The sequence below is a fragment of the Paenibacillus sp. LX16 genome (genome assembly GCF_036252815.1).
In the GTDB taxonomy this organism is placed as follows: Bacteria; Bacillota; Bacilli; order Paenibacillales; family Paenibacillaceae; genus Paenibacillus; species Paenibacillus polymyxa_B.
On record NZ_CP141152.1, the window covers coordinates 4,480,318 to 4,711,003 of the forward strand.

Annotated in this window: 222 protein-coding genes, 1 tRNA gene, 4 pseudogenes and 3 riboswitches (2 of these 230 running past the window's edge); of the genes and pseudogenes, 77 read left to right on the forward strand and 150 right to left on the reverse strand. The window is 47.0% G+C overall.

Annotation, left to right across the window (positions count from 1 at the left end):
• A protein-coding gene (locus tag T3H97_RS20000) for a sugar phosphate nucleotidyltransferase (RefSeq protein ID WP_328802854.1) crosses the window boundary here: on the reverse strand, nt 1-94 show its 5' end (the start). The gene continues 1,265 nt to the left of window position 1, outside the view; only the first 94 of its 1,359 coding nucleotides appear in the window; the start codon lies at nt 92-94; its stop codon lies beyond the left edge, outside the window.
• A gap of 160 nt (nt 95-254) precedes the next feature.
• Here T3H97_RS20000 and T3H97_RS20005 point away from each other — a divergent pair, with 160 nt between their 5' ends.
• The gene (locus T3H97_RS20005; protein ID WP_328800660.1) at nt 255-950 is read left to right on the forward strand and encodes a response regulator transcription factor; all 696 of its coding nucleotides are present in this window, start codon (nt 255-257) and stop codon (nt 948-950) included.
• A 42-nt stretch (nt 951-992) separates the two neighbouring features.
• Here the strand turns inward: T3H97_RS20005 and T3H97_RS20010 are convergent, their stop codons facing one another.
• From T3H97_RS20010 to T3H97_RS20020, 3 genes are read right to left on the reverse strand one after another with little or no spacing between them, the layout of a single operon-like run.
• Nucleotides 993-5,423: a hypothetical protein gene (locus T3H97_RS20010; RefSeq protein WP_328800661.1), complete on the reverse strand. Its 4,431-nt coding sequence runs from the start codon at nt 5,421-5,423 to the stop codon at nt 993-995.
• Nucleotides 5,424-5,473: 50 nt separating this feature from the next.
• A complete protein-coding gene (locus T3H97_RS20015) occupies nt 5,474-7,207 on the reverse strand; it encodes an ATP-binding protein (RefSeq protein WP_328800662.1) in 1,734 nt (577 codons plus the stop codon).
• Entirely contained in the window at nt 7,204-7,653 is a 450-nt protein-coding gene (locus tag T3H97_RS20020) for a hypothetical protein (RefSeq protein ID WP_328800663.1), read from the reverse strand. The genes T3H97_RS20015 and T3H97_RS20020 overlap by 4 nt, the downstream gene beginning before the upstream one ends.
• Before the next feature lie 45 nt (nt 7,654-7,698).
• On the opposite strand from T3H97_RS20020, the gene T3H97_RS20025 reads away from it, so the two are divergent.
• Nucleotides 7,699-8,403 carry a response regulator gene (locus tag T3H97_RS20025; RefSeq protein ID WP_328800664.1) on the forward strand — a complete coding sequence of 235 codons (705 nt, stop codon included), beginning with the start codon at nt 7,699-7,701 and terminating at the stop codon, nt 8,401-8,403.
• On the opposite strand, the gene T3H97_RS20030 is transcribed toward T3H97_RS20025, so the two are convergent.
• From T3H97_RS20030 to T3H97_RS20045, 4 genes are read right to left on the reverse strand one after another with little or no spacing between them, the layout of a single operon-like run.
• Nucleotides 8,371-9,282 (reverse strand): glycosyltransferase family 2 protein, encoded by a 912-nt coding sequence (locus T3H97_RS20030; protein WP_328800665.1) that lies wholly within the window; start codon nt 9,280-9,282, stop codon nt 8,371-8,373. The genes T3H97_RS20025 and T3H97_RS20030 overlap by 33 nt on opposite strands.
• Nucleotides 9,242-10,468, reverse strand: coding sequence for a glycosyltransferase family 4 protein (locus tag T3H97_RS20035; protein WP_328800666.1), 1,227 nt, complete (start codon nt 10,466-10,468; stop codon nt 9,242-9,244). The genes T3H97_RS20030 and T3H97_RS20035 overlap by 41 nt, the downstream gene beginning before the upstream one ends.
• Entirely contained in the window at nt 10,452-11,717 is a 1,266-nt protein-coding gene (locus tag T3H97_RS20040) for a polysaccharide biosynthesis protein (protein WP_328800667.1), read from the reverse strand. The genes T3H97_RS20035 and T3H97_RS20040 overlap by 17 nt, the downstream gene beginning before the upstream one ends.
• Before the next feature lie 4 nt (nt 11,718-11,721).
• Complete coding sequence (locus T3H97_RS20045; protein WP_328800668.1) at nt 11,722-12,843, reverse strand: glycosyltransferase; 1,122 nt, start codon at nt 12,841-12,843, stop codon at nt 11,722-11,724.
• 397 nt (nt 12,844-13,240) lie between these two features.
• Here T3H97_RS20045 and T3H97_RS20050 point away from each other — a divergent pair, with 397 nt between their 5' ends.
• The 5 genes from T3H97_RS20050 to thiE all read left to right on the forward strand — a co-directional run bounded on the left by T3H97_RS20050 (nt 13,241) and on the right by thiE (nt 18,439).
• Nucleotides 13,241-14,962, forward strand: a complete 1,722-nt coding sequence (locus T3H97_RS20050; protein WP_328800669.1) for an NAD-dependent malic enzyme — start codon at nt 13,241-13,243, stop codon at nt 14,960-14,962.
• Between the two features lie 92 nt (nt 14,963-15,054).
• Nucleotides 15,055-15,157, forward strand: a riboswitch (TPP riboswitch).
• Nucleotides 15,158-15,295: 138 nt separating this feature from the next.
• Nucleotides 15,296-15,985: a thiaminase II gene (gene tenA / locus T3H97_RS20055; RefSeq protein ID WP_328800670.1), complete on the forward strand. Its 690-nt coding sequence runs from the start codon at nt 15,296-15,298 to the stop codon at nt 15,983-15,985.
• Between the two features lie 74 nt (nt 15,986-16,059).
• On the forward strand, nt 16,060-16,902 hold the full coding sequence (thiM, locus tag T3H97_RS20060) for a hydroxyethylthiazole kinase (RefSeq protein ID WP_328800671.1): 843 nt from the start codon (nt 16,060-16,062) through the stop codon (nt 16,900-16,902).
• A complete protein-coding gene (gene thiD, locus T3H97_RS20065; protein ID WP_025720390.1) occupies nt 16,899-17,729 on the forward strand; it encodes a bifunctional hydroxymethylpyrimidine kinase/phosphomethylpyrimidine kinase in 831 nt (276 codons plus the stop codon). Before thiM ends, thiD begins: the two co-directional genes overlap by 4 nt.
• Complete coding sequence (thiE, locus tag T3H97_RS20070) at nt 17,726-18,439, forward strand: thiamine phosphate synthase (RefSeq protein WP_025720392.1); 714 nt, start codon at nt 17,726-17,728, stop codon at nt 18,437-18,439. Before thiD ends, thiE begins: the two co-directional genes overlap by 4 nt.
• Here thiE and T3H97_RS20075 read toward each other — a convergent pair.
• The 3 genes from T3H97_RS20075 to T3H97_RS20085 all read right to left on the reverse strand — a co-directional run bounded on the left by T3H97_RS20075 (nt 18,384) and on the right by T3H97_RS20085 (nt 21,401).
• Nucleotides 18,384-18,551 carry an aspartyl-phosphate phosphatase Spo0E family protein gene (locus tag T3H97_RS20075; protein WP_080682975.1) on the reverse strand — a complete coding sequence of 56 codons (168 nt, stop codon included), beginning with the start codon at nt 18,549-18,551 and terminating at the stop codon, nt 18,384-18,386. The two genes, thiE and T3H97_RS20075, sit on opposite strands and share 56 nt — an antisense overlap.
• Nucleotides 18,552-18,849: 298 nt before the next feature.
• Nucleotides 18,850-20,268 (reverse strand): helix-turn-helix domain-containing protein, encoded by a 1,419-nt coding sequence (locus T3H97_RS20080; protein ID WP_328800672.1) that lies wholly within the window; start codon nt 20,266-20,268, stop codon nt 18,850-18,852.
• Between the two features lie 158 nt (nt 20,269-20,426).
• The gene (locus T3H97_RS20085; protein WP_328800673.1) at nt 20,427-21,401 is read right to left on the reverse strand and encodes a LacI family DNA-binding transcriptional regulator; all 975 of its coding nucleotides are present in this window, start codon (nt 21,399-21,401) and stop codon (nt 20,427-20,429) included.
• Nucleotides 21,402-21,587: 186 nt separating this feature from the next.
• On the opposite strand from T3H97_RS20085, the gene T3H97_RS20090 reads away from it, so the two are divergent.
• Complete coding sequence (locus tag T3H97_RS20090) at nt 21,588-22,931, forward strand: 6-phospho-beta-glucosidase (protein ID WP_254329154.1); 1,344 nt, start codon at nt 21,588-21,590, stop codon at nt 22,929-22,931.
• A 162-nt stretch (nt 22,932-23,093) separates the two neighbouring features.
• Here T3H97_RS20090 and T3H97_RS20095 read toward each other — a convergent pair whose 3' ends face one another.
• The 4 genes and pseudogenes from T3H97_RS20095 to T3H97_RS20105 form a co-directional block, all read right to left on the reverse strand.
• The gene (locus T3H97_RS20095) at nt 23,094-23,996 is read right to left on the reverse strand and encodes a PhzF family isomerase (RefSeq protein ID WP_328800674.1); all 903 of its coding nucleotides are present in this window, start codon (nt 23,994-23,996) and stop codon (nt 23,094-23,096) included.
• Between the two features lie 333 nt (nt 23,997-24,329).
• Nucleotides 24,330-24,560, reverse strand: a pseudogene (locus tag T3H97_RS26465) (IS4 family transposase); the annotation flags it as partial.
• Complete coding sequence (locus T3H97_RS20100) at nt 24,561-24,842, reverse strand: hypothetical protein (protein ID WP_328800675.1); 282 nt, start codon at nt 24,840-24,842, stop codon at nt 24,561-24,563.
• 294 nt (nt 24,843-25,136) lie between these two features.
• Nucleotides 25,137-25,210, reverse strand: a tRNA-Arg gene (locus tag T3H97_RS20105).
• A gap of 172 nt (nt 25,211-25,382) precedes the next feature.
• Between T3H97_RS20105 and T3H97_RS20110 the strand changes: the two genes are divergently transcribed.
• Nucleotides 25,383-25,676, forward strand: a complete 294-nt coding sequence (locus tag T3H97_RS20110; RefSeq protein WP_328800676.1) for a magnetosome magnetite crystal formation protein family — start codon at nt 25,383-25,385, stop codon at nt 25,674-25,676.
• A 319-nt stretch (nt 25,677-25,995) separates the two neighbouring features.
• Here T3H97_RS20110 and T3H97_RS20115 read toward each other — a convergent pair whose 3' ends face one another.
• Nucleotides 25,996-26,355 (reverse strand): hypothetical protein, encoded by a 360-nt coding sequence (locus T3H97_RS20115; RefSeq protein WP_328800677.1) that lies wholly within the window; start codon nt 26,353-26,355, stop codon nt 25,996-25,998.
• Nucleotides 26,356-26,518: 163 nt separating this feature from the next.
• On the opposite strand from T3H97_RS20115, the gene asnB reads away from it, so the two are divergent.
• Nucleotides 26,519-28,363, forward strand: a complete 1,845-nt coding sequence (gene asnB, locus T3H97_RS20120; protein ID WP_328800678.1) for an asparagine synthase (glutamine-hydrolyzing) — start codon at nt 26,519-26,521, stop codon at nt 28,361-28,363.
• A gap of 94 nt (nt 28,364-28,457) precedes the next feature.
• Here the strand turns inward: asnB and T3H97_RS20125 are convergent, their stop codons facing one another.
• From T3H97_RS20125 to T3H97_RS20135, 3 genes are all read right to left on the reverse strand, one after another.
• Nucleotides 28,458-29,090, reverse strand: a complete 633-nt coding sequence (locus T3H97_RS20125) for an XTP/dITP diphosphatase (RefSeq protein ID WP_328800679.1) — start codon at nt 29,088-29,090, stop codon at nt 28,458-28,460.
• A complete protein-coding gene (gene rph, locus T3H97_RS20130) occupies nt 29,090-29,851 on the reverse strand; it encodes a ribonuclease PH (RefSeq protein WP_328800680.1) in 762 nt (253 codons plus the stop codon). The genes T3H97_RS20125 and rph overlap by 1 nt, the downstream gene beginning before the upstream one ends.
• A gap of 93 nt (nt 29,852-29,944) precedes the next feature.
• Entirely contained in the window at nt 29,945-31,003 is a 1,059-nt protein-coding gene (locus T3H97_RS20135; protein WP_328800681.1) for a GerMN domain-containing protein, read from the reverse strand.
• Nucleotides 31,004-31,155: 152 nt separating this feature from the next.
• On the opposite strand from T3H97_RS20135, the gene T3H97_RS20140 reads away from it, so the two are divergent.
• Together T3H97_RS20140 and T3H97_RS20145 are read left to right on the forward strand one after the other, a co-directional pair.
• Nucleotides 31,156-31,713 (forward strand): phosphatidylglycerophosphatase A family protein, encoded by a 558-nt coding sequence (locus tag T3H97_RS20140; RefSeq protein WP_023990028.1) that lies wholly within the window; start codon nt 31,156-31,158, stop codon nt 31,711-31,713.
• Between the two features lie 69 nt (nt 31,714-31,782).
• Nucleotides 31,783-32,220: a GNAT family N-acetyltransferase gene (locus T3H97_RS20145; protein WP_328800682.1), complete on the forward strand. Its 438-nt coding sequence runs from the start codon at nt 31,783-31,785 to the stop codon at nt 32,218-32,220.
• Between the two features lie 149 nt (nt 32,221-32,369).
• Here the strand turns inward: T3H97_RS20145 and T3H97_RS20150 are convergent, their stop codons facing one another.
• The 5 genes from T3H97_RS20150 to T3H97_RS20170 form a co-directional block, all read right to left on the reverse strand.
• The gene (locus T3H97_RS20150) at nt 32,370-33,155 is read right to left on the reverse strand and encodes an SDR family NAD(P)-dependent oxidoreductase (RefSeq protein WP_328800683.1); all 786 of its coding nucleotides are present in this window, start codon (nt 33,153-33,155) and stop codon (nt 32,370-32,372) included.
• A 105-nt stretch (nt 33,156-33,260) separates the two neighbouring features.
• Nucleotides 33,261-33,899, reverse strand: coding sequence for a TetR/AcrR family transcriptional regulator (locus tag T3H97_RS20155; protein ID WP_328800684.1), 639 nt, complete (start codon nt 33,897-33,899; stop codon nt 33,261-33,263).
• Between the two features lie 221 nt (nt 33,900-34,120).
• Nucleotides 34,121-34,756 carry an NAD(P)-dependent oxidoreductase gene (locus T3H97_RS20160; RefSeq protein ID WP_328802855.1) on the reverse strand — a complete coding sequence of 212 codons (636 nt, stop codon included), beginning with the start codon at nt 34,754-34,756 and terminating at the stop codon, nt 34,121-34,123.
• A gap of 75 nt (nt 34,757-34,831) precedes the next feature.
• Nucleotides 34,832-35,842, reverse strand: coding sequence for an MBL fold metallo-hydrolase (locus T3H97_RS20165; RefSeq protein ID WP_328800685.1), 1,011 nt, complete (start codon nt 35,840-35,842; stop codon nt 34,832-34,834).
• Between the two features lie 22 nt (nt 35,843-35,864).
• Nucleotides 35,865-36,650, reverse strand: coding sequence for a class I SAM-dependent methyltransferase (locus T3H97_RS20170; protein WP_274482489.1), 786 nt, complete (start codon nt 36,648-36,650; stop codon nt 35,865-35,867).
• Between the two features lie 255 nt (nt 36,651-36,905).
• On the opposite strand from T3H97_RS20170, the gene T3H97_RS20175 reads away from it, so the two are divergent.
• Nucleotides 36,906-37,784, forward strand: a complete 879-nt coding sequence (locus T3H97_RS20175; RefSeq protein WP_328800686.1) for a DUF72 domain-containing protein — start codon at nt 36,906-36,908, stop codon at nt 37,782-37,784.
• On the opposite strand, the gene T3H97_RS20180 is transcribed toward T3H97_RS20175, so the two are convergent.
• Genes T3H97_RS20180 through T3H97_RS20200 form a run of 5 tightly spaced genes read right to left on the reverse strand, consistent with a single transcriptional unit; the run spans nt 37,776 to nt 42,815 of the window.
• On the reverse strand, nt 37,776-38,891 hold the full coding sequence (locus T3H97_RS20180; RefSeq protein ID WP_328800688.1) for a tetratricopeptide repeat-containing glycosyltransferase family 2 protein: 1,116 nt from the start codon (nt 38,889-38,891) through the stop codon (nt 37,776-37,778). The two genes, T3H97_RS20175 and T3H97_RS20180, sit on opposite strands and share 9 nt — an antisense overlap.
• Nucleotides 38,888-39,763, reverse strand: a complete 876-nt coding sequence (locus tag T3H97_RS20185; RefSeq protein WP_328800689.1) for a class I SAM-dependent methyltransferase — start codon at nt 39,761-39,763, stop codon at nt 38,888-38,890. The genes T3H97_RS20180 and T3H97_RS20185 overlap by 4 nt, the downstream gene beginning before the upstream one ends.
• A complete protein-coding gene (locus T3H97_RS20190; RefSeq protein ID WP_328800690.1) occupies nt 39,756-41,105 on the reverse strand; it encodes a nucleotide sugar dehydrogenase in 1,350 nt (449 codons plus the stop codon). The genes T3H97_RS20185 and T3H97_RS20190 overlap by 8 nt, the downstream gene beginning before the upstream one ends.
• A 2-nt stretch (nt 41,106-41,107) precedes the next feature.
• On the reverse strand, nt 41,108-42,088 hold the full coding sequence (locus T3H97_RS20195) for a polysaccharide biosynthesis protein (RefSeq protein WP_250240170.1): 981 nt from the start codon (nt 42,086-42,088) through the stop codon (nt 41,108-41,110).
• 19 nt (nt 42,089-42,107) lie between these two features.
• Nucleotides 42,108-42,815 carry a glycosyltransferase family A protein gene (locus T3H97_RS20200; RefSeq protein ID WP_328800691.1) on the reverse strand — a complete coding sequence of 236 codons (708 nt, stop codon included), beginning with the start codon at nt 42,813-42,815 and terminating at the stop codon, nt 42,108-42,110.
• Between the two features lie 215 nt (nt 42,816-43,030).
• Here T3H97_RS20200 and T3H97_RS20205 point away from each other — a divergent pair, with 215 nt between their 5' ends.
• Both T3H97_RS20205 and T3H97_RS20210 read left to right on the forward strand, forming a co-directional pair.
• The gene (locus tag T3H97_RS20205) at nt 43,031-43,744 is read left to right on the forward strand and encodes a GT-D fold domain-containing glycosyltransferase (protein ID WP_328800692.1); all 714 of its coding nucleotides are present in this window, start codon (nt 43,031-43,033) and stop codon (nt 43,742-43,744) included.
• Between the two features lie 257 nt (nt 43,745-44,001).
• The gene (locus tag T3H97_RS20210) at nt 44,002-45,129 is read left to right on the forward strand and encodes an SGNH/GDSL hydrolase family protein (protein WP_328800693.1); all 1,128 of its coding nucleotides are present in this window, start codon (nt 44,002-44,004) and stop codon (nt 45,127-45,129) included.
• A gap of 219 nt (nt 45,130-45,348) precedes the next feature.
• Here the strand turns inward: T3H97_RS20210 and T3H97_RS20215 are convergent, their stop codons facing one another.
• A complete protein-coding gene (locus tag T3H97_RS20215) occupies nt 45,349-45,765 on the reverse strand; it encodes a hypothetical protein (protein WP_250240175.1) in 417 nt (138 codons plus the stop codon).
• Nucleotides 45,766-45,929: 164 nt separating this feature from the next.
• Here T3H97_RS20215 and T3H97_RS20220 point away from each other — a divergent pair, with 164 nt between their 5' ends.
• The 5 genes and pseudogenes from T3H97_RS20220 to T3H97_RS20240 all read left to right on the forward strand — a co-directional run bounded on the left by T3H97_RS20220 (nt 45,930) and on the right by T3H97_RS20240 (nt 50,802).
• Nucleotides 45,930-47,909, forward strand: a complete 1,980-nt coding sequence (locus tag T3H97_RS20220; RefSeq protein ID WP_328800694.1) for a methyl-accepting chemotaxis protein — start codon at nt 45,930-45,932, stop codon at nt 47,907-47,909.
• Between the two features lie 56 nt (nt 47,910-47,965).
• Nucleotides 47,966-48,142 (forward strand): YjfB family protein, encoded by a 177-nt coding sequence (locus tag T3H97_RS20225; RefSeq protein ID WP_023990044.1) that lies wholly within the window; start codon nt 47,966-47,968, stop codon nt 48,140-48,142.
• A gap of 190 nt (nt 48,143-48,332) precedes the next feature.
• The gene (locus T3H97_RS20230) at nt 48,333-49,688 is read left to right on the forward strand and encodes a dipeptidase (protein WP_328800695.1); all 1,356 of its coding nucleotides are present in this window, start codon (nt 48,333-48,335) and stop codon (nt 49,686-49,688) included.
• A 220-nt stretch (nt 49,689-49,908) separates the two neighbouring features.
• Nucleotides 49,909-50,064 (forward strand): annotated as a pseudogene (locus T3H97_RS20235) (putative RNA methyltransferase); the annotation flags it as partial.
• A 123-nt stretch (nt 50,065-50,187) separates the two neighbouring features.
• Nucleotides 50,188-50,802 carry a methyltransferase domain-containing protein gene (locus T3H97_RS20240; RefSeq protein WP_328802856.1) on the forward strand — a complete coding sequence of 205 codons (615 nt, stop codon included), beginning with the start codon at nt 50,188-50,190 and terminating at the stop codon, nt 50,800-50,802.
• A 73-nt stretch (nt 50,803-50,875) separates the two neighbouring features.
• Here the strand turns inward: T3H97_RS20240 and T3H97_RS20245 are convergent, their stop codons facing one another.
• The 4 genes from T3H97_RS20245 to T3H97_RS20260 form a co-directional block, all read right to left on the reverse strand.
• Nucleotides 50,876-51,262 carry a hypothetical protein gene (locus tag T3H97_RS20245; protein ID WP_328800696.1) on the reverse strand — a complete coding sequence of 129 codons (387 nt, stop codon included), beginning with the start codon at nt 51,260-51,262 and terminating at the stop codon, nt 50,876-50,878.
• Nucleotides 51,263-51,417: 155 nt separating this feature from the next.
• Nucleotides 51,418-51,909 carry a hypothetical protein gene (locus T3H97_RS20250; RefSeq protein ID WP_013311697.1) on the reverse strand — a complete coding sequence of 164 codons (492 nt, stop codon included), beginning with the start codon at nt 51,907-51,909 and terminating at the stop codon, nt 51,418-51,420.
• Between the two features lie 167 nt (nt 51,910-52,076).
• Nucleotides 52,077-52,559 (reverse strand): hypothetical protein, encoded by a 483-nt coding sequence (locus T3H97_RS20255; RefSeq protein WP_023990049.1) that lies wholly within the window; start codon nt 52,557-52,559, stop codon nt 52,077-52,079.
• A gap of 462 nt (nt 52,560-53,021) precedes the next feature.
• Entirely contained in the window at nt 53,022-53,249 is a 228-nt protein-coding gene (locus tag T3H97_RS20260; RefSeq protein WP_007431813.1) for a helix-turn-helix domain-containing protein, read from the reverse strand.
• Between the two features lie 306 nt (nt 53,250-53,555).
• Here T3H97_RS20260 and efeO point away from each other — a divergent pair, with 306 nt between their 5' ends.
• From efeO to T3H97_RS20275, 3 genes are read left to right on the forward strand one after another with little or no spacing between them, the layout of a single operon-like run.
• Nucleotides 53,556-54,434, forward strand: coding sequence for an iron uptake system protein EfeO (gene efeO, locus T3H97_RS20265; protein ID WP_328800697.1), 879 nt, complete (start codon nt 53,556-53,558; stop codon nt 54,432-54,434).
• A gap of 4 nt (nt 54,435-54,438) precedes the next feature.
• The gene (gene efeB / locus T3H97_RS20270) at nt 54,439-55,803 is read left to right on the forward strand and encodes an iron uptake transporter deferrochelatase/peroxidase subunit (protein ID WP_328800698.1); all 1,365 of its coding nucleotides are present in this window, start codon (nt 54,439-54,441) and stop codon (nt 55,801-55,803) included.
• Nucleotides 55,804-55,827: 24 nt separating this feature from the next.
• Nucleotides 55,828-57,657 (forward strand): FTR1 family iron permease, encoded by a 1,830-nt coding sequence (locus T3H97_RS20275; protein WP_328800699.1) that lies wholly within the window; start codon nt 55,828-55,830, stop codon nt 57,655-57,657.
• Nucleotides 57,658-57,748: 91 nt separating this feature from the next.
• On the opposite strand, the gene T3H97_RS20280 is transcribed toward T3H97_RS20275, so the two are convergent.
• From T3H97_RS20280 to T3H97_RS20335, 12 genes are all read right to left on the reverse strand, one after another.
• Entirely contained in the window at nt 57,749-59,161 is a 1,413-nt protein-coding gene (locus tag T3H97_RS20280) for a type III PLP-dependent enzyme domain-containing protein (protein ID WP_328802857.1), read from the reverse strand.
• 83 nt (nt 59,162-59,244) lie between these two features.
• A complete protein-coding gene (locus tag T3H97_RS20285; protein ID WP_328800700.1) occupies nt 59,245-60,333 on the reverse strand; it encodes a Gfo/Idh/MocA family protein in 1,089 nt (362 codons plus the stop codon).
• Nucleotides 60,330-61,490, reverse strand: coding sequence for a UDP-glucuronosyltransferase (locus T3H97_RS20290; protein ID WP_328800701.1), 1,161 nt, complete (start codon nt 61,488-61,490; stop codon nt 60,330-60,332). Before T3H97_RS20290 ends, T3H97_RS20285 begins: the two co-directional genes overlap by 4 nt.
• A 17-nt stretch (nt 61,491-61,507) precedes the next feature.
• On the reverse strand, nt 61,508-63,040 hold the full coding sequence (locus T3H97_RS20295; protein ID WP_328800702.1) for a hypothetical protein: 1,533 nt from the start codon (nt 63,038-63,040) through the stop codon (nt 61,508-61,510).
• Nucleotides 63,041-63,089: 49 nt separating this feature from the next.
• Nucleotides 63,090-63,902, reverse strand: a complete 813-nt coding sequence (locus tag T3H97_RS20300) for an ABC transporter permease (RefSeq protein ID WP_328800703.1) — start codon at nt 63,900-63,902, stop codon at nt 63,090-63,092.
• Between the two features lies 1 nt (nt 63,903).
• Nucleotides 63,904-64,710, reverse strand: a complete 807-nt coding sequence (locus tag T3H97_RS20305; protein ID WP_061828871.1) for an ABC transporter permease — start codon at nt 64,708-64,710, stop codon at nt 63,904-63,906.
• Complete coding sequence (locus T3H97_RS20310; protein WP_103050076.1) at nt 64,700-65,692, reverse strand: ABC transporter ATP-binding protein; 993 nt, start codon at nt 65,690-65,692, stop codon at nt 64,700-64,702. The genes T3H97_RS20305 and T3H97_RS20310 overlap by 11 nt, the downstream gene beginning before the upstream one ends.
• 70 nt (nt 65,693-65,762) lie before the next feature.
• Nucleotides 65,763-66,848, reverse strand: a complete 1,086-nt coding sequence (locus T3H97_RS20315; protein WP_328800704.1) for a hypothetical protein — start codon at nt 66,846-66,848, stop codon at nt 65,763-65,765.
• Between the two features lie 37 nt (nt 66,849-66,885).
• Entirely contained in the window at nt 66,886-67,131 is a 246-nt protein-coding gene (locus tag T3H97_RS20320) for an acyl carrier protein (protein WP_013311710.1), read from the reverse strand.
• A gap of 17 nt (nt 67,132-67,148) precedes the next feature.
• Nucleotides 67,149-68,525 carry a preATP grasp domain-containing protein gene (locus T3H97_RS20325; RefSeq protein WP_328800705.1) on the reverse strand — a complete coding sequence of 459 codons (1,377 nt, stop codon included), beginning with the start codon at nt 68,523-68,525 and terminating at the stop codon, nt 67,149-67,151.
• A gap of 55 nt (nt 68,526-68,580) precedes the next feature.
• Nucleotides 68,581-69,774 (reverse strand): radical SAM/SPASM domain-containing protein, encoded by a 1,194-nt coding sequence (locus T3H97_RS20330; protein WP_328800706.1) that lies wholly within the window; start codon nt 69,772-69,774, stop codon nt 68,581-68,583.
• 49 nt (nt 69,775-69,823) lie between these two features.
• Complete coding sequence (locus T3H97_RS20335; protein WP_013311713.1) at nt 69,824-70,102, reverse strand: acyl carrier protein; 279 nt, start codon at nt 70,100-70,102, stop codon at nt 69,824-69,826.
• Between the two features lie 353 nt (nt 70,103-70,455).
• On the opposite strand from T3H97_RS20335, the gene T3H97_RS20340 reads away from it, so the two are divergent.
• Genes T3H97_RS20340 through nagA form a run of 3 tightly spaced genes read left to right on the forward strand, consistent with a single transcriptional unit; the run spans nt 70,456 to nt 73,269 of the window.
• Nucleotides 70,456-71,322, forward strand: a complete 867-nt coding sequence (locus tag T3H97_RS20340; RefSeq protein ID WP_328800707.1) for a MurR/RpiR family transcriptional regulator — start codon at nt 70,456-70,458, stop codon at nt 71,320-71,322.
• Between the two features lies 1 nt (nt 71,323).
• Nucleotides 71,324-72,052 carry a glucosamine-6-phosphate deaminase gene (gene nagB / locus T3H97_RS20345; RefSeq protein WP_328800708.1) on the forward strand — a complete coding sequence of 243 codons (729 nt, stop codon included), beginning with the start codon at nt 71,324-71,326 and terminating at the stop codon, nt 72,050-72,052.
• Entirely contained in the window at nt 72,049-73,269 is a 1,221-nt protein-coding gene (gene nagA, locus T3H97_RS20350) for an N-acetylglucosamine-6-phosphate deacetylase (RefSeq protein ID WP_328802858.1), read from the forward strand. The genes nagB and nagA overlap by 4 nt, the downstream gene beginning before the upstream one ends.
• Nucleotides 73,270-73,372: 103 nt before the next feature.
• On the opposite strand, the gene T3H97_RS20355 is transcribed toward nagA, so the two are convergent.
• A complete protein-coding gene (locus T3H97_RS20355; protein ID WP_328800709.1) occupies nt 73,373-74,353 on the reverse strand; it encodes a YhcN/YlaJ family sporulation lipoprotein in 981 nt (326 codons plus the stop codon).
• 195 nt (nt 74,354-74,548) lie between these two features.
• Here T3H97_RS20355 and T3H97_RS20360 point away from each other — a divergent pair, with 195 nt between their 5' ends.
• Complete coding sequence (locus tag T3H97_RS20360) at nt 74,549-76,126, forward strand: esterase/lipase family protein (protein ID WP_328800710.1); 1,578 nt, start codon at nt 74,549-74,551, stop codon at nt 76,124-76,126.
• Nucleotides 76,127-76,242: 116 nt separating this feature from the next.
• On the opposite strand, the gene T3H97_RS20365 is transcribed toward T3H97_RS20360, so the two are convergent.
• From T3H97_RS20365 to T3H97_RS20375, 3 genes are read right to left on the reverse strand one after another with little or no spacing between them, the layout of a single operon-like run.
• Nucleotides 76,243-76,902, reverse strand: coding sequence for a hypothetical protein (locus tag T3H97_RS20365; RefSeq protein ID WP_328800711.1), 660 nt, complete (start codon nt 76,900-76,902; stop codon nt 76,243-76,245).
• 32 nt (nt 76,903-76,934) lie between these two features.
• Entirely contained in the window at nt 76,935-77,204 is a 270-nt protein-coding gene (locus T3H97_RS20370; protein ID WP_328800712.1) for a helix-turn-helix domain-containing protein, read from the reverse strand.
• Nucleotides 77,147-77,503 (reverse strand): hypothetical protein, encoded by a 357-nt coding sequence (locus T3H97_RS20375; RefSeq protein WP_025719486.1) that lies wholly within the window; start codon nt 77,501-77,503, stop codon nt 77,147-77,149. Before T3H97_RS20375 ends, T3H97_RS20370 begins: the two co-directional genes overlap by 58 nt.
• Before the next feature lie 192 nt (nt 77,504-77,695).
• Here T3H97_RS20375 and T3H97_RS20380 point away from each other — a divergent pair, with 192 nt between their 5' ends.
• Nucleotides 77,696-77,893 (forward strand): hypothetical protein, encoded by a 198-nt coding sequence (locus T3H97_RS20380; protein WP_272640938.1) that lies wholly within the window; start codon nt 77,696-77,698, stop codon nt 77,891-77,893.
• A 74-nt stretch (nt 77,894-77,967) separates the two neighbouring features.
• On the opposite strand, the gene T3H97_RS20385 is transcribed toward T3H97_RS20380, so the two are convergent.
• The 4 genes from T3H97_RS20385 to T3H97_RS20400 are packed head-to-tail and all read right to left on the reverse strand — an operon-like array spanning nt 77,968 to nt 82,134.
• Nucleotides 77,968-78,906 carry a DUF4340 domain-containing protein gene (locus T3H97_RS20385; protein WP_328800713.1) on the reverse strand — a complete coding sequence of 313 codons (939 nt, stop codon included), beginning with the start codon at nt 78,904-78,906 and terminating at the stop codon, nt 77,968-77,970.
• Complete coding sequence (locus tag T3H97_RS20390; protein WP_328800714.1) at nt 78,903-80,294, reverse strand: GldG family protein; 1,392 nt, start codon at nt 80,292-80,294, stop codon at nt 78,903-78,905. Before T3H97_RS20390 ends, T3H97_RS20385 begins: the two co-directional genes overlap by 4 nt.
• Before the next feature lie 5 nt (nt 80,295-80,299).
• Nucleotides 80,300-81,022 carry an ABC transporter permease gene (locus T3H97_RS20395; protein WP_029518315.1) on the reverse strand — a complete coding sequence of 241 codons (723 nt, stop codon included), beginning with the start codon at nt 81,020-81,022 and terminating at the stop codon, nt 80,300-80,302.
• Entirely contained in the window at nt 81,019-82,134 is a 1,116-nt protein-coding gene (locus T3H97_RS20400) for an ABC transporter ATP-binding protein (protein WP_328800715.1), read from the reverse strand. Before T3H97_RS20400 ends, T3H97_RS20395 begins: the two co-directional genes overlap by 4 nt.
• 373 nt (nt 82,135-82,507) lie before the next feature.
• On the opposite strand from T3H97_RS20400, the pseudogene T3H97_RS20405 reads away from it, so the two are divergent.
• From T3H97_RS20405 to T3H97_RS20420, 4 genes and pseudogenes are all read left to right on the forward strand, one after another.
• Nucleotides 82,508-83,920 (forward strand): annotated as a pseudogene (locus tag T3H97_RS20405) (NTTRR-F1 domain); the annotation flags it as partial.
• A 200-nt stretch (nt 83,921-84,120) separates the two neighbouring features.
• Nucleotides 84,121-85,212: a glycosyltransferase gene (locus tag T3H97_RS20410; RefSeq protein WP_311079646.1), complete on the forward strand. Its 1,092-nt coding sequence runs from the start codon at nt 84,121-84,123 to the stop codon at nt 85,210-85,212.
• Nucleotides 85,213-85,270: 58 nt separating this feature from the next.
• Nucleotides 85,271-86,365 (forward strand): tetratricopeptide repeat-containing glycosyltransferase, encoded by a 1,095-nt coding sequence (locus tag T3H97_RS20415; protein WP_250240201.1) that lies wholly within the window; start codon nt 85,271-85,273, stop codon nt 86,363-86,365.
• Nucleotides 86,366-86,416: 51 nt separating this feature from the next.
• A complete protein-coding gene (locus T3H97_RS20420) occupies nt 86,417-87,511 on the forward strand; it encodes a glycosyltransferase family 4 protein (protein WP_328800717.1) in 1,095 nt (364 codons plus the stop codon).
• A gap of 83 nt (nt 87,512-87,594) precedes the next feature.
• Here the strand turns inward: T3H97_RS20420 and T3H97_RS20425 are convergent, their stop codons facing one another.
• From T3H97_RS20425 to T3H97_RS20440, 4 genes are read right to left on the reverse strand one after another with little or no spacing between them, the layout of a single operon-like run.
• Nucleotides 87,595-89,448 (reverse strand): beta-glucoside-specific PTS transporter subunit IIABC, encoded by a 1,854-nt coding sequence (locus T3H97_RS20425; RefSeq protein ID WP_328802859.1) that lies wholly within the window; start codon nt 89,446-89,448, stop codon nt 87,595-87,597.
• A 5-nt stretch (nt 89,449-89,453) separates the two neighbouring features.
• Nucleotides 89,454-90,560, reverse strand: coding sequence for an ethanolamine utilization protein EutH (gene eutH / locus T3H97_RS20430; protein WP_328800718.1), 1,107 nt, complete (start codon nt 90,558-90,560; stop codon nt 89,454-89,456).
• 11 nt (nt 90,561-90,571) lie between these two features.
• The gene (locus tag T3H97_RS20435; RefSeq protein ID WP_328800719.1) at nt 90,572-91,606 is read right to left on the reverse strand and encodes a Gfo/Idh/MocA family protein; all 1,035 of its coding nucleotides are present in this window, start codon (nt 91,604-91,606) and stop codon (nt 90,572-90,574) included.
• Nucleotides 91,607-91,638: 32 nt separating this feature from the next.
• Complete coding sequence (locus T3H97_RS20440; RefSeq protein ID WP_328800720.1) at nt 91,639-92,919, reverse strand: glycoside hydrolase family 140 protein; 1,281 nt, start codon at nt 92,917-92,919, stop codon at nt 91,639-91,641.
• A gap of 244 nt (nt 92,920-93,163) precedes the next feature.
• Between T3H97_RS20440 and T3H97_RS20445 the strand changes: the two genes are divergently transcribed.
• Complete coding sequence (locus T3H97_RS20445; RefSeq protein ID WP_328800721.1) at nt 93,164-94,192, forward strand: LacI family DNA-binding transcriptional regulator; 1,029 nt, start codon at nt 93,164-93,166, stop codon at nt 94,190-94,192.
• A gap of 57 nt (nt 94,193-94,249) precedes the next feature.
• Nucleotides 94,250-94,468 (forward strand): DUF5316 family protein, encoded by a 219-nt coding sequence (locus T3H97_RS20450; RefSeq protein ID WP_328800723.1) that lies wholly within the window; start codon nt 94,250-94,252, stop codon nt 94,466-94,468.
• 61 nt (nt 94,469-94,529) lie between these two features.
• Here the strand turns inward: T3H97_RS20450 and T3H97_RS20455 are convergent, their stop codons facing one another.
• Nucleotides 94,530-95,435, reverse strand: coding sequence for an NAD(P)/FAD-dependent oxidoreductase (locus T3H97_RS20455; protein WP_328800724.1), 906 nt, complete (start codon nt 95,433-95,435; stop codon nt 94,530-94,532).
• A gap of 112 nt (nt 95,436-95,547) precedes the next feature.
• The gene (locus tag T3H97_RS20460) at nt 95,548-95,949 is read right to left on the reverse strand and encodes an Rrf2 family transcriptional regulator (RefSeq protein ID WP_328800725.1); all 402 of its coding nucleotides are present in this window, start codon (nt 95,947-95,949) and stop codon (nt 95,548-95,550) included.
• A gap of 158 nt (nt 95,950-96,107) precedes the next feature.
• Between T3H97_RS20460 and T3H97_RS20465 the strand changes: the two genes are divergently transcribed.
• From T3H97_RS20465 to T3H97_RS20485, 5 genes are all read left to right on the forward strand, one after another.
• Complete coding sequence (locus tag T3H97_RS20465) at nt 96,108-98,033, forward strand: BglG family transcription antiterminator (RefSeq protein WP_328800726.1); 1,926 nt, start codon at nt 96,108-96,110, stop codon at nt 98,031-98,033.
• A gap of 167 nt (nt 98,034-98,200) precedes the next feature.
• Entirely contained in the window at nt 98,201-98,524 is a 324-nt protein-coding gene (locus T3H97_RS20470; protein ID WP_250274013.1) for a PTS lactose/cellobiose transporter subunit IIA, read from the forward strand.
• Between the two features lie 18 nt (nt 98,525-98,542).
• Nucleotides 98,543-99,838, forward strand: a complete 1,296-nt coding sequence (locus T3H97_RS20475) for a PTS sugar transporter subunit IIC (protein WP_103050052.1) — start codon at nt 98,543-98,545, stop codon at nt 99,836-99,838.
• 70 nt (nt 99,839-99,908) lie between these two features.
• A complete protein-coding gene (locus T3H97_RS20480) occupies nt 99,909-101,345 on the forward strand; it encodes a glycoside hydrolase family 1 protein (RefSeq protein ID WP_103050051.1) in 1,437 nt (478 codons plus the stop codon).
• Nucleotides 101,346-101,377: 32 nt separating this feature from the next.
• Nucleotides 101,378-101,704, forward strand: coding sequence for a PTS sugar transporter subunit IIB (locus T3H97_RS20485; protein ID WP_061830059.1), 327 nt, complete (start codon nt 101,378-101,380; stop codon nt 101,702-101,704).
• A gap of 68 nt (nt 101,705-101,772) precedes the next feature.
• Here T3H97_RS20485 and T3H97_RS20490 read toward each other — a convergent pair whose 3' ends face one another.
• From T3H97_RS20490 to T3H97_RS20500, 3 genes are all read right to left on the reverse strand, one after another.
• Complete coding sequence (locus T3H97_RS20490; protein WP_328800727.1) at nt 101,773-102,705, reverse strand: NAD-dependent epimerase/dehydratase family protein; 933 nt, start codon at nt 102,703-102,705, stop codon at nt 101,773-101,775.
• 131 nt (nt 102,706-102,836) lie between these two features.
• Nucleotides 102,837-103,463: a DUF1796 family putative cysteine peptidase gene (locus tag T3H97_RS20495; RefSeq protein WP_328800728.1), complete on the reverse strand. Its 627-nt coding sequence runs from the start codon at nt 103,461-103,463 to the stop codon at nt 102,837-102,839.
• On the reverse strand, nt 103,456-104,103 hold the full coding sequence (locus T3H97_RS20500; RefSeq protein ID WP_134903945.1) for a DUF1796 family putative cysteine peptidase: 648 nt from the start codon (nt 104,101-104,103) through the stop codon (nt 103,456-103,458). Before T3H97_RS20500 ends, T3H97_RS20495 begins: the two co-directional genes overlap by 8 nt.
• Before the next feature lie 236 nt (nt 104,104-104,339).
• Between T3H97_RS20500 and T3H97_RS20505 the strand changes: the two genes are divergently transcribed.
• Both T3H97_RS20505 and T3H97_RS20510 read left to right on the forward strand, forming a co-directional pair.
• A complete protein-coding gene (locus tag T3H97_RS20505; protein ID WP_250240215.1) occupies nt 104,340-104,687 on the forward strand; it encodes a hypothetical protein in 348 nt (115 codons plus the stop codon).
• 25 nt (nt 104,688-104,712) lie between these two features.
• Nucleotides 104,713-105,135: a hypothetical protein gene (locus tag T3H97_RS20510; protein ID WP_328800729.1), complete on the forward strand. Its 423-nt coding sequence runs from the start codon at nt 104,713-104,715 to the stop codon at nt 105,133-105,135.
• Nucleotides 105,136-105,201: 66 nt separating this feature from the next.
• Here the strand turns inward: T3H97_RS20510 and T3H97_RS20515 are convergent, their stop codons facing one another.
• From T3H97_RS20515 to T3H97_RS20530, 4 genes are read right to left on the reverse strand one after another with little or no spacing between them, the layout of a single operon-like run.
• Nucleotides 105,202-105,375: a hypothetical protein gene (locus T3H97_RS20515; protein WP_180984648.1), complete on the reverse strand. Its 174-nt coding sequence runs from the start codon at nt 105,373-105,375 to the stop codon at nt 105,202-105,204.
• 32 nt (nt 105,376-105,407) lie between these two features.
• Nucleotides 105,408-106,628: a glycosyltransferase family 4 protein gene (locus T3H97_RS20520; RefSeq protein WP_328800730.1), complete on the reverse strand. Its 1,221-nt coding sequence runs from the start codon at nt 106,626-106,628 to the stop codon at nt 105,408-105,410.
• Nucleotides 106,629-106,661: 33 nt separating this feature from the next.
• Entirely contained in the window at nt 106,662-107,888 is a 1,227-nt protein-coding gene (locus T3H97_RS20525) for a sialidase family protein (protein ID WP_328800731.1), read from the reverse strand.
• Nucleotides 107,888-109,162 (reverse strand): sialidase family protein, encoded by a 1,275-nt coding sequence (locus T3H97_RS20530; RefSeq protein ID WP_328800732.1) that lies wholly within the window; start codon nt 109,160-109,162, stop codon nt 107,888-107,890. Before T3H97_RS20530 ends, T3H97_RS20525 begins: the two co-directional genes overlap by 1 nt.
• Nucleotides 109,163-109,296: 134 nt before the next feature.
• Here T3H97_RS20530 and T3H97_RS20535 point away from each other — a divergent pair, with 134 nt between their 5' ends.
• Entirely contained in the window at nt 109,297-109,683 is a 387-nt protein-coding gene (locus tag T3H97_RS20535) for a hypothetical protein (RefSeq protein WP_328800733.1), read from the forward strand.
• On the opposite strand, the gene T3H97_RS20540 is transcribed toward T3H97_RS20535, so the two are convergent.
• The 18 genes from T3H97_RS20540 to T3H97_RS20625 form a co-directional block, all read right to left on the reverse strand.
• Nucleotides 109,680-110,879, reverse strand: a complete 1,200-nt coding sequence (locus T3H97_RS20540) for a glycosyltransferase (RefSeq protein ID WP_328800734.1) — start codon at nt 110,877-110,879, stop codon at nt 109,680-109,682. The genes T3H97_RS20535 and T3H97_RS20540 overlap by 4 nt on opposite strands.
• A gap of 28 nt (nt 110,880-110,907) precedes the next feature.
• Nucleotides 110,908-111,624 (reverse strand): glycosyltransferase, encoded by a 717-nt coding sequence (locus tag T3H97_RS20545; RefSeq protein WP_328800735.1) that lies wholly within the window; start codon nt 111,622-111,624, stop codon nt 110,908-110,910.
• Nucleotides 111,621-112,619 carry an NAD-dependent epimerase/dehydratase family protein gene (locus tag T3H97_RS20550; RefSeq protein ID WP_328800736.1) on the reverse strand — a complete coding sequence of 333 codons (999 nt, stop codon included), beginning with the start codon at nt 112,617-112,619 and terminating at the stop codon, nt 111,621-111,623. The genes T3H97_RS20545 and T3H97_RS20550 overlap by 4 nt, the downstream gene beginning before the upstream one ends.
• Nucleotides 112,580-113,434, reverse strand: a complete 855-nt coding sequence (locus tag T3H97_RS20555; RefSeq protein WP_328800737.1) for a dTDP-4-dehydrorhamnose reductase family protein — start codon at nt 113,432-113,434, stop codon at nt 112,580-112,582. The genes T3H97_RS20550 and T3H97_RS20555 overlap by 40 nt, the downstream gene beginning before the upstream one ends.
• Nucleotides 113,431-114,417, reverse strand: a complete 987-nt coding sequence (locus T3H97_RS20560; RefSeq protein ID WP_103050037.1) for a polysaccharide biosynthesis protein — start codon at nt 114,415-114,417, stop codon at nt 113,431-113,433. The genes T3H97_RS20555 and T3H97_RS20560 overlap by 4 nt, the downstream gene beginning before the upstream one ends.
• Nucleotides 114,410-115,501, reverse strand: a complete 1,092-nt coding sequence (wecB, locus tag T3H97_RS20565; protein ID WP_328800738.1) for a non-hydrolyzing UDP-N-acetylglucosamine 2-epimerase — start codon at nt 115,499-115,501, stop codon at nt 114,410-114,412. Before wecB ends, T3H97_RS20560 begins: the two co-directional genes overlap by 8 nt.
• Before the next feature lie 121 nt (nt 115,502-115,622).
• Nucleotides 115,623-117,284, reverse strand: coding sequence for a glycosyltransferase (locus T3H97_RS20570; protein WP_328800739.1), 1,662 nt, complete (start codon nt 117,282-117,284; stop codon nt 115,623-115,625).
• Between the two features lie 60 nt (nt 117,285-117,344).
• Nucleotides 117,345-118,478 carry a CgeB family protein gene (locus T3H97_RS20575; protein ID WP_250240227.1) on the reverse strand — a complete coding sequence of 378 codons (1,134 nt, stop codon included), beginning with the start codon at nt 118,476-118,478 and terminating at the stop codon, nt 117,345-117,347.
• A gap of 33 nt (nt 118,479-118,511) precedes the next feature.
• Nucleotides 118,512-119,603, reverse strand: coding sequence for a CgeB family protein (locus T3H97_RS20580; RefSeq protein WP_328800740.1), 1,092 nt, complete (start codon nt 119,601-119,603; stop codon nt 118,512-118,514).
• Between the two features lie 180 nt (nt 119,604-119,783).
• Nucleotides 119,784-120,155: a FliH/SctL family protein gene (locus T3H97_RS20585; RefSeq protein WP_328800741.1), complete on the reverse strand. Its 372-nt coding sequence runs from the start codon at nt 120,153-120,155 to the stop codon at nt 119,784-119,786.
• Entirely contained in the window at nt 120,103-120,453 is a 351-nt protein-coding gene (locus T3H97_RS20590; protein ID WP_328800742.1) for a hypothetical protein, read from the reverse strand. The genes T3H97_RS20585 and T3H97_RS20590 overlap by 53 nt, the downstream gene beginning before the upstream one ends.
• Nucleotides 120,453-120,785, reverse strand: a complete 333-nt coding sequence (locus T3H97_RS20595; protein ID WP_328800743.1) for an alpha-helical endospore appendage domain-containing protein — start codon at nt 120,783-120,785, stop codon at nt 120,453-120,455. Before T3H97_RS20595 ends, T3H97_RS20590 begins: the two co-directional genes overlap by 1 nt.
• Nucleotides 120,786-120,814: 29 nt before the next feature.
• Nucleotides 120,815-121,102: a hypothetical protein gene (locus tag T3H97_RS20600; protein ID WP_013311765.1), complete on the reverse strand. Its 288-nt coding sequence runs from the start codon at nt 121,100-121,102 to the stop codon at nt 120,815-120,817.
• Between the two features lie 118 nt (nt 121,103-121,220).
• Nucleotides 121,221-122,681, reverse strand: coding sequence for a glycosyltransferase family 2 protein (locus T3H97_RS20605; RefSeq protein ID WP_328800744.1), 1,461 nt, complete (start codon nt 122,679-122,681; stop codon nt 121,221-121,223).
• A 72-nt stretch (nt 122,682-122,753) separates the two neighbouring features.
• A complete protein-coding gene (locus tag T3H97_RS20610) occupies nt 122,754-123,485 on the reverse strand; it encodes a sugar phosphate nucleotidyltransferase (RefSeq protein ID WP_328800745.1) in 732 nt (243 codons plus the stop codon).
• Complete coding sequence (locus T3H97_RS20615) at nt 123,482-124,282, reverse strand: glycosyltransferase family 2 protein (RefSeq protein ID WP_328800746.1); 801 nt, start codon at nt 124,280-124,282, stop codon at nt 123,482-123,484. The genes T3H97_RS20610 and T3H97_RS20615 overlap by 4 nt, the downstream gene beginning before the upstream one ends.
• On the reverse strand, nt 124,279-125,214 hold the full coding sequence (locus T3H97_RS20620; RefSeq protein ID WP_328800747.1) for a glycosyltransferase family 2 protein: 936 nt from the start codon (nt 125,212-125,214) through the stop codon (nt 124,279-124,281). The genes T3H97_RS20615 and T3H97_RS20620 overlap by 4 nt, the downstream gene beginning before the upstream one ends.
• Nucleotides 125,211-126,149, reverse strand: a complete 939-nt coding sequence (locus T3H97_RS20625) for a glycosyltransferase family 2 protein (RefSeq protein WP_328800748.1) — start codon at nt 126,147-126,149, stop codon at nt 125,211-125,213. Before T3H97_RS20625 ends, T3H97_RS20620 begins: the two co-directional genes overlap by 4 nt.
• 561 nt (nt 126,150-126,710) lie before the next feature.
• On the opposite strand from T3H97_RS20625, the gene T3H97_RS20630 reads away from it, so the two are divergent.
• Nucleotides 126,711-128,489 carry a M4 family metallopeptidase gene (locus T3H97_RS20630; RefSeq protein WP_328800749.1) on the forward strand — a complete coding sequence of 593 codons (1,779 nt, stop codon included), beginning with the start codon at nt 126,711-126,713 and terminating at the stop codon, nt 128,487-128,489.
• Between the two features lie 466 nt (nt 128,490-128,955).
• Complete coding sequence (locus T3H97_RS20635) at nt 128,956-130,755, forward strand: M4 family metallopeptidase (protein ID WP_328800750.1); 1,800 nt, start codon at nt 128,956-128,958, stop codon at nt 130,753-130,755.
• A gap of 130 nt (nt 130,756-130,885) precedes the next feature.
• Here T3H97_RS20635 and T3H97_RS20640 read toward each other — a convergent pair whose 3' ends face one another.
• Nucleotides 130,886-131,665, reverse strand: a complete 780-nt coding sequence (locus T3H97_RS20640; protein WP_328800751.1) for a WIAG-tail domain — start codon at nt 131,663-131,665, stop codon at nt 130,886-130,888.
• A gap of 113 nt (nt 131,666-131,778) precedes the next feature.
• Entirely contained in the window at nt 131,779-132,942 is a 1,164-nt protein-coding gene (locus T3H97_RS20645) for a glycosyltransferase family 4 protein (protein ID WP_328800752.1), read from the reverse strand.
• Nucleotides 132,943-133,147: 205 nt separating this feature from the next.
• On the opposite strand from T3H97_RS20645, the gene T3H97_RS20650 reads away from it, so the two are divergent.
• Nucleotides 133,148-134,275, forward strand: coding sequence for a YheC/YheD family endospore coat-associated protein (locus T3H97_RS20650; RefSeq protein WP_328800753.1), 1,128 nt, complete (start codon nt 133,148-133,150; stop codon nt 134,273-134,275).
• A gap of 88 nt (nt 134,276-134,363) precedes the next feature.
• Nucleotides 134,364-135,161, forward strand: coding sequence for an archaetidylserine decarboxylase (gene asd, locus T3H97_RS20655; protein WP_328800754.1), 798 nt, complete (start codon nt 134,364-134,366; stop codon nt 135,159-135,161).
• 186 nt (nt 135,162-135,347) lie between these two features.
• On the opposite strand, the gene T3H97_RS20660 is transcribed toward asd, so the two are convergent.
• Nucleotides 135,348-136,133, reverse strand: coding sequence for a helix-turn-helix domain-containing protein (locus tag T3H97_RS20660; protein WP_274482565.1), 786 nt, complete (start codon nt 136,131-136,133; stop codon nt 135,348-135,350).
• A gap of 178 nt (nt 136,134-136,311) precedes the next feature.
• Here T3H97_RS20660 and T3H97_RS20665 point away from each other — a divergent pair, with 178 nt between their 5' ends.
• A complete protein-coding gene (locus T3H97_RS20665) occupies nt 136,312-137,610 on the forward strand; it encodes an aminotransferase class I/II-fold pyridoxal phosphate-dependent enzyme (protein WP_328800755.1) in 1,299 nt (432 codons plus the stop codon).
• A 101-nt stretch (nt 137,611-137,711) separates the two neighbouring features.
• Here the strand turns inward: T3H97_RS20665 and T3H97_RS20670 are convergent, their stop codons facing one another.
• Nucleotides 137,712-139,109 (reverse strand): HAMP domain-containing sensor histidine kinase, encoded by a 1,398-nt coding sequence (locus T3H97_RS20670; RefSeq protein ID WP_328802860.1) that lies wholly within the window; start codon nt 139,107-139,109, stop codon nt 137,712-137,714.
• Nucleotides 139,110-139,195: 86 nt separating this feature from the next.
• On the opposite strand from T3H97_RS20670, the gene T3H97_RS20675 reads away from it, so the two are divergent.
• Nucleotides 139,196-139,312 carry a hypothetical protein gene (locus tag T3H97_RS20675; RefSeq protein ID WP_023990126.1) on the forward strand — a complete coding sequence of 39 codons (117 nt, stop codon included), beginning with the start codon at nt 139,196-139,198 and terminating at the stop codon, nt 139,310-139,312.
• Nucleotides 139,313-139,428: 116 nt separating this feature from the next.
• Here the strand turns inward: T3H97_RS20675 and T3H97_RS20680 are convergent, their stop codons facing one another.
• The 5 genes from T3H97_RS20680 to T3H97_RS20700 all read right to left on the reverse strand — a co-directional run bounded on the left by T3H97_RS20680 (nt 139,429) and on the right by T3H97_RS20700 (nt 144,211).
• Entirely contained in the window at nt 139,429-140,652 is a 1,224-nt protein-coding gene (locus tag T3H97_RS20680; protein ID WP_328800756.1) for an ABC transporter permease, read from the reverse strand.
• Between the two features lie 2 nt (nt 140,653-140,654).
• Nucleotides 140,655-141,401, reverse strand: a complete 747-nt coding sequence (locus T3H97_RS20685; RefSeq protein ID WP_013311782.1) for an ABC transporter ATP-binding protein — start codon at nt 141,399-141,401, stop codon at nt 140,655-140,657.
• A gap of 18 nt (nt 141,402-141,419) precedes the next feature.
• The gene (locus tag T3H97_RS20690) at nt 141,420-142,811 is read right to left on the reverse strand and encodes a DEAD/DEAH box helicase (protein WP_328800757.1); all 1,392 of its coding nucleotides are present in this window, start codon (nt 142,809-142,811) and stop codon (nt 141,420-141,422) included.
• A 122-nt stretch (nt 142,812-142,933) separates the two neighbouring features.
• Nucleotides 142,934-143,713, reverse strand: coding sequence for an SDR family NAD(P)-dependent oxidoreductase (locus tag T3H97_RS20695; RefSeq protein WP_318628014.1), 780 nt, complete (start codon nt 143,711-143,713; stop codon nt 142,934-142,936).
• Nucleotides 143,714-143,752: 39 nt separating this feature from the next.
• Nucleotides 143,753-144,211, reverse strand: coding sequence for a chemotaxis protein CheX (locus T3H97_RS20700; RefSeq protein WP_061830098.1), 459 nt, complete (start codon nt 144,209-144,211; stop codon nt 143,753-143,755).
• A 429-nt stretch (nt 144,212-144,640) separates the two neighbouring features.
• Here T3H97_RS20700 and T3H97_RS20705 point away from each other — a divergent pair, with 429 nt between their 5' ends.
• From T3H97_RS20705 to T3H97_RS20715, 3 genes are all read left to right on the forward strand, one after another.
• A complete protein-coding gene (locus T3H97_RS20705) occupies nt 144,641-145,543 on the forward strand; it encodes a LysR family transcriptional regulator (RefSeq protein ID WP_328800758.1) in 903 nt (300 codons plus the stop codon).
• 60 nt (nt 145,544-145,603) lie between these two features.
• A complete protein-coding gene (locus tag T3H97_RS20710; protein ID WP_190297902.1) occupies nt 145,604-146,413 on the forward strand; it encodes a histidinol-phosphatase in 810 nt (269 codons plus the stop codon).
• A 155-nt stretch (nt 146,414-146,568) separates the two neighbouring features.
• On the forward strand, nt 146,569-147,309 hold the full coding sequence (locus T3H97_RS20715; RefSeq protein ID WP_328800759.1) for a GTP pyrophosphokinase: 741 nt from the start codon (nt 146,569-146,571) through the stop codon (nt 147,307-147,309).
• A 45-nt stretch (nt 147,310-147,354) separates the two neighbouring features.
• On the opposite strand, the gene T3H97_RS20720 is transcribed toward T3H97_RS20715, so the two are convergent.
• On the reverse strand, nt 147,355-148,110 hold the full coding sequence (locus T3H97_RS20720; RefSeq protein ID WP_328800760.1) for an alpha/beta fold hydrolase: 756 nt from the start codon (nt 148,108-148,110) through the stop codon (nt 147,355-147,357).
• A gap of 271 nt (nt 148,111-148,381) precedes the next feature.
• Between T3H97_RS20720 and T3H97_RS20725 the strand changes: the two genes are divergently transcribed.
• On the forward strand, nt 148,382-149,218 hold the full coding sequence (locus T3H97_RS20725; RefSeq protein ID WP_442955623.1) for a Rossmann-fold NAD(P)-binding domain-containing protein: 837 nt from the start codon (nt 148,382-148,384) through the stop codon (nt 149,216-149,218).
• A 104-nt stretch (nt 149,219-149,322) separates the two neighbouring features.
• Here T3H97_RS20725 and T3H97_RS20730 read toward each other — a convergent pair whose 3' ends face one another.
• The 9 genes from T3H97_RS20730 to T3H97_RS20770 all read right to left on the reverse strand — a co-directional run bounded on the left by T3H97_RS20730 (nt 149,323) and on the right by T3H97_RS20770 (nt 158,938).
• Nucleotides 149,323-150,774 (reverse strand): MFS transporter, encoded by a 1,452-nt coding sequence (locus T3H97_RS20730; RefSeq protein WP_328800761.1) that lies wholly within the window; start codon nt 150,772-150,774, stop codon nt 149,323-149,325.
• Nucleotides 150,775-150,954: 180 nt separating this feature from the next.
• Nucleotides 150,955-151,959 carry an AraC family transcriptional regulator gene (locus tag T3H97_RS20735; RefSeq protein WP_104497955.1) on the reverse strand — a complete coding sequence of 335 codons (1,005 nt, stop codon included), beginning with the start codon at nt 151,957-151,959 and terminating at the stop codon, nt 150,955-150,957.
• Between the two features lie 182 nt (nt 151,960-152,141).
• Nucleotides 152,142-152,750, reverse strand: a complete 609-nt coding sequence (locus T3H97_RS20740) for a GNAT family N-acetyltransferase (RefSeq protein WP_076294215.1) — start codon at nt 152,748-152,750, stop codon at nt 152,142-152,144.
• A 51-nt stretch (nt 152,751-152,801) separates the two neighbouring features.
• Nucleotides 152,802-153,542, reverse strand: coding sequence for a metallophosphoesterase family protein (locus tag T3H97_RS20745; RefSeq protein ID WP_025724028.1), 741 nt, complete (start codon nt 153,540-153,542; stop codon nt 152,802-152,804).
• Between the two features lie 105 nt (nt 153,543-153,647).
• Nucleotides 153,648-154,592 carry a metallophosphoesterase gene (locus T3H97_RS20750; protein ID WP_328800762.1) on the reverse strand — a complete coding sequence of 315 codons (945 nt, stop codon included), beginning with the start codon at nt 154,590-154,592 and terminating at the stop codon, nt 153,648-153,650.
• A 65-nt stretch (nt 154,593-154,657) separates the two neighbouring features.
• Nucleotides 154,658-155,467 carry an AAC(3) family N-acetyltransferase gene (locus T3H97_RS20755; protein WP_328800763.1) on the reverse strand — a complete coding sequence of 270 codons (810 nt, stop codon included), beginning with the start codon at nt 155,465-155,467 and terminating at the stop codon, nt 154,658-154,660.
• Nucleotides 155,468-155,637: 170 nt separating this feature from the next.
• Nucleotides 155,638-156,405: a succinate dehydrogenase iron-sulfur subunit gene (sdhB, locus tag T3H97_RS20760; RefSeq protein WP_013311795.1), complete on the reverse strand. Its 768-nt coding sequence runs from the start codon at nt 156,403-156,405 to the stop codon at nt 155,638-155,640.
• A 19-nt stretch (nt 156,406-156,424) separates the two neighbouring features.
• Nucleotides 156,425-158,170: a succinate dehydrogenase flavoprotein subunit gene (sdhA, locus tag T3H97_RS20765; RefSeq protein ID WP_061830109.1), complete on the reverse strand. Its 1,746-nt coding sequence runs from the start codon at nt 158,168-158,170 to the stop codon at nt 156,425-156,427.
• Nucleotides 158,171-158,263: 93 nt separating this feature from the next.
• The gene (locus tag T3H97_RS20770; RefSeq protein WP_103050010.1) at nt 158,264-158,938 is read right to left on the reverse strand and encodes a succinate dehydrogenase cytochrome b558 subunit; all 675 of its coding nucleotides are present in this window, start codon (nt 158,936-158,938) and stop codon (nt 158,264-158,266) included.
• A 226-nt stretch (nt 158,939-159,164) separates the two neighbouring features.
• Between T3H97_RS20770 and T3H97_RS20775 the strand changes: the two genes are divergently transcribed.
• Complete coding sequence (locus tag T3H97_RS20775) at nt 159,165-160,070, forward strand: LysR family transcriptional regulator (protein ID WP_028541456.1); 906 nt, start codon at nt 159,165-159,167, stop codon at nt 160,068-160,070.
• Nucleotides 160,071-160,075: 5 nt separating this feature from the next.
• Here the strand turns inward: T3H97_RS20775 and T3H97_RS20780 are convergent, their stop codons facing one another.
• Together T3H97_RS20780 and T3H97_RS20785 are read right to left on the reverse strand one after the other, a co-directional pair.
• Complete coding sequence (locus tag T3H97_RS20780) at nt 160,076-160,753, reverse strand: potassium channel family protein (RefSeq protein ID WP_028541455.1); 678 nt, start codon at nt 160,751-160,753, stop codon at nt 160,076-160,078.
• Nucleotides 160,754-160,859: 106 nt separating this feature from the next.
• Nucleotides 160,860-162,200 carry a TrkH family potassium uptake protein gene (locus tag T3H97_RS20785; protein WP_103050007.1) on the reverse strand — a complete coding sequence of 447 codons (1,341 nt, stop codon included), beginning with the start codon at nt 162,198-162,200 and terminating at the stop codon, nt 160,860-160,862.
• Nucleotides 162,201-162,483: 283 nt separating this feature from the next.
• Nucleotides 162,484-162,628, reverse strand: a riboswitch (cyclic di-AMP (ydaO/yuaA leader).
• 261 nt (nt 162,629-162,889) lie between these two features.
• On the opposite strand from T3H97_RS20785, the gene T3H97_RS20790 reads away from it, so the two are divergent.
• Nucleotides 162,890-164,620: a CPBP family intramembrane glutamic endopeptidase gene (locus tag T3H97_RS20790; RefSeq protein WP_328800764.1), complete on the forward strand. Its 1,731-nt coding sequence runs from the start codon at nt 162,890-162,892 to the stop codon at nt 164,618-164,620.
• On the opposite strand, the gene uvrC is transcribed toward T3H97_RS20790, so the two are convergent.
• From uvrC to T3H97_RS20810, 4 genes are all read right to left on the reverse strand, one after another.
• Entirely contained in the window at nt 164,589-166,673 is a 2,085-nt protein-coding gene (gene uvrC / locus T3H97_RS20795; RefSeq protein WP_328800765.1) for an excinuclease ABC subunit UvrC, read from the reverse strand. The two genes, T3H97_RS20790 and uvrC, sit on opposite strands and share 32 nt — an antisense overlap.
• Nucleotides 166,674-166,834: 161 nt before the next feature.
• Complete coding sequence (gene trxA, locus T3H97_RS20800) at nt 166,835-167,152, reverse strand: thioredoxin (RefSeq protein ID WP_010347861.1); 318 nt, start codon at nt 167,150-167,152, stop codon at nt 166,835-166,837.
• Between the two features lie 125 nt (nt 167,153-167,277).
• Nucleotides 167,278-168,225: a primosomal protein DnaI gene (dnaI, locus tag T3H97_RS20805; RefSeq protein WP_029518246.1), complete on the reverse strand. Its 948-nt coding sequence runs from the start codon at nt 168,223-168,225 to the stop codon at nt 167,278-167,280.
• Between the two features lie 53 nt (nt 168,226-168,278).
• Nucleotides 168,279-169,796: a replication initiation and membrane attachment family protein gene (locus T3H97_RS20810; protein WP_061830115.1), complete on the reverse strand. Its 1,518-nt coding sequence runs from the start codon at nt 169,794-169,796 to the stop codon at nt 168,279-168,281.
• Nucleotides 169,797-170,141: 345 nt separating this feature from the next.
• On the opposite strand from T3H97_RS20810, the gene hemQ reads away from it, so the two are divergent.
• Nucleotides 170,142-170,921, forward strand: coding sequence for a hydrogen peroxide-dependent heme synthase (gene hemQ, locus T3H97_RS20815; protein ID WP_023990152.1), 780 nt, complete (start codon nt 170,142-170,144; stop codon nt 170,919-170,921).
• 78 nt (nt 170,922-170,999) lie between these two features.
• Here hemQ and T3H97_RS20820 read toward each other — a convergent pair whose 3' ends face one another.
• The 4 genes from T3H97_RS20820 to T3H97_RS20835 all read right to left on the reverse strand — a co-directional run bounded on the left by T3H97_RS20820 (nt 171,000) and on the right by T3H97_RS20835 (nt 175,446).
• Complete coding sequence (locus T3H97_RS20820) at nt 171,000-172,166, reverse strand: ABC transporter permease (RefSeq protein WP_328800766.1); 1,167 nt, start codon at nt 172,164-172,166, stop codon at nt 171,000-171,002.
• Nucleotides 172,163-173,500, reverse strand: coding sequence for an HlyD family secretion protein (locus tag T3H97_RS20825; protein ID WP_328800767.1), 1,338 nt, complete (start codon nt 173,498-173,500; stop codon nt 172,163-172,165). The genes T3H97_RS20820 and T3H97_RS20825 overlap by 4 nt, the downstream gene beginning before the upstream one ends.
• Nucleotides 173,501-173,614: 114 nt before the next feature.
• Nucleotides 173,615-174,121, reverse strand: a complete 507-nt coding sequence (locus T3H97_RS20830; protein ID WP_029518241.1) for a MarR family winged helix-turn-helix transcriptional regulator — start codon at nt 174,119-174,121, stop codon at nt 173,615-173,617.
• A 134-nt stretch (nt 174,122-174,255) separates the two neighbouring features.
• Complete coding sequence (locus T3H97_RS20835; RefSeq protein ID WP_025724040.1) at nt 174,256-175,446, reverse strand: NAD(P)/FAD-dependent oxidoreductase; 1,191 nt, start codon at nt 175,444-175,446, stop codon at nt 174,256-174,258.
• A gap of 231 nt (nt 175,447-175,677) precedes the next feature.
• Between T3H97_RS20835 and T3H97_RS20840 the strand changes: the two genes are divergently transcribed.
• Nucleotides 175,678-176,682 (forward strand): NAD(P)/FAD-dependent oxidoreductase, encoded by a 1,005-nt coding sequence (locus tag T3H97_RS20840; RefSeq protein ID WP_023990157.1) that lies wholly within the window; start codon nt 175,678-175,680, stop codon nt 176,680-176,682.
• A gap of 160 nt (nt 176,683-176,842) precedes the next feature.
• Here T3H97_RS20840 and T3H97_RS20845 read toward each other — a convergent pair whose 3' ends face one another.
• Entirely contained in the window at nt 176,843-176,986 is a 144-nt protein-coding gene (locus T3H97_RS20845) for a sporulation histidine kinase inhibitor Sda (protein ID WP_007431918.1), read from the reverse strand.
• A 282-nt stretch (nt 176,987-177,268) separates the two neighbouring features.
• Entirely contained in the window at nt 177,269-177,925 is a 657-nt protein-coding gene (locus T3H97_RS20850) for a YheC/YheD family protein (protein ID WP_328800768.1), read from the reverse strand.
• A 217-nt stretch (nt 177,926-178,142) separates the two neighbouring features.
• Between T3H97_RS20850 and T3H97_RS20855 the strand changes: the two genes are divergently transcribed.
• Nucleotides 178,143-179,678 carry a Ppx/GppA phosphatase family protein gene (locus tag T3H97_RS20855; RefSeq protein WP_134903731.1) on the forward strand — a complete coding sequence of 512 codons (1,536 nt, stop codon included), beginning with the start codon at nt 178,143-178,145 and terminating at the stop codon, nt 179,676-179,678.
• Here the strand turns inward: T3H97_RS20855 and ppk1 are convergent.
• The gene (gene ppk1 / locus T3H97_RS20860) at nt 179,638-181,746 is read right to left on the reverse strand and encodes a polyphosphate kinase 1 (protein WP_328800769.1); all 2,109 of its coding nucleotides are present in this window, start codon (nt 181,744-181,746) and stop codon (nt 179,638-179,640) included. The genes T3H97_RS20855 and ppk1 overlap by 41 nt on opposite strands.
• A 307-nt stretch (nt 181,747-182,053) precedes the next feature.
• Between ppk1 and T3H97_RS20865 the strand changes: the two genes are divergently transcribed.
• From T3H97_RS20865 to T3H97_RS20875, 3 genes are all read left to right on the forward strand, one after another.
• Nucleotides 182,054-182,299 carry a hypothetical protein gene (locus T3H97_RS20865; protein ID WP_007431922.1) on the forward strand — a complete coding sequence of 82 codons (246 nt, stop codon included), beginning with the start codon at nt 182,054-182,056 and terminating at the stop codon, nt 182,297-182,299.
• A 201-nt stretch (nt 182,300-182,500) separates the two neighbouring features.
• Nucleotides 182,501-183,163 carry a futalosine hydrolase gene (locus tag T3H97_RS20870; RefSeq protein WP_328800770.1) on the forward strand — a complete coding sequence of 221 codons (663 nt, stop codon included), beginning with the start codon at nt 182,501-182,503 and terminating at the stop codon, nt 183,161-183,163.
• A complete protein-coding gene (locus tag T3H97_RS20875; RefSeq protein WP_328800771.1) occupies nt 183,164-184,021 on the forward strand; it encodes a 1,4-dihydroxy-6-naphtoate synthase in 858 nt (285 codons plus the stop codon).
• A 156-nt stretch (nt 184,022-184,177) separates the two neighbouring features.
• Here T3H97_RS20875 and T3H97_RS20880 read toward each other — a convergent pair whose 3' ends face one another.
• From T3H97_RS20880 to T3H97_RS20905, 6 genes are all read right to left on the reverse strand, one after another.
• Entirely contained in the window at nt 184,178-184,498 is a 321-nt protein-coding gene (locus tag T3H97_RS20880) for a hypothetical protein (RefSeq protein WP_014277849.1), read from the reverse strand.
• A gap of 313 nt (nt 184,499-184,811) precedes the next feature.
• The gene (locus T3H97_RS20885; RefSeq protein ID WP_250240266.1) at nt 184,812-185,102 is read right to left on the reverse strand and encodes a hypothetical protein; all 291 of its coding nucleotides are present in this window, start codon (nt 185,100-185,102) and stop codon (nt 184,812-184,814) included.
• Nucleotides 185,103-185,120: 18 nt separating this feature from the next.
• The gene (locus tag T3H97_RS20890; protein ID WP_328800772.1) at nt 185,121-185,447 is read right to left on the reverse strand and encodes a hypothetical protein; all 327 of its coding nucleotides are present in this window, start codon (nt 185,445-185,447) and stop codon (nt 185,121-185,123) included.
• 54 nt (nt 185,448-185,501) lie between these two features.
• Nucleotides 185,502-186,116, reverse strand: a complete 615-nt coding sequence (locus tag T3H97_RS20895) for a hypothetical protein (RefSeq protein ID WP_328800773.1) — start codon at nt 186,114-186,116, stop codon at nt 185,502-185,504.
• Between the two features lie 177 nt (nt 186,117-186,293).
• Nucleotides 186,294-188,060: a cellulase family glycosylhydrolase gene (locus tag T3H97_RS20900; RefSeq protein WP_328800774.1), complete on the reverse strand. Its 1,767-nt coding sequence runs from the start codon at nt 188,058-188,060 to the stop codon at nt 186,294-186,296.
• 692 nt (nt 188,061-188,752) lie between these two features.
• Nucleotides 188,753-189,670, reverse strand: coding sequence for a DMT family transporter (locus T3H97_RS20905; protein WP_328800775.1), 918 nt, complete (start codon nt 189,668-189,670; stop codon nt 188,753-188,755).
• 148 nt (nt 189,671-189,818) lie between these two features.
• Between T3H97_RS20905 and T3H97_RS20910 the strand changes: the two genes are divergently transcribed.
• From T3H97_RS20910 to T3H97_RS20920, 3 genes and pseudogenes are all read left to right on the forward strand, one after another.
• Entirely contained in the window at nt 189,819-190,697 is an 879-nt protein-coding gene (locus T3H97_RS20910) for a LysR family transcriptional regulator (protein WP_328800776.1), read from the forward strand.
• 249 nt (nt 190,698-190,946) lie between these two features.
• Nucleotides 190,947-191,465, forward strand: a pseudogene (locus T3H97_RS20915) (transposase); the annotation flags it as partial.
• A 242-nt stretch (nt 191,466-191,707) separates the two neighbouring features.
• Nucleotides 191,708-192,415 (forward strand): DUF421 domain-containing protein, encoded by a 708-nt coding sequence (locus T3H97_RS20920; protein WP_328800777.1) that lies wholly within the window; start codon nt 191,708-191,710, stop codon nt 192,413-192,415.
• Between the two features lie 20 nt (nt 192,416-192,435).
• Here the strand turns inward: T3H97_RS20920 and T3H97_RS20925 are convergent, their stop codons facing one another.
• The 3 genes from T3H97_RS20925 to T3H97_RS20935 all read right to left on the reverse strand — a co-directional run bounded on the left by T3H97_RS20925 (nt 192,436) and on the right by T3H97_RS20935 (nt 195,330).
• On the reverse strand, nt 192,436-192,879 hold the full coding sequence (locus T3H97_RS20925) for a ferritin-like domain-containing protein (protein ID WP_442955651.1): 444 nt from the start codon (nt 192,877-192,879) through the stop codon (nt 192,436-192,438).
• 416 nt (nt 192,880-193,295) lie between these two features.
• Nucleotides 193,296-194,870: a sigma-70 family RNA polymerase sigma factor gene (locus tag T3H97_RS20930; protein ID WP_328800779.1), complete on the reverse strand. Its 1,575-nt coding sequence runs from the start codon at nt 194,868-194,870 to the stop codon at nt 193,296-193,298.
• A 94-nt stretch (nt 194,871-194,964) separates the two neighbouring features.
• Nucleotides 194,965-195,330: a hypothetical protein gene (locus tag T3H97_RS20935; protein ID WP_272639023.1), complete on the reverse strand. Its 366-nt coding sequence runs from the start codon at nt 195,328-195,330 to the stop codon at nt 194,965-194,967.
• A 261-nt stretch (nt 195,331-195,591) separates the two neighbouring features.
• On the opposite strand from T3H97_RS20935, the gene T3H97_RS20940 reads away from it, so the two are divergent.
• Nucleotides 195,592-195,792, forward strand: coding sequence for a hypothetical protein (locus T3H97_RS20940; protein WP_029518226.1), 201 nt, complete (start codon nt 195,592-195,594; stop codon nt 195,790-195,792).
• A 148-nt stretch (nt 195,793-195,940) separates the two neighbouring features.
• Here T3H97_RS20940 and T3H97_RS20945 read toward each other — a convergent pair whose 3' ends face one another.
• Nucleotides 195,941-196,300, reverse strand: coding sequence for a HesB/IscA family protein (locus T3H97_RS20945; protein WP_013311832.1), 360 nt, complete (start codon nt 196,298-196,300; stop codon nt 195,941-195,943).
• A gap of 372 nt (nt 196,301-196,672) precedes the next feature.
• Between T3H97_RS20945 and mqnE the strand changes: the two genes are divergently transcribed.
• On the forward strand, nt 196,673-197,779 hold the full coding sequence (gene mqnE / locus T3H97_RS20950) for an aminofutalosine synthase MqnE (RefSeq protein ID WP_023990177.1): 1,107 nt from the start codon (nt 196,673-196,675) through the stop codon (nt 197,777-197,779).
• 203 nt (nt 197,780-197,982) lie between these two features.
• Nucleotides 197,983-199,050, forward strand: coding sequence for an NAD(P)/FAD-dependent oxidoreductase (locus T3H97_RS20955; RefSeq protein WP_061829841.1), 1,068 nt, complete (start codon nt 197,983-197,985; stop codon nt 199,048-199,050).
• 115 nt (nt 199,051-199,165) lie between these two features.
• On the opposite strand, the gene T3H97_RS20960 is transcribed toward T3H97_RS20955, so the two are convergent.
• Nucleotides 199,166-199,423: a YuzB family protein gene (locus T3H97_RS20960; protein WP_023990179.1), complete on the reverse strand. Its 258-nt coding sequence runs from the start codon at nt 199,421-199,423 to the stop codon at nt 199,166-199,168.
• An 87-nt stretch (nt 199,424-199,510) separates the two neighbouring features.
• Between T3H97_RS20960 and T3H97_RS20965 the strand changes: the two genes are divergently transcribed.
• A complete protein-coding gene (locus T3H97_RS20965) occupies nt 199,511-199,756 on the forward strand; it encodes a NifU family protein (RefSeq protein ID WP_013311836.1) in 246 nt (81 codons plus the stop codon).
• 92 nt (nt 199,757-199,848) lie between these two features.
• On the opposite strand, the gene T3H97_RS20970 is transcribed toward T3H97_RS20965, so the two are convergent.
• The 8 genes from T3H97_RS20970 to T3H97_RS21005 form a co-directional block, all read right to left on the reverse strand.
• Nucleotides 199,849-200,613: an SDR family oxidoreductase gene (locus T3H97_RS20970; RefSeq protein ID WP_025723586.1), complete on the reverse strand. Its 765-nt coding sequence runs from the start codon at nt 200,611-200,613 to the stop codon at nt 199,849-199,851.
• Nucleotides 200,614-200,757: 144 nt separating this feature from the next.
• Entirely contained in the window at nt 200,758-201,600 is an 843-nt protein-coding gene (locus tag T3H97_RS20975; RefSeq protein ID WP_328800780.1) for a MetQ/NlpA family ABC transporter substrate-binding protein, read from the reverse strand.
• Nucleotides 201,601-201,675: 75 nt separating this feature from the next.
• Complete coding sequence (locus T3H97_RS20980; protein ID WP_025723588.1) at nt 201,676-202,344, reverse strand: methionine ABC transporter permease; 669 nt, start codon at nt 202,342-202,344, stop codon at nt 201,676-201,678.
• Nucleotides 202,341-203,363, reverse strand: a complete 1,023-nt coding sequence (locus T3H97_RS20985) for a methionine ABC transporter ATP-binding protein (RefSeq protein ID WP_165148501.1) — start codon at nt 203,361-203,363, stop codon at nt 202,341-202,343. Before T3H97_RS20985 ends, T3H97_RS20980 begins: the two co-directional genes overlap by 4 nt.
• Before the next feature lie 135 nt (nt 203,364-203,498).
• A riboswitch (SAM riboswitch) is annotated at nt 203,499-203,638 on the reverse strand.
• A 125-nt stretch (nt 203,639-203,763) separates the two neighbouring features.
• A complete protein-coding gene (locus T3H97_RS20990; RefSeq protein WP_328800781.1) occupies nt 203,764-204,489 on the reverse strand; it encodes a Cthe_2314 family HEPN domain-containing protein in 726 nt (241 codons plus the stop codon).
• Between the two features lie 51 nt (nt 204,490-204,540).
• Nucleotides 204,541-206,307 (reverse strand): UbiD family decarboxylase, encoded by a 1,767-nt coding sequence (locus tag T3H97_RS20995; RefSeq protein WP_328800782.1) that lies wholly within the window; start codon nt 206,305-206,307, stop codon nt 204,541-204,543.
• A gap of 129 nt (nt 206,308-206,436) precedes the next feature.
• Nucleotides 206,437-207,369, reverse strand: coding sequence for a COX15/CtaA family protein (locus tag T3H97_RS21000; protein ID WP_068941894.1), 933 nt, complete (start codon nt 207,367-207,369; stop codon nt 206,437-206,439).
• 219 nt (nt 207,370-207,588) lie between these two features.
• Complete coding sequence (locus T3H97_RS21005) at nt 207,589-207,933, reverse strand: thioredoxin family protein (RefSeq protein WP_328800783.1); 345 nt, start codon at nt 207,931-207,933, stop codon at nt 207,589-207,591.
• 236 nt (nt 207,934-208,169) lie between these two features.
• On the opposite strand from T3H97_RS21005, the gene T3H97_RS21010 reads away from it, so the two are divergent.
• Nucleotides 208,170-209,459 carry a DUF2515 family protein gene (locus T3H97_RS21010; protein WP_328800784.1) on the forward strand — a complete coding sequence of 430 codons (1,290 nt, stop codon included), beginning with the start codon at nt 208,170-208,172 and terminating at the stop codon, nt 209,457-209,459.
• A 17-nt stretch (nt 209,460-209,476) separates the two neighbouring features.
• On the opposite strand, the gene T3H97_RS21015 is transcribed toward T3H97_RS21010, so the two are convergent.
• The 7 genes from T3H97_RS21015 to T3H97_RS21045 form a co-directional block, all read right to left on the reverse strand.
• Complete coding sequence (locus tag T3H97_RS21015; RefSeq protein ID WP_328800785.1) at nt 209,477-211,111, reverse strand: putative polysaccharide biosynthesis protein; 1,635 nt, start codon at nt 211,109-211,111, stop codon at nt 209,477-209,479.
• 138 nt (nt 211,112-211,249) lie between these two features.
• The gene (locus tag T3H97_RS21020) at nt 211,250-211,729 is read right to left on the reverse strand and encodes a DUF456 domain-containing protein (protein WP_061829850.1); all 480 of its coding nucleotides are present in this window, start codon (nt 211,727-211,729) and stop codon (nt 211,250-211,252) included.
• 51 nt (nt 211,730-211,780) lie between these two features.
• Complete coding sequence (locus T3H97_RS21025) at nt 211,781-212,530, reverse strand: Cof-type HAD-IIB family hydrolase (protein ID WP_061829851.1); 750 nt, start codon at nt 212,528-212,530, stop codon at nt 211,781-211,783.
• 82 nt (nt 212,531-212,612) lie between these two features.
• A complete protein-coding gene (locus T3H97_RS21030) occupies nt 212,613-214,691 on the reverse strand; it encodes a peptidoglycan D,D-transpeptidase FtsI family protein (protein WP_328800786.1) in 2,079 nt (692 codons plus the stop codon).
• Nucleotides 214,692-214,867: 176 nt separating this feature from the next.
• The gene (locus T3H97_RS21035; protein ID WP_328800787.1) at nt 214,868-216,949 is read right to left on the reverse strand and encodes a peptidoglycan D,D-transpeptidase FtsI family protein; all 2,082 of its coding nucleotides are present in this window, start codon (nt 216,947-216,949) and stop codon (nt 214,868-214,870) included.
• A gap of 20 nt (nt 216,950-216,969) precedes the next feature.
• Nucleotides 216,970-218,121, reverse strand: coding sequence for a transglutaminase domain-containing protein (locus T3H97_RS21040; RefSeq protein ID WP_328800788.1), 1,152 nt, complete (start codon nt 218,119-218,121; stop codon nt 216,970-216,972).
• Nucleotides 218,122-218,137: 16 nt separating this feature from the next.
• The gene (locus T3H97_RS21045; protein WP_328800789.1) at nt 218,138-218,620 is read right to left on the reverse strand and encodes a hypothetical protein; all 483 of its coding nucleotides are present in this window, start codon (nt 218,618-218,620) and stop codon (nt 218,138-218,140) included.
• Between the two features lie 223 nt (nt 218,621-218,843).
• Here T3H97_RS21045 and T3H97_RS21050 point away from each other — a divergent pair, with 223 nt between their 5' ends.
• The 3 genes from T3H97_RS21050 to T3H97_RS21060 all read left to right on the forward strand — a co-directional run bounded on the left by T3H97_RS21050 (nt 218,844) and on the right by T3H97_RS21060 (nt 220,778).
• Nucleotides 218,844-220,016, forward strand: a complete 1,173-nt coding sequence (locus tag T3H97_RS21050; RefSeq protein ID WP_250240290.1) for an MFS transporter — start codon at nt 218,844-218,846, stop codon at nt 220,014-220,016.
• 141 nt (nt 220,017-220,157) lie between these two features.
• Nucleotides 220,158-220,268: a YjcZ family sporulation protein gene (locus T3H97_RS21055; protein WP_250240291.1), complete on the forward strand. Its 111-nt coding sequence runs from the start codon at nt 220,158-220,160 to the stop codon at nt 220,266-220,268.
• A gap of 165 nt (nt 220,269-220,433) precedes the next feature.
• A complete protein-coding gene (locus T3H97_RS21060) occupies nt 220,434-220,778 on the forward strand; it encodes a toprim domain-containing protein (RefSeq protein WP_023990198.1) in 345 nt (114 codons plus the stop codon).
• A gap of 90 nt (nt 220,779-220,868) precedes the next feature.
• On the opposite strand, the gene cyoE is transcribed toward T3H97_RS21060, so the two are convergent.
• Nucleotides 220,869-221,813, reverse strand: a complete 945-nt coding sequence (cyoE, locus tag T3H97_RS21065; protein ID WP_013311855.1) for a heme o synthase — start codon at nt 221,811-221,813, stop codon at nt 220,869-220,871.
• Between the two features lie 203 nt (nt 221,814-222,016).
• On the opposite strand from cyoE, the gene T3H97_RS21070 reads away from it, so the two are divergent.
• A complete protein-coding gene (locus tag T3H97_RS21070) occupies nt 222,017-223,000 on the forward strand; it encodes a metal-dependent hydrolase (protein WP_328800790.1) in 984 nt (327 codons plus the stop codon).
• Nucleotides 223,001-223,255: 255 nt separating this feature from the next.
• On the opposite strand, the gene T3H97_RS21075 is transcribed toward T3H97_RS21070, so the two are convergent.
• Nucleotides 223,256-223,477: an alpha/beta-type small acid-soluble spore protein gene (locus tag T3H97_RS21075; RefSeq protein ID WP_013311857.1), complete on the reverse strand. Its 222-nt coding sequence runs from the start codon at nt 223,475-223,477 to the stop codon at nt 223,256-223,258.
• 121 nt (nt 223,478-223,598) lie between these two features.
• Between T3H97_RS21075 and T3H97_RS21080 the strand changes: the two genes are divergently transcribed.
• Nucleotides 223,599-223,766, forward strand: coding sequence for a hypothetical protein (locus tag T3H97_RS21080; RefSeq protein WP_007431986.1), 168 nt, complete (start codon nt 223,599-223,601; stop codon nt 223,764-223,766).
• Between the two features lie 44 nt (nt 223,767-223,810).
• On the opposite strand, the gene trpS is transcribed toward T3H97_RS21080, so the two are convergent.
• Nucleotides 223,811-224,800 (reverse strand): tryptophan--tRNA ligase, encoded by a 990-nt coding sequence (gene trpS / locus T3H97_RS21085; RefSeq protein ID WP_328800791.1) that lies wholly within the window; start codon nt 224,798-224,800, stop codon nt 223,811-223,813.
• A 452-nt stretch (nt 224,801-225,252) separates the two neighbouring features.
• Here trpS and T3H97_RS21090 point away from each other — a divergent pair, with 452 nt between their 5' ends.
• Complete coding sequence (locus T3H97_RS21090; RefSeq protein ID WP_250240292.1) at nt 225,253-226,218, forward strand: aldose 1-epimerase; 966 nt, start codon at nt 225,253-225,255, stop codon at nt 226,216-226,218.
• 90 nt (nt 226,219-226,308) lie between these two features.
• Nucleotides 226,309-226,545 (forward strand): alpha/beta-type small acid-soluble spore protein, encoded by a 237-nt coding sequence (locus T3H97_RS21095; RefSeq protein WP_013311861.1) that lies wholly within the window; start codon nt 226,309-226,311, stop codon nt 226,543-226,545.
• A 264-nt stretch (nt 226,546-226,809) separates the two neighbouring features.
• Here the strand turns inward: T3H97_RS21095 and T3H97_RS21100 are convergent, their stop codons facing one another.
• Together T3H97_RS21100 and T3H97_RS21105 are read right to left on the reverse strand one after the other, a co-directional pair.
• A complete protein-coding gene (locus T3H97_RS21100; protein ID WP_029518202.1) occupies nt 226,810-227,211 on the reverse strand; it encodes a hypothetical protein in 402 nt (133 codons plus the stop codon).
• A 260-nt stretch (nt 227,212-227,471) separates the two neighbouring features.
• Nucleotides 227,472-229,259 carry a M3 family oligoendopeptidase gene (locus T3H97_RS21105; RefSeq protein WP_272639037.1) on the reverse strand — a complete coding sequence of 596 codons (1,788 nt, stop codon included), beginning with the start codon at nt 229,257-229,259 and terminating at the stop codon, nt 227,472-227,474.
• Nucleotides 229,260-229,356: 97 nt separating this feature from the next.
• Here T3H97_RS21105 and T3H97_RS21110 point away from each other — a divergent pair, with 97 nt between their 5' ends.
• Both T3H97_RS21110 and T3H97_RS21115 read left to right on the forward strand, forming a co-directional pair.
• Entirely contained in the window at nt 229,357-229,527 is a 171-nt protein-coding gene (locus T3H97_RS21110) for a YycC family protein (protein ID WP_013311864.1), read from the forward strand.
• Nucleotides 229,524-229,760, forward strand: a complete 237-nt coding sequence (locus T3H97_RS21115; protein WP_023990206.1) for a hypothetical protein — start codon at nt 229,524-229,526, stop codon at nt 229,758-229,760. The genes T3H97_RS21110 and T3H97_RS21115 overlap by 4 nt, the downstream gene beginning before the upstream one ends.
• A gap of 92 nt (nt 229,761-229,852) precedes the next feature.
• Here T3H97_RS21115 and T3H97_RS21120 read toward each other — a convergent pair whose 3' ends face one another.
• Nucleotides 229,853-230,584 carry a DUF2225 domain-containing protein gene (locus T3H97_RS21120; RefSeq protein ID WP_103049969.1) on the reverse strand — a complete coding sequence of 244 codons (732 nt, stop codon included), beginning with the start codon at nt 230,582-230,584 and terminating at the stop codon, nt 229,853-229,855.
• A 21-nt stretch (nt 230,585-230,605) separates the two neighbouring features.
• A protein-coding gene (locus T3H97_RS21125; protein WP_103049968.1) for a globin domain-containing protein crosses the window boundary here: on the reverse strand, nt 230,606-230,686 show its 3' portion. 297 nt of this gene lie beyond the right edge of the window; the window shows 81 of its 378 coding nt (coding positions 298-378); the start codon falls outside the window, past its right edge; the stop codon is at nt 230,606-230,608.

Sequence of the window (230,686 nt, forward strand, 5' to 3'; positions counted from 1 at the left end):
CGTCGTGACGTAGTATGGAAAGAAACTGCTTGGGACGGTTCACATTGGATAAGGGCCACAGACGTTTACCCGAACCTCCAGATAATAAAATCATTCGCAAAGATGCAACCTTCTTCCTGTAAATTAATATTTTTCTTACATTATAAGACTGTTCATTTTTCGCATTTCTGCCGAATACATAAGTATGTATTATCGTGGCAAATACATGATTATGCACTGCTATTGTATCTTTGTCTGTACAGGAGATGTCAGTCATGCCCATAAAAATACTCGTCATTGAAGATCAAAAAAGTTTGGCAGATATGATTGCTCTTCATCTTCAGGAGGAAGGCTATCATATCGAGCTTATTTATGACTCTAAACTTGCAATTCCTACACTTATGCGTTTTAAGCCGGATATTATTGTGACCGCTCTGATGTTTTCCGGTAAAGTCGAATGTGCGCTGATCAGCCAAATCCGTCAATTTACCACGGTCCCCATGCTGGTCATCTCTAATAACACCGTGCTGAATATAAGAATAAAGGCTCTGGATGACGGAGCAGATGACTTCTTATGCAAGCCGTTCAGTCTGATAGAGTTAAATGCCCGCATCAAAGCCCTGCTACGTCGCTGCGGCCCCAACATGCCCATTGAATCGCAAACGGTAACTCAAAAGCTTAAAAAGGTAAGGGTTTGGGTGAATGATTACCGTCATAGCCTGGTAGTCGATGACCAAGAAATAGAAGTCACTCAAATTGAATTTTCCATTATAAAAGAGATGTCCTGCAATCCAGGTAAAGTCTTTACCCGCAGCGAGCTGATGGATCGGATCAAAGGCGGAGATGGCGCTTATCTGGATCGCACTATCGACGTACATATTTCCAGCCTCCGCAAAAAAATAGAACGTGACCCTAAAAATCCTCAGCACATCCGTACTGTATGGGGCAGAGGCTACAAATATGAGATGTAGTCGTATCATGGCTACCCATTTCCCCACTGAGCAGCTTGCTTTTTATGGAAGATTTCGCTTCTTCCATCGCCGATAAGGAAGAAAACAAGCTGCTCCACCCAGTATCCCTATGAGGAACAGCACCCAGCCAAAACGGTAGGCGGAAGCCAGAATAACGACGGCTTTCCCGTTCCCGTTACCATTGGTAATGAATCCGGTAGTCACTCCATTGACGGACAGACGGGCTCGCTGATTTTCGCTACCCAGTCTGAACTCCCACAGTGGATTGGGTGATTCGGTCTCCCGGATCAGCACCTGCTGATGCGTTGGATTATATAGCGTAAAACTGCGTTCCATGGAATTTTCACGAGTAGCCTGAATGCTTTCCGAAGTATATGGAACCATAAAAAAGATATCCATATCCGTTCCCTCAAACAATGTAAATTGATCTACTGTAATCATCGCTTGATAAGGGATGATGGAATATTGCTTCATTTGAAATAAGCCTGACTGCTTCTTGTGCGCATGCGCTAAAATCTGAAACTGCATCATGGCGGTGCCTGCCGGAGCCTTCACAATTTGATCATAATGATTCCATTGTTCCTTATCTCTCTCCTCCACCTCATCAATATAGGAGGTTTGGAGAACCTGGGACGCTTTATTCAAAAAAATGACCTTCATATGCCGACTTCCAACTTGTTCGGATCGCGCATCCAACTGCACGGCATACTCTTGCAGCGGCTCGGCCTTCATTTTCTTGGACGCATAAATATTCCAGTCACAAGAATAACTAGGTGCGTAACGGATAGAGAGCCCTTCGTCCATGATTGATAGCTTCGTCTGGCCAGGTCGTATATCCGCTACACATCCGACATCCGTCGTGCTCAATGATTCCTTCGTATCCTCCCCCGGCATCACCGTCACTTCCTGCCCGCCCATTCGATGAATATCTCCAAAACGGCTCAATGAAGGCACCTGACTATCCAGGACAAGGGTTAAGCGATACTTTCCCTTGGTTAGGAACAGATTTTTAAATTCGACTCGGCCATAGTCGTTCAGCAGACCGGGAATCTGTATGATTTTCTTTGCAAAACCATCCTGATTGGGCACCGTTTCAATAACCTGCTTTTCGGATAAAGAGGTAGCAGGTAACCGCTTATACGACTCCTCCGTACGAATCGTTCTGGTCAGCACCTCTCCCGTCTCTTCATTCATCCACTTCATCGTTAATGACCCATGGTACCCTGCAGGTAGATTAGCCAAAATAGCTGTGGCATAGGTTCCCGTTTTTGCGACTTCCACATCCCTGCTTAACGTCCCCTTCTGATAGCTGATCCCCCGCCCCATACTAAGTCTTGGTAAAGCACGTTCCGTCTGCACATTGCCTTGGGCGTTAAAATCGTTCTCTGCCTCCAAGGTGAAAAAGAGCTTGCCCCGCTTCAATGCCTGCTCCACTGGAAAAGATAGCTGATCTAGCTGATCCACAGGCACAATCGCAAATTGATTGACCGCATTAAAGCCTTGCAGGTTATTAACCGTGACTGGAGTATCTCCTTTGGGAAAAACATGTTCTCCCAGGTCCACCCATTGAAATTGGTTTAAACCATCATCCTGAGTCTTGATACTAACCTCTTTGTCCGGCAGTGTGACTTGTAATTTCCCGCCTGCCTTATTCATAAACACTCTGGCATATACATGCGAGGTTTGAGGTTGATCCAGTTTTTTGTGCATCGTAAACGTGTTAGGCTTGCTATATTGCCCCAAATCACGCAGCTGGATATCATGAATCCACCAGTAATTTTTTTGCTGTGGACGCTGTAGGGTTAACAAATCCATTCGCATCCAATAGCTGCCGGGCGGCGACACGTATTCCCCGTAAAATTTCACACTGTCAAAATTATATCCCTCCGAAGGCGCCACGACATAGCTAACCCCCAGTTCACGCATTTGCTTATCGTAAAATCTCATTTTCACATGCATTTTGTTCGTCCCGCGACCGGAAACAGTAATTTGGAACTGATACGGATTATTTTCCTTGGCTTCCAGCAAACCCGATCTAGCGACCTGCCATATATTACTCGGGTCTCCCTTCATAATTTCGCCGTGCAGAGTTGGCACATCATTCAATTCCTCACGGGGATTAGCCTGCACACTGAACAACTGCGGGTTATCCGGCTTGAAGAAGGTTTCGGTCCGCAACATGGAATCAAAGTCCACGACCGTCTTCCCATCGATGCTGCTCATCTGATACGGGGCCACATCCAGCTTCTTACTGGCAAAGGTGACCGCAATCCCTGCATCCATTTCCATATCGAACGGAAAGTTCCGTATATTTTGGGAGGATAAATACCATAACCAATCGTTAGTCGAGGCAAAGGTTTTGGACCATTTTAAAAAGGCATTACCATCCTCAATGGCATCAAAAGGCCGTAAGTAATCCTCTGCTGGAAGCTGTGACAACAACAAGTCATTAAAGGACGCCGCTTCCACATAATCCCCTTTGTTAATCGTCTGGATGGTTTTTAGCTCAGGCTTTAACGCACTGAACAGCACTCCAAAGCGGCTAAAATCAAAACCAGGCAGATGGCTGTAGCTCTCCAGTCGGCTAAAACCGTAAGGTGTTACAATTTTACTCGCAAGGATATTCATATAGGGCGGTGTCTGATCTAGATTGAATATGGAAAATAGCCCGTTCTGGTACGTACGTTTCAGCCCAGTCTGACCTTCCAGCTGAGACAGGTGGAAATCCTGCCGCTTCTCCTGCCCCACATATTCATCATGGTAGACCAACTGATTGACCCCAAAGGTAGAGAACAGCCAGCCTAATCGGGAGCTTAATCCATTGTCCATGACATACTGCAGAAAATTCATATAGTATGTAATGCCGGGATCATTCCCCTCATGATGAAAAATCGTATTTTTAGGAGAAGAGTATACCTGAAAATCTCCGGTTGCCTTCTCGTTTGCGGTCTTCCCTTTATTCCATTTGGGCGTGGCTACTCCGTTATAGCTTTGAATCATATTGTCAGCAATCGGAAAGTATAATGCCTTGCTATCGAAACGATCTGGGTCAGTCAGCTTTTCAGCCATTTGACCATAAGCCTCCGGCACTTGTATCGGCTTGTAGTACCCCTCAATGAACTGAGTACGCAAGGGAGCAAAATATACCCCGAGGCACAAGACAACGATAATAACTGCCAGCCTTTTATATACACGCTGCAACGGGGATGATCCGAACCATTCCATAAATTGAATAACACCAAAGGTCAACAACACCCCGAAATTAAGGGCAATCAGTCCAATAAATTTGTTAGGATCACGGAAAACCGAACCAATCACAGGGGTTTTCGTAACCAAAATGACAAACCACTTGGCAATGGATGGGAACGTCGTCCCGGTAGCTGCAACCAGAAACAGCAACGTAAGTAGCGAGAAGATTAGAATGATCGGATTTTTATATGAACGTGTCACCATCGCATACCCGATCAATAGCAACAAAAATCCCCCTCCTACATAAAACATGCTAGGCAGTGAGGACAAGGAAAACATGGGCCACCAATAGCTCAGTAAATAACCCACATTATATAAACTGCTGTTGCGGCTGAACAGAGACAACGTATCCACGACGTTGATATTATGCTGAGACGCTTGAGCGTCCATCAACATGCTACCGACATATAGAGACAACCAATAAAAACTGAGCAGACCGAAAAAGACGCCAAAAATGATCCCTTTACGCAAAAAATTGCCGTATAACGGCTGCAAATAGGTGCGACCGGCCTTACGGTGGGTCCAGGTCAACTTGATCAATAGCAACATGGTGAACAAGCCCAAATAAATCATGCCGAAGAAAAAATAATGAATGGCCGCAGCACTAACAGTGAATACCGCAGCCAACAGAAACAGGTCGATCCAGTTCCGCTGATACAACTTGTGGGGATGATAGTTTTTAATTTGTTGAATTTGAAATTTGGGGTCCACCGCACTGAAAAAGAATCGCAGCATTAACGGAAACAAACTATATCCACAGAGCAAATAAATATGCTGGATGCGGAAAATAACCCACGGATTCAGCGCATAAAACAACGAGCCGACCATGATGGCAAAAATACGGGTCTTCGTAAAGCTTGGTGAATAATACACGCTGACCAATCGCTTGGCAAAGGCATACATCGAAAATGCCGAAACAAATAACAAGCCTGTAATAAACGACTTGAGCAAGACCGGGCCGCTTTCGTCAAATAAGAGTGACAGTCCATAGAAGGGCAAGATGTACAGGATACGTGGAGCATTGAACAAGGTCGAGGTAGACCATCGCTCGTTCCATACCCCGGTTATTTCCTCCAGATACCGATGAGAGGTGGCTCCAAAAGCAATGTCGCTAAACACAATTTGCCCTGGTCCATAGATGGGTGCAAGATATGCAACAATCGCAATCAGCATCAACATCATTGCCGCCATATCGTAACGGTAGCGAAATATCCATTTTTTCATGCTTGTCCCCCTCTCTTAAACTTCTCGTATATCTGTCGGTTATCTTGGCCCTATCTTCTCAAACGAACGATTGCCTGCAAGCCCTGGTCGGTATTACGCAGCTTTAAACGACCGCCTATGGTCTTCAGGTATGCATCCATATGATACAGGCTGAACGTATGCTCCTGCGAGTTTTGGGAATAGTCTGGCTGAAAATAACTCCAACGCATTTTATCATCAATCCCGCCGCCCGTGTCTTCAATGATAATAATAATTTCTCCTTCTTCCAGCCGTGAACTAACCTTGAGCACTTGAGATTGCCGTTTGGACCGCAGACCTGTTCGGCCCTTTTCCTGATCGTCAGGCTGCTCTCCACCTTGGCCCATGGCCTGCACTGCATTTTCCAGCAGCCCCTGAATCGTTTTGTACAGCATGGGTGCTTGTGCTGCAATGGATGGAACAGGCTCTTGCCGCAAGATCACTTGAATGTTCTTCATGTTCAATGAACGGTTCGCCCATTTCAGCGACTCAGACAATACTTCATTCATATCTGTAAAGCTAATTCCACTATTATCATGCATCTTCTCTTCCAGCTCATCACGCAAGCTACGGACTCCCGTCAGTAACTCTCCCAGTGAGGATTCCTGTCTGAGACGACCCTGGATGAAATTTTCATTCAACTCGCGAAAATACTCTAGCTCCTCATGGGAGGCTCCTTTTCCCTGACTGGAAGCCGCTTCAAAGCGATTTGCTAGATCATGATAAAATCCCAATAGCTTCAAATCATCGCCGCCCGTGAGACGGCCAGTCTGCTCTTGCAGCTCTTGTAGCTGCTGCTCAATCGTCTGCATTAACGGCAAATAATATGTGTCCTGCTGCTGTCGCATATCTTCATCTCGCCGTTGATCACGCACCTGATTGTTCACGATGGCATCCTTTACAATCCGTTTGCGGAACTGTACGAGCATGGCCCACAGAATGAACAATATCAGAACCATGACCATCCACAACTGTTTGCGGAAGGAGCTGATTCGCTGTGCTGTATCCTCGCTGACATCCTTAACCGATATGTAAAGGGCCTCTTCCCCAATGCGGCTGAATCCTATACCGTGCTTCTCTCTGCCATCTTCAATGACACCTGTATTGCCCTCCAGCAACCTACGGGTTACGCCCGTGATGTCCGTTCGGTTAATATCCGAAGTACTTCGGGAAGCTACGACCTTAAATTGACCGTTATAAAATAAGGTCTCATGCTGGTTAATCGGTTTACTTTTAATAATCCCGCTGAGCATATCAGCGTCAACCGTGCGCACCATAAAACCGCCTATCTGCGCTCCTTGAATCCTGCATGCTATATACTGGGCAGGCTGATGATCCTCTGTCACAAATGAGCTTACTGCACAACCATTTTGCAGCCATTTAATCTGCTGGACCGCACTTTTCATCTCACGATTGTCTCGTCCGACCATCACATGATACTGCTCATCCAGCACATAAAAGGCCCCGCTTTCACGCTTAAAACCCTCAGGATACTGGCGTGTTCCCTGATTCAGCATATCTCTGCCAAGACTGGACGACAGCTCCTTCAGTTCAGCCTGCCATGCGGCATAACGCTCGGTTATGCTGCTGGAAAGTTCCTGTACCTCATACTGGAGCTGCTCGTTCTGAATCTCCGCCAAGTGACCACTGAATTGCCGCACAACAAACCATTGAAGCACAGCGGCCAAGAACACGGTCACACCCAGAACGATCAGGTACAGAATCAGCTTTTGCCAACCTGGTTTCAACAAAGCCCATTGTTTCATGCTTCCCTGTCCCCTCCATTTTGTTCAAGACGGCTCAAAATAGCCTGCATCAGACATTCCAGCTCGTAGCTGACCAGCGGTAGCCGTGCGCATAGCAACCGGGGAGTTCGGCGTTGGAGTGCAGCAAACCTCGCTGCGGTTTCCGTTGCCCCGTCCGTCAATAGGATCAACTCGCATGTTTTTGCGATATACAAGCGACCCAGTTCTTCCTCGCTGTATTCTCGCAGATCAACAACGTAAATATCATGATGATCGTCCATATGCTGAAGTGCGCTGGAGACAGCCAGGGTCACTCCTGTATGCCGTGCTGCATGATACTGATGAAGAAGACGCATCCCTTTTTCCCAGAGGGCATGTTCAGCCGAATCAAATCGTTCACAAAAAAGACGCAACGCCCGTTCTGTATTGACATCTTTCAAAAATGCCAAAACGCTGATATTATACATGTAGTTCCTCATTTCTTACTTCCTGATTGGAGTTGCGCAGTTCTTATGACACCCCAAAACATTCTATTTGTTGACGACAGCCCTATGGTTCTGTCCCTGCTTGAACGGACCCTGACGCAAGAAGCATTCACCTTACATACCGCTCACACGCCCAAAGAAGCCTTACAAGTGCTGGAACAGCACCCTATTGATGTGGTCGTTTCCGATCTGCTCATGCCTGGTCTGGATGGGATTACCTTCCTTCGCATGATTAAGAAGGATTATCCACATATCGTACGAATCATTTTGTCTGGTCACCTGCATACGCAGTCCATTTTATCGGCGATTAATCAAGTCGGTGTATTCCGTTTTTTGACGAAACCGCTGGAACTGGATGATGATACGCTAAAAAAAATACTGTATGAGGCGCTTGAGCAGGCCAAACTCAACCGAAACAACCTACATGTAGACCAGAACGTAGCTTCCGACCTGTCAGTTTTTATAGACAGCATTTTGAATGCACCGTACCGACCCTATGTGCTGCTGAATGAACAAGATATCGTAACCGCTGTACACATTGCACTCGCTGAGCTGTATCCTGTCGGCTGCTCACTACGTCATCCTGACGGGGAAGGTATTCAGTTAACCACGCATTCATTATATATACCGTATGAGGAGTCGGAATCTTCCGATCCCGACTTGTACACGCTGGATACGCTGACCCTCGGCCATTCATCCTTACGCCTTATCCGCCTTAGCGAGATCGCCTGAGTGACGGGTGCCGCCCTTTAACACGGCGGCTACCCCAATCACAGTTAGGCATACATACATCCACAACATCCCCATCGTCAGCAACGGGTGACGGATATAGTTTTTCATATTCCCCCATGTATACAGCACCGGACGGAAGAAGTACCAACGTTCCAGCGCTTTTCGCAATCCGCCCTCTTCAGATGACATCGTACGATCCATCACCGAAAAATAGTAGGCTTTTTTACGTAATACATCGTGCAGATACACCTGTTTTTCATCATGGTATACCCGTGTAAATACCGCCCGGCGAATAACTCCGCCAGACTCTATATAACGCAAGGTCGGCTGTATTTCTTCAAAAGCAATCTGCTCCGCATTAAACCCGCCCGTCGATTCGTAAGCGCTCATTCGCCAGAAGCGTGCGGCTTCAATGGAGCGTTTTCCCAAGGTCTCACCCGCGTTATTAATCACATTTCGCTCAAAAACTTTCACTTTGGAAAAAAAATTGTTTGCTTCCGAATACGCCTCTTCCGGAACGACCAAGGCGCCAATATCCTGATGATCGTCAAAAAAGTCAATGCTCTGCTGAATCAGATGTTCGGCTAAAATCATATCGGAATCCAATACAAATATGTATTCGGCACCCAGGCGTTTCGCTTCCTCAACCGCCCTGACCCTAGCGACTCCCCGCTCCCCATGGGGAAGCTCCAATATCGTTACGGGTACTGAACTCCCTGCCGACAGCATACGAATCGTCTCAACGGTCCGGTCATTGGAGCCATCATCAGCAATTACAATATGCAGATCCTTGTAATTTTGCCCCATACAGCTTCGCAAACAAGGCTCTATCGTCCGTTCATTGTTGTACGTGGAGAAGAGAATGACCACTTTGTCCACTCTGTTCCGCCTCCTCTACCCAATCTTCCATCAACTGCTCAAACGCAGCAGCCGTATGATCAAAATGGAATCTTAACGCATATTGATACGCCCGCTCACGGATGGCCATGTAATCTTCGCCGCCCTTCGCTGCTCTTTCCATTTGTTCAGATAATCCCCGGATGTCGCCGTGAAAGCATAGATACCCGCTTTTCCCGAAATCCGTTGCATCCACCAGACCCGGTGAATTGCTGACAATGCTGGGAGTTCCAACGGCTGCCGCTTCGGTAATCGTCAACCCCCAGCCTTCACGTAAGGAAGGAAACACCAGCGCGTGGGCACGACTCATCAGCTCCAGCTTATGCTCTGCTGAAACAAATCCGTAAAAGGTAATATCGGCTTGCGATTGCCCCTGTTCATCCGGTTCTCCGTATGTTAATCCATATCGTTTCATAATCGGCAACAATTGTTCTGCCACATAGGTTTTATCGGTTTTTCCGGCAATCCATAACATAGCCTGAGGGAACTTTTCCTTGAGCTGCCCAAAGGCCTCAACAACCAGATCAATGCCTTTATATTTGACGAAGCGCCCAGCATACATGAAGGTCGGATTAGGCTCCTTCGTTAAAAATTGTTCGCGCGGCCAATGATCAAACTCAATGCCTTCCGGTAAAAGATGGACACGATCCGGGTGAAAGCCCAGCTTAAGTAGATCATATCGAGTAGACGGAGATACCGTAAGCGTCCGATCCTTACGAGCCAGCTTAAGCATCAAGGGCTCCATATGAAACCCAATAACATTTAGCGGGAATTTGGCGTTCTCAAACCATATTTCCCTTGTTAGCTGATGTATGAAAAAAATTCGCTTGGATGCCTCCACCCAAAATCGGGTAAAGAATTGATGCGTATTTGCCTGGTTAATCACATAGTCGATCTTCCCTCGATGACGACGGTAATAGCGCATCGCATAATAAATAACACTGTATATGTTCCCTTTTCGAATATACGTAATACCGTCAATAACTTCATGCTCAGGCATCCCCTCAAATTGAGGTGAAAAATGTATGAACTGGAAGCGGCCTTGCTGTGAGCGTTTAAGCATTTCGTGGGTGAAAATTTCTGCTCCCCCGCTTTTAGGTGAACGAATGTCACGCCAGGAAAGCAATAGAACTACGGTTTTACCGTCCTGTTCATGTATGGTATTCATGGGGTAAATCCCCCTTTATCTTTATTTTGAACAAATGCATATAGGCGTCTATCACAAAGTAGAGAGCCATAGCCCCGTAAATAATGAACTCAGATAGCAAAAAATCTACCGGATCTGTGTGGGCAATATGAAAGGCTACTAATAAAGCCGCGGCTCCTGTCATCAGACTGAACATAAATTTGCGTCTGCCCACCAATACGTGCACATGCACAAAAAACAGCACGATGGAAAATAGCCAGTACACCCATCCTCCCCATGGAATATAGGCCTCGGCCGATTGGTAAGAGGCTCCGAATAATATAGGAATAGAGGATGGGAACACAAAGGTCGTGCCCACATATACACAGATCGCGGCTACAGCCATTAATCCGGCATAGACGGCAATCAACTTGCCCAAAGCTTGGCGGTCATGCCCCTGCGCACCGATCTTTGGAATAAAGGCAGCAATGAGGCTATACGAAACGTAATAGACCAATTGGCTGTACTTCAGTGCAATGGCATAGCTGCTGGCCTGCTCGGGAAAGTAATGTTGTACATACAACATGTCGATGGAGATACAAAACAAAATGAATAAATTCGTCATAAGGCTGTCGGTGAAATCCTGACTCAATGATTTCCATAGCCCAGAAGGGATATGTTCTCTACCGTATGTGAATAAGGACAAGCCACGAGCCGAAACGATCCAGCCGTGGAGCAGCGACAGCAACATTCCTCCACAGCTCGCTAACAGTAGGGCTTCCAGCTTTAACCCCAGTGCAGCCAGAACAAAAAACAAGCTCAGCTTCCCTAATACCTCAATGTAATAGTTCACATTGAGTGCCAGCATGCGTTCCCTGCCTTGTAAATCTCCGCGGCACGAACTCACAAGAATATGCAGTCCGATCAGGCCATACAGCATGAACAGCGGGCCAGATTCGACGCCCAATAGCGAACGCAGTAACGGATGAAAGATGAATAAAATGATCATGGCAAGCACGGTTAGCACCAGAGGTGCTTTTAGTAATAGAGAACCGAGCGGTAAGCTTCGTAGCGCAAGCTTTTGGTCTCCCTTAGAGACCAGTTTGGCGGTTAATAGCTGAATGGATAAACCCAAAACGGATAAAAGTGCAAAAAGTGCCAGCAGCGCATTCGCCTGTCCATAAGCTTGTCCGGTAAGATACCAACTCGCTGCAATGTGGAAGAAAAAATTAAATCCGTTAAGCAGCACATTAAAGAGAGGAAACATCAACGATCGCAATCGGTTGTTCACGTTGTTATCTCACCCTCCGATCCAGTCGCCAAATATCAATGATGGAGCGCAAAAAACGAATAGAATCCTTCCAGACATGGATGTGCGATCCATCCCGGTCAATACATTTGACGGGTAATTGCAGCACACGAAGCTGGAGTCGCTTGGCAATAAACATCATTTCTAGATCCAGCGCCAGTCCGAGCTGTTCCTTTAAATGCGGAAACATCCGTTTCACTGCAACCGAACTCATCACTTTAAGCCCAGTCTGGGAATCCACCACACCTGTGGGTAAAAAAGGACGGGAAATGACCCGCTTACCAAAGCTGACGACAGATCGCAATAAAGATCGATTCTCGGCGGTCATATCCTTGGTTCCGATCACGACATCATAATAGCCCTGCTGAACAACATTAATCATTCTGGCAATATCCTCAATAAAAAAGGAGTCATCTGCGTCCACAAATACGTAGTAATCCGCACCAATGGTCCGCATCCCTTCCAGATACGTCCCTGCCTTACGTGTATTGCGTCCCAATTCCCTTGTTTGAAGCAGTGGACTAAGATTCTGATTAATCCGGTTTACGGACAAGTCCGTTGCTGCCTCCAGCGCTTTAATCAAGGCATTCGTACCATCGTGGCTGCCATCATCAATGAGATAAATCGAACCTTCAATAATGTGGCTGCGGATAAAGGCTTGCAGTCGTTCAGCAAAGGTTTTGACATGAACAAAACGTTGCTCTTCGTTATATACAGACAAGATAAATGCAATATGTTGGCTTTTGGTCGAATACTCGGGATAGAGCAAGCTTTGTATTTCCGAAAGCATTTCTTCGTTGTCATTGGCTTGCCAAAATAGCAGCCGCAAACGGCCTACTCCGATGATTTGCACCATATGCTGATCACTGAACGGAAATGTTACATCCGTCACCAATAACAATGGCATTTGCGGAAATTGGCTACGGATCTGATTAGCTTTCCGCACCGCCTGCCCCGGCTCCCTATAATCAATCAGGCAACAACATGCGTTCTCGTAGACTGAAGCTGCCTCCGTGTCCTCGCACTGTATATATTGGTAAAAACAAATCACATTGGGATAATCAATAGCCCTGTCGTTATCGCTAAAAATGGCTATAGGTCCCTGCACACAAACCTCTCCTTTTCCTCCGAATAGTTCTATTTTGTTGAAAAAGAATTAAGAATGTTTGCTTATAGGAGTTAAATTAATGTCCAAATACTTCATATTTCCTTAACAAAATAGCTGACACTCCATGATATATAAGGAGATAAGAGAAGAAAAACTGATTTTCATATTTGATAAGAACAGAGTATTTAGGCCTGATTCATTAGAACCAAAAGCATCAGGATTAGTTAGCGAATCTATATTGAAAATTAGTTCTTTTATATCATTAGAAAGAAATATATATGGTTATTTTGTCATATATAAATAGAAGAATAAAACAGATTCGCACGTCCATACTATGGACAACATGTCATCTTTCGTTATGAATAGTTATGAAAATGAAGAGAAGGAAGGTCTTTCTATGGAAGCATTTTATGTCAATCGCGATGGGTCATTATCTACTCCATTACGGGGAAAGGATGTGTTGGCAAATCCCCTGTTGAACAAAGGTGTCGCTTTTACAGAAGAAGAACGCAAAGAACTGGGTTTGGAAGGAATCCTTCCTCCAACCGTCCTTTCATTGGAGAAACAGAGCGTACGGGCATATCAGCAGTTTCTGGCACAACCCACCATGTTGCGTAAAAATGCTTCTCTCAACGACCTTCACAACCGAAATGTCGTACTCTACTACCGGCTGCTAACCGATCATTTGAGTGAAATGCTGCCCGTAGTCTATACGCCGACCGTAGGAACTGCGATTCAAGAATACAGTCACGAGTACAACCGTCCTGGGGGCGTATATTTGTCGATAGATAATCCGAACGGTATTGGACAAGCATTCTATAATTCCGGTTTGAGCGGCGAGGATGTGGACCTGATCGTCGTGACGGATTCCGAAAGTATTTTGGGGATTGGGGACTGGGGTGTCGGGGGGATTAACATTGCTATTGGCAAGCTTGCAGTGTATACGGCTGCGGCAGGCATTCATCCCGGGCGGGTGCTGCCAATTGTACTGGATGTAGGCACGAATAATGAAAAGCTGCTGAATGATCCACTGTACATCGGAAACCGCCATAAACGGGTTCGCGGAGAAGCCTATAACCAGTTTATTGATACTTTTATCAGCAAAACGTTAGCGCAATTCCCGAAGGCGCTTTTACATTGGGAAGATGTGGGTAGCGTAAATGCACGCCATATTATAGGAAAATACGGTCAAAGTATACTCACCTTCAACGATGATATACAAGGTACAGGAGCGGTGACCCTGGCTGCAATTCTTTCGGCGGTGGGTGTCACCAAGACTCCGCTGCGTGAGCAAAAAATACTTGTTTTCGGCCCAGGGGCTGCCGGGATCGGTAACGCTGATCAAATTCGGAGTGCTATGATCGAGGACGGCCTTTCCACAGATGATTCATTCAAGTCCTTTTGGGCCTTTGATTATCGCGGGCTGTTAACGGAAGATATGGAAGACGTTTTGGAGTATCAGAAACCGTATGTGCGCAAAAAGGATGAAGTCAGCTCATGGACCCGGTCGGGTGACGGCAAAATACCGCTGCTGGAGGTCATCCGTCAGGTGAAGCCTACAATATTGATTGGAACTTCCGGTGTAGCAGGTGCCTTTTCTGAAGAGATCATCAAGGAGATGGCGAAGCATGTAGAACGCCCGATCATTATGCCCATGTCCAATCCTACAAACCTTGCAGAAGCAGTACCCGAGGATTTAATTCGGTGGACCGATGGCAAAGCACTGATCGCAACCGGAAGTCCATTTGAGCCCGTCACCTATAACGGTACGAAATTTGAGATTGGACAGGCGAACAATGCCTTTGTTTTTCCGGGACTGGGTCTGGGTGCGATTGTGGTTAAAGCCAAAAGGATTACCCCTGCGATGTTTACAGCAGCAGCAGTTGCTGTTGCCAATGGTGTAGATTCGAATACGCCTGGCGGTGCGCTGCTCCCTCATATCGGAAAATTACGCGAAGTTTCGTACGTTGTTGCGGTTGCGGTAGCGAAAGCAGCGATTCAGGATCAGGTAGCTCAGGCACACATTTCAAATGTGGAACAAGCTATACGAGATGCAATGTGGAAACCGGAATATGCCAAGGTCAAAGCAGTGGAAAATGTAATTCATCACCCTCACTAAGCCCAAAACACCTAACTAGAGGAAATTTCATATTTTGCACACTATGTTTGACATAGCGTATGAACGTATGTACAGTAATAGTCAAAAGAATAGAAGTCCACTAGGGGAGCCGCTATGGCTGAGACAAGAACGTATCTTGGACCCTTTGAACCTGATCTAGTTCGTACTAGCGTAGGAAAGTGGAGCCTTCGTATATAAGGTTTCAAACGCTTTTTTGCGTATTGGGCCTATTGTTGAAGCCGCTCCCATTTTTCCGGGGCGGCTTTTTAGCGTTGTTCCGGAATTGTTTTCTTACAGGACTTCTTGCTCTTCAATTTGATGGAGGTGGGGAAATTGAGTTTTACAGAAGAACTCCGTCGGCAGGCGGACGGCATTTTTCAAGCGATTTTTGAGCACCCCTTTGTGAGAGGTATTGCTGAAGGAAGTTTGACAAGGGGACAGCTGATTCACTATGTAAAACAGGACTTTGAATATTTGAACGCCTACATGCGGATATACGGCATCGCAATCTCCAAATGCACGAATCGGGAGGATATGGCTGTATTAAATGAACAAATCTCTTTTATTCTCCACAGCGAGGTTCATCCGCATCAAAATTTCTGTGCTGTCGCAGGGGTGACCTATGAAGAGTTGCAGGGATATCCGCTCGCTCCGTCGGCTCATCACTATATCCGTCACATGCTGACGGTTGCGCATGAGGGCAACCTGGGCGAGATCTTGGCTGTGCTGCTGCCATGTATGTGGACGTATGCCGAGATTGGTCGCAGGCTGCTGGATGAAGTAAAGCCGGATGAGTCTCATCCGTTCTATGAATGGATTGGCTTCTATGGAGACCAGCTTGATGATACAACACTCAAGTTCCGAGAACGTGTAGATGCTTGGGCGGAAGACGCAACGGCTGCTGAGCGGGAGCGGATGATTGAGCATTTTATACTGAGCTGCCAGCTGGAATATAAGTTCTGGGACATGGCTTATAAGCAGGAAGAATGGCCGGTCCAGATGCAGGCAGCGGTCTTGGAATAGTCAGCCTGGCGATTCGATGTGTGAAGTACGTTTAATGCCCTGTTGAACCATCAACTATAGAGAGGATAATCATTATGAGTACATGGAAAAAAAGTTATTCGGATCTCCTGACGAAGGTACAAAACAGCAAACCCCTCGTTCACAATATGACCAATGTGGTAGTCACCAACTTTACGGCCAACGGTCTGTATGCATTGGGCGCCTCCCCGGTGATGGCCTATGCACCCGAGGAAGTAGCAGATATGGCAAAAATAGCAGGCGCCGTCGTGTTAAACATCGGTACACTGAACCGCGAACTGGTGGATGCCATGATCATTGCTGGACAATCGGCGAATGCACACGGTGTTCCGGTCCTGCTGGATCCGGTCGGTGCGGGAGCAACAAGCTTTAGAACTGAATCAGCACTGCGAATCCTGAGTGAAGTCAAAATCTCATTGGTACGGGGCAATGCAGCCGAAGTCGCACATCTTGTCGGAGAAGCGCGTGAGATTAAAGGCGTAGATGCCGGTGACAGTGCTGACAGCGGTCATGTCGATCTGGCAATTCGGGCTGTTCGAACGCTCAATACAATGGTTGTCATTACTGGAAAAGAGGACGTCATCACCGATGGAGCCGAAGCACGAATGATAAGCGGCGGAGACGCGCTCCTCACGAAGGTAACCGGAGCAGGCTGTCTGCTGACCTCTGTGTTAGGTGCCTTTGCAGCTGTTGAACCCAACCTGCTGCTCGCAGGTACAGCAGGCTTGGCATTTTACAGTGCAGCAGCTTCCCGAGCCGCAGCACGTACCGCAGAGCTAGGGCCAGGCAGCTTCCAGATTGCCTTTCTCGACGAGCTTGCCAAACTACATACTGGTTCGCTAGAGGGGCATGTCACGATCCGTGAAGCTGGAACAACTACAGCAGGTGGTGCGCGATGACAGACACTCGTGTACCCAGAGCACTGACGATTGCCGGCTCGGACAGTGGCGGCGGGGCCGGAATTCAAGCCGATCTCAAAACCTTTCAAGAGCTTGGCGTATACGGCATGTCAGCTATTACGGCCATTACTGTACAGAACACCTTGGGGGTTCACGGCGTATATCCACTGCCACAGGAAGCAACAGCGGAACAGATCGAAGCTGTAGGATCAGACATCGGAGTGGATGCCCTGAAGACTGGCATGCTGTTTAATGCGGGCATCATCCGTCTTGTGAGCGAGCAGATCCGAAAGTTCGGCTGGAAAAAAGTCGTCGTCGATCCCGTGATGATTGCGAAGGGGGGCGCTGAACTGCTGCAATTGGAAGCGGTGCAGGCTTTGAAGGACGAACTGCTCCCCTTGGCCCTGGTCGTTACACCGAATATCCCGGAGGCGGAAGCCCTGACAGGGATCAGTATCCATACGATGGAGGATCGCCGCGAGGCTGCGAGACATATTAGCAGTATGGGACCAAAATTCGTTGTGATCAAAGGTGGCCACGCTGACGAGAGCGAGAGCAGCGGACAGATTGTTGACCTGCTTTTTGACGGAACCTCCTTTACAGAGCTGAGCGGCAAGCGAGTACGGACTGTCCATACACACGGAACAGGGTGCACCTTCTCGGCAGCGATTACCGCGGAATTAGGGAAAGGGATATCTGTAACGAAGGCTATCTCGAATGGTAAAGCCTTCATCCAGGCAGCGATTGAGGAACCTTTGCAGCTTGGACAGGGACATGGTCCCACCAATCATTGGGCCTTCCGCCGTCGTCAGGAGATGCTTCTATGAGCGGCAGAATATTGTCAGAGGTGGTGCGCCGCCAGCTTCAAATGTACCTGGTGCTTGGAAGCGTGAATTGCTTCGCGGAACCAGACTGGGTCGTGCAGGAGGCTCTGGCTGGCGGGGCAACCATGGTCCAGTTCCGGGAAAAGGGTCTCGGCGCGTTAACTGGCGTTCCAATGTTCGAACTTGCGCGCCAGCTACAGGAACTGTGCCGTCACGCTGGTGTCCCCTTCATCATCAATGACGATGTGGAGTTGGCTCTTGAGCTCGACGCCGACGGTGTTCACATCGGTCAGGACGATGAATCCGCCGATTCCGTCCGCGAGCGAATCGGAAATCGAATTCTCGGCGTCTCCGCCCATACCATTGAGGAAGCACGTCGAGCCATCCTGCAAGGTGCTGATTATCTCGGCGTCGGACCAATCTATCCCACCATCTCGAAAGATGATGCCCATGCCGTACAGGGACCGGCAATTTTATATGAGATGCGTAAAGCGGGAATTGATGTGCCGATTGTTGGGATCGGAGGTATTACAGTGGACCGTGTTGAGGAAGTCGCACGTGCAGGTGCAGATGGTGTGGCGGTGATCTCAGCCGTGACACAGACAGAGCAGGTTAGAGGCGCGGTCAAGGAATTAAAGAAAAATATGGTCTCATTTCTCAATGATCCGATCTACATGTTTGATATTGATTCAACAGATCATCCAGCTTTTTAGATTGTTCTATTACTTTGGGATGTGTTAAAAATCCATACTTTTTCTGGACCTGGTACAGTTTCTTCCTAGCCCTTTCGACACAAAGTAAAGTCACACTTTGATTCATCAGCATGATCCCTCCTATATGTCATATTTTATAACAAAAAGACGTTTTTTGGATTTTCAAATGATGCGCCTAACAAAAAAAGAACATCCCAAAAGTTTGCATAAACAGCGAAGCCCCAAAATCCACGTAAAAAAGCCTCCGTCTCCACTAATAAAGCGGGACCGAGGCTCTTTTTCATAAAAAGATTCAATAAATATTAGAACATACAACCTAACCGTTTTAAGCACCTCCAATTTGTACTTGAGGCGTTATTCTTTGATTTTGGTTATGCGACTGAACAGGCGTTACTAAAATAAACAAGAAGCTAGCTGCGATGACCAGCAGAATCATTTTTTTCAACATTGTCTAACCACACCTTTTCTAATAGTTTGAAATACTCTTCCCTTGTTTCGGGAAGCGCATGTGCTTGGAAATGTGCAAAAAGCCCCGTACAGTTTATAAAATAAGTCTCATTATTTAGTATGTGGGCTTTTACCAATGCATATATTAAGTGTTTAAAGCCATCATTGTACATTCCCCGTCTTAAATAGTAATAAGCCAGCTCGTAACCAAACCATGCAAAATAATCTGGCATCACTTGTTGGGTGTACATATCAGTAGATTGTGATAGCAGAGCAAAAGAATTAATCTCCACTGCAAAACGTGAAAGGACATCATTGATATCTATTGCATATCGGTTAGCAGCTATCATAACGTTCAGCAACTTGGATAGCTTTTCATTCTCGGTAGTGATTGATGTGGATGCAATATATTCAACATAATGAGGAAGCACATTCGTATCTCCAGATAGGAGTTTATTTACATAAGTATTACCTTCTGCCCAATGCTTGAACAAGTTGACCCAGTGTTGAGTTTTCTGGTCTGTCTCGATCACCCAATCTAAATTTGCGTAGGCATTTGTAAATTGTAATGCTTGCTGATAATCGCCTTGGGCTTCACAGACACTCGCACACAGTAAATCAGCATAGGTAATGTACACAAACATCGGACGACTCAGCCTCTTTTCAGACTCCTCCCACTCTCGCTTTTTCTGTTGATGTTTCAAAGAATATTGGATCTCCGCTTTGGCTCTCATTTTTCGAGCAGTTGCATCGAGCTTGTCCCATTCACGCAGAGAACGATACACATTCGCCAAATCTTTTAACGCATCGAGTTGATCTATTTCATTCAGACGTTCGACAAAGGGTTCAAATCGTGTAGCCGCCTTGAGATTTCGGATCTGATTGTTACCCACCTGAATGGTAAACAGACGATACTGACAGACAGCCAAACGTTCAGAATGCTGGTACTTCTCGCCTTCCGCAATCCCTTCGTAGAGCAACAATGCAGCATTGTGCTGACCTTGTGCGAATAATTTTTCTGCTGCATCAAATAACTTTGGGGAATATAGAAGGTTGTCCATAATATGTCCCACTACAAGCTGGATAGCATCCAACTTGTCCAGTTCCGCACAGCGAAACAACAACGGCTCAATTCGCCTCCAATCCGGGGAACGCTCAATGATGTAGTTATCTATGTATAGTTCGTAAAAAAAACCTTCTGGTAGTCCCATAGCCCAAGTGATTCGATCTAGCTGATGTATAGCAACAGGACGATGCTTGGCAATCCAATTATTAAGTGTTCTTTGATGAACACCTGAATGTTCGGCAAATTGTGCCAGCGTCAAATTGTTTTCCCCTAAATAATCCTCTAACTTCGCCAAAATCGTAGGTGTATGTCCCAAGTCATAACCACCCTTCATACAAAAAATCCAAATTTTATACTTTCACCTCAAATTATTCACCAAGTTTTAACATGTGTCAACATTTTTCTTCCATTATTCCTACTATATAAACTTGAATATGGTAATTAATAACCACTAACAAGAAGTCTCTTTTGGAATCAGGTGGTCGCTCGCTCTACTAATTTGAATTCCAGATGATGTATCGTTTCATCCAGCCCTTCGAGGGCATTTCGAATCATAATGAACGCATTCTCAGCTTGCTTGTCTATCGGGTAATGAATCGTAGTTAAATCAAGCAAATGCGAGATTTCGGTGTTATCAAAGCCTACGACTGCAAAATCACTCGGTACAGAAACACCTAGCCTACGCGCTTCAGTCAAAAGACCTGCTGCCAAATAATCGGTAGAACAGGCAAAGGCGTCCGGCCTATCTGTTTGTGCTCGTTCTGCCCACCAATGAGCTATTTGTTCACCAGCTTCTATTGAATTTAAATCATAAAAATGCGGGAAGGCCTCAGCATCCAAATCATATTTTTCGCAAAAGTCATGATAAGCTCGAATGCGTTCTTTTGTATTCAACCCCCGCATGCTGCCGTATACATTAACAATTTTCCGATATCCTCGGGCGTACAAATGTTCCAATGCCAGCGTATAGCCCTGATACTGATCCATAAATACAGACGGGATTGCCTCAATGTTTACACGCTGCCAGGTCACAATCGGACCATATTTTGTATAATGCTCAATCACACTCCACTCATTGACGCGAATCATACAGACCAAGGCGTCCAGTTGCTTTCTCCGCAACATTTCCAGCGCTTCAAGCTCCTGTTCCTTCTCCCCATTGGTAATAAACAGCGCTATATTAAAGCCATGCTCCTGGGCATACATTGTAAATCCGCGCACAAATAAACCCAATGAATCATTAAAAGAAAGTGAAATAATCCCTATGAGCTTGGTCATCCCTTTTTTTAAAGATACCGCATTGAGATTAGGAACATAATCCAGTCGATCTATGACCTCCTGCACACGCTGTCTTGTCGGTTCACTTACGTACGGATGGTTGTTAATGACACGGGACACCGTAGCCGAGGATACCCCCGCCAGCTTTGCAATTTCATGAATATTCGCCATTTTTTTCACCTCGTTCTTTCTATTTTAGCATGTTCGTGTTTAGCATGTTCGTAGTGCCCGCCCTATAATTGTCACCTTCCCAAAATAAGTTTTTTAAAAGCGCTTGACCTGTAATGCATTACAGGGATTACAGTGAGTTTGTGCTTAAGAAAGCGGTTTACAAAACATACTTAGGAGGCACTAACTATGAAAAAAGGCATAAAGATTGCAACCATTGGCGGAGGCTCTAGCTATACACCAGAACTAGTAGAAGGCTTCATCAAACGTTATGCAGAGCTTCCCATTCGGGAATTATGGCTGGTAGATATTGAGGCAGGTCGTGAAAAACTGGAGATCGTAGGCGCCATGGCCAAACGGATGGTAAAGGCCGCAGGCATTGATTGTGAGGTACATTTGACCCTGGATCGCCGGGAAGCGTTGAAGGACGCCGATTTTGTAACGACCCAATTTCGGGTAGGCTTGCTGGAAGCCCGGATTAAGGATGAAAGTATTCCGTTAAAACATGGCATGATCGGTCAGGAGACCAATGGTGCCGGAGGAATGTTCAAGGCGTTTCGCACCATACCCGTTATCCTCAGTATCGTCGAAGATATGAAAGAACTATGTCCGAATGCATGGTTAATTAATTTTACCAACCCTGCGGGTATGGTCACCGAAGCCGTGCTTCGTTATGGTCAGTGGGATAAAGTCATCGGATTATGTAATGTTCCAATCGGCGCGATCAAGAGTGCATCAGCTGTGCTGGACAAACCGGAAGAAGAGCTGTTCTTTAAATTTGCAGGAATTAACCACCTTCATTGGCACAAGATTTATGACAAAACAGGGGCCGAATTAACAGAGCAAGTTATTGAAGGACTGTACGCTCCGGGTGCAAAGCCAGAGAAAGTCGTTGAAAATATTAAGAACATGCGCTTCCTGTATGATCAAGTTCGTCAATTGAAAATGCTGCCTTGTCCTTACCATCGGTATTACTATATGACGGATAACATGCTCAAGGAAGAATTAGAGGAAGCCAAAAACGAAGGAACTCGGGGCCAAGTGGTCAAACGTCTGGAAGAAAGTCTGTTCGAACTGTATAAAGATCCGAATTTGGATTACAAACCAGAGGAGCTATCCAAACGCGGTGGTGCGCATTACAGCGATGCAGCCTGTGAGATCATTAATTCCATTTATAACAACAAAGGCACATTGATGGTGGTTAGTACACGTAACAATGGTGCGATTGATGATGTTCCTTATGATAGCGCCATCGAAGTGACCAGTGTCATTCGCGCCCATGGTGCCGAACCTGTCAACTTTGGCAAATTCCCACCTGCACAGCGGGGCTTGCTACAAGTGATGAAGGCAATGGAAGAGCTGACGATTGAAGCGGCAGTCACCGGTGACTATGCAACAGCACTGCAAGCCTTCACCCTGAATCCGCTCGTGCCAAGCGGGGATATTGCTCAAACCGTGCTGGATGAATTACTGGAAGCACATAAAGAGCATCTACCTCAATTCTTTGCTCATAAGGAGAAGGCGACGGTATAAAGCTAGCAGCAATCATCCTGCTGGAACACAAAAAAGCTTCCTACATGTAGGAAGCTTTTTGCTATACGTCCCAGGAGTACTTGCTGGGACGTTGGTGTTATTGGGTTTGTACTTGGCTTGACCATCCGTCATTAAGCTTATTGATAAATTTGTTAGACTTTTTTAAAGTATCATCTCCGTTGAAAAAGCAATAACCGCTTTCCCCGTAATTTGAACTAATACGGGTTTTCCCTGTTCCTTTTTCACATGGACATGCATTGTTCCCTCCCTTTTGATTGCCTCACCTTGTAAAATATCAAAATCAAAAGACTGCTCATTCTCATTTTGCAAAATGTTATAGTGTACCAAATAGGCTCCAAGCGGTCCGTTTGCATTTCCTGTCACCGGGTCTTCAGCTATTCCAATTGCAGGAGCAAACATTCTTCCGTGAACCAATATATCCTCTTGTGGATTTAATGTGAAAACATAATATCCATTACATCCAATATGCTTGCTGATTTCTGTAAGCTTCTGCAAATCAGGTTTTAAACTATGTAGTATTTCATTGGAGTAAATCGGAACCATTACCTTAGAATGACCTGTTGAAGATATTGCAACTGGATATTCCATGCAAATATCTTTACAAGAAATACCTAACGCATTTGCAATCTGACTTCTTATTTCATCATTTAAAGGCTCTGATACAGAAGGTTCTCCCTGTGTCATTACAATAGAATAGTCATCTTCATACTTTATAACATCAACAGGCAATATACCTGCTTTTGTTTTTTGAATAATTCTTCCAGTTTCAGCTTTTCTCTCAATTGCATAGATATAATGTGCTGCTACTGTTGCATGACCACAAATTGGAACCTCTGTTGTTGGAGTAAAGAATCTTACTTCAACATCATAATTTGAAGAATCTGTTTCAAAAATAAATGCAGTTTCCGAATTATTTAATTCTCTTGCAATTCTCTGCATCTGCTCATCTGTAAGTCCATTTGCATTTGGAACAACCCCAGCAGGGTTACCATGAAATTTATTTTTTGTAAATGAGTCTACTTGATATATTCTATATTTTTTCATAATTTCGCCTCTATAAATACTAGTTTGTCTGTCTGTTAAATTCGATATTAACATACTTTTTAGGCAGTTTCACTTAAATTAAAAGATATAATATGGCCCTTTAATGAAAACGAACTGATCCTTATTATAGAATCGCGCTCTTTTATGGAAGATTGTTATTAAACTAAAGCCGCAGTTAGCTGAAATGGTCTTCTCAATCCTTATCTAAAAGTGGAATAAATCTTTTATGATTATAGATACTTTTAGATTCTGCCACGCCTGTTGAATAACCAAAATAAGTAACTCAATTCATGAAACAAGAGGTGCACTGAAGAAGAACGCGCTGAATCTGAATCAGACATTCAACAGGTGGTTTTGAAGAAGAAATAGACGAGAAAATCGCGCAAAGGAAAGAACGGCATGTTGGGGCCATGAGGTCTGAGCAGCAACAAATAGCCAATTGAGCAGGACATAGACGATTAGAGCACAGAATAATTGCCCATAGACCGCATTTTCAGTCATGCCCAACAGCGTTGGAATATTCAAATGTTGCTTGATCCAACGAAAGAAGACTTCAATCTGCCATCAAGCCTTATTGATCTGTTTCGACCCCCTGAAGGGGTTGCCCATTTTCTGCTCGTAAAGCGACATGAAGTTTAATACCTGCACGCTCTCCGTGATAAGGAGCCCAATGGATCGATAGCTACCCCATTGTTCCAACGCAGCCATGCACCAGTATTGGAGTAAATGGTACACCGTAAACTTGCGGGCTTTGTCTTCATAACCTATTAACTTCACAACCCTTTGAACTTCTTCAGGAGTCAGCATGGATTGAAGGATAGATGTAATCGTGATAGAATTTCTCATAAGATCGTCTTCTTTCGGATTCGTTTGGATGGTACCAACGATTCTGCAGAAAAGACGATCTTTTTTCTGCCATTTTGTGGTTATTCAACAGGCGTGCTACTATATAGGGGTATTAGTTTATATAGCGTGTAAAAATCGTGTGTATAATTTGTGTAAACAGGTGTATTAATCACACCTTTTTCTAACGTTTTCTATCGTAACCCCAATAAAATAAAAAACGCCTCAAACCCTTATATATCAAGGATTTGAAGCATTTTTAATTTCGTTCAAACTTTACATATCTGAACTCTTCGACGTCCCAGGAGGGATTCGAACCCCCGACCGACGGCTTAGAAGGCCGTTGCTCTATCCAGCTGAGCTACTGGGACAAGATGGTGATCAATAAACCTTATGTATTCAGCGCATTGATTATTATATCACATTTCGGGCAACTGTCAAAAGCATTTTTTCATGATGTAGAGAAGTGGACTGCAAAAGGAATCATTTGGACGCTAACGGGGTATTATGTACAAAGAACCACGCATAAAGGGGGGTTAATCCGTGAGAAGTCTTTTGTCATCACTTTGTTATTTCAGCATTTTCTTCGCACCTTTTCTAGTGCCTGTCATTGTGTGGATTGCAGTACGGGACGAATATGTTCAGGGACATGCAAAAAAAGCTATTTTATCGCATATTTTCCCCATTATTGCAGCGATTCCGCTAGTGTATTTTATTATAACGTCGAATCATGCAGGTTCAGTGATCGGGTTTGTACTGCTATTCGTAGTGGTCTATCTCGGGGTTTTTGTGTATAACATCTACAAAGGGATTATGACGCTGCGTGAAGCGGCTTAGTTCAAAAAGAAGCCTCCTACATACCGCAAATTTGGCGGGATACGGAGGCTTCTTTAGGGTCATTTTTGATAAGTTGCTGTTGCTATTTGGTTCAATGGCTGCTTATTTATTCCCAAAGCGTTTAGGACTTCTCCGTACTTCATGTCTTACGTTTTTCTCCAGCACTTCTTCCGCGAACTCATTGTTATGAATATAACTGCTGCCTTTATTTTTCTTATAATTCGCTTTGCCGTCTATGATCTCCCCCTCCTTTCACGCTGATCCGGCGATGGCGCCGGGGCCCAAATCAACAAAAGCCGAGGCATAGCACACCATATCCTCATGTCCCGAACTCCTTGGCGAACTCTGTGCTGAGCTGCCCATAGGAGAGCAATTCTTTTTTAAACTTCTCTCGCTCCTCACCAGCAGTAATGTGTGTAGAGTCGGTAAAAGCCTTGTCTGTCACTTCCTCAAATGCCGAATGCAGATTATTGTCGTACCAATCCAGCTCCAGATCGGCGTCATTGCGGATGATCCGTACCATGTCATACTCATGCTGACCATCCGTCTGATCCTTGGCCGTGATATAGACCAGCAGTTCCGGGTCATCTGCGGCACCGGGCCGCACCTCTACCTCAGCGCAGCGCACTCCGTCAAGTTCAGTGAAGCGGCGTATTTTGGCATCTTTGATGTAGTACATGGTCTCCCTCCTTCCTTGCGAGTAGACGGGTTGCCCCATCTGTAGTTTTCGGAACGGACAGACATTTTATGCTTCTTTTCGGCATATATACTGATGAACTGGGGATTTAGTTTTTGATTCATTCCAACACTGGATGAACACGACAAAGAGAGGATGAACAGACATGTGCGGAATTACAGGTTTCATACAGTGGAACGGAGACTTAATGCATCAATCTGAGCTGCTGCTGAATATGACACAAACGCTCTCCGATCGCGGACCGGATGCTGCGGGTACCTGGATATCCAACCCGTGTGCCTTCGGACACCGAAGACTGAGCGTTATGGACCCGGAAAATGGTGCTCAGCCCATGATCCGGCAGCTGGAGGATATCACTTATACGATTGTATATAACGGGGAAATATATAACGCGCCTGAGCTGAAAAAAGAGCTGCAACAGCGCGGGCATTTTTTCCGTACACAATGCGACACGGAGGTTCTGCTCGAATCCTATATCGAATGGGGTCCCGAATGTGTGAATCGGTTAAACGGCATTTTTGCGTTTGCGGTCTGGGATAGCGAGCGGGAGCAGGTATTTCTGGCACGGGATCGGCTGGGAGTGAAGCCGCTATTTTATAGCCAAACCGAAGAAGTATTCGTATTTGGCTCAGAACCCAAAGCACTGCTCCAGCATCCAGCGGTAGAGGCAGCAGTGGACGCCGAGGGATTGGCCGAAATTTTTATCATCGGGCCTGCACGTACCCCCGGACACGGCGTCTATTCGTCCATGAAGGAGCTACGCCCCGGGCATACGCTAACCTACAGTCGCGATGGCGTGCGCATTCAAGCCTACTGGACACTGGAAAGCATTGCACATGAGGATAACACCGAAGAAACGGCGCTTAAGGTACGAGAACTGTTGCTGGATACGGTGGAGCGGCAGCTCATTTCGGATGTTCCGGTGTGCACCTTATTGTCTGGCGGGCTGGATTCAAGTGCTCTATCCGCATTGGCTGTCGATTATTACAATCGTACCGGGCAGGGACAAGTTCATACGTATTCGGTCGATTATGTGGATAACGACAAGCATTTTAAAGCCCATGCGTTTCAACCCGGAGCCGATGCCCCCTGGATTCAGCGGATGGTGGATGAATTAGGGACAAATCATCACTGGATTGAATTCGATACGCCAGAAGTTGTAGCAGCTCTGAACAACTCCACGCTAACGCGGGATTTACCCGGAATGGCGGACGTGGATTCGTCACTGTATCTCTTTTGCCGGGAGATTAAAAAAGGAGCTACGGTCGCTATTTCCGGCGAGGCTGCGGATGAAGTTTTTGGCGGATATCCTTGGTTCCACCGGGAGGATATGCTGAATTCGGGTACATTCCCGTGGGCAGTTGCACCCGATATGAGAGCCAGTCTGTTGTCTCCTGAGGTACGGGACTGGATCAAGCCGCTGGAGTATTTGAACGATCGCTACTCAGAAGCGGTAGGAGAAGTGCCGAAGCTACCAGGGGAAACAGGAAAAGCTGCGCAGATGCGCGTCATGTCCTATTTGAACATCACCCGCTTTATGCCTACTCTGCTGGACCGCAAGGATCGGATGAGTATGGGAGCCGGACTCGAAGTGCGTGTTCCGTATTGCGATCATCGATTGGTGCAATATGTATGGAACATTCCGTGGAGTATCAAGATGACAGGCGGACGTGAAAAAGGTATTTTGCGCAAAGCGCTGGAGGGCGTATTGCCGGATGATGTGCTGTATCGCAAAAAAAGCCCATATCCCAAAACGCACAACCCTTCCTACCTTGAGGCTGTGAAAAAACAGGCGCTGCAGCTGCTGGATGATTCCTCTTCCCCACTGCTCAAGCTGATCGATGCGCAAAAGGTACGCGATATTGCCGCCTCACCGGAGGCATCAACCAATCTGCCTTGGTTTGGTCAGCTGATGTCGGGTCCCCAGTTGTTTGCCTACTTGGCCCAAGTGGATAACTGGTTGCGCACTTACAAGGTAGCTATTCGATAAGACGAAATATTAAAAGGCTATCCGCAGCTCATGACTGACGGATAGCCTTTTTCGTTATGTGAATGGGGGGAGGATTTCGCCCCTGTTACCAATGCTATGCCTGTGGATTACCCAGCTTTGTTGCCAAATCACGCAGAGCTATCCCTCGGTGACTGATAGCCTGCTTTTGTTCCAACGTCAGCTCGGCCATTGTCTTTTCAAACTCTGGCAAATAAAACAGCGGATCATACCCAAACCCGCCGCTGCCGGCGGTTTCAGTAGTAATCCAGCCCTCCACAGAGCCTGTCGATTCCAACGTCTCGCCAGTCTGCGGATTATATAGAATCAAGGTACAGACGAATTGAGCCGGGCTTAGCAAAGGCTGTCCCGTATCATCACCCAGCTGCTTCGATTCTAGAACGTCGAGCAGCTTAATATTGTTTTCGTGATCGCTGGCACCTTCTCCAGCATAACGGGCAGAGTATACCCCCGGTGCACCGTCCAGCAAGTCCACGCAGAGGCCGGAATCATCGGCCAGTACGGGCAATCCGAGCACATCTCCAACCGCTTTAGCTTTTTTTAGTGCATTTTCGGCAAAGGTTTTGCCATCTTCAACGACATCAGGAATGTCGGGATAATCGTACATGCTTCTGACTTCCTTGCCAAACGGTGCAAAAGCATGCGCAAATTCCCGCACCTTTCCTTTATTTTTCGTAGCGACAATGATGACTGGGCCATCTAGCTGCATTAGGCGCCAGCTCCTGTACGTCCAGCACCAATCTTATCAGCAATCGGTCCAAGCACTTCTTTTTGGCGCTCGATCATTTGCAGTATCCCTTGTTCGCCCAAGCTAAGCAGTTGATCCAATTCATTACGGTCAAATGGGCTTTCTTCACCTGTACCTTGCAGCTCAACATATTTTCCACTGCCAGTCATGACAAGATTCATGTCCACTTTGGCCTTGGAATCCTCTTCATAGTTCAGATCCAGCAACGCTTTTCCACCAACAACCCCTACACTGACGGAAGCCAGAAAATCGGTAATTGGAAAAACAGGCAGCTTGTGCTGGGTGGCAATTTTATTGACCGCAATCGCCAACGCCACGAAAGAACCGGTAATTGAGGTTGTGCGTGTTCCGCCGTCCGCCTGAATGACGTCACAATCCAACGTAATCGTCCGTTCACCAAGCGCCGGCAAATTGACCACCGAACGCAACGCTCTTCCAATCAGACGCTGAATTTCCATCGTACGGCCTGTCAGCTTGCCACGCGCAGCTTCACGCTGATTACGGCTATGAGTCGCACGCGGAAGCATGGAATACTCTGCGGTCACCCAGCCTTTTCCTTGTCCCTTCATAAAGGGTGGTACGCGTTCTTCTACAGTAGCCGTGCAAATGACTTTCGTCTCGCCAACCTCTATAAAAACAGAGCCCTCCGCGTACTTATTTACTCCTGCTGTCAATTTCATCGGGCGCAGCTCATCACCGTTTCGTCCGTTAGATCTACTCATGCTTTTTCCTCCTACGTCGTATGCAACCTGTTCTTATATGTTTATTTTACCAAAGTGTGCAGGCAAAAGCACCCCAAGGACGATTCCCCGTCCTTAAAGAGGAATTTCGTTAATGTGCTGCGGCTTGGCTACAGGCTCTCCGTAATTTTGATTATTTTGTCCAATCACGCTTTTTTCACCATTTAGTTCAATCCGAATTTTCGTTTTGACCGCATCCTCTGAATTGTCTGCCGCTGTCAGCACAACCGATTCCAAAAATTCAGCAGGCACAGCTTCTCCCTTAGCAAACATATCATCCGAGAGCGATACCGTAATGACGTTGTCTTTGGAGCGTTCTACCGATTTCAGCGCCGTCTCCCCTGTCATCACTTCTTGTAACCCATCTTTGGTCTGCGGCCCTTGAATCAATTGATGCAGTGCTGACTGGACGCGATCTTTTTCAGGGCTGACCAACCGTGTTACAGGTACATAGTATTGAACTCCAGCAGGAGAAGATGAAGAGAAATACACAGTGACTGGACTGGAATCCAGTGGTGTTACGCCATGACCGATCTCCAAGTTAATACCTACTGCACGTGTCAACGGATGATCCAGCGGTGTGCCGCCAACAGGCATTTCGTTCAGCTTTTTGCCCTCCACCCAGATCTGTATGCTCTCAATATCAGGACAGTCGGTCAGGGTCCAGGTCAAGCTCTCCATTAATTTTCGTTCATCCTGTGGCTTATAGTTGGCGAAAGATTTGTTGAATTCGACAACAGCCAGCTTGTTGTTCTTATCCACCGTCACACTTTTCACTTCCGTACCTTGGGGGATTACACCTTTAAATCCCTCGGGTAATAATCCGGCATATGGCCCGCCCTCAACCAATGTTTCCAGTGCTGATTTGGCATCTGCCTGCACATCCCCTGTAGCCATCGGTAAAGATACCGGGGCCAGCAAACCGTTATGATCTTGCAAAAAAACAGCCCTCAGTTGCCCTGTACTGGCGGGTGCTTTTCCGGTTACAGCCTTAATCATGGACTGCTCTGTCGTGGACGGCGGGGGGTCAATGGATGCCGATTCGTTGCCGAAAAGGCTGCAGCCTGACAACAACAGGGGTAGGGATAGCAGTCCAGCTACAGAGGTCATACGCCATGGGTGTTTTATATTCATAAGTGAAGTTCCTCCCTAACAATTTTGTACAGATTGTACTAATATGTATACAAGCCTCGCGTAAAAAATAACTACTTTTTCAGCAGACTGGACACACTGGTCATAATTGCAGTAGAAATCAGGATCTATACGAGGAGGAGAAATTCAACTTTATGGACAAGAAAAAAGCACCATACAGCCTGAATAGTAAAAAGGTAGCCGATGCCACCCGCGAGTTGCTGCACAAGCGTGGCGTTAACTTGACTGAAATCGCAGAACTGGTCATGCTTTTACAGAAAAAATATTACCCAACCCTAACGATGGAAGAATGTATGGAGAATGTGGACAAGGTACTGATGAAGCGCGAGGTTCAAAATGCCGTGCTCACGGGCATCCAACTGGATATCCTTGCCGAACAGGGCGCTCTTCTTCCCCCATTGCAGGATATGATTGAAAATGATGAGGGATTATACGGGGTGGATGAAATTCTGGCCTTTTCCATTGTAAATGTGTACGGCAGCATAGGATTCACCAATTACGGTTATGTCGATAAACTCAAACCAGGTGTGCTGGAACGCCTGAATGATAAAAGCCTCGGGCCGATCCATACGTTCCTGGACGACATTGTGGGCGCTATCGCAGCTTCGGCCAGCAGCCGTATCGCCCATCGCAAACAGGCAGAGCGTGAGCAGGAGCTTGGGGAAGAAAGCGCACCGAATACAACACGTTAAACAACACGCTAAATAACAAACAACGCGTGGGAATATAACAGATATATAAGGGTTAGAGGAGAACTAGACATGGCAAACATTACTGAAGGGTATGCATTCCGTACGATGCAGGCTAATGATTATGATCAAGCCATTGAGCTTTGGAATGGCTTAGACGGATTAGGATTAAGCGAGGCCGATTCACCGGAGCGGATTGCACGCTTTTTACAACGGAACGAAGGACTTAGCTTTGTCTGTGAGTACAACGGAAACATCATAGGCACGATTTTAGCGGGTCACGATAGTCGCAGGGGGTTTCTGTATCATCTGGGTGTAGCCACAACACATCGTGGTCAAGGAGTCGCGCCCAGACTGGTGGATAAAGCGTTATCTGCTTTGCTGAGAGAAGGCATTGATAAATGTCATCTGTTTGTGATGGAGCATAACGCAGGGGGTCAACGCTTCTGGTCAGCTAACGGCTGGGAGAAACGGGATGGAATTTTACTATACTCCCGAGGGCTGGAATAGGATCTAAGCGCTTGTTCTATACAAATTGGAACGCCGGGTCTGATTCAAGTCGAGCTAGAAACGATCAGACCCGGTGCATAAAACTCACAACATATTCATTAGCAATCCTAACATTTCATGCTCAGACTACCTTCATTCATAAATTACAATCAATTTTTTGGACGCAGTGCACGTTCTACAATTCCCAGCGTGGATTGACGAGAGAATAACCGGGACACCTGAGCTACCCAATAGTTCTGGCGACCGGAAATGATGTGACTACGCCCCTTTTCAAATGCTCTCAACGCGTTCTTCACAACGGTTTGGGGAGTTTCCCTAATCCCAATTGATGCTTCACTTGCGCCAACAATATCAAAAAACGGCGTTTCTGTTGAGCCTGGACAAAGGGCCAAAACTTTAAGCCCCCGTTTCCGATTTTCGGCCCATAGCGCTTCAGTAAAAGAAAGCACAAATGCTTTGGTTGCTCCATATACGGCCATATAAGGATCGGGCTGAAATGCGGCTGTGGAAGAAACATTGATGAGTCCCCCATCCCGCTTACGCAATAAATCAGGCATAAATGCATGTGTGATGTCGACTAAAGCAGCCACATTGAGCATCACTTCCTCATGCTGTCGTTCTCCTGAAACCTGCTCAAAGTATCCATAGGTGGCAAAACCCGCGTTATTAATCAAGAGATCTACCTTTAGTTGTTGCTTTTGAACCTCCTGATGCAATGTTTGGGGTGCTCCTGGTGTGGAAAGATCCAGCGCAATCACCGTTGCTTTTACGTTATATTTAGCTGAGAGTTCTTTAGCCAGCGTCTCTAATTTGGTTTCATTGCGTGCTACCAAAATGAGATTACATTTCTTAGCTGCGAGCGAATAGGCAAAGGCCTCGCCAATACCGGATGAAGCCCCTGTGATCAGAGCTGTTTTATTTGCGTACATAAACATGATGATAACCTCCATAGTATCGTTGTTTTATTTTAGAAACATTGTTACCACTGCTGTATAATGAACTGAAGTCATCTACTATGACGACCTCAGTACACTTCATATTTACGATGGGGATGAGGATGTGTTAAATGCTACGAGCGTATTCTTCAGTGTAAATGCATACACTCCTTGAGCCATATCTACATCTGAAAAATGACCTGCAAACTGAAGATGTATGACTCCATGTAAAGCAGACCAAAACATCCGGACAACCAGCAGCGGATCATGCTCTTTCAATGCTCCCTGCTCCATACCGTGTGTGACGGTGTGCAGAATTCGTGACAATGCCGTTGTGGTACCCTCCAAGCTCTGTTCATCTGGCTTGAAATCAGATAATGCCCCGCCAAACATCATTTTGTAATAGGCTGAATGAAGCTGCGCAAATTCCCAGTACGCCCAGCATAGAGCTTCAAGATCAGCGAGTACGCTCTCGGTAACAGGTACTTGCTGGAAGGTTTCAGCCAATAGCCGACATCCATCCAGGTACATCTCATTGGCAAGACCATCCTTGCTGCCAAAGATACTGTAAATAATTTTGGTGGAACAGCTTAATTTCTGGGCAACTCGTCGCACGGTCACGGCCTCTGGCCCTTCTTCCGCAAGAAGGATGCATGCGGCATCGATGACATTTTTACGTAGCAATTGCTGCTGCTGTAGCTTCACTTCCGAATAGGTTTTATAGGGATGCGATGGCTCGGACATGATTGAATGCACTTCCTTTTGCTTATTAAAAACTGTTGCTTGTTGCTACTATAATAAATTAAAGAACTACACAAGACTTTCAGGAAACATCGTTTCCGTTAAGAACCATAGTATTCTAAGCCTGAGTATTTGTCAAATAAAAAAAGAAACACAACAAGTAGGTACACTTACCGCGCTCTGGTTGAATGCTTAAAAATGAAGCTATGTTTGGCGTTCCACGATCAGTAGGCAATGCCTACCCGTGTACGGATAAATTCGTAACTCTTGCATTGACGATAGGTAAAATCAGCCGTATCCGCGGTGGTAATTTGTGAGCCGCCTTCAGGCAAAAAATCTTTTTCCACACGATAAATCCCTGTCCGCGCTCCATCCGGCAGATAGGTTGGACATACAATTGTCCAGTCTAGTGCCGATTCACGTAGCAATTCGTACACTCGCAGATGTTCCTCGGCCGCACGAGTACTGCGTCGCCGGGTCTCGGAGGACTCATATCGATACAGGTCCGGTTCGGTCCGGCTTTGCAAAATCCCTGCCGTTCCTACCGTAATAAGCCGGGAAATAAACTGCTCCTGCATGACTCGGATCAGCAGGCCTATACTAACGGATAAGGTAGTCGTTCCATCTGTATTCAGCGCACTGATCACAACCGTCGCCCCACCCTTCAGTGCTTGTGCTACGTCCTCTGCATTTGTGGCATCGCCTTGTACGATTTGCAGCTGATTCCCGTATCCGGGTGCGTAATCCTCCAGCTTGTCCGGTGAACGAACAAGGACAGTAACGGCATGACCGTCCGCTAATGCATAATCTAATATATACCGTCCTACGCGTCCGGTAGCTCCCAGCAGCAGCAAATTCATAAAATCCTCTTTTCCGGCATGAATGCCGCTTGTCATGTTGCTTCGTCATGTCACTTGTTGGATAACTTTCCGAGACTATTGACGGCAAAGCGGATAGAAGCGAGTGATGGGGTCCGTCTCGCTCATAGAGACCCGTTCACGGCGCACCAGCTCCACCAGATGAGCCAGCGTCTCGGACATGGCAAACCTTAGCTGGTGAATACCCAGCTTGCCACCGAACATGGCAATGCACAGCTCATAGGCTGTGCTGCCCTCCGGTTGGATCAGCTGCTGGAATTTATCCAGCCGTTCTTCATGATGCGCCAGCAACGCTTGCGTCCGCTCCCGAAAATAACCAAACGAATTGCGGTGCCCCGGATATGCCCACGCTACCTCCAGCTCGCCTAGACGCTGCAAACCGTCTACATAAGACTTCAACGGCTGGGCATCACTGTCTGGCAGCAGACTGATATTAGGAGAAATCTGCGGCAAAACTGCGTCACCGCAGAGGATAACGCCGCTATTCGGGTCATATAAGGACACATGTCCGGGCGCATGTCCTCCTGTCTCGACGGGCAGCCAACTGCGTTCACCCCATTCCAGACGAGCGTCCATTCCGGTAGGAATAACGGTAATCTCAGGCTGCGGATTCACTTGCAAATATGCCTGCCGCATATGTAATTCCAAGGCCGACACTTGCTCCAAAGGAAAGCCATGCTGGACAAAAAAGCTGGGAAGCCTGTTCTCCATAGCGACCGTCGATTCTGGTGCGTCCCACATCATCATCGCTTCCTTATGGCTTCGAGCTGACATATGTACACGAGCCTTACTTTGCTGCTGCATCCAGCCCGCCAATCCGTAATGATCGGGGTGATGATGAGTTACCACAATGTCCGAAATATCCCCAAAGGACATTCCCAGCTGTTGGAAGACATGCGCCCATTCTGCCTCGGTGTCCATATTGCGCGGCCCCGGGTCTACAATCGTAAAACCGTGCTCTCCCTTGAGCACATAGCTATTCACCCAGCGCAGCGGAAAGGACATGGATATTTTGACCTGAAAGCCTCCGTCTATTCGCTCACACGGTGTAAGCTCTGGCATTTTCATGGCTTCCATCCGCCTTTCTGTTTCAAGCCCGCACGCCGACAAAAATCATTCGAGGCGAAGCATCTTCGATATATTGATCTTCATTATAGCTTCCATGTACCTGCTCTACAGATAGTCCGGCTTGCTCTAGCAATCCACGAAACTTCTCATATGGATATAGCTTCACTCGTTCATGATACACGCGCGCTGGTTCTCCCTCAGTAGGAGTCGTGCCCAGAGCAGAGGCTGCCTCAGTGCCCGTAACGGATGCAGCTGACCGAATCGCAATTTGCTTTTTCACAAATCCATCTTCAATGACCCGATGCTCCTCAATCCAATTCCCTTCATCCTCCCGTGACGAATGCGGTACCAAATGAGCGGTTACGTAAGCAGGGTTCAAATAATCTATGATAAAGCGTCCCCCCGGCTTCAACAACCGATATATTTCCTTTAATACTTTAAGCTGCTCCTCATCCTTTTCAAAATAACCGAAGGAGGTGAACAAATTCATCACTGCGTCATAGCTTTCATCCAGCGGCACCTCTCTCATATCCCCTTGATGCCAACTTACCCGCCCTTCGGAATCAGCTGCACGAGCCTCTCTCAGCAACACATTGGAAAGGTCTACACCGGTCACCTTATAACCTGCATCTGCGAGCGCAAGCGAATGACGGCCCATCCCACAGCATAAATCCAATACGCTGGAGCCTTGCGGTAATTTGAGCCAGGAGATCATTTTTTGCACTTCCTGATAGGCTCCCTGAAAGTCGCGATGCTTGTATACCAATAAATAATCTTCCCCAAAGCTTTGCTCGTACCATTCTGCCATACCGTTTCTCCTCCATGAACTCATTTTCACTCTATTACATACTATATTAGCTTTTTCAAACTGGAAACTCAAAAGCATTACGAATAAGGGTTTTGCAAAATCCTGAATAAGGAAACATGTTACAATAACCGTATTTGAGCTTAAATATTCATAGGAACTTCATACCAACTTCATGTGATTCACCCCATTTTATCATTAAAATGATTCATGGGAACGCCTTTAAAAGTTTTCATGAAGGAAAGGAGCGGGGAAATTATGATTCAAATTGGACTTACGGGTTGGGGCGATCACGATGACTTGTATCCAACGGGTACCAAAGCTAACCAAAAACTAAGTATCTATGGAAGCCATTTTCCGGTAGTAGAAATGGATAGTTCTTTCTATGCGGTGCAGCCCACAGATCGTATGGCACGCTGGGCGGCGGAAACCCCTGACTCTTTTTCATTTCTCGTCAAAGCCTACCAAGGCATGACTGGACATACCCGCGGCAAGCAGCCTTACTTCAAAACAATAGATGCCATGTACGAAGCACTGCATGCATCGATACAGCCTCTTCACGAAGCGGGCAAGCTCAAAGCCGTGCTGTTTCAGTACCCACCCTGGTTCGACTGTACACGTGAGAATGTCGCCATACTGCGAGACACAAAAAATAGGATGGGAGAGGTCCCATCCGTACTTGAATTCAGACATCAAAGCTGGTTCACACCCGATTTTCGGAAACAAACGCTGGCATTCATGCGTGAAGAAGGCTGGATACACAGCGTATGCGACGAGCCGCAGGCAGGACCAGGGTCGGTTCCCATTGTGCCGTTGGCTACAGACAGCAATCTGACAGTCGTACGTCTCCACGGACGGAACATATCGGGCTGGAATCAAAGCTCCGCGCCTAATTGGCGGGAGATTCGTTATCTGTATCGGTACAATGAACAAGAGTTGACCGAATGGAGAGACAGATTGCTAGAGCTGGAGCAGCAAAGCCGTGAGGTGTGTGTTATTTTCAATAACAACTCAGGTGGAGACGCCGCTGCTAACGCCAAGCAGCTCATGACCATGCTTGGCATGGACCCTAAACCTTTTCCCCCTCGCAAGCCACCCGAAGAGGATAACGGGCCGGAGCAGCTTGAACTATTTTGAGGAACGGGCTGAGGGTGGGGAGTTGGAAATTGCCTCCTTGAGCTTGCATGCATTATCCAGTAAATACGGGTCGTCAGGTAAATAGCGTAAAGCGGTTTGGTTATGCTCATACGAAGCGTCCAGCTGACCTACATGGGCATAGCAATGGCTGAGCCGCACATGAGGTAACCAGGAGTAGCATGGTAGTGGAACAGGTCGCATACCCGGAAGGTGATGCTGTTGCTCCAATGCCTTTTCGTACCAGTATGCCGCAGTGCTCCATTCGTTTCTTGTGAAAAACCAGTCACCGATCATGCAGCACAAATCAGATTGCGGCACACCGTATCGAAAGGAGCGTAACAGACGATCCAGCTGTTGCTCCGGCTTCCCAAGGTGAAGATAGCATTCCGCCGACCGCACACAAGCATAAATCCGATCCTCACGGTAGCCGCTCGGCTCCTCCAACAGATGATTGAACGCCTCTACCGCCTCGGCATATTCTTTACGGTCAAAACATTCATTCGCGTGCAAATACAGCAGACGCCCCTCCAGCTTGCCGTTTTCGCTGATCCACCGGGCGAGAATACGTTGGTTACGGAGCGTGTGGTCTTGCATTCGGCGGTGAGTTACTGCCACATCCGAGTGAAGGATTTGCCCCTGAGGTATCACTAGATCCTCATGCAGACGCCCTTCCCAGCGGTATTGTCGCTCACGCTTCACGAGACGGATACGGCGTGAGGTGAACAACAGTTCACCCTGCTCCCCCTCTGCCAACTGAAGTGGCATTACCACTGCGTCGATATCCATAGACAAACGCTGCTTCAAGGCACGCAGGCGCTCACGGTCCGGCTCCAGCAGCACATCGTCCGCATCCAGCCACATGATGTAGGAGCACGTCGCCTTGTCAAACGATTCATTACGAGCGGCTGCAAAATCATCCCTCCATTCAAACGTATATAGCCGATCCGTATAGCGGGCGGCTATCGACTTCGTCTGATCCGTCGATCCCGTGTCCACAATGATGATTTCATCCATCAGGTCTGCGACCGAATCCAGACAGCGTGCCAGTGTCTGCTCCTCGTTTTTTACGATCATGCACAAGCTGATAGTCATTGGATGCTCAGTCATGACTTCACGTCATCCCCTTTACCTATGGCTGATTCTGCCGTGGTTTTTCCGGTAGACTCACCAGCAGTATATGCACCGCTCCTTTCAGCCTGCGTCTTGTCTATCTGTTCGGCACGTGCATACCTTTGCAACGGCAAAAGTTGTTCCTCCATATGCCGGATTCGCTGTACCGCCTTGTCGAGTGCTGCCTTTCGCTGATTCATTTTGCGAACATGCTGCTGCTCCACCAGTCGAAACTGCTCCTCGTCCAGTTTCATCCACTCATTCAGATGCTCTACCTTTGGTTTGGCCTCACGCAGTTCTTTCGACTTCTTGCGGCCTGCAAAGCACAAATATTTGTGATGCACCTCCAGCGCTTTTTCATCAAAATAAGGATACAACACACGGGAGAGGCTCCCGGCATAGTAAGTCCGCTTGTGATCATGAAACGGATGGTATCCATAAGGTACAGATAAGACGAGCGTTCCCTTTTTATTCAACAAGCGATAAGCATGAGCCAGCAGAGTGTCGGGGTGCGCAAAATGTTCCAAAATCTCGCCTAAAATAATGGTGTCAAATCCACCGGGAGGGCGCTCAAATTGTGAAATGTCCTTTAGCTGAAAGTGGACTCTTCCCCGGACGGGTGTTGATTCCTGACGAAGTTCTTTTTTTGCATAAGAAATACTGTCCTCTTCCAAATCAATGGCCGTTACCTCAAAACCTTCCCGCGCAAGCAAAATGGAAGTTATGCCCTGACTGCACCCAACATCCAGCACCGTATGGCCCTGTACATGGCGGCAAATCCAGTGAATTCTATTGCGGGTGGCTTCATGAGATTCCTCCGAATTGATCTGCCCGTAATAACGTTCGTTTACCTGATCACGGTTAGCCAACAGCGGCGCCCCCTCCATCACCGGGATGTCCTAAGATCACGACATGTCCACCTGTGCAATGCACAGTCGCATTACGTGTATCGAAGACCAGTGGGGCATGGTCGACCAGCTGTTGGTAGTCCACCACAGAATGGTCTGTCGTGATGACTACAATATCTGCACTTTCCCATAGCAGGGCATTTGCTGTCTGAGATGGAATTGCTTCACCGTTCAGCTTAAAGCTCGATACATACGGGTCGGTGAAGCTCACCGAAGCTCCCATTTTTATTAGATGTTCAAACAGGACAAGAGCTGGGGATTCCCGAACATCATCAATGTCCTTTTTGTAGGCCACACCTGCCAGAATAATTTTGGCCTTGTCTATGGCTTTACCTTTCTGAGCGAGCATGGCTTCAATTCGCTCCGCGATATACAGCGGCATACGCCGATTCATGCGATCTGCCAAGTCCACGAATTCCAGTGGAAAACCATGCTGCTCGGATTTCCATGACAAATATAGTGGATCAACCGGGATACAATGCCCCCCGATGCCAGGTCCCGGATAAAAAGGCATATAGCCGAATGGCTTGGTTGCCGCTGCATCCAGTACCTCCCATATATTAATGCCAATTTTCTCACAGGCGGCTGTCAGCTCATTGACCATTCCAATGTTGACGCTGCGGAACGTATTCTCAAACAGCTTGGCGGCTTCCGCTACGATTGTCGAGCTGACCGGTACAATTTGATCCAAAAAGGACCCATAGAAACCTACTCCCACTGCCAAACAATCTGGCGTGCAGCCGCCGATCACCTTGGGTGTGTTGCGAATGTTAAAATGAACACTGCCCGGATCGACACGTTCCGGTGAAAAACACACATAAAAATCTTTCCCCACCGTCCAACCCCTGCGCTGCTCTATCACCGGACGAATCAATTCCTCAGTCGTCCCCGGGTAGGTGGTGCTTTCCAGAATCAACAGTGTCTGTCTACGCAAATGAGGTATGGCCTGATCAATAGCCGTTTCAATATAGGACGTATCCGGTTGGTGTCCGTCCGTCAGTGGCGTAGGCACGCAGATCACGACGATATCCGCATGCTCCAGTACCTTGATATCCGTAACCGGATGCAATTGCTGCCCGATCAGACCTTCCAATGCATCATCACCAATGTCTATGATGTACGACTTTCCTTGAAGCAGCTTGGCTACTTTGACGGGATCGGAATCCACACCATATACATCATAACCAGCCTTTGCCATTTCCACTGCCATGGGCAGCCCTACATAACCGAGGCCGATTACCGCAACCTTTACAGTTCCTTTAGTTATTTTTTCCATAAGCTGCAAAATACCCACCTCTTTCATCGTTACTCCATGCCTCGCAGTAGCTCAGCAATTCCAGCGCGATCCATTAACTCATCGTCCGAGCGATATTGATCAAAGCTCACTCGTTCCAATCCACCGTATTGGCTCAGTAAGCGCTTGTCTGCTTGCTGGGGAAGAATAACAAAATAGCGATCATCATAGCGATACGTATGCGGCACCTCATAGGGCGAAATCAGCACCTCATGCAGCTTTTCCCCACCACGTATACCAATCTCCTTCACTTTCAACGCAGGCTGACCCGCCTGTTCTTTCATCACTTCTGCCAGATCTGCAATATTGCAGCCCTTCATTTTCATCACAAGTGTCTCTCCCCCAATCGCCGTGACAGAAGCCTTCAGCAGCAAGCCAATCGCTTCTCCGAGCGTGAGGAAAAAGCGTGTCATATCTGGGCTCGTCAGCGTTAAATCCTGCCCTTCCGCGATTTGGCGCTTGAAAAGAGGCACGACACTTCCACTCGTCCCCAACACGTTGCCGCCGCGAATACACACAAAGCGAGTACGCTCACTTAAAGTGTTGGCGCGGATCATCAGTCTTTCACCTATCGCCTTCGTCATGCCATATACATTCACCGGATCTACAGCCTTGTCTGTAGAGACATCAATTACCTTGGCGACTCCCTGCTCAATGCTGGCCCGGATCACGTTTTCCGTACCGTGTACGTTCGTCTTGAAAGCCTCTTCCGGCTGTCTCTCACACACAGGGACATGCTTTAATGCCGCCAAATGGAATACATAGTCCACTCCGCGACATGCCTCCTGCAATGCCTGTAGATCTCGAATATCTCCAATCATGAAATTCAGGCGAGGATCAGATTGAAACTGCCGCTGCATGGCAATCTGTGCAAATTCACCGCGTGAGAAAATACGAATTTCCGCCGGTCCCTCCTTCAGCAATTCAGCCGTTAGGCGTTGCCCCCAAGATCCCGTTCCTCCGGTCACCAGCAGTTTTTTTCCTTTGAACAATATAATCTCCTCCTGACCGTTACGAATTGGCAATACCTGTTCCCAGAAATTCAGCCAACACAGCATTCATTTCATTCTCTGACAGCCGATCCTTTACCGGCACTTTTTTCACAGAAGTATTTGCGGCATGAATGACGTTCACATAGTTGCGAAGCGGAATGACCTCATGCGGCAGCTCCGTTACATATCCGTGCGTTCCTTTCCCAGGAATGACGACACGGTAATCATTTAGAAAATCCTCCACTTGATAGCGAAACACATAAAAAGAAGGCGAACGGTGAAACACCGGTGCCATCTGCCCCTCAACCGCATCCCACAGGTAACCCATCTGGTTCACCAGCGCAACCGTCTCCGGTTGAAACTTGTAATCATGCAACTGTTGTACAAATGACTGGTGATACAAATCGTCGGAATCTATTCGAGCAATGAGCAGTTCGTCCGCACCTTCGATGTACGCATGGATACGACGTTTACTTTCGATGCTCGTACCAAAACGGATGTGGTGGGGAATGGGCTCATGTCGGGCCAGTTCCTCTTCCACAATGTCACTGCATCCGCCCGCCAGCTTGACGACAGATAAGAAATCCGTATTCGTCTGACTGAGCAGACTGCGCAGCGTAAAGGTTCTGAATATATCCAGTCGCTCACTGATCCACTCACGTGTCAGGCGGTTGGGATTCATCCCATAGTTATTAAAATTAATTTCAATTACAATCTTGCGATTCATTGATCTTCCTCCCTTTCAACCGTCTTCTCTCAAGTTATGAAGACGCTCCCGAAACGGCACGTACAGATGCAACGAATCTTGTAAAAATAGGTAGAATCCAAAAAGAATAGCCGTTCATACAAAAACCTTTTCGCTTTCGACATATGATAGAATACAAAGTTTTTTACTCCATCTGAAAAGTTGAACAAGCAGGAACGACAGGGAGGTAACATGATATGACGAATCCAAAGTATCTGGAGATTGACGAGGTACTGAAACGATTGAAGCTGGCACTCGATCAGCACCATTCCTTTTCGCTCATTCGTATTGGGGATGGTGAAAATTTGGTGTTGTCGCAGGACACCGTCTGGCCGATGGAAAAGGTATTACAGGAACGTTGGGCGGTCAAAGCCAATCTCGGTCAAAAGGGACTGTTTCTACCGAATACGGAACTACGGGACGCGGTGGCTGAGGCAGTGAGCAAAGCCAGCATTGTTGGCATTTTGCCATATGATGACGAATCTATTAAAGCACCATCCTATATGAAGCGGGAGCTGACCGATCAGGTCTTTGCTCACTATGCTCTTTCCCCCGCGCTGACCTGTCACGCCTGCCTGAATCGGTATTTGGCTGAGACACCCGCTTTCTGGGACATGCTGAAAAATCGACGCATTCTGCTGGTCACCCGGACGGCCGCTGAAGCAAAACCTGTTCTTGAGGCCGATCCGTACAAGCTGCATATCGCTCACACGCTGGCATTTCATCAATATGAACAAATGCCTGAAACACTTCAATGGATCGCAGCACACAAAGATGACTTTGATATTGCGCTGTTCTCTTGTGGTGTCAATGCAGTCGTGTTAGCACAAAAAACAGCAGAGCTAACTGGCAAAATAGGTATAGACTTCGGCAAGGCGATTAATATCGTCATGTTTGGCAAAGCTAATTAATAGATAAAATAATATTTGTGAAAAAATCCACTTAGAAAGTAATCTTTGCTCCGTATATCAAAAAGCACCCGCAAATTGAAATTTGCGGGTGCTTTTTGATATCATATGTTGTCCTAAGTCCATGATCGAAAAGAATAATCCATATAAAGCCTTGGACCCTTGCTTGTTTAGAAATAGAATTTGAGATTCCCTGTCACTTCTTTTACAATATTACAGAAACTAGCATTCATTTAGAAATTATGAGGAGGATATCGAAAATGTCACATAACAAGAGATTGAAGACATACCCACTTGCTAAAGCAAAGCATGTAAAGGTTCATGGTCGAACTACGCAAACACGTAAACCTCTTACTCTGTTTTGGACAGGCAGTGGCATTGAATTGAATATCAAAGGCTCAGAGCTGTGGATTGAAATTGAAGCCGATTACCAGGTGTATGAGTCCTGGATCAGTATCGTCATTAATGGTGTCCCGATGAGTCGCCTGATGGTGACCGCAGGACGGCATTGGATCTGTCTTTTGAGAGGGTTGAACCCTGACACGGTCAAAAATGTCCGTATAGTCAAGGATGTCCAGCCTATGAGTTCGGACCCGCGCTGCTTGTTGCAAATTCATGCCCTGAAGGTTGACGGGGAATTGCTGCCAGTCCCTGATAAGCCCCTCAAGGTGGAATTTATCGGTGACAGCATTACCTCGGGAGAAGGAACGATTGGAGCGAAGGACGAGACAGACTGGGTTCCCATGCTGTTCACAGCACTGCGCAATTATACAGCCATAACAGCTGAAGCACTGGATGCGGACTACCGAGTGTTTTCACAAAGCGGCTGGGGTGTCCTAACGGGCTGGGATAATAATCCGGATACGAACATACCGGCATATTATGAGCAGGTATGTGGTGTGCTGACCGGTGAGAGAAATGAAGCATTAGGGGCATTTTCAGATCATGATTTTACCTCATGGCAGCCGGACGTGGTCGTGGTAAATTTGGGGACTAATGACGGGGGAGCCTTTTATTCTCCTGCATGGACGGACCCAGAAAGCGGGAAAGTGTACAAGCAACGCTTGAACGAGGACGGCACATTCAATGAAGAAGATTTACAAGCTTTTGAAAGCGCTATCGAATGTCTTCTTGTCAAGCTTCGGAATTGCAATCCTGCTGCTCATATTGTATGGGCCTATGGGATGCTGGGTACTCCTATGATGCCCTCAATCTACCGAGCGGTAGACGCATACAAGAAAAGAACGAGGGATCGAAATGTGTCGGTATTTCAACTACCTAACACGACGGAAGAAACGATAGGATCTCGCAGCCATCCCGGGCTCTCCGCCCATACCAAAGCGGCAGATGAGTTGACAGTGTATTTGCGAGAGATTCTTAAGAAATAGAATCCGAGAAGCACAATCAACTCTGTAGAACACGCTTATAAAGGTAATTACAACAACTAGGTCATTTGTGCTCTGGGTGTTGTTGAGAATTATAGCCACGAGTCTGTAGCAGATGTCTGTCTATGCTCGTGGCTAGTTAAGCTTCGGCGCAGCGTCCTATTCTAGGAGAACCACGAACAGGCAGCGAGCATTTACCAAAGAAATATTCACCTGATATATTTACAAAAACGGAGTCGAAGCGATGCCCGTGAATACCTCTGGACCATTACGTACAGTGGTTGATACACCAGAAATATAAGAAGAATATACTGTTTGTATTGCCCAGGGAGCAGACAGATCCTGTGCATTAAAAGCTTGCGTTTCATTAGATCCAGTCACACCCAGTACCCCCTCGGCACGGTAGACTATCTCACTCGGATCATAGTCGGCTCCACGCACGATTTCAACCGCATACGTATCGCCAAGCTCACCGATCAGGCCAATGGAACCACTAAAAGTTACAATTGGACCCGGCACAAGAAAGGTTCGCAGGGTAATTAAACCGAACCGCTCTGGTATAGGACCCAGCTGTATATCGGGACCCTCACCTGTTTTTGATGAATTGGTGGAGCTTCTCATATCCAGAAAAAAACCCATACCTTATCCCTCCAAATTGCAAGATACTCCATGCTATGCAAGAAATTTTTTAGCGTATTGGACAAATTAGTAATAAATCTATCAATTCAGCTCAAAATAACCGATAGTAAATACATATGGTATAAATATTAGAAATGAATATGTAGATAGAAAGCAGGGGTTTGATGAAACAACTGAGACGATTCAAAACATTAACACTACGAAAGAAATTGACAGCAGCATTTCTACTGGTCATGCTTGTCCCTAGCATTATTGTAAGTACTTTTTCTTATCAAGCAGCTTATAACCAAACGGATCGCCAATTACTTGACAGTGCGACAACTAGCGTTACCTCATCTGATCGTGCAGTTACTCAAACAATACAAGCCAAAATCGCTGATCTCGAATATTATTCTACGACGATGACGGCTAGTGATAACAGTGCTGAAGCAGATGAAGACATCCTGAAGAGGTTGCAAGTTTATTTGAAAATGCATGCCGAAGCCGTTGATATGTTTGTAGGAACTCCCGAAGGTAAACTCATTATCGGCAAAGCCGTAGGTTCAACAAACGATCCTCGTGAGCGTCCGTGGTACAAACAGGCCATGGAGAAACCCGGACAAACTGTAATCAGCCCTGTCGGACTGAATACAGCTAAGGTCCCCGTCGTATATATTTCACGTACACTTCCCGACAACAGTGGCGTTCTCGGTCTTTCGCTGAACCTGAATAATTTAAAAGAAATCACAAATTTAAAAATCGGACAAAATGGCTATATTATGATATTAGATGGTACCAAACGTATCGTTACCCACCCGACAGAAGTCAGCGGAAGTACCAAAATGGGGGATACGATACCCAAATTGTTTGCCTCCAAAGAAGGCAGCTTTAGTTACGATCTTAATGGTGTAGACAAACACCTGATTTTCAAAACCAATACGCTGACAGGCTGGAAAATTGCCGGAACGATGGACAAAGCAGAAACCAGTGCCTCCGCCCAACCGATTCTTATTACAACGATCGTAGTGTTGGTGATTGCAGCCATCATCATTGGTGTGCTCGCACTGTGGATAATCAGCAGTATACTTAAGCCTATCCAAAGATTACGTAATTCTATGGATGCCATCAGCCAAGGTAATCTTTCAATTAACGTGGCAACGACCAGCACAGATGAAATTGGTGAACTATCAAGATATTTCCAACAAATGGTAGATAACCTACGCAACATGATTAGAGAAATTCAAGCGCTGACAGGTAATTTGTCGGCTTCCTCGCAAGAGCTTGCAGCAGGTGCCGAACAAACGACTCGTGCCATTGAGCATGTGACCATAGCCATTCAAGATGTGGCCGCAGGCAGCGAACGCCAAGTGAACAGCGCTAAAGATAATCAGCAACGGGTTAGCGGCATGGCAACAGACATTACCGCGATGACCGAAACCATGACTGAAATGACCACTTACTCCACACAGGCCATTCAGGCGTCGGATGCAGGCAGTGAGCATATCGGCAACAGCGTCGTTTCCATTGATGGTATTCGCACTACCGTGGAAGAACTGGATACGATTATCAGTGCTTTGAGTGACCGGTCTGGACGAATCGGAACGATTGTCACTGTCATTACGGAAATCGCCAGTCAGACTAATCTGCTCGCATTGAACGCCTCCATTGAGGCAGCACGCGCAGGGGAGCATGGCAAAGGTTTTGCTGTCGTGGCGACAGAGGTCCGCAAGCTGGCTGAAAACTCAGCTTATTCCGCACAACAAATTCGTGAACAGATTCAAGGGATACAGAGCGGTGTATCTGAAGCCCTGGTTGCCATGGAATCCGCCAAGGAACGTGTAAGCGAAGGTATCAATTCCATAGACATGTCCGGTCGCTCCTTCTCTCGCATCCGTAGAGCGGTAGCCAAATCAGCGAAGCAGCTCGATAACGTCGCAGCTTCTACCGCTGGCGTCGCAGATGGAACGAGTACAGTCGTTAGTAGCATGGAGGAAATTACACGCATCGCTGAAGAAGCGGCATCCCATACGGAGACCGTGTCCGCAGCCGCAGAGGAACAGCTCGCCTCCATGGAAGAGATCGGTTCGTCTGCCGCAGACTTGACCCGTCTGGCAGAGCAGCTTCAAGATTTACTGACACAATTCCAATTAGATGAAACAAAATAACCGTTCCAACCGATAAATACAGAGAAAGAGTCTTCACAATGAGGGAGGGTTGGAACATGGATATCGCAGCATTATCAACAGGTATGAGTCAGGCCAGCTTGGCTCAAGCTGTAAGTGTGAAGGTATTAAGTATGGCTAAGGATCAGGCCAGTGAACAAGGACAGGCTTTAGTGCAGATGATGGAAAAAAGCGTACAGCCTCATCTTGGCGGTCAACTGGACATTCGCGCATAAGTGCTTTCATATGCTTGGTTAAGAGCGATTCTGCTCAGGTCTGGACAGACCCGGGTAGAATCTTTTTTTTATCTCCCTATTTTTCGTTCAGTACAAAACGTAGTAAACTAGACATATCGTCCACGGCCTTGGTTCGGAGGATAGCGCAACATTCACACGATTTACATTGAAAAAGGAGGATACATAGTTTATGAGTTATTCTGAATATTTTGAAAAAGCCAGAGAGCAACAACTGGGGGAGTTACAGGAGTGGTTGTCCATTCCAAGTATCTCAGCATTATCGGAGCACAAAAAGGACATTAACCAAGCAGCTGAGTGGCTGGCGGCCAAACTGACTGCTGCCGGTCTAGAAAACGTTGAAATCATTCCAACCAAAGGGCACCCGCTGGTATATGCCGATCATTTGCACGCACCTGGTAAACCAACGATTCTCGTGTATGGACACTATGATGTACAACCCGTAGACCCGCTTCACCTGTGGGAAACGCCGCCGTTTGAGCCATCCATCCGTGATGGAAAATTGTATGCGCGCGGAGCGACAGATGATAAAGGACAGGTTTTTTTGCACATTAAGGCAGTTGAGGCTATTTTGAAGCAGGAAGGCACATTGCCGCTGAACATCAAATTTTGCATTGAAGGCGAGGAAGAAGTGTCCAGTCCGAACTTGCTTGAGTTTTTGCAAACTGGAGCTGAACGTCTGGCTGCGGATGCTGTACTGGTGTCCGATACTTCCTTGATCGAAAAAGGAAAGCCTGCCATTTGCACAGGTTTGCGTGGTCTATGTTCACTGGAAGTCGCCATTCATACGGCGAACACAGATCTACATTCCGGCTCTTTCGGTGGCGGCGTGCCGAATGCCCTGCACGCTCTGGTGTCCTTGCTGGCAACCCTGCATGACGACAAAGGCGGCGTAAGCGTCGAAGGATTCTACGACGATGTTGCTCCATTATCGGCAGAGATGAGAGAAGAATTCGTGAAGCAAGGCTTCAATGAGAGCAAGCTGCAACAAGATCTCGCACTTGATTCCCTTTATGGCGAAGAAGGATTCAGCTTCGTTGAGCGTGTTGGGGCGCGTCCGACACTGGAGCTGAACGGCGTATACGGCGGCTTCCAAGGGGAAGGCACGAAAACGGTCATTCCGAAAGAAGCTCATGCTAAAATCACGTGCCGCTTGGTGGCTAACCAGAACCCGCAAGACATTCTGGACAAAGTCGAGCGCCATTTGCGCGCCCATGTTCAGGCAGGAGCTACTCTGGATATTCAACAGGGTGAAAAAGCGAACGCCTTTAACATCGACCCGTCACACGCGTTTCTGCAAGCGGCAGCCGATGCTTTTGAGAAGGTATACGGTGTACGTGCCCTCTTTACCAAGGATGGAGGCTCTATCCCAATCGTGGAAACCTTCTCCCGTGTGCTGACTGCCCCGGTCGTGCTGATGGGCTTTGGCTTGCCAGATGAGAACCTGCATGCGCCCAACGAGCATTTTAATTTGGAGAATTTCGACAAGGGTCTGCTGACGATTGTAGAGTTTTTGAAATCGGTGTAAGCACATGACAACTTCTGATGACTAAGTTACACTAGAGAGGGCGAAAGCCCTTTCTATTTTTTTTGAGGAGCGCTGCACAATATGATTATTCAGTTCATTCGTTTACGGTAATGTGAGGTACAGTTCATGTAAAACTCAACCATTTTTTCAAAAAATGCGTTGGGTTTATTTGGCTGTACCTTTTTCATTCACCAAATACGAATGAACGGGGTGCTTTTCTGTGTCCAAATGGAATAAACACGAGATAAAGGCTGGCCTGATTGGGAAGCATCAACATCTCTTTAGGTGTCCTCTATGCTCTCAACCAATGCGTATGGTGGAAGGTAAAAGCCTCCTATGTACGAATCATCATTGCTATGATCTTTCAAAAAACGGGTATTTACATTTAGCCGCCCGGTCCTATAAGACCAAATATGATAAACAACTATTTTCCTCCAGAAGAATGATGTGCAATAGCGGATTTTTTGATCCCTTAAATGAAATGATAAGCAGCACTATAATGAAATTTATGAAGCCGCTGTTTGATCAACAATCACACCTTTATTTGCTCGATGCAGGTTGCGGGGAAGGCACTCATTTAAGCCACATTCAGGATAAGCTGACCTGGAAGGGAATCACCGAGCTTACAAGCGTAGGTATGGATCTGTCTAAAGAAGGTATTGTGGCCGCAGCCAAAGAATATCCTCATACCCTCTGGTGTGTTGCAGATCTGGCTCATTGTCCGTTTTCAAATCAACAATTTGACGGTGTACTCAATATTTTATCCCCTTCTAATTATGCTGAATTTACAAGAATTCTTTCGGAGGACGGCTGCGTCCTGAAGGTCATTCCCGAACAATATTATCTTCGGGAATTGAGATGCTTGTATGAACAGAAAAAGAATAAGCCTGCTTATTCGAATGATAATATATTAAGCCGATTTAAAGATCATTTTAAACTTCTATCCGCCGAACGGGTAACCTATCGTTTTATGTTAAATGCCGACCTCATGAAACCTTTGCTCCATATGACTCCCTTATCGTGGGGAGCTACGGAAGCAGACTGGCAGCGAGTGCAGGAAATACATTTACCGTATGTCACAGTAGATTTGCTCATCTTATGCGGTAAAAAATAGAATACCAAAAAAGCATTCACAGCATGGGACCACCCATGCTTCGTGAATGCTTTTTTTGCGTTAGTTCCGTTGCTTAAGAAAAACGAGTGTAGCGCAACAGGTGAGCCAGCCGATTGAGCCGTTCTATCTCCCGATCCAACTCATGCAGCGGCTGTCCAGCCAAAGCTGCGTTTGCTCTCAGATCCCGTAGCGGGTTCATTTTCCGACCCATGAGTTTGAGCACCGTGGCCTTCCCCATGTTATTCACCACCACATATTGCGTTAGCGGGTCAAGCTCAATCCACAATACATGATGCTGTTGAAAAAACGACAATAGTTGCTCTTTTAATGCCTCCAGCTCTTCAAGCCCACTTGTGATTTGCGGATGATGATGAAAAGCCACATAGCCCATCACCCGCAGGTCACTTATGATTTGTTCCAAATGAAGCGTTTCGTGTATGTACACATTGTTCGTACGCATGCGGTTTTCTGCACCATTCGTATGATCTTCCCGGATGACGTTCACCACCTGACAATCGTGATATCAAGCTTTATCTTTCCCCTTTTCCACTATAGCGTAATCGGCTTTGAAAAGTCAGGGCGTATACAAACCTTTCGAACAAAAAAACAACCGGCTTATACGCCAGTTGTTTCCCGTTCCACAAAATACTTATTGGTCATATAATGGGCCTTGCCTCTGGAAGTATCCACCATTCCCTTTTTGTTGTCGAGAAAAACAATCTCCCGGCATTTGGTGCAGTACCACTTGGTCCGCTTAAAGGGAGATTCTGTTACATACGATGTACCACATTTGCAATCTACTTTAATTAAGGTTTCTGTGGATTTGTAAGCCTGGGACAACTCTTTTAGGCCAGTATCCGGCTGTTGAATCGGGATAATAACCTCCTGATAGCTTGAATACTGATTATGCACTTTAAAATCAGCTACTAGTTCCGCATGCAATCCAAAGTACTCTTTGCCAATCTCGGTTACAAATTTCTTGCCGATTCTGTAACACTCAAGCCATTCCTGTATCTGTTGATTAGACAAAGGCACTGTGCCCTTGATACCACTATTTAATGTGTAAGTCATGATGTATAAAGTATCATCTTGTCTATGTCCGTACATGAGAAGCCTCCTTATAATACACTTGATAATGTACTACAAAGCGCAAAAAACATCAATTTTATTATTTGGCAAAAGATATAGTATCATTTCCAGGTATGGATTTAATATATTGTGGTAAGCACACAAAGACGTGTGGGCGTCTAGTTAGAAGAGCAACTGACAATCTGTCAGTTGCTTTGTCTTTCCACATAGTATTTGTTGGTCATGTACCACGCCTTGCCTTTATCCGTATCCACCATGCCCTTTTTACGATCCAGGAACACAATGTTATTACATTCCTTGCATGACCACTTGGTTCTTTTGTGCGGTGACTCTTCTATATAGGAAGCACCACATTTACATTCTACCTGAATTAATGTTTTATACTGGCTGTACGCCTCTACCAGTGGGTCCAGCTCTACAGCTTTGCGTTCCATTACAGGCTGTATTATGGATATGTGTTCTCTCTGCTCCGAGTATTCATTATGTACCTTGAAATCTGCTACCAACTCAGGGTTTAAACCAAAATATTGTTTCCCCACAACCGTTACAAACTTGCTGCCAATTCGATATGCTTTAATCCATTCCTGTACCTGCTTACTGGTTAGGTCGACAGTTCCTTTTATACCGCTGTTCAGCGTATAAGTCATCAAGTGTTGGTTGGGTGTCATATGTCTTAACGTTCACCTCCGATCAAGAATATACCACAGGTAGCTCTAGGCAAAAGCTACTTCCGGCTACCTGAAGCAATGAGCTTTTTCTGCCTTGTGATTCTTCTTCAACACCTATATAAAAGTATAGCTCAAAACCTGACCCATCTTCCATCCTGTCGTCATGCTGAATACTGCTTTTGTAGGGATTTATATTCTTAGACTATCACCAGATGCATTTCTATCTTAGTATAACTTTGTGGTACAGTCTTATGTTTTGATCACTCCTGTTAATTGCACTATGATCTCTAATGGTAGTTTCTTCCTTCTATATATAGTACATCATTTACACGCAAATTCCCACATATTTCAGCGGTTTAATCGTTTTACTTTTTTACATACCACAAAACAAAAGCCTTCCCGACCACCCTTCACTGTCGAAGGATCATCGAGAAGACTTTGTACCCCGCAAGGAACGAGAGGTCAGATTTTTAATTCGCCAAGCCTGATTAATTCCACGACCGCCTGTGAACGACCTTTTACGTTCAGTTTCTGCATTACATTGGAAATATGGTTTCGGACCGTTTTTTCGCTAATGAATAGCTGTCCGGCGATGTCACGTGTTGTTTTGTCCTGCACGAGCAGTTCAAATACTTCACGTTCACGGTGAGTTAACAAAAACTTGTTTTTGTGGTCGTTACCCTTCGTCAATTTCACCCCTCCTTGCTCGGGTTTTGTGTGGTGTAACAAGGTTAAGGGATACAGTCAACACATTTTATGTCATGTGCTCAGGTATGGTTCAATATGCGGATAAAAATGGGCATAGGCACCTTACCATCCCCCTCCGATGGAGGGTTGAACTCTGCGTCTAATTTATGTATTGACAGGCATATGGGCCAGCCTTATGATAAGAAAAACCGCGACTGATAATCATTATCAAAATAAAAATTCGATATAGATATCGCGCAACAGACTATGGTTCAAGGCCAGTTTGGCCAGAAAGGGTGTTCATTGATTATGAAACTACGTTATGCCGTACCGGCCGGAGTGCTAGTCTCTTCTATTCTGTTCGCAGGTTGCGGACAAACCGGAACTACTACTCAACAGCCTGCTGCAACGACCAAAGATGCAGGAGCAACAACACAGACAACGACTCCTGCCGCTTCTGCCCCCAATTTTGATCAAGCGGTAGCAGCTTACCGCGCCTATGCCATCGAGCAATGCGATACGTTTGTGAAGAAGACAGAAGAATTCACGAACGCGGTCAAAGCTGGCGAGCTGGATAAAGCCAAGGCGCTGTATGCTCCTGCACGTATGTACTATGAACGGATTGAACCGATTGCAGAAGCGCTGGGTGATCTTGACCCGAATATTGATGCACGTGACGGTGATGTGGATGCAGCGGATTGGCGCGGCTTTCACCGGATTGAAAAAACATTATGGGAAGAAAACACAACCAAAGGAATGGACGAGTTTTCCGACCGACTGCTGAATGATGCCAAGCTGCTACGTGCCAAAGTAGAAACAGTTAATATTGACGCCAGCCTGATGGTAACGGGTGCAGTCGAGTTGTTGAATGAAGTATCTACCTCGAAGGTGACGGGTGAAGAGGAACGATATTCCCATACAGATTTGTACGACTTTGCAGCCAATGTAGAAGGCGCGCAAAAGATATATGACATTTTGAAAGCAGATCTGAACCAAAAAGATGCGACGTTGGAAAAACAAATTGGTGAGCGCTTTACGGCCTTACAGCAGGAGTTGGCTCCTTTTAAGGACGGAGAAGGCTATGTATCGTATACAAAACTGAAACCGGAAGAAGTTAAAAAGCTGAGCCAAAACCTCGATGCCTTGGCAGAACCGTTGTCCCAAATGGGGAAATTGTTAGGAGTGTAATGATATGAAAGGCTTTAAGCGGCAAAAAGGGCAAGAAAAGCCGCAGTATGCGGAATCCCATAATGAACAGGGCGATCTGGTAAAAAAGGATGCGAAGCTAGTGAAAGATGATCCGTCAGGAAAAAGCAAATCCGTATCACGCCGAGACCTATTGAAGCTGGCCGGGGTAGGTGGACTAGGCCTCCTGCTTGGCGGCGGGGGCGTGGGAGCCGTGCTGTCAGCCGGTCAACGTCTCGAAAGCATGATGACGGATGCGGACACCAAAGATGTAATCCCTTTTTACGGTAAGCATCAGGCAGGTATTGTGACTCCGGCGCAGGATTTCATCTGCTTCGCGGCTTTCGATCTAACAACCAGCGACAAGGAGCAGGTGCGCAACCTCTTCAAAGCATGGACGGAAGCAAGCGCTACAATGACTTCTGGCGTGCTGCTTGGCAACGATAATGAAAACCTCAACCTCCCTCCTTCCGATACGGGCGAGGCGGCAGGATTGTCGCCATCCCGCACAACGATCACCTTTGGTGTGGGCCCATCCTTTTTTGATGGACGATACGGCCTGGCAGGGCTTAAACCTGCCGGGTTCCGTGAGCTGCCCCGTTTTCAAGGGGATGCCCTGGAGGAGCAATGGTGCGGCGGCGACATCGGAGTGCAGGTATGTGCCAATGACTTGCAGGTAGCTTTCCATGCCCTGCGTAATTTGGCACGTATCGCCAGAGGAACGGCGGTGCTTCGCTGGACGCAGGAAGGCTTCCAGCGGACAGCACAGGCCGATCCTGCGGGAAGCACACCGCGCAATTTGCTGGGCTTCAAGGACGGTACAGGGAACCCGGATACCTCTAAGGCAGACGAGATGAATCGGCTGGTGTGGACACAGACCAGTGACGGACCAGCATGGATGGGCAACGGCAGCTATATGGCTGTACGCCGTGTACGCATGCGGGTAGAGGTGTGGGATCGCTCAACATTGGGCGACCAGGAGGATACTTTTGGACGTCATCGCAGCAGCGGGGCCCCACTCGGCAAGGTCAAGGAGTTCGACAAGCTCGATCTGGCGGCCAAAAATCCAGAAGGCAAGCCGGTTACGCCTCCCACCTCTCATGTGGCTTTGGCTCATGGGGACGGGAGCATTAATATTTTGCGGAGGTCTTATTCGTATTCAAGCGGATTGGACAAGCAAACAGGACAGCTGGATGCCGGGCTGCTGTTCATCAGCTACCAGCGTGATCTGTTCAAGCAGTTCGTTCATATTCAGGAGAAGCTTGCACGCAATGACAAGCTGAACGAATACATTGTACACAAAGGCAGTGCGGTGTTCGCCTGCTTCCCGGGTGTATCGCAAGGCGGTTACATCGGGGATACGTTATTTTAGTAGCAGGCAAGGAAGGGGATTTATATGAATCGGCGTAATAAAAGCTTGGGATGGGTGTTGGGGTTGGTGGCAGCTCTGCTGCTGACTGTAACTCCCTTCATTTCCGGTTCCGGGTCGGTCGCTTTTGCACAAACAGATGCTAAAGCTGTCACCAATGATCAGCTAATGCCTGTAGTGGGCGGCGCGCTGGTGGAGGCGGGACAAGCCCAATGGACGGAAGCCTCCAAGGATCTGAAAGAATTCCGCACGCTGTGGGAGGCCGCCAAAACGAATGGCGGAGATTCAGCTCACATCGCGGCTGTAGATCAAGCACTCACCGATGCTGAGCAGACACTCGCCAGTGGCGGCGGGGAACCAGCGAAAGCTGCCTTATCCGTGCTAGCGCGCTCGGTCAATGAGTACGTCACTGCGGCCGAAGGGGACAAACCAGCCCCGGCTGGAGCCAAAGCAGCGGAAAAACTGCTTCCCATGGCGAAGGGCAGTCTAGCCGCCATGCAAAAAGGCGATTGGGCTGCTGCCCGGGTGGATTACGATCGAATCGTCAAAGCCTGGTATCAGGTAGAAACACCGATTCGTTTGGACAATTTTCCGGTATACAGTTCGCTCGAAACTAAAATCAGTCTCATTCGCATCTCCATGCAAGCTGAGCCCATTCGCCAAGAACAGGCTCTTAAGGAAATGCAGGAATTAACGACTCTGCTGTCTGATTATAGTCAGGGCAAGTCTGTGAACACAGGCCAAGGAACAGATGCAGGCAATACGGCTACGGGAACGGCGAATGGTTCGGCAGCTTCTCTGACCGATGCAGTCACCTTGCTCGAATCCGCACGCCAAGATGCTGTAGCTAATCAATCAGAGCAAGCAGCTGATAAGGTAGTGCAGTTTATCGCTCTATGGCCTTCCGTCGAAGGACATGTACAAATTTCCGATCCGACGTCTTACACTGCGATTGAAAATGAAATGACCGAAACTTCCGGATATCTTCTGTCTTCTCCACCGAATACGGACAAAGCTATTCAGACTCTTGATCAGATGCTGGACAGGCTCCATCCGTTAACGGAAGAACGTTCTTACACTGCGTGGGATGCTGCGCTGATTTTGCTGCGTGAGGGCCTGGAGGCCATCCTCGTGCTCGCAGCTCTGCTGGCGTATGCCAAAAAAAGCGGCGAAGCCGTGGCTGGACGGTGGATATGGGCAGGAGCCGGAACGGGGCTTGTGCTGAGTGGAATTCTGGCAGTACTGTTCACCACACTGGTGGCAGCTGCCGCATCAGGCAGCATGCGTGAGCTGCTGGAGGGTGTCACCGGGCTGGTGGCGGTCGTGCTGATGCTGACCGTTGGCAGCTGGCTGCATAGCAAATCCAATGCTGCCGCGTGGAACCGCTTTGTGGAAAATAGCGTGGGCAACGCGCTGGCACGGGGAAGCCTGTGGTCGCTATTTGCGGTTTCTGCGCTCGCAATTCTGCGTGAAGGAGCCGAGACAGCTATCTTTTATGTCGGTATGGCTCCAGCCATCGAAACCTCGCAATTGCTGATCGGCATTAGCTCGGCGACGTTTATTCTGGTCATTCTGGCGTTTGCAATCATTAAATTTAGTGTACGGTTGCCGATTCGCGCATTTTTCCTGACTGCCACTGTACTGATTTACTATCTCGTATTCCGATTTCTGGGCGAAAGTATTCATTCGCTTCAGGTGGCTGGCAAGCTTCCGGGGCACACTGCCTCCTCACTTCCGTCCATTAGCTGGCTGGGAATGTATCCAACTTGGGAAACGTTTGTCCCACAAATCGCTGTACTGATCTTTATGGTATGGCAGCTTGTGCGTCAGGAAATGCGCAGCACCAAGCAACATTAAGTCGATACTACCCTACTCATCATGTAAAAAAACGCCAAATCACAGTCCGATTTGTATCGGTTCCCATGGGTTTGGCGTTTTTTTTACATACTTACAACACATCCTCAGGCAACGGAATCATGCGCTGATGATGCAGCAGGTCTGTGCGGTCACCGTGTTCACGAATGACATGCACCTCCCCACGAAAATCGAGCAGCTCCGCCGGGGTAGCATGTCCCAGAAATTGTAGTGGACTATAGCTTAATCCATAGGCACCTGCATTCGGAAAGGCAATATAATCGCCCTCGTGAATCGGAGGAAGCTGCGCTTTTTTCACAATACAATCCTCGGGTGTACAAAGCGGACCGACAATGCTTACCGTCTCAAGCTCCAAGGATGCTTCCTCCAGAGGTCCTCCTATTCGGCTTGCGACCTCTTCTAATGATTGTTCGACAGCAACAGCCGTCTGAGCAGAAGCGTCTCTCTGCACTTTCCGTAGGGTTGCTTCTACTTCTCGTTCTTCGGATTCTTTCGGTTCTCCCGCTTGCCTGCGCATAATTCGCACCGGGTAGTTGTCCCTGATGCGCCGTCCTCGAAAAGTAGCTGCGGCGTAGTGATTCATGCCACCATCAGCCACGACAAACTTCTCTCCCTTGGATTCCTTTGTATACAATGCCCGGCAGACATACATGCCCGATTGAGCAACCAGATACCTGCCGCTTTCGATGATTAGCTTCACCCCGGGCATGCGGGATCGCGTCTGCTCCGCGAGTGTGTTCAGTCCGTCAATGACGTGATCCATATCGAGCGGCTGCTCATGAGCAAAATAAGGTACACCAAACCCGCCGCCCAAATTGACCGTATGCATTGCCACACCATACTGAGCCTGTACCCGTTCTGCCAGCTGCAGCGTATTCGCAAATGAAGCTAAAATCTGATCCGATTTCAACATTTGCGTACCTGTATATACCTGAATACCTTGAAAATGGACGTGTGGGCAATCTTCCAGCACCTTAAAAAAGTGATCCAGCTGCCCTTCATCCACTCCAAAGGGGCGCGGAACACCGCCCATTTTAATCGTTGCTCCAGACAGATCGTTATCGGGATTGATGCGAACCGCAGCCCTGACAAGCTGGCCCGCTTGGGCAGCAATGTCCTCCAGCAGACGCAGCTCCCTCACCGATTCGACATGAATACAGCCGATTCCACAGGCTACCGCCTCGTTCAGCTCGGCTACTGTTTTTCCCGGTCCGGCGTACAGTACGTCTTCCGCAGCATACCCGGCCTCTATAGCGACGAACATTTCTCCAGCCGAAGCAATCTCAACACCACAACCTAATGAACGCAGCAACCCAGCCAAGGCTACGTTACCATTAGCCTTGAGCGCATAATGTACACGCACGTCCGGGTGCAATCGGGATAGCAACGAGCTGACGTGGGCATGCAGCGCGTCCCCGTCATAATAGTAAAATGGCGTCGGATGCTCGCCGAAACGCTCCAGTAAGGCTTCGTCCTTTTTATCCATCACCTGAGTTCCCCTCCTCTCTTTGCCTTGATACTCCGTATTTTGCATCATTTGCTTCCCTCCGCTCGAAAACACAATCATACTCATACTGCATAAATCGTCTCGCCCGAGCGTGCTGCTTCATGAATGGCTGCCAGCAGTCTGACGCGTTCAGCAGCCTCGCGAAATGGAATGGGCTCCGCTTCTCCCCGGATGATGCTACAAAAGGTATTCAACTGATTAACATAATAGTTCATAGGCTCGAAAACCGTTTTGGTATGCGAAGATGTCTGTGATAACACAGGCAGTGCGTCCATATCTGTTATATTCGGTATGATATCCTTCTTTATTTCCGTCCTGAGTGTCATTTTATAAAAGCCTAAATTTGCCCGAAAGCAGTCCTTCAAGGTGACCACTGCCGAATCAAAGGTCAGTACATGAGCACAGCGATAGGGCCGCTCGAATGAAAAGAGGGCAGATGCCTCTATTCCGCTCGGATAACGGGCTTGCGCACGAAATGTCCAGTCACAGCCATGAGGACCATCGAAATCCGATTGACTGTGGAATTCCGCCTGCTCCAATCCAACGACGGCTTGAAGTAACTGGAGCCAGTACACGCCCAGATCCCAAAAGCATCCCCCACCCTGCTCCGGACGAGATCTGTAATTGTCCACATGTCCTTCTTTTGCCAGAATGCATAGACTCGTCTCTATGGAGCGTAAGCGACCATAACGCCCCGATTCTACGATCCTCCGCAGCTCATGCTGCCAAGGATGGTGCTGCACCATGACTCCCTCCAGCAGGTAAGCGCTGCTCTGTTCGACTGTTGCTGCCAAGGGAGCCAGATCGGCCGTATTCAGGCATAACGGCTTTTCCACCAGCACATGCTTATGAGCCCGTAGTGCTTTGTCAATCCACTCGGCATGTAAGTCGTTGCTGAGCGCAATATATACAGCATCGATCTCCGGGTCCTTTAGCATATCCTCAGCATGCCGATAAACGACACTGACGCCAAAACGATCTGCCATTTCTCCTGCCTTGGCAACCGTGCGGTTCGCAAGCGCGGTCACGCGTGCCCCTGCAACATGTCGGATCGGTTCCAGCAACGCACGGGGAGCAATGGCAGAACAGCCAATGATCCCAAAGCGAATATCTCGCATCGCAGGCTCTTGCGCAGCCGTCGCAGCGTTCATGATCCCTGCTCCATTCCCGGTGAGCCTGCTGGCATTTGGATGCTATTCACATAGGACTCTATATAACGCGGCGTTCGACTGCGCAGCTCTACGATCCTGCGATGCATATCCTCCAGTATCTGAGCATTGCCGTCATAGGTTTGTATCCACGTATCGTACCGCATACCAAGTCCCAGCCGTTCCCATAGATCTGCATTATGCTTTTCATGCACACCAAATGGCTCCAGCATGATGAGCGGAGTGGCTGTAGCGAACGAATCGGTTAGGCTGCCACCTCCTGGCTTGCTGACAATGGCCTGAACACGACATGCTTGGTCCAGCATGTTATGGTAATCCGGTCCGACCTGATACACGGTCTTCTCGCCCTTTTTCACCTCTCCGAAAGGCGGAAATGTATGCTCCCCGGCTTCATTACGCTGCCATGTCCTCCACTGCGGATCCATCTGAAAATAGCGTATACTGTCCCGCTGTTCATCCGGTTGATCCTGATCATACAACAGCAGATCCAGCTCCCAGCCCGCTTCTTCCAACCGTCCAACCTTGTCACGGTAGGTGCCCATGCCCCAGCCGCCGCCATGTACGAATAAGCGGGATTGCCGCTCTTCAAACGGAACATACTCCACGGCCGGGACATCAATATAGTGGCTGACTCTATTGTTATCATTTTCAAAAAAGGTCGTTTCTCCACAGCCATCCGCAAAACGCGGGTTATGCTTGGCTAGATTTTTCCAGGAAGGAGAAGGTGTCGAATCCATGTACACGATGTCCACATGCACCGACTCCGGTTCTCTGCGCTTGCGATACTCCTCCAGTACATACATCCAATGACCCGATAAACATATAAAATACCGCCGATCTTCCTCCATCCATTGGTTCAGCAGCACTTCCATCGCAGCGAGATCCAGTGAATTACGCATATCCTGCGGAACCTTTTGTGACATTAAGGCCACTGCAAAATTGTCATGGTAAGCTTTGCGGCTTTTGTCGACCTTGAGACGGGCCGATTCTGGCAGCACATTTTCAAATACATGAATCGCCGTATCCACGCCCAGCCTGCGAAGACCCGCTTGCAACAACAAGCCAGGGGTATAAAAGCCCAATCCGAAACCGGAACACAAAATCGTTACCTTCATAAGCTTATCCGTACTCTTACGCATGCTCATACGCCTCCCGTTTAATTCAGCACTGTAAAATGATGCTCTGCCAAAAAACGCTCCAGCTTTGTAGTCAATCGCATTTTATCCTCATCGCACGCAGCAACCAGTTCCAAATAAAGACGACCCTTGCCTCGTGCCCGTTCGCTTCCAGCGGTTTCTTTTTCACCAATCAAGTCTGGCTTAGCCATACCGTTCCCTTCTAATCCGCCATCGCTGGCCCCAATCCCGCTCACACGAACCTGCTTGACAGGCGATTTGCCTCCGCGCCCGGTTGCATTTCTGCTTGGCTTGCTTGTATGGCCCACAATCTTGTTCTCGCCATCTCGTCCACCTGTGTTCACATATAACGTATTGGCACCCAGAGGCATGACACCTTCTTCACGTTCACCTGTGAACAACAATCCTTCACCTTTCAGCCCTTCCAGCAGTTCTTCATAGGATAGACTGCCATCATGAGACAGTGAATAATTCGTCAGTGTGCCACGCATATTTTTCCCGGCCAGAAAGGTATCGAGCTGATGCTTGATCAAACTCATCGACTTTCTGGCATTAATTTCGATAATAGGCTCCAGCTTCCCACCACGAAGTGTCATGGAATCAATGCAAACATCGCCGTAATAACCATCCTGATACAATTGCCGCCCCACGTCCTGCATTAAGCTAAAATAACCCTCGCGCTCCAGCCGCTCCAAAAAGGCTCCGTCCGGCGACAAGGATTCCCGATAAGAGAATTGAGTATTAGCCAGCCATTGTACAGATATGATAGCGACACTTCCATCATCACCAATCGTAAATTGGCATGAAAAATCCTGCTCCTTCTCCTGGAAAGGCTCCAAAAGGAAAAGCACCTGTTTGCCTTTGCGCTCCTGTCCACGTAAATACGATACGATCCGGTCCAGCATTTGTGTCGAGGTAATGTGCAGGTTTCCTTTGCCCGATACGCCAAAATCATCCTTGATTAAAAAGCTTCCATCCCGTAGCAGCTTACGCCCCGCCTCAGCGACATCTGCAAACGAAGTCACAATATAGCCCGGGTTGCGCAGACCAAGGCTGCGTTTCAGATCAGAGGAATACGTTTTGGCATTTACCTTGCGAATCGTTTCCAGCGGTGGCTGATGCAGTGTTATTCCCCAAGCACGTGCAGCCTCCTCCACATGCGGTAAACCCGCAAACGGGCTAAGCACACAGCCTTCCAGTTGAGGAAACCCCTCTCCGGCATCGGCCTTGCGACTGCCCAGCAGTTCAAATACTGAAGCAGCCGATACGTTGCCTGCACGCTCCATTCCGTCGGTCAAATCTCGTTCGTTGACAGCCGGATGAAAGCCCAACTGCGCGATATACTGACGATGTACGGGCGAAATGGCATAACGGGTCAATAACGCATCTCCCGGCTGGCAAAAGCTGAACAGCAGTTCATCCATGGCTGCTACAATCGCAGAAGAAGCCCGGTCAGGCAGGGTTGGCAGGGAAGCTAACTGGGCATCCCGCCAGTAAGCCTCCGCTTCGAACGTTCCCATATACAAATGACGCTGATTCGGTATCGCATTCATATGATTCGCTTCCTTTCCTGCTTCATTATTGGCCCACTACACGGTAGCGCTACTGGCTCGCGCTCGTATAATCACGTAGAGCAAACTGCCATATCAGGCGGATGATCGCCAGCAGCCAGAGAGGTGCGAGAAATGCCCATACCACTAACCCGGTTTCCATTTTGCCGAGAATGAACATGGGCGGAAAATTACAAATGACAAACACCGGAAGCACGAACAAACCGATACGCTGAATCAGATTACTGTACACGGCCATCGGCACATAGTTTGTCTCGAAAATGCTGTTGGACAGCTCCGTAACGCCGTTCGTGCGGATAATCCAGAAGGCCAGCAGTTGGGGGAGCAAAAATACGGAGTATGCCGTAAGCACTCCGCCTCCGAGCAGCACAGAGAACCCTCCTACGGTTTCAAAATTAAACGGCAATTCGAGTCGATACCAGCCGATCCCAGTCATAATTCCGCCGCCAATTACATTCGGCACGGTATAGCCCAGTTCAAATTGACGCAGTGTCACCATAAATTGCAGCGATACGGGTTTGGTCATGAGCACATCCAGTGAGCCGGTACGAATTTTGTCAGGCAGGCTTGTAAAATTACTGTAGAACAATCCACTATAAAATCCGCTCATCATCGTAAACACGCCGATATATAACAATATGGCGTCGGGAGACCAGCCGTTAATGTCCGTCCCGGCGCGGTATGGAACCGATGCATACAGCAGCTTGATGAGCAAATAAGCCGTTTCGACCAGAAATGCAGTTATAAAATTAATGCGGTATTCCATCTGCGACATGACGGAAAACTGGACAAACTTCCAGTACAGTCTGATGTAGCGTCTAACGTTTCGGAAAACATTTTTCATGTTAACCTCCCACCGAGACAAAGCGTTTGACCCCGGCTTGCCACACCCAGCGTGATACGGCCGCCAGCACTACAATCCAGAGCCATTGCACGCCAATGCCTTTAGCGGCTTCCAGCAAAGTCAGCTTGCCCGTTAACGCATTCACCGGAAAAAACACGGTGTAGCTGAACGGCAGCAGACTGAACAGACGGGCCAAAACATCTCCAAAAATCGTCAGCGGAAACACGGTACCGCTAGCTACGTAAATGACAAGCGACAGCGTATAAAATAGCCCCGCCGATTCCGTCACCCAAAAGGCTATGCCGCTCAGCGCATAATAGACCACAAAATTAAGCACAAGCGCTCCCGGCAACGCCAATATGTAAAGCAAGATGTACGATAGCCCGAAGCTGATTTGTCCTTCCAGGCTAAGACATAACAGCAAAATAGCAGCCGCCAGCAGCACGACCGCGGACTGTATGACTTTGCCTCCGATAAACCGGCAAAAACGGTAAGCGAAATAATGCACAGGCTGTACCATGAATTTTGCCAGTCCACCTTCCTTGATATCTGTAGCAATTTCGTATTCAAAGCCCGTAGCAATCAGTTTCCCAGTTACTCCCGCCATGACCACATACACCAGCATTTCTGGCAGAGAATAGCCCAGCACTCTTGCTTGTCCCGAAGAACCGAATACAGCTAGCCAGAGAAAAATTTGCGTCATGATCGGCAGCATAAATCCCGCCATTTGGAGCCAATAATTAGCCCGATACTCCATTTCGTTTTGCATGCCAAGCTGGAGTACCTTCACATATTTGTTATTTCGCATCGGCCAGCCTGCCCCCATCGTACAAATTGGCTATCCCCTCTTCCAGCGGGACGTCCTCAATCGTAAAATCAACGACAGGCAGTGCGTCCAAAATCTTTTTGGACCAAGCCAAGGTATCTTCTGCATCCAGCTCAAATACCGCCTCCATCTCCGAGTTGGAGCGAAGTTTGCCGAGGCTCGCCAACGTTAGGTTGGATACGGGGGTCTCCAGTCGAACCTTAAGTAATTTACGGGCACCGATGACCTCATTCACCTTGTGTAAGTCTCCGTCATAGACCAATCTGCCCCCGCTGATAATGATGGATCTACTGCACAAATCCTCAATATCCTTCATATAGTGGCTTGTCAGCAGGATGGTCGTCCGGTGCGTGCGGTTATAGGCTTTGAAAAACTCTCGAATCCGCCGCTGAGAAACAAGGTCCAGTCCGATGGTCGGCTCATCCAGCAAAATGACCCGTGGACGATGCAGCAGCGCGGCGATCAGTTCCATTTTCATACGCTCGCCGAGAGACAACCGCCGAACCTGCACATGAAGCTGTTCCTCCACCCCAAGCAGAGTGACCAGTTCATCCAGCGCCTCTTTATAACGGTTTTCATCGATTTCATAGATAAGCTTGTTCAGCTCGAATGACTCGCTTGCAGGCAAATCCCACCAGAGCTGGTTTTTCTGTCCCATTACAATGGAAAACTGACGTTTAAACTCTTTTTGTCGTTTCCACGGGGTAAAGCCGAGTACCGATGCCTCCCCGTCCGTGGGATGGAGAATGCCAGACAGCATTTTGAGCGTCGTTGTTTTGCCCGCCCCGTTTGGACCGAGAAATCCGACAATTTCGCCTTCCTCAATGCTAAAGCTGACATTTTGCACAGCCTCTTTGGTCAGCTGCTCACGCTTGAACAAGTTTTGTAACGATTTGCGCACGCCCGGCTCCTTTTTGTAGTACGTAAATGTTTTCGACAATTGGTTTAATGTAATGGACGGCAATCAATTCCCCTCCTCTTTCCTCTGTGCAGGACACCTGGATGAACGTGTCTGATACGGCCGAATGCTTGGACTACTCGGCTGCTTGCTCTGCTAAAATCATCAGTTCCTCCAGCATATGCCGCTGTCTTTCAATTAAATGCAAAGCTCGTTCCGTAATTTCAGGCATCCGATGCTTGCGGAGTTGAAGCCCTGTTTTGTAAATATGCAGATTAAGCTTGTGCCAATCCGCGTACAGCCCCTGTGCCAATTCAATTACATGCTGTGTTTGTGGCCCCAGCGTGGCTTGATGCAGCAGGCAATAATCAGCTGTATAATCCGTCAAATGAAGGGCACTGCCCAATCGCAGATTGTAATAGATTTCATGACAGTACGTCCGAAAATCCTGATCCTCCATGTCTGCCAACAGACGGAAGTCATCAACAAATGCCCGGTACCCCTCATCTCCCCGCTTGACCTGCTTGCCTGTTACAGCTTTCCCCGTTTGACTTTCCGACTCATTAGACGTAGGTACGCCTCTCCAGATGGCTTCGTGTCCAGTCAAATACTGTCGAATATGATGAGCACACGCAGCATGCATCTCACTTGGCGAAAGCGGGGCAGGCTGCTCCACCAGCCATGCATACTCAATAATACCCTGCATCAGATCGTCGAGCCGGGCTGAGCCCACATAAGTCATGGCATGTCCCGAGGAATCGAGCAGGAAGCTATCATTCACCTGTGCTGTTCGTTCTTGCAAGTCCAATCCGCACAACTCTATCACGTGGCCCCTTGGGTAATTTTTCACATATACATCGTGATAGGTTAAGGCGGTGCTCGACGTATGCAGCATGGTCCCATAGCCCGATGTGAGTACTCGCAACAGGTCAGTTTCATCGCTGACACCAGCGACCCACGGTTCCACCCGAATAACAGGTCCGCCACTAGCTGCCATTTCTTGAAGCTGCTCTGGATATTTCTCAGGTCCGAAGCGCTTCAAATCTCCACCATACTCTGCGCACATACTCCCACACAGCATGAATAGCTCGGATTCGGCCATGGTCACCCCGTACCTCCGCAATGAGGTACGCAGGGAAGAATATACACAATGCTTCCCTGGAAGAGCGTTTGCCACTTCTTCTGCACCATAGTCCACAAAGGAATCATGACGAGTCTTCATATCGGATTCCTGCATAGACCTTGTCTTTTCAGCGCCCTTATGCATATTTGCTCAGCAGACGCTCAATGCCTTGCAGTGTAGATAGATGCTCCAGCACTAGATCGTCGTCCTCCATCGTAATATCAAGCTCATTTTCCAACTCTACAATTAATTCCACAGCGGATAAGGAATTCAGCCCCAAGGTTCGCAGATCCTGATCCGGAGTCAACTGTTCCAGCTCTCCCGGAGCCAGCTTCAAAACCTTTTCCAGCAAGGGTACTACATGGTATACATCTGTTTTCATTTTTGATTCCCTCCCATTTATGAGCATCCTAATCCAGCAATGATACCTTCCAATTTGTGCGCATAAGCATCAGCTTCCTGCCAGCTGTCTGCCAAAATAAGTGTGAAAATCCGGTTCACATAGCCCCGCTTCACAGGAATACCAGACAATGTACCCGCCGTATATACAAACACCCCTTCTGGACGTTCGGGCGTATAGAGCATGCCCTCCTCCGCGAGCAGCCCGCACAAGCGGCTGTAAGTGAGAGGTGTAGCGGTAACGTTGCGGTAATAACGGGATAATGTTTTATGCTGTTCTCCCAGGACGGATGACAGGAATGAAATATAGGTAGACAACGTAAACCTACCGTTAATCTCAATGACTGGAACCAGCAAACCTTCTTCGTCAACAAAACCGTCAATAGAGGCCATTCCTGTGTACCCAATGGAATAGAGATACGTACCCAGCTGGTAGGCGCAACGTCTCACTTCTTCCTCCAGCGCATCACCAATCTCAGCCGGCACTTGAGATCCGATATATACGGTGCCATCCACGTTTTGCCTTTTTAGCGAAAACATCGTCACACCGCCGCCCTCGTCAATGCAGAGCTGGTAGTTCAGATCCATCTGCTTATTGTGCCAGCGCTCCACCAGCCAGCCGCCGGAAGATGGCGACGAGCCGCCAAAGCGCCTCATCACACTCAGCAGCGTGTCCAGCTTGGACAGCTCGTCCAGCATATACATGCCTTGTCCTGAGGCACCGTGCGGCTGCTTGATAATCAGCTTCACAGGTCCATCCGATAAGTCAGCCAGTCTGGCACACTCCCTGCGGATCGCCGATTCGTCTGCACATACAGCGCCTTCGCTGACAGCAAAACCAAGCTTTTGCGCGGTCAGGCGGCTGAATATTTTATCATTCACCTGAGCACTGACCGCGGATGGAGCGCCGATCAGCTCCAGCCCGCAAAGCTCCGCGATCGCTTCCTCCTGCGGTGTGACCGCATAGGGAACGAGCCACGCTTTGACTCCGCCGCTGCTGTGGCCTGCATCTGCAACCGTACGCAGTCGTGCCAAAAGCGCCTCATCCGCCAGCACCAGCTCTGAAATCGGCGTTAGCGGATCAGAAGGCTCCGGCACCTCAATACGCGGCAGGCTAAAGCCCAACCGCTGAAGCATGTCCAGAAACGCCTCATCCGGCCGTTCCCGAAGTACAATGACATCCTGACTTCGACATAGCAGGAGATTCATTTCCTCCATCCGGTTTACGACTTGCTGTTCATCCCGATCTACCATGCCCCCCTTGCGGGGGGATGGATGCCACACTTGCTCTGCGCCGATATTAAACAGCCAAATCAGGACTCCATGGTCCCGTTCATGCGCAAGCGCTTCCACAAGGTTAATCGTTTTAGTCGTCACGTCTTGTCATCATCCCTCTCTCTTTCATCCAGTAACAAACAACATTCATAGAAAACTAAATGTATTTCAGAGAGCCTGCCCCGTGCAGATACAATACGCTGCATTTGGAGCACACCGGCGTCAATCCTTCATGATTGATCTTTTGACGAGTTTTCTCATACGCATCCGAGTTCCATATCTCCTTCAGACTATGCTCACGCATGCTTCCAATCGTGAACTCACTGAAAAATTTGCAAGGCATGACCTTCCCGTCCGGTAAAATATCTGTTCTGGAGGTGAGCGCCAAACAATGATTGGAACAACGGCTGACCATTTCCTCGCCATGTATAAATTTATCAATTTCCTCATAATCCAAACCGGGCTGATAGCGCACGCGAATGTTCCATACTCGCTCATTGATCCGCTGTAGTTCCTGCATCAGAGGATCGATGTTATCCGGGTTGATTTTATATTTGAAAGCATGCCAGCTACTAATATTTTGTTCTTCAAGTTGTCGGAGCCAGGAGAAATTACGTGTAAAATATTCATCCATTTTGAGGGAGGTTTCTTTGGAAATGTACCAGGGGAACGTCAGCAGCACCAGATCCAGCCTTTTGTCCTCCAGCATTTGCAGAAATTCGTACATCCGTCCGATCATGTTATCGTTAATGACCGCATGGACAGTTACCCGTCCCTTGTACAATCCCTGGTCGCGCAGTTCAATCAGCTTATTCATTTGCCGCATTGTTTTTTGAAAGGTGCCTTTACCGCGAATTAGATCGTGTTCTCTTTCAAAACCTTCAATCGCTATTAATAACTCCAGATTTTCGGACAAATCCAAAATCCGGTCCAAATATTTATCAATAAGTAATCCATTTGTACAAAAGGTCATTTCGCGCCGATCTTCCGCCAGCACGTCCAAAATTTCATCAAAACGCCGATGAAACATTGGTTCGCCGCCCCACATGTACAGTCTGGACTTGGCTTCCTTGGTTTCGCTCAAAATCTGCCGGAGCATGTCCGGAGCAAGATCCATGTTTTGTTCTTCTTTATCCATTTGGTGATGGTAGCCTTCCTCGTTCCATTCAAAGCAGTGTGTACATCTCAGGTTGCAGCGGTTGGTCAGCTTAATGCCGATCGTCTGGGGCATGTCCGTTTTGAAAGTAGGGTCCTGTGTGGCATTACGGTAAGATACAGAAGCGTTTTTCAGGTTACGCTTGATGAGCTTGAACGCTTTCTCATCAATCAGCACATTGCTTTTGGGCTGCATGCTAACACCTCGTTTAATGGATTTTCAGGCACATGTACCAAGCTGTACGTCAGACCGTCTCCATTCCCTCCAGGTGCGGCGCTTGTTCCGCATCGCTGATCCCCTGAATGTAGCTGCAAAACGCATCTACCGAGCTCAAATGCTCCAGCTCAAAGGAATCAAAATCAATCTCCACATCAAACGCATCCTCCACTTGCAGCATGAAATGAACCAACTGCAACGAATCCAGTCCGGCATCATGAATAATGTCCGAATGTCCATCCAGCTTAGCGACCAGTTCAGGATCTTCCTTGACCGCGCTGATCATTTCAATCACTTGGCTTTGCATAGCAAACTCCTCCTTGTGAATGAGATTCTATTCGTTCCGCTCAACGATGTACTCTGCAAAGCTCCTAGATAAATTCCTTCACTGGAACTTTATTCAATTATACTCCTCCAATGAAGAGACAAGTCAATAGGTTGTTTTGTAAGTAAAACTCGCAATATGTAAATTAATGTATGATAACTTCTACAATTTTCGCTGGCTATTTTTTCGCAAAATCTAATAAAAATTCTTCTCACATCTCTTGCATGAGCAGCAGAATTATTTTACAATACACATGAAAATGTTTTTCTTTATATTCTCCTTATATACGATACTTATTTTCACACAAACACTCTACAGCCAAAGGAGCACAGCTCATGACCCCCATTCTTCATACATTAGCCCATAGACTGGAGCAGCTTCCCGTACAGGAGCGCAAGCTGGCGGAATCCATCCTGCAATCCCCGGAAGATGTGTTGCACCTGGGTATTCGGGAGCTGTCAGAGCGTTGTGGTGTGAGTGCGGCGACGGTTACGCGGTTTTGCAAATCACTACATTTTAAAGGCTATCCCGATTTCAAAATGAAGCTGGCCGCCGAATTGTCCCATTCCAACCGTAATGGTGAAGAATCCTATCAGGATATTGTCGCCGGAAATTCACTTTCCCGAATCGTGCAGGCTATTCAGGCGAACCATACCGCATCCATTGCGGACACGACCCGACTGCTGGATTTCGACAAGCTGGAGCAGGCCATTGCATGGCTGTCAGCCACGAGCCGCATTGATCTCTATGGAATGGCGACATCGTCGATTGTGGCGCAGGATTTTTACCAGAAGCTCATCCGTATTGGCAAGAACAGCACTGCCTTTGCAGATTCACATATGCAGATTACCTCTGCCTCCTCGCTCGGAGCGGGAGATGTCGCCTTTGCCGTCTCTTATTCAGGGGAAACCCAGGAGACCATTGCAGCTCTACGCTGTGCAAAGGAACAGGGGGCCAAGACATTATCCTTGACCTCCTTCGGAAACAATACGCTGGCAGGCCTTGCGGATATTGCGCTATTTTCCTCCTCATTGGAAGAAGGAATGCGGCGTGGAGATATGGCCTCCCGCATCGCCCAGCTTCATATCATAGATATTCTGTTTACAGGTATGGTGAGCGCGGATTTTGACAAATATATTCCGAGATTGGAAGGTTCATATCAACAAGTGAGCAAGCTCAAAAAACAACCAGGGGGTCACTAAGATGAACATACGCATTTTGAACAGCCGTGAAGACCTGAACGCTACTGCCGCCGCTGTGATCGCCAGCTTGCTGCTATCCAAACCACAGGCTATGCTTGGCCTGGCCACCGGTAGTACACCGATTGGCATTTACCAACACCTTGCAGATATGTACCGCAAGGAACAGGTCAGTTTTGCACGCGCCTATTCCGTGAATCTTGATGAATATGTTGGTCTTCCCCCAGAACATCCGCAGAGCTATCGAAGCTTTATGAACGAGCACTTGTTCCAGCATATCGACATTCCCATGTCCCATACACGCATCCCTGACGGGAATGCACTAGACCTGGCAGCAGAATGTGCAGCGCACGAGCAGGCCATTCTGGATCATGGCCCCGTGGATCTGCAGTTGCTTGGCATTGGTCATAATGGGCATATCGGCTTTAACGAACCCGGTCACAGCTTGGCTGGAGCCACACATGTTGTAGATTTGAAAGAAAGTACGCGCTCGGCGAATGCTCGATTTTTTGGCGAAATAGATGCTGTACCCAGGCAAGCAGTTACGATGGGAGTAGGCACGATTCTTAAGGCCAAGCAAATTATACTAGTGGCTTTTGGTGCGGATAAGGCTGACATTATAAAGCAGGCTTTAACTGGACCTGTCACGACTGAGTGTCCGGCTTCCCTGCTGCAATGCCACCCCAACGTGCTTATTCTACTGGATCAGGAAGCAGAAGGATGGTTCAATTGAAGTCAGATGAAATGAGTGGTAACGTACCCCAGCTACTGTATGGGCAAGTTGTCGTTAGGAATGACATCATTGAAAAAGGGGTTGTCGTCATTGAGGGGCAATCCATTGTTTACGCTGGTTCCGAGGAAAATTTGCCCGCCGATTGGACATCGGTAGTCTTGGCAAATCAGGAAGAAAGCGCAGCGAAAACCGCAAACATTGTGCGTTTGGAAGGAGGTTATCTGCTGCCAGGCTTTATTGATATTCATGTTCACGGCGGTAACGGTGAGGACTTTATGGACTCCAGTCCAAAGGTGCTGGATACGATCACCTCCTTTCACGGTTCACAAGGAACGACGGCCATGCTGGCTACCACCATGACCGCGCCCAAGGAACAGATTGACCGAGTATTGAGTGAAGTTCACGCTTATATGGCACTACCTATGCCCTATGCTCAGTTGGAGGGCGTACATCTAGAAGGGCCGTTCATCAGTCCGAACTGGCCGGGAGCGCAAAACCCGGAACATATCGTGCCACCGAATCTCTCATGGGTGGCAGAATGGGAGCAGCGCTATCCAGGCCTTGTTCGCCAGCTCACGCTTGCGCCCGAACGGGAAGGAGCGTTGGAACTGATTGCATGGCTACGCAGCCATGGCATTACCGCGGCTCTCGGTCATACAGATGCTACGTATGAAGAGGTTGAACAGGCAGCGACGGCGGGGCTGAACCATGCAGTGCATGCGTTTAATGCTATGACTCCGCTGCATCATCGCAAGCCGGGAGCCGCTGGAGCCGTACTCGCTGATCCGCGCATTGAAGCAGAAATCATCGCGGACGGCATTCATGTGCATCCCGCCGCCATTTCCCTGCTCGCTAGGTTAAAGCAGGATCATAATCTCATTCTCATCACAGATGCCATGTCTGCTACTGGTCTGGAAGACGGGAAATATACGCTCGGCGATTTGCCGGTGATCGTGCAGGGCGGTGTAGCACGACTGGAGGATGGGGTCACTTTGGCAGGAAGCACACTAACGATGATTGAAGGCTTCCGCTATTTGGTTCAACATGTGGGTATGAGTATTCCTGCGGCATCACAAATGGCCAGCCTGAATCCGGCTCGATCCTTGCACATTGCTGATCGTACAGGTTCGCTTGAAGCAGGTAAACAAGCAGATATCCTGTTACTGGATGGAGACTTAAAGCTGCAAGGCGTATGGATTAAAGGATTGCGCAAATAATTCAGTTATAGTTATCATTCCCCAAAACTAAAGAGCTATCCACCAGCGTATTCGCTGAGATGGATAGCTCTTTCTTTGGCATTGTACACTTATAGGGTTTGAATTAGCGATGATTCATCGGTGCGGGCGTATGATTTTGTGGACGTGTCGGTGTTGTATTATCCATTGGGCGGTTTGTATCAGCCGCCGAAGTTGGGAATACACGTTCAATTACATCCACCATACCATTGCTCAAGCCTCTAATCGGATGACCATTTTGCACACTGTGTGTAAAGTCAGTGGCTTGTTTGACAAAGTCCGGGTTAGCGGATACATGTACCTGTTCAATCGAAGGTGCAAATTGCTTAACTTTATTCGCGATACGGCTCTTGACTGCATCACTTGGTTCATATGCAGTTCTTGCTCCCTCGATTGTGGTGTTTCCGTTATCTGTGCGATTGTTGTTGTCCGTTAAGCCACGCAACATACCGTACGAGCCTGTACCCATCGTACCGAACAAACCATCATCACGACGAGCAGGTGTTCCATTCCCGGTAAGTCCATTCCCGGTAACTCCATTGTCTGTCATTCCAGGCGTCGTAGTATCCGTAGTACGGTTCCCTCTAGTGCCATTAACGCCATTCACACTCGGTACATTACCGTTACGTCCAATACTATTAGCACTTGGAGTACCGTCAATGCTTGGAGCACCAACACCTGTTCCGTTGGCTTGGTCTTTCAAGGAAACGGCTACATAGGCATGTCGCTCACCGACCAGCACTGTCGCAGACTTTACATCCGGCATCTCAGATATACGTTTGGACAAATTGCGATCGACTTGCAGATTACGGACTGGATGTCCGGTTCGGTTGCCATTTTCATTCAATGACATCCCGTCCATACCATTGGACTTAACCCCATAACGATTCACACCATCCATACCATTACGGTTCACACCATCCATATGATGTGTGCTTTGCGCGTTATAGCGTGTACTGTTCGTACGAACGTTATGATCGGCATTTCCGCACCCGGTCAAAGCAGCCATACTGGCGAGTAAAGCAGCAGAAATCGTAAAACTGATGACCTTCTTAGTTCCTGGCATGAACTCATCCTCCATACATTATAAAATGTGTGACGAGATTATCATGCGCTATGAATCATAGGGATATCCTGACTAAAAAATGACTAAAAAAATAAAATTTTAATGTAAATATGAAATACAATTGATGATTTACCACAAGATGGCATGTATAATAAGCTTGAAAAATACTTTATTTTACAAAGGAGGATTTTCAGTTTGAAAAAGATCACCGTTTTGATGCTCATTTTTTTGTTATCAGTTACTCTTGTCCCCGTTGGCGCTTTTGCAGGCTCCACTACCCCCCAACCCCCGAAAGATCCCGCCGGAAGCTGGGCAGAAGGCCCACCACCTAATCGCGTTGATCCTGCCAAACCTGCATTATTATTCGTACATGGTTTGAACAGTAGCGCTGAAGTCTGGACCAAAAATAATAACGACATGCTTCATCGCGCACGTGACGCCGGATACCAGACGGCCACCATTAATCTGTACGATACAAATGGTACATCCCAGGATATGTGGGACAATGGTAAGCTTTTAGCCGACAAAATCAAGGTCATCAGTAATCACTTTGGAAAAAAGCTCATTGTTATCGCCCACAGCAAAGGTGGAGTGGATACTCAAACCGCTCTCGTATATAACGGAGCTGCTCCTTATGTTCAACGTGTCATCACCCTCAGCAGTCCCCATCATGGCTCACAACTTGCAGATCTCGCCTACAGCAGCTGGGCCGGATGGCTGGCAGACATCGTCGGCTCACAAAATCCCGGTACCTCCACTTTACAAACATCTTATATGAAGTATTTCCGATCCAAGACCGATGCACTCAGCAACGCGACTACAATTCCATTCTTCACGTTTGCTGGTGATAACTGGTCTGACGGCACTGCTTCCTACATACTCGGCGGACTTTACCTCTCAACTTTTGGTAAAAATGATGGGGTGGTCACAGTCGACAACGCTAAGCTCCCCGGCGGACGTGTAGTTAAAATCGGATCTTGGGATCATGCCAAGGTTCGTACCGGTTCTTACGTCTTCTCCCTGATCCAACCCTACCTCCAAGCGAACACTCCAGCATTGAATCAGGAAACTGAAACACTTTCAGCATCTTCCCTGACTGCTTCTGCTGTACAATCCACCTATAGCGAGATCGATAATTCTTACTTTATCCGAGGCGGCGATTATAATGGAAAAGCCTCAGAAACCCTCACTGTTGAAAATGGTGTCAAATCCATTGATCTGGACTGGATCAGCGATAAACGTGTGAGTAAGCTGGAACTAACCAAGCCTGACGGTACCAGTGAAATTATTAATCTGAAAGCAGGCTATGATGACGATATTTTTGCTGGTGCCTGGCATCATAACGCCGTCATTCAAAATCCAAAACCGGGCACCTATAAACTGAACGTCACAGTTCCTGATCAAGGAGCATATCTCCTGATTGCACGTTACCAGGCTGTTCAAGTTCCAGAGCTGAAATACAATCTGAATGCAGTGGGCCCGAAGCTAAACCTGAAACCACAGGATTCCCCGGACAGCGTTACACAAGTTACCTACCAAGTTCAATATTATGGTGATCCGCAGCAAGGAGTCACTTCTGCCTCCAAAGGTTTGACGGTACAGCAAAAAACCGTTAACCCTACCGGACAAATAGAGCTATCCAAAGCGGACAAGCCCGGCATTTATTCTGTAACCTATGAAATTAGCGGCACCACAGAGGCAGGTTATCCGTACCGTCGCACAGCTGTTCAATCCATCTATATTGATGCTGACGGCAATAAGTATGTTGACTAAATAAATCTACAACCTAAAAAGCCTGCGAACCCCTACATATATGGGGCGTTTGCAGGCTATTATTCATTACAAAACTTCTTGATAGTGGTAATACTTTGAAAACCCATTCGTTGTGTTCAATTCGTTGTCTGATTCCTCAGCTTATGAAGCCAATAGTAGCGGTGAAAATCCATAATAAAATGAAAAAGAACAAATGCCAGCATGGAGTATACACTGATCAATACTGTGGCAACTAATTGTTGTGTCGCGAATCCGAGGGAAACATTAGCTATCAGATAACCTGCCCCAGTAAATGTTGCGATAGTTACTACAGGTGTTCTCTTGCTTTTTTCCTTAAACTTTGGTTTCTTCTTATGATGTGAAGGATCTTTGAATTTCGCCAAATTATATTTTATAAAGTAATACAAGGCGACTCCATAAAGGGCAAAGGAACCTATAAAATACCATGAAGTATCCAGACCCAACATGCCATAAGCAAACTTTTGTGTCATGATCATGAAGCCCATAGAACAAATCAAACCAAATACACCACGGAATAAAATGTAATTCAACTGCAATTTGCGTGGCAGGATGACCAGTACAAGGGCCCATATGTTTATCATAACAATCGGTGGCAACAATACATAAACGTAAACTGCAATGTATGGATTCCCCACTAAGGGGATAACCAGAAACAGATCTAACAGTAATAAAACAAGAATGATGACATTGGAACGAATACTGTTGACTGGGTACATCTTCATACTTTTCTCAAAAGAAGCCCTGTTATCACTCATAAACTTATAAGCCCTCCGTTAAATAAGTAAACCTATGGATAAGGATAGCCAAGGCTATATCCATTGTCCACTTTTCTATGGAACTGTTTTAACTCTTGTCGCAGTTCTTCTATAAAATCAGTCACAATGCTTTGGACAGCATCTTCACGGGACATACGAATATACCGACTGGTCTTTTGAATGTCTTCCTCGAACAATTGAAGTATCCTATACATGGCCTCCTGATCTCCACTTCGTACTAATTTTAACAATTGGACGAACTCAGCATCCGAAATAACTCTTTGAGCATTTTCTTTTTCCATTTATTCACCGCCTGTTGGGATAGCTTTAACTCTTTTGCAATCTGTGCTTCGGTTTTGTCTAGTATGTAAAGGTCAAAGATGATCATTTTTCCGATCTCAGAAGATAGAGAGTTGATAAGCTGTAGTGTGTACATATTAGAGTTTGAAGATTCTGTAAAAGATGGGGCGCTGACGGCTTCGTTTTTTTCCATTACAAATTCATGATTGGTTTGTACCCGAGCACGATACTGGATTCTCCAAGCAATGCGGTACAGCTTCTTTCGATATTGTTCCACCAATGTTAGCTGAGACTTATCCATTGTAAATCACCCTTTCTCTTTGGATTTGACTTTTTCTAAATCCTCATACTATAGGGTAATTTGCAAACCTATTTTACAACCAAAACAGAACATTTGTTCTTATTTATTATACTATTTTTACATGCAGTTGTATATGGTTCTTTTAATTTACCTTCCTTTATATATGGCTAAAAAGGAGGGAATACATTGCAAATGGATGATGCTCTTTCTATGGTTACCAACGTAGGCTTTCCGGCTGGACTTTGTTTTATTTTGTTGCGACACATCCTGCACACGATGGAGGAAAAGCTGGATAAGCTGGATCTCTCACTTCATGAGCTGATTCAGGTTATCCAAGATTTAAACGACACTAACAGCTCTTCTTCCAAAAGCAGCAAACCTGACGAATAACGAACACAAAGAAGCTCCAGACGACGATCATCCGCCGTTGGAGCCTCTTTGTGCGCTAATTTAATTTCTAATGATTATTTTCCAGTCTGAGCTTGGTCGTGGCCATTCTGCTCAGCACGATTCACATCAGATACTGACAGACCATAAGCCCAGTTACTTTGTGGCGGTACAACCCATACGGTATCTGGATCATCGCTAAGCGTCCAGCCCTGATAGACCAAATGGGAATCATCCTTACCCAGCGATATGCTCAGCGTAAAGCGGTGTACCGGTTTGTTCAGCTCAGAGGCTTTGCGCAAGGCCTGACTGCTAGCCAGGTTTTTGATTTGCTGCGAGAGAGAAGTCGCCGTGTCGCTGGCTACTGACTTTCCGTTCAGCGTCCAAGATGTGGAAGTACTGTCTCCGGTTCCGCCGTTACCAGAGGATTTGAGCATCCATGAAGCATTTTGGCCTTCCCACTCTATTCCGCTCAGCTTGGTATCGTCCCAATCGAACGGCGTTGTATCTATAAAATCCTCAGCACCCAGCAACAACCCTGAAAGTGTATCTATAGGTACAGAAGCTATCTCTTTTTTGTCTGATAATACATAAACAGCATCTCCGGAAGGCAACGTTTCACCGAAGGCAAAGGTACGAACGTCACCCTTCTTGGTCTTAATCTCAATCTGATCATAGGTAGCGCTGATCCCATATTTGGCTACGTCTGTAGGAGAAGATTCCACTACTTCACCCAACTTTACATTTTGAATCGCCGCTAGCCAATTGTCTATTGTATATTGGTTTAGCGGGTAAGTCCGTGGTTTGCTCATACTCCATTGGCCATCATGTTGATCAAGTTCCACCGACTTGCCGTCCTTTCCAGTGATCGCGAAAGACGTAATATCCCCTTGCGTAAGCTGAACCAGCTGGCGAGCCGCCGGCGCTTGTTCACGAAAGAAGTTTTGGCTCTTTGCATAGATTATACCCGCTCCCAATACAACTAACAGCAGCACTGTGGGTATCCATTTTCTCATGCTCTTCTTCGCCTCCACCATAATAAGATTCCGATGACCGCGAACAGCAACGGCAACCCGATGACAGATATGGTCAATATCGTTTTCGCTTGTGCAGGAGTCAAGTAAGCTACCTTATAATCCTGCTCCTGACGAGGACGAATGGTGAGCCCATCAGAGTGTTCCTGCACATAATTCAGACTGTTCAGCACAAAGTCTCGATTGCCTCCTGTGCTGATCTCAGTGTCGCTTAGAAGGGCAGACGTTCCGAGAATAACGGCTTTGGGTTTGCCGTCTTTCCCTTCTACCGCATAACCGAGATCCAGCGGCCCTTGCGGGTCCTTGTCATCCTTCTGCGTTTCGTTGTTCAGCAGCCCTTGGATATTCGTTTCACCATAGCTGGCTGCAGAGGATTTCATCAAAAGCGTCGTCTTCCAATTCTTCTGCTCTCCTGCCTGCAAGGCAATAGACAATGAAAGAACCGGGTACAGATTGGAGGCCGCCAACTTATCGGTGATCGCATGACTGCCGAAGGTAGGAACCGTCCATAGAGGTCCAAGTGTATTCGTCTGTTCCTGATCCACCACGATGGCATGAGTGTCCTTCACTCCATAATCAGCTGCTAATGCATCAAGGTTTTTCCAATCGGACCCCATGTTCGGGTGAAAGCCTAGTGCCATAAAAAGCTTTCCGCCATCATTCAGATACGTACGAATACTTTTCAGTTCCGTTGGACTGATATCACGTTCTGGTCCGACAATAGCCAATACAGACGCATCTTTGGGCACGCTACCCGCCTGATTAAGCTGAACTTCCTCTGTTTTCACATTATCTTGTGAAAGTGAGCTGCTTAACTCAGTCATTTGGGACAATGGGATTTCCTCATGTCCAGTAAGAAAGACCACTTTCCCTTGACGGGTAGATGATAATCCCAGCAGTCCACTAGTCAGCTTTTCTTCCCCGGTAAATTGGTATGCCCCTTCACCACTCCCCTGAGCTTGCGTAAATAGACTCCCAATATCTATAACCCGCTTCTTCTCCCCCTGCACCAACACAATAGATGCTGAAGTAACACCATATTGCTTGGCCAGTATCGGTTCCTGATTCAGATCGTATTGCTCGACCTTGAGCTTGTTGTTACGCTTGGCATATTCATTCAGCATATCCGTAACATCCCGGTTCAGCTTCTGATTTTGCGAGGTGGATACGGTAAAGGCAATCAATCGTACGTCTTCCTTTACACCCTGGATGGTCGTCAATGTTTGGTCAGACAGCGTATACTGCTTGCCTGCCGTCAGATCCAGTTGAAAGCCACCCAGCGAACGCAGAAATAACGTCAATAAAATAAAAATTCCTACAGCAGCAATCGATAGTACCACACTATTGGTATGACCCAGCCATTTTTTCATATTCATTACCTCCACCGTTTCCGTTCAACCACTTGGATGCTGAATAGCAAAAAGAGCACCGCCACCGTCACGTAGTACATCACATCGGCTCCATTCAGCAATCCTTTGGTGAAACTGTCAAACCGTGCGGTTAGTGAAAAAGGTTCCAGCCATTGCTGTACCGCCGCAGATGCACCCGTCTGTCCACCAAACGAATCCAGCATCCAGAACACAAGTAAAATAATAAAACTGACGACCGCTGACATCATCTGATGCTGTGAAAGCGTCGAAGCGAATAAGCCGATCGCCATCATGGCTGCCCCAAGCATAAATAGACCGATCACAGATGTTAATACCAGCGTCCAATCCAGCGACCCATAAAAGGACATCACGACCGGATACGCTAGACTGCACAGCACTAATATGAGCAACATACCCAGCGAAGCCAAAAATTTACCCACGATCATTTCCGTCACACTCACAGGTGAGGTAAGCAGCAGTTCATCGGTACCTTGCCTGAATTCCTCCGCAACCAGCCTCATCGTGAGTAATGGGACGACGAACACCAGCATGGACAAGGTGTCACCGAGTACCAGCCGATAGTCCAGAATGCTAGGCTGATACATAACAAAATTTGTATAAAAAAGTAACCCCGTCAGCAGCATGTACACTGCAAGCGCAAAATAGGTCGTTGGTGTCCACAGATAGGCTTGCAGCTCTTTTTGACAGACCGCGAACAAACGCCTCATGACCGATTACCTCCTGTATCCTTATCTTCTTCAGCCTTATCGTCGCCGGACGCAGCATCTCCATGCTCCACCGTGATAGCCGTAGGGGCTGCATTCTCCGAGGAATGTAGGTCTTGTACTGCTGGATCGCTGACCTGACCTTCTTCCGTCTCGCGGGTCGTTAACTGCTGGAAGATATTTTCCAAGCTAAGGCTTTCTTTTTTCATCTCCAAAATCGGAAGCTTCGCATCAGACAGCACATAAAATAGTTCTTCGCGAAAATCCTCACCGGAGGCTCCTGTGAGTAGCAATCCGGTCATATCTGGCTCTGCGGCAGTCAGCTTCGTGTTCGCTGGAGGCAGCGTGGTCGCCATAGATTCAACCTCTACTTTTCCCCAAGTACGCAGGACATCCAGCACCTGCTCACGCTTGCCTTTAACCTCTACCTTCACCTTGAATCCATCTTCCATCGAACCGCCGAGCGCGTCAGGGCGCCCATCCATGACCAGTTTCCCTTCATGAATGATGAGAACACGATTGCATAACGCATCCACCTCAGGCAATATATGCGTGCTAAGCAATACCGTATGATTTTCGCCAATCTCCTGAATGAGCTGACGAATCTCCAAAATCTGATTGGGGTCCAAACCCGAGGTCGGTTCATCCAGCACCAGTAAATCCGGGTTATGAATAATCGCACCTGCCAGTCCCAAGCGCTGTTTATACCCTTTGGACAAACTGCGGACTAATTGTTTTTCCCGCCCATTCAGTCCTAGCCTGGAAATCATCTCTGAAATGCGCAACTTCTGTTCTCTCGCAGGCACGTCACGAATACTAGCTACAAACTTCAAATAGGATCTTACGGACATGTCCTCATACAAAGGGGGAGTCTCCGGCAGATAACCGATTTTGGAACGGGCCTGTCTGCCCTTATCCTGAATCGGGATACCATCAATCGTAATCACTCCCTCATTGGGTTGAAGATATCCTGTAATCATGCGCATCGTCGTCGTTTTTCCCGCACCATTCGGCCCCAGGAAACCAACAATTTCACCGCGCTGCATTTCAAAATCAAGCTTATGTACACCCCGGTTGCCCTCATACCACTTGCTCACCTGCTGCACTTTGAGCACATGTTCCACCCTTTCTTTTATCGTAATCTTCTCCCTGCTGCTCCCCTACTTCCCTCCCACCTAAAATGTTGCATGAGTAGCGGGTAGCAGCGAAGCGGAGGATTTGAAGTTGGAGAAGCGCCAGCGATGAGGAAGCTCAAAGCCTTCGCGAAGCGGTAGCGGTCTCCTCGCACCTCATGCTACACTTTTAAATTCTAATGATAATCCCCCACATATAACTCCAGCTTAACGTCACTTAAATAGAAGCTTAAAATAATGTGTCTGAAATGTGAACATGAAATTACACATCTACCCTCGGAAACTTGTACGGTTCGCTAAGGTATGGATTCGCATCTACTATCATTACAACGTGTGAAGGGAGTGTATAAAAGCGATGAGTGTATTGTTTACCAATCTAGTTTCTAACGGCGACTTCGAGATCGGATCAACCCTTTTTTGGAGCTCTGTCAATGTGACTGTCACTAACTTATCTGTAAAAAAGACAAACTTTTATAGTGCGATTCTGGCAGGAGGCGCAGTAGATGCATCTCTTTCCCAGGTCGTTTTTGCTGCACCAGGCGAAAGCTATACGTTAAGCCTTTCAGCTGCAAAAATAGGAAGCCTGTCCAGTCCTCAAGTTAACATTTTTCTGTATTACTATGACGCAACTTTTAGCTTCCTTGGCACGGGGCTAACTACCTATTTGAGCGCAGGCACATTGCCAGACGCTGTGAATGGGACATGGCAAAGCCTATACGAAGTAACAGCTCCTGTACCAGCCAACGCAGCCTTTGCCTTTTTGATTATTAGTAAAAATGCCTTGGCTAACACCGCTGATGTAGCTATTGATGCCGTTGCTCTTGTTAAAGCAAGTGCAGCTGGAGCTGTGGGTCCAGCCGGACCTGCCGGCCCAACTGGTGCTACAGGCGCTAGTGGCGCTACAGGTGCTACGGGGCCCGCGGGTGCCACAGGCGCCACGGGCATTGGCGGACCTGTCGGGCCTACTGGCGCTACGGGCGACACTGGCGTTACTGGACCTGTCGGGCCTACGGGTGCTACGGGTGACACTGGCGTTACTGGACCTGTCGGGCCTACGGGTGCTACGGGCGACACTGGCGTTACTGGACCTGTCGGGCCTACGGGTGCTACGGGTGACACTGGTGTTACTGGACCTGTCGGACCTACGGGTGCTACGGGTGACACTGGCGTTACTGGACCTGTCGGACCTACGGGAGCCACGGGGGACACTGGTGTTACCGGACCTGTCGGACCTACGGGTGCTACGGGCGACACTGGCGTTACTGGACCTGTCGGACCTACGGGAGCCACGGGGGACACTGGTGTTACCGGACCTGTCGGACCTACGGGTGACACAGGTGTTACCGGACCTGTCGGACCTACGGGTGCCACGGGTGTTACCGGACCTGTTGGGCCTACAGGCGCCACGGGGGACACTGGTGCTACCGGACCTGCTGGACCAATCGGGCCGATTGGCGACACAGGACCGATTGGACCTACAGGGCCAACGGGGCCGTTTGGCCTTGGATTTACAGGTCCAATTGGACCTACCGGACCTACAGGTGCTACAGGCGACACTGGCGCTACTGGACCTGTTGGACCTACCGGTGCCACTGGCGACACTGGCGCTACTGGACCTGTTGGACCTACCGGTGCCACTGGCGACACTGGCGCTACTGGACCGATTGGACCTACGGGTGATACTGGACCGATTGGACCTACAGGACCTACGGGGCCAACTGGACCGACTGGACCTACGGGGCCAACTGGACCGACTGGACCTACCGGACTCTAACCTCCTATTATTACCACATCGTAGATTTCAAACGATATACCATACCTTATCGACAAAGCCGCACAGCATGTTAAGGCTTTGTCATCCTTGCCCTGCCGCGATTGTGGCAGGGCTTCTATAAATCAAACCCCTTTTAAATCAAACTTTATGTTTGACCTGAACCCTCAGATGGTTCCCAAAGGAGTGATGCTCAATTGATCAGTATCAGCCTGTGCATGATCGTCAAAAATGACCAAAATACTATTGGCCGTTGCCTGGAATCGGTCCATCCTATTGTGGATGAAATCAACATCGTGGACACAGGTTCACAGGATCGGACCATTGACATATGTCGCAACTTTACGGATCGAATTTTTCCATTTGAATGGGTAGATCATTTTGCCCTTGCACGTAACTATTCGTTTGAGCAAGCTACGCAGGAGTACATTCTCTGGCTTGATGCCGATGATATTTTGAAGGAGCAGGATGCCGTCAAGCTGCTTGAGCTGAAGCAAACCCTTGATTCCTCAGCGGTACCAACCGTCGATTCCGTGTCTATGAATTATCATTATGGCTTTGATGATCATGGCAATGTCACCCTACATTTTCGCCGAAACCGCTTGATCAGAAGGTCAGCCGGATTCCGTTGGCACGGAGCCGTGCATGAGTACCTCGCCGTAGACGGGAATATTCAACATGCCGATATCGCCATAACTCACACCCGAACACATACAGTCTCTCCAGGAAGAAATCTGCGGATTTATGAGAAGTTGCTCGCCCAAGGTCATGCCTTCTCTCCTCGTGACCTCTACTATTACGCTAACGAGTTAAGAGATAATGAAAGATATGAGCAGGCCGTGCTGGCTTACCAGAATTTTCTGGATACCGGGCAGTGCTGGGTAGAGGATGCGATTAGTGCATGTAGCAAAATGGCCGACTGTCTGCAACAACTTGGCAAGCTGGAGCAAAGTATTACCGCGGCTCTCCATAGTTTGACCTTCGATACGCCCAGGGCAGATCTATGCTGTCGGATAGGTCATTATTTTTTGCATAAAAATGAGATCTCCAAAGCTATTTATTGGTACGACATGGCTACCACTCTGAATCCTCCCGACACGATGGGCCCAGTACAGGACGCGTATCAAACGTGGTTTCCTCATATCCAGCTATGCATTTGCCATTTTCGGATGAAGGATTACACACGTGCGAATTGGCACAACGAACAAGCTGCAATGTACGTTCCCAACGACCCGCATGTCCTGCATAATCGGCAATTTTTCAGCTCAATCCTGAATCCTCCCCAATAGAGATGTCTCCCATACTCACCCCTCAATCTTTAAGTAAGTCAAAGGAGGAGCAAGCGGAATGCAACAATCGAATCGGTACAAGATAGCTGTCTATGCCATTAGCAAAAATGAAGCCCGATTCGCCAAGCGCTGGATGCACACCATGCGTGAAGCCGATGTTGTCATTGTAGCGGACACCGGCTCTACAGACGATACTGTTTCCCTGCTACGCGAAGCGGGTGCAAAGGTGCATCGTATCGAGGTAACTCCTTGGCGTTTTGACAAGGCTCGCAATGAGTCCCTACGGCTGGTCCCTGACGAGATAGATATTTGTGTCTGTACGGATCTGGACGAAGTCTGGGAGGAAGGTTGGCGGTCGCGGCTGGAACGTAATTGGAAGGAAGGAACTACCCGGATGCTATATGCCTTTACGCATGGACAGCCCGGGCAAGATACCGGTTATACATGGTTCTGGAAAGAAAAAATACACACTCGTCACGGTTACCGCTGGGTACGCCCGGTTCACGAGGTGCTTGAATATATTGGAGAGGGTGAAGAACGTAGCATTCGATCCGATCAGCTCCGCTTGTATCATGATCCCGATCCGCACAAATCCCGCAGCCAATACCTTCCGCTGCTGGAGCAGTCTGTGCGCGAGTTTCCCGAGGATGACCGCAACATGCATTACTTGGGGCGAGAATACATGTATCATGGCCGTTGGGATGAGTGCATTACTACACTGCAACAACATCTTGCCATGCCGCAGGCACGCTGGGCAGATGAACGCAGCGCTTCGATGCGCTTTATTTCTAGAGCCTATAAAGCAAGTGAACAATGGCAGGAGGCAACACGTTGGTTATACCGGGCTATTGCGGAAGCGCCGTATTTACGTGAACCTTACACGGAAATGGCCCAGCTGGCTTATCATACGCGGAACTGGCCTGCCGTCTATCATATGGTTGAAGAAGCGCTGCGAATTTCAACACGACCGGATACGTACATGCAAGAGGGATTTTGCTGGGACGCTACACTGTATGATCTCGGTGCCCTCGCTTGCTACGAGTTAGGCCTTTTACACAAAGCTTGTGAATTTGCGAGAGAAGCAACAGAGCACGCCCCGGAAGATCCTCGCCTTAGCCATAATTATGCGCTAATTCAATCCAGGCTTCCATAGAAACCCACACCCCGTCCTGTGGGTTGAATAACTTGGTATTAGAGCTTGTGGTTGGCAAAGGAGGTTATTGAGATCAAAGTTCTATTTACTTTTTATATACCCAGCGGAGGCGTGGAAACCTTGAACCGTCAACGCTGTAAAGCGCTCATTCAGGACGGGATTGAATGTCATCTTCTCTATTATCAGCACGGTACAGGGATGCAAAACCTGTACGGCGATATCCCGGTGTTCATGACTTCCTCCGAAGAAGAAATTCGAATGCTGATAATGACGCATCGCTATGATGCCATCATCGTCTCATCGGATTATCCTATGCTCCCCAGACTGCGAATGTTGGGTTATCAGGGGAAATTAATCTATGAATCGCAAGGCTTTGGCCCACAGGAGGAAGCGGCATGGGTAGTCGCGGATGCGGCTCCGTATCTTCAAAATTACGCCGATGCAGTACTCCTACCAGATACGACTCATTTAGTGAATCTTTTCTCCACCATGTGTCCGTGGCTTAATCGCTACGTGTTTCCCAATGTACTGGATACCCGCGTATTTAATTATGTACCTAATACTCCTCCGGCTAGTCCGGTCATTGCATGGGTTGGGCGGTTGGAGCCCAACAAGAACTGGAGGCATTTTGTCGATATTTCTTACTGGATGCTACAAAATCGTGCGGATCTTCGGATTTGGATGTTTTATGATGACACATTGTCACAGCCAGAGGATAAAATACAATTCGAAAAAATGCTTACTCAGCTCGGCATGTCCTCAGTAATCGAGCGTTTTCAAAGCGTGCCTCATGCCAAAATGCCTCTGTATTATTCCATGATTGGCGACTCAGGTGGCTACCTGCTGTCGACTTCGCTGGTGGAGGGATTTGGCTATGCGGTAGCTGAGGCGATGGCCTGTCGTTGCCCGGTATTAAGCTCTGATTCAGACGGAGTACGGGCATTCATTGACCACAACGAAACTGGTAAATTTTATCAGCAGGGAGACATCTTACAGGCGATATTGCAAGGTCTAGACCTGATGAACAACGTACCTCAACGCGAATCTATCCGCCAGAAGGGGCTGGCACGGATCGTCAGCCTGTTGGCACCGGATAAATATGTGCGCTCCTTCCGGCAGATGATGAACACGCTGGGTGTGAGGTAACTAAAAAACAGCTGACGACAACCCTTTTTATACACGGGCCATCGTCAGCTTTAACTTGCCTTTTTATTATTGAATATTGGAATCTATCTAATCTTTAGTAAGCGGTCTCCTGCATGAATATCCTTGGAATTTTCAACTAAGATATCCGTGTACACGGCTGTATTGGTTACAATGACGGATGTGGTAATATCATATCCTTCATCCTCTATAGCTTTGGGATCGAATTCAACCAGCTTGTCCCCTTTTTGAATTGTATCCCCTTCAGACACAAAGGAAGTGAAATGTTTTCCTTTCAAGCTGACCGTATTAATTCCAATGTGAATGAGGAGTTCAACTCCATCCTCAGAAATAAGCCCGATGGCATGCTTTGTTTTGAAAACGGTAACAACAGTTCCGTTAAATGGAGCATAGGCTACTCCTTCTTTCGGAATAATTGCGGCCCCCTGGCCCATCGCACCGCTGGAAAAAGCTTCATCTTTTACTGCGGTTAAAGGAATCAATTCACCGTGTAGAGGACTGAATACCGCTTTTTCTTCCTCTTTGTTTTCATCTGCAACCTTAATTTCAGACGCAGGTTTTGCATTTTTATAACCGAAAAGATAGGTCAGAATAAATGCAACTACAAAAGCGACAACCAAAGATATAATAAAGCCGATGAAGCCTGCATCCATGCCTTTTGGATTAATGAATAGAGGTATACCAAAAATGCCGCCTGAAGCAAATCCATATGCCGTTGAGCCGAGTAAACCTGCTGCAGCTCCTCCTATACCTCCAGCGATCGAGGCTAAAATAAACGGTTTTTTGGCGGGTAGCGTAACCCCGTAAATAGCTGGTTCAGTAACCCCCATCAAACCCGCAATGGTGGCAGAAGTGGCGATGGGTTTTAATTTAGGGTCCCGTGATTTCAAAGCGATGGCAAATGCCGCACCTGTTTGGGCAAACGTCGTACAGAATAGCATACCGTTAATTGGATCAAACCCGTTCGTGACTACATTATTCAGGAGAATTGGAATGAATGCCCAATGCAGACCGAAGATAATGATGCCCTGCCAGAACCCGGCCAGAACGAGACCAGCTACAGCCGGACTTAACTGATAAATCCACATGGAGCCTTTGGCTAACCCATCGCTGATTATAGTTGCGATCGGTCCGACAACCAGAAAAACAAGCGGTGATATGATGACCAAGGTCAGAAAAGGCACCATGAACATTTTAATGGAGGCAGGTGCAAACTTACTTATCATTTTTTCGACCTTTGCTGCCAAGAACGCTCCAATAATGATAGGTATAACAGAAGAAGTATAATTAATCAGAACGACAGGTATGGTCAAAAAGGACAGCGCCGTTTTATCCGTAAAGGCGGAAGTAATGGTCGGGTACACCATCGCTGCTCCCAAAACGGCAGACAGATACGGGTTTCCTCCAAATTTTTTACCTGCCGAAAACCCTAGAATAACCGGAAAGAAATAAAACATTGCGTCTGCTGTCGCATATAAAATTTTATACGTGCCCATCTGATCAGTCATCCAGCCCAGGGATGTGCATAAGGCCAATAGTCCTTTTAGAATCCCCACAGCAGCGAGCACACCCACAACGGGCATAAACACACCTGAAATTACATCGACAAATCGGCTGAATAGGCTCGCTTTTTCATTCTTTTGATCATCTTCAACCATTTGATCTCCATGCTTTACTCCTATGGTATCCAAAAGAGCTTCATAAACTTTGGGAACCTCATTCCCGATGACCACCTGAAATTGGCCACCACTTTCCACGACGGTAATGACACCGTCAATCTGCTTGATCTTTTCTTTATCTGGTAATTGATTATCCTTCAATTTGAATCTCAATCGAGTGACACAGTGAATGACACTGTTCACATTTTCATTTCCGCCCACGGCACTCCATACTTCTTTGGCTGTTTTTTTATGATCCATCATGTTCACTCCTTCTTGGATGCGCTTTCTATTCTATTCGTAGTAGTCGGATGTGCAATAACTGCGACAATTACGGCACTTATTCCGCCTGCAAGTTTACCCACGATCATGGCAATCACCATATTCTTGTCCATTCCTGCTACAAAGCCAAGATGTCCCCCCAGAACGAAAGATCCACTGACAGCAAAAGCAATACTAATCACTTTGCCTCTGGGCTCCATCTCTTTGACTAAAGTGAACGTAGGAATGTTATGAGCAAGACTAGCCACAAGACCCGCAGTAGTCGATGGATCTATGCTTAGCAAACGTCCTGCCCGTTGAAGCGGATTTTTAAATATTTTTGTAATCCAAGCAACCAACGGAAACGCACCAGCCAATACAATAGCAATCGTTCCAACCGTTTGCACACCGACAGACAACGGAGCCATATTGGGAATAATAACAAATCCAGTTAAGGTTTCGACCCCAATCGCTGCCAAACCGACAAGGGATAGAAGCCTAATGCCGTTACCAAACCACTTGAACAATCGGATCGTAAGCTCCGTAAATAGACGTAAACCCAGCATAATGATTATTGAAAGAAGCATGGGAATAATCAGATTTTTTAAAATCATTATCACGTCAAAACCAGCGGTTATTCCCCCTATGAAACAACCAACGGGAATTGTACTAATACCGATCAAGATACCTTTTGCAAAATATGGATGATCCTCTTTTTCCAAAATGCCGAGGGCAACCGGAATCGTAAATACGAGCGTTGGGCCAAACATGGTCCCTAGAAAAACCCAGGAAAACACGCCCGCTTGCTGGCTGTGCGCCATTTCCGCCGCAAGTGCGTATCCTCCCATATCTACCGCCAATATCGTATTAGCAAAGGATGCCGGATCGGCACCTATTGCCACATATAACGGTGAAACAATGGGAATCAACCATGAGGCGAGTACAGGAGCCAAGGAAACAATTCCTATCATGACCAAAGCAAGAGAACCCATGGTCATGAGCCCATTGTTGAAGGCTTGTCCCAATCCCCAGCGATTTCCCAAGCACTGATCCAATGCACCTAGCACTAAAAAAAAAGCAATAACATACATCACAATATCGTTAATGGACATCCTGTTGCCTCTTAATACACATGAACTTTATGATTTTCTGCGCTGTCATAGGTGTCGAATACAAGCTGAAGTGTCTTGATATTGTCGTGACCACTCGTTTGAAATTCTTTTCCCGTGTTGAGACAATCTATAAAATGAGCCTGTAGCTTTTTATGGCTTTCCTCATAGTTTAATTCAGTCTTTTCAATCAATACTTTTTCGACTCCCTGATTATTAATGAGACATAATTTACCTGTGTTATACAGTTTTAGGGTGGCCTCCTCGCCTTCAATCACCAGCTGTTCTTTATGATCGGGAAGGACCTGCTCTGGAAGCTGCCCATTCAGTTCCCTACGAGTCGCCCAGCTCATGTCCATAAGACCAAAATAATGTTCATAACCTAACATGATAATGCCCGTGTCTTCTCCCTGTGTGTATGGGCTGACCCGCTTGGTTTCCGCATACAAACGCTGAGGTTCACCGAATAAGAAACGCCAAGTATCCAGCCAATGAACTCCCATTTCATAAAACAAGAGCTTGGGCATATCTCTGAAAAATGGCTGCGGCAGCTCTTTTTCCGGAGCAAACCTTGGCGAATAAAAATCGGTATGCGTATAACGTATAACATTCATATTCCCAACGATATTCTCTGCCAGCAACTTTTTTATAATTTGAAAAGGTTCAAGCCAACGCCAATTTTCCGTCACCATAAGTCTGACTCCTGCGGCTTCAGCAATACCTACAATCTGCTCAGCTTCTTCAACAGAACGTGCAAAAGGTTTTTGGCACATAATATGTTTTCCGGCTGCGGCCGCCAGTCTAACCAGTTCCAAATGCGTCTCAGGAGGTGTAATGATGTCCACGACATCAATATCCGCTTCGCTTAGCATCTCCTCCAGACTGGTATAACAATATTCAGTAGGTACATGGAATTGGGCTGCTTTTTCAAAAAGTAAGCCTTTATTTTGATCACAAAATCCTTTGATTTCTGCATCCGAGATAAACTGCCATGCTTTTATATGTTTTTCCGACCAATATCCCGTTCCAATAACGCCGATTTTCCACATGTTGCTCACTCCATCCACATTCTTCTCTGTTTTTATTTCGTTCCGATGATGACAACATCACTTTCAAAGCTGTGCATGTCTAGCACCGATTGATCCTTTTGGACGGACACGTCGGTTTGGGCAAACCGCTTCCCGTCTAAATCAATCGTTGTAAACTTGTAATCCTGCACGTTGATACTTAGTCGTACCTTCGTGTTAAATGGGACATACAAGATCATGGAATTCTCGTTCCCCGCAGCTCTGATTTCCTCTGTCTTGTTTAAAACAATATCCAATGGCTTTACGCCAATAAGGTTATACATTTCAAACAAATATTTAATAAAGGAATAATCCCATGCACCTTCAAATCGCAATGCTGTTCTCCAATCATAGGGACTATCGAATCCTTCCCCTTCTACAATGCCGAATTTCTTTCCTTTTTTGTGCCAGCTCCAAATCCCATGCGCCCCGTAGGTAATTCCCGCTCCCCCGCCTGCAAGGAGGCTTTGCCATGCTGCTTTTCTGGCATCCAGTGCAGTGTATCTGCCATACACATTGCGGCTATAACTAATTTGTTCATAACATGGCTCCCCATTAATGACAGGCCGTATATCCGGCTTATGGTAGAAATGTTGAGCAATCTCATGGCCCACATGCTGAAACTCGGAGTTATGTCCTGATTGATACATATAGAATCCAAGACCCTGGTGTTTCTCAAAGGCTGGAGGAATTTCCCTCAATCTCCCTTGAATGTGCAGCGTGGTTAAGCTTGTCGGGCTTAATTGTTGTACAATATCCAGTGCTTTTAGATAATAGGAATTGGCACGTTCGGTCGGAAAATCACTATCCCCGCTGATCAGAAAAATAGGATCAAATGGAGAAAAACGGTTTACGACGTACGTTACATAGGGTTCAACGCATTCAAACGGCATTTTATTACCCTTTTGGAACATTTCAGCCCATGTATCCGGCACATAGTTACACCACAATAGAACCAGGGCCGGAACAAATCCACGCTCTACAGCCATTTTCAACATGATTTCTGCTCGGTCAAAATAAGCTTCGTTTAATGTATGGTAATCGAAATCCCCATTTTCCAGTAATGCAAACGGCTGTAGATTCAGATCCGATTCACTTGCGTCCCATTGTCGGAGCATGTTGATTTGCAACACATTGAAACCCTGCATCTTCCGATAATCAAGATAATCGCTCCACTCCTCTATCGTCGCGTTGGTAAATACACTCCAAACCGTATCTGCCAAATAAAAAAAAGGTTTTTCCTCTTTTGTAAAATTTCTTTGATTTTCAGCCATGTTTAAACTCAAATAAATCACCGTTCCTCTCTTGCTCTATTCACAAAATTCTCTAAACAAAACTAAATAAAAAACTAAATTTATATGATCATTTCGCAAAATAAACTAAATTAAAGCGCTTTACACTTGAATATTAACACTATAAATCATAAATGGTCAACAAATTTTTATTTTTATTTATTTAGTTTAGTTTAGTTTATAAGCTAAACTTTCTTGCATAGTAATGATATAATTTATGTAGTTTAGTTCAATAGGGGGTTCCACATTGAAAATTGATGATATTGCAAGGCTTGCAGGTGTTTCGAAATCTGCTGTCTCTCTTGCTTTTAATAACAAACCCGGAGTCAGTGAAGAAACCAAGGAACAAATTCTAAAAATAGCCCAAGAGCATGGATATAAACCACGCACCATGAAGACAAGCAAGGAAGTCATTAAAAATCATCATGTAATACGCTTTGTGGCCTGTAAAAATACAGACATCGTAACAGAGCATTATGATTCACTTCCATTTTTCAATGAATTAATTCATCATATTACCAATCGGGTGAGAGAACATGGAAACACCTTGATTTTTTCGTCTTTTGATAGCCATAGCCTCGAAGAAGAATTATCTGCTTTGGAAAAAGATCAGCCGTCTTCAGGCGTACTTCTGCTTGGCACCAATTTAACTTCTGAGATTATTCATTCCATACAATCCATTCATTCCAATATTGTGATTTTGGATACTTGTTTTGAACACGTCGATGCCAGTTTCGTATCTATTAACAACTATCTTGGTGGGTATCAGGCAGGCCAATATTTAATTCAGTCAGGGCACAGAAAGATAGGATATGTACAATCCAGTACCAGAATTCTGAACTTTACAAAACGAAAGGAAGGGTTTATGGCGGCTTTAGAGGAGCACAATCTTTTCATAGAAAATGGGCTTACATTTGATATGCATCCCATGCTTGTGATGTCACAGGACGCATTTAAAACAGCTATTCATGAATTGAATGAGTTACCTTCGGCCCTATTTTGCGAAAATGATTATATGGCGATCAGTGCTATTAAAACGTTTCAGGAAATGAACATTCGAGTGCCTGAACAAATTTCCATCATGGGATTTGATAATATTCATGAAGCCAAGGTCATTAGCCCGGAACTCACAACCATTCATGTGAAAAAGGATATTTTGGCCCGAACGGCTGTAAACTTGCTTATGGAGAGGCTTAACAATCATCAGGGGCATCAAACTCAGGTTCTTGTGAATACGGAGGTTATTGAAAGAAGATCTTGTGTAGCCTTAAAATGATCTATGATGTGGTGCACGAAATGGGGGAATAGAGAAGAAAAGAATGGGGGGATCATCATGATATATGATTATTTATGGTGGGCAGGTGCCGCATGCATAATACTGGCTATTATATTAAGTGGAACAGGGATCAGCGGTGACCGCATGCGGGCTAACTTTTATGTTGAACAGGCAGCTGATCCCGAGGGGAAAGATAGAAAAAACAGATGGAAATGGTCCTTTATTTTTATGATCATTGGTTTATTATCGCTTACTGTCTCTATGATTTTAGAATAAAGCCGCCATGTTGGCGGCCTTTTCTATTATCGGACTCCATGTGGGATATTCCAATTTATCGTCATTCGTTGAAATCTTCCTCTGTCAAATCCATATTTACGCTCGCAGCGGTTCGACTGCCGTCGGCCGCGGCAAAAATCAACTGGGAAGGCATGAAGTACGATGAATCCCCGGCAGCATATACACCAGGTATGGAGGTTCTCCCCGCTTCATCCGTCTTGATCCCGCCCGACTCCGTTCTTTCACAGCCCAAACGTTCTCCAAACGGTGCACTTTGTACAAACTGGGGAGATACAAATCCGCCGACCCTCGGGACTTGAGTGCCATCCGTAAAGCGCACATGCTCAAGCTTTCCATTGTGACCGATGAACGCCGCAACAGGTTGCTCCATTACGATGATTCCTTTAGAATAGAGCCGTTCTTTTTGCTCGTCCAACAGGGATGCCTGACCGTTCGTACAAACGATCAAATCCTTGCTCCAGTTAAGGAGTAGTTTGGCTGTATGAAATATGGCTGCCGATTCAGAGACGAGGACAAGCGGTTGATCCCGCAACTCCCAGCCGTCGCAATAAGGGCAATTAAATAAACTTTTTCCGTATAACGGATAAAAACCTTCAATCTCGGGGAATATCTCCTTTACGCCCGTCGCCAATATCAATTTTCGCGCTTGAACGCGAAGGCCTGACGAATCAAGTACCTCAAATCCAGATTCGTTTTTCGTAATCGAAACAACCTCGGTTTGCAGATGATGGACAGACGGATAACGCAACACTTCCTCATAAGCTACACGGCGGAACTCGGCCGGCGTTACGCCGTCTCTCGTAATAAAACCGTGCGACGCATGCGTAACCGCATTTCTGGGCCGATTATTATCAATCAAAGCCACACTTCTTCTGGCCCTGCCAAGCACGAGGGCTGCATTCAATCCGGCGGGCCCTCCCCCAATAATAGCGCAATCGTACATCACAACACCCAACTCCTTTTAAAAGATATTAAAGATTCTTTATATCTCTAATAAAACAAAAAAAACGCTTTACATAACTGGCAACCACCCTCTTTCTATATAAAGTCGCTACCTTTTAAACTTGCGTTTGCTGCTTTTGCGCCAAATCGACTAATTTCGTATTTTTTAGATGTCGTTCCATTTTCTCCTCTGCTTCCCTCATTACAGCTTGAATCAGGCACTCGGAGCCGTGGACAAAATCACATTCAAACAAAGAATTGGTTCCTTCAATGGCATGGATAATATCCAAAAAGGTAATGTCATCTTTATGACGGGATAGGCGATAGCCTCCATTGGCTCCAGAAACTGATTCGATCATTCCAGCCTTCACAAGCCTCGTCAAAATTTTTGAAAGATAAGTTGGTGAAACATTTTGGGATTCGGCCAGTTGCTGAACACCTACCGGCTTAACCGACGAATCAGTAACGAGCATGAGCATAGTGTGCAGAGCATAATTCGTTGCTTTTGTAAATTTCATAACTACACCTCAATCAAAGACTTATTGTATCCACTATATCCCCGAATCTGCTAGTGTGTCAAGGTCATCTAGCATTCACGCTGTTGTTAATCCTTCTTTTGGTTACGCTCTAACCGTTGTATACTGTTCATCAGAACAGCTAAGAAAGGGGGCTCGTCGTGCGTATTTTTGATATTCTTCGTATATTGGTTGCTGAACAGATGGTCAACGGAGAACACTTGGCAAATGCATTGAAGGTATCTTCTCGAACGATACGAACGGATTTAAAGGAATTGGGTGCGCTGTTGTCAAAGCATGGAGCAGCAGTCAAACCCCTTAAAGGAACAGGCTACAAGTTAGAGATTCGGGACGAACAAGCATTTCATCATCTGCTGAAGCAATTAAAGGATGATGAAAATAATGTGCCCTATCCATTAGCGAATTCGTCTGAAGCCAGAAATCGTTTTTTAATGAAAAAGCTGTTACTTACCAATGCATATATCAAACTTGATGATTTAGCTGAGACTCTGTATGTTAGTCGGTCTACTTTACAGAATGACCTCAAAGAACTGCGCAAGCTGCTGGCAACTTACGGACTATCCCTGGAAAACAGACCTTATCATGGGATTCGAGTCAAAGGGAATGAGGCCAAGCTGCGTTATTGCATTTCCGACTATATATTCAGTAGGACAGATGAAATAGGCGAGCAGCAGATGTCCCACCCTCCTCTGATCTCTAACGAAGAGATGGAATTCATAAGAGAAGTGATTCTGGATCGTATTGAGATCCATGATATTCAGTTATCGGACATTGCCCTGAACAATCTGGTCATTCATATTACTATAGCATGTAAGCGTATTCGCGAAGAAAGGTATGTGTCGTATTATCCGCAAGAGATGAAAAAAATTGAAGCCCAAAAAGAGTTTAGGGTGGCGACTGAGATCGTATCTGCTTTGGAACAAAACATGGAGCACTCCTTTCCACTTGTTGAAGTTGCGTACATTGCTGTGCACCTGCTGGGTGTAAGGACAGTCGTTGGTGCGCATATGGATGAAGTGGAGATTAAAAAGATCATTGATAAAGATATCTACGAACTGACTATCGAAATACTGGACCAAATTGATCAGCAGTTGAAGATGAACATTCATAACGATCAAGAATTGCTGATTGCATTTTGCCTTCACCTCAAACCAGTGATCAACCGTTATCAATACGGAATGAATTTGCGTAATCCTATGCTGGATGAAATCAAAGCCAATTACCCGCTTGCCTTTGAAGCAGGTATCATTGCTGCGGAGGTCATCAAGCAGCGGCTTCATATACACATTGAGGAAAATGAAATTGGTTATTTAGCCATTCATATCGGAGTCGCGATGGAAAGAAAGAAAATGGAGGACGCACCCAAAAGATGTATGATCGTATGTGCTTCTGGACTCGGCAGTGCTAAGCTGCTGTATTATAAGCTTCAATCGGTCTTCGGTTCCAGGTTGGATATCGTGGGAACCACTGAATTTTATAAGCTGAAACAAATGCCTTTGGATACACTGGACTTTGTCATTAGCACGATCCCCATTTCAGAACCGCTTTCTATCCCTATGATCCATGTGAATACATTTTTGGGCAGTTCCGATATTACTAAAATTGAGCAAGCCATTTCTGAGGCCAGACTTCCTGCTGTGCAGTATGTACGAAAAAAATTGGTCTTTCTTCAGCAGAAGTTTGAGAACAAACTCCAAGTGCTTGAATTTATAGCCGAAAAAATACACGAAGCAGATCTTGTAAAAGGCCTCCTGCTGCAATCTGTAATAGAGCGTGAAGCCGTTTCCCCCACTTCATTTGGCAACTTTGTCGCGATCCCGCATCCGATGGAACCTTTCGCAGATTCCACGTTTTGGGCCATCTGTACATTACAAAAAGCAATCGATTGGGATGGCAAGCCGGTACAGTTTATTTGTATGCTCTGTATACAGCGTACGAAATCAGAAGATTTACAGACTATGTATCATATCTTGCTTGATATTTTAAATAATGAACAGCTCGTCCAGCAGCTTATTCGCTGCAAATCGTATACAGAATTCATAGAAGTGTTGCACAAAAATGGTTGAACATGAGGAGTATGAAGAACGATTTATTTCCGTTAAGAAGAGGAAATAATGTGCGTTATGTTGAAAGCGATTCCAAATTATAATATCCATACGAAGGGATCATTGAAAGGAGAGAAGGTCACGTGAATCATAATGAATCTACAGAGCACGACGTGAACATGGAGGACATGGATGATACAGAGATTGTATTCCAAATTATATTATACGCAGGGAATGCACGCAGCTCGGCCATGGAGGCGATTGAGCTTGCAAAGGCCGGGAAATTTCAGGAAGCCAAAGATGAATTAGCTTCAGCAAAAAAAGAACTGGTGTCCTCCCACAAAATTCAAACCAGAATCATCCGCAAGGAAGCAGCGGGTGAAAAAACAGAGATGTCCGTCATGATGGTGCATGCTCAAGATCATCTGATGAATGCCATCACCATTCGCGATATGGCCTCAGAGTTTGTAGACCTGTATGAACGCATTGATCAATTCGTACCGAAATCGTAGAGGGAGGGACGCTATCCCATGGCATTCAAAGACAAACTGGTTGACGGCCTCACATCGGTAGCAAATGCAATCAATAATTTTAAATATATTATAGCGATCAAATCAGCTTTTATCACATTGATGCCTGTTATTATTGTCGGTGCCTTTGCTGTATTGATTTCTAATATGGTCATGGACCCGGTCAATGGCCTTGCGCATTTTAAGCCGTTCTCATTCCTGGCTGAGTACAAACCGATTTTCTCGGGCATTAACTATGCCAGCTTGAATATCCTTACCATTCTGGCTATTTTCATGATTGGTCTGGAGCTAGGAAAAATTAATGGAGAGAAAAATCTCTTCCCCGGTTTGCTTGCTTTAATCTGTTTTATCTCTGTGACACCAACCACGATAGAGTTGATGGTTAACGGTGAAATGCAAAAAGTAACAGACGTCATAGCCCGTCAATTTACGGATACCAAGAGCTTGTTTTTAGGTATTTTCATAAGCATCCTGTCCGTTGAGCTGTACAGTAAGCTGGGCAAGTCCGATAAGCTAAAAATCAAAATGCCTGAGAGTGTTCCCAGCAATGTGGCCGTTTCTTTCTCTGCACTCATTCCTACTATTATTACGGTGACGGTCTTCTCAATGCTCGGATTTTTCTTTCATAAGTTTACAGGTCTCTACCTGTACGATGCCGTCTATAATGTGGTGCAAAAACCTCTGGAGACCGTAGTACAGGGACTGCCAGGTATACTGGTGCTGATGCTGGTTGCGCAAATCTTCTGGGTGATCGGTATTCACGGGAACCAAATGGTAAAGCCCATTCGTGAACCCCTGCTGCTTGGCGCGATTACCGTCAACATGACTGCTTATGAGCAAGGACTGCCCATTCCGAACATTATTACGATGCCTTTCTGGGACGTGTACATGAGTATCGGTGGTTCAGGGATTACGCTAGCCCTCTTGATTTGTATTATGATCGCTTCCAAGCGTGAAGATATGAAGGAAATAACAAAGCTTTCGCTCGGCCCAGGTCTGTTTAATATTAATGAGCCTGTCATTTTTGGACTTCCGATTATGTTGAATCCATTGATGGCTATCCCTTTCATTATTACTCCACTCATCACAGGAACGATCGGTTACTTCTCGACGTTGCTTGGATTTGCAGGTAAAGCCGTCGTCATGGTTCCATGGACTACTCCGCCTATTATTAATGCCTATCTGTCTACAGGTGGAAGTATTGGCGCCGTCGTAACTCAGATCATTTGTATTGTGGTAGCCATTATCATTTATTTCCCGTTCGTCAAAATTGCCAACAAGCGAACGGCTGAATAATGCGTTACTATAGAAATACATCAATTAATTGAAAACGCATTCTTTATACAATGAAAAGGAGAAACATGTCATGGCTAAACATACGATACAAATTCCGTCGAATTTCATCATGGGTGCAGCGGCTTCCGCCTGGCAGACAGAGGGCTGGAGCGGTAAAAAAGAAGGTCAGGACTCATACCTAGACCAATGGTACAAAAATGACCGCTATGTCTGGCACAATGGATATGGACCCGCGGTTGCAACCGACTTTTATAATCGCTATACCGAAGATATTGCGCTGATGAAGCAGATTGGCTTAACCCATTATCGTACTTCTATTAATTGGTCCCGCTTCTTAACGGATTATGAGAATGTAGTGGTGGATGAAACGTATGCGGATTATATGGGCCGGGTCATTGATGAGCTGATTGCAAGCGGAGTCGAGCCGATGATTTGTCTGGAACACTATGAGGTACCCGCCTATTTGCTGGACAAATATGAGGGCTGGTCCTCTAAGCATGTAGTGGAGCTGTTTGTAAAATATGCGGAAAAAGTGTTTGAACGGTACGGCGATCGGGTCAAGCACTGGTTTACGTTTAATGAGCCCATTGTTGTACAAACGCGTGTCTATCTGGATGCCCTTCGCTATCCCTATGAACAAAATACGCGGAAGTGGATGCAGTGGAATTATAATAAAACGCTGGCTACCGCGAAATGCGTACAGCTTTTCAAAGCAAAAAACTATAGTCAGCACGGGGCTAAAATAGGCGTTATTCTGAATCCCGAAGTCACGTATGCCCGATCAAGCTCCACTCATGACCAATACGCGGCGCATGTGTATGATTTATTTTACAATCGAGTATTTCTGGACCCGCTTATTAAAGGAGAGTACCCTCAAGAATTGTTCGATCTCATGGGCAAGCATGATATTGCATTTGAAGCTACAACGGAAGAGCTGACCGTGATTAAGAAAAATACCGTTGACTACGTCGGGATCAATCTCTATTATCCCCATCGGGTCAAAGCGCAGAGTAAAGCGTGGAACGAAAACACCCCCTTCCACCCCTCTTACTACTATGAGCATTTTGATCTTCCGGGTAAAAGAATGAACAAGTCACGGGGTTGGGAGATTTATCCCAAGATCATTTACGATATGGGAATGCGTATCAAGAACGAATATCACAATATCGAGTGGTTTGTCGCAGAAAATGGTATGGGCATTGAGAATGAGGTTACTTTCAAAAATGAGGAGCACATCATTCAGGACGACTATCGTATTGACTTTATAACGGAGCACTTATACTACACGTTACAAGCTGTAGAAGCAGGCTCCAACTGTACAGGTTATATGCTGTGGGCCTTTACAGACAACGTTTCTCCCATGAATGCTTTTAAAAATCGCTATGGACTGGTGGAAATTAACCTAGACAATGATCGAAGTCGGCATTTGAAGAAATCTGGCTACTGGTATCAAGCTGCTATCAAGGAACGCTCGTTTGTTGCTGATCTGGATGAAGAGTATAAGTAGTTAAAAAAATGAATTTCTGGAGGCGCTCAACGATGAAAAAAATTATTCTGGCATGTGCTGCGGGTATGTCCACATCCATTTTGGTTTCTAAAATGAAAAAAGAAGCAGCAGCAAGATCCATAGAGCTGAACATCGAAGCCATCCCCGAAAGCACCATTAAGGAAGAGCTGGAAGGCATTACAGATTCTGTGATTGCTATTTTGCTCGGACCTCAAGTACGGATGCGTAAAAAGGCAGTAACCGAAATTGCTGCTCCCTATAGCATTCCTGTAGATGTCATTGACACGTTGGCTTATGGTAGAGGAAACGGTGCAGCTGTCCTGGATCAAGCCTTGAAGCTGGCTGGCGAGAACATCTAATTGCTATTCAAATGAAAAAGAGGCTGAGTATTTCCTCAGTCTCTTTCTTGATATCCGCGCGCTTTTTATCAAGACATACCTTCTTTGCCTGAACCCATACTGCTCACATACGTTTCCTGTAAACCGGCAGAAATGCCGTATAGCGGTTCCCAACGAAGCCAATGTCTGGCGACTGCATTACTAAGACAGCTATGGTGAATGTCTCCCGCTCGCGCTGGTGAATACACAGGGCGGACAGACGAACCGTGCAGCTTTAGTAAATCGTAGGCCAGTCGATTGATGGACGTCGTTCGTCCCGTACTTACATGTACTGTGCGTTGGTCCGCTGCATGAATAGCCGCCATATTCGCTCGAACTACATCCTTGACGTACACAAAGTCGCGGGTTTGTGTCCCATCGCCGTGAATGAGCAAGGGGCTTCCTTTTTTCAGCCGCTCCATAAAGAGAGCGACTACACCACCCTCTCCCTTCGCAGCCTGACCGGGACCATACACATTTCCATAACGCAAAATCGTGTAGTTCATACCGTACAGCCGATAAAAAAGTCGAATATACGATTCTGCGGTCAGCTTGGACAGTCCGTAGCCTGAAATCGGCTCCACGGGATCGTCTTCCTGTATACATTGCTTTTGTAGCTCTCCATATACACCGGACGTGGACGCAAATATAAATTTTGACACACCAGCTTCATGACAAGCCTGCAACAAATGAATCGTCCCCAGCACATTCACATCCGCGTCCTCATCGGGTTGATGGATGGATTGCTGCACATCAGCCTGTGCGGCTAAGTGAAACACAATATCCGGGCTTTCCCGAATCAACAGCGTCCTAGCTTCAGAGCTGCGAATATCCGCAATATGCATGACCGCGCGCGGGTCTACATTTGCAGTATTCCCGGTCGTCAGATTATCCAGCACATGCACTCTGATGCCCGAATCAGCAAGCGCACGTACCAGCTGAGAACCAATAAATCCGGCTCCCCCGGTGACCAAAGCCTTCACTAGCTCACCCTCCTTTTGAACCGAAGCATATGACTTCCCTTCGCATCATGTTATGCGACTCCCTATAGCTTGGCGCAGGCACAAGCACAGTCCGAAGACAATCTATAGCGTGTCTCTGGAATCTCAGCCCCTCAGACATGCAGTCTCACGTTTTCCAGCATGTAACGCCACATCTCATCCTGACCGTTCCATATATCCTCAGGCGGCAGCTCCACTGAAACCAGCCGCTCCAACCCCCAATCCAGCTCCGTCACACCATCAGTCCCTGTGTAATCCACGTATAACAAGCGAAAATCATGTGTAATCCTCTGCAATAACACATCATGTAGTTCCACCGCTTGTTCTCGACTGCCCCCGAGACGAACCAGTAGCAGACGGGACGCAAGCGTGAATTGATCCAGTAGACGTGCGATGCGGCGATCAAGCGTTGTTTTGAATGAAGGATAGGAAGTCAGCTGCTCCGATGTATTCTGGCTAACCGGAAAATGGTGTGCCGCTGTAATCCCATAGTTTGCATCCTCGACCATGAAGTTATGCTCGCCGTAATCGTGCCCCGTGACACGCAGACTATCAACATCCATAAAACCGGCAAAACGGGCGTCCAGCAAGCGACTAATCTGTGACAAGTTACCGGAAATCATCCAGTCCAGCGGACCCGCATAGGGACGCAGTCCGTTTTTATCCAGCTGAATGGAAGGCAAGCAATGTCCACCCAGACTGAATACAGCATCATAATCCCCCTGCAACCGTTCAAGCACGACGCCCTCCCCTTTCCGAAGACAAGGTCATCCCTTTAAAAAGGGTACGCCAATGCGGATCACTCTTGTAATTCCACACATCGGCAAAAGGCATTTCCACTGCGCATACATGCGGAAGCTGCCAATCCACCTCCGTCAACTCCGTTACGCCGGAACAATTCACCACCAACAAACGAAATTCATTCGCTACCATGCCTGACAAAATACGTTCCAGTTCCTCTACTTCTTCATAGGTTCCCAGCATACGGACGAACAAGCTGCGCTTCGCCATCTGTGTTTTTGCAAAAAAACGTTCGATACGACGGTCTATCTTTTCCCTGAACTCGGGATAGGTCACCAGATCTGAGGACGTATTGCGTTCCTGTGGAAAATCATGCACCGAGATCACATTATAAGCGATATCTCTGACCATATAATTCAGTTGGCTCGTACCAACGACACTTAAATTGGGCAAATCCATAAAACCGGCAAACCGATTTTCAAGCAAGCGGTTCACATCGGACAGCGTGTCAGACATCATCCAATCCAGTACCCCGGCAAACGGTCGCAAACGGTTCTTTTCCAATTGAATGGCAGGTGTACAGTTTTGTCCCAGACTGAAGACCGCTTCATATTCCCCTGCCAGCTGTGCGAGTCTCATAGCCGTGCCTCCTTTTTTAATACGCCCCTTCCCTCAGCGACCCTTCTTCTGTAGTCGAAAAGGGGCTTCAGGCCGTAGTTTGTTCCACTCTACATTACATGCACAGCACGGCGAAAAGGGTTGGACACCGATGCGCTTTTTGTCAAAGAGGCGTACAACTATCCAGTCCAATCCCGGTTATTTTTCATATCATATTAAGGCTGGTAACCTAACGGAATTCAAGGAGGCATCATCATATGTCCGTGTTTCTTTTAACCGTCGATCACCATCTCGCTTACCACAGCGCCCATATAGAAAGCTGCCATGTGACCTTTTTCAATCGTGAAAAGAGAGCCGTCGATGTGTTGCTGGAAATGGGGAATGACAGTGGCGTTTTTAGGCGGCAACTTCTTCGACTGGGCCCTTCTCCCGAAGCTGGCTCTGTACTGGAAATCAAGGATATGGAGGCAGCCCAAAATCCGTTTTATCTGCGAGTGATCACGAATATTTACAATCCAGAAACGCTGTTTATCCTGGCTGAATTTTTGGAAAACGGGAACGTTATCGCTAAGCGTACAGCCAGTCATTTTACCGTGACACCCTAATGAACGGGCAGAGGAGGAAGAAGGTATGTTGAAATATTCAGTTCAAAACAAAGCTGAGCCAGGCACATATGCACTGCCTTTTCAGGTCACCGAACAGGAGAGCGTGCTCTCTACATTGATCATTCCTGCAAGTGAAGCTGAAGGACGTATTGTCATTGAAGTCTCTTTGGCATGGGAAAATCCGCTGCTCAACTGGGATATCGGGGAGCTAGACATTCGATTGCGCCGCAACGATGAGCAGGGACCTGTGCTGGATTGGCTGCAGGACTCCTGTTATCAGGAGGGATTTGCCGAGTTAAGCTATGAGGAAACGGGAAAACAGGGAGAGCCTTATGTATACTGCCTGACCGTACAATCAGCCGACCGCCGTGCTGTTGTTACGGGGCCACTCACGGTTCAAGGCTCGGTGTATGTAGATTCGATGGACGAAAACCTGGATGGACAATGAGCTAAAATAAACTAAAGGCAGGTGGGAGGTTTAAGCCCGACCTGCCTTTTTATATGGTCTGTGCCCTCATGGTGCGGATTGTCTCAGACGTTCCAAAATGTCAGCGTCTGGCAGCTTATAATCTTCCGGCAACGAGGTGTTAATTCGGTTCCATATTGCGTAATCGACCTTCAGATCCGGGTGCGACTGCTGGATTTCAAAAATACGGTTGTACAAGTCTCCAACGACAGGAAAAGTCATGCTCTCCCTCCTAACTATAAGAATCAACGTACTCAACGTACTTGATTCAGCGCTTGCCCATAAATATTCACGAGCCGCTCAATCATAACATCCAGAGACCAATGCGCGGTCCCCCATGCTTTGGCACGTTTTCCCATAGCTATCCGCACTTCATCCTGAGCCAGCAAATGCTGCAAATGAGCTGCAAGTGCCTCCACATCGCCAACCCGGGAAACCAGTCCGGTGTGTCCATGCTTCACCATTTCCGGCAGTCCGCCCGCATCCGACACCACTGCCGCAAGCCCCAAAACCTGCGCCTCCATGACCGAAAACGGCTGATTGTCCTGTATGCTTGGATGAACAAAAAGGTCCGCCAGTTGTAAAAGAGCAGGTACATCTTCACGATGCCCCAAAAAAACCACGTCTTCCTCCAGCCCTAGCTCCTTGGCCTGTGTTTGAAGCTCTTCCCTTTTATCTCCCTCCCCGACAATCCAGCAAACCCAATCCGTACGACTTGCTTTCAGTAGGCCAAGAGCGCTTATTAAATAATGCAGCCCTTTGATATAGACCAGCCGTGAAGGACAAATCATAACTTTTTTCCCCTCAGGTCGTACTATGTCCGTTCCCCGGGCGTGGACTTCCCAGAAGTGCTCGGTATCCAATCCGTATTGGAAAGTAGCGATCTGCTGCTCAGGCACTTCGAACTCACGCACAAGTGTCTGTTTCATCCATTCTGTAGATGTAATGGTAATATCCGCGGATAGAGCGCCATAGTGCTCTAGCGCCCAATAATATTTCCACATCAGCGTCTCACGGTAACCCTCCTCATGATCCCGCTCCAAAGCCATCATAACTTCACGAGCCAGCGAGCCATGAATATTCGCTACCAACGCGCTATCTTTGCGTTTGACCCGACTTAGCGCACGCGTCGCAATGACATCTTGCGTGTGAATCACATCATACTGCTCGACCCCGAAATACGCTGCTGCCAGCTCCATACAGTATCGATCCTTTTCCACCGTCTGCACCCATGAATCCAAATGTAATACAGGGACAGCCGATTCATTCAGCTTCGTATCCAGCAGGGGCAGCAGTTGATCCTTCAGCAGCTCCCTATCTTCAAAAACAATATGGTATTTAGGTGTATCCGGTCCGTTCCCCATCAAGTCTACCGTGTGGCCCAGTAGCTCCAGTCTCCGTTTAATTTGCATCATAAAGGGCCATACGCCACCCAAATGAGGAATCGGCCAGTACGTAGCCAACAAAATTTTCAAAACAGCCTCACCTCCTCTGTCTCGTACGCTAAGCTACATTCCGTTGCTTCCGTAAATTTGCTGGAAACCCGATAACGCATCTGTCCAGACCGCAAAAAATCCGTTATTCGGCACGATTGTTACATCAATAAAATTACCGATCGTAACGACTGGAACGGGACTAATCCCGTTAGGATTAAAGGAGCTGTCTGTTATTCTGAGGTTCGTAAATGTATTCCCTCCGTCCGTTGATTCGGCCACAAATACGTCTAATAAAGAGGTCGTTATTTGATTGGTATAATATACGATCTTAATCACGCCGGTCACAGGCGAAACATCAATGGCCGGGAAAAAATGCTGTGCCCCGGCACTGGCTCCTGTCACCGATTGCGGTGCAGTCCAGCTTAATCCACCATCCACCGACCGGGCGAGCAGTACATCCGCATATCCTGCCCGATTATCCTGCCAGACCGCATAAAGTGTTCCCTGATTCGGGCTAGTAGAGCGATCCACCGCAATGCTGGCCATCGGCAGCACATTGAAGCCAAAGCCGGCCACGGGCAACGGACTCGGAACCGGGACAACAGAAGACACAGGCAGCGAAGAACTGAATGCTGTCCCCCCATTGAAGGACACAATGACCTGATATTGGTTAACCGGATTCGTCACAATGTACCCGACATAAATCACCCCTGTAATGCTCACCGTGATTTCCCCCCGCGTGATCTGATTGGAGCCAGCGGTGAGCACCACGGGTGTATCCCATGTGATCCCTCCATCCTGTGAGCGCTGGAAAAACATGACCGAGCCGCCGAAAAAGTCGGGATTATACTGATGCGTATAACATAAATAGATGTTTCCGGTATAGGAGCTGACCTGAGAAGTATCAAATTTCACGCCGACCTCAACATTATTGACAAATGACCCATATCCTCGCTGGGCAATCACTGGCGGATCAAATGTATTGCCGTTGTCTCTCGACACATAGGTGGCGATGGTACCGCTCAAGCCGTCGGCGGTAAATACGTGACAGGCTATGATGAACAAATTGGGAAAACCGTAACTAACACTATGAGATTCCGCCCCTACATAGCCGGCTGGTAGCGGTAAAATCTGCTGTGTGAAGGAGACACCGCCGTTACCTGAACGGTATACCGCCGTCAACGGCGGCCCTGTCGTAAAATCGATAGCCGCAGACACAATGGTACCGTCGAGCAGGTTGAAAGCTACACTCGGCTCCTGCGCCAGCCTTCCGTTAGGCGTAAGCTGTACGTTCGGCATCAGGCTCCACCTCCCGGTACACCAGCAAATATCGTCAGACTGCCGGTGCGCGTATCCGTCCAGACGGAAATATAGCTGTTCGGCGGTACAATGGCGACATCAATATAGTCGCCAATCAGCTCTGATTCGCCTCCACCAACATTCGGGTTAAAGGAGGTCGTTGTGAGACGACTGTTCGTAAAGGTGTTGCCTCCATCTGACGACTCTGCGGCGAACACATCCAGATTAAAGCCATCCAAGCGATTGGTATAGTATACGACAACGACCAGTCCCGTCTTAGGCGACACTGAAATCGCAGGAAAAAAATTTTGTGAGCCCGGCGGGCTGTCCGTCACAATGACCGGAGCACTCCATGTACCGCCAAAATCGCTTGATTTGGACAACAAAATATTGCTGTATCCCTGACCAAAATCCTGCCAAACAGCATATAGCGTATTTGTTGTGGAAGGCACACCCGAGCAGTCTGCGGCCAAGCTGGGGAAATTCAATATCCGAAAATCATAACCGGGAATGGGCAAAGGATTGGGCACCAGCGTTATATTGGATACGAGAATATCCCCGCTGAAAGTTGCCCCTCCATCAAAGGAGCGCCGGATAAAAAAAGCTGGTGTTTGCGGTCCCGTACGAATCCAGCTAACATAGACACTTCCATATTTATCGACCGCCGGCTCAGGTCGCTCCGTGGAGGACTGGATATTTGAAAGCAACAACGGTCGATCCCAGGTCAATCCTCCATCGGTGGAACGCTGGTAGAACGCCGCAGAACGAGCATTAAAATCCACATTATATTGGCGGTTATACGTGACATAGACATGCCCGAGATAGGGACTTGCCCCCGCATTATCCGTCGTAATATTAGTCCAGTCATTATTAATGTAATCTCCATAGCCCGGGTTAATGACCACTGGAGGATCAAAGGTGGCTCCATCGTCCGTAGAACGGTAGATCACGACAGCTCCGTTTTCATTGCCTGGAAACACATGCGCGGATACGATAAAAATATTGGGGAACAGATAGGCCACCATTCCCGCCTCGGCCCCCGTATATCCCGGTGGAATCGGCAATAAAGTATCGGTCCAGTTCGCCCCGGCATCCAATGAGCGATACAGTCCAATCAAGGGAGGCCCGCTGCTAAAATCAACAGCTACAGCTACAACGATATTCGGATTCAGCAAATTAACGGCAACACTAGGCTCAAATTTGGGCAAGCCGCTGGGTGTCACCTGAAAATTCAAAGGCATCGCGAGCAATCCCTTCATTATATAAATGGACATGCCTGAAGTATTTCTATCAAAATGTACTTTTTTCAGCACAGTCTACAGACAATCATACAAGCTTTCTTTTCAATAGATTCATAGTATAGAAGCATCCCTTCAAGGGTTCTCCAATATTCTGTTTATTTGAGAGGATGATTCGATTGGCTTTTACAACCGGATATATGACCAACACTAGAGATTTTGGTACTGCCTGCTCCAATGTCGTTGTAAATTTGGTCAATGAGGACACGGTGAACGCAGCAACCGTGACCATCCAAATTTTTTTCTCGCTTGTACCGGATACCAAAATACCATTGTATGTGACATCGGTTAACTTACCTGCAAACTCTATTGCCCGGCGTACTTTCTTTGTACAAGGGGTCCTTGCCTACGAGGTACAATACAACGTAGTCTCCGCCGCACCTTCCACTGTCGTGCTTTCCAACTTTGGCCTGGATCAGTTTGGTAATGTTGTACAGGAGCATCGCGTTCTCCAGTCTGAGCTGACCACAATCCCGGCACTGTCTCCTGTTGTTTAAAAGCCGCCCTGCTCCAGTGCCCGATGTAATCTGTAGGTGTAATACACGTAATTCCATTCCGGTGGTATGGACTGAACCCCTCGCCCGCTGCCGATGGTTGAATGGTCATCTGTATAGTAGGAAAAGGCATGTGTATCCTGTAATGGACGCAACAAATCCGTCAGATATAGCAGATCCGTCACGGCAATATAAGGTTTGATACCGAAGCATACAACAAAGCGGGTCGTTGTTTCACCAATCGCCTGAACCAGTGCTTCCTGGACCGAATAATGCTGACGTGGCGTTACGATTAACCGAGGATCGAGCATCATCGCCAGGAAAGCGGCGGCTCCCTGTTCTGGCGTTAAATCCAGCAACCGTACCACGCAATTGCTGTAGTGCTGCTCCAGCAGATTATCGAGCAACGGCTCCGCTTGAGCCATATCCGTGACAGGCATTAAAACGGTCATTTCAAGTGGGATGCCCCGACGTGCTCTCGCCTCATGCTTGGCGATTTGGAATGCGCGCCGCCAGCGTCGGTGCTCCTTCTGGCTGTGCAGGCCGGCCGATACACTAAATGTGGAATTCACCCGGTAATCCATCAGGATCTCCGGGATGAATTTCATGCTGCACGTCTCGGTCAGTCGCAGCCAGTAATCATAATCCTCAACTGGTTGCAGCCGATAGCCGCCAATCTGTAGGGCATATTTGCTTTTGTACATAAATGAAACCCCAACAATGCTGGCGTTCAACAATTCATGATGTGGCTGACTTTGGTACCGGATCAACGCCTGTTGATGCTGCTCGTCGTACAATGGGTTCCCATATGCGTCAACCTGGCGGAAGGTAGAGAACACAAGACCGAGTGAGTCCGGCCCCTGTTCGAGCTCCTGCCGCAATCGTTCAATAAAGGAAGAATTATACACATTGTCGCTGGAGACCCAGGTCACATACTTGATCCCAGAATCTTTAAACAACTCATCGAATCCCCGGTTAAGGGCGTGGGATACTCCTTTGTTCTGAGGGAGTGTAACCAACTGAACGCGCGGGTCTCCCATTGCTGCGTGGAGCGCCGGCCCCACCATTTCTGGCGCTCCGTCAATAACAATGATGAAGCGAAATGCCCTGTAGCTCTGGGCTAGTACGGATGAGATCGCAGCTTGCAGATAGCCGATATCCTGTTTGTACAGTGGCATAACAATCCCCGTATCTACCATATCAATCCCCCCTGACAGACTTTCAGCTTCATGAGGATAAACCGCTCAACACCTGACTGAAGCGATCTCGGTAACGTGCTTGGGTTATGTTGTACTCCCGCTCCACAGCGGGCCAATGTTTTTGGGTTCCCATTTCATCATGCCAGCGGTAGTTAACCAAGGACTCGTTCAGAAAAGGAAATGGATATCCCGCCAGCATCACTCGGTACCACATATCCAGATCATGTGTATACGGCAGCAGTTCATCAAACAAACCGATATGTGCAAACAGCTCCTTTTTAAACATAACCGTGCATCCATTGACCGGATTTCCTTGCTGAAAAAAACGGTAAAACTCCGTCATAGACGGAAACACGGCGGCTGCCTGGTAGCTTGTGACTTGGCTGTATTGATTAATGAAATTGAAATTGGTATGGGAGATGTACGCACCGTTTTCCACCATAAAAGAAACTTGATTATTAATTTTGTCCCTATGATAGGTATCGTCGGAGCTGAGCCAGGCAATATATTCGCCGCTGGCATGCCGGATACCATGATTCAGGGCGCTGGCTGTTCCACCATTGGACTTGCCTAAATAATGTATATATGGAAGATAGGCCTGAAGCATATCAACATGTTCCGTGGACCCGTCATCGACGACAATAATCTCGAGGGGACCATAAGTTTGCTCTAGTGCACTTTGCAAAGCCTGATCCACATATGCACAGTTATAAAAGGGAATGACGATCGTTACTTTCGGTCTCATATCGTTCCTTCCTTTCCAGCTCGGCGGTATTGAATCATATCCTCCAGAGATTGCGCCAGCTGTATGGTCGGCTTCCAGCCCATGTCCTCCAGCTCTTTCGCACGGTATGCCTCGGTGGATGCTGACTCTGCTACATCCCCCCATTGTATGGGAATAGATGTTTTGGCCAGCGCAACCATACGTTCTACGATATTGCCCAGTTCCACAATGCGGCCTGTGCAGACCGAGTAAACTTGGCCTGGCACACCCTGTTCCAAGAGCACACCGTATGCGCGAACCGCATCACGAACGTCGAGGAAATCGCGTTGCGCATGTCGGGAAGATACCCGGAACGGGGCAGTTTCAGTTACAGACTGCCCCTCCATACGTTCCGTCTGAACGATATACCCCGCGAGTAATGCACAAAATCCGGTAGATGGACCCGGACCGATCAAGTTGCAAGGCTCTGCCAGCATGACGGATTGTTCGAACAGCGCGCCCCACGAGAGCGCGACTGCCTCTTGAAGGCTTTTGCTAAGGCTGTATGGATGCGTTGGATGATACGGTGCTTGCAAAGCCGTCTTTAGCCGAGAACCCGCCACGACAATTCTGGCTTTGGGGAAAGGTCGCAGTACATCCAGCAGATACAGAGTGGACAGTACATTGGATTCCATGTATAGCAGGGGGCTCTGCCAAGATTCAGGGACGGAATTTTTACCACCCAGGTGAAGCACATAATCCGGAGCAATCTGTCTAATTACTTCGCCTAGACGTTTCTTGTCGAGCAAGTCACACACATAAGGCGTAATACAGTTACGAGTCTCCGCCTCTGGTCTGTTATTATCATCATCGCGAGCCAGTAAGATCAGTTCTGAGACGGAAGCGGCAGTGCGAGTCAGCGCCGCTACCTCCCAGCCGAGCTTTGCAAAATGGCGGCAGGCATGCATCCCGGTATAGCCCGCCGCTCCAGTAATAACTATGACAGGCCGACGTTGTTCCGCTGTGCTTCCGTCCATTCCAGCAGCTCCTTCAGCATAATGCTGTAGTGAGGAACATCGTAGAGCAGATCGGCCCGGGTAGAACGAAGCGTCCGGTCCTGCACCGGCTCATCTTTCGGCACGATCCGAATATCCTCCCTATTCCAAGTGTCTTTGAACAGCAGCAGCAAATCGTGCTTGCTGATCGGTTCAGGGTGAACCAGATGAATGAGTCCGTCTAGTGGCTCATTCATCTGCACCTGTATCGCCTTCGCTAATTCCAACGTCGTAACCCCGTTCCAAAAGACTCGGCGATACCCGTTAACGTCTCCGCTCTGCTGCAAGAACCAGTGCAGCAGACCAATGCCTCCCGGCCGAATTTCCGGCCCGATAATGGAGGTACGGATAGTCAGATGCCCTGCGGCTTTTACTTCTCCGAGTATTTTCGTCAAAGCATAGGCACTTGTCCCATCGGGTTGATCCGTCTCCTTATATAAACCAGGTACGCGATTTCCTTCGAATACGCAATCCGTGCTGATATGAATCAATCGGGCACCGATTTTGTCCGCTGTTCGCCGGAGAAGATGTGGCAGCAATCCATTGATTTGGTATGCTGCAATCTGATCCTCCCCGGCATGCTGATTCAGTACTCCTACCGCGTTAATAATAACGTCTGGCCGTACACTCCGTACCAGTTGCTCCACCATAAAGCTGTCCTTTACATCCAGCAGCAGACCGCCTTTATTTTCGGAATCACGGGTGGTGTAGAACACGTTATACCCGCTCTGGTTTTGGAAATACTTAACCAGAACATGGCCCGCCATGCCGTTACCACCCAAAATAAGCAGCTTCATTTGATGAACCCCCCGCTTTGGAGAATGCTGCGAATCTCCTCTTTCGACATCAAATTAAACTCCGAACTAAAGCTGCTGAATGACACGGGAGGGCACTGATTATAACGGTCCTTTAATTGAGGAATATTCAACGTTGGGAGAATGACCAAATATTGCTCGTCATAGACTACCGTCGTCAGGCTTTCAAAGTCACTCATCAAAATCTCATGAATTTTCTCGCCGGGACGCACACCTTTTTCTACAATCTCTACGTTTTCCACACCTGAATCCTCAATGAGCACCTCAGCCAAGTCCACAATACGGCAGGTTGGCATGGTCATGATAAAAATTTCCCCGCCGACACTTTCCACCGAAGCTTTGAACAGGAGACTGATCGCATCACGCAAGGTCAGGAAGAAGCGGGTCATGTTCATATCTGTGATCGAAACCTTGCCTTTTTGGCGAATCTGGCTTTGGAACAGATGCACCACGCTTCCGTTGGTGCCCAAAACATTACCGCCGCGCACCGTCACGAAACGTGTATCGCTATTCAGCAGATTGGCGTAAACAATCAGTTTTTCTCCAATCGCCTTCGTCATGCCATAAAAATTGGACGGATTTGCTGCCTTGTCAGTCGATATATAAATGACTTTCTTTACCTGGTTGGCCACAGCGGCCTCGATCACGTTTTGGGTGCCTACGACATTGGTTTTGAGTGCCTCATAGGGCTGATCCTCACAGACGGGCACGTGCTTGAGCGCTGCCAAATGAAATACATAGTCCACTCCTTGACAAGCGGTAGTCAGCGCATCCTTATCCCGAATATCTCCAATACAGAAGCTGAGCCGCTCATCCTCAAACTGCCTGTTCATGGCAACCTGACTGGATTCTCCGCGTGAAAAGATAATGACCTCTTTGGGGTTACGCGGCAGTAACTGGGTAACCAGCTCATGCCCCCAGGAGCCGGTACCGCCGGTAACCAAGATACGTTGGTTTTCAAACATGCCGTTTCCCTCCAAGCAGAAATTTAACTACCTTATCCGACACATCTTCCGCCAGATAGCCCGCGGGACATTGCCACTTATGAGTCATCCCGGTCATTATGGCTACCGCGTTTGCTATAACCTCGCCATCAAGCCCAGACACGATATTGCTTCCGCAATCTACCGTTTCCGGCCGTTCGGTCGTCCGGCGCATCGTAACCGTCGGCACCCCCATGACACAGCATTCTTCCTGTACGGTACCACTGTCCGTCAAAGCGCAGCGGGCATGCCGCTCCAGCAGAACGAAGTCAAAAAAGCCGAACGGTTCGTGAAATTCCACCAGCGGATCAAGTTGGATCGGTGGGTGGCTTGCGATCCGGGCGGCGGTGCGGGGATGAATACTGCAAATGACCCGCTGCCCGAACTGCTGGGCTACCCGGTTAAGACCATCTAAAATAGCCAGCAAATGCGGTGGATGGTCCACATTTTCAGCTCTGTGGGCAGTGACCAGGAAATATTCTCCTGGCGACAGTCCCAACTTTTTCAAAATTCCACTGTCCGATATCTCTTTCTCATAGTGCTGCATCACTTCGTAGATCGGATTTCCAGTCAGTATAATTCGTTGGCTCGGAAAGCCTTCGCGTAGTAGGTGCTGCTTGCTTTGCTCCGTATAAGGCATATTAATGGTAGATATCGCATCAATGACCCGCCGATTCTTCTCCTCCGGCACATCCAGATCATAACAGCGGTTCCCCGCCTCCATATGCACGACCGGGTAACCCATACGTTCCGCAAGTAAGGCACATAAAGCGCTATTCGTATCACCGAGCAATAGCACATGATCGGGGCGTTCCTTGTTTAAAATATCCTCCATCTGCGAGTACATGGCGGACAACTGTTTGCCCAGTGTCCCCGCTTTCTCCTGAAGTACATAATCCGGGGCACGCAGTCCCAGCTCGCGAAAGAACTGCCCGCTTAGGCTTTCGGTGTAATTTTGGCCCGTATGCACAAGCACATGTTCATCTGCATGGCGGTCCAGCTTCGGAATGATCAGGCTGAGCCGTATAATCTCCGGTCTTGTGCCGAGCACGGTCAATATTTTCATGGTTTTGGAACCCACCTTTGCTGTCGTTGTTTCATTGAATTGTGGCGTTCAATGAATGATAGCCATCCAGCAGACTGGCTGTGCTCCAGCTTAACGTTCATCTCAACGGTCCGGCGTAGGTTCACCCGGACCGTTGTTTGGTATGCTGTCCAGCCTTGAGTGTGACTCGCTTCTGCTTGTGCGTGTTGTGTCGCCGTGACCGGTGCTTGAATTTCCGCTTGAGCTTCTGTCTGGACTTGGTTTTCGGATAAAGTCCCTTCGACAACGGGGACCCGTGAATTTTCTTGAGGCGACTCTTGCCGCCGCTTCTCTTATACCTGCGATTCCGCAGTCGGGTACGCTTGCGGCCCTTTGGCCATCTCACCCGAATACTACGCTTGCCGCGGGGCAATTCGGGTGGTGAATCAGGTAAAGGGGATGGAGGTTGTGGCAAGCCTTGAATGGCTGCATATTCGATTGGCGGTAGACCCAGCACAGGCAGTTGACACACTACCGATTCGGGAAATTCTCGAATCGTGCTGGTATATCCCTCCGGTATAGCGATGACCTGACGCAGCCCTTCGCCTTCCCTCGTCCATACAGGTCCACCCGGCTGCTGAATCAACGGGAACCAATGCGGATGATGACATACCCATTGACTGACCATAAGGTGTAGACTGCCACGGTAGGAGTCAGGTCCGTATACACGTGTAGCCGCACTGTTGTTACGTACACCAATTCGTTCCACTTCTTCGGGATGATCGAGCAGATAGCCCACTTTTTGCGCCAACATGTCGCTGTTACCCGGCTCTACCAAAAAATCTGTATTTCCGGTCGCCTCCATCAATTCCACAAGTCCACCCTGCGCAAAGGCTACCACAGGCTTACCGTAAACTAGCCCTTCCAGGGCGGTCAGGCCAAAGCCTTCCTCCACCATACTTGGGATCACAACAATATCCATTGCGCTATAGGCTGATGATACGGATTCCTCGAATGAATTGAACTGGAAGCGGCGGCTATAACGAGATTGGCGGATTAAAGAGACACATTTTACGTAATATTCCGAGTCCACCGAGCTGCCGATGATCCAGAAACGACATCGCGAATTGGTTTCGCACAGCTTTAGAGCCATTTGGACAAAAGGTAACAGCCCTTTGGCTTCGTAGATAAAGGAAGAAATATAACCAATGCAAATATGAAAATCCCGCAGTCCCAGTTTTTCACGTTTCCTTTTCCGTTCCAGCCCATGCTCTTTGGGAGACGGCATATCCATATCCCGGCAGGGAGACAGCACCGTATGCGGACGTGTCAGTCCCCCACCATGCAAAGGACGCATTACAGCTTGCGAAATACCGATGACCCATTGGCTATAGCGCTCAATGATAGAAACAGAAACTGGCGTATGCGCATTCTGGTTTATGACCTCGGTTATTTTCCAGATCACCGGAATATTAAGCTCATGGGCAGCCATTGCAGGCATGACGTTCACACAGGTATTGACCAGCACCACATCAGGTCGAGCATGCCGAAGCATCTGGAACAACGGTGCATACGCCACATGGGTCCGCAAATTCTCCGCATCCTGCGCCAATCCCTCATATGGGGTATACATGCCATGCAGCATGAACAGGTTCTGTGTCAGAACGGTGATTCCGCGCTTGCGGGCCATTGAGGTCAGCCGCCCTTCACCAGGCGTTACGAGAATACAATCGAAGTACGTACGCATATCTAGACAAAATTGCAATAGCAGCTTCTCTGCCCCCGTAATACTGCGGACGTTGCTAACATGGCTGAATAGCATCATTTTCGGCTTGATCGGAGTTCACCTCCTTTAAAATAGCAACCACCGGACGTGTGAATCACCTTATGGAAATATGACCGATAACAATTGGTCAATCCGGTGACCATACGTGTGCTCCCGCAGGGTTCGTTCCAGAGCACGCAGGGCAATCTCATGGCGCTCTTTTTCATGCGTCAAATAAAACTCAACCTTCTCCAGCAGTTCCTGCTGAGAGCTGTAGGTCTCTATCTCTTCCCCCGGCTTGTAAAAACGAGCCAGATCATCTCTTGTATCTGTCAGTTGCAACGTGCCACTGGCAGAAATTTCAAACGTACGCGGATTGGGCGAAGCCCCCGGAATTTTCAGTGAGTTGTTGTTCACCGAATCATCCTGATGGGAACGATGAAGATTAATTACGATTTTGCTGCCGTTGTACGAATCATTGGTCTCGACCGGAGACATCCAGCGACCCAACTCAATTTTGTCACCATACGACTGATAATCCGGGAGACGATCCCACCAAATTCCGTTGATTTTAATGTTACGAGCCATGAGCTGAGGCATAATCGGATTGAAGAAATAGATGCGGTTCCAGTAAGCTGAGCCTGTAAACCCAATCTCACGTCGTACCGAAGCGGGCGAGCTGAGTGGGTAATAGTGAGTCAGAAATGCTCCAAAGGGCAAATAGTGCACAGACGTGCAGCCTAACTGACGGTACAGCTCCATACAGTTCATTTCTAACGTGAACACATAATCATAATTCGTAACGATTTTGGTCGTCGTGTCGGTGTAATATGGATCGTCCGTTAGCCAGATGGCGGTGGGGATGCCCAACTGACGTACCGCAGTAACCTGCTCCAACGGAAGATCCATCCCATCCAGTGCCAGCATCAGATTCGGACGGAGCTGAGCGGCAATATCTCCTACCGGCTGACGTGGGTCTGTTACGGTAACCTGAGCCGTCATGCTTTGCAACGTGGTAATGACCGCCTCATCCAGCGGAGAATACGGAAGGCCTTTGCCTGAGACGACATACAGTACATGGATTTGTCGAAAAGGGAAAACTGCTTTCATCCGCGCAACAATTGCGTTAGCACGTCCGCGCAGATATCCTTCGTCGTATCCGTCATGCAATCCCGCAGTTCTCCCCTTTTCCCAGGAGGCTGCCGCCGTCTGGTGAACAGCCGGGTCATACGGTCCTGTCGTAGATATCGTCATCACTTTCACTCCTCACTGTTTATGGTGTTTACTTTAGGCCATCGCCTTGTCCAGCAGTTCTTCCATGCGATTGGGGTACGTATGTTTTTGCATAGTTGTGTACAATGCACGCCAGGCCATGCGTTCGCGTTCCCAATCATGCTTGAGATAGTAGTCCAGCTTCACTTTCAGTTCCTCTGCTCCAGAGAAGGTTTCAATGTCATAGCCTGGTCGGTAATAACGGCTCAAATCCTTCCGAATATCCGTCATTTGAAGCGTGCCGCAAGCAGAAATTTCGTATGTCCGAGGATTGATGGACTCCGCTGAAAGCTGGTGTGTATTCCGATTATCCAGTCCGGGGTCTGTCGGGCGATGCATATTGATGACAATTTTGGAGCCGTTATAATATTGAGCTGTCTCTTCCGGCTCCATAAAACCCGGACGGATAAAGCGTTCCAGCACATCCCGCCGGGTCAGCCGATCCCAGTGCCCACCTACGATCAGCACTCTTTTGTCCGCCAAGAAGGGAGCTAGGTGGTCGAACAGCTTCACACGGTTCCAGAAGGCATTTCCAATGAAGCAAATATCATGCTGATGCTCCCGCTCTACCCGCCGGGGATAAAAGATACGAGCTGACGCAGCCAGCGGCAAATAGTGAACCCTCGTTACTCCCTGATCGCGATAAAACGGCAGGCAAGAAATTTCATGCGTAAATACGACATCGTAGGATTGACAGATCAACGCCGTATCCTCCGTAAAGTAAGGATCATCTACAAACCATATGGCCGTCCGAATGCCCAGGGCTCGTATTTGCTGTACCTGCTCCAGATGATCCGCCGGAAAAACATGCAGCCCGTTCATGACCAGCACGAGGTCTGGACGTTGAGCCTCGGCGTCAGCTAGCATCGTAGCAGGCGTACCGATGGCGCATGAGCTGCATATTTGGCCTAATGCCTCTTGCACACCTGTGTCTATAGCTGCGAAACCTTGCGGAATATATAACACTTTCAAATGACGAACAGCAGGCTGTATTGCCACGACCTGTGACAGAGCAGCCGCGCAACCGCCCATTCTGCGTCCTTCCCGATAGCCGCATCGGTACGCTTCGCGTTCATTTCCGCTTTGTTGATCGTTCACATCCTTCACCCTGTCCTGTTGTAGGATAAACTTCTGTCACTCCTAAACTATATGCGGAGGGGTCAAACGCATCATGGACGACTGCCACTGCCCGGACAAAATTGGCGTTTGCCCGTCCAACTGCCGAACCGCAAATAACCCCAAAGCTGTTAGCTTCGGGGGAGAACAGTAATAGATGATTTGCACAGTTTACTGAGCTTTGTAAGCGAGCTGGTGTCCATCTTCATAACCTTTGGCAAAGCCTGAATTGAAACCCTCGTTGTAAGCTGCATCATATCCCTGCTGAAATGCCTGCGGATCATGCTCCAATACCACAGTCCCAGGCTGTGGATTCTCCGCAGAAGGGGCTGCCACCGGGTTAGCTTGAGGTTTAGCTTGAGGTTTTTTCCGCCGCCGCAAATGAGGATGTCTTCTACGTGCAGAATGAAGTCCTCTTTTACGGCGTCTTAGAGCAAGCAGACGTCTTCTTCTCCGTTTTAATCTGCGAATGCTGGAACGCCGGGCATCTTTACGTCTTTTGCGGGCTTTGTCCCGAGTGGCGCGTTCCCACCTTGTACTCATTTTCATTCCTCCTTTGCTTTCTCGTGGTGGCTTCATTTTTCTGAACAGGCACATGGAGCCACGGCTTCGTCGGTTTTCCATATACCTGCCGTCTCAATGGAATACCCGCCAACATTTGCGTGATTTCGCCCTGGTAGTTGCTGAGTATACGAATGGTTTCTTCCAGACGGGTAGCCGACATATCCACATGGGGCGTCAAGTCCGCAAGACTGGTCAGCATCCGGGCAACGGCGTGCTGGCTGGCAGCAATAGACTCCATCATATCCAGCTTGATCTCACGTTCACGCCTCATGCTCATTAGTTCATATCCCCCGAGCCCATTCCTCCCATCATCCCTTCCATGCCGCCACCCTGCTGTTCATCCTGATCCAGCAATGCTTTGAGATTGCTGCAAAGACCAGTCTGAAGCCGCGTTAATCCCTCCAGCATTTCCACCATTTGCTCGTGAATCTCCAAAGGTCGTCCCAACTGCTCTTCATCGGTTTCAAATGCGGAAGGCGCCAGATGGTTCAGCGCCCAATTACGCACTTTTTCTGCTTCGACCGCCTTGGCCTCCAGGATCATAGACACATTCCGCTGCATTTTGGAGGCCGCGTCCAGCATGTGAATCATTGCTTTTTCCCTACTCATGTGTTCACTCCCTGCCCTCGGTTGTTACGTTACTCCTCTTCCGGGTATGCCGTTTCCTTCACGACACGAACGAGCATTTCAGCCATTGCTTCCTGAAGATCGGCAATGCCGTTCAGATAGGCCACAATGCTTTTGTTTACTTGTCCCGAGCTATCGAGAATGCCCGGAATTCCGTCAAAACGCGGCTCCTCATCTGGCAGTTCATGTATGATCTGCGCCATGCGCACAACCACCTGCCGTTCCGCATCCAACAACCTTGACATCTGCTGCTGCGAGTGCGAAATGTGGATCAGCAAATCATCTAACTCGTTATGCATAAGCCCCTCCTTTATGTGCTCCGCCGTGCGGAACGCACGAATTACCTACGGGCTTTCCGCTACTACAGCGTATGCCGCAGCGAGTAGTCGGTTCCGCCTAAAAAAGCCTATTCGATCATCACAAATGCCCTCGCAACACTGGTGGAGCAATAATAGGCTGCTTCTCCGTCAATGCCGACAATTCTTCGGAGGACAAAAATTGAATTGGATAGTCCTCAGCCCGCCAGCTCATCACAGCGTAGAGGGTAAGGAACGGTCTTTTCCAGCCGTTGCCGATTTGGTACAGTTGCCCACCTTCAGCATACAGTAACTCGATCCATCGCTTACGTTGAGCCGGGATATGAAGTGTGGGCAACATGGACATGTTCCCCAGCTCAGGAGCCGCCAGCACAGGTAAAGGTTCCTCTGGCAGCTCAGCTATAGGTGCATCAATGTTGCCGGAAACTGTGGCCTCCGGCTTCCCTACCAAGGGAAGCACCAACAAATCCAGCTGAGACACTCTAACAGGGCACACATTTTCACCTCCCGCAGCACTGACTCCATGCAGATACCGCCTTCTTCCCGGTTCTAACCGAAATACTGCCCCGGACGGTCCCTGAACAACCGCTCCGATGGGATAAAAGCTTGCCGCTGATACGTGTGTTTCCTTACCTATTGATATCTGGCCGTCCGTCTCCGCTGTACTGAATTGCAGGTTGTGGAACAGCTTATCCGCGTCCCCCCACTTTTGTACAAAAAAGGATCGGTTCCGGCTGTTTTCCTCCATTGAACCGCTTTTTTCGGTCGTTTGAGGAAAACCATACACCGTATCCCGATCTCTTTCTTCATAATGGATAAAAGCATCTCCGGCAATTGCCATACGTATCCCCAACAAACGCACACGCAGTAGCCAATCTGCTTGGGCTTCCTCAGTACTGTGGCAGCCTTCGTCCCAGTAGCCCGTTTTTTCCAATGTCTCTCTGCGCAGCAATAAACAAAATCCGGCTAAGCTTTCGGTCTCTCGCCATGCATCCGGATTGGGAATATTGAAGGTCATGGCAAATTGACGTGCTCCATTTTCGTTCATATAAGGAACCTCAATCTGCTGTTCTTTGAATGGACCATTCGTTGCAGCCCCAACAACACCAATACACGGATCGCTGTATAAACACCCTAACAACCGATCCAGCCAGCAGGGGGTCACCATAGAGTTTTGATCCAGTACCACAATAGCTGTACCTTTTGCCATCATCAGCCCCTGATTCAGGCTACCTATCATTTGAACATCTTTTTTTAACAGCGCATAACGCACAGCGATGCTTTTACGGAGCAAATAGGTGGATGTCCCGTCCGTCGATCCGCAGTCCACCACAATAATTTCGTGAGGATGGCTCGTATTCTCCTCAATACGGTGAATGCATGCACGGAGCTGCTGAAGCTGATTGCAGGACGGAATGATAATACTGACACCTTCAAAAACCTTGCCGAACGAAGCCTGGCCGAACCTGTTTCCCTGCTCATGGCCCCTTTTATATCCTGACCAATAGCCTTTCTTTCCGAGCCGCTTGCTGTGTTTCCTTTGCATACTCAGGCGTTTCATGCCGTTCACTCCTCCGGGTGGCATTATGCCTATACTATATGCCTGGCCCGGCCGGATGGTGTTTCGTTGAGATCAGGGTAGAAGTCCTTTCATTTTCACTCCAGCTTCCTGAAGGGAATCGAAGGTTCCTGCGTCGCTCCAATAGCGCCGTAAAATATCATATTCCAGCTTGCCTTCAGCGGCATAACAGTTGTTAACATCCGTGATCTCAAGCTCACCCCGTGCCGAAGGTGTAATTTGCCGGATCTTATCGAACACGGCAGTATCGTACATATAGATACCCGTAACGCAATATTTGGATTGGGGATGCTGCGGCTTTTCTTCAATCCGCGTAATGCTCTCCGGGCGCTCAGGATCAAATACGGGTACCCCGTAACGACGAGCATCTGCCACCTTTTTCAACAACACTCTGGCGCTCCCCGGGGGCTGTTGCTTGAACCGTTCGATCACAGGTCCCAAGTCTTCCTTGAACAAATTATCACCTAACAAAACAGTGAATTTCTCTTCTGCCTGCATATAGCTTTTTGCCAGTTCGAGTGCTTCCGCAATGCCGCCCGCCTTTTCTTGAATCCGGTATGTCAGTTGGACACCATAATCGCTGCCACTGCCCAAAAAATCGGTATACAGTCCGGCCGACTGTTTACCAATAATAATAAGCATATCGGTGATCCCCGCCTGTCGCAGCCTTTCGATACCATATACGATCATGGGATACTTGCCGACCGGAAGCAGATGCTTGTTGAGTAATGTAGTCAACGGATGAAGGCGCGATCCGGTTCCTCCTGCGAGAATAACCCCTTTCATATCTTCCTTCCTCCTTCGACAGCATGTTCAGTGCATACAACCCCAGCGTTTCCAGTTTCGATGAACATTCTGGGATCTATACTCCATTTCTCTATAAACAAACGATAGTTCCGCTCGATCAGCTCTTCCATCCAGGAAGTTTCCGAGCGTGAGAAGCTCGCATTCCCCTCGTGATAGACAAAACAGTCGTTGCACATGAGCAGCTTGTAGCCATGCACGCGTGCGCGTAGACAATAATCGTCATCCTCATAATGTCCGGGGCTGAACCGTTCATCCAGCAATCCGATCCGTTCCATCAGATCGCGCCGGAACAACAAACAAAATCCGACCAACCGCTTGACCTCCTGCCATCTGGAGGGATTACTTGCATTATTCTGCTCCGCATATCTCAGACAACTGGCCAAATCTCCTTCTAATCCGTGTATCTGCTGAATACCGCTGACATAATTCGTCACCGGTCCCACCAATCCCACTATGCTTTCGCTCTGCAATGCAGCCAACATATTCGATAGCCATCCCCGCGTAACCGTCACATCATTGTTTAAAATAACGAACTGATCACCCGAAGCCAGCCGGAGCCCCATATTACATGCTGCTGGAAAGCCCCTGTTTTCAGGAAGACGTATGCTGATCAGCCGCTCGGATGCGCAAAAATCATCCGTTCCGTCATTCGAAGCGTTGTCCACAACAATGATTTCATACGGTACATCTATCGTATGTGTCCGAATCGCCTCAATACACGGCTTTAACAGATGCAGGCCGTTATAAGTCGGAATAATGATGCTCGTCAGACTCATTGTGCATTCCTCCCTTTGGCAACGTCTACCCGTGTTGGAACAGGCCCGAGCGGGGAATACCCGGCTACCTGAAACACCGCCGTCAGTGCCTCTGCATGATCACCGACGATCAACTGTTCCATAGCGTTCCCTTTGCCAACATTGAAGGTCCGCTTACGGTTCGTTTTAATGACATCGACAGCATGTACTGCCGCCACGATCATGCCATACAGAATTGCCATGGCGTGGGCTTTTGGCGGTACGGCAAGCACGGCTGAGCCAAGCTGATCCAATAAACGCCGAGATAATGCATGCGGTACGGCGGTCAATGAGCTTGCTCCCAGATCCGGCCTGCGCAGTACGCGATTCAGAAATGCTTTGCACCGTGTCACGCTGTCCTGCTGGGCATAGGGCGGCAAATGTCTGCCTAGATCATTAAGCGCAACATCCGTTCCCTGATCCACCGCGTGGAGAAAAGGCAGCAAATCAGATGCTGGAATCGGCAAATCTCCGTCCACGAACAGCACAATATCAGCCTGCGTCATACGCGCGCCTACTGCACGGCCAACATCATGCCCCAGTCGATCCGGCACGTTGACGAGAGTCACACTGGGATGATGTTTGGCTACGGTGGAGCGTGTGCCGTCCGTGCAGCCGTTCAATACGACAATGATATCCGTAAGCGGAAGTTTTTCCAGCTCGGCCAGTACCCGGTCAATCGTTGACTCTTCATTACAGGCGCTGACCACGGCCGCTGCCGTTCCCTGTAATACAATCTCTCCCGGAACTTCGCGTTCCACAGGCGGAGTCACTTCGTTCATTCCTTTCGCCCGAGGTGTGGGCTTTCTCACCCTACGGCTATGCATTGAAGTCGTCGTTCCTCGTTTTCGCTGAACACGTCTGATCCCCCAGCCCGGTTCTTCACGCTTCCCTCTGCGATACGGTCTACTCATAGTTTCACCTCGTCTCTGATCCGTTTGCGCCCCAAATCCGTATATCCCGCACGCGTTCCCAGACGCGATGTAAGCCAGGCAATGGCATCCAGATGATCCTGAACAATTACACCTGCCAGCGGGTCCTTGCCGTTCTGTTTTTTACGTGTCGCATTTATTTTACCGACAGCTATTCCATATACAGTCACCACTCGTAACTCGGAGACGATGGACATAGCTTGAAATAAAGGAGGTTTCTCCAGGGGCTTTAGACCTATTTTTTTTAGAGCCTTTTGACTTATGGCGTGTGGAATGCCAGTCATAGATGCTCCCCCTAAATCAGCACGATTCGACAAGATATTCAATACGTGCTTTGCCTCCACTACAGGATGTACGGGCGTACGATTCACAGGTCCATGGTAATCATTCAGCACCACATCTGCCCCTGCGCATATGGCGTGTATAAACGGCCGGAGTCTAACGCAGGGAATGACGATATCCCCATCCAGGAAAAGCAGGATCTGTCCGGATGCCGCCTCCGCTCCAATACGACGGCCAACATCATGTCCGAGCGGTTCCGGGAAAGAAAGTACACGAGCTCCCGCCGCTGCTGCCACCTTCGCCGTTCTATCGTGTGATCCGTTCTCAACGACGATAACCTCTGTATGTGGATGGACACGGCGCGCTTCGCGAATCACAGCTCCGATTGTTTTTTGCTCATTCATGGCCGGGATAATGACAGATACGAAAAACTTTCCCACTGATGACGGTTCAGATGGTCGCTCTTCCCCGATCTGTGCCCCTCTCTCCGTGCCGAGTGCCTCCCTCATGGCAGGGGCTACCGGATTCTTATGCATGTTCGGCATTCGTAACGGCAGCCACATCTTAGAATGATAGTAAGCGCCCGAATGCCGCCTCCGTTTGATCTTGTATCCAGCTCTTCCCTGCTTCTTCATGCTCCCGTCTCACCTCCCTTCCTGCTGTATAGATGGACAGCATGATTAGGACAGTTCAACATAACCTATGCGGTCCAAAAGCCGTGTGTAACGGCAATCGTGGAGTCTTTTCGACACAACAATTTTCGACTTTATTTTACAAAACTTATTAATCCTATTAAATAAATGAGTTATTAGGGTCTAAAGAATCATTTTGGATAAATTTGTGACATAGATCTTCTCGTCCGTCATTCTCTGTGCTAATATCAGAGCCAGATGATGGGAGTTCAAAAAATCAACATTTGTTATTTTTGCATAAGGCAACATTTTTCCATTATCCACCATTATTCTATTTTCTTTATATACGACAGGAAAGGAGGAGTTTGTCACCTTTTTAGGCTACATGCTTCATATTGCAGTACCCTCTTTTCACGTACGCTTCATGAAAAACACTTCGGTATTTCTCTTCATGTTCCATTTTCTTCTATTCCAGACGACAACACGACCTACATAAATGGCGCAATGCCTTATTCAAGACAGGATGATTCATCCTGAAAATTAATCAAGGAGAGTGAATTTTTAATGAAAAAAGTATGGGTTTCGCTTCTTGGAGGAGCTATGTTATTAGGGTCTGTCGCGTCTGGTGCATCAGCGGAGAGTTCCGTTTCGGGGCCAACTCAGCTTACACCGACCTTTCACGCCGAGCAATGGAAAGCCCCTTCCTCGGTATCCGGGGACGACATTGTATGGAGCTATTTGAATCGGCAAAAGAAATCGTTACTGGGTGCGGACAACTCTAGTGTACGTGAACAATTCCGAATCGTTGATCGCACAAGCGACAAGTCCGGTGTAAGCCATTATCGGCTGAAACAGTATGTAAACGGGATTCCCGTATATGGAGCTGAACAGACTATTCATGTGGGCAAATCTGGTGAGGTCACCTCTTACTTAGGAGCGGTGGTTACTGAGGATCAGCAAGCTGAAGCTACGCAAGGTACAACTCCAAAAATCAGCGCCTCTGAAGCAGTCTACACTGCATATAAAGAAGCAGCTGCACGGATTGAAGCCCTCCCTACCTCCGACGATACGATTTCTAAAGATGTTGAGGAACAAAGCAGTGTAAGCAAAGACACTTACGCCGAAGCAGCTAACAACGAAAAAACGCTATCTACTGATAAGGACGAGTTGAGTCTTGATAAAGCATCTGCCCTGAAAGATAGCAAAATTGAGGCGGTGGAGACAGAAAAAAGTTCCATTGCCAAAATCGCTAATCTGCAGCCAGAAGTAGATCCTAAAGCCGATCTGTACTTCTATCCAAAAGGGGATGACCTGCAGCTGGTTTATGTAACAGAAGTCAATGTTTTAGAACCTGCCCCACTGCGTACTCGCTACATTATTGATGCCAATGATGGCAGCATCGTATTCCAGTATGACATCATTAATGAAGCGACAGGCACAGGTAAAGGTGTGCTTGGTGATAGCAAATCATTCACCACGACGGCTTCCGGTAGTAGCTACCAGTTAAAAGATACAACACGAGGTAATGGTATTGTGACCTACACGGCCTCCAACCGTCAAAGCATCCCAGGTACTCTTCTGACCGATGCCGATAATGTATGGAATGATCCAGCCGGCGTGGATGCCCATGCATATGCTGCCAAAACATATGATTACTATAAGTCCAAATTCGGACGCAACAGCATTGACGGACGCGGGCTGCAACTCCGTTCGACAGTCCATTACGGTAGCCGCTACAACAACGCCTTCTGGAATGGCTCCCAAATGACTTATGGAGATGGGGACGGTAGCACATTTATCGCATTCAGTGGGGACCCCGATGTGGTAGGTCATGAACTTACGCACGGTGTCACAGAGTATACTTCGAATTTGGAATATTACGGAGAGTCCGGTGCATTAAATGAGGCTTTCTCGGACGTCATCGGCAATGACATTCAGCGTAAAAACTGGCTTGTAGGCGATGATATTTATACGCCAAACATTGCAGGCGATGCCCTTCGCTCTATGTCCAATCCTACGCTGTATGATCAACCAGATCACTATTCCGACTTGTATACAGGCAGCTCCGATAACGGTGGCGTTCATACGAACAGCGGCATTATCAATAAAGCCTACTATCTATTGGCACAAGGTGGTACTTTCCATGGGGTAGCTGTAAATGGAATTGGCCGCGATGCAGCGGTCCAAATTTACTATAGTGCCTTTACGAACTACCTGACTTCTTCTTCTGACTTCTCCAACGCACGCGCTGCTGTGATCCAAGCGGCAAAAGATCTGTACGGTGCGAACTCGGCACAAGCAACTGCAGCTGCCAAATCTTTTGACGCTGTAGGCGTAAATTAAATCATATACACTATAATCCTCATATCCCGTCCATAGACCTTTGCCGTTGTGTTGTTACTTTGGCCCTGGCTCATACAATGGACGAAAAAATAGGGGTGCAGTGTACAAGTCTGCGCCCCTTCCCCCCTTATTTATGGCGTCCCCTCTAAGGGGCGCCCTTTTCTTGTTCATTGATTCCCTCCGATCATTTTCGACTAAATAAGACAAATAAACAGTAAATCAGGGACTAAAGATTCATTTTGGAGTATTTTGTAAAATTAATCTTCTCGTTCGACAACCTCTGTGCTAATATCAGAGCCGAGACGATGAAATTGCAAAAAAAATAAACCTTGATATTTTACATAAGGTCATTTTTATCCAGCCTCTTCACGTTTCAAAGGAGCAACAAGACTTACATATATGACGCTAGACTTCTTCAAACAGGGTGTTTTTTACCCCAAAATTAACTAGGGAGAGTGAGTATGAATTGAAGAAAGTATGGGTTTCACTTCTAGGAGGAGCTATGTTATTAGGATCTATAGCGCCCGGGGCCTCCGCAGCTGAAAATTCTGTTCCCGATCCGACTCAGTTTACACCAACATTCCAAACGGTGAACTGGAAGTCTCCTTCAACGGTAACAGGCGACAATCTGGTCTGGAGCTTTTTAAATCGACAACAAAAAACATTATTGAGTCTGGACGATACCCACATCGGTTCCCATGTGCGCGAGCAATTTCGTATCGTGGATCGCACCAGTGACAAATTTGGTACAAAGCATTATCGGTTAAAACAATATGTAAACGGAATTCCCGTATTTGGAGCCGAACAGACCATCCATGTGAACAAGTCTGGCCAAATCACCTCTTATTTGGGAGCGGTCATTTCAGAAGATCAACAAGCCGATGCCAAAGAAAATACAACTCCAAAAATCAGTGCTACTGAGGCTGTATATACCGCATATGAAGATGCAGCTATACGGGTTCAATCTCTCTCTTCCTCCGTCCAAATCGTTCCTGAACCTTACGAGGATACAAGTAGTGTAAGTAAAGACACTTACGAAAAGGCATCTAACAATGAATTATCAATCTCCGTTGATAAGGACTCCTTGGATTTGGATAAAGCAGCTGAACTGGAGAACAGTAAATTGGAAGTGGTAGAGCCTGCATCCTCTATTTCCAAGATTGCCAATCTGGAACCAAGTGTAGACCCTAAAGCAGAACTGTACATCTATCCCGATGGAGACTCAACACGTCTCGTCTATGTAACCGAAGTTAATACTTTACAGCCCACTCTGCTGCGCACACGTTACTTTATTGACGCTAATGATGGAAAAATCGTATTCAAGTATGACATTCTTAACGAAGTGATCGGCACAGGGCGCGGTGTATTCGGTGATACCAAAACATTTGAAACCACAGCTTCGGGCAAGAAGTATCAACTAAAAGATACGACTCGTGGTAAAGGAATCCTAACTTATAACGTCCACAACACCGAGACGCTCCCCGGCACCCTGTATACAGATTCCGATAATGTATGGGAAGATCCGGCTGCGGTGGATGCCCACGCTTACGCTATCCGCACTTACGATTATTACAAGGATAGATTTGGACGCGACAGCATTGACGGGCATGGCATGGCCATCGCTTCGGCAGTCCATTACGGCGCAAAGAACTACAATAATGCCCACTGGGGTGGCACTCACATGCTTTACGGAGACGGAGACGGCACGTTATTTGCCCCTTTTAGCAGCGATCTTGAAATTGTTGCCCATGAGCTGACACACGGTGTGACCGAGCATTCATCAGGGCTCGTGTATTTCGCTGAATCTGGTGCATTAAGTGAAGCCATCTCAGATATTATAGGCAACGACATTGATCGCACCAATTGGGATTTCGGCAAAGTCGCTTATACCCCTAATATTAAGGGCGATGCCATTCGCTCCCTTTCCGATCCTGTCAAATACGGTCAAGTCGATCACTACAGCAATCTCTATCCTGATCCTAACAACGAGGATTATGGTGGAGCCCATATTAATAGCGGTATTATTAATAAAGCCTACTATCTACTGGCACAAGGAGGCACTTTCCATGGTGTCAAGGTAGATGGAATCGGACGTGATGCAGCCGTATATATTTATTATAATGCCTTCACCAATTATCTGACTTCCACGTCTAACTTCTCCACCGCGCGTGCTGCTGTTATCCAAACGGCCAAAGATAGTTATGGTGAAAATTCAATAGCCGTAACCTCTGCTATTAAGTCTTTTGATGCCGTAGGTGTGAAATAAGTGAAATAATATAAACTTCCCCGATATTACAAGTCTACCCCCTTCTCTCTTATGTATACGGCGTCCCACTAGGGGACGCCTTTTTTCTAGTATAAAGTTGATTATGGGCAATTATATTTCCGGCTTCTTATTATTGCCCCATCGCAATCCAAAGGACCAACCCTTCACATAGCGGACCTGAGTGTATGCGTTCCACAGTAAGTACTGCTGAATACCTCTGACGTTGTGTGACGGATACCATCACTCCCGGTATACTGGCATTGGCTGTGATTACATACTGTGTACCTACAAAAGGTTTCTCAAATACAACGCTCACTTCACCCCTATCCGCTTGTGCGGGGAGGTGAAAAGAAATGCTCCCATATTGAGGTGAAGCTATATGATCGTCAGAAGCCTCGTCACTGGTCGCTGATCCGTCGCGAATGGCATTCAAGTCTAATTCTTTCTCCGTATCGAAAGCTAGATCGATATCTTGCTCAGGCAAGACCACGCGCTGCTTTGGGCGGTGTCTTCCTTCCGCAATGTGAATACTGGTTATGGAACAATCCAGTAATGAATCTTGCTCTGCCTGATCTTCCGTCGTAATAGACGGTTTATCGTTATCCATCCTGCATTCCGTATCTGACTCAGGCACAGACAACAGCAGTACAGATGCTCGATTCATCTGCATCGCTTCCTCTAGCGTTTTTGGAAGCTTATGCTTCTTCCATGCCGCTTCCTCTACAGCTTGAACCGAGGTATCCTTCTCTACAGGGGCAGGTACCGTTGCCGTCCCGCGTTGGTTCGGTCTATGACTGCCGGAAGTCGAAGCCGCTTTCTCCTTGTTAACACGGGGGGAGGGAACCGCATGGGAAAGGTTACGCCGTGCTGTTCTTTTATCCTTAGGGCTATGGTTCGTACGATGGTTCATGATGACCGCTCCTTTGGCACAGGAGTGAACCAGCGGTCGCTCCGCTTCATTCACCCGGCTGGGAATCATGGCTAATGCCTATAAGATAGCCTATGCGCGTAACAGCGCCTACGTCACTCCGTTACGCAGTCCGTTATGATTTGTGCCCAGCGTTGTGCTGAGTGCTGCCATAAAAATCGTCTCCGTACCTCGCCAAGTCCGGCTTCTCCCATCCGTCGTCGCAAGCCAGGTTGCTGGAGCAGCCTGATGATGGCATCGGCCATTTCCTGCTCACCGTGAGACGGATACACAAGCCAGCCTGTCTCGCCGTGTTGTACAACCTCTGGAATACCGCCGATTCGTGAAGCGACCACAGGCACTCCTGCCGCCATGGCTTCCAGATTGACCAGCCCGAAGGCCTCATCCTTGACTGAAGGAACAACGGTCACATCGGCTAGCTGATATAGCGAGGCCAATGCTGGATGCGGAACATAGTCCAGGAATTGCACATGCTTTCCCAACCTTAGTTTACGCATCTGCCGATGCAACGACGCCGTGTACGGCGTGAGGCGGTCATGCCCGTAATAGGCACTACCTGCAATGAGCAGCAGTACGTCCGGGCAGGCGCGGACGACATGCCGCAGGGCCTTGAGCAGCCGGTGAACGCCCTTCCCTGGCATCAGTCTGCCCGCGAATAACACGATTTGGCGGCCTGACCAGCCGAAATCGTCTAATCGCGCCGATCTGGCCGCTTCTGCTGCTGGAGTCCACCTTGGCAGGAAATCGCCGGGATGGATACCCAGCTTGTTTATGACGATGCGTTCCCTGACCGCGTCGGGACAGTCAGAAGCTACGATTGCCCCTAAATACGCACTATTCACGATAATGCGATCCATCGAGGCCAGCAGCCTACCCATGTCCTCCCGTTTGAGGTGGGGCTCTCGGATGAACGTGGTCGAATGCAAAGTCAGCACAATTCGGCTATCGGGCAAAGCCTCGCGAATGGCATACGCAACTGCCGGGCGGTTGTGTACATCTACTACCGCTGGTAACCATCTCTTTAAATCAGCAATCACCTCAGAAATATAGCCTGCTCCCCGCTTATAACGCATGCAGGGAATTCCGTCGACATCGCCATGATCCGGTGCCTCTGCTCCCTTTATGCCATAGATCTGCGCTTGAAGCTCATGACTAGCCAGCGGTACCATGCGGGCAATTACCCGCTCCACAGAACTGCTGCGGGGCGAAGGTATAACAAAGGAGCCCGGTGTAACGACTGCTACCTTCGGCCTCTGCATCACCTCACCTACTTTCTGACCTTATTCCAACACTCTTCAACACTCATCTTGTATCATATCGTCTGCCTCGCTGAAATGTGCCTCGCTTCTAACTTTGGGCTTACCGCAAGGCGAGCGTCCATGCCTGGCCGATCTTTGATACATATGATGGACTAGAATCACAGTATGATCAGTTGGAGTGACTACAAGGAGGGCGGACATACTCATGTTGCATGTCGGCGTCATGCTCAACCCGGCAACCTACCGGGGCATTCCCGCCATGAGGACGCGATATGAATCTATCGCCAATTACGAGGACGCCGGGTTAAGCTATGAGCTCATCCCCTGCTTTCTTCGTCTGGAGGATATTCATATAGCGACCGGAACATGCCGGGCTTTTGTTAAACACGGCAACGAGTATCGGCAGATAATTCTTCCGTTGCCGCCGGTCATCCACAATCGGACTCTCTATCGGCAAAATGAAAATGCTAGAGATATCAACAAGCTTGTACAAAAGGGATACTATATTTTTAATGAACAAAACCGTTTCCACAAAGACCATATACATGCAATTCTGCAGGAAGACCCTTTGCTACACATCCACCTCCCCAAAACCTTGCAAGGCAACCTTTCCTCCATCCATACCTTAATGGAAGAAACCGGAGATGTTGTCATTAAACCCAGTAGTGGTAGCGTGGGTAGAGGAATTATGCGTCTGCGACATTCCCGCGGAGGCTGGACTTTGCAGTGCGCTCATCCGGCTATACCTGAGCGTTGGTCCACCCTACGTTTGAATGTCGGAGAACTTCCATTATTTCTGCACAAGCGACTGCTGCAGGTGCCTCATATCGTACAGGAAACCATACCACTTTCTTTGTATAACAATCGTCCGTTTGATGTCCGTGTGTCGGTTCAGCGCGGATATGGTGGTATCTGGGGTGTGACAGGCATGTATGCTAAAATTGCTCCTTCCCACACCTTCGTCTCCAATGTGGCACAGGGCGGTACAGCCCGTTCCTTACTGGAAGTGTTATCACAAACAGAGACGGTTCAGACTCCGAACGCAGTCCGGCTGATGAATGAACTGGAGCGACTCTCATTACAAATCGTGCACCGACTGGCACAAAACCTTCCCCGTCTCGCCGACGTCGGTCTGGATCTGGGAATTACCCATGAAGGCAAGATTGTTTTTATCGAATGCAACGGTCGTGACCAGCGCTATGGCTTCAGCCAGGCGGGCATGCACAATGTCTGGAAAGAAACATACTCTCAGCCGATGGCTTACGCTCGTTGGCTTCTCGAACGGGTGCCTTCGTCAGACACCGAACGTTCACCAGGCCGTCCACTGTATTGATTTACGTCACATTCTGTGTCAATATAGTTCAGAGCGGCCGGACAGGTTCCGGCCAAGACGGCTCGGAAATGAACAAGGGGGATCTGTAATGGCAAAACAGTGGCTGCGGCTCATGACGGAGCTATCATCGCGCAAGTGGGTGTGCCGGATTGTAGGCTCCTTCGCGCAAAGCGGTGCAAGCCGACTTTTTATCCCCACCTTTATACGTACGTACCAGATCCAGACGCATGAGGCGGAACAGGAATGGAAGGAATACCGTTCCCTAAACGCCTATTTTACACGCAAATTAAAAGCGGGCATGCGCCCGATTGATACGAACGCCGAGGTGATGACCAGTCCGGTGGATGCACGGATTACTTTCACAGGCCCAATTACGTCCGGCACTCTTTTGAATGTCAAAGGGCAGGACTATACGCTGGAAGAGCTTCTTAACCGCTCTCCGCGTCTTGAAAAATATACACACGGCTATGCTTTTGTGCTCTATCTCAGCCCGACGGATTATCATCGCATTCATGCACCAGTATCCGGTAAGCTGGTAGAGAAAGAGCATCTGCGCGGCAAGGTATACCCAGTGAATGACTTCGGCTTGCAACATATGCGAGCAGTTCTTAGCCGCAATGAACGACAGATTACGTACATTGCCCATGAATATGGTGAGGTGGCGGTCGTCAAGGTTGGCGCAATGAATGTGAGTAGCATCAAATATACGGATGATAAGGCCGTCTCATGGACAAAAGGAGACGATCTCGCCTATTTCGAATTTGGATCAACTGTCGTTTTGCTAACTGAAAACGGCACGTTTGAGCCAGACCCCGCATTGAAACTGGGGGATGCGGTGAAAATGGGGCAACGTCTGGGTTGCTTTCGACATGATCCCAAAGCATAAGTGAATTTAGCATAACAGGATTATAGCTACACATATGAGCATTGGGATCGGATGATGTTAAATTGCTCATATAAAAAGGACCCGGCGTAACTGCCCGGGTCCTTTTTTGGAATTTATCCTTTGTATTTGTTATCTGTTAATCCCATTACGCCTAAATCCGAAACAGCTTGTCCACCATCCATAGCATTACCGGATTTCAGACGGACTCTTCCCCGTGTACTGCTTGAATTGGCGGCTGAAAAAAAAGATGTCACGGTATCCCAAAGCCTCTGCCACCTCGGTCACATTCATTCCGGCATGTAGTAATAGATGCTGTGCACGCTCAATCCGCATGCTGATAATATGAGATTGCGCGGAAACACCCAGCAGCTCCTTGAATTTAATCGAAAAATAACGCGGTGACAGCCCCGCCCGTGCAGCCAAATCCTCGACGCGATGAGGAAGTCCCGGATGCTGACGCACGTAGTTGGCCGTTTCCCGAATGACCTCGGTAAGCTGGTTACTCGCCTGTTGTTCCTGAGGCTCCTTGCGGTCCGCACGCAGCAGATGAATCATAAGTTGTTTCAGGATCAGCTTGCCTTCCTCGTCAGCTCCGTAAGCACGCTCCAGGCGTAGTCGAACGTATCTGGCAAGCATATGCTCTACCTCGAACCTTTCCTCCAGCATACGGTAGCTTGCAGGGATTAGCTTTGGTTGTTCGATAAGATCAAAATGAATATAGGTAAGTATGAGCGGCTTTTGCGGGTTATGTGTAGCACGGGTATCATCCCCCGGCTTGAACAGGAAACAACTCCCCTTGCTCACCGGATACGATGTCCCGTTTAAGACCACTGTTCCTTCTCCGCTCCATACATAAAATAAATCATAGTTTGGCATCGGCTTCTCGCGTACCTGCCACTTCCAGCCCGGCTCGCACACAATTTTGGCGAAGGCCGACAACAGGATAAACGATGACGCAGATGTATCCAGCAAAATCTGCACCTCCTTTTGTTCATCTTTGGTTGTCCTCTGTCCCGTTAATTTATAATATAAGCTCAGCGCCGTCATTAAGCAAAAAATGCGCTTTTATGTTCCAGATGCTTTTGCGTGACGCTTACCGTGTGTAATGCTATAATATGTAATCAAAATGACTTGGAAGGATGAAACGGGAATGAATCCACTGGCAGCGCAGTTAAACCAAAACATTCAGACAGGCAACGAGCATGTATATCAAATGCTTTCTCTTTTAGGGAGAGAAATTTTTTTCCCAAAAGAAGGAATTTTGAGTCAATCCGCAGAGGCAGGGAAGCTTGCTAAAAAGTACAATGCTACGATTGGCATTGCTACGGAGGGCAATGGTCCTATGCATTTGGAGGTCATTCAGGAGAAGCTGTCCGCTTACAATCCGAAGGATTTATACCCTTACGCTCCCCCTGCAGGCAAACCTGAACTTCGTAGTGTATGGCGTGACAAAATGCTGAAAGAAAACCCTTCATTGGCTGGAAAAAGTTATGGCCTTCCCGTAGTTACGAACGCGCTGACCCACGGTTTGAGCATCGTTGCTGACCTGTTCACGGATGAAGGGGACGCTGTCATTTACCCAGACAAAAACTGGGAAAACTATGAGCTGACTTTCGGTATTCGCCGTCATGGACGTTTGGTGAATTTCCCGTTGTTCACAGAGGATCAACGTTTTAATAGTGAAGGATTACGCGAGGCGCTACTGGCACAGAAAGAATATGGTAAAGCGATTGTTGTACTGAACTTCCCGAATAACCCGACGGGCTACACACCGGGAGTGGAAGAGGGTAAAGCGATTGTTGCTGCCATTCAGGAAGCCGCTGAAGCAGGCATCAATGTCGTAGTGGTGACGGATGACGCTTATTTTGGCCTGTTCTTCGAGGACTCCCTGCATGAATCACTATTCGGTCAGTTAGCTGGACTTCATCCGAGAATTCTACCAGTCAAAATTGACGGAGCTACCAAAGAAGAATTCGTTTGGGGCTTCCGTGTCGGATTTATTACCTTTGCTTCGGAACATCAGGATGTGCTGAGCGCACTGGAACAAAAAACATTAGGGATTATTCGGGCAACGATTTCGAGCGGTCCTCACCCATCTCAAACCTTCGTCCTGGATGCTCTCAAGTCAACGGACTTTGAACAACAGAAGAAAGAAAAGTTCCAAATTATGAAGGGACGGGCTAATAAAGTCAAAGCGTTGCTCGATAGTGGAAAATACGGAGATGTATGGAGCTACTATCCTTTCAATTCGGGTTATTTTATGTGCCTTAAGCTGAACGGCTTGTCCGCTGAACGACTGCGCACACATTTGCTGGAACAATATGGGGTAGGAACGATTGCGCTGGGTGAATATGATCTCCGAATCGCATTCTCATGTATCGAGGAAGAGTATCTGGAAGACCTGTATGACATTGTTTACCGTGGCGCACAAGATTTGTTGAACGCCTAATATGTAACAGATTAAATATAGCATCATTAGCGGTATGCCGGATATTGCGGCATACCGCTTTTTAATGGGCTGAACCATTGTAAGTCACACTTCGCAACAAACTATCCTTCAGCAGCGAGCTTTGATTCTTGTGCGAGTGGCAGCAGGATGACTACCTCGGTTCCAACTCCGGGCTCACTCTCATAGTGTATACTTCCGTTCATCGCTTCAATGATTCGAAAGGAGACGACCGTTCCCAGTCCCGTTCCTACCTCTTTGGTTGAAAAAAACAAAGTACCCACTCGCTCCAGATGCTCCTGACTCATGCCTTTTCCCGTATCCCTAATATGCAGACATGCCTTCTCTTCCTGAATCGCCAGCTTTATGTATACCCTGCCTCCATCATCCGCAGCTTCGATCGCATTTTTCGTCACATGTATTAACGCCTGTAACAGCTGATTACGATCCATATGTACGTATATTTCATTCCTTAGCTCAGTATACAGTCTTACGCCTTGCTTGGTCGCCATCGGTTTCAAAAGCAAAACAATCTGTTGAACCATGCCAGACAGATCCATCAGCTCTGTGTTCCCAATCTGCGGTCTGGATAAGTTCAGATAGTCGCTAATAATTCTTTCAGCCCGATCGACCTCCGCTAGTGCCAAAGCAATATATCTGCGATTTTTCCCTTCTAGCCCTGACTGAACCATTTGCAGAAACCCTTTAACCACGGTCAACGGGTTCCGTACTTCATGAGCCATAGAGGCAGCCAGTTCACCTAAGGTATTCAGATGCTCAGCATATTTAATCTTTCTTCTCATTTCTTCCCGTTCCAAACTAAACTCCATCCAGAAAGAGGAGGCTCCAATGCTTAGGAATTGAATCACACCGAACCAGAGTATTGCCCGGATCAGCTCGACCTCATCCTTATCCAGCCTGCCATTGGCCCAGGAATGTATTAACAAAAATATAAGCATGGCAATATTGGTCCATATACTCATTAGCATATTCATGCCCACCCGAAGCAACATACTATTGAGCTGCATAAACTTTTTTCTCACCAAGAGAGGGCCCAAATAACACAACATCATGCTGGGAAAGCTCACCACCATAGACTCAGGATCTATATACATACGAGCCATCACTATCAGCGTTATATTCAGAAGCCCTGCCTTAGGACCAAAATATAAAACGGAGAGGATCAAAGGAACATATCGGAGATCCCAATATAATCCATACCAAATGTACGAAAACATAAGGCAAAGCACAGAAGACACACCCAGCACCCCTCCCATAAGCAACGGGGTATGTTTCCTATGCCGATGATCTGACAAAGCACTATATACTAATAACGGTACAAACACAAGAAATATGTTCACGAGCAGCTTATCTACCAGCATCTCGTCTTTCCCACTTTCCAAGTGATAATGACTACGTACTTCTTCTATTCTCGATAATACGTGTCTTTTCCTTTTTCCTCCCCTACATCTGATGAAAAATATAAGGCGATTCGGCAACATACCTGAGCATTGGCCCACGCAATCTGAAAATCCAATTCATAAGATACGATGTATCCTTTATCACAATGACCGAGAGGAGAATGAGCATGGGAGCAGAAGAAACAAGAGGCGGTTACGGTGGTTACGGCGCATTCACAAGCACAGGAACCATTCTGGTACTGTTCATTTTATTAGTTATCATCAGCAAAACGATCTTTATATAAGCAGACGAATATCTGCACCCACGGCTACGATAGCAGTGAGCGTACAAAAAAAGGCTAATTGCAGGCAGCTCTTGCTGCTTGCGAATTAGCCTTTACTTTATTCACATAGATACAAATTACACTTCTTCCTCATCCTGACCGTCCAAACGCCATTTTTTGGCTTGAGTGCCTCGTAACAGGAACACTACTGCAACTCCCCCAAGCAGCGTGAGCAGTGTAGACAGTAGATCTTCCGTTCCTTTTGCCAGAAAAGGAAGCCACAGAACCACAGCAGCTGGCAACGTCAACCGAACAACAAAGTCGAGAAAAGACGCACGACGACTATGCGCAGGAATCGGATATAACTGAAGCCACAACGAATCTTTGTGATACTGCCTTAGTGAAGTAACCTGTACACCAATGAGGAATATAAAAAATAAATATACTGCAATCCCAATCCAGCTAGCATGGGTGATATATATAATTAACAACCCCAGAATTCCAAGCCGAATGACAATACCTGCTGGCTCTGTACGCAGGAATGTCTTAAACAGCAGGTAACGATACGCTCCCCTTCTGTTCCAAGGTATGTTACCTCCCAACCAGGACAGCCAACGACGTGGCGTCACTCTCTGCGTAAGGGCGGGCACATCGACAAACCAGCCCAAAGTGCGCATCACCCGAGCAGCCTGCATACCCTCTGTACGAATCAGCTTTTCCCAAGCCACTAGCAGCTTGACCGGAAAACGCAGAACAAGCACGTACACCACACCGACCAATATGATAAATGGCACGCTGTGTAGTGGAGGCTGCCATAGCCATGCGGCTACCATCAGCACAGCCAACACCCACCGAAGCAGACGATAGCCTACACTTCCGCCAATCGATACCATGCGAAGCTCTTGCCAGCCGCCGTAGCTGAATAGCAGCTTTAACAGCACAAACAGTAGCAGGGTCAGTAGCAACGGCTTAGGCGCCGCATCACTGCGAATATACAGCGGCCACACGATAATAGACAGCAATAGCAAACCGAATATTTTATACACCACACCCCGAATCCGGCTGGCCTTAAAATATTGGTACATCGCGTGCTCCTGTGGACGGAGGAAAACAATATCCGCTGCGTTTAAATACGTACGAAAGCTCGCATGAGCAATCGGAATAGCCACAATAAGCATGATCCAGCGGATGGGCAAATCCGGTGGAGTATGCATCAGTAGCGACGTGTACCATGCGGCAAAGGCAATCAGCGCAAAGCCGAAGACCACCGCCAGACCGCTCTGAATGACATAGCCCAGATAGGGCAATACCTGTCCCCAGAACGCTCCACGTCTTTCTTTATGCAAACGTTGCAAATCCATGCTCATTCCCTGCCCTGTACCAGCTCATAAAATGCATCTTCCAGCGGCATGCCCGGCTTACCCGCCTGTGCTGTCACTTCGTCCAGCGTACCCTGTGCAATGATGGCACCCTGATGAAGTACAATGAAACGATCACAATAATTTTCAATCGTGGACAAAATATGAGAACTGAGCAGAATGGACGAGCCCGAACGCTTCATCTCTAACATAAAGTCAAGCAGGGAACGAATACCCAACGGGTCCAAACCCAAAAAGGGCTCATCTATGACATACAACGGCGGTCCCGCTAAAAATGCGCACATAATCATCACTTTCTGGCGCATCCCTTTAGACAGGTGCATCGACATACTCCCACTTTTATCCCGCATACGAAACAAGTCTAGCATTTGATCACTGCGCGTGCGGAAATCTGCTTCGCTCACTCCGTACGCTCTGGCCGTGAATTCCATATGCTCCATCACCGTCATTTCAGGATACAGCTCTGGAGATTCAGGTACAAAAGCAATGGCTCCCTGGTACTCCTCGGGATTCTCATCCTGCTTATGCCCCTGCACACGAATTTCTCCGGCCTGCGGTGTCATCAGACCCAAAATATGCTTCATGGTCGTACTTTTACCGGCCCCGTTTAGACCGATCAGTCCTACCATTTCGCCCGGTTTCACATCCAGCGAAATCTGATGCAGCACCGGGCGCTTGGCGCTATATCCGCCGGTCAGTCCGTTAATTTGCAACACAGGCTGTTGTTCCATGGCTCCCCCTCTTCTCCCTTACTCGTTCGGTTTTGATCCTTTTTCCTTCAGCCATCTTGGTGCACCCTTGTTTTTGCGATCACGCTCGCGCTGTGCTTTTCCTGCTTTGGACAAGGCTGCTCCTTTGCTCTTGCCTGGAGCTGAACCGTTCGCTGAATTCCTGCCAGGACGTCCGTTTTCGGTACGAACAGGTGCCTTACGATCCTCTGCCGATGCTCCGTTAGATAAGGATCTAGTCTCCGAGGGTCTTACAGGTGCACGCTTGGCATCCGCCGGACGCGGCACAACTACTCGACCTCCGTGCAACGCACGCTCTGCGATGTCAATGCCCAGTTCACGGGAGAACTTGCGCATGATGAACGTTTCACGGTCGGTGACAACCGATGCCACTAATCCTTTGCGTCCCATCCGTCCTGTCCGTCCTGCACGGTGAACATAAGCTTGACTATCCGTAGCCGGGTCGAAATGAATGACCATTTCAAGTCCCTCAATATCCAGACCACGAGCTGCCACATCCGAAGCGACAAGTACTTTGAGCTTGTCCTCGCGGAATTTGGCCAACACGTTGCTACGCGTGACTTTATCCGCATCTCCATACAAGGACGCCGTAGTCAGCCCCATATGCTTGAGCTTGGCTTCAATCTCCCCGATGGCATTGGTCGTATTCACGAACACCAGCGCTTTTCTCGGATTAAAATGACGCACCAGACGGCGTAGCATATCCACCTTATCCCGTTCTTCAGATACAAAGTAATAGTGTTCCAGTCCACTGGCCGTCTTCTGGTCGGGATCAATCCCAATTTCTACGTATTCACGCATCTCCCGTTTCGCTAGCGACTGAATCTCATCGTTCAGCGTTGCGGATAGGAATACCAATTGACGATCACGTTGGGCGGTGCCCAATATGTTGGTTACATCGCCTGCTCCGCCGAGCTGGAACATCTGATCCACCTCATCGATGACGATGGCTGTAATATTGTGCATTTTCAACTTTTTCGAAGCGATGAGTTCCCGTACACGTCCTGGTGTGCCCACGACAAGCTGTGGATGATCCTTGAGCTTTTCGATTTGACGTTTGATAGCCGCCCCACCAATCAGACCGAGTACACGGATTCCGCGATGCTCTCCGTAGCGCTGACCCTCACGTACAATTTGCATGGCCAGTTCCTGGCTTGGAGCCAGTATCAGCTTTTGCGTAGCCTTTTTCTGTGGATCAATCGCTTGTAACAGTGGCAACAAATAAGCCAGTGTCTTGCCTGTGCCAGTTTGTGAGCGCGCCAATACATGCTTTCCCTTCATTATTTCCGGTATAGCCTCTGCCTGAACTGGCGAAGGCTGTGTAATTTCATGCTCAGTCAGTTTGTCCAACAGATCTTGTTCAACGCCGAGCGTTTCAAAATTCAATGTCATGAAAAGGTCCAACCCCTATACGTAAATTCGTTACTCTCCATTATATGCGAAAATAGCCCTGTTACCAAATCACAAAAATAAAAGATGTCCCTCACCATAGCTAATGGCTTACGGGACATCTTTTATTTCTTATTCATCACACCATGACCCAGCCTGTCGGTCAGTCTGGGAGCTAACTGATAAAGCTTGAGAAAAGGAGATACCCACCGTGGCAGATTAACCTCCTCCTTGCGAAGCTCCATCGCTCTTACGATATGCCGTGCTACCTTATCTGGTTGTAGCATAAACCAGCTTACATTTCGAACATATCCTCCTGAAGGATCTGCCAGTTCAAAAAACGGTGTGTCGATCGGCCCGGGGTTAATCGTCGTTACAGTCACTCCACTCCCGCGTAGCTCTTGCCGGAGCGCATTGCTGAAACCGAGCAACGCATGCTTCGTCGCCGTGTAAGAAGACGATTTGGCTGTCCCGATTTTCCCGGCCATTGATGCTACATTGACAATCTGTCCATGGCCCCGCTCTGTCATTTGCGGCAGAAACGCCTTGATGCAGCGAACAACACCCATGTAGTTCACGTCCATCATTTGTTCAAACTCCGTCAGGTCGGTTTCATTAAAATACTCAAACTTTCCGTAGCCCGCATTGTTAAGCAATATATCGACCCGTCCGTACTGTTCCAATACTCGTGCAGCAACAGCCTCTACCTGCTCCTGGCGGGTGACGTCCAGTTGGATAAGCTCATGTCTGCCGCTGATTCCCGCAGATACTTGCTTCAGTCGCTCCTGCGAGCGTGCTGTTAAAATAGGAATCGCGCCCTTTTCGCTTAACAACTGAGCGCAAAGGGCGCCAATTCCACTAGATGCACCTGTAATCACAACTATCTTGTCCTGTAGTATACTCACGGTCATTCCTCCACATTAAAGAAACTTGCTCCTTTAATATTAAGAGATCATCACCTGAATATCCAGCTCACCGATTCCTTCCACCGTGAGCGGAATATAAAGGGCACGCTGAGGCACAAAAGTGGTCAGGTTTTCTGATTTCATGACCTGCGGAGGTGTAATATCCACGACAATTCCCTGACTGGACAAAATCGTACTGGCATTACCACTAATCATATTTCCCAATTCTGAAATTGCGCTTTTTCCCATCTCATCAATTTCAGTCAACACAAATCCGCCCATCATCGCTGATACCATACGTAGCGCCACCTGTTCATTCAGGCCGAACACAATATTTCCGCTAAGCTGTCCGGTCATCCCGATCATAATCCAGATGTGGTCGTCCACCAGCTCGACATTTTTCACACCAAGATTTCCGGGTGAAGGAGATACTTGGATCAATTGTTCAATGACCCGTCGCGCCGACTCCAAAAAAGGATTTATCACTTCTGCCTTCACGATCAAAGCGCCCCTTTACGATGGGCTTTTAGACATACAACAAAAGTCCCATTTAAATTAGAATTTTTTAATTAAATATTACTGTAAAACGAAACGACCCTCAATAAAATGCTATCTATATCACTTATCGACAGCTACCCGGTAATTTTTTATAGCTAAATCACAAAAAATGTGAATAATGTCCTATATCTTTACTTCTTACCGGTTTTAGATTGATTATTTTTGAAGGATATCAGGACTTTAGTCTTTATTTCCCAATATACCACACTTTAAGGTGCTCTGCTTCGATTCATTGCCCTTCCTGCTCGAATAACCTATAATTTAATGAAATAAAGCATAACGACGGTTTTACATATGAACCTATGGATTGGCTAAAAATATTTATTCTATACAGCTGCGACAAAATTAAGAAAAGAGAGGAGGAACTTCATGAACATCAGTCAACTTGAAACGCTGATCATGATTTCCAAAACGATGAGCTTCCGCAAAGCCGGAGAACTTCTCAATTTGACGCAGCCGGCGGTGTCCGCCCAAATCAAAAGTCTTGAAGATGAGTTCAAAACCATTCTGATTGACCGCAACCAGCCTGTCACCCTGACCGACCGGGGAGCTGTTTTTTTGGAGCACGCCGAGCGCATATTAGAGGTTGTCGAGGAATTAAAACAAAAATTGTATGATTTAAACGAAACACCGCAGGGTCACATTGCGCTGGGTACCACAACATCCATCGCCATTCAAATTTTACCGCGCGTGCTTTCCTACTTTCAGGATCAGTTCCCTCTCATCAAAACCTCCATTCAATCCATGGCCTCCTCGATGATTTATCAGCAGGTGGAGAACGGACTTATTGATGTTGGTATCGGCTATCTAATTGAACGTAATCCCAATTTAAGCACTTCGGTTCTGTACTACGATTCCTTTGAGCTAGTCGTGTCTCCTACTCATCCACTGGCCTCACAACCACATGCTACCATTGAAGCCCTTCGGGAAATTCCGCTGATTCTGCTCTCTCCCGATACGGTGGGACGAAAATTCGTGGACGATGTATTTAAAAAGCACCAAATCGCGCCTCATGTCGTGATCGAGTTGTCCAGCAGTGAGGAAGTCAAACGGATGGTCGAAATTAATCTCGGTGCTGCCATTATTTCCAGACTATCGGTCACTTCTGAGCTGCGTGCAGGCACATTAAAAATGATCCATATTCCCGAGCTGGAAGTTAGTCATCCGGTAGGAGTGATTTATAAATCCGGCCGATATCTAAACTCAGCCATGCAGCAATTTTTAAGTGATCTGAAGGGGATGCCGGAGACGAATTTTACCAGTTCTGAATAACGTAATTCACTATGAACACCATACAAAATATAAACCCTGATTACGAAAGGAAGACAGGCTATGAAATTTGATCTGCACACCCATCATTTCCGCTGCGGTCATGCAGACGGAAACATTCGAGATTACATTGAAGCCGGCATTCAGTCGGGCTTACAAGCGATTGGTATTTCGGACCATTCCCCTTTCCTGGGCAGCGAACAGGATCAGGCTTTTCCTAAAATTTATATGGCTAAGTCACAGCTTGCTGAATACGTAGAAGAGGTACAACAGCTTAAAAAGGAATACGAAGGCCGTATTGACGTGCTCCTCGGATTGGAAACGGATTATTTTCCTGATTTTGCTGAATTATATCGTTCCACTCTGGCTCCTTATCCATTTGATTACCTCATTGGGTCGATTCATAATGTCGAAGGGGACAGCATTTTTAACCGTAACCGTTGGAACAAATTAAGCGACGCTCGTAAAATCGAGGTCAAACAAGCCTACTATGCGCTCATTCAGGAATCCGCGCGAAGTGGCATGTTTCAGATCTTAGGTCATATTGACGCAATGAAGGGGAACTTCCCAGCCTTTTCAGACATTCCTGCTGATGAAGCCATTGATGAAACCTTGCGGGTAATTGCGGAATCCAATGTGGCGATTGAAATTAACACTTCGGGTAAAACCAAGCTGAGTGGCGGATGGTACCCGTCTGCTTCTATTTTAGAAAGAGCGCACCATTTTGGTGTGGAGGTTACTTTTGGTTCGGATGCCCATAAGCCTTCGCGGGTAGGCGATGACTGGGAAGAAGTAAAGGCAATGCTGAAGGATATTGGCTTCCGGGAATGGGTCTACTTTAAAGAAAAACGTAAAATTCCTGTGGCGCTTTAAAATTCAAGGTGGGAATTGCCGCTCCGCAAATCATTTGATCTTACGAACGCTGCTGCAATGGAATTGTTGGGGATTGTAATTTATAAGGTGATAATTCCATTGCAAAGGCGAACGCTTAGCAAGATTATGACATCTATGTGTGAGGAGAATTACATATGCACTTGGAAGATCCTATGGACAAACTCAAAAAGCTAAAGCATGACATCACGCGATTTATGCTCATCTATAAATTTGCGCTCGACGAAATGGAAACCAAGATTGAAATATTAAAGCAGGAATTTCAAGCATTGCACGATTACAGCCCTATTGAGCATACCAAATCACGCCTTAAATCTCCTGAGAGCATCATGAATAAAATGATTCGTAAAAATAGCGAGTTATCGCTCGATGCTATCAAAGATCATATCAAGGATATCGCAGGTTTACGTATTACTTGCTCTTTTATTTCTGACATTTATGATGTCAGTAACATGCTTCAGAGACAAAGTGATTTGAAGGTACTGGAAATTAAGGATTACATCAAGAATCCCAAGCCGAACGGTTACCAAAGTCTGCATTTGTTGGTTCAAGTCCCTGTATTCATGTCGGATTGTGAGGAGCTAGTCTGCGTAGAGGTGCAAATCCGAACCATTGCGATGGATTTCTGGGCCAGCCTGGAGCATAAAATCTTTTATAAGTACAACCAGTCCGTTCCCGAAAGTCTGACACGTGAATTAAAGAACGCAGCGGATTCCGCTAATGCGCTCGATCTTCAAATGGAGCGACTGCATCGTGAAATTAAGGAGATTAAAGACGCTAGAGGTGAAGAGGACTCCATAGAGGAGCTTCGGAAGATTATGATTAATAATCAGCAAATTACGGTGCCGACCAATTTCTTGAAGCTTCTAGGAGAGTAAGATTAGGCGGCGCTCCACCGCTATGCGAATAATTTGATTTTATGATCAACGGATTGCATGCTTGTTCAAAAATGAAAGAATAGAATCATTGATTAAGATCGGCTTCTCTCTAAGCATGTGCGGTCGATGACTACAACCCGGAGCAATTAGATAACGTGAGTCTTGTACCCATGAGCATAATTCCAGAAGCTGCTCTTCGGTGGCGAAATCATCATGTTCACCCGCGATAAATAATGCAGGGCACGTAATGCTGCTTAGCTCGTTACGTGTCAATTGCGGATATTGGCGCCAATCCTGTGCGCTCTGTCGCATAAATTCTTGCCAATTCCCCTGATGTGCCTCCTCATGCCGTTCCACCATTTGATGAATCATTTCATAACGTTCGTTTTTGATGAGCCACTCCGGTTCAAATTCATCTGCCCCCTCAGGACATGCGACTCCACTACAGCCTATGGTCGTAACGGTTGCGAACATTTGAGGGTGCTTCACCGCGCAGTATAAAGCCACATTACCTCCACAGCTGTACCCAATAAGATGGGCCGTAGAAATATGTAGCGCCTCCATAAAATGAATTACATCTTCTGCGAGTTGAGGGGTACTCCATTCCAAGCTATCGCATCTTGTTCTGCCATGCCCCCGGTGGTCGGGAAAATAACATGTATACTTTTGCTGAAAATCAAGTAATTGAGATGAAAAGGCTAGAATTCCTCTTGAATAATGACTGTGCAAAAATATGACGGGTTCTCCTGCACCCATTTTTTCGTAATACATTTCTAAATCCTGAATCTCTACGTATGGCATATGATCCTCCTTTTTTTACTTAACTGTTAGATGAACTATGTAAATAAACTAAGTATATGATAGATTGCAAAATGGCTCCGCATTAAGAACACTTCATCAAAGTATGTTAAGCTCTTTTCATTCGCTTTGTACCCTTTACAGTCATTATTTCGTCTACCTTAATATTTGAGGATTTTGCAAAAAAACAATAAGCGACTGGAATCGATTTTTTGCAAAATACTGATCTATGAAAACAAGTTTATAAGGAGTGATTAGAGTATGAAAAAGGTACTTGTATTGGGTGGAACGTCTGCTGGAGAGTTCCGAGAACTCCGTTACCATCCTCACACGAGGCCAAACAAGCGATTCGTTTGGTGACCGCGTTCAGCGGATCTGTGCAGACCGTACCGACCCGCAAGCGCTCGCAGAGGCGGTAGGTGAGCAAGTGTGGGACATTGTTTATGATAATATTTGCTTTTCTCCAGATGAAGCCAGCGAAGCCTGCCGGATTTTTGATGCTAAAGCCAGGAGGTATATTGTGACCTCCAGCCTATCCGTCTATGATTCGAGCCCGGAAGTGCTGACAGAGAACATCTTTAATCCTCAAACTTACCCGGTTCGCAAGGGCGGGAAAGACGATTTTACATATCAGGAGGCTAAACGGCAGGCGGAAGCAGTTTTTATGCAACAAGCTACATTCCCTGTAGTCGCTGTTCGTTTTCCGATTGTATTGGGAACAGATGATTATACGAAAAGGCTTCATTTTCATATCGAACATGTTCGTGAAGGAACAGAAATCGGAGTACCTAATTCCACAGCACAAATCTCATTTATTCGTTCCGATGAAGCCGCAGATTTTCTGCTTTGGCTCGGTCACACTTATTTAACAGGTCCTGTAAATGCTTGTTCCGACGGTACAGTGAGAATTGGAGAGATCATTTCGATCATTGAGCAGGCAACGGGAAAACAAGCTGTGGTGAAAGAAAAAACAGCAGACGAGCACATGTCTCCATTTGGTATTACACAATCGTGGTACATGGATACGTCCAAAGCCCAGTCAGAGGGGTACTCATTTCTCTCCCTAAATGAATGGCTTCTAGAGCTGATAACCCGCCTGAACCGTTCCTAAAATCATAAAAAAGAGGACCCGAAGCTTCGGGTCCCAGCAATATATATAATTCAAAGGGGGTCATATCTATGTTGTACCCACTCTATGTTAAAGTAACTTTGCAGTTATGTTTCATCATTGTAACAAAATGAAATGCAAATGAGTCCAGCCAAGGCAAGAACTCCACTCACTGCCACAGAAATAGAGAATGCTCTGATATAATCTGACAGATTAGCTTCTGAAAGCGTGTGATTGAGCAAGGAAGAGAACAAGAACCCGATCAAAGCGACTCCCAACGAATTAGCCAAGTACATAAAGGTCGTAAACAAGCCTGAACCCGTTCCTGCCTCTTCAGCCGATACAGTACCAAGGACGACATGGGCCAGTGGCGTTGTGGCCATCCCGAGACCCAGACCATATACACCTAGTATCATGATATTTTGAATATGACATAAATGGATTGCATCTAGATGTAACGATCCAATGAGCAGAAAGCTACAAATCCCCATGATTAGCATACCTGATTTCAACACCTTATTCCCCCACTTCTTTACTAGCCTGGACGACCATAATGAGGTGAGAAAAAAGCCAACACCAAGCGGTAAAAAGACCATGCTTGTGGATCGAACATTGTATTTCAAACCGGATTGTACATAATAATTTAAAATAAAGAAGAACGAAAACATACTAAGATAGATGACAATTACCGTCAATATCCCTGCGCCGAATGAACTCTTTCTAAATATAGATAGACGAATAAAAGGCGAGCCTTCCCTCTTTTCTTTTCCCATCTGCGTAACTATAAAAGCAACCAAAACCAGAATGGACAACAGCAGACACCCCCATGTCCATAAAGCCCAGCCCTGCTTTTGCCCGGTTGTCAACGGATAGACAAACAGCAATAAACCAAGAAGCAACAGAAAAGCCCCACTCCAATCCATATTCGGCACGGATCTGCCATAGGATTCCGTAATAATAGGACAAAAGAGTAACACTAACAGCCCAAAGGGGACATTAAAAAAGAAAATGATGCGCCAGCCCAGGCCGAAAAGGTTCCAGTCTACCAAAAATCCACCCAGTATTAAACCAAGTGTAAACCCAACCCCAATGATAGCTCCGTAAATTGCAAATACCAGTCCCTTCTCTTTGGGAAGAAAGCTGCTTTGCATGATAGATAGAACCTGGGGTTGAATCATGGCAGCTGATATCCCTTGAAGCACACGAATCATAATGATTAACGTAGGCTTCGATACGATCCCCCCTAACAGAGCCATCAATGTAAATCCCAACACCCCGATACATAACATGCGTCTTCTACCATACATATCTCCAAGTTTGCCGCCCAATATCAAGGCCACAGCCAATCCCAGAGAATATCCCGTAAATATGAGCTGTGCCTCTGAAAAACTGGCATGCAGGTCCGCCTGCATCATCGGAAGGGCAACCTGCATCATATAGTTGTTCAGTGAAATTAATAAAGTAGGAAGTAAAATAAGAGCTAATGCGTACCAGCGACGCGAATCTACCTGCTGTACTGCTTGAGGATTAGTCATGGCTATGGCAAAACGATCTTTCATTGTAGTTCCTCCAACCTATAATGGGCATCTTTAATCTTTTCATTTCTCATCTAAACTGATAACCATTATCATCTATAAAGCAAGGGGGTCTCTACCTGCAAAGGTATTTTCTATCCCTATAGAAGGAGCACCAATAAAAAATCCTCCAAACATGATGGACATGCTTGAAGGATTGTTTCATTAAAATTTATTCGTAAATGTATCTGGATTACGTATTTTTTTGATATATTCGCTAGGATTACAACCATAATACTTTCGAAAGGTTGTCGTAAAATTACTGGCGTTGCTGTACCCGATTGAAAATGCCGTCTCTCCAATGTTTAATTGTTCAACTTCCAAGTACCAGAGAGCTTTTTCCATTCTTTGCTTACGCACCATTTCAAAAATAGTCATTCCGAATAAATGGGGGAATCCTTTCTTTAGCTTGAATTCATTAAGCCCAACCTTTCGGGCCAACGCTTGAATCGACAAGGGGTGCTCAAAATGAAGTATGACGAATTCTCGAGCCTTATGGAGCTTTGAAATATCTTCACGACTTATAAAATGGCTTGTCCCCCTTGTTACATGTCCATCCATCTCCCCAAACAATGCAATAAACTCCATTGCCTTACTTTCCATGTATAACCGTTTCATCGTCCCATTGTAGTTACAATGTATCATGTCATAAACACACTTGTGCATGGCGGGCGTATCCGCGTAGGCGTCAATATTCCCTTTGTAACGCTGTAACCATGTTTCTATGCTATGCTTTTCTGCAATATCTCCGGCGTAAGAAAATAGCTCTTGGGGAGAACATCTTATTTCCACCATTTGGTGGTGAACGCCTGCCTTCTTTTCCTCATAAACCAGTTCATCCTCTAAATATAAAACATTCCCGGTCAAGCGATTGGTATGACTTTCTTTGCCGTTCCATTCACAGTATATTTCACCGTTTAAGCAATAGCTGAGTTCAAAGAGCGGACAAGCCTCCTGAATATGAAGCTTCATATTCTGTTCAAAGGTGAGATCCGTGACCACGATTTCCATACCTGGACGAATCCGTGTGCGAGTCATACTTCCCTTACCCATATGCGGGGGAATCGTGAGTTGTTGCTCCGATTTTTTATGATGAATATGACCATCCACAAGCTCAGTGAATTGGTCAAATAAATGATGAATGTCTGCACTCCATATATTTAAAGCCAATGCCAGCCCTTCTTTCCTGTTCGGTTCTAACTATAGGATAACAAAAAAAGAGGACCCGAATCATCGGGTCCCAGCAACATATATTATTCAAAAGGGGGTCATGTCTGTATTGTACCCGTCCTGTGTTAGAGTTGTTTTGCAGTTATATTTCATCTTTGTAACAAAATATTCCACTGCCATTTCTACGCATAATCCCCTTGGGTCATCGAAAATACCAATACACTCGGTACCTCGCCTGAGGGATCATAAGCACCAATTGTACGCAGCAGGCGCATCTTATTTTTAATAAGCACGCGCATGGAAGCCTGATTATCCTCTTGGCAACGACTTTCGATCCGCTTGAGCTTCAAAGATCCGAAACCAAAATTCAGCATTTCTCCTACCATTTCTGTAGCCAGCCCCTGTCCCCAAAAAGGACGATCCAGAATATAGCCCAATTGCGCCTCACCCGTTCTTTCATTCCATTGCTGAAAAGAGACGATACCGAGCAACGGTGAGGAGGTAAGCTCATTGGACTCACCAAGTAAATTGCTTTCTCCTGTATTTCTCTGATGCCATTCCACCGCAAAATGCAGGGAATCTAGTGAATCAGCAGATACTTTAATTTGCGCAACCAGACGCCGCATTCGTGTATAGACTGGCTTGCGAATTCGATTCACATATTGGATCACCAATGGATCGGATAGGATCCGTTCCAGCGCGGGATAATCCTCTGCTCTTAGCTGGCGCAATCGGACTCGACGGGCGTAAAGCTCCGGTAGCCCAAGACGAAGCATTTCTCTGGTCAGCACAATGTCCCCTCCTGCGGATGGATTGGCTTTTAGAAATGAATGTTTCCATACTTAATCCAGGTCCTGAATCCCCCGGTAAATTCCTGTGCGCAGCTCCCGAATATAATACGGCAAAGAAGGTACAGCAGCTTCCTCCGCTTGTTTTACCGCCAGTTCTATATCATAAGGCACACGTACAAAATGAATGGAGAAGGACGTAGGCTGCTCCTCTCCCATCTCCCCCTCTAAAATGCAGTAGGAAGCCTGCGTAACATCCAACGGATTCCCGACACTACCGACGTTAAAAAGTGTTTTTCCCTGAAAATGCTGGATAAAAGCATTGTGCACATCACCATATCCCACGACATCCGGAGCAAAAGCAACTTTTCCATTTTCTTCTGCTAACGGATCGAACATGGCAAGCCGTTTTTCCGGCTCATCCCATGGCTGCACACGGTGATATACACTTTGCGGCGAGGCATGCACCAGACGGATACGGCGTCCGCTCATTCTGAAATCATAATGAAACGGTAACTGTGCCAAATACTGCACTCGTTCTGCCCCCAAACGTTCAGCTTGCCAGCTAAAATTGAGATCATCCGTAATACTAACCAGCTCATCCCAATTCCCCCGCACGACCACTTCACAACGTTGACGGACAGCATCCAGAACCTCGCACGGGCTAGGCCCTTTGCCGATCAGATCCCCCAAACAAAACACACGGCTAATGCCTCGGGAAGCAATATCCTCCAGCACCGCCTCACAGGCAGGCCAATTGCCATGAATATCTGAAATGACAGCAATACGATCCATCTGAACCTCACTCCTTTGTCCGAAACGACTACATCTCTACACTACATTCAAGCCATCTTTATGTAGTTCCAACATATATGATAAAGATGAAAAAAAGATCATGGCCTATTGGCCGGATTTTAGCGTAATGACACTAAGCTCTGGTCTGCACAGCACGCGAATCGGCAGATGTGTCATGCCAATGCCTCGGCTGACATACAGCGGCATTCTCTCTGTTCCCACATGAAATAACCCCTGGATGTACTTGCGTCCACCCGGAGGCGGCATTGGCGCTCCAATGACCGGCAAGCGTACCTGTCCTCCATGCGTATGCCCCGACAGTTGAAGATCAAAGGACATTTGCGCCGCTACATCTGCATAGTCCGGCTCATGCATTAGCAGCAACTTGCACATCTCATCAGGTAGCCCGTGGATGGCACGCTGCGGATTGGGCTTGCCCATAATGTTATCCTCTAAACCGACCATGGCTACACGCTGCCCCGCGCGCTCTATAATCGCATGTTCGTTTCTCAGCAACGTAAATCCGGTTTTCGGATATAATTCCTGAACTCCGGCTGGTAAGCCTCTATAATCATGATTGCCCAGAATAGCAAATTTGCCAAGTGTGGCGTGCATCGAAGCCATAACTGGGACAGCAGCCTTCATGGATACTGCATAGTCATCTACAATATCGCCTGTAAAACAGAGCAAGTCCGGCTTCAGACCTGCTATACGGTCCGCAAGCTCGCGTAGATCCTGCTCATCCATGTGAAAGCCCAAGTGCACATCACTGAAATGTACAACCCTGATTCCGTCGAAAGCAGACGGAAGACGAGGGAGAGACAATCTGAAGCGTGTAATTTCCAAATGATTAGGCTCCCATAAGGAAGCATATCCTCCAGCCAGAAGCGCGGTTCCGGCTGTGGCTAAAGCCGCTTTTTTCAAAAAATGGCGGCGCGAAGGATTGGCTGGTTCATTTGAAATGGAACGCCGCGAAGAACCGGGAGGGATAGCGGCCCCCTGATGCGGGCCATCCTGACTCTCGCGGCGGGTGTGCGGCGTCTTCTCCATATGCGTTCCCCTTTGCGATCTATTCCTTGATCTCACTTTTTAGAAATTCTTACTGTCCAGAAGCTTTAGCGATGGATGGACAACCACTGCTCCGCATAGTCTACCAAATCACGTTGCCTCGCGAAAAAACATGAAGCCTCTCCAATGTTCACTCGCGTAAAGGCTGAGGGACAGTCCCGTTCAAAATCAAGTCCCAGCTTCTCAAAGTCATCTGAGGTAATATTAAAATCCTGAAAAGATACCCACGCTTTTGCTCCATCCACCATCATAGGAGCTTGATGCATGGTCACTTCTCGTCCATTATAGGCTGTTCGATATTCCGCCAAATGCAAGGACGTGTTGCTGTCATGCCCGCAGCCCAACAGCAGTACATGGGCATCTGCCTCATACAGCTTTGCCAAGGGCGAATGCTCACCGAGCCCAAAATCAAGCTCATGCGCTTCCAGCAAGCCTGAAGCACCCGGTCCACGTGCCGCTAGAGAAACATGCGGATGCCCGCTGCGCTTGGTTCCCGGCAGGCCGCGGAACGTTTCCACAATGATGCCCATCCCCCCGGTCAGCGTCCAGGCCGGATTATAAGCGGGCATTTCCTCGCGTACTAATTCCCACCATGACTCGTCCAGAGGCGGGTTCATCCAAGTCGAGGGATCAGTCAAGTCATGAGACTGTGTCGGCATCACCAGTGTCCCTTCTGGGCCAACTGCTTCGGTTAGCGCGGCAAGAATGGCCGAGGCCCCGCCTGGAACAAAGCCTCCAAAGCTGCGCATCGACGAGTGAACAAGCAATGTCATGCCGCTCCGAACTCCCAGATCCTTTAATCCCACCATTACATCCGACCTAGTGACAGGTCGATTCGTTATCGGTTGCACAGTCACCTGTCCAGCCTCCTTTTCTCCAAAAACGATACACAATACCATAATTATACCATAACTGCTATCCCGCGCTCCTTCCTCCATGTTACCCTCTATCATTCCTGAGCGCAAAAAACAGGCTTTCTCCAGTTTGAGAAAAAGCCTGTTTGGGCAAACCTATTCGCTGTCTAGTGCTATACAGTCAGCCAGCGCTTGAACATGTGCTTGGTCGTTTCCTTGTTCATTTCGGCAATGGAAGTTGTCAACGGAATGCCTTTCGGGCAAGAGCGTACGCAGTTTTGCGAGTTCCCGCATCCTTCCAGCCCGTCGTCCGTCATCAACGCCTCCAGCCGCTCTTCCTGATTCATTTCCCCTGTCGGATGGCTGTTAAACAGGCGAACCTGAGATATCGCCGCAGGTCCGATGAACGTCGTCTTCTCATTGACGTTCGGGCAAGCTTCCAGACAGACACCGCAGGTCATGCACTTGGACAGCTCATACGCCCACTGACGCTTTTTCTCTGCCATTCTAGGACCAGGGCCCAGATCGTAGGTACCGTCAATCGGAATCCACGCTTTGACCTTCTTGAGCGCATTAAACATCCGGCTGCGGTCAATGACCAAATCCCGTACTACCGGGAACGTGCTCATCGGTGCAATCGTAATCGGTTGCTCCAGCTTATCGACAAGTGCCGCACAAGCCTGACGCGGCTTGCCGTTAATCACCATAGAGCATGCTCCGCATACTTCCTCTAGGCAATTCGACTCCCAGCACACCGGAGCCGTCTCTTTACCGTGGCTGTCCACCGGATTACGCTGAATTTCCATCAGCGCGCTAATCACATTCATCCCCGGACGATAAGCCAATTCGAATTCTTCCGTATAGGGACTGGCTTTAGGATCAGCTTGACGGGTCACAACGAACTTCACTGTTTTATTCGACTTCACTGCTTGCTCCGACATCTAAATACACTCCCTTCCGTTATTTGTTCTTGGAATAATCCCGAATACGCGGCTTGATCAGCGAAACATCCACCGCTTCATACGAGATTTGTGGTCCTTCCGGTGTCCAGTCCGCAATCGTCGTTTTCAGGAAATCCTCATCGTTGCGATCCGGGAAATCTGGTTTGTAATGAGCCCCGCGGCTTTCGTTGCGCAGCAGCGCACCTTTGGTCATCGCTTCAGCCAGCTCCATCATATTCCACAGTTGCCGTGTAAATGCCGCACCCGCATTGTTCCAGCGTGAAGCGTCATTGATGTTAATGTTAGAGTAACGCTCCTTCAGCTCCTTGATCTTGTGGATCGTAGCTTCCAGCTTGTCATTATAACGAACCACAGTCATGTTGTTCGTCATCCACTCGCCCAGTTCTTTATGAAGAACATAGGCATTTTCTTTTCCGTCCATATGCAAAATACGCTCATACTTCTCCGTCTGCTGATGAACTGCCGCATCAAATACGGAGGTAGCTATATCCTGTGCAGATTTTTTCAAGCCTTTGATATACTCCACAGCCTTAGGTCCAGCCACCATCCCGCCGTAAATGGCTGACAGCAACGAGTTCGCACCCAAACGGTTCGCTCCGTGGTATTGGAATTCACACTCACCAGCCGCGAACAGGCCCGGTATATTCGTCATCTGATTGTAATCGACCCACATACCGCCCATTGAATAATGAACAGCCGGGAATATTTTCATCGGGATTTTGCGCGGATCGTCACCGACGAATTTTTCATAAATTTCAATAATGCCGCCCAGCTTTACATCCAGTTCTTTCGGGTCCTTGTGGGACAGATCGAGGTAGACCATGTTCTCGCCATTAATACCCAGTCCATCATCAACACATACACTGAATATTTCACGTGTCGCAATATCGCGAGGAACCAGATTCCCGTAAGCCGGATACTTTTCTTCGAGGAAATACCATGGCTTACCGTCCTTATACGTCCAAATACGACCGCCCTCTCCCCGTGCCGACTCGGACATGAGACGCAACTTGTCATCACCTGGTATAGCCGTCGGATGAATCTGGATAAACTCACCGTTCGCATAGCGTACCCCTTGCTGATACACCGCACCGGCAGCTGTGCCCGTATTAATGACGGAATTCGTGGTTTTACCGAAAATAATCCCGGGCCCACCAGATGCCAAAATAACTGCATCCGCCGCAAAAGTCTTCACTTCCATCGTACGTAAATCCTGCCCGCAAATCCCTCGGCAGATGCCTTCATCATCCAGTACAGCCTGTAAAAATTCCCAGTTCTCGTACTTGGTCACCAAACCAGCAGACTCCCAGCGCCGTACCTGCTCATCAAGAGCATACAGAAGCTGCTGCCCTGTCGTCGCACCAGCAAAGGCGGTCCGATGATGCTGGGTACCGCCGAAGCGGCGGAAGTCCAGCAGTCCTTCCGGTGTCCGGTTAAACATGACGCCCATGCGGTCCATGAGATGAATGATCCCCGGAGCCGCTTCGCACATCGCTTTTACCGGAGGCTGGTTGGCCAGAAAGTCCCCGCCATAAACTGAATCATCAAAGTGAATCCAGGGTGAGTCTCCCTCACCCTTGGTATTTACCGCACCATTGATGCCGCCTTGAGCACAAACGGAGTGGGACCTTTTGACCGGAACCAAAGAAAATAAATGAACGTGAACTCCCGCCTCTGCCGCCTTGATCGTAGCCATTAGACCTGCCAGACCGCCGCCCACGACAATAATGTTGGATGCTGCCATTTCTGCTCACTCCTTTTTTTTAGGATTTTAACCAAATCCTCTTTTACGTTTGAAAATAGAATCTCAACACGATGTATAATTGATATGAGTCGTTTATAGTAGCTGTTTAAAAGCGCTGCATTGCACCAAGGCAGTTGCCGTTTCCTGAAATTCCGCGCTGCGGAATGCAAGCAGGGAAGCGATGAAGCCGATAGACACCACCACGAATAGGGTCATACAGATATAAGAAGATACTTTTTGCGCACGTGGTCCCACGGTAATCCCCCAACTGACCATAAATGCCCACAGTCCGTTAGCAAAGTGAAAGGATGCCGAAACGACACTGATTAAATACAAAATGAAATAAACCGGGTTCGTCACGATGCCATGCATGACGCCGCCTAGCTCCTCATGGGTTACATTACCCAGAGCCACCTGAAAGCGTGTGTCGTATACGTGCCAGATAATAAATACAAATGTAATGACACCGGAAATACGCTGGAACAGAAAGCGCCAGTTACGTGAATAGCCGAATCTTTTGACATTCGGGTCAGCCTGATAAGCGATATACAAGCCATAAATTCCGTGGAACAGTAATGGCAAGTAGATGAATAACGTTTCTAGCACAATAACCAGCGGCAAACCATTCAGGAAGGCCACGCTGCGATTAAATCCTTCCTTGCCGCCCTCCACCGCTGTGAAGTTCGTCACCAAATGCTCAACAAAAAATAGAGCCAACGGAATGACGCCAAGAAGCGAATGCAGCTTTCTGGAATAAAATCCTCTCATCTAGGTCATGCTCCCTTCTCCCAATAATAGCGTTTTCAATAGTAATATAACATATAAAATGACAGTTCCCGACAGGAAATGTCCAACAAGGTGTCCCTTATAAGGAAAAACAAAAGTGTGAACATCTTGTGTCGCTTTCATGTTACTCCTTTTCGGCTTATAATGGAATTGCAATATACGTATTAATTATTATGTCTTTTTTGCATATAGAGAGGAAGTGCATGATTTGTTTGAGGATTTGAACGCTTTTGCTGTCATTGTCGAGCAGTCCAGCCTGAATAAAGCCTCCAAACTGCTGAATCTGTCCCAACCTGCCCTGTCTCGCAAAATTGCCAAGCTGGAGGAAGAGTTGGGTGTGAATCTCTTTGATCGTCGGGGCAAACGGCTCGAAATTACGTCCACTGGCCGATTTGTTTATACATTCGCGCTAGAGCAACGGCAACGACAGCTTCGCTTCTTACAAAAGCTGTCCCAGCACAAAAATGAAGCTCAGAGTATGCTTACACTCGGCGCGAGCCTCACGACACTCCAAACGACGCTGCCTACCCTCGTCGAAGCTTTCATGAGCAAGCATCCTCAAACCGAGCTGAAGCTGCTCACCGGTAAAACCCATGAAATCGTCGCCTTTGTACGTGACAAAAAAGCAGACGCCGGTATTGTCGGGTCTGCCATTCATGAAGCCGGACTGCGTTGCATTCCGCTATTTGATGATCATTTGGAGCTCGTTGTTCCCATTGGACATGAATTAACCGTCAAGACAGGAACGGCCTCGATGAAAGATCTGCAAGGATTGCCGATGATTATTTTCTCCAAAGGAACCTGGTACCGCAGTCTGACGGATGACTTGTTCCAGCGCAGCGGCATCATGCCGGATATCCGCATGGAAATCGACTCCTTCGAGGCAATTGTACGCCTGCTTCCAACCTGTAAGGCTTCTGCCTTGCTACCCAAATCCTATTTGCGCAGCGAACTATTACGGGATAATGGACTCACTGCATTGTACTTGCCCGATTTGAAGGAGACACGCCGAACGACCTCCCTCATTTACTCGGAGACGACCGATCTCGGTCCGACAGCACGACGCTGGATTAGCGAGACACGTGCGTCGTTTGCAGGCTACCGTATGGTGTAGAGGATTTAATCCTCTTCATTAACATTAACAACCTCATCCTCAAAGCGACCGATATTGTCATTCGAGCCGATGATGACCATAATATCGTCGGCTTTTAGCCGATCCATAGCCGTCGGTGCGATCAGGATACCATTCGCCGTATGAAGCGCCACGACGCTACAACCAAAGCGGGTACGGGCATTTAGCTCTGCTAGCGTTTTGCCATTCAGACATGCAGGTACATTGAGTTCCACAATACTGTATTCCTTAGACAACTCCAAATAATCGAGCAAATTAGGCGTGACTAGCTGGTGAGCCACCCGGATACCCATATCCCGTTCTGGATAAATGATCCGGTCTACACCGAGCTTCTCTAACGCACGCCCGTGCAGCACAGATATGGCTTTGGCTACGACTTTTTTCACACCCAGCTCCTTCAGCAAAATGGCGGTGAGGATGCTTACCTGAATGTCATCACCAATAGCAACAATGCCACAATCGAAATTACGGATGCCCAGTGATCGCAACGAGTCTTCATCGGTAGCGTCCGCCACGACAGTATGTGTCAACATCTCACTCATACTGTCCACAACATCCTCATTCCGGTCAATGCCTAGCACCTCGCACCCCATATCCACCAATTGCAAAGCCAGGCTTGAGCCAAACCTCCCCAAGCCAATAACTACAAACTGCTGCGTTTTCATATCTACTCGAAAACTCCCTTATCTGAATCAATTTCATAAATGAGGATTTTGCAAAATCCTGAAATGATTAAACCCACGAAATGTATACTGCATATTATGAAATGATTCATCCTATAATCATTTTGCCTTCCGGATGACGATATAATTCTTTACCCTTTTTCGGCCCCAGTGCATAAGCTAGCGTGAGTGGGCCCAGTCTACCTGCAAACATCGTTAGGGTGATCACCAGCTTGCCTATGACTGTCAAATCAGGTGTAAGCCCCATCGACAGCCCCACCGTACCAAACGCAGACACCGTCTCGAACAAGATCATCAGAAAATGATGATCTTCAGTTGCCGACAAAATCATCGTTACCCCGATCACGAACAGCAACCCCAGCAGTGTAATGGTCAAAGCCTTGTAAATTCGTCCCTGCGCAAGTCGGTACTTGAACAGTACAATATCTTCCCGCCCCCGCAGCATCGAAATCACCGCTCCAATGAGCAGGGCGAATGTTGTGGTCTTAATCCCGCCTCCAGTAGAGCCAGGAGAAGCCCCGATAAACATGAGTATGATGATAAAAAACTGCGTAGCCTGCCGCAAGCCTGCAATGTCCAAGGTATTGGCACCTGCGGTACGGGGAGTAACGGACTGGAATAAAGATCCCAGTAGCTTACCACCCCAATCAAGCGAGCCCAGAGTCTTCGGATTCGTAAACTCAAATACAAAAATCACGAGCGTGCCGACTACAATCATAGCGCCCGTCATGCTGAGTACCACCTTGGTATGCAAGGACAGTCTCTTGCGCTTGCGATATTCTGCCAGGTCTGACATCACTACAAAACCAATGCCGCCAGAAATAATCAGAAACATTGCGGTAAAATTAACAATCGGATCATATACATAACCTGTCAAGCTACGAAATTCACCGAATAAATCAAAACCAGCATTGTTAAACATGGAGATGGCATGCCAGATTCCAAAATAAATCGCCCTGCCTACGGGCATATCAAAGGACCAGCGAACCGAGAATATCGTAGCGCATACGCCTTCAATAACCAGTGAGTACAGTAATACCTTACGGATTAACCCGACAATTCCCTCTACAGAAGTCTGATTCATCGCTTCCTGCAAAATGAGACGCTCCCGCAGGGAAATCCGACGCTTGAACACCAGTGCAATCAAGGTAGCCATGGTCATAAAGCCAAGACCGCCGATCTGGATCAGCGCAACGATGACAACTTGACCAAAAGTGGTAAAAAAGAGACCGGTATCCTTTACGACAAGCCCGGTTACACAGGTCGCAGAGGCGGCAGTAAACAAAGCGTCTATAAACGCAAGTGGTTTTCCTGTTGTATTAGAGATCGGCAGCATTAACAATAAACTACCTATTAGAATGATAATGGCAAAGCCCGCAACGAATATCTGCGGTGGAGAAAGCCGGAGCCAGCTTGCATTGGGATTCATCTATTCATCACTTCTCTCCTAATCCTTAAAACTATAAAAACAGTGATTTAATACGGTGTAAGCTCGCTACGCGTTCCATTTGATCTTCCGATCGTCGTTGCCCCTGAATTTTTTGATTTTTCCAAACCTTAAGTAACTATAATTAGCATTCCCTGAATACAGGAAGAATGCATGTCAAGCACTATTCGATCCCCCTGTGCTAATGGCGCGCAGCGTCCTTAACTCAGCAAACTTTTACACTTTTATACACACAAAAAAGACACCGGAAAACCGAGTGCCTGACTTGGTTCCTGCTCATAGCCTACGAGGTTAGCTGACGGATTCGGGCAGCACAGTATGCCCTATTTACACTTCCAGGATCGGTTGTAAAATTCACCCCAGTAACATGGTTCCCCCGTTTTCCCATAGAAATTCGGCTCAATTGTATATCATTACCTATGTATTTCATAGGCATTGCCTCAAGATTATAATCCTTCTATATCCAGAGCACAAAACCGATTTCGCCGAAAAAACGTGATATTGGCTTTATTTTGCGAATGGGCAACGTTTAATCGCAGCTTATCTTATTTTATTGGAACTTTAAAGTGCTTTCGCTCTATTTTCATGAATATCGCTGGTCTGTTGGCGGGAACCTGTGCAGTATGATATCTTTAATGGATGTTCTTATTTACAGATTAAGGAGGAAACTCATGAATCCTATCGGGAAACCGGTCGTGCTCACGGCCAACTTCAAAAAATTAGGCTTGCTGGGCGGGATTGGCCTGATTTGCTTTTTTATCTTTCAATTGCTTATTCCCTCGCTTAGCAATCCGAGTCCAGAATCAGTAATGAACGCAAAGGTCATCAGCAAACAAGAAGCGGTCATACACGCATTGGACTTCGCCCGCTCCGAGCTGGGCTATACTGAATCACAGCCAGAGGAGCCTGTCGTGACCTATCAGGCCGAAACAGATTTGTACGGTTATTTATCTAGAGAAAAACTGCTTCAACAGTACGACCGTACATGGAAAAAAAGTTACCCTTACGAAACCTTTCGGGTCGATCTGCCTGAATCCTCAGCGAAGAGCAAACTGCAAATTCATGTAGATTTATCCACTGGGAAGGTCGTAAGCTTTAAACGGATCACCTCCAACACCAATTACACACAGGCTGATATTTCTACGGATGAACAAGCACGTAACAGGCTTGTACGTGTGGCTGAGGACGGCATGACGCTCGAAGCCAAGGAGCAGACGGCCGCAGTATGGGTCAAGCGCTTTGGCTTTAAGCCGTCGGACTTGAAGCTCGCGACCACTGAAAAAGAAGGCGGATTAAAGTATACCGTAGACGATAAAAAAATCGGCGCCTCGGTACTTACACTGGCTTTTACTTTTGAAGACGGTGATGTTCGCTCCTTCACTCAAAGCTTTTCAGCCCCGTCGTCCTATACTGAATATATCGAAAAGCAAACATTTTGGGCGAATTGGATGACCTATGCGGGTTATGCCCTATTTAGCTTTGTGCTGGGTGTACTTGCCATTGTATATGCGTCACTCACACGACGATATACTTCATTTGTACGCGGCATTGTTCTGTCCGTTATATACTTTATTGCCAGTATAGCTGGGACCATGAACATGCTACCTTTATTGCAAGCAGAAGCAGGCGGTAAGGGCATGCTTATATTTCTTATGGTTTTCCAGATTGGTGTTACCTTCTTCATGGCTGTAGCGCTCTACTTCTCCTTGGTCGGCGGTGACGGACTTATGCGTCAGGTTGGGCTGAATGCATGGCCACGTGCGAAAGAGCCGGGCTACGGGCTGTATGTGCTTCGCAGTATGTATGTTGGCTACTTGTGGGCCTTTATTTTACTCGGGGTACAATCCATCTTATTCTTTATACTGGAGCGCACATTCAATACATTCTCCACAACAGATGCCACACAATCCCCTTACAATATGGCTTATCCATGGCTACTGCCGATTATGGCCTGGATGGCAGGTATTGGAGAAGAGACTGTCTACCGTCTGTTTGGTATTCCGATGGTCAAAAAAATAGTGAAAAATACTTTTGTGGCTTGTCTGATCACCACGCTGATTTGGGCACTGGGACATACACTTTATCCGATCTATCCGGTGATTTCCAGACCTATTGAGCTGACTTTTCTTGGTTTGCTGTTCAGTTTTGTGTTCCTGCGTTACGGCTTTATTGCCGCCATGTTCAGCCACGTTATTTTTGACAGCATTCTAATGGGACTTAGTGTGATGAGTCTGGGAGATACTGTGAACGTGAGCGCGGGTCTATTCTGGATCTTACTTCCAGCCATTGTGGGTTACATCATTTATTGGTTTAGTCCTAAAAAGCCGAATCGAATTATGTTTGAACCTATAAAAAAAGAGGAGCCGCATTCTACGACTCCTCCTCCTGAAGGGCAGCTATAATCTGACGCGCAAGCTTATCCCCAATAGAGAGAGGCCGGAAGTCTTCGACACTGGCCTCTCTTATTTTTTTGAGCGATCCAAAATGCTTAAGCAGTAACTTACGCCGTTTCTCGCCGATGCCTGGAATAGAATCCAGCCGGGAAGTTACCATAGATTTGCCGCGTTGCTCGCGGTGGAACGTGATGGCAAAACGGTGAACCTCGTCCTGAATCCGTTGCAGCAGATAAAATTCTTCGCTATTGCGTGCAAGTGTCACGGCCTCAGAGGACTCTCCCACTAATAGTTGGGAAGTTCTATGTTTGGCATCCTTCACCAGTCCACACACAGGAATGAACAAACCCAGCTCATTTTGCAATACATCGGTCGCCGCCTTAATTTGTCCACGTCCACCATCGACAACGATCAAGTCGGGACGTTCCAAATTTTCCTTAAGCACACGTTCATATCTACGTCGGATAACCTCACGCATCGTTTCATAATCATCGGGTCCCTGCACAGAACGGATCTTATATTTTCGATACTCCTTCTTGGCAGGCTTGCCATCAATAAACACGATCATGGCTGAGACTGGATCGGAACCCTGGATGTTGGAGTTATCAAACGCCTCCACCCGGTGCAAGCTATCCAGCCCAATGGCACGTCCGAGATTGCTTGCAGCTTTGGATGTCCGTTCCTCATCCCGCTCGATCAGCTTAAACTTCTCATCCAAAGCAACACGTGCATTTTCCGTCGCCATGCCTGTCATTTGCTTTTTCAGTCCACGCTGCGGTACAAGTACCTTTACATCCAACCATTCAGCCAGAGCGAGAGCCGCCGTACTCGGGTCCTCCAGTCCACCGGATAGTTGGGTTTCTGTTTCCTTTACTCCGGTATCTTGGTCACCAACTTGATCTTGATTTGTTGCTGCTGCATAAGTTGCCCGTTCTTCAGCCACCAGCAATGAGTCAGCAGAATGCTCTGTCTCCGTTTGTACCGCTTTCTCATCTGTCTGTCCGGTAGCATCGGCTGTAACTGCACTGTGGAGTACAGTTTCTGCCGCAACCGGTTGATCGACATTGACCTGTTCCGCCTGCATCAACTTAGGAGAATCTGGCAGCAATATTTCTTGCGGCACTGCCGGGTTATCACTATAATATTGCGTCACATAGGACATAAAATCACTGTAAGCCTCACCATAGAAAGGAAAAGTCGACATATGGCGCTCGATCATTTTACCTTTGCGGACATATAGGATTTGTACACACATCCAGCCCTTATCTACTGAAAAACCGAATACATCTCGATCCTTCGCATCTGATGTGGTGATTTTCTGCTTTTCCATCATCGCGTCGATACTGATAATCTGATCTCGCAGCTCCTTGGCCCGCTCAAAGTACAATTCCTCTGCGGCCTCCTGCATTTTACGCTGAAGATCCTTTTTAATTTCCTCATGTCCCCCGCTTAAAAAGGAACCAATCTCCTGACCAATCTGGTCATACGTTTCCTTCTCGACCTCTTTCACACAAGGCCCCAAACATTGATGCATGTGATAATACAGGCATACTTCCTTGGGCATCACACCACACTTGCGTAACGGATACATACGATCCAGCAGCTTCTTCGTCTGATGTGCCGCGTAGGAATTGGGGTACGGTCCAAAATATTTTGCTTTATCTTTCAGAACGCGACGGGTCACCTCCAGCTTGGGGTGTGCCTCGTTCGTAATTTTCAAATACGGAAAGGTTTTATCATCCTTCAATAGCACGTTATAACGCGGCTGGTACTTTTTAATGAGGTTGCACTCCAAAATGAGCGCCTCCATATTACTGCCTGTAACGATATATTCAAAATCACGGATATCGGAAACCAGTCGCTGCGTCTTGCCGTTATGGCTACCTGTAAAATAGGAACGGACCCGGCTTTTCAACACTTTGGCCTTGCCGACATAAATAATGGTGCCTTCGCTATTCTTCATCAGGTAACAGCCTGATGCATCCGGCAGTAACGCTAATTTGTGCCGTATGTTCTCCAGCGCCTTCTCCTGAGCCTGCAAGTCCTCCGCATAAGGTTTCATTTGCCCGGTTCCTCCTTCCATTCTTAAATGATGACTCAACTAACTACTTATAATATATAGGAATAATACACAAAAACGCCCCCGGTATTTACAACCGGAGGCATTGACCTTTCATGGCCGCTCCACCAAGCCCCCGCGGGAGCATGGGTCACATGCGATGATTATTGGTGTTTAGTAAGCATGCTTTTCAGCGCTTCTTTGGAGTTCAGACCTACCACTTTATCAACAGGCTGTCCGTCTTTGAAAACGATCAGGGTCGGAATACTCATCACACCGAAACGGGAAGCAGACTCTGGATTTTCATCCACGTTCACCTTCGCGATTTTGACGCTGTCGCCAACTTCTGTGGACAGATCCTCCAAAATAGGAGCGATCATTTTGCAAGGACCGCACCATGGCGCCCAAAAATCAACCAAAACGGTTCCTGTGCCTTCGACTTCTGCGTTGAAGGATTGATCGGACACGTTAACAATTGCCATTGTATGTTCCTCCTTTATAGAAAAGTCAAGATTATTATAACCTGTAATGTCTGTTTCGACACCTTTTAATTATATCACAATAGTCTTTTAATTGTAAGATATCAAAATAGCAGACGGATAAACGCTTATCCCCGCTGATTTTTTCCCTTTACGGTAATGACATCTACAAAAGGACGAATCCGGTCCATCAACCGTTGTCCCTTGTACATTTCCTCTCCATCCTTACTCGTAAAGCTGAGATGCTTCTCCAGCCCCTGCAATGAGTAATTGGAAGTATAAAAGGTAGGTTTGCGGTTCATTCGGTAATTCAAAATAGAGCCCATCACGTGATCCCGTACCCACGGGCTTAAATTTTCGGCACCAATATCGTCAAATACGAGCAAATCACAATTTTTGAGCATTTCGGTTGTTTCCTTCAGCTTCTGCCCATCCTGGATCATGGACTTTAAGTCCTCCACAAAATCAGGCATATACACAATCACACCGTTCAGACCCGACAGAGCCAGCTCGTGCAACAGATAACCCATCAAAAAGGTTTTGCCCGTACCAAATGTCCCCTCCAGATACAGTCCTTTTTTCGATAGTCCCTGACTTTTTGTTTCTTCAATGTAGCGGAATAGCTGTGTGACAGCAGGCATACGTTGTGAATCTTTGCGCGCAATTTCAAGGGCGTTATATCCCTCCAGAAGTGCACGTTCATCCACATAGAAGCTTTTAATCCGCTCACGCACCCGTTGCTCATGTTGGGAAGCAATCTGCTTCGCACATGGGGTCCGAATGTCTACAATTTCAGCAGTTCCATTCGGATATTCCACGCCCAGCTTGCAAAAGTGGCCCTGAAAATCGTTAGGACACCGTTCCAGTCCCGGACAATTGTCGCAATTTCGACGATCCCGGGCATACTGAAAGAGCATGCTCATGTTGAGTCGCAATTGTGTTTCGTCCACATCAGGATGCGCAGCACAAAATTCCTGCACGAGCGGATCATTTAGAACCTGATCCGCTACATTGCGAGTGCGCTGGCGAAACGAAGGGTTCTGCATCTGCTGTAGCAAATCGCCCAGTGATTCCAAGAACGCTCCTCCTTTCTTAAAATGTGCAGAGTTATGGACACCTTAAAATCTACCTACACCTTTTTCTGTTTACCGGATTGCATTCGTTCGGCCAGACGCAGCAGTTCATCCAATTCTTCCTCAGATACAGACTCCTCAGAAGGATGATCCTGTACGATTGGAATGGATGGCTTGGCAGGCCCGTTATTTTTGGCATACGCGCGGGATCGGCCGCCGGAAGGAGAAGCAGAGGACTGTTTTCCTTTTACCTTGGCTTGATCCCTTATATATTGGACGGCTTTTTCGTAAGTGTTTACCTGCTTAAGCAGCATGTTGGAAGCAACGGCCTCGACAAAGTTGCGGTTAATCCGCTGATCGCTCCCAGATACGAGCAGAGACATCAAATAATGAATCAGCACGTTGATGACTTCACCGGGTAGCTTATAGCTGATATCAATTTTCTCGAATATATCCAGCAGGTTACCGGGAACCGTGCCGGGGAAAAAGGTTTGCAGCAAACGACGATAAGGCTCGTTGCGCAACATCATATTATATTGGTGAATGTCACACTTGGCTGTGAATTGTGGTGGAACCTCCACATAAAATTCCATTTCCACAGCCTGTTCTGCAGGCGGCTCTTCAGATGTGGAAGTTTCCCTCTGGCGCAAGGCGACCACTTTGGCGGCCTGTACCTGCTGTTCCTCCTGACGCTTCCGATCCTGTCTGGAGTGCTGACTAGCCCGAAGCTGAAGCTCGTCAAGCAACAAATCGCCTGCTTCGGTAAAAATACCATCCTCATCCAGCAAGCGACTGATATCCTGTACGGAAAGGTCAAATTTGCGAACAACGTAATTGACCATGCCTAACTGCTCGTGCTCAAACCGAAGACGCTCCACGTGCTTACGATTGGCAGATTCACGCGGAAAACGGAGAATAATATCCGCATAATTCAATGCTTCCTCCGATTCTGACGCTAGTGCTCCAGTCTGACGGCTAGTGGACACCTCGGACAGCGCCTGCTCCAGTTCATAATCTATAACATGGGTATTCAATTCAAATAACTCGTAGAAAGGAATCGAAATATTCTCTTTATTATAGGAAGATTGCGACCATTCGCTAGATTCCCTGCTCCACAACGATTCTCTCAGAGAGAGCACTGCAAACTTACCAATCTTGTCTCTCAACAAAAGGGTGAGATGCTGTGTTCTGAAAAACTCAGCAGGTGCAAGCGGCGGCTGCATCTCATATTCATACATATAGTCGTCCGTTTCGGGTGCATACAGCCTGGACGTCTGTAACAGACCGACGGCCTCCAGCTTGGAGGTTTGTTCAATCAAATACTTGCGTCCCTTCTCACTCGGCTCCAGTCCCAGTGTCAGAAAAAGGCGACGCTGCTGTTCCAACGGCGAATAACCGATTTGTCCGACTGGCACATGCTGGAACAACAGTCGATACAGACTGACCGCAAATGCGCCTACCATCGGCTGATAGACGCTTCCCAGCATCAATTCATCCAGTGCGCTCAAGCCAAATTCCCGATAAACGCAGTAGCGGTGGTTCTCAGTATAGTGCAGCAGGTTTTTCATCCGCATTCCAACATTCTTCCTTTCCTGACATAACGGTCTCCAAGATGTTTTTCTATTCTATCATACTTGCCTTCTCGTGGGACCAACAAAATAAGGGCAATTGTTCTCCTTTTTGGCAGCCATATTCGTCTGAGTTCTACTTTTTTCGAGAATACTAACTATTTTATGACTTTGTGACCTGCATCATGGTAAAAATAAAATTCTTCACACTTCTTTCATTGGTGAAAAGCTTTACTTTGAGCTACAATATAATGGTTAAGCATCACGTATTGGATACAGGAAAGATATAAGGAAGTACACATATTTCGGCTAAGCCGATTATCATTTACAGATCGTAAAGGAGTGTAGATCGTGAGTCAACATCAACCACAACAAACCCCAGCAACACCCAACGAAGTAGCCTCCACACTGGAAGGCTGGTATGCGCTTCACGATTTTCGGTCCATCAACTGGACAGCATGGAAGACCGCAGACGATGAAGAGCGCGCCGGAGCACTGGACGAGCTTCAAGAGTTTATGAAGGAATGGAACGTTACCGAGGAAGCGGGTCTGGGCAGCTCAGCTGTCTATACTGTAGTCGGACAAAAGGCTGATTTTGTCATGATGCACCTGCGTGAAACGCTGGAAGACCTCAATAAACTGGAAAATGATTTTAACAAAACAACCTTCGCCAAATATACAACTAAAACCTACTCTTATGTGAGTGTGGTTGAACTGAGTAATTATTTGAGCAAGGATGAAGACCCTATGCAAAATCCACAAATTGTCGCACGCTTGAAGCCTGTATTAAACAAGGCTCGTTATATCTGCTTCTATCCAATGAACAAAAAACGTGATCTGGATGACAACTGGTATATGCTTTCGATGGACGAGCGTCGCACCTTGATGCGCAGCCACGGTTTAATTGGACGCAGCTATGCTGGCAAAGTAAAGCAAATCATTTCCGGTTCCGTCGGCTTTGACGATTGGGAATGGGGCGTAACACTGTTCTCCGATGACGCACTTCAGTTCAAAAAGCTAATCTACGAAATGCGTTTTGATGAAGTCAGTGCACGTTACGGTGAATTCGGCTCCTTCTATGTCGGCAGCGTGTTGAATGAAGAGACATTTGAAGACATGTTGAAGCTGTAAGACGCAGACATCAACTCTTTACTGAAAAAAACCGAGGATTTCGTGAACTCCCACTTTCGGGACGACGAAATCCTTTTTTTATTGCATCACAGGCTCTACCACTACGGATGTATTCTCACTTTTCGCCAGCTTTCTTTTCTCCAGAGCAATCAAAATAAAGATAATAAGCAGCAAACCACTTAGTAAGACCAAAAAGCCTCCCAACTCGGGAATAAAATATTTTAAGCTCCCACCTTTGAAGCCCATACCTCTCAAAAACTTGAAATGCCAGGTCAATGGGAGAATGTTACTTACATATTGCAGCGATGGAGGCAGCATAGCCACTGGCAATTGAGCGCCGCTCAGTAAAAACGAAGGCAGTATAATTAGCATGAGGCGTGAGGAAGCTTTTCCAGGATTCGCAGCATTCCACCCTAAAGCCATCGCAAACAAACTCAACGTAACCGTGTATAGGAAAAATGGAATACTGAGCTGCCATACATTCGCTTCAAAGCGTAGGCCCCCAATTTGCTTAAGTAAACCAATGGACAGGTAAAAGGACACACATCCTACTAACGCATACGGTAACGCCCTAAGAATCAATCCATACGAATGTTGGAGTTCTTCTTTTAATCTACCTTGCTCCCGCAATCGCGGGACAATTGTCAGTACAGTAGCACCAATCAGTGAAATCATGACCGTATTAATGAATCCCATAACCGAGGTCATCAAAGTAGCATTGGTAGGATTATATAACAGACGCTGCTGAAGCAACATATTAGAAGTAAGCCCTGTAACCTGGCTGTCACTCATTCCCATGCCCTTTAGTCCACCACCAGCCAGCATCGCATTTTCCGTCGCCATAATCTCTGTGACTGCCGAGCGTAGATTTCCAGTCGCCTGACCTACCGTATTATCCACATAAAAACCGATGTTGCTCTGAACTCCTTTGATCCTATTTTCCTCCAACCCAGCTGGAAGGTAAATCACCGCAAAAAACTTTTCATTATATAAAAGTAAATTCGGATCAGCTTCATTCTCATGCACATGGCGTACATCAATATACTGCGATGCATCTAATTTATTAATAAGCTGTCGGCTATAACTGCTATGATCTAAATCGACTACAGCTACAGAGGCATCGTTAAGCTGATTATTTTTAAAAACAAATCCAAAGGCTACAGCTACTACGATAGGAACGAGCAGCATAACAAAAACCATCTTACCGCTGATCAACAGCTTCCATTCTTCTATAAAAGCCTTCATTTCGTCACAACCTCTACCGTCATTCCAGGTAATAATTCAGATGTGCGCTGAACATCTACCCGTACTTGGAAGGAGCTTGTATCCGACAGACCTTTGTCCCGACTCATTCTCATGTTGGTGTACTGAGGAGCAGAAGTGATGTACCTCACCTTGCCTTGGACATCTTTATCTAAAGCTACAACGTGCGAAGTCACATTTCCCCCAGCTTTAAACTGTGACATGGAATCCTCACCCACATAAATATCGTAGTAGAGCTGATTGGTTTCGATAACGGCGCCCGTTGCCCCCGTAGAAACGATCTCTCCCATTTTAGGTACAATACGCGACACCTTACCATCTGTGGATGCCTTCAGCACCATACGTCCCCGCTGCAATTCCAAAGTTTTGAGTTGAACACTTAATGCCTGCTTTTGTTGAGCCAGAAGATCCACATTGTATTCGCTATTCTTAACATCTTTTCGTGTTTGCGAGGTTTGAGTCAAGGCTTCCTTGGCTTTTTCTGTTTTGATACGAGCCTGCTGGCGTTCCTCAGCAGTTGCGCCAGCCTCCATTTTATCCAAAGCGGTTTGCTGCTGAGCGATCCCATTTCTAGCAATGTCCGATTGTTTGCTAGCCGCTGTAATCTGGTTATTAGAAATTTCAACCTGATCCTTAGCTGTATCTAACGCGATTTGGGCATTATCCAGTTGGTTTTTGGCGTTATCCAGTTCTGCTTTGGTTACAGCTCCGGCATCATATAACGCTTTGATACGGTTGTAATTCACATTAGCCAAGTCCAGAGCCTGTTGTCTGGATGCTACTGTTTTTTGCGCGATTTCCGCATTCCTTTTGGCTGTCTCTACTCCTGTCAGAGCTGCGTCCAACGATTGCTGTGCTGCTTCAACAGCCAGCTTTTGTCTTAGAATATCCTCCGCACGTGTTCCTTGATTTAATAAGGACTCTCCTGCTTGCGCGGCTTGAATGTCCAATTGTCCCTGTTTTTCTGAAGTTGAAATTTCCTCCGACTGATTTTGAAGCCCGTCTTTAGCCTGTTTTATTTTCACATCAGCCTGAGCGATATCCGTTTTTAATTTCTCAATTTGCAAATCAAGGTCTACAGGATCAAGGGTCATGATTACGTCCCCTTTTTTCACCTGTTGTTCTTCCTTCACCTCAATCGTGTTTACTCTTCCCCCTACACCCTGAAAAGCAACATTCACGGTATCTGCCGTAAGCAGTGTGTTTTTTTGTTGGGCTGCCATACTCACAGCATCCTTGCCGCTCATTGCCATCAGCGTACCTCCAGTACCTAATGCGACAACAAGTAGCACGTACACAATGATCTTTTTATTCATTACAACAAACTCTCCTTCATGATGATTTAGCCAATGATAGTTAAAAAATAATAATCAAAAACAAATAAGGAACCTGATAGTACGACGTCTAACTATTTAAGCCGGGAAATTTGATTATTCCCTTTTTATCCGTTCAAGTCCTGAGGATAGCTTATTTAATAACGTAGCAAATAGAATATGATCCTCCTGCGTAAATTCATTCATTAAATCCGAAAAAAGCTGGATGAACATCGGAATTTTTCCCGTCATTAACTGATTTCCTTCATCAGTCAAGGAAATCGCGGTCATACGTCGATCCGTCAGCGTACTTCTTCGGATGATGCCGTCCCGTTCCAGCTTATCAATTACGCTGGTTACTGTTGAACGAGTAACCCCTGAATATTCAGCCAGCTCTGATGGAGTCAATGCACGTTCATGTAAAAACAATGGCATTAAAATTTTCAGGTTGCCTACTGATAGCCCATATTCCGAGAGTCTGGAAGACACTCCATTGTACACTTCATGTGCTGCCTGCACGAAAAGTACCCACGTATTCAACGATTGGGAGTCCACATTTGGAAACTTTTCAGTCAATAAATGTATTCTCTTGGGATCGGCATTGATTTTAAAATCAGAATTCAATGTGAAGCTCCCCCTCTGTAATTAGTAATCATACTATACGTCGTCTAATAGTTATGAGTCAATACCTTTTTTATTCATCTAAATAAAAAAGGTCTCCAGGCTCCTGTATAAGAGTCGTGGAAACCTTTCTACCTTTAGAAAAACCGTCCTTTTTTTAGTACCAGTGGAATTCCGCCTATGATGAACAGATAGCGGAGATCGACAATTTTTTTCAATTGTGCGGCCACCCAACCTTTTATTTTGCGTTTGCCCACCACGGCGACGGCTTCGCCTTTTCCAAGCGAAGCAACCGTCCCTTTGTTGGAAAATACGAACTTGTGCAGTTCCTTTTTGCGAAGAGTAGCGGCCAGATTCTTGGCACAAAGGACCCCTTGCTGCATCGCAATTTGGGCAGTCGGTGGATAAGGGCGTCCTTCGGGATTAAACATCAGGGAGCTGTCCCCGATAATAAAAATATCATCGTGGCCCGGTGCACGCAGAAAATCGTCGATTTTCACCCTTCCGCGCATCACTTCGAATCCGGCTTTCTCAATTAATCCGTTTCCACGAATCCCTCCCGTCCAGACCACCGTGCAGGCTTCGATTTTCTCACCCTCACCAACGATTACACCATCCTGCAAGCATTCCTTAATCGGAATTCCAATGCGGAAGGTGACCCCTTTACGCTTAAGGACATCCATCGCATACTCCACCAGTTCAGGATCGAACCCTGGCAGTGCCGTAGGAGCTGCCTCGACGTTAATGATTTGAATCCGGTTAAAGTCAATGTCATACGCTCTAGCGAGCTGTGGCAAACGATCCGCCAACTCCGCTACAAACTCAATCCCGCTAAAACCAGCGCCTCCTACGACGAAATTAAGGCGACCTGGCTTACCGTCATTTTTATACAGGGCCAGTTGGTATTCAATATGCTCACGAATCAGGCGAACCGAGTTAATACTGCGAATCGTCAGCGCGAACTTATCCATTCCCGGAATACCGAATGTTTCTGGCTCCCCGCCTAGTCCGATGACCAAATAATCGTAGGACAGCGAGCCATCCTCCAGCACGATTTTTTTCTCCTTTGGTATGATTTCCTTAACCGTTCCTTTGACTAAATCCACCTTGAACTCATCGATTAGCTGCGCAATCGGAATCCTTGAATGCTCAATCGTATCCGTACCTGCCGCAGGCATATGAAGATGTGTCGTAATATAGTGGTAATCATGACGGTTGATCAGCGTGACATCCGCCTCATTGTGCTTGAGCTCCTTTTGCAATTGCTGAGCCGTCAATATACCGCCATATCCGGCGCCCACAATGACAATTTTGGGAATACTGCTCATGCTTCTACCCCTTCCGATATACATAATTATTCAAAGCTGTTCTCTCAAAACGGTTAATTTATACGCACAAAAAAGTCTTCATCAAATATTAATAGCTTTAACTTTGCAAGCGGAACCTGGCAGTTTATAATGATAAACAGTGAATCATGCGTTCGGCGGCTATCTGAACCTCTATGCGGCTGATTCAATAATTACAAATCCCATACTATCCCTTTCGGAGGTGTTTTTAGAGTGACAGCTCAATCCACAGGCGCGGAGATCCGCGATCTGATCATTATTGGAGGCGGTCCAGCCGGTATTTTCGCCGCTTTTTACGGAGGAATGCGTCAGGCATCCGTCACCTTAATTGAAAGTATGCCCCAACTGGGCGGCCAGCTTGCAGCCCTTTATCCTGAAAAATATATTTATGACGTCGCTGGCTTTCCTAAAGTAACTGCACAGGAACTGGTCAACAATTTGGTTCAACAAATGAACCACTTTAATCCAGAAGTGCAGCTAGAAGAGAAAGTCGTATCGTTAGAGAAAAAAGAAGAACGCCACTTCATCGTAAAAACAGACAAAGGTGGCGAGTATCATGGTAAAGCGGTTATTATTACCGCTGGTGTTGGTGCTTTCGAGCCACGCAGACTGGAGCTTCCAGGTGCCGAACGTTTTGAAAAAACGAACCTGCATTACTTTGTCAGCGACCTGAGCAAATTTGCAGGCCGAAAAGTGCTAATCAGCGGTGGCGGTGACTCTGCCGTAGACTGGGCACTCATGCTGGAACCGATTGCAGAACAGGTTACATTGATTCACCGCCGCGACAAATTCCGTGCGCATGAACACAGTGTCGAAAACCTCCTCGCATCCAAAGTAAACGTGATTACACCAACGGAAATTACAGAATTGCATGGAGAAGACACGATTACAAAAGTCACTCTTGCTCATGTAAAAACCAAAGAAACACAGGAAATCGAAGTGGACGATGTGATCGTTAACTTTGGATTTGTATCCACACTTGGCCCAATTGCTGAATGGGGAATTGAAATCGAAAGTAACTCCATCGTGGTCGATTCTCGCCAGGAAACCAATATTCCGGGCATTTTCGCCGCAGGGGACATTACGACCTATCCAGGCAAGCTCAAGCTGATTGCGGTCGGCTTTGGTGAAGCTCCTACGGCAGTCAACAACGCCAAGGTCTATGTAGATCCAGATGCCAAGTTGTCTCCCGGCCACAGCAGTAACATGAAATTGTAGTCTAGTTTAGACTATGACAAAAAAGGGTATTTTACTCCAAATTTGAATGTTTGGAGTGAAATACCCTTTTTTACGGTGTGCCTATTCGTTGCAGTGATTGTCTGTAAAGTCATTCGAACCCTGAATGACTTTACAGTCGCAGTACGAGAGCTTGTCCGGTCTAATGAAGGACTACGGCTGTATTCATCTCTAGATTTCTTTTGTGAATCTCAGCCAGCAACAGTGCAATGAAGTCACATTCAAGTTTAAGCTCGATTGCCATCTGATAGGAATCCAAAAGCATTTCATCCGTCAGCATAGCCATCCTCGACACAACCTTTCCTTTTATTTCAAAATCTATTCTATCAAAATACCAAAAACGGAACAAGCGTTCTGTTATCCACAGTCAATTGTGGAAATCCTGTGTATAAATTGTTGGTAAGTGTCGTTAACCCATATATGTGACAGGGGATAATGTGGACAATATTTATACACAGAATTTTGACGCTCGAACACAAAAAAAATATTTTTATTGTTTATACAAATATATTATATTTAGTGTCTTGTTAATAGATTAAACTGGAAATTTTCTAAAGAAAACAGAAATTTATTGAGGCCTTGTGTTAACCTCTAAAATCCATACCCGTCCATTCTGATCTAGTCCGTAATCAAATCCCAGTTGTCCGATCCCGGGAAATCTTCTTTCCAGTATCGGAATACAGCGCTGTGTAAGTTCAATGATCTCTCGCCGCTTCTGAGCAGCAAGCCGTCGGGGATATATCATCCGAAGCGCCTCTGTTCCCTTCAGCAAAGTTCCCCCTTTGCACAGATTCGTAATGACCAGCCCAGGCCGAGCATGACGGGCAACCACCGCACGAAAATCCCATCGCTGCCCTTCCTTCACGACTTTGACTCGATAGTCGACAGGTCTACCTTGAATACTTGCTAGTTGGATGCCTTGTTGAATGAGATATGGACGTTGGATTCGGAGCTTATTGATTCCGATTACAAGCGCTCTAAAATGACTGAACCGGTGCGTGTGCTCCATCCGCGTACAGGTGTATCCCCTACGCTCCTTTGCCACACGCATGACTCCGATTCCTCCACCTCCTTTCACAGGTTTTATAAATACAAAAGCATGCCGCCGCAGCATCATGCGCAATTGTTCTTCACTATATAGACAGGTTTCCGGTATATAAACGGCGGTATATGGATGGTGGAGCAGCGCCTTCGTCTTTAGCCATTTGCTTGCAAGTTGTCTCATGTAACCCTCTCCTTTCGCCGTCAGTTATACTTATACATACTCAACAGGAATGTTCTATTCTTGGATGATTGTCCGCGGCATGTGTCTATTTCGACAAGATCATGGCGAACGGTAGCATGCACCGAACATCACTGGTACAATGACAATAATCTACTACCATTTGCACGGAGCAGCGGAAATTACCGGCAAATCGTTTTTTCAACAAGGAGGGCAACTCATGAATAGCAAAATTGGCATCATGGACATTGGCTCAAACTCCATACGTTTGGTGATCTATGAAATGACAGAGACAGGAGCCTATCGAATTGTACAGGAATGCAAAGAAGCTGCCCGACTGAGCGAAAAGGTTGGGGCCAACGGCCGTATGGAACGGGAGGCGATCCGAAGCATCGCTCCATTGCTGCGCCAATTTATGGCGGTATGCCATATGCACGGGGTTGTCCGTATGCGTGCAGCAGCAACAGCAGCCATCCGCAATGCCACGAATTCGGACGAAATCGTACAATGGATTGCGGAGGAGACAAATTTAACACTGGAAATACTGAGCGGGGAGCAAGAAGGCTATGCCGGTTTTCTGGGCGTAGTGAACACTATGAATGTGAGTGACGGAATCATTATTGACATCGGGGGTGGCAGTACCGAAATTACGCTGTTCCGCGATCGAAAGCGACTGCATACGGTGTCATTTCCCTTTGGCGCCGTCAATATGAATTGGCGCTTTGGACGTGAGGTTAAGAATGGCGAATGGTCACCTCAACAGATTGAGGAAATGGAGAGCTTTGTCCGTTCTTCACTGCAAAATCATGATTGGATCTTCTCCAATCCGGGTCTGCCATTCATCGGGCTGGGCGGAACCCTGCGTACTTTGGCTAAAATCAATCAGAAGCGGCAGGATTACTCACTTCCTGTGACGCACCATTACGAAATGACGATAGAAGATGTCGATTACTTCTATGGCAGTCTGCCCCATCTTCCCTATGAAAAACGCAAAAAAACAGCCGGCCTGTCCAAGGACAGAGCCGACATCATTGTACCAGGTCTTATTATATTGAAAACGATATTTGAAGCTGCTCAAGGCTCCGCGTATCTGGTCAGTGGAGCGGGTCTGCGAGACGGCCTATTTCATGAGCTGGTCAACGCTGAACAGCCCGTGGTAGCTAATCCGCTTATCACATCCATTCGCAATATCCTTTCGTTTGCTGTCCCGGTTAGCGAAGCGCATGTCAAACGGGTTAACGAGTACGCCGTCCGGCTCTATGACACATTGGCTAGCGGAACCTCAGCGGCTATGGACAAACGTTTGTTACTGACCGCAGCAACTCTTTACAAAACGGGGGCTGCCTTGAATTATTATCATTTCCGCCAGAATTCCGTGTTCTGGATTTTACATGCAGGCATTGGCGGTCTATCCCATAGGGAAACGGTGCTAGCCGCGTTGATCGCGGATTACCATCCCAAGAACCGGACCCCCCGTTTGCTACGCACACATGCGGATATTTTGGAGCCTTCCGACGAGGAACGTGTACATCGGCTCGGCTCACTGCTCCAGCTCGCGATTGGCATGGATCGGAGTGAGTCCGGAATGATTACCAGCATCAATCCTACTACAGGGGATGACGCACTGCATCTTCGTCTGGAAAGCAAGAGTGAACCCATATTAGAACAACGGGAGCTGGAGACCGTTGCTAAAGATTTCCAAAAGGCGTGGAACCTTACATTGTCGTGGTCCATTCTACCTTCTTCCAATTTCTAACCTTCATCGCTTCAGATTGGCTCCTGATGGGAGCCTCTTTGTCGTTTCTGGACACAAATTGATAGCTGCCATTAGGCAAAAGCTGGCGCGCCTTCACATTATCTCTTAACGATAAATGCAGAATATCTGCCAGCATTTCTTTGATCCCGTCATCATAAATCGGGCACATCAGTTCAATTCGGCGGGTCAAATTGCGCGTCATCCAATCCGCACTGGACAGAAATAACTCGGATTTTCCTCCATTTTCAAAATAAAACAATCTGGAATGCTCCAGAAAGCGGTCTACAATACTGATGACACGTATATTCTCGCTGAATCCTTCCACACCGGGACGCAAACAGCAGACCCCTCTGATGATAAGATCAATCTTCACACCTGCCTGGGAAGCCGCATATAGTTCATCGATCATCTCCTGATTGGATAAGGAGTTGATCTTGGCAATAATCCGGGCGGGCTTGCCAGCCAATGCTTGCTCTGCTTCCCTACGGATGAGTTCAAATAGCTTGTTCTTCATTCCTGTTGGAGCCACGGTAAAAGCCTGCAAAGTCTTAAGCGCGGAGAATCCCGTGATTTCATTAAACAGTTCGGAGGCATCCTCACCAAGTACAGGGTCTGACGTAAACAATCCGATATCCGTATACACGCGCGCCGTGCTTTCATTATAATTGCCTGTGCCTACATGCACATATCGTTTGAGCGCGTTGCGCTCATGACGTATGACAAGAATGATTTTGGCGTGCGTCTTCAAGCCAACCAACCCATACACTACATGACAGCCTGCTTTTTCAAGCGTACGCGCCCAGGCAATATTACGTTCCTCGTCAAAACGGGCTTTCAGCTCCACCACCACCGTTACCTGCTTGCCCGATTCGGCCGCACGTGCCAATGCCGGAATCAGCTTCGATTCCCCGTTGACACGGTACAGGGTCATTTTGATTGCCATCACATCCGGGTCCTCTGATGCCTCAATGATAAAATCAGTTACCGCATCGAATGATTCATATGGATGGTACACGAGCACGTCCCGTTTGCGAAGAACGTTGAAAATATCCTCTTGCGGGGGTAGTTCTTCCGGATACAGTGGTTTGATTGCCGGAAATTTCAAATGCGAATACCCCTCCAAATGATCGGCAAAAGACGACAAAAACGTCAGATCCAACGGCCCGTCCATCTCAAACACATGATCGAACAGCTTGAATTCGCGTTGAAGCTCCATCAGGGCATAAGGATGAATCCCTTTTTCTACTTCCAGTCTTACCGGCGCCCCCCGTCGTCTTCGACGCAGCTCTTTTTCAATCTCTTCGAGCAAATCTTCGATCTCTTCTTCATTAATGGACAAATCGGAGTTACGCGTAACACGAAAGGCATGAACCGCCTCCGGAATATATCCGGTGAACAGCGTTTGGATGTGATGCTTGATTAGTTCCTCAATTAAAATAAATGATTTCTTCTTGCTGTTCGACCGCAAAGGCACCGTAACAACACGTGGAATATTCGAAGGCACCTGCACAATGGCAAAAAGCGGTTTATCCTCCTCCGTATCCCCGGGACGTCTCAAGACGACCGCTAAATATACGTATTTATTGTGAACGAGTGGAAAAGGACGGCTCTGATCGACCGCCATCGGCGTGAGTACCGGAAATATAATTTCATGAAAATATGCATCCAGCGACTTGCGCTGTGTCGTATTTAAGTCTTCATATTCGAACAGTAAAAGACCTTTTTTCGTCAAGAGGCGAGAAATATCACGATATGTCCGGTATTGTTCCGATACCATCGAGACGGTACGCTTGATCAGGCGTTTGTACAAACCGGAGGGGGTATATCCCGTAAAATCCTTTTGCATAAAACCCGCCTTGATCTTCTCGCGCGTCTCTGCAACACGAACAGCCATAAACTCATCCAAATTGCTAGATACAATCGCCAAAAATTTGGCTCTCTCCAGCAACGGTGTATCTGCATCCTGAGCTTCCTGAAGCACACGGCGATTAAATTCAATCCAGCTTAAATCTCGGTTAAAGTAACGTTCTGACCCGGCTTTATCCTTATTCTGACTCTCTATCAACATATGGCCTCCATCAATTCATGCAGTATAGTTACCCTTTATTGTACTATTAGATGAAACGCACTAGCATCACAGCAGTGTAAACGCAATGTAAAATGTGTGTAAACACAAACTGGATGTTTGAAAAGGTCAATCGGACGCTTTACAAAAATAGCATTAAGCGGTACAGTGTTTACGTCTGTTTCATAGAGTAGATTGACGAACCGTTCCTTTTTCAGTTGTTTATGTTCATTATGATGTGTAGTAATCACTTAGTAGCCACGTTCAATTGCTGATTTTCAAATGGCATGATATAGGGAGGATTTACGTTATGGAACCCAAGAAAACGCCACGCGTACTGCAAAAAAACATCGAATTTTTCACCGCGGCGCTGTCTCAACACCTCGTTTCAGTCTGGCAAGAGGACCCTACAGGTGTATACTGTGAGATTGGCTGTGGATATATCGAGTTATTCAGTAGCGAGATGATTCGGGTGCGCAATCAAGATGGAACCCCAAGCCATTATGACCGCAATATTACTATGTTTCAGCTAATCACGAAGGATCAGCCGATATAATTATTATATGCTATGCCTGCGCTGTTCTTCCAGATTAGAATTGCTTTATGTTTACAACTACCGATTTTCATATCTGCTGAATCTTGCAGTTTTTCCAAAAAGCGCCTCAGAGCGCTTTTTTTGTCGACTTTTTTTGAACATCGTTTCGAAAAGCAGTATGATTAGGAAGCATATTACCATAATTTAAAGGGGAATCAACCGATGGAGCATACAACATCAGATGGGCGCATCCTGGTTATGACCGCGGTTGAAGGCGAACGGGAAGCAGTATTACGGGGCCTGAAAGGCGACACCCGTTTTGTGGTCGAGCTGGCTGGCGTGGGCGCTCCGTCCGCAGCGGCTTCAACCGCGCTAGCACTGGCTGCGGCTGGTGACTACCGTCTGGTCATTAGCGCCGGAATTGGTGGCGGCTTCGCGGAGGTCGCTGCACTGGAGAGCGTCGTTGTTGCTGACGCGATCATTGCCGCCGACCTGGGGGCAGAAACGACAGAGGGCTTCAGCAGCGTGGACGAGCTGGGTTTCGGCTCAAGCCGAATTGCCGTGAATGTTGCCACCGCGCAGCGATTCGTTCAGGCGTTGCGTGCCACTGGACAGACGGCTGTCGCGGGACCGATCCTGACCGTCTCTACAGCCACCGGTACGGCGGCAACAGCGGAACGGCTGGCTAAGCGCGTTCCCGGAGCTGCTGCCGAAGCGATGGAAGGCTACGGCGTAGCCGTGGCGGCAAATAGACTGGAACTGCCCACGATGGAAATCCGCACGATTTCCAATGCTGTTGGTCCACGTGACCGTGCCGCCTGGCGAATCAAAGAGGCTTTGCAAGCGTTGGAAGCCGCATTTTCTACATTAACGGAGGTTATATAGATGCAAATTGCTTTTTCACCTTGTCCCAACGACACTTTTGTCTTCCATGCCCTGGCGCATGGATTGATTGCGGGCGCACCCGCGCTGGACATTACATTTGCCGATATCGACATCACCAACAATCTGGCGATCACACCAGACGGGCTCGATATCATGAAAATTTCGTATGCTGCACTCCCTTGGGTGCTAGATGAATATGCCCTGTTGCCTTGTGGGGGCGCACTGGGCCGGGGTTGTGGCCCGCTCGTGCTGACCAGGGAAGGTTCCACGATCGAAGGCCCGGAAGCCCTGTCTGGCAAGCGTGTAGCCGTTCCAAGTGAACGTTCCACCGCCTATCTGCTGTTCCGCCTGTGGGCAGCCAAGCATGTGCCTGGGGGTGTCGGCGAGATCGTCGTGATGCCGTTCGACCAAATCATGCCTGCTGTCCGTGACGGGCAGATGGATGCCGGACTGGTTATTCATGAAGCACGGTTCACGTATCCGTCCTACGGACTTAGTAAGCAAGTCGATCTGGGGAACTGGTGGGAAGAAGATACAGGGCTGCCGATCCCGCTCGGAGCCATTATTGCCCGCCGTACGCTGGATCTGGATGCGATCACAAACTGGATACGCGCCTCTGTCGAATACGCTTGGAAGCATCCCGAAGCTTCGCGTGAATATGTATTGTCTCATGCGCAGGAGCTTTCACCCGATGTCGCCCAATCGCACATCGACCTGTACGTTAACGATTTTACCGCCAATCTGGGCGACAGCGGATATGCCGCCATCGAAGCTTTGCTCGGTCGCGCAGCGCAGGAAGGGCTGGTACCTTCGTTTGATTTAGCCCAACTGCGCCCTACTTCCACAACAACACGTTAAAAGGAACAGACATGCCATGCATGTTTTCCTGCTGAATAGAGTAGTTTAAACATATAAAACCTCCCGAACGAGCACATGCCTAGCCATGCGCCCCATTCGGGAGGTTTTATCATTTCATATGGCGAATCCACATTCGGACTCGCTTGATCCTTATTCTTAGTTCTGTTCCTGCTCCACAACCTCGGTCTTAAATACGTTATCCAATTTGGTACCCAATCTTTTGACCAGTGGTACCTTGATATCCCGGCTCAGCTCCTTGAAAAAAGCGTCCATGTCACAATTAATCTTATCCAACACGACCTTTACGGTGCCCTCTGCCAAGATCTGCTCATTCAGATCCTCCGGTACGGTAACCGAGATATCATACTTCTTGCTTAACGTTTTAATGTAGCGGGTAAAGATTTCGATAAGCTCCTCATTGTTGAACTTTTCAACTGCAACTTGCCCTTTGTTGGTAAATTTCAAATTCACTCTCACGTTAGCATTTCCCCTTTTCCTTTTGACCATTTATTTTGGATAAACGTTGAACCTTTCAGAGGCTCTTCAAAGAAAGGGCCTTACCGGTCGTTTTAGACTCTTGTCCTTTGATATACTAAGTATAACACATTAAGGCCGTTTTCATTTCCCAACTTGTCGTTTTATGATAAAAAATGATACAATTTGCGCATTTTCAGCATAAATTCTTTCTTTTCATGCCAATCATTAGAAATAGTTTATACACAAATACACAAAAAAACGCCTATCTCGCAAAAGAAAGACGTTTCCGTATAGATGCCTAAGTGGTATGCATTTACAGAGGTTTTGTACATTCCCAACCGTGTGAACGATACTCACGCACAGCGTCTCGTATATCCTCAATATCATCAGAATGCAGCAAAATGGCAGGTAGAATTACCCAATACTCATTCTCCGCTAGATCAATAAATACGTCCTCGACATCATAATATTGCATATCGCCAAATGCCGTATCCCTGATTTTCTGTCCAACCAAAGGTGTAAACTGGGAATCAAATGTTTTCATCACCTTCGTATATTCCTTCACGCCCGTTGCCGAGATCTGCTGTGAAATAATGACGCTCAATGCTGTTACCTCCCTGACCTAATAATGCTCATTATACCCTTCTCTCAGACCTTCTACAAAACCTTGCGCAAAAAAAATCATAAAAATCAATAGTCCAATGCCAATGGCTACGGAGCTGATCACGATAATGAAGATACCCTGCGTGTTTCTTTGTTCCATCTTTCTAGTCAAAATTCCGAAAACAAGACCTAGAATCCCCAACAAGCCTCCAACGACAAAAAAACTAAATACGAACCCCAAACCTGCAAAAATCCAGCCAAAGAGAGCGAGCACCCAGCCCTGCGGCTGCGGCTCACTCTGTTTCATTTGCCAGCGTTCCCTCGCTGTAGGTGTATATCTGTCCATTCCTTAGCTCCCCCGCATCATCTGTAAAACCCAATATTCCTTCATAGGTTCCTCCTATTGCTGACCAGTGAGTTTGAAAGTGCCACCTTCCCGCTTCCCAAGCGGATAATTTTGCACCGTCATTTCCACCTTCGTATTCTTATCCCATACCGGAAGCTTGTCAGATGTACCATACTCTTTCATAGCTATGTTTATAACTTCCTCCGCCTTCTTCGTCAATGCAGCAGAGGACATATTATATTTACCATAACCTTGATAAGCACCGCCAAAACCGAGATTAGGTTGATTGTTCACATTCAGTAGCACACTCTTCAACGTGCCATCCTCTGTTACATCAAAAGTCACTTTTTCCAATACAAAATCATCGGTAACGACAGATGTCTGCTCTAACATATGCGTTATAGCTGACAGGTTTGCTGTTAATCTAACTCGTCCCAGTAGCGCCTCTGTATCGTTGTGTTGCTTCGTTAATGCTTGTGTTGTCTTATTTAGTGAAGCGTTCGCACTAGTTAAAGTATTTACCTTCGTATTCAGATTATAATTCCATACCGCCAAGGCTATACATCCTAGTACAGCTACTCCTGAAATGACTGTTGCTACGACTGCGAGCTTACGAACAGAATGTGTTTGCAGCTCCACAGGCTGAGTATGACTGCTTAATTCTCCCATACCAAACTTCCTCTCTATTTATATAGTCATATTTTACTATTCCCCTCTCTGATAATCTAGTATATTTTTCCTGATTCTTTGCTCCTATGTTAATGAAAAACGATTCCAGACAAACTAAACGACCTTCCCCATTAGAATTTCGAGAAAAGGCCGTTGCTTAAACAATATGAATCTTTTTTACTGTTTACCGTTGCTATACACCGTGCTTAACTTGGATGTTGCTCTGATGCCATTCGGACCTTCAATAATGGCACGTCCTTGTTCAGTATAACTCGATCCTCCCCAGTCGTTTGACATATCCAAATATTCTAGACCCGATCCATTCCCTTTCCAAGACCATCCGAGATAACCTACACCTTTTTGTTGGGCGTAACTCATAATGGTGGCCTCGTCAACATCACCATTTGTATGCTTGATTCCGAATTCTCCAATGATGAGAGCTAGATTTTTGTTTAATACATTGTCAATATTGCTTTTTACTGTTTCGGCATTTCCTCCAGCGTATTCGTACATATGAATGGAGAACATCGTATTTTTAAGCGGATCGGCATCAAATACTTGCGTTCCGTAGTCAAAAATCGACTTCGGATATTGACCCCAACCAGCGGCGTCAACCATAATGGTATTTTTGATACCAGCATTTCTTAGCTTTGGAATAACTGATTTATACCCCTGTGCCCAGCCGTTACCATCCCAAGTACCAAACCATTCATTCGCGATGTTGAGAATGACTGTATTTTCTTTTCCAATCAGTGCGCTTTTCATTTCAATCCAGTAATCTGCGATTTTATTCAACACAGCAGCATTATCACTTCCCGTACCATCGTGTACTTCAAGGATAACAACCAATTTGTTTTGTTCTGATAAAGTGATCAGGTTTTGCAACGCTGACAGATCATCTTTCGTCCATTGCTGACCGTCAGACAGCACGATTCTAATCGTGTTCGCTCCTGTTTTGGCAATTGCAGGTATCGCAACCGACTCTTGACCTTTGTACCAAGTGTAAGCGTGATTAATTCCTCTCATGACAAAGGGACTTCCGTTGCCATCATAAAGCGTCGTACCTTTAACATAAAATCCTGTATTTTGAGAGGAGTCAGAACTTGTTGTTACTTTTAAGACATTACTCGGTTCCGAAATATTGCCTGCTGCATCCTTCGCTTTTACAGTGAAGTTGTAGGATGTGTTCGCAGTGAGACCCGTCACTGTATAACTTGTTGTGGTGCTCGTGCCTACCAGATCTGTTCCGTTATAAATAACGTAGCCAGTTACACCTACATTGTCTATTGAGGTCGTCCATGTAAGAGTGACAGATGTGCTCGTCTTGGATGAGCTTTGGAGGTTTGTTGGGGCGGTTGGGGGTGTCGTATCTGCTGTCGTATCAATCTGCGTGAATCTCCACCTTTGCTGAGCGCTACCGTTGTCGGCCCATTGTTGAACGTTTGCACCGTCATGGGTATAACCACCGACAACATCCAATGCTTTACCACTAGATTGCGAGATCAGCTTATAATATCCACCACCAGCGTCAATGATTTTCCACTTCTGCTGAGCGTTCCCGTTGTCGGTCCATTGTTGAACGTTCGCTCCGTCATGGGTATTACCACCGGCTACATCTAATGCTTTACCACTAGATTGCGAGATCAGCTTATAATATCCATCACCAACGTCGACCACTCTCCACTTCTGTTGCTCCTTTCCGTTATCGGTCCATTGTTGAACATTCGCTCCGTCATCCTTGGATCCCCCTTCAACTTCCAAGTTTTTTCCGCTATGCTGTGCCGTAATTTTGTAAACAGCATCTGAAATCATATTCGATTGGACAGACGGTGTTGGATCAAGCGTTAGATTAGTAACTTCACCATTGTTAGCGCTTACAATCATGGTCGGCAATACATAAACAAGCATACTCAACGAGATCAAACACGACAATAACTTCTTCATTTTGTAACCTCCAGGTAACCAGCGTTACAATTCACTGTTTGCTCCAAGTTTCCAACATTTCTATTTAACTGCATCTCAACATACACCTCTTCCTTAGCTTATATATTCAAATTTCCCTCCCTTAGGCACGTACTATGATCTCTCCCTTCCGGCTATAATTCGGAAAAGAAAAAAGAACCAAAAAGAGCTCTATCCTAATATAAGGTAAACGCTTTCAAATATTCCAAACTAAATATGTGATTGGGAAATGAATTCTTACTCATTCTAGTTTACGTTATACGAAATGTCAATTGTTAGCATAACAGAAATATGTAAAACACAATAATTATTAAAAACCAATATCATATTAACATAACAAATTAGCAATATTGTATATTCCTCTTCTTTTATCACCTCTCTTTTTGCTCTAAAAAAATTATATTCATTGCATTTTTTACAAAAGAACGAAAAATATAAAAACACAAAAACCTTCAACACCATTTTGTTAGTTAAATGTTTTTTACAAAAAAACACATATTGTTAGCTGATTTTGGTACGACAAACTTCTACAATAAATTTAAATTTTTTCTGATGATCTTGAATAGCATATGAGTTCTTTGAAAATCATAGTCAAAAAAAGCACGCTATATTGGTGCTACCAATATGCGTGCGTGAAAGAAGTTATTGAAGTTCTTCTTGATTCATCGCCCCCGTTAATCCTCAAATGTCTCACCGTTCTGATACTTGGTGGATAACTCTATTCTTTCTTTAATATTTACCAGATACACACTGCCTGCAATCAGCACCAACCCCACAACAAACGTCAAAGTAAGTGATTCCTTGAGCATTACCATACTAAAGACCGTGGACAACACCGGAATCATAAACGTATATGAGCCGACGGTTCCTGCATCTCCATTGTCGATCAGTTTAAAATAAATCATCCAACCCATCGCAATCACAAATATCGAAATAAACAATAAAATTGCGATAAAGGAGGTCGTCCAGTGAATATCGCTCCATTTCTCGGTCGTAAATCCAATCCCATTGAGTATAATCCCTCCCAAAACGAGCTGCATCGTCACCGCCCAAATGGAATCCAACTGCTGGCTTTTTTTCTTCATATAAATCGTTCCGAGCGCCCAGCACAGTCCTGAAGCTAGCCCCAACACAATGCCCAGTACCGATAAATGCCCTGCCATTCCACCAGAGCTTATCACGATCACCCCGCCAAAACCCAGTACCAGTCCAATGACCTTCAGGGGAAACATGCGCTTTCCCAACCACATCCAGGAGAATAATCCCAACAGGATCGGCTGAAGGAACACTAAAGTGGAAAATAACCCAGCAGGCAAATAACGCAGCCCTACCGTCTGCAAGCCATAGTAGCCTGCAATATTAAATATGGCCAGTACAAGATAAGTCCACGCATTCTGTCTAAAGCGCAAGGTTTCCCGGTGACGCATAGCGAACAATAGCAGAATCACACCACCCAGTAGGGTACGGATTCCTGAAAAAAATATCGGCGGTGTATCTGGCAAAGCCAGCTTGGTCAACGGCCAGTTGATCCCCCATACCATTACTAATATCAAGACAAGCCACAGCGTGGCTTTAGGTGTTAATTTTTTCATAGATGTCTTCTCTCCCTTGGATTTTCATCGCTCATTGCTTACGACTAAAATCTGAATAGCCGTTTGCAAAGTTTCGCTTTACTAGCGTATACTGTGGTCACTAATAAATAAAATGAATGTTTTCAATGAGGGAGATAACTTTTTACTTATGACTATTACTCAAATTATGATCTTCGTTCGTGTAGCTGAAACGCTAAACTTCACCCAAACTGCCCATGAGCTGCATATGACGCAGCCCGCGGTCAGCCATGCCATCGCAAGCATCGAAAACGAGCTGGATGTTCAGCTATTGCTGCGCGACCGAAAAAAAGGAGTGCTGCTGACCGATATCGGGCACAAGGTACTGCTGCAATTCCGCATGATGCTGCAAAGCATGGAAAAGGTACAGCAGCAGGTGGCTGCTGAAAAAGGTCTAGACGTTGGCACGATCACGATCGGGGCCTTTCCTTCTGCTTCAGCCTATTTTCTGCCTCCCATTATTCATCATATTCGTCAGCACTATCCGAACCTTGTTTTCGATCTACATGAAGGCTCCACGAATGAAGTCAAGGAGTGGGTGCATACCAGAGAAATCGAGGCGGGTATCATCCTGTTGCCAGACCCTCAGGTAGATGTCATCCCTTTATGTCAGGATGACATGGTTATTCTCCTGCCAGACGGTCACCCTTTGCAATCGCACAATAAAATCGCCATTCGAGACTTGAATCAGCAGGATATGATCTTTTGTAAAGGTGGACATGAGGTCGCCATTATGGAAGGTTTTGAACGCGAGCAAAGTCAGTTGCAGGCACAATTCATTACTCATAATGTCAGCACCTTGGTCAGCATGGTTCGACAAGGACTGGGTATGGGCATTGTCTCTTCACTCGCCTTGTCCACGTTCCCCCATGATCTGACCGTCAAGGAGACTTCACCTCTGATCAGACGCCAAATCGGTATAGCTGTACCGTCCCTGCACAATGCTTCACTTGCTGTACAGTTATTTGTGCGTACTGCGCAGGAGTTATTTACGGATGTGAAGCAGTAGAAGCATCGGTAACGAGATTTTGGCAGGTGTATAATGTTTCCTAAATACTTACTTGGATCATGATCATAAGGGGGTCTATTCATATGTAGAAAAATCAAATCATTCGACCAAATATCTAGCTTCCTAACCTATTTCTGGTTGTTTTCTCGTTATTAGGTCAGCCAAAAATTTTGGTTGGTCTATTTTAATAGGTGTTTTAAGGTGACGATAGCCGGGAAAAACTAGGTGGTTTTAGGGGAATAAAGGCTCTCTCACTCTAGGAAATGGATTAACGATAGAGCAGAGCTGCTAGACATAGCACTGAAGCAAAAAGCCAAAGTAAGCCGAAGCATCTCTCAACATGCCGTTTTAGAAATACAAATGGAGCAAATTTCCGCAAATCTTCCAGAGGTCTATTTGCTCAAATCCATTCCCGGGATTGGTGACAAACTCGCGTCCACTATCGTGGCTGAAATCGGAGATGCGAGACAATTTGTGGGGCCGAAACAATTGGTTGCCTATGCAGGACTAGATCCATGAGTGTACAGCTCAGGTAAGTTCACAGCAACAAATAATCGAATTACAAAACGGGGATCAAAGAGACTACGAAGAGCAATTTATTTGGCCGTTCAATGTGGACTACGACAAGGAGCAAATCAAAAAATAAAGGTCTATTACGAAAAGAAAAAGAAAGAAGGCAATCCTTACAAGGTAGCTGTGATCGCCTGCGCCAACAAGCTTATACATCACATATCCGCTATCCTTAGTAAAAACGATCCCTTTCGCCTATTAATTACCATATTAATCCATGAAATTTCTGTAGGAGCAGAAGGTTTCTTAGTCACGCCTGTAACAGAGTATATCAAGTTTATGTATTTATTCAAAAAGAATTCTTGACGGGGTTGTTTTGATAGGATTAGCAGTTAGCAGTTCCAAAGCATTTATACATTAATTCCACTGGTATATTATTCTAGTGCGACGGGTAACCTATATGCTTAATACCTGCAATTTTTAAACTAGGAGGCTTTTGCATGGACCATCTCGTTATTTTGATCAGAAGTTTTTCTGCATTCGTTATCCTCATGCTAATTGGGAGAATACTGGGGAAGCAAACCCTCTCCAATATGAACTTTCACGAATTCGTGACGGCAGTCATATTAGGGGCTATAGCAGCCAACTTTGCCTTTAACGAAAAAATAGAAGTTGTCCACCTATTAATATCCCTGTCTGTTTTTACAATTACTTCTTATGTTTTATCCAAGTTTTTTTTGAAATTCAGAAACTTTAAGATGTGGACAGAGGGAGCACCCACCGTTCTCATAGAAGGAGGGTTCATTCTCGAAGATAACTTAAAAAAAAATAATATGACATTAGATTCTTTAAATCAACAGCTTCGCCAGAAAGAAATTTTTAATATAGAGGAAGTGGAGTACGCCCTCCTTGAGATTAACGGAAAACTATCTGTTCAAAAGAAAAAGGAACTGCAAGCCGTGACATTAAAAGACCTGCAGTTGAATGCAGGTAATGCCACACAGTTCCCAATTGAGCTTGTAATCGACGGACAGCTTTTGCATGGCAATTTAAACTCCAATCATATTCCCGAATCATGGCTGCTGTCTCAACTGAAGGCCCGCGACAAAAAGTTAGAGGACATATTCTATGCCGTTAAAGGCAGCAACGGCCAACTCTATGTGGATGAATATAAGGATAAAATCCAGCATCCAATTGATGTGGAGTAGTATTGACTTCCGGTCAATAGTTACCTGAGATTCAACGTAATCAGATAATTGTATTTGGCAGCGTGCTTAAGCTCATCCAATATGATACCGTACACCGTGTCCCTATAGATGCCAGCAGGCAAACCAAACCAGATGTTGCGATACCGTTCCACCGCACCCAACTCTCCCATCAAGGCTCGCTGTAGACCTTCTGTATAGGATTGCACCCTCTCATATTTCTCACTACTGATGCCTGTAATTTCCTGTCCTGTCAAAGCCCGATACATCTCTCTGAACATTTTATTGTGACCGCGCTCATCATTACGGATGCTTTCAATAATAGCCACCTGCTCTTGTGAGGGGGCCAAATTGATCAATTCATCGTAGAACAGCTCATCGTTACGCTCCCCTTGTACCGCTTCCTTTATCATTTGTACTGCTTTCGGAAATCCTGTGTTCCAGATAGGTACAAAATTGGCCCGCATATAGTATGAATTTCCCCAGTAAGAAGGTACTTGATACAAGTTTATCTCCTCCCGATGTTAGTTTTTAGAAAGTATATGCGCATCTGCCCATGTCGGTTCCTAACATTAGGAAAATATACTGATGATAGCTAACACCGAGGAAGAACTCACTAAAAAATCAATTACAATTTGTGTCATAGTTGAAAGCGCTACTTCTATTGCTTCCAGATAATCAAAAGCACCTATTAATGTCCATACTGCTTGTTTCGAGGTGATACGGGTACGCAAGCTATAAGCTACAGAGAAATAGACGCGGGACTCCTTGACAAACATTAGCTGGTTTTCTTGTCTTAATATGGTCTACTAAAAAATAAAAAAGAGTTTCCCATAAACGGAAAACTCTTTCGCACTTTAAACAATCTGCTTCTATACTTTCTTCAATGTCGGACCAATCCACCAGCCAAATCATCCCATCGCCAAGAAACCTCATGTCCATGGAGATGCAGCCCCCCAAACCACTCGTCGATTCCTTGAACTGCAATGCGGTCCACTGATCCATTCAGTACCTCATTACCCAACTCTGTAAGAATTACCTTTCGGTTCAGAAAATCCGGAATTTGTCTGAAATCCAAGCCGACCTCATCCCCGTCAATGATCAGCAAAGGATGTTCGCCTTGCGCCAAAGCACGAATAAATTTCCAGTATTCGAGATCACCCATGCCAAGCACATGCAGAACGTCAGTTACCTGACGAAACAATTCCAATGCCGTATTCACTCCATTATGAACGGCCTGAAGCGTGGTCTGTTCCACAATGCCAAGACCATTCCACTCCGAGGGCAACCGCTTGAGATGCGCTGTGAAAGCTTCATAGGCAAATGGCAAGCCGGATGCTGCCAATTCTGCCTTCTTGTCTTCCAGCAGATTAGCCATTTGAGTAGGATCAGGAGAAGCGTACGCCTGCCAAAGCTCGCTTCCGAGCTCCATTTCTTGCCGTTCAATAGTTCGCCATGTCCCGGATAATGTCTCAAGCTGTGCCGGAGTGAGCTGTCCCAGACCATGAAACCGTTCGATTCCCGGAAACTCCCCAATACAGAGCAGGCTCAGCTTCGTGCGGCCCAGTTTCTGTCTTTTGAACCAGTGGAGCAGATAGGCGAGCATGCTCTGATCAAACAGGTCATGCTCAAACCACAACACGACTTCATCATACTTAATAAATTCACGAAGTTTCTGCTCTTGTTCCTCACAACCCGTAATATATTCGTTGGTCGGAATACCCATCGTTTCTTCCAAGACCCGGGCCCGCAATGCCCGTTCTTCCGCCCCCGCTGGATTTGCAAATATCGGTCCTGCCGGATATACCTCTCTCCATACAAGCACATCACCCTGTACAACCCCCTGCTTCAACATCTCGCCTACAACATCACCGTTAACAATATGTAGCATGTTTTTCCCTCCCTCATACAAATGATTGAACACGGAAACGAGGTCAGCTACCGGGAGTGTACCTTTCAACTTTCGGCGGGCATCGTGCAGCCGCTTCTTAAGCGTCGGGACCGGAGTGCCCAGATAATCGGAAATTTCCTGCAGAGAGTAGCCGTAAAAATAAAACAATCGCAGAGGCACGCGCAGCTTGGCAGACAGTGCCTTCACCGATTGTTGCAGAACTTGGCTCTCCTCCCTACGCTCCGCAATTTCTGCTACACCCGGTACTCCTCCGGAAACCTGCACAGCCTCATCCAGAGGAAGCATCGAATGATGCTTACGCCGCAGCATCCGCTGGCACTGTCTTACGACAATGGTCTTGAACCAGCCTGGAAAAGCGGACGGGTTCTGTAGCTTCTCCAGATTCTGATAAGCCTCTATGAACGCATCCTGCACGGCATCTTCCGCGAGATGAACATCCTTTAGCATGTCATAGGACACCGCATATGCCATCCCGCGAAAATGCAGCGTCAGCTGTCCGAACGCTTCCGCATCCCCTAGCCGCGCCTTTTCAACCCACTCCCTCATACGTCCCTAGCCTCTTTTCTTTCGTGTTCTTAATCTTAAGTGCCAACTCCGTGGAGGAAGGTTACAAATCAGCTAGTTTCTCAACAGAAATATATCATCCTTTATTTTTCACGAGGTTAAGCTCAATATGACTTCGACCATGTAGCCATAGCAGTTCATCCAGTAAAAACCCCAATCCATCCTTACTACGCAAACGCTCGATCAGTTCTGTAACGACTTCCATAATCTCACGCTGTACATTTTTCGCTAGTTGGAGGCCCCCACTTTCCCCATCCACATAAAGATGTGGATGATCCGGTTGATCTACCTTTCGTACATGCCGCAGACACAATATCCCATGTTCAAGATAAAAGAAATAGCTACGATCATACAGAACTCCCTCAAATAATTCATACATATGAGGATCATCATCAAGTCCATATGTCATGATAGCCCTTTTTAAACTAACTGGATTGCTCATATATTCTTTCACTCCCTCAGAATTCAAATTGTAAGTTCCTATACTGAAATTTTAGTGAAGTAAAACTCTAATTAAAATAATGTGAATTTTTTATTTGATAAGTCCTGAATGTTTGTATGCAATACTGTAATTTATGTATAAGAAGTCGTTCATTAAATACAATCGCAATATGGTATATATATTAAGTTAACTTCTATTTTGTTAATGAGGTACTTATACTATATGTTTTGAATTCTTATAATCAAATTGGAGAGTGATACAATGAATTTTATAAAATCTATTTATACAAAACAAAACGTAAATAGCTCAGTGCTCTTTTTTGCATTTTTAGTTTTATATAGTGTTTTTTCTAAGATTGAAATTAAACCCGTAGCTCTTTTGCTTTTTACAGTTGCATTTGCCTTTTTTAATGCCCTGAGTAAATTTGTCCAATCCACACGTAGTGATAATGATCCTAAGTAAGTAATCTCTACACATTATAAAGACCTCTAGGACGAATATAGTACGTGACTATACCGTTCTGGAGGTCTTGATTTACATTTTCGAATTGTTAACACCCCATCATGCAGGTTTGCAGACAATTCATTTCATTGTACCCTTTTAAACTATCTTAACAAGGCTCTTCGTTCGGTTTCCCGGCATCCGTAGCCGTACGGAAGCTTGAACCACAGCCGCATGTAGCTACGGCATTCGGATTATGAATCGTGAAGCCGCCTGACATACCGGACTCTTCAAAGTCGATTTCCAGACCGTCCAGATAGCGGATGCTTTCCTTTTCCACTACAATCTTCATATCCTGTACGTTCATATATATATCCTGATCCGTCTCGTTGTCGTCAAAGCCCATGGCATACGAAAATCCGGTACATCCACCTGGCGTAACACCCAGACGTAAAAACATATTCGGCGTTTCCTGCTGCTCCAGCATATCTTTCAAACGCTCAGCAGCGGAATCGGTGATGTTAATCATAGCTCCATCCTCCTCTTTTACTTCATGTTCTCCTTCAGTATACTCCACTATTAGCAGGTGCTCAAGTCATGGAATGTCCTTCCCTTACAGGCTTAAAGACCTGTTTTTCTATTCGTTTGTATTGAACACCGGTGGTGTGAGGTTTATAATAGGTGAAGAGTGTGTAAAAGAATCTGTCGGAAATTTGTCATTTCAAAGGCGATATTTTGAGACATTCATCATTGTAGCCTGGCATTGTAACATTTTTCACATATCGTATATCCGCGCTGCCGGATTCTTACCGACGGAACGGGACATCCTGTGCGCACCTAGCGCTTGTGCCGCTGATTTAGCGGACAGCCTCGCACAGAGCAACTTGAAGGAGGAATAGGCATGTCCACATTAGTTACACCTTTTACAGACCGCAGAATGGCGGAAATTGTAGAAAAGGTACAGAACGGGATTCGTTTGAACCTCGAAGATGGTATATATTTGTATGAAACTGACGATATCCTCACACTGGGTCAGTTGGCTAACGAAGCTAATTTACGCAAGAACGGAAAAAAGGTTTATTTTATCGAAAATATGAGCCTGTACTTCACCAATGTATGCGAAGCGCGCTGCGCGTTCTGCAATTTCCGCAAGGATCAGGGGGAGGACGGCTCTTATACGTTGTCCGGGCAGGAAATGATTGATTATGTAGAGCAACACATCCATCCGGGGGTAAGAGAATTTCATATCGTCGGTGGTCATAATAATCATGTACCTTTCCAATACTATGTAGACTCATTGAAGGCGCTGAATGAAAAGTATCCCCACGTTACACTGAAAGCTTACACAGCAGCGGAAATTGACTTTTTCACACGCATAAGCGGTTTGAGTATTAAAGAAGTGCTTCAGGAGCTGCAAAAGGCTGGACTTCAATCCCTGACTGGTGGTGGCGCAGAAATCTTGTCCGACGAATATCGGAAGAAGATGCGTGTTACGAAAGCCAACGTGGACCGCTATCTCGAAGTACATCGCACGGCCCACAATCTCGGCATGAAAACTCATACGACCATGCTGTACGGTTCGGTCGAATCGTATCAGGATCGTATTGAACATATGCTGCAAATTCGTGAATTGCAGGACGAAACGAACGGATTTATGGTATTTATTCCACTGTCCATGCAGCCGAAAAGCAAAAACGCCAACATCATGCGCCGTAACTCCGCTTACGAGGATCTCAAAACCATTGCGATCAGCCGCCTGATGCTGGACAATATCGACCATGTCAAAGCTTACTTCATTAATATTGGTCCGCAATTGACGCAGGTCGCTCTCACCTTTGGCGCATCAGACGTCCATGGCACGATTGTGCGTGAGCAGATCAGCCATGCCGCAGGTGCGTTAACCCCTGCCGGATTGACCCGTAAAGAGCTGATCTGGCTGGTCAAAGGTGCCGGACGCATACCTGTTGAACGGGACACCTTCTATAACGAAATCGAAGTTTTCGAATAAATGTAATATCGGATTCAGATTTCCCGCGAGCATATCATCCCCATTACTCACATCATGCAGCATCATGCTGCCCCGGAATACGCTGGTCTGCCTGCCAAAGGCAGGCCGATTCTCGGGTTTTATAACAACAAAAACTTGTGTTAGATCAACGAGACACCAGACCATTTGCCGGGGACACGGTAGCGAAAGGAAGGCGGATTTTGATGAAAAATTTCGTTATTCTGGGGGGCGGCTATGGCGGCCTTACCATTGCCAAAGAATTGCTGGATAAACACATTCCCGACGATGTTCAAGTTATTTTAGTGGATCGAATGCCCTTTCAGGGGTTGAAAACAGAGTACTATGCCCTCGCGGCAGGTACGGTTTCTGATTTTGATTTGCGGGTGCATTTTCCAGATGAGCAACGTCTTATTCGCAAATATGGAGAGGTCACCTCGATGGATCTGGAGAATAAGATGGTCCATTTTCAAGACGGTGAACCCTTGTCCTATGACCAGCTTGTCATTGCGTTGGGTTGTACCGACCGCTTTCACAATACACCGGGGGCTGAAGAACACAGCTGTACGATCCAGTCGTTTAACCATACTCGCCAAACCTATCTGCGCTTGAACGAAATCAAGCCATATGGACATGTCCATATTGTAGGCGGCGGTCTTAGCGGTGTTGAGATTGCTGCGGAGTTACGTGAAAGCCGCACGGATTTGAATATTACCATTATGGATCGGGGCGAGCGGGTGCTGTCGGCATTCCCGCAACGTTTGTCTGCCTATGTACATGCTTGGTTCAAGGAGCATCAGGTAAATGCGCTGAATCATGTTGCGGTTTCCCGTATTGAGCCGGGGGCTATTTATAACCGTGACGAGCAAATTGTAACGGATGCAGTGGTATGGACGGCCGGGATTCAGCCGGTAAAAATCGTGCAGGATTTAGCCGTCCCTAAAGACCCTCAGGGTCGCATCGTGCTCAACGAGTACTACCAAATACCGGATCATCCTGAGGTGTATGTGGTCGGAGACTGTGCGAGCCTTCCCTACTCTCCAAGCGCTCAGGCGGCAGAAGTGCAAGGGGAGCAAATCGCACACATTGTACGCGACCTGTGGAAAGGCCAAACGCCTCACCCGCATCCTTTAAAGCTGCGCGGTACATTAGGCGCACTTGGCAAGAAGGCCGGGTTCGGCTATGGCTTTATGGGCAGCACCTCATTGCGCGGACGAGTACCACGCCTGCTTAAAAGCGGTGTGCTCTGGAAGTCCAAACGCCATTTTGGCTAACCGCATGCTAAACAAACAAAGAAGACCTGCTCTGGGAGCGGGTCTTCTTTGTTTGTTGCGTCTATGCATGATGTATATCCTCTATACAAAAAGGAGCTGGCTAACAGATCATATTTCAATCCAAATCTAGGTTATCCCATGCTTCAGCTTCTTTAATTTTGTTCATAATCACTTCGTACAGAAGCTCTGCTGAATCTGCGGATACAATCTCGCCGTTGACCATCGCATAGGGTTCGGCGTTGCACTGACCGCAATTGCTTAGGCAGCCGTATTCAATCACATCATAATCTGGATTCTGTTCCAGCTTGGACATGATCTCATCGGTACCCCAATGCATATTACTGGTGCAAAACTCAATAATAGGTCTTAACATTTTTTCACCTGCTTTGGATGACGGGCATTTTAATTTGGCCCGCTTTGTAATATAATAATAAAGGTATAGGAAAGGAGTTGAATTCTAATGAGCGAAACACAAAGCGTTCAAATGTATGATGAAGTAGCTGATGTACTGGATAAGCTCCGTCCGTTCCTGCAACGCGATGGTGGCGACGTTGAGCTGGTTGACGTTGAAGACGGCATCGTTAAGCTGAAGCTGGTAGGCGCTTGCGGCAGTTGCCCAAGTTCCACAATCACGCTGAAAGCAGGGATTGAACGTGCTCTTCTCGAAGAAGTCGACGGCGTCCAAGAAGTGGTACAAGTATTCTAATGCTTGATGCATAATGATCATGAGAGTCTTGACTTCGGTAACGAAGCTCAAGACTCTTTTTTGTGTTACAGCGTCTGAGGGATCACTCAAGCTTATATGGTTGGCCGAATAGGGTCCAATCCTCCCGATACATCCATAATATTACCTGTTATAAAATCCGAATGCTCCTCACACAAATAGGCAATCACTCGCGCAATGTCCTCTCCGCTCCCCGGACGTCCACGCGGTGTCTCTTTATCCTGCATGCCGATGACATCGGCGATTGACATTTCCTTATTTGCTCCTCGAATATCCCCTGGACAGATCATATTGACCGTAATGCCATAAGGAGCTTCCTCCACAGCCAATGACTTCGTAAAAGACACCAGCCCCACCTTGGCGGCTGCGTAGACGGCGCGATGCGGCCAAGCCCTCGCTTCTCCAGCATGACCAAAGCCAAAATGAATAATACGTCCCCATTGCTGGCTACGCATGTGAGGCAATACCAAATGATCCAGCAACATGGTACCGACCAGATTCCCTTGTATCATGGCATGAATCTCAGCCACACTGTAATCCGCAAACAGACGGCGTTCCCGGATGAACGGTCCGGCATTGTTCACCATAATATCGACTCCGCCTAGCCGATCCTGTACTTCACCAATCAGCCTCGTAATATCTTCCTGAACAGAGATATCCCCTTGTAAAGACAAGCAGCGTACTCCCTTAGACTCAATCACCCGTTTAAGCGCTTCAGCTTCTGCTTGGCTATGCACATAATTCAGTGCAATATTACAGCCTTCATCCGCCAGACGCAGAGCGGTCGTTTTACCTAAACCTTTGGCACTGCCCGTTATGAATGCGACTTTATCTCTCAACAATTTTCCTCCTGTTCACAGAGATCGGTCACCCCCAAGTATAAAATATTTAAGCTTCCCCTACAACTCCATTCAAAAAGAAACCCCCAGTCCTCTTGTTCAAGAGAATCTGGGGGTTACGTGCAATTCGTTCTCGTTCCCTACTTAAAATGCCGGGATAATTGCGCCTTGGTATTTATCTTCAATGAATTTTTTAGTTTCTGGAGATTGCAAAGCTTTAAGCAACTTCTGAATCGCTTCGGAATCTTTATTATCAGGACGTGCTACCAGAACGTTAGCATATGGAGAATCCTTGTCTTCCAGTGCCAGTGCATCCTTCGTAGGGTTCAGCTTCGCTTCCAAAGCGTAGTTCGTGTTGATCAACGCAATGTCTACTTCAGGCAACTGACGTGGCAGCATAGCCGCTTCCAGCTCCTTGAATTTCAGGTTTTTCTTATTTTCAGTAATATCTTTTACGGTAGCTTCAATGTTGCTTGCGTCTTTCAGCTTGATCAGACCTTGTTTCTCCAACAACAGCAAAGCACGGCCTCCGTTTGTCGCATCGTTCGGAATGGCTACCGTTGCGCCATCTGGGAGTTCATCAAGCTTTTTATATTTTTGGGAGTAGATGCCGAAAGGCTCCAGGTGAACCGCGCCCACAGAAACCAAATCCATTTTGCGCTCTTTGTTCATCACATCCAAGTAAGGTACATGTTGATAGAAGTTAGCATCCAGCTGCTTGTCAAACAATTGAACGTTCGGCTGTACATAGTCGTTAAACTGAACGACTTGTAGGCGAACCCCTTCTTTTTCCAACTGAGGCTTGATTGCTTCCAAAATTTCCGCATGTGGCACAGGAGAAGCTCCAACTTTCAGCTCCACTTCACGTGGTGATCCGCCTGTATTTTCGTTCGCATTGTTTGTATCCGATGTTGTGCTCTTTGTACCGCAAGCAGCCAGCACCGCAATTAATGTCAAGCTTAATACAGCCAATACCCATTTCTTCATGTTATTACCCCTCCAATAAGTTTGTAATATTCAGGAGCAGACGTCCTGATCAATAAGGATATCTATATGTTTTCCCTATTTTCGAGTATAATGCCGCACGAGACGATCTCCCGCCATTTGCAGCAATTGTACCAATACGACCATCAGCACGACCGCAACGATCATTACAGCCGTTTCATAACGATAATAGCCGTAGTTGATAGCCAGTGTACCTAGTCCACCGCCCCCGATCATCCCGGACATTGCCGTGTAGGATACGAGTGTAACGACGGTAATGGTTAATGCGGCGAGCAGACCCGGAAGTGCCTCACGTAACAGCACACGCCGGATAATTTGTCCTGTCGAGGCACCCATCGCTTGTGCGGCTTCAATGACGCCCTTGTCCACTTCACGCAGAGACGTTTCGACAAGACGTGCGAAGAATGGGGCAGCCCCAATAACCAATGGTGGAATGGTTCCCAACACCCCGGTCGAGGTACCTACCAGCGATCGTGTAAAAGGAATAAGTGCAACGATCAAAATGATAAAGGGTACGGAACGTAAAATGTTAACGATGAATGATAATACAATGTATATCACCTTCATCAGAGTTAACGAGGAGCGGCTCGCCAGAAACAATAATATGCCGAGCGGCAAACCAATAATGAGGGTGAACAATGCGGATGCCCCAAGCATCTGAAGGGTTTCCAGCGTAGAATTCCCTAGCTCTTCCCAACTCACTTGTGAAAAATCAAGTTCGCTCATTGTCCGATCACCTCCACATCAAGTCCTTGCCCAGACACTTCGCGCAGCGTATGCTCTATATCCTCATGATTTCCTTCAAAACGAACGATTAGCTGACCATAGGGTACATTTTTAATGGTAGATATGGTTCCCTGCAAGATCGCAAAATCAACACCAGTGCTTCGAGCCGTACGCGACAGAATCGCATCATATGTTTTACTGCCCAAGAAGGAGATACGTACTACCTGCGCTGACTCGCCGCCACCTGCTGCCGCAATCGCTGCTTGTAACTCTTCGGGATGTTCTGACTCCCGTTGGATAAAGTCCTTGGTTACCTGGTGCTGCGGCTTCAAAAATACTTCCGCCACCGGACCTTGCTCCACGATGTCGCCCTGATGAATGACGCCAACTTTATCACAGATGCTTTGAATGACATGCATTTCATGTGTAATCAGTACGATGGTTAAATTAAAGCGCTGATTAATATCCAGCAGCAATTTCAGGATAGACCCCGTCGTCTGCGGATCAAGCGCTGAAGTCGCTTCGTCACACAGCAATACATGAGGATCACTAGCCAGCGCCCGTGCAATTCCTACCCGTTGCTTCTGTCCACCTGAGAGCTGTGACGGATATTTTCCACTGTGTTCTTCAAGACCCACCAATTCCAGCAGTTCACGAACCTTCTTGTCCAGCTTCTGCTTGGGCGTGTTTACCAGCCGCAATGGAAATGCAATATTGTCATACACCGTCGCCGAGGACAACAAATTAAAATGCTGAAAAATCATTCCGATTTTTCGGCGCTGCATTTGTAATTGGGATTGACTCACAGTGGTGAGGTTTACCCCGTCTACCCATACTTCACCTGAAGTAGGGCGTTCCAATAAATTAATACAGCGGATCAACGTACTTTTCCCCGCCCCGGAGTGACCAATCACTCCGAATATTTCTCCACGCTTTATAGAAAGATTCAACCCAGACAGCGCATTAACGCGTCGGTTGCCTTTGCCATAATGCTTGGTTAACTGCTTAAGCTCTATCAACGTGCTGCGACCTCCTTCACTTCTTCCTTACCCTTTTAACCAGTTGTCATCTCTCAGGATTGTATAAAATCGCTATTTATTTATACAAAAAGAGCCCCTTTCACAGAATGAAAAGGGCCCCACCTTGCGAACCTTTTCTCATCTGCCAAAATCGCTATAACTCTAGCGGTTTTGTAGGAATTAGCACCATCATGTTCCCTCCCAGTGTATTACACCGGGAAAGAACGGGTTGCCGGGCTTCATCGGGCCAGTCCCTCCACCTCTCTGGATAAGAAAAATATGTTAAACTCCAGCTTTAGCTGTCCGTTAAGTTTATATAAAAAAACATAATTCAAGCATTTTTCTGAAACTAGGTTTCAGTATAGATAGTTTACATTGCTTTGTCAAAGGATATTTTCTATCATATTTTTGGGCGTACTGCCCGGTTCTCCCATTGTTTCGCAGTATAAGTAAAGGCGATTGACAACGACCGACACACCATTTCCAAGCCCTGCTGCAAATCTTCCAAATGGTGATCGAGGTCCTCCAATTGGATTTTTCCATACAAAGCTCGGTGTCGTTGCCAGAGATCATCCTGCATTTCCGTATTCATATAGTGTATCTCCGTATTCCGACGCTTACGCAGCCGATTGATGGCATCGTTGTAAGTATCCTTGATATCAATTAAATTATCGGTCAATATAGGATGCATTTTGAGATACTTGAGCTGCCGCAACACGGTAAAATACGAATAATGCGCCTTATACTGCCCTGTTTTTAAATCACACAGATCATTTAGCCAGTTACCAAGCTTATCCAAAATAGAGAAAACCCGAACAAACCCATCTTTATAAAAGAAAACATATAATGCATAATCGGATTTTTCATCCTCGCTCATATCTTCAGCGTATCCGGCTTTCACTTTCATTCGGAAAAAGGCGGCAGCATGATGGCTCTGCTCCAGTTCATCCAGAGATGACATTAGACCGCGTGTCAAAATATCCGCCTTTCGAAAATCGTGGGTCGGATCTCCACCAGCCTGAATTTGCCGTTCCAGCAGGTTCAACATATCTGACATGCTATTCATGGCATCTAGCAGGATGCCCTTGTTCACACGTGGCGGCTCACCCAGTAGCTTGCGTATCATGCTTACACCTCCTTATAAATGTAAAATCCGGCTGTAGGTTTAATTAGGGCGTCAAGCGAAATAACTCGTCCATCGTTGATCTACAAGCTTAACAATATCCTCACGCGGTAACACCTCATCCGGATACCCCGGCTTCATACGCGCATCCACTACAATCGGCAGCTTATAGTTCAGATGATGCAAACGCACCTCGCTGTCCGCGTACATATCTGTAGCCGGGTTAAAGCGTGTGAATACCGTCCACAGAAACGAGGCTTGAGAGCGAACGACTTCTTTGGCATCATCCACAATGAAAACTAGCGGCCACTCTTGCTCACCCGCTGCTAATCGCTCCAAAACACGTGCCGCCAGCTCAGGCTCCTGCTCAAAGGACGCACCCGATACGACGAGGCAACCTCCGCAATATGGCTCAATTTCACGAATTCCCGGCAGATCGCCTCCCTCATAAGCACGAGGCAATTCACGTACAGGCTCACCTATCCCCATCAGGATGGCCTTACTGCCATGATTCAGCTTGCGGCCTGTGTAATCGAGTGTATCGTGTGACGTGTGATTGAAAATAAATAAATCCCTTGCTGGATTAAATCTCTCCAGAATGGTTTCTAGCAGCAGGTTAAAGTCAGATAAATCAATGACTCGATCTGTCAGCATCAGGAACTTGGTCAATGACAATTGACCTTGACCCAAAATGGTAAAACCGGATACAAGCGCTTCACGGGAGTAGCTTTCACGTACGACTGCCGCTGCCAGCGCATGTACGCCCGTTTCCGCATACGCCCACAGGGACTTGACGGAAGGCATCACAAGCGGATAGGCAGGCGACAGCAAACGTTGCAAAAACTCACCGAGATAGTAGTCTTCTTGCCGAGGCTTACCTACAATGGTTGCCGGATAAATGGCATCCTTGCGGTGATGCATATGTTTGACATGAAATACAGGGAAATCATGCTGTAATGAATAATAACCAAAATGATCACCAAACGGGCCTTCCGGACGGCGTTCATGTGGCGGTACATAACCGCTGATTGCAAATTCTGCTTCTGCTGGAATCCGGTGACCCCCAAGCGGGTCTTCTGTCATGGGCAGCTTGCCTCCCATAATAAGCGAAGCCAGCAACAGCTCAGGCAAGTTTTCTGGTGCTGGCGCAATGGCAGACGCAATCAGGGCAGGCGGGCCACCAATAATAATCGTTGTAGGCAACGGCTCATTACGCTGCTCCGCTTCATGATAATGGAAACCGCCGCCTTTATGAATTTGCCAGTGAATGCCCGTCGTCTGATCATCATAAATCTGAATGCGGTACATCCCCAGATTATGATCCTTGGGCTGACCTGGCTTCTCGGTATACACGAGTGGAAGCGTAATAAACGGCCCTCCATCTTCATGCCAACTGGTCACTTTAGGCAGTGGTGCCAGCGGAGCCTCTGTACGACGAACTCCCAATACCGGGGCCTCGCTATGAGATACTGTTTTTAGCCCTACTTTTAGCATGTCCTTAATCAGGCCACGTTCATTCCACAATGCTTTGGGTGTAGGTGGAAACAATGTTTTGGTTGCTCCTACAATCGCGTCCATCAGCTGCTCTGGTCGCGGGCCAAAAGCCATGTCCACACGGCGATTCGTGCCAAACAGATTACTGGCTACAGGAAATGGGGTTCCTTTTACATTCGTGAACAGGAGTGCCGGCCCTTCTTCCTCAATGACTCTTCGATGAATCTCAGCCAGCTCCAAGTAAGGATCGACAGGTTCCTCTATAATTTTAAGATGATTTTCTTTACGCAGCGCTTCAATAAATTGGCGCAGATTCTGGTAGATCAACTGGACGATTCCTCCTAAGCAAATCAAGCCCTCGAGAAACTCGTGGGCCTGGTTTGTTTCTTATATGCTATTATACGTGTTTAAACGCCTCTTGGGCAAAAATCCGCTTCACTACGATTCATGAAATGCTTAGGTACGTTGTGCTTGGGTCGAAACAAACTTGCGGTCCGGTGACAATTGCCATACACGGTAGCTCAGATAAGCCAAAATCGAGAACAACGATGCAATCACCAGCATATGTCCCAGCACGATAAACATGTAGATTTCAGGTTTGTTGACGTACAACAGGATAATTCCAATTACCACTTGAAGCAAGATTAACAAGACCGATACGACACCCAATATACGGATATCCCGGTGATTCGGGTGATAACGGTATGAGTAGTGACCCACAGCCAAGATAATGACGAACAGCAGACCAGCTGAAATCTGATGAAGCAGCAGTGGAGATATGAAGCCCCCAATATTTACAACCTTCTGGATGACCGAGTGACTAAGCAACGCCCCTGAATAGACAGCAATATAGGTATAGATCGTCGATAACCATATAAAGTTACGAAAGCCCCGACTGACAGGCCCAGGAATCAGACGCGGGGTGTGGCGTGAATCTGCATGCTCCTGCCAGGCCCCCAGCGTCATCATAGTCGCACTGGCAAAGGCGATAAGAGCAAAGCCAAAATGCAGTCCCATGACTGCAGCCGATTGGGAGAAGACGACAGCCAGCGCCCCCATTGCACCTTGTATGATGACAAACATGAGCGTGAGCAGCGAGAATAGCTGCAAATCCTTCCGATGCTTCATAAACAGCAAAAAGCCAACAAATGAGGCGATAGAAAGAATCCCGGCCATGGCACTGACGGAGCGATGAGAGAACTCAATAAGGGATGCGATCGTATGTGCCGGAACCAGCTTACCATTGCACAGCGGGAATTCCCGGCCACAGCCGAGACCCGAATCCGTCCGCGTCACGACACCTCCACCGAAGGTAGCCAAAAACATGACAATACATGTTACGAGTGCCAGCCATTTTAATATTCTGATTTTGTTATTCAAAGAATTCACCCGTATCCTTCCAAATATAATATTTATTCACTTTATATGTTGTGAAATGCTCACTTAAAGTAATTATAACTGATATATCGTTCCTTGACATACGAGCTTTGTTGACAAAATGTGAACGTGTCCGTGAGAAAGCCGCCCCCTTAGAAGGAAGCGGCTTTCTGAATGTCTTGATGTTTAAAATTCACTTTGGTACCTTCATGCATGCATGTACAGCATTTATTATTTTGCCAAGCTCGCATGGACTTCAACAGCCCGATCCAAAAATTGCTCAATCTCCTCGCGGGATTTGCGCAGTCTGTTCACCAGACGTACCAGTTCTCGCCCTTCACTGTAAGCGATAAAGCTAGGAATCCCCAATACATTCTGCTCTTGACTGACGCTTTCGGCCTGTTCTACATCAATCTCAATTAATGTAAGCTTATCTGCATATTGTTGTTCCACATCAGGCATGAACGGATCAATGAAATGACAATCCCCACACCAGTCCGCCTTAAATACAGCCACCGTTACGCCGGGAGTAGATATTGACTTATTAAAGTCTTCATGAGAGACGATTTTTTGCATGGATGATTCCTCCTTAAATTCTTTTTATACTGAAAAGATTGCACTTTCTATTGTAACGCCAAGTGAAGCTTTTGCACACTCCCCCATTCTGCTCACATGCCGATTGGAAGCCCTCTCATTGAGGCATACTAAAGATATACTTAAGAATCCACATAAGCGACGACATCCTAACAGCATACCCAACTTACTTGGCAGGATACGGGAATGCTTGCAGTTGGAAAGGAGGTTATTTAGTCATGTCTCTCACCGAATGGCTCCATACAGCATCTCGACAGCTTCAAGGAGGGCTAAAGTTACTGGGTTCCGTTCCCCGTGTTGCAGAGGAAGCTTGGGAGGGCAAACGGGCGGCTTGGACCGAATCCCGCAAATTACGCTACCCCTTGCGTGAACTAGCGTGGGATTATCATACAGCACAGGCCGCTATGAATGAAGCTGAAGCGTTAATGGTGGTGAACGGACCCGCTACGCGTCCCTCTTCTCTGAATATGCCCTTATGCGAAACAGACTGTGAGCTACTGGAGCGGATCAAGAACGATACGGCACAGGAGAATCGCAGCAACGTCACCCGCACTGCCGCTTACCTTGAATGCTATCGTGGCTACCCGGAGTTACACTGGGCATTACTGGCTCACCTGGTTTCTCGTAATGGCGGCTATCATATGACCGATCTGAAAGGGGGACTGATTGGCAACCTGTTCGGCGAACAGGAAAAGGAATGGCTGTATCGGCTACTGGAGCGCTGTAACGCCCTTATTTTTCAAGACGCTTATCCGCAGTTGCAACTCTACATGCACAGCCGCCATTTGGGTCGGAGTTGCTTTCATTTGTTGCCTTATTTTCACGTTTCGCCATTCATGAAGCCCTTTTGGGAACGCTTCTGGGCTTGGCGGGATAGCTCTCTGTTGACTGTTGCGCTCATCATTAATGAACAAAACTATATTGAAGGACGTGTGGTAAAAGATCCGTATTTTCAGAAATTTGTGACACACAAGCCGGGCTTTTATTTGCATGACTGGCTCCAGCTTAATCAGGTTATATTTCCACTTGGGCTGAATGGTGGACTTGCTGGACTAGTGATGGAGCGTTTCGGCCATTTGGACGAGCGGATCGGCTTTGGCAAAAGTCTCTATGCTATGCTCTTCGGCCATCAGCAGGTGCTGGACCAGGTATCAGCATTCGCTAACAGTGTGCCGCATACGGGTTCACGCAGCGACTATTGGCCCGGATTGTTCACACCGAATGAACAAAAAGCGTTGCACTCTCCAGATGAAAGTGCAACGCTTTTAGCACATGAATGGCTACCGCCAGGACAACGTCTGTACAGCCCGGAGCTGAACGCCGTCTGGTCCGATACAGCTTATGATCCAATCCCCCGGTATGACTGGTTTCAGGACGGCTCCACACTTGGACATCTCAGCGAACCAAGGCGACCGCTGTTATTTGCCATGCGCCATGAGCATCGCCATGGCATCCAAAAAACAGCAATGGCCCACGTTGCCCATAACAGCTTGCAACCTTTCCACTGAAAGACTGGAGGACTCTTTTAGCCTCGTTGTCCTGTGGACTCACGCTGTAGACGCATTAACGGGCGCAGTACCTTTTGCAACATACGTGGGTAGTTGCCCAGCTCGTCCCTGCGCAATACGCGCAGTACAACCAGCAACACCAAATAGCATACCAGTACAGTCGCACCGGCAATGCAGCACGCGATGAAGAAGGCTACACGTGCAGGCATCAGATGCACCAGCAGGATACTGGCTTCATTTACACCGTATCCGATAGCTCCCGAGACGACGACTGCGGTTAAGAAACCTGCCCAGCGACGGCCCATGATGGAAAAGGAGACGATCCCTTTAAGTACACGCAAATTCAGCAACGTAATCACGAGGAAACATAATCCGGTTGCGGCAATGATCCCGTAAATCCCAAGCCAACCAGCCAGCAGCCAACTCGCTGCAAACTTGACAACGATCCCGACCATGACATTAACCATTGAAATACGCGGCTTGCCCATACCGATCAATATCGAATTAGAAGTCATCATCGTAATCTGGAATATCGTTCCGAGTGTCAGAACAGCGATGATACCACTGCCTCCAAGCGAGCTGAACAGTAAACCATTAATAGAATAGGCGGTCACACATAAAGCCAGAACAATTGGCATTCCAGTCAAAATAGAGATACGCAGGGCCAGCGTCATCTGATTTTGTAAATGCTGCTCATCCTTACGGGCAAATGCCGCTGAAATGATCGGAATAAGCGATTGGCTGAGCGCAATGGCCAAAATCGGCGGAATCCCCGCCACACTCTGTGCCCGAGAGCCTAGATAACCCAACTGAGTAGTCGCCTGATCCAATCCCACTTGACCAGACAGCAGCCTCACCACAATCGACGTATCAATAAAGTTGACCGCCGGAACCGTCAGAGACGACAATACAATCGGAATGGAAAGCTTGAAAATATCTTTGTAGATGCGCATCATCGGTAGCGCGGAGCTTTCCTCTTGGAATTGATCTTGACGATCCTGGCGATCCTGACGACGCAATTTCACCGTATAGTACAACATGACCGCCAGAGCGCCAAGACTTCCCATGACACCTCCAAAGGAGGCCCCAGCTGCAACCTCGCGATCTCCATAACCCAGCTTCAAAATAATAAAAGCGAGTATAATAGCGGTCGCTACCCGTGCAACCTGCTCCACAATTTGTGAAATACCGCCTGCGGTCATATTACCGCGCCCTTGGAAGTATCCACGCATCATAGCAATGGCAGGGAACAGTAGTAATGCTGGTGCCAAAGCCTGAATGGCCAAAGCGGATTGCGGAACCCCTGCTACATGCTCGGCAAAATAAGGCGCTCCAAAATACAGTAGCGCTGTAATGATAATGCCTGCCGCGGCCGCGAATATCAAAGCCGCTCGATACACACGTCGCGCTTCCGAAGGCCGATCCAGTGCATAACGTTCTGAAACCATTTTGCTCAACGTGCTTGGAATGCCGGCCGTAGCCACCGTGAGCAGCATCAAGTAAGCGTTGTTCGCAATGGTAAACGAGGCGTTCCCGACGGAACCGAGCAGATGCTCCAATGGAACACGCTGTACCAGACCAAGCACTCTGGCCACCAAGGCGGCAGCGGCTAAAATAAGCGTACCTTTAAGGAATGTTTCTTTATTGGACAAAATGCGTTCCCTTCTTTCTTGCTGTTCACACGCATGCAAAAGCCCCGCACAAACAGTCATGGCCTGAGCCATCACCGGTGCGGAGCCGCATGTCGATTCTGTCTCTGCAAATCATAATAAACGAAAACGAATCTCGGGTCATAGCACCCAAATCAAGAATACAATAATCATGGCAAGCTGCAAAATCACTTTCATCACGGTGCTGGTAAAAAGGCCTAATACAGAGCCAAAGCCCACTTTAATAGCTCGGTCCAGCGGGGCTTTGCCAATTAGCTCACCCAGCACAGCGCCGATAAATGGTCCCAAGATCAGACCAAATGCCGGAATAACGAAGGGACCAATAATAATCCCGACAGTGCTGAGGATCGCCGACAGACGCGAGCCGCCAAATCGCTTGACTCCCCAGGCATTCACAGCATAATCTGCAACAAAAAGGGCAACGACGATTAATGTTTGTATAATCCAAAACAATGCATTGTATGGAGCAAACGAGAAAAACCAGCCGTATACAAAAAATGCAAAATAGATGGCGAGCGCCCCCGGCAATACGGGATATACCGCCCCAGCCATGCCCACAATGAACAGCACAATGACAACAATCCAGCCTACAACGTCCATGGGCCTCCTCCTTCTCGTTCATTCATCTTGCTTGCTGCATCATTCGTTTCATTACACAAGCACATAATCACGGATCACTTCTACAATGCCGTCGTCATTGTTCGAAGCCACGACCACATCAGCGGCTTCTTTAACCGTATCCTGAGCATTTCCCATTGCTACACCCAGTCCAACCGCTTGAATCACAGCCAGGTCATTCAGACTGTCGCCAACGGCAACCACCTGCTCCAGAGTAATGCCAAGCAGGTCGCACACTTCAGCGATTCCACTGGCTTTGGATATACCAGCCGGGTTAATTTCCAGATTTGTCATCGAAGAATTGGAAATTTCAAGTCCACCCATGTCCTGAAGCTTAAGCAAAATTTGGTGGCGAATTTCGTCATTTTCCGTATTATAACCGAATTTGAGCCATTCCTGTGTGTCCAATGTATCCGGCCAACGATCTCTGTTATATAATTCCTCCGTTGAGTAAGCCCAGAACCAAGAGCCTGTTTCTACGGCAATCTGGTGCATCTTACGAACGAGCTCCTTATCAAGTAAATAACGGCGCCACAACTCGTGGGGTGATTTCCACACCTCACTGCCGTTTACAGTTACCATTGGCGTCTCCAGGCCGAGTTGCTGACCGTAAGGCAGAGCATGCATCGCTGCACGTCCAGTAGACAAGCATACATGGATCCCTTCCTGAATCGCCTTGTTAATCCAGTTAATCGTTTCCAAGGAAATTTCATGATTATCATTCAGTAAGGTTCCATCCATGTCGAGCGCAAGCAGTTTGTATTTATATTGGTTTTCTCCCATAGTCTCTCTTCCTCCTGTATGTCCCTTATGTCCAACGACATTTTACCATGAAAAAGAGAAGCCCACAAAAAAATTCAAGTCCTCACTTTGCTGCCAGAGGCTTTTTAGGAGTACCATCTAGCCCATATACTTCGTCATACGCATCAAATATTTTACGCGCAACCGGTCCAGCGCTCGTCGCACCAAAGCCCCCTTCAGGAATGATGACCGCTACTGCCAGCTTCGGATTTTGACGGGGAGCAAAAGCGATGAACACCCCGTTATCTTTAACCGTACGTCCCACCACCTGCTCGGAAGTCCCCGTTTTACGGGCATAATCATAAGGGAATCCATTAAAGGCTTTAACATCTGTAGCCATACCTCGAATCACTGTATTCCAGTACGTATCTGAAAAAGCGACCTCATTCAGCACCTGCGGCTTAAACTCACGTACGAGATTCCCCTGATCATCTACAATTTTGCTGACCAAATGAGGCTGCATACGCTTGCCCTTTGTTGCCAGCACAGTTGTATACTGGGCTAACTGCATCGCTGTATATTTTCCCTGCTGACCAAAGGATGCCTGTACCAAACGTGTCAGCGCACTTTCATGCTTGCTCATATACTCAAGTCTGCCTGCCCACTCGCCCGGCAGATCTACTTCTGTCGGTACGCCTAGTCCAAATGCCTTCATATACTTGTCCCATACGTCAATTCCCTGATGCACCCCTGCATTACTTCCGTATTTGCCATACATTGGCTTGCCGATCATATCTACCATAAACGTATTAGACGAGACCTCAATTGCCCTGCTAGGTGTCAAAGAACCATACACATGTCCGCTAGAATTCCCAACCCGGCTGGAGCGATTTTTGCCGTAGTACGCACTTCCCGTATCCTGATAAGTCTGTCCGGGAGAAAACAGGTTTTCCTTCAACCCGATCAGCACGGTCAGCGGTTTAATGGTTGAACCCAGAAGCACCGAGGATTCTGGATGTGGACCCGCTTTTCCGCTAGGTACAGATTTAATTGTTCCATTTCCCATTTTGTGCTGAATTTCGTCATATACCGAAGGTGAGGTACTTCCACTTTTCCATACATTAGAGTCATAATCCGGCATACTGGCCATTGCCACGATATTTCCGGTCTCTACCTCCATCGCTACAGCGAAGCCAGTGGTTGCGTCTTGATGAAGCTTCCCCGATACGGCATGAGTATGAAGCCAGCGAAGCTGATCCATAATAGCCTGTTCGGTTTTCTGCTGAATTTCCTTGTTGATGGTGGAATATAAATGATGTCCTTTTTCAGGAGGAGTAATGGATTCAATGCCCTCCGGCATGCTGCGAGGATTGACCTCTACCGTTTTATATCCGTTTTTTCCTCTCAGCTCGTCCTGGTACTGAAGCTCCAAGCCATCATATCCGACCGTTTCACTTTCCGAATAAACCTGTGCCGGTTTTAAAACCTCCGAATTAGCTTCATAGAGCTCTTTATATTTGGGCCGGTTCGTTCGAGCTCCTTTGAACTTGTACATATATCCAATCGTTTGTACCGCCACCCGATCCGGGTCATAATGACGTACACTTTCTTCTACAACCTCTACACCAGGGAACTCTGTCCGATGCTCCAGAAAATAAGCGATTTCCTCCCGACTCAAGTCGGATTTGACCAAACGTGGGGTAAATCCTCTATATTGATTATAGTCCGGGTCCAGTCTCTTTTTTATTTCCTCTGCATTAAGTTGCTCTCCTTCGGTACGACCCAGTTCGTTTAATTTGGCAGCAAGCTTGGCAGCAAAAGCATTAAGCTCAGGGAGCAGCTTTTCCCCCGGCTTGCGATCTTTCTCCGTACGTTTGCTATAATCCTTAGATAAAGTTACATACAAGGACTGTACTGAAGTCGAATACGCCAGCTTAACCGTACCTGTGGAGTCATAAATCGTGCCGCGACTCGGGGCTAACGGGACATTTTTCGTATTTACGGATTGCTGCTGGCCTTTCAGCTCCTCCGATTGTACAAACTGCAATACAGCTAGTCTGGTAATGATCAGGGCAAACAGCACAAAAGCACTAAAAAACAGCAGGTTGGTTCGTAAAACCGTCCGTTTTTTTCGTGACTCTTCATTCTCTTCAACATTTTTCTTTTTGAATGAAAACTTTTTATCCAAACTTCCTCTGTCCATATTAGCTTGTCATTACTCCTTCCAATAGGATATATTCCTGATCCTACCATATCAAAAGCAATAAACGATGAATTCCCAGATGACAATTTTGTAAGAAAACGTAGAAAAAGCATAAAAAGCTTCCCGCAGCCCAAAGGCTAAGAGAAGCTCTTATGAAATGATATCGTATAAAATGATTATGGCTGTTTGATTGCGTTAGGATCGGTTGCTGTTTCATCCTTTTTCTTTGGAACACCGTCCAGACCGTACACTTCATCGTAAGCATCAAAGATTTTACGTGCAACAGGCCCAGCACTCCAGGCCCCAAAGCCCCCTTCAGGAATAACAACCGCTACTGCAAGTTTGGGGTTCTGACGTGGAGCAAAGGCAATAAATACCCCGTTATCTTTTAGTTCTCTGCCCACACTTTGCTGCGATGTCCCCGTTTTGCGAGCAAAGTCATAAGGGAAACCTTTAAATGCGCTGACATCTGTTGACATCCCGTGTATGACTTCATTCCAGTAAGCATCTGGAAATTTCACTTCATTCAGCACCTTCGGCTTAATTGTTTGAACTACATTGCCGTTGGTATCTTTAATTTGACTGACCAAATGCGGCTCCATCCGTTTGCCCTTTGTTGCAATCATCGTTGCGTACTGGGCAAGTTGCATTGGAGTATACTTGCCTTGCTGGCCAAAGGAAGCATATGCCAGTTTGGAGAGGGCTGATTCGTCTTTTTTCGTATATTCTAAAAGCCCCTTGAACTCACCGGGCAAGTCTACTCCAGTAGAAACACCTAATCCAAACTCCTTCATATAACGATCCCATACGTTAACGCCCTGGTCTTCTGCGGCATTGTTGATGTATTTGTTATATAATCGTTTGCCAACCATATCGACCATAAAGGCATTGGAGGAATGGCGAATAGCGGTTGCCGGGTCCATTGAACCGTACACATGACCGGATGAGTTGCGCACCCGTGAGGAGTTGTTACGTCCGAAATAAGCAGCTCCTGTGTCTTGATAGTACGTATTTGTTGTAAATAGTCCTTCTTCCAATCCAATAAGAACAGACAGCGGTTTAATAGTTGATCCGAGAAGCACGGTAGAATCTGGGTGCTGTCCAGATTGGCCTGAGCCAACATTCTTAATTGTAGCGTTTTGATACACATGTTTTATTTCTTCATATTTGTCTTTTGAAATCGTACCCGTTTGCCAGTAATTCGCATCATAATCCGGCATACTAGCCATAGCTACCACATTTCCTGTATCTACTTCCATCGCTACAGCGAAGCCTGTTTTGGCATAAGGATGAGTCTTGCCAGATACAGCATGTGAATGGAGCCATCTCAATTGATCCGTAATGGCTTCTTCTGTTTTGACCTGAATCTCTTTATTAATGGTGGAATAAATGTTATTCCCTTTTTGCGGAGGAGTAACAGAATCTACACCTTCCGGCATATTCCGTGGATCAATTGGAACCGTTTTATAGCCATTTTTCCCACGTAATTGTTCCTGATATTGATATTCCAGTCCATCAAAGCCAACAGATTCATTATCCATATAAATGAGGCCCGGATCATTTTCAGCTGACATGGATTTTTGAATATTCTTATATTTATCCAATGTTTCGCGCGCACTTTTATAACTTTTAATGTAGCCAACCGCTTGAACAGCTACCGTATCAGGATCATAATGACGTACCGTTTCCTCTACGACATCTACGCCCGGGAACTCACTCTTATGCTGCATAAAATAGGCAACTTCATCTTTATTAAGATTGGTTTTAATCAGACGCGGCGTAAAACCGCTAAATCTCTGATAGTTCCGGTCCATAGCGTCCATAATTTGCTCTGCCGTCATTTTCGGCTCATCTTTATTACCATATTGAGCAAACCGATTTGCCAGCTTTTGTGTCATCTTTTCCAGCTCAGGCAACAATTTTTTATCAGGATTACGCAACTTTTCCATACTGTCACTATAGTTCTTGGAGAGTGTGATATACAGCGATTGTACAGGTGTAGAATACGCCAGTCTGTTCTGTCCGGTTGAATCATAAATCGTTCCGCGAATCGGCGTAAGCGGTACATTTTTGGTAACATTACTGGCCTCCTGCTGCTTAAGCTGAGGTCCATCTACAAATTGAAGTATCGCCAATCTTACAATAATGACTGTAAATATAATGAACGAGCTGAAAAAGAACAGATTGATCCGGAAGCTAAATCTTTTTCGGTCGGATGTCTCATTGTCTTTTCCTTGCTCGTTGTCCATCTTTCTCATGTGCCCTTTTCCACTCCTTCTTAAATCACTTTATCCTTGATATGTGTTTGGGCAAAACCAGGTGGATTAAACCAGTCCCCACTTTGCGCCCAGGTTGGGTCTAACGGTACCCACTGATCCTGTGCGCTCAAATACACTTCATTCCATGCGTGGGAGCCGTATCCTCCCTGTCCGTTATAACCAAGCCCTGTCACCACCTTGACCTGTAGTCCCTGCGACCGAGCCATCATCGCATACAGGCGAGCATAATCAATGCAGACTCCTTTACGTGTATCATACGTATCTCTAGGGGTCTGTTCATGCCAGTCACCACGCTGCTCATAGGCTTCTACCTTACTGAAATCATAGCTAATACGGGTACCTACCCATTCATACAACGCTCTGGCTTTTTGCTCATCACCGCTCATCCCCTGTGTAATTTTGGCCGCAGCCTGACCGATATCGTTCGGAATTTCCCGGTCAATCATTTCGTATTTTCGCTGCAGGATACCATTTAATTCCTTAGTAACGGCCTGCGTAAATACGGGCAATTTATCCTTAATCAGTGTACCGGATAACGGCTCAATGACCGATTGCGCTCCTTGCTTATAAATCGGCGAAGCTTGGACGTAGCTGCTAAACCCGCTGTCTGGATACAGACTTACGCCTATGAATAGCAGGGCTATAACCATGATAGCGCGTGCTCCACCGATAAGAGTACCTATTCCAGCCCCTGCCACCCTACTGAGAAAGCCTGATTTTTTTTCATGCTCACGGAGATGAGAATCTGACTTGCCACCTACCATCAACACATAAATTGCACGTAGTACAAATTGGGCGATAGCATAACTGAGCATGAACAATACGGCGAACCGCAGCAGCGGAAAACCTTCTAACCCCGCCACCAACGTATAATAAAATTGCTCAATCCCGCTTAGTTCCCGCTGAGGCAAATGTTCCATGTAAGCCGCCAGCCATTGTTGAACTTTCGGTGAAAGCCACATGGCTAACCCGAGCGAGCACAAAATACCCGCCACAGTCAGTATGCCATCCACAATGAGACTGAACAGCGCCCCTACAGATCTGGAAGCTCCTCGTCTCCAGCCCTGAATCAACGACAGCAGTACAATGACAATCAAAAACACCGTCACGCCATTCCAATGAAGAATAGGCTCCAGCCAGGATGGTTTCATTGTGTTCCTCCTGTCTCTACGGCGACTGTGGCGACTGTGTTACAGCCGTGCCTTTCGCACTTTCGATATATTTCTTAACGGTATCGCCCATACTCCACTCGCCCAGCGACATCCCCTGAAACCATACCTTGACCTTGTCACCATCAAATGGACCTTTCACTTCCAAGTTGGAGCTGGTTACCGAAAACGTACCATCCGCGTTGGATGTGTATTGGGCATCCCGTCCCTCCTTGATCATCATGTTCAAGGCCTCGCCTTGAACCTTGTTAATCGCATCATCCTTTGCCTGAGTAACGACCTTGCCGACCTGTTCAAAGGAAATGCCACTGTAGATAAGCAAGCCCGCAATCACGACAATGACAATCAGCCATTTTACGAGAGTTCTTACAATCTTCAATATGACTAACAGTAGGACAAGCCCAATTAATATATACATCCAGTTATCCTGAACAATCTGCCAATTATGTTCCAAAAACTCTGTCCAGACGCCCTTATCCATTTCGCTACACTCCCGTTTTCAACTACATCATTCAAATCAGAAAATTGTCTCTGTAATTATACATGATTACGTGATGCCCTGTCAGCTTAGCTCTTTTACACACCTTGTTATTCAATTCTTGTCCATACAAAGTGGTCTATGTTCGTCCACTCCAGCGTACAACTTAGGAAGGGCAGATACGTAGTGCAACATGAAAGTTTACATTAGGGAAGGGGGTCATCCCATGAAAACAGCCCTCTGGCTGTATCTCTTTTTATTCATTGCTTTTTTCGATCTGCATGCACAATATCCTATTTTGACACCATTCGCTATCTCCCTGGGTGCAGCACCTACTTTTATTGGCTGGATGATGGGGATTTACTCTCTAACTCATCTGCCTGGTAATTTGATGGCCGGTCCCAAGGTCGACAAACACGGCAGCCGCCGATATATTATGTTTAGCCTAACAGCCGCAGGCATCATCCTTATCATTCAATCGTACATCCACACACCGTGGGAATTACTTTTTCTTCGTGCGATTAGCGGTTTTGTGTTGGCCTTTTTATCTCCGGCCTGTCTGGCCATGTTGGCACAGCTATCCGATCATCCAGTTACGCAAGGCAAATATATGTCGGGACACGGTGTCGTTCACACGCTCGCCTCTGTCCTGTCTCCAGCCGCCGGCGCATTTATCGTAGCCAGTTTCGGCTTTAGTGAGACATTTAGTTCCCTTGGCATCATTCTCGTAGTCACGGGACTTATGGCTTATTTCACCTTGCCCAAAACAGCACCCGCTCCACAGGCCCAATTATCAGATGGTCATGCGACATCTGCTCCACTATCCGGGGTACAGAAGACGCGTTTACCATTCAATTGGCGTTACCTGCTCCTGCCTTTTGTTTTGGCGTGTGCACAAGGCATTTTATTTTACGAAATTCCATTACGGAATAACGGTTCTGCGTCTATGATGTCCACCGGATTGCTCTTTTCCATCATCAGTTTGGGAGCACTTTGCACGCTCAGTCTGCTGTTTCTGAACAAATATTCACCAATGGTGCGACTACTTTGTGGCATTATTTTGATGTCTCTAAGTTTTTACGCACTCGCCACCACGCCCGAAGCGGCGATTGGCATTATACTTTTTATTTTAGGAACAGCCAAAGGCATCATTTTTCCAGCGCTGGCCTCCCTTTTCATACGAATTGGAGGTGCGCGACTGGGCAAAACCTTTGCACTACAGTCTATTGCAACATCTATCGGCTCCTTTGCAGGACCTGTACTAGCAGGTCAGCTACCCGATCACATTTCTCCTTTTTTTATCGCATTTCTGATTCTGATGGCTGGCCTGCTATTCGTTCCTATTAAGCGATTATCTCCGACGCCGCCACTGTCTGCCTCAGGACCTTATCATTCCTAGCTAGTCTGAGACAGCGGTACGCTAATATGCTACCTTTAAAGCCCAAAATGTCGTTTCAGAGGACAAATGCACAGTACGCTATGCCTCTATCCACATAGACTATTTTGACTGAACATTCACTAACAAAGGGAGGTGCAGCCTGTGAGCCACTGTCATCCTGTAAACCCTTGTTCTGTTTTTGGAACTTCAACTGGCATCATTCTTGTTCTTTATATTCTGCTCGTCATCATTCTCCGTACTTGCTGGTTTTAATGTCTGAATTGCCCTAACATGTTGCCCCTTGTACCCATGCCTGCCACTTCTGGCAGGCTGTTTTGTTATTTTTTGCATGAGAACCCTATTTGGAGCTACACTATACACATATTCTTCATTTCCCGGGGAATTTCGAGCATATGTATCAGACAAGGGGTGAGCTAAATGGCGATAACCGTGATCGTCGAAGGGAAAAATGACCGCAGCAAACTTCGCCGATTACTTGACCCGGAGGTTCACATTTTATGCACCTTCGGCACACTAAACTCTATAAAACTAGAATCCCTACACAAGCGGGCCAAGCACGACGAAATATATTTATTTATGGACAATGACAGCTCAGGGAAAAAAATAAGGGGTGTGCTTGCAGACTCTTTTCCGGATGCATTTCATATGTATACACGCAAAGGCTATGCTGGCGTAGAAGGCACTCCAGATGAATATGTGATCGCTCAATTGGAAAAAGCAGGGTTGGAAGAATACATTATATACCCGCCACCTGTTCTTTAGTCTTGAAAATAACAAAAAAGCTGTCCTCAGGCCGCTTTTATGCCTGTTGGACAGCTATATGATGCACTATAAAATGCCTCTAAAATGACATTAGAACTTATGAACCGTATCGACGATCATCAGCAAGAAGCTGAGTGTCAGATGGTTAATGGAAAAGAAAAATACTTTTTTTGCCCAGGAATCCGTTTCTTCTTCCTTAATCGTAAAACCTTTAAAGGCATAGAATGCCCACAGCACGGACAGTAACACGGACACGATCATAAAAATCATACCGGCATATCCATAAGCATACATAAGGATGGGTACCGGAATCAGCAATACAATATAAGGAATCATCTGGATCTTGGTCCGATGGATACCTTTTACGACTGGCAACAACGGAAATCCTGCTGCGCGATATTCCTCAACTCTGCGAATAGCAAGTGCCCAAAAGTGAGGCGGCTGCCATAAAAACAGGAGAGCGAATAAGAGCCAAGCGCCCATATCAATACGACCCGAAGCGGCCACATAACCAATCACAGGAGGCATTGCACCAGAAATACCGCCGATGGATGTGCTCCATGTAGATGAACGTTTTAACCAAAGTGTATAAATACCGACGTAAACGAACATACCAAGTAATCCCAGTAACCCTGCCTTTACACCAGAGAAGAAGAATAGAACAGCTAACCCGACAACACCCAAAATAATAGCGTATGACAACACCGTTGTAGGGGTCAGACGCCCTGTTGGCAGTGAGCGATTACGTGTACGCTCCATTTTCAAATCCAGCTCACGGTCAAAATAGTTGTTAAAAACACAAGAAGACGCCATAACCAGCATTGTACCTAAAAGTGTAAGAATTAGCTTTATATAGTCAACGTCCCATTGCGATGCTAACCAAAAACCACCAAAGGCTGCAACCAGATTGGTACGAAGGATGCCTGGCTTGGTAACTGTAATAAAATCTTTCCAAGTGCCCGCTTTACCGGGTGGTTTAGATTTTACAGAATAGGTAGCCGCATCCGAAGAAGTCTTATAACTTATATTATCCATTGTGAGTAACTCCCCCTTAGAGATGTATGAATTCGGGAGTAAGTTGAACTCCGATATAAATTTTATCATATACCTACCCCAAAAAGTTTGACAGAAAACGCACAAAACGTTCACAATTCCGATGGTAAATCGCCCCTGCTGATCGTTTACAGTAAATTTGGGTAGTAATAAGTACAGGAAACAATACAAAAGGAGCGACAGATATGGATACAGCCACACACTTTGTCATGGGAATCGGATTGGCCGGGCTGGCCTACACTGATCCTGTTGTCGCCGGAGATCCAAAGTTGGCCGCAGTCGTACTGCTCGCTACAGTCGTAGGGTCACAAGCTCCGGATTTTGACACTTTGCTTCGGTTGAAAAATAATGCAGCCTACATTCGCAATCACCGTGGACTGTCGCATTCAATTCCCTTCTGGTTGATATGGATCTTGTCCATAACAGGATTGATTTGCCTGATCTTCAGAGATGTGCCCCCAGGTCATGTAGCATTATGGGTAACGATTGCTGTCTGCCTGCATGTATTCACAGATTTATTTAATACGTACGGAACACAGGCATTCCGGCCGTTTACAAACAAGTGGATATCTTGGAATATCATCCATATTTTCGATCCCTTTATTTTTGGCACCCATGTTGCTGCGATTATGCTGTGGATTACCGGATTGATTCCACCCGCTCCCTTATTTATTACGCTGTACGTTATTATTGGCCTATATTACATTTGGCGAACCTGGAGTCATTTTATAACCAGAAAAGCGGTACGTAATATGGACAATGAGCGTCAGGAGGGCGACATCTATTATATCATTCCCACCGTATCATGGAACCGGTGGCATGTGGTAAAAGCTCATCAGAATGGAAGTTATGACATTGGCGGATTGAATGGCAAACACTTATTTTGGACGAAACATGCGATTCCATCCACACATCCAGCCGTAGAAGCATCCAAATCCTATCGCGATGTGCAGGCATTTCGCTATTTTTCCTCCTTTGCCGTTGCTGAGGTGGAAGAACTGGAATGGGGCTATATTGTGCGATGGGGAGACGTCAGGTATCGACACCGGAGACAATATCCATTCGTGGCTGTGGTAGCGATGGATAAGCAGTTCGGGCTGATCAACAGCTATATTGGATGGCTCAGTGACGAAAAGATGCAAAAACGCCTTTCCCTGCATACGAATTAAAAACCTGCTTCCAAGCTAACAACAAGCCGTATGAACAACAAACAGCAAGTTCCCCTTAATCTGGGAGCTTGCTGTTTTTTTTGGCCACTCGCGTAAAAAATCACTTCTCATGAAAGCGCCCTCTTGACGAAGCGGACTTGCGTGATTCACAATGGTGATAAGCCATGCGTAAAAAAATCCGGAGCATGATCGCTCCGGATTTTCTTCATCACAGTTGCTCATAATACAACTTCCAAGATGGAGTGTTTATGTGTATTACTGCAAACGGCTGCTGCCCGACAAGGATTGTTCTGCTTGTTGGACCAGCTTTTTCGTAATATATCCCCCAAGAGAACCTGTTTCGCGGGAAACAACATTACCAAAGTAACCGTCCTGAGGGATGGTGATGCCAAGTTCTTGAGCTGCCTCATATTTTAATTGTTGTAAAGCGGCGTTGGCCTGCGGTACTTGCAGGTTGTTTGAACGACGTCTGCTCATATTTGAATCTCCTTTCAGTTCTTTGTGAGTGAGGTTCATTGCAAGCTTGCAAGATTATTATGGCTCGCTTACAACTACTTATTCCTGAAATTCAACATTCGAGCACTGGAGGTTTTTACCAATGAGCAAAGGTTTATCCCTATGGTTCGCCGTCTCATCCATTGTCCTGCTGACCGCAGCCGCTATATCCATCAGTTATTCCGCATGGCTTGCCATTCTACTGGGGCTCTTATCTGTCGGCAATATCGGCTGGGGTTTCGTGGTCAAAGCCCGACAACGCCGCTCCTAAGCCAATCCTATAAAAGGCCTAATAATTTTTCGCCTCAATATACTTTAACGTACACGTGGCAGAAAGCCCATGCGCTCTTTGACCGCAGACAACGTGACTTCAGCCGCTTCTTGTGCCCGCTCTGCGGATTGGGCCAAAATACGTCCAATCTCACCGGATTCCCGGATGTCGCGATAGCGCTGCTGAATCGGTTCAAGCATAGCTACAATGGTCTCTGCCAGTTCTTTTTTAAATGTTCCGTACATTTGACCTTCATAGCGATCCTGCACTTCTTGGAGCGACAAACCGGAACACTGGCTGTAGATGCCCATCAGATTACTAATTTCCGGTTTATTGGCCGGATCATATCTAACCTCACTGCCAGAATCGGTCGTAGCGCGGCTGATTTTCTTACGTATGACTTTTGGTTCGTCCAGCAGGGCAATAAAGCTGCCTGCATTCGGATTGCTCTTACTCATTTTTTTGGATACATCATCTAGGGACATGATTCTCGCCCCTACTTCAGGAATATACGGTTCGGGAACAGTAAAATAATCTCCATAACGGTGATTAAAGCGACCCGCCAAATCGCGTGTCAGCTCTAGATGCTGTTTCTGATCGTCGCCTACCGGGACGAGATCCGCGTTGTAGAGTAAAATGTCAGCTGCCATCAACGATGGATATACGAACAGCCCTGCTCCTACGGAGTCCTTGCCTGCTGCTTTGTCCTTAAACTGAGTCATCCGTTCCAACTCGCCCATATTCGTCAGTGTTGTCATCAACCATCCCAGCTCAGCGTGCTGAGGAACATGGGATTGTAAAAAGACATTGGATTTCTCCGGGTTAATACCTGCTGCGATAAATAATGCCGCTACCGCCTCCGACTGCTCACGTAATTGAGCCGGCTCTTGCGGTACGGTAATTGCATGAAGGTCTACGACCATAAAGTAACATTGATGATCCTCTTGTAATTTGACAAAGTTTTTCATTGCACCAATGTAATTGCCCAAAGTAAGTTGTCCGCTAGGCTGAATACCTGAAAGTACAGTTTTCATATTCTTCCTCCTCCGTTGACTCAAAATTAGAACGCAAAAAGGCCCCGCATCCTCAAGGGACGCGAGACCGTGGTACCACCCTTATTCATTGCCGTCAGCCTTTTGCTTGTCAGAGCTATGCCCCATGACTGATTGCAATCTTAAAGCTCCGTTAACGGGGAGCAATCGGCCGTCATACTGAGGACAGTACTATCCTGTTCTGTGCGGCACTCCAAGGTCCATTCAGCAGTGCAGGCTCACCGGTTCCCATCCACCACCGGCTTTCTGAAGAGCTTATGCGAAAGCTTACTTGTCCTCATCATCGCGTTATCCATGTCATTACTTTCTAAACTACATTAATGATAATTCCGCATAATGTTATTGTCAAATGACGATTGTGCCCTACAACCAAAAATCTGTTATCATAATGACACGAAGCTTCAACCGATTATAGTGGACAAAGGAGCATGGATATGAAACAAGTGACCAAAGAACACTGGAACGGTTACGACACGTATGTTTTACATAGTGGTGAACTGGAAGTTACGATGATCCCTCGCCTCGGGAATAATATTATCTCAGTGCGTGATCTGAAGCTCGACCGGGATATCGTACGTCGGCCCGGTGAGGAAGAGTTGGCTTTCTATTTACAAAAGCCTTATCATTTTGGCTTACCCATTTTGATTCCTCCAGGCCGAATTCGCAAGGGACAATTTGAGTTTGACGGTGTTCCTTATCAGTTCGACCGAAATACAGCCAATGACAATCATATACACGGTCTGCATCGTAATCAATCCTGGCGCTGCAGTGATATTGAAGAGGATGAAGAAGGTTGCAGTGTGACTACCGAGCTTTTGACAGAAAGTGATCCGCACTGGATGGAACAATTCCCCATTCCTTTACGTTTGGAGATGACGTATCGCTTACAGGGTGCTGTATTAAGTCAAACACTGCGCGTAACGAATTTGGGTGAAAAAGCAGCCCCATTTGGCTTGGGATATCACACTTGGTTTATGGTGGACGGAGAACCTGAGCGTTGGCGCCTAAAGCTACCTGTGAATGGCATATATGAGCAGGATGCTGAACAGCTACCTACAGGTATCATTACTTCGTTGAATGACTTGGAACAGCTCTCTTCGGGTCTTTCTCTGAAAGGAACAAATCTAGATACGCTGCTGCGGGCAACAGAAGGCCCTGCTGAAGCTCTTTTGACTCGTGACGACGGTTATCAAATCCGCTACACAGCAGATGAGCAATACTATAAGTATTGGGTGTTATACACCAAAGGTGAATGCGACCAGTATCTTTGCATTGAGCCTTATACATGGCTGCCTGATGCGCCCAATTTACCTGATCCTGTCGAGGGAGGCGGATTGATCCGTCTGGAGCCTCAGCAATCCATCGACCTCAAAACTCAGATTCATATCATATATCCGTAATTTTCCTCTAGTCACTTTTCTTCCTTCGGCGCATATTTTCATAACTCTGTCGCATACTAACCTCATCACAGCCGAAGGAGGTGACTACACATGAATGAAGCTAATCAAGGCAGAAGCCGTCGCAGTAACAACCTAGTTGTTCCTCAAGCCAACAACGCATTGCAACAATTGAAATATGAAGCTGCACAAGAGCTGGGCATTACCATTCCAGCAGATGGTTACTACGGTGACATGCCATCCCGTGAAGCTGGTTCTCTGGGAGGCTATATCACTAAACGCTTGGTACAGCTGGCCGAACAGCAATTATCAGGTCGTTCAGGTCAATAAGCGTCATTATTCCACATGAGCATTCCGTTCATCGTAATTTACCAAAGCGCGTTATAACGGGCATATAATAAAGGCGGTCTTCCTAGGGAAGACCGCCTTTTCTTTATTCTTTTTTAAATCAGGATTTTGCAAAATTCGATTCCAGTCGCTCCGAAGTGCAAGATATAGACGAACTAAACCATTTCGATCTATATCTTGTTCATTGGAAGTCGCTTATGGGATTTTTGTAAAGATTCTCATATTGATGATTATTCCGATTGATGATTATTCCGAATTAGCCGCTCGGTATGTAGGCTTGTTGTAGCGGATCATGAGATTCGCCATGTTGTAGTTGGACTCCAGTGTTGCATCTACCAAAATCGTTCCTTGCCTGATGGCAAAATCGAAAGCAATCTCACCATGAGTCCAGCTACGCTTATGATTTAGCGTTTCTAGGGCCATACGCCGAAAATCCTCCCGATGCTTTGCTGATAACCCCGGTTCTACTGCTGCAAGCGTGCCACCTTTACCTGCAAGTGGATTATGACGAATCCCAAACTTCCCAACTACATTGTTACGTATTTGTACAAATACGATGCCTGACGACAAACCCGCCAGTTCATTATCCAATTCTTTTAAAACGATATCCATCTGCCTTGCTAACGACAATTGACCTACTTCATCCATCACAAAAACCCTCCTATATACCTTATCAAGAAATAATTAATAGGTCTTACGACTCAATTATATGCGAAGATTTTTAAGCTTACAATCAAAACCAACATAATTGGGTATTTATAACTATTACTAAGTATATCCATCATTTTAAATTTCGCCAACAGGTAATGTTAATTACACTTCGACATTTTGCGACTTTGTTCATCATCTTCTGCAAAAATAACAAAAAAGGCCTCCCTTATGGGAGACCTTTCAAAAGTGTAAATCCGTTATTTTGTCATTTGTAAGAATTGTTCAATATCCTGAACAGTAACTTGCGCAGCATTACGCCAGAAGTCAGCCTGTGTTAAATCGGTACCTAAGTGCTTGGAAGCCAATTCTTCGACTGTCATGCGACCCGTATCACGCAGCAAGGCATCATATTGGTCGGCGAAGCCGTCAGGATTTTCCTTCGCAAAAGCGTAAATTCCTGCACTGAACATATACCCGAATGTGTACGGGAAGTTGTAGAAAGGAGTGTTCGTAATATAGAAATGTAGCTTTGATGCCCAAAAATGAGGATGAGCCTCATCCAGGACACCACTAAACGCTTCACGCTGCGCTTGTTCCATCAACTCGCTTAATTGTTGCGCTCCTACAACTCCTTTTTTCCGCAGCTCGTAAAAACGGGTTTCAAACAGGAACCGAGCATGAATGTTCATAAAGAAGGCTACACCACGCTGAATTTTATCCTCCAGCAAAGCTACCTTCTCCTGACCCTCGGCAGCTTCCAGCAAAGCATCTGATACAATTAGTTCTGCCAGCGTCGATGCCGTCTCAGCTACGTTCATGGCATAATTTTGATTCAATGGGTGCAATTCATTCATCACATGCTGATGATAACCGTGTCCGAGCTCATGGGCCAGTGTCGAAACGTTGGATGGTGATCCGGCATAGGTCATAAAAATACGGGTCTCTTTGCTTAGACGCAGAGATGTACAGAAACCACCCGGACGTTTGCCTGGACGATCCTCTGCTTCGATCCAGCTTTTCTCAAAAGCCATTTGGGCAAAGTCAGCCATTCTCGAGCTAAATTTACCAAATTGCTCAACAATCGTTACAGCAGCATCGTCGTAAGGGATTTTAGTAGTTGACGTCCCCAGCGGAGCTTCAATGTCATGCCAGGACAGCTTCTCTAAGCCCAGCAGCTTTGCTTTCCGCTCCAAGTATTTGACTACAATAGGCTTGGTTTCATTAATAACCTGCCACATCGTATCCAGCGTTTGTGCAGACATGCGGCTGATTTCCAGCGGTTCCTTAAGCACATCTGTCCAGCCTCGTTTTTCATATAGCTTCAGACGAAAGCCTGCCAAATGATTCAATGTATCCGCGCAATAGTCCTCTACCTGAGTCCATGCCTCTTCCCAACGTGCAAACACGTCTTTACGTACGCTGCGATCTGCTTCATCCAGCTTATTAGCAGCCTGACCTACAGACAGGTTTACGATCTCGCCATTTTCTGGCACAGGAATAGTCATATTTTTGACAATGGTATCATAAAAATCACCCCAGCCATGATAGCCATCCACTGCCAGATCCAATGCAAGGCTTTCCAGCTCAGGAGCCATTTTTTCACGTGCTTCGTTCCGATATTCGGTCAGGACAAAAGAAATCGGCTTGATAGCTTCGCGCTCCATCCACTTCTGCCAAATGTCTTCACTGGTTTGTGCCAGCAAGTTCTGGAAAGATACTAAAGCACTTTTCCCTTGGGCATACAGCGTGTTGACACGCGCCCCCAGTTGAACAGCCAGCTTGTCGTGCTGGTTTTGAGCAGTTAGACAAGAGACAAAGGAGCCCGCCTGCGACGCGCCATTAAACAGCTCCTGTATGCTATTCAGTACACTATCGAGACGCTCGGTATCCAATACCGTTTGTGGTACTTTGGCTGCTTTAAGCTGGGATTGCAGCTGTTGAACCTTGCTCTCCATTTCTTCCAAAAATGCATGAAATGAGGCAGAGGAAGATCCTCCGCTAAAAATAGATTCCAGATCCCATGTTTGCTTTAACGGTGTTTTCATAATAGTTCCACCTTTCTTTTTTGGCGAATTCATGTGGTTTCATATACAATAAAGCTACATCGTGATAGTAAATCACTACAATTGGGAGGAAAACAGGATGAGACCCTTACAAATTTCGCCGGAAACGGCTGTGAAATTATCCGAAAAGCTCGGCATTCCGCTGGAACACCTTATGCATACACCCCAGCACATTTTGATGCAAAAGCTGGCCGAACTGGCTAAAGAAGAAACCGCTGACCCGAACGGCGGAGAATCGAACAAATCATGATCCCTTTTCACAAAACCTGGCCTTATGACATCGTCATGGGAGACGTTTATGTACAGTCTTGTCCGTTTTGCGACCATGATAATGTTTTGCTGCCCCTGAAGCCAAAAGAACTTAAGCTCATACACGAAGGTATGAAAAAGCTGCTTGTGTTTCCATGCTGCCATAACAAGGTTACTTTGGTGGATTGTGATGACGATTATTTGCTGTCAGATACCACATTGCGTCATCATTAATTCATGAAGCAGTTGTAAGATAAGATAACCCGTTTTACAAACAAGGTGTGAACCATGAGCCTAAATCGGCCATAGTGCACACCTTTATTTTTTCAAGAGGAGCTTGCGTCTTGCATTTCCTCCGGCAGTTGGAAATTTTTAGCCAGCATTTGTTCTCGCAGTACAGACCACTGTTCACGGGAAGCCCGGATCATGGCTGCATCCATAATCTTTTTGTCATTAATGACACGCGAAAACCAGCGTACCGCTTCGTTAAAGTTGCCTGTACGTCGATGCAGTTCACCAATCAGATAAAGCAGTTTGGCATTATTCGCCCCGACACCCTCCAGCTCATAGACCCGAACATACGAATCCAGACTAAATTTGAGAAAGCGAAGCTCCTGCTCCTCATTTCCCTGGTATCTGTACATCCATGCGATATGCTGTAATAGACTGGCTACTACGCGTTCTTTTTCTCCGATGACCTGGGCACAGAGTAAACCCAGTTTATACGTTTCTAATGCCTCTTCCCAGCTACGATGCCCGCCATATTCGCGAGACTGCCAGCGATTACCGATTTTATCCTTAAATATCTTGGTTTGCTGATCGCTTAACTGAACGGTAGAGTGCTCTGTCGAGGTAAATCCACAATGAGGACAGACCCTTACGACATAAAAATCCGGATTTTCATTCTTATAATAAGCACAAAAATCTGAATCTGTACGAATGGCCTTCTTTAGGCTTGGTCTGACACGGGATGTCTGAAATTCTTCTTCGCAATGTGGGCAAGCGATTTTGATCTGATATAACGGTTCAAGTTCCAATGTTTTTACAACCCTCTCCAAAATTCAGCAATCCCCGAAAGCTTACGGGGTATTTACAAAATGATGCGCAGGACCAGACAAACGGTTAAGTATGATTGAACGAAGCGGCTCCTCAATGCCCGT

Coding starts and splice junctions, on each gene's coding strand:
- T3H97_RS20005 (WP_328800660.1), top strand. CDS start 255: ATGCCCATAAAAATACTCGTCATTGAAGATCAAAAAAGTTTGGCAGAT.
- T3H97_RS20010 (WP_328800661.1), bottom strand. CDS start 5,423: ATGAAAAAATGGATATTTCGCTACCGTTACGATATGGCGGCAATGATG.
- T3H97_RS20015 (WP_328800662.1), bottom strand. CDS start 7,207: ATGAAACAATGGGCTTTGTTGAAACCAGGTTGGCAAAAGCTGATTCTG.
- T3H97_RS20020 (WP_328800663.1), bottom strand. CDS start 7,653: ATGTATAATATCAGCGTTTTGGCATTTTTGAAAGATGTCAATACAGAA.
- T3H97_RS20025 (WP_328800664.1), top strand. CDS start 7,699: ATGACACCCCAAAACATTCTATTTGTTGACGACAGCCCTATGGTTCTG.
- T3H97_RS20035 (WP_328800666.1), bottom strand. CDS start 10,468: ATGAATACCATACATGAACAGGACGGTAAAACCGTAGTTCTATTGCTT.
- T3H97_RS20050 (WP_328800669.1), top strand. CDS start 13,241: ATGGAAGCATTTTATGTCAATCGCGATGGGTCATTATCTACTCCATTA.
- thiM (WP_328800671.1), top strand. CDS start 16,060: ATGAGTACATGGAAAAAAAGTTATTCGGATCTCCTGACGAAGGTACAA.
- thiD (WP_025720390.1), top strand. CDS start 16,899: ATGACAGACACTCGTGTACCCAGAGCACTGACGATTGCCGGCTCGGAC.
- thiE (WP_025720392.1), top strand. CDS start 17,726: ATGAGCGGCAGAATATTGTCAGAGGTGGTGCGCCGCCAGCTTCAAATG.
- T3H97_RS20075 (WP_080682975.1), bottom strand. CDS start 18,551: ATGCTGATGAATCAAAGTGTGACTTTACTTTGTGTCGAAAGGGCTAGG.
- T3H97_RS20085 (WP_328800673.1), bottom strand. CDS start 21,401: ATGGCGAATATTCATGAAATTGCAAAGCTGGCGGGGGTATCCTCGGCT.
- T3H97_RS20090 (WP_254329154.1), top strand. CDS start 21,588: ATGAAAAAAGGCATAAAGATTGCAACCATTGGCGGAGGCTCTAGCTAT.
- T3H97_RS20095 (WP_328800674.1), bottom strand. CDS start 23,996: ATGAAAAAATATAGAATATATCAAGTAGACTCATTTACAAAAAATAAA.
- T3H97_RS20100 (WP_328800675.1), bottom strand. CDS start 24,842: ATGAGAAATTCTATCACGATTACATCTATCCTTCAATCCATGCTGACT.
- T3H97_RS20115 (WP_328800677.1), bottom strand. CDS start 26,355: ATGTACTACATCAAAGATGCCAAAATACGCCGCTTCACTGAACTTGAC.
- asnB (WP_328800678.1), top strand. CDS start 26,519: ATGTGCGGAATTACAGGTTTCATACAGTGGAACGGAGACTTAATGCAT.
- T3H97_RS20125 (WP_328800679.1), bottom strand. CDS start 29,090: ATGCAGCTAGATGGCCCAGTCATCATTGTCGCTACGAAAAATAAAGGA.
- rph (WP_328800680.1), bottom strand. CDS start 29,851: ATGAGTAGATCTAACGGACGAAACGGTGATGAGCTGCGCCCGATGAAA.
- T3H97_RS20135 (WP_328800681.1), bottom strand. CDS start 31,003: ATGAATATAAAACACCCATGGCGTATGACCTCTGTAGCTGGACTGCTA.
- T3H97_RS20140 (WP_023990028.1), top strand. CDS start 31,156: ATGGACAAGAAAAAAGCACCATACAGCCTGAATAGTAAAAAGGTAGCC.
- T3H97_RS20145 (WP_328800682.1), top strand. CDS start 31,783: ATGGCAAACATTACTGAAGGGTATGCATTCCGTACGATGCAGGCTAAT.
- T3H97_RS20150 (WP_328800683.1), bottom strand. CDS start 33,155: ATGTTTATGTACGCAAATAAAACAGCTCTGATCACAGGGGCTTCATCC.
- T3H97_RS20155 (WP_328800684.1), bottom strand. CDS start 33,899: ATGTCCGAGCCATCGCATCCCTATAAAACCTATTCGGAAGTGAAGCTA.
- T3H97_RS20160 (WP_328802855.1), bottom strand. CDS start 34,756: ATGAATTTGCTGCTGCTGGGAGCTACCGGACGCGTAGGACGGTATATA.
- T3H97_RS20165 (WP_328800685.1), bottom strand. CDS start 35,842: ATGAAAATGCCAGAGCTTACACCGTGTGAGCGAATAGACGGAGGCTTT.
- T3H97_RS20170 (WP_274482489.1), bottom strand. CDS start 36,650: ATGGCAGAATGGTACGAGCAAAGCTTTGGGGAAGATTATTTATTGGTA.
- T3H97_RS20175 (WP_328800686.1), top strand. CDS start 36,906: ATGATTCAAATTGGACTTACGGGTTGGGGCGATCACGATGACTTGTAT.
- T3H97_RS20180 (WP_328800688.1), bottom strand. CDS start 38,891: ATGACTGAGCATCCAATGACTATCAGCTTGTGCATGATCGTAAAAAAC.
- T3H97_RS20190 (WP_328800690.1), bottom strand. CDS start 41,105: ATGAAAGAGGTGGGTATTTTGCAGCTTATGGAAAAAATAACTAAAGGA.
- T3H97_RS20200 (WP_328800691.1), bottom strand. CDS start 42,815: ATGAATCGCAAGATTGTAATTGAAATTAATTTTAATAACTATGGGATG.
- T3H97_RS20205 (WP_328800692.1), top strand. CDS start 43,031: ATGACGAATCCAAAGTATCTGGAGATTGACGAGGTACTGAAACGATTG.
- T3H97_RS20210 (WP_328800693.1), top strand. CDS start 44,002: ATGTCACATAACAAGAGATTGAAGACATACCCACTTGCTAAAGCAAAG.
- T3H97_RS20215 (WP_250240175.1), bottom strand. CDS start 45,765: ATGGGTTTTTTTCTGGATATGAGAAGCTCCACCAATTCATCAAAAACA.
- T3H97_RS20220 (WP_328800694.1), top strand. CDS start 45,930: ATGAAACAACTGAGACGATTCAAAACATTAACACTACGAAAGAAATTG.
- T3H97_RS20225 (WP_023990044.1), top strand. CDS start 47,966: ATGGATATCGCAGCATTATCAACAGGTATGAGTCAGGCCAGCTTGGCT.
- T3H97_RS20230 (WP_328800695.1), top strand. CDS start 48,333: ATGAGTTATTCTGAATATTTTGAAAAAGCCAGAGAGCAACAACTGGGG.
- T3H97_RS20240 (WP_328802856.1), top strand. CDS start 50,188: ATGAAATTTATGAAGCCGCTGTTTGATCAACAATCACACCTTTATTTG.
- T3H97_RS20245 (WP_328800696.1), bottom strand. CDS start 51,262: ATGCGTACGAACAATGTGTACATACACGAAACGCTTCATTTGGAACAA.
- T3H97_RS20250 (WP_013311697.1), bottom strand. CDS start 51,909: ATGTACGGACATAGACAAGATGATACTTTATACATCATGACTTACACA.
- T3H97_RS20255 (WP_023990049.1), bottom strand. CDS start 52,559: ATGACACCCAACCAACACTTGATGACTTATACGCTGAACAGCGGTATA.
- efeO (WP_328800697.1), top strand. CDS start 53,556: ATGAAACTACGTTATGCCGTACCGGCCGGAGTGCTAGTCTCTTCTATT.
- efeB (WP_328800698.1), top strand. CDS start 54,439: ATGAAAGGCTTTAAGCGGCAAAAAGGGCAAGAAAAGCCGCAGTATGCG.
- T3H97_RS20275 (WP_328800699.1), top strand. CDS start 55,828: ATGAATCGGCGTAATAAAAGCTTGGGATGGGTGTTGGGGTTGGTGGCA.
- T3H97_RS20280 (WP_328802857.1), bottom strand. CDS start 59,161: ATGGATAAAAAGGACGAAGCCTTACTGGAGCGTTTCGGCGAGCATCCG.
- T3H97_RS20285 (WP_328800700.1), bottom strand. CDS start 60,333: ATGAACGCTGCGACGGCTGCGCAAGAGCCTGCGATGCGAGATATTCGC.
- T3H97_RS20290 (WP_328800701.1), bottom strand. CDS start 61,490: ATGCGTAAGAGTACGGATAAGCTTATGAAGGTAACGATTTTGTGTTCC.
- T3H97_RS20295 (WP_328800702.1), bottom strand. CDS start 63,040: ATGAATGCGATACCGAATCAGCGTCATTTGTATATGGGAACGTTCGAA.
- T3H97_RS20300 (WP_328800703.1), bottom strand. CDS start 63,902: ATGAAAAATGTTTTCCGAAACGTTAGACGCTACATCAGACTGTACTGG.
- T3H97_RS20305 (WP_061828871.1), bottom strand. CDS start 64,710: ATGCGAAATAACAAATATGTGAAGGTACTCCAGCTTGGCATGCAAAAC.
- T3H97_RS20315 (WP_328800704.1), bottom strand. CDS start 66,848: ATGAAGACTCGTCATGATTCCTTTGTGGACTATGGTGCAGAAGAAGTG.
- T3H97_RS20320 (WP_013311710.1), bottom strand. CDS start 67,131: ATGAAAACAGATGTATACCATGTAGTACCCTTGCTGGAAAAGGTTTTG.
- T3H97_RS20330 (WP_328800706.1), bottom strand. CDS start 69,774: ATGCAGCCCAAAAGCAATGTGCTGATTGATGAGAAAGCGTTCAAGCTC.
- T3H97_RS20335 (WP_013311713.1), bottom strand. CDS start 70,102: ATGCAAAGCCAAGTGATTGAAATGATCAGCGCGGTCAAGGAAGATCCT.
- T3H97_RS20340 (WP_328800707.1), top strand. CDS start 70,456: ATGACCCCCATTCTTCATACATTAGCCCATAGACTGGAGCAGCTTCCC.
- nagB (WP_328800708.1), top strand. CDS start 71,324: ATGAACATACGCATTTTGAACAGCCGTGAAGACCTGAACGCTACTGCC.
- T3H97_RS20355 (WP_328800709.1), bottom strand. CDS start 74,353: ATGCCAGGAACTAAGAAGGTCATCAGTTTTACGATTTCTGCTGCTTTA.
- T3H97_RS20365 (WP_328800711.1), bottom strand. CDS start 76,902: ATGAGTGATAACAGGGCTTCTTTTGAGAAAAGTATGAAGATGTACCCA.
- T3H97_RS20370 (WP_328800712.1), bottom strand. CDS start 77,204: ATGGAAAAAGAAAATGCTCAAAGAGTTATTTCGGATGCTGAGTTCGTC.
- T3H97_RS20375 (WP_025719486.1), bottom strand. CDS start 77,503: ATGGATAAGTCTCAGCTAACATTGGTGGAACAATATCGAAAGAAGCTG.
- T3H97_RS20380 (WP_272640938.1), top strand. CDS start 77,696: ATGGATGATGCTCTTTCTATGGTTACCAACGTAGGCTTTCCGGCTGGA.
- T3H97_RS20385 (WP_328800713.1), bottom strand. CDS start 78,906: ATGAGAAAATGGATACCCACAGTGCTGCTGTTAGTTGTATTGGGAGCG.
- T3H97_RS20390 (WP_328800714.1), bottom strand. CDS start 80,294: ATGAAAAAATGGCTGGGTCATACCAATAGTGTGGTACTATCGATTGCT.
- T3H97_RS20395 (WP_029518315.1), bottom strand. CDS start 81,022: ATGAGGCGTTTGTTCGCGGTCTGTCAAAAAGAGCTGCAAGCCTATCTG.
- T3H97_RS20415 (WP_250240201.1), top strand. CDS start 85,271: ATGCAACAATCGAATCGGTACAAGATAGCTGTCTATGCCATTAGCAAA.
- T3H97_RS20425 (WP_328802859.1), bottom strand. CDS start 89,448: ATGGATCATAAAAAAACAGCCAAAGAAGTATGGAGTGCCGTGGGCGGA.
- eutH (WP_328800718.1), bottom strand. CDS start 90,560: ATGTCCATTAACGATATTGTGATGTATGTTATTGCTTTTTTTTTAGTG.
- T3H97_RS20435 (WP_328800719.1), bottom strand. CDS start 91,606: ATGTGGAAAATCGGCGTTATTGGAACGGGATATTGGTCGGAAAAACAT.
- T3H97_RS20450 (WP_328800723.1), top strand. CDS start 94,250: ATGATATATGATTATTTATGGTGGGCAGGTGCCGCATGCATAATACTG.
- T3H97_RS20460 (WP_328800725.1), bottom strand. CDS start 95,949: ATGAAATTTACAAAAGCAACGAATTATGCTCTGCACACTATGCTCATG.
- T3H97_RS20470 (WP_250274013.1), top strand. CDS start 98,201: ATGGATGATACAGAGATTGTATTCCAAATTATATTATACGCAGGGAAT.
- T3H97_RS20475 (WP_103050052.1), top strand. CDS start 98,543: ATGGCATTCAAAGACAAACTGGTTGACGGCCTCACATCGGTAGCAAAT.
- T3H97_RS20480 (WP_103050051.1), top strand. CDS start 99,909: ATGGCTAAACATACGATACAAATTCCGTCGAATTTCATCATGGGTGCA.
- T3H97_RS20485 (WP_061830059.1), top strand. CDS start 101,378: ATGAAAAAAATTATTCTGGCATGTGCTGCGGGTATGTCCACATCCATT.
- T3H97_RS20500 (WP_134903945.1), bottom strand. CDS start 104,103: ATGAGACTCGCACAGCTGGCAGGGGAATATGAAGCGGTCTTCAGTCTG.
- T3H97_RS20505 (WP_250240215.1), top strand. CDS start 104,340: ATGTCCGTGTTTCTTTTAACCGTCGATCACCATCTCGCTTACCACAGC.
- T3H97_RS20510 (WP_328800729.1), top strand. CDS start 104,713: ATGTTGAAATATTCAGTTCAAAACAAAGCTGAGCCAGGCACATATGCA.
- T3H97_RS20515 (WP_180984648.1), bottom strand. CDS start 105,375: ATGACTTTTCCTGTCGTTGGAGACTTGTACAACCGTATTTTTGAAATC.
- T3H97_RS20525 (WP_328800731.1), bottom strand. CDS start 107,888: ATGCCGAACGTACAGCTTACGCCTAACGGAAGGCTGGCGCAGGAGCCG.
- T3H97_RS20530 (WP_328800732.1), bottom strand. CDS start 109,162: ATGTCCATTTATATAATGAAGGGATTGCTCGCGATGCCTTTGAATTTT.
- T3H97_RS20535 (WP_328800733.1), top strand. CDS start 109,297: ATGATTCGATTGGCTTTTACAACCGGATATATGACCAACACTAGAGAT.
- T3H97_RS20540 (WP_328800734.1), bottom strand. CDS start 110,879: ATGGTAGATACGGGGATTGTTATGCCACTGTACAAACAGGATATCGGC.
- T3H97_RS20545 (WP_328800735.1), bottom strand. CDS start 111,624: ATGAGACCGAAAGTAACGATCGTCATTCCCTTTTATAACTGTGCATAT.
- T3H97_RS20550 (WP_328800736.1), bottom strand. CDS start 112,619: ATGGACGGAAGCACAGCGGAACAACGTCGGCCTGTCATAGTTATTACT.
- T3H97_RS20555 (WP_328800737.1), bottom strand. CDS start 113,434: ATGAAGCTGCTTATTTTGGGTGGTAACGGCATGGCGGGCCATGTTCTG.
- T3H97_RS20560 (WP_103050037.1), bottom strand. CDS start 114,417: ATGTTTGAAAACCAACGTATCTTGGTTACCGGCGGTACCGGCTCCTGG.
- wecB (WP_328800738.1), bottom strand. CDS start 115,501: ATGAAAATATTGACCGTGCTCGGCACAAGACCGGAGATTATACGGCTC.
- T3H97_RS20570 (WP_328800739.1), bottom strand. CDS start 117,284: ATGATGCTATTCAGCCATGTTAGCAACGTCCGCAGTATTACGGGGGCA.
- T3H97_RS20575 (WP_250240227.1), bottom strand. CDS start 118,478: ATGACGATATCTACGACAGGACCGTATGACCCGGCTGTTCACCAGACG.
- T3H97_RS20585 (WP_328800741.1), bottom strand. CDS start 120,155: ATGAGTACAAGGTGGGAACGCGCCACTCGGGACAAAGCCCGCAAAAGA.
- T3H97_RS20590 (WP_328800742.1), bottom strand. CDS start 120,453: ATGAGCATGAGGCGTGAACGTGAGATCAAGCTGGATATGATGGAGTCT.
- T3H97_RS20595 (WP_328800743.1), bottom strand. CDS start 120,785: ATGAGTAGGGAAAAAGCAATGATTCACATGCTGGACGCGGCCTCCAAA.
- T3H97_RS20600 (WP_013311765.1), bottom strand. CDS start 121,102: ATGCATAACGAGTTAGATGATTTGCTGATCCACATTTCGCACTCGCAG.
- T3H97_RS20605 (WP_328800744.1), bottom strand. CDS start 122,681: ATGAAACGCCTGAGTATGCAAAGGAAACACAGCAAGCGGCTCGGAAAG.
- T3H97_RS20610 (WP_328800745.1), bottom strand. CDS start 123,485: ATGAAAGGGGTTATTCTCGCAGGAGGAACCGGATCGCGCCTTCATCCG.
- T3H97_RS20615 (WP_328800746.1), bottom strand. CDS start 124,282: ATGAGTCTGACGAGCATCATTATTCCGACTTATAACGGCCTGCATCTG.
- T3H97_RS20620 (WP_328800747.1), bottom strand. CDS start 125,214: ATGAGTAGACCGTATCGCAGAGGGAAGCGTGAAGAACCGGGCTGGGGG.
- T3H97_RS20625 (WP_328800748.1), bottom strand. CDS start 126,149: ATGAAGAAGCAGGGAAGAGCTGGATACAAGATCAAACGGAGGCGGCAT.
- T3H97_RS20630 (WP_328800749.1), top strand. CDS start 126,711: ATGAAAAAAGTATGGGTTTCGCTTCTTGGAGGAGCTATGTTATTAGGG.
- T3H97_RS20640 (WP_328800751.1), bottom strand. CDS start 131,665: ATGAACCATCGTACGAACCATAGCCCTAAGGATAAAAGAACAGCACGG.
- T3H97_RS20645 (WP_328800752.1), bottom strand. CDS start 132,942: ATGCAGAGGCCGAAGGTAGCAGTCGTTACACCGGGCTCCTTTGTTATA.
- T3H97_RS20650 (WP_328800753.1), top strand. CDS start 133,148: ATGTTGCATGTCGGCGTCATGCTCAACCCGGCAACCTACCGGGGCATT.
- asd (WP_328800754.1), top strand. CDS start 134,364: ATGGCAAAACAGTGGCTGCGGCTCATGACGGAGCTATCATCGCGCAAG.
- T3H97_RS20665 (WP_328800755.1), top strand. CDS start 136,312: ATGAATCCACTGGCAGCGCAGTTAAACCAAAACATTCAGACAGGCAAC.
- T3H97_RS20670 (WP_328802860.1), bottom strand. CDS start 139,109: ATGTTGCCGAATCGCCTTATATTTTTCATCAGATGTAGGGGAGGAAAA.
- T3H97_RS20675 (WP_023990126.1), top strand. CDS start 139,196: ATGGGAGCAGAAGAAACAAGAGGCGGTTACGGTGGTTACGGCGCATTC.
- T3H97_RS20680 (WP_328800756.1), bottom strand. CDS start 140,652: ATGGATTTGCAACGTTTGCATAAAGAAAGACGTGGAGCGTTCTGGGGA.
- T3H97_RS20685 (WP_013311782.1), bottom strand. CDS start 141,401: ATGGAACAACAGCCTGTGTTGCAAATTAACGGACTGACCGGCGGATAT.
- T3H97_RS20690 (WP_328800757.1), bottom strand. CDS start 142,811: ATGACATTGAATTTTGAAACGCTCGGCGTTGAACAAGATCTGTTGGAC.
- T3H97_RS20705 (WP_328800758.1), top strand. CDS start 144,641: ATGAACATCAGTCAACTTGAAACGCTGATCATGATTTCCAAAACGATG.
- T3H97_RS20710 (WP_190297902.1), top strand. CDS start 145,604: ATGAAATTTGATCTGCACACCCATCATTTCCGCTGCGGTCATGCAGAC.
- T3H97_RS20715 (WP_328800759.1), top strand. CDS start 146,569: ATGCACTTGGAAGATCCTATGGACAAACTCAAAAAGCTAAAGCATGAC.
- T3H97_RS20720 (WP_328800760.1), bottom strand. CDS start 148,110: ATGCCATACGTAGAGATTCAGGATTTAGAAATGTATTACGAAAAAATG.
- T3H97_RS20730 (WP_328800761.1), bottom strand. CDS start 150,774: ATGAAAGATCGTTTTGCCATAGCCATGACTAATCCTCAAGCAGTACAG.
- T3H97_RS20745 (WP_025724028.1), bottom strand. CDS start 153,542: ATGGATCGTATTGCTGTCATTTCAGATATTCATGGCAATTGGCCTGCC.
- T3H97_RS20750 (WP_328800762.1), bottom strand. CDS start 154,592: ATGGAGAAGACGCCGCACACCCGCCGCGAGAGTCAGGATGGCCCGCAT.
- sdhB (WP_013311795.1), bottom strand. CDS start 156,405: ATGTCGGAGCAAGCAGTGAAGTCGAATAAAACAGTGAAGTTCGTTGTG.
- sdhA (WP_061830109.1), bottom strand. CDS start 158,170: ATGGCAGCATCCAACATTATTGTCGTGGGCGGCGGTCTGGCAGGTCTA.
- T3H97_RS20770 (WP_103050010.1), bottom strand. CDS start 158,938: ATGAGAGGATTTTATTCCAGAAAGCTGCATTCGCTTCTTGGCGTCATT.
- T3H97_RS20780 (WP_028541455.1), bottom strand. CDS start 160,753: ATGAAAACGCAGCAGTTTGTAGTTATTGGCTTGGGGAGGTTTGGCTCA.
- T3H97_RS20785 (WP_103050007.1), bottom strand. CDS start 162,200: ATGAATCCCAATGCAAGCTGGCTCCGGCTTTCTCCACCGCAGATATTC.
- T3H97_RS20790 (WP_328800764.1), top strand. CDS start 162,890: ATGAATCCTATCGGGAAACCGGTCGTGCTCACGGCCAACTTCAAAAAA.
- uvrC (WP_328800765.1), bottom strand. CDS start 166,673: ATGAAACCTTATGCGGAGGACTTGCAGGCTCAGGAGAAGGCGCTGGAG.
- trxA (WP_010347861.1), bottom strand. CDS start 167,152: ATGGCAATTGTTAACGTGTCCGATCAATCCTTCAACGCAGAAGTCGAA.
- T3H97_RS20810 (WP_061830115.1), bottom strand. CDS start 169,796: ATGCGGATGAAAAACCTGCTGCACTATACTGAGAACCACCGCTACTGC.
- T3H97_RS20820 (WP_328800766.1), bottom strand. CDS start 172,166: ATGAAGGCTTTTATAGAAGAATGGAAGCTGTTGATCAGCGGTAAGATG.
- T3H97_RS20825 (WP_328800767.1), bottom strand. CDS start 173,500: ATGAATAAAAAGATCATTGTGTACGTGCTACTTGTTGTCGCATTAGGT.
- T3H97_RS20835 (WP_025724040.1), bottom strand. CDS start 175,446: ATGAGCAGTATTCCCAAAATTGTCATTGTGGGCGCCGGATATGGCGGT.
- T3H97_RS20845 (WP_007431918.1), bottom strand. CDS start 176,986: ATGGCTATGCTGACGGATGAAATGCTTTTGGATTCCTATCAGATGGCA.
- T3H97_RS20850 (WP_328800768.1), bottom strand. CDS start 177,925: ATGAGACAACTTGCAAGCAAATGGCTAAAGACGAAGGCGCTGCTCCAC.
- T3H97_RS20855 (WP_134903731.1), top strand. CDS start 178,143: ATGAATAGCAAAATTGGCATCATGGACATTGGCTCAAACTCCATACGT.
- ppk1 (WP_328800769.1), bottom strand. CDS start 181,746: ATGTTGATAGAGAGTCAGAATAAGGATAAAGCCGGGTCAGAACGTTAC.
- T3H97_RS20865 (WP_007431922.1), top strand. CDS start 182,054: ATGGAACCCAAGAAAACGCCACGCGTACTGCAAAAAAACATCGAATTT.
- T3H97_RS20870 (WP_328800770.1), top strand. CDS start 182,501: ATGGAGCATACAACATCAGATGGGCGCATCCTGGTTATGACCGCGGTT.
- T3H97_RS20875 (WP_328800771.1), top strand. CDS start 183,164: ATGCAAATTGCTTTTTCACCTTGTCCCAACGACACTTTTGTCTTCCAT.
- T3H97_RS20890 (WP_328800772.1), bottom strand. CDS start 185,447: ATGGACAGATATACACCTACAGCGAGGGAACGCTGGCAAATGAAACAG.
- T3H97_RS20895 (WP_328800773.1), bottom strand. CDS start 186,116: ATGGGAGAATTAAGCAGTCATACTCAGCCTGTGGAGCTGCAAACACAT.
- T3H97_RS20900 (WP_328800774.1), bottom strand. CDS start 188,060: ATGAAGAAGTTATTGTCGTGTTTGATCTCGTTGAGTATGCTTGTTTAT.
- T3H97_RS20905 (WP_328800775.1), bottom strand. CDS start 189,670: ATGAAAAAATTAACACCTAAAGCCACGCTGTGGCTTGTCTTGATATTA.
- T3H97_RS20910 (WP_328800776.1), top strand. CDS start 189,819: ATGACTATTACTCAAATTATGATCTTCGTTCGTGTAGCTGAAACGCTA.
- T3H97_RS20920 (WP_328800777.1), top strand. CDS start 191,708: ATGGACCATCTCGTTATTTTGATCAGAAGTTTTTCTGCATTCGTTATC.
- T3H97_RS20925 (WP_442955651.1), bottom strand. CDS start 192,879: ATGCGGGCCAATTTTGTACCTATCTGGAACACAGGATTTCCGAAAGCA.
- T3H97_RS20930 (WP_328800779.1), bottom strand. CDS start 194,870: ATGAGGGAGTGGGTTGAAAAGGCGCGGCTAGGGGATGCGGAAGCGTTC.
- T3H97_RS20935 (WP_272639023.1), bottom strand. CDS start 195,330: ATGAGCAATCCAGTTAGTTTAAAAAGGGCTATCATGACATATGGACTT.
- T3H97_RS20940 (WP_029518226.1), top strand. CDS start 195,592: ATGAATTTTATAAAATCTATTTATACAAAACAAAACGTAAATAGCTCA.
- T3H97_RS20945 (WP_013311832.1), bottom strand. CDS start 196,300: ATGATTAACATCACCGATTCCGCTGCTGAGCGTTTGAAAGATATGCTG.
- mqnE (WP_023990177.1), top strand. CDS start 196,673: ATGTCCACATTAGTTACACCTTTTACAGACCGCAGAATGGCGGAAATT.
- T3H97_RS20955 (WP_061829841.1), top strand. CDS start 197,983: ATGAAAAATTTCGTTATTCTGGGGGGCGGCTATGGCGGCCTTACCATT.
- T3H97_RS20960 (WP_023990179.1), bottom strand. CDS start 199,423: ATGTTAAGACCTATTATTGAGTTTTGCACCAGTAATATGCATTGGGGT.
- T3H97_RS20965 (WP_013311836.1), top strand. CDS start 199,511: ATGAGCGAAACACAAAGCGTTCAAATGTATGATGAAGTAGCTGATGTA.
- T3H97_RS20975 (WP_328800780.1), bottom strand. CDS start 201,600: ATGAAGAAATGGGTATTGGCTGTATTAAGCTTGACATTAATTGCGGTG.
- T3H97_RS20980 (WP_025723588.1), bottom strand. CDS start 202,344: ATGAGCGAACTTGATTTTTCACAAGTGAGTTGGGAAGAGCTAGGGAAT.
- T3H97_RS20990 (WP_328800781.1), bottom strand. CDS start 204,489: ATGATACGCAAGCTACTGGGTGAGCCGCCACGTGTGAACAAGGGCATC.
- T3H97_RS21005 (WP_328800783.1), bottom strand. CDS start 207,933: ATGCAAAAAATCGTCTCTCATGAAGACTTTAATAAGTCAATATCTACT.
- T3H97_RS21010 (WP_328800784.1), top strand. CDS start 208,170: ATGTCTCTCACCGAATGGCTCCATACAGCATCTCGACAGCTTCAAGGA.
- T3H97_RS21020 (WP_061829850.1), bottom strand. CDS start 211,729: ATGGACGTTGTAGGCTGGATTGTTGTCATTGTGCTGTTCATTGTGGGC.
- T3H97_RS21025 (WP_061829851.1), bottom strand. CDS start 212,530: ATGGGAGAAAACCAATATAAATACAAACTGCTTGCGCTCGACATGGAT.
- T3H97_RS21030 (WP_328800786.1), bottom strand. CDS start 214,691: ATGGACAGAGGAAGTTTGGATAAAAAGTTTTCATTCAAAAAGAAAAAT.
- T3H97_RS21035 (WP_328800787.1), bottom strand. CDS start 216,949: ATGAGAAAGATGGACAACGAGCAAGGAAAAGACAATGAGACATCCGAC.
- T3H97_RS21040 (WP_328800788.1), bottom strand. CDS start 218,121: ATGAAACCATCCTGGCTGGAGCCTATTCTTCATTGGAATGGCGTGACG.
- T3H97_RS21045 (WP_328800789.1), bottom strand. CDS start 218,620: ATGGATAAGGGCGTCTGGACAGAGTTTTTGGAACATAATTGGCAGATT.
- T3H97_RS21050 (WP_250240290.1), top strand. CDS start 218,844: ATGAAAACAGCCCTCTGGCTGTATCTCTTTTTATTCATTGCTTTTTTC.
- T3H97_RS21060 (WP_023990198.1), top strand. CDS start 220,434: ATGGCGATAACCGTGATCGTCGAAGGGAAAAATGACCGCAGCAAACTT.
- cyoE (WP_013311855.1), bottom strand. CDS start 221,813: ATGGATAATATAAGTTATAAGACTTCTTCGGATGCGGCTACCTATTCT.
- T3H97_RS21070 (WP_328800790.1), top strand. CDS start 222,017: ATGGATACAGCCACACACTTTGTCATGGGAATCGGATTGGCCGGGCTG.
- T3H97_RS21075 (WP_013311857.1), bottom strand. CDS start 223,477: ATGAGCAGACGTCGTTCAAACAACCTGCAAGTACCGCAGGCCAACGCC.
- T3H97_RS21080 (WP_007431986.1), top strand. CDS start 223,599: ATGAGCAAAGGTTTATCCCTATGGTTCGCCGTCTCATCCATTGTCCTG.
- trpS (WP_328800791.1), bottom strand. CDS start 224,800: ATGAAAACTGTACTTTCAGGTATTCAGCCTAGCGGACAACTTACTTTG.
- T3H97_RS21090 (WP_250240292.1), top strand. CDS start 225,253: ATGAAACAAGTGACCAAAGAACACTGGAACGGTTACGACACGTATGTT.
- T3H97_RS21095 (WP_013311861.1), top strand. CDS start 226,309: ATGAATGAAGCTAATCAAGGCAGAAGCCGTCGCAGTAACAACCTAGTT.
- T3H97_RS21100 (WP_029518202.1), bottom strand. CDS start 227,211: ATGGATGAAGTAGGTCAATTGTCGTTAGCAAGGCAGATGGATATCGTT.
- T3H97_RS21105 (WP_272639037.1), bottom strand. CDS start 229,259: ATGAAAACACCGTTAAAGCAAACATGGGATCTGGAATCTATTTTTAGC.
- T3H97_RS21110 (WP_013311864.1), top strand. CDS start 229,357: ATGAGACCCTTACAAATTTCGCCGGAAACGGCTGTGAAATTATCCGAA.
- T3H97_RS21115 (WP_023990206.1), top strand. CDS start 229,524: ATGATCCCTTTTCACAAAACCTGGCCTTATGACATCGTCATGGGAGAC.